This window comes from Sorangium sp. So ce836, from assembly GCF_028553905.1.
GTDB classification, from domain to species: Bacteria; Myxococcota_A; Polyangia; order Polyangiales; family Polyangiaceae; genus Sorangium; species Sorangium cellulosum_D.
In genome coordinates this window covers 5,483,429-5,714,114 of record NZ_CP102233.1, presented here as the reverse complement: position 1 = coordinate 5,714,114, position 230,686 = coordinate 5,483,429, and the positions used below count along the sequence as shown (strand labels likewise).

Annotated in this window: 114 protein-coding genes, 1 tRNA gene and 7 pseudogenes (2 of these 122 cut by a window edge); 57 read left to right on the top strand and 65 right to left on the bottom strand. The window is 71.9% G+C overall.

Going from position 1 to position 230,686, the window contains the following annotated elements:
- Positions 1-4,417, bottom strand: the 5' portion of a protein-coding gene (locus NQZ70_RS20640) for a non-ribosomal peptide synthetase (RefSeq protein WP_165374073.1). The gene continues 893 nt to the left of window position 1, outside the view; only the first 4,417 of its 5,310 coding nucleotides appear in the window; its start codon is at positions 4,415-4,417; its stop codon lies off the left edge, out of view.
- Positions 4,418-4,872: 455 nt separating this feature from the next.
- Between NQZ70_RS20640 and NQZ70_RS20635 the strand changes: the two genes are divergently transcribed.
- On the top strand, positions 4,873-7,533 hold the full coding sequence (locus NQZ70_RS20635) for a lantibiotic dehydratase (RefSeq protein ID WP_129575737.1): 2,661 nt from the start codon (positions 4,873-4,875) through the stop codon (positions 7,531-7,533).
- A 70-nt stretch (positions 7,534-7,603) separates the two neighbouring features.
- Here the strand turns inward: NQZ70_RS20635 and NQZ70_RS20630 are convergent, their stop codons facing one another.
- A complete protein-coding gene (locus tag NQZ70_RS20630; protein WP_237245465.1) occupies positions 7,604-7,966 on the bottom strand; it encodes an MbtH family protein in 363 nt (120 codons plus the stop codon).
- Positions 7,967-8,279: 313 nt separating this feature from the next.
- Between NQZ70_RS20630 and NQZ70_RS20625 the strand changes: the two genes are divergently transcribed.
- The gene (locus tag NQZ70_RS20625) at positions 8,280-9,545 is read left to right on the top strand and encodes a PAS domain S-box protein (protein ID WP_129575736.1); all 1,266 of its coding nucleotides are present in this window, start codon (positions 8,280-8,282) and stop codon (positions 9,543-9,545) included.
- 168 nt (positions 9,546-9,713) lie between these two features.
- On the opposite strand, the gene NQZ70_RS20620 is transcribed toward NQZ70_RS20625, so the two are convergent.
- Positions 9,714-10,484: an SDR family oxidoreductase gene (locus NQZ70_RS20620; protein WP_129575735.1), complete on the bottom strand. Its 771-nt coding sequence runs from the start codon at positions 10,482-10,484 to the stop codon at positions 9,714-9,716.
- Between the two features lie 139 nt (positions 10,485-10,623).
- Between NQZ70_RS20620 and NQZ70_RS20615 the strand changes: the two genes are divergently transcribed.
- From NQZ70_RS20615 to NQZ70_RS20580, 8 genes are all read left to right on the top strand, one after another.
- On the top strand, positions 10,624-11,673 hold the full coding sequence (locus NQZ70_RS20615; protein WP_165374072.1) for an AraC family transcriptional regulator: 1,050 nt from the start codon (positions 10,624-10,626) through the stop codon (positions 11,671-11,673).
- Between the two features lie 5 nt (positions 11,674-11,678).
- Positions 11,679-13,268, top strand: coding sequence for a CotH kinase family protein (locus tag NQZ70_RS20610; RefSeq protein WP_129575733.1), 1,590 nt, complete (start codon positions 11,679-11,681; stop codon positions 13,266-13,268).
- A 128-nt stretch (positions 13,269-13,396) separates the two neighbouring features.
- Positions 13,397-14,080: a TrkA family potassium uptake protein gene (locus NQZ70_RS20605; protein WP_129575732.1), complete on the top strand. Its 684-nt coding sequence runs from the start codon at positions 13,397-13,399 to the stop codon at positions 14,078-14,080.
- 170 nt (positions 14,081-14,250) lie between these two features.
- Complete coding sequence (locus NQZ70_RS20600) at positions 14,251-17,019, top strand: TonB-dependent receptor domain-containing protein (protein WP_237245464.1); 2,769 nt, start codon at positions 14,251-14,253, stop codon at positions 17,017-17,019.
- Positions 17,019-18,275 carry a hypothetical protein gene (locus tag NQZ70_RS20595; protein ID WP_129575731.1) on the top strand — a complete coding sequence of 419 codons (1,257 nt, stop codon included), beginning with the start codon at positions 17,019-17,021 and terminating at the stop codon, positions 18,273-18,275. Before NQZ70_RS20600 ends, NQZ70_RS20595 begins: the two co-directional genes overlap by 1 nt.
- A gap of 88 nt (positions 18,276-18,363) precedes the next feature.
- Positions 18,364-30,066 (top strand): non-ribosomal peptide synthetase, encoded by an 11,703-nt coding sequence (locus tag NQZ70_RS20590; protein ID WP_129575730.1) that lies wholly within the window; start codon positions 18,364-18,366, stop codon positions 30,064-30,066.
- A 2-nt stretch (positions 30,067-30,068) separates the two neighbouring features.
- Positions 30,069-34,571, top strand: a complete 4,503-nt coding sequence (locus tag NQZ70_RS20585; RefSeq protein WP_129575729.1) for a type I polyketide synthase — start codon at positions 30,069-30,071, stop codon at positions 34,569-34,571.
- Positions 34,564-39,222 carry a non-ribosomal peptide synthetase gene (locus tag NQZ70_RS20580; RefSeq protein ID WP_129575728.1) on the top strand — a complete coding sequence of 1,553 codons (4,659 nt, stop codon included), beginning with the start codon at positions 34,564-34,566 and terminating at the stop codon, positions 39,220-39,222. Before NQZ70_RS20585 ends, NQZ70_RS20580 begins: the two co-directional genes overlap by 8 nt.
- A gap of 3 nt (positions 39,223-39,225) precedes the next feature.
- On the opposite strand, the gene NQZ70_RS20575 is transcribed toward NQZ70_RS20580, so the two are convergent.
- The 3 genes from NQZ70_RS20575 to NQZ70_RS20565 form a co-directional block, all read right to left on the bottom strand.
- Entirely contained in the window at positions 39,226-40,560 is a 1,335-nt protein-coding gene (locus NQZ70_RS20575; RefSeq protein ID WP_129575727.1) for a cytochrome P450, read from the bottom strand.
- A 27-nt stretch (positions 40,561-40,587) separates the two neighbouring features.
- Entirely contained in the window at positions 40,588-42,336 is a 1,749-nt protein-coding gene (locus tag NQZ70_RS20570) for a lipoxygenase family protein (RefSeq protein ID WP_129575726.1), read from the bottom strand.
- A 715-nt stretch (positions 42,337-43,051) separates the two neighbouring features.
- Positions 43,052-49,381 (bottom strand): non-ribosomal peptide synthetase, encoded by a 6,330-nt coding sequence (locus tag NQZ70_RS20565; protein ID WP_129575725.1) that lies wholly within the window; start codon positions 49,379-49,381, stop codon positions 43,052-43,054.
- Positions 49,382-49,881: 500 nt separating this feature from the next.
- Between NQZ70_RS20565 and NQZ70_RS20560 the strand changes: the two genes are divergently transcribed.
- From NQZ70_RS20560 to NQZ70_RS20550, 3 genes are all read left to right on the top strand, one after another.
- A complete protein-coding gene (locus NQZ70_RS20560; protein ID WP_020735874.1) occupies positions 49,882-50,091 on the top strand; it encodes an MbtH family protein in 210 nt (69 codons plus the stop codon).
- A gap of 161 nt (positions 50,092-50,252) precedes the next feature.
- Entirely contained in the window at positions 50,253-51,335 is a 1,083-nt protein-coding gene (locus tag NQZ70_RS20555; RefSeq protein ID WP_129575724.1) for a hypothetical protein, read from the top strand.
- Between the two features lie 7 nt (positions 51,336-51,342).
- Positions 51,343-52,071 carry a hypothetical protein gene (locus NQZ70_RS20550; protein WP_129575723.1) on the top strand — a complete coding sequence of 243 codons (729 nt, stop codon included), beginning with the start codon at positions 51,343-51,345 and terminating at the stop codon, positions 52,069-52,071.
- 40 nt (positions 52,072-52,111) lie between these two features.
- Here NQZ70_RS20550 and NQZ70_RS20545 read toward each other — a convergent pair whose 3' ends face one another.
- Positions 52,112-52,807: a TetR/AcrR family transcriptional regulator gene (locus NQZ70_RS20545; RefSeq protein ID WP_207217903.1), complete on the bottom strand. Its 696-nt coding sequence runs from the start codon at positions 52,805-52,807 to the stop codon at positions 52,112-52,114.
- A gap of 101 nt (positions 52,808-52,908) precedes the next feature.
- On the opposite strand from NQZ70_RS20545, the gene NQZ70_RS20540 reads away from it, so the two are divergent.
- Positions 52,909-53,376: a DUF1772 domain-containing protein gene (locus tag NQZ70_RS20540; protein WP_165374070.1), complete on the top strand. Its 468-nt coding sequence runs from the start codon at positions 52,909-52,911 to the stop codon at positions 53,374-53,376.
- Between the two features lie 138 nt (positions 53,377-53,514).
- Here NQZ70_RS20540 and NQZ70_RS20535 read toward each other — a convergent pair whose 3' ends face one another.
- A complete protein-coding gene (locus tag NQZ70_RS20535; protein ID WP_129575720.1) occupies positions 53,515-53,988 on the bottom strand; it encodes a hypothetical protein in 474 nt (157 codons plus the stop codon).
- 257 nt (positions 53,989-54,245) lie between these two features.
- On the opposite strand from NQZ70_RS20535, the gene istA reads away from it, so the two are divergent.
- From istA to NQZ70_RS20515, 4 genes and pseudogenes are all read left to right on the top strand, one after another.
- On the top strand, positions 54,246-55,781 hold the full coding sequence (gene istA, locus NQZ70_RS20530; protein WP_129574330.1) for an IS21 family transposase: 1,536 nt from the start codon (positions 54,246-54,248) through the stop codon (positions 55,779-55,781).
- Positions 55,782-55,792: 11 nt separating this feature from the next.
- Positions 55,793-56,458, top strand: a complete 666-nt coding sequence (locus tag NQZ70_RS20525; RefSeq protein WP_165373915.1) for an ATP-binding protein — start codon at positions 55,793-55,795, stop codon at positions 56,456-56,458.
- Between the two features lie 213 nt (positions 56,459-56,671).
- Positions 56,672-58,789 carry a recombinase family protein gene (locus tag NQZ70_RS20520; RefSeq protein WP_129574328.1) on the top strand — a complete coding sequence of 706 codons (2,118 nt, stop codon included), beginning with the start codon at positions 56,672-56,674 and terminating at the stop codon, positions 58,787-58,789.
- Positions 58,790-58,813: 24 nt separating this feature from the next.
- A pseudogene (locus tag NQZ70_RS20515) lies at positions 58,814-58,966 on the top strand (ATP-binding protein); the annotation flags it as partial.
- Between the two features lie 655 nt (positions 58,967-59,621).
- On the opposite strand, the gene NQZ70_RS20510 reads toward NQZ70_RS20515, so the two are convergent.
- The 3 genes from NQZ70_RS20510 to NQZ70_RS20500 form a co-directional block, all read right to left on the bottom strand.
- Positions 59,622-60,650, bottom strand: a complete 1,029-nt coding sequence (locus NQZ70_RS20510) for a sialate O-acetylesterase (RefSeq protein ID WP_129575719.1) — start codon at positions 60,648-60,650, stop codon at positions 59,622-59,624.
- 496 nt (positions 60,651-61,146) lie between these two features.
- Positions 61,147-61,896, bottom strand: coding sequence for a hypothetical protein (locus NQZ70_RS20505; protein WP_237245463.1), 750 nt, complete (start codon positions 61,894-61,896; stop codon positions 61,147-61,149).
- Positions 61,897-62,075: 179 nt separating this feature from the next.
- Positions 62,076-65,975, bottom strand: a complete 3,900-nt coding sequence (locus tag NQZ70_RS20500; RefSeq protein WP_237245462.1) for a serine/threonine-protein kinase PknK — start codon at positions 65,973-65,975, stop codon at positions 62,076-62,078.
- A gap of 507 nt (positions 65,976-66,482) precedes the next feature.
- Here NQZ70_RS20500 and NQZ70_RS20495 point away from each other — a divergent pair.
- The 3 genes from NQZ70_RS20495 (at position 66,483) to NQZ70_RS20485 (ending at position 74,274) form a co-directional block, all read left to right on the top strand.
- Positions 66,483-72,443 (top strand): AAA family ATPase, encoded by a 5,961-nt coding sequence (locus NQZ70_RS20495; protein WP_165374069.1) that lies wholly within the window; start codon positions 66,483-66,485, stop codon positions 72,441-72,443.
- Between the two features lie 170 nt (positions 72,444-72,613).
- Complete coding sequence (locus tag NQZ70_RS20490) at positions 72,614-73,474, top strand: SDR family NAD(P)-dependent oxidoreductase (RefSeq protein WP_165374068.1); 861 nt, start codon at positions 72,614-72,616, stop codon at positions 73,472-73,474.
- Positions 73,475-73,845: 371 nt separating this feature from the next.
- Complete coding sequence (locus tag NQZ70_RS20485; protein WP_129575716.1) at positions 73,846-74,274, top strand: hypothetical protein; 429 nt, start codon at positions 73,846-73,848, stop codon at positions 74,272-74,274.
- A 105-nt stretch (positions 74,275-74,379) separates the two neighbouring features.
- Here NQZ70_RS20485 and NQZ70_RS20480 read toward each other — a convergent pair whose 3' ends face one another.
- Complete coding sequence (locus NQZ70_RS20480; protein ID WP_129575715.1) at positions 74,380-75,318, bottom strand: hypothetical protein; 939 nt, start codon at positions 75,316-75,318, stop codon at positions 74,380-74,382.
- Positions 75,319-75,780: 462 nt separating this feature from the next.
- Here NQZ70_RS20480 and NQZ70_RS20475 point away from each other — a divergent pair, with 462 nt between their 5' ends.
- Positions 75,781-76,647, top strand: coding sequence for a phosphotransferase family protein (locus NQZ70_RS20475; protein WP_165374067.1), 867 nt, complete (start codon positions 75,781-75,783; stop codon positions 76,645-76,647).
- Between the two features lie 256 nt (positions 76,648-76,903).
- On the opposite strand, the gene NQZ70_RS20470 is transcribed toward NQZ70_RS20475, so the two are convergent.
- Positions 76,904-79,141, bottom strand: a complete 2,238-nt coding sequence (locus NQZ70_RS20470; RefSeq protein WP_129575713.1) for a hypothetical protein — start codon at positions 79,139-79,141, stop codon at positions 76,904-76,906.
- A 189-nt stretch (positions 79,142-79,330) separates the two neighbouring features.
- Here NQZ70_RS20470 and NQZ70_RS20465 point away from each other — a divergent pair, with 189 nt between their 5' ends.
- The 6 genes and pseudogenes from NQZ70_RS20465 (at position 79,331) to hxsC (ending at position 84,024) form a co-directional block, all read left to right on the top strand.
- Entirely contained in the window at positions 79,331-79,804 is a 474-nt protein-coding gene (locus NQZ70_RS20465) for a PEGA domain-containing protein (RefSeq protein WP_129575712.1), read from the top strand.
- Positions 79,805-79,808: 4 nt separating this feature from the next.
- Positions 79,809-80,159 carry a His-Xaa-Ser system protein HxsD gene (hxsD, locus tag NQZ70_RS20460; protein WP_129575711.1) on the top strand — a complete coding sequence of 117 codons (351 nt, stop codon included), beginning with the start codon at positions 79,809-79,811 and terminating at the stop codon, positions 80,157-80,159.
- Positions 80,122-81,321: pseudogene (gene hxsB / locus NQZ70_RS20455) on the top strand (His-Xaa-Ser system radical SAM maturase HxsB); the annotation flags it as partial. The gene hxsD and the pseudogene hxsB, both read left to right, overlap by 38 nt.
- A 51-nt stretch (positions 81,322-81,372) precedes the next feature.
- Positions 81,373-82,541 (top strand): IS3 family transposase gene (locus NQZ70_RS20450; protein WP_129572590.1). Its coding sequence is split into 2 segments (ribosomal slippage): positions 81,373-81,625 and positions 81,625-82,541, totalling 1,170 coding nucleotides; the frame shifts between segments, so codons are not numbered across the junction.
- 39 nt (positions 82,542-82,580) lie between these two features.
- A complete protein-coding gene (locus NQZ70_RS20445; RefSeq protein WP_129575710.1) occupies positions 82,581-82,865 on the top strand; it encodes a hypothetical protein in 285 nt (94 codons plus the stop codon).
- Positions 82,866-82,869: 4 nt separating this feature from the next.
- Positions 82,870-84,024: a His-Xaa-Ser system radical SAM maturase HxsC gene (hxsC, locus tag NQZ70_RS20440; protein WP_129575709.1), complete on the top strand. Its 1,155-nt coding sequence runs from the start codon at positions 82,870-82,872 to the stop codon at positions 84,022-84,024.
- Positions 84,025-84,048: 24 nt separating this feature from the next.
- Here the strand turns inward: hxsC and NQZ70_RS20435 are convergent, their stop codons facing one another.
- The 3 genes from NQZ70_RS20435 to NQZ70_RS20425 form a co-directional block, all read right to left on the bottom strand.
- Positions 84,049-84,666 (bottom strand): hypothetical protein, encoded by a 618-nt coding sequence (locus NQZ70_RS20435; RefSeq protein ID WP_129575708.1) that lies wholly within the window; start codon positions 84,664-84,666, stop codon positions 84,049-84,051.
- The gene (locus NQZ70_RS20430) at positions 84,663-85,421 is read right to left on the bottom strand and encodes a hypothetical protein (RefSeq protein ID WP_129575707.1); all 759 of its coding nucleotides are present in this window, start codon (positions 85,419-85,421) and stop codon (positions 84,663-84,665) included. The genes NQZ70_RS20435 and NQZ70_RS20430 overlap by 4 nt, the downstream gene beginning before the upstream one ends.
- Positions 85,422-85,555: 134 nt before the next feature.
- Positions 85,556-86,305 (bottom strand): AAA family ATPase, encoded by a 750-nt coding sequence (locus NQZ70_RS20425; RefSeq protein WP_129575706.1) that lies wholly within the window; start codon positions 86,303-86,305, stop codon positions 85,556-85,558.
- 509 nt (positions 86,306-86,814) lie between these two features.
- Here NQZ70_RS20425 and NQZ70_RS20420 point away from each other — a divergent pair.
- Positions 86,815-87,717, top strand: coding sequence for a hypothetical protein (locus NQZ70_RS20420; RefSeq protein ID WP_129575705.1), 903 nt, complete (start codon positions 86,815-86,817; stop codon positions 87,715-87,717).
- Between the two features lie 16 nt (positions 87,718-87,733).
- Here NQZ70_RS20420 and NQZ70_RS20415 read toward each other — a convergent pair whose 3' ends face one another.
- Together NQZ70_RS20415 and NQZ70_RS20410 are read right to left on the bottom strand one after the other, a co-directional pair.
- Positions 87,734-91,087, bottom strand: coding sequence for a serine/threonine-protein kinase (locus NQZ70_RS20415; RefSeq protein ID WP_129575704.1), 3,354 nt, complete (start codon positions 91,085-91,087; stop codon positions 87,734-87,736).
- Complete coding sequence (locus NQZ70_RS20410) at positions 91,084-92,607, bottom strand: sigma 54-interacting transcriptional regulator (RefSeq protein ID WP_129575703.1); 1,524 nt, start codon at positions 92,605-92,607, stop codon at positions 91,084-91,086. The genes NQZ70_RS20415 and NQZ70_RS20410 overlap by 4 nt, the downstream gene beginning before the upstream one ends.
- Before the next feature lie 193 nt (positions 92,608-92,800).
- Between NQZ70_RS20410 and NQZ70_RS20405 the strand changes: the two genes are divergently transcribed.
- From NQZ70_RS20405 to NQZ70_RS20395, 3 genes are all read left to right on the top strand, one after another.
- Entirely contained in the window at positions 92,801-94,708 is a 1,908-nt protein-coding gene (locus NQZ70_RS20405) for a M6 family metalloprotease domain-containing protein (RefSeq protein WP_165374066.1), read from the top strand.
- A 431-nt stretch (positions 94,709-95,139) separates the two neighbouring features.
- Entirely contained in the window at positions 95,140-96,552 is a 1,413-nt protein-coding gene (locus tag NQZ70_RS20400) for an AAA family ATPase (RefSeq protein WP_129575701.1), read from the top strand.
- Positions 96,521-97,306: a hypothetical protein gene (locus NQZ70_RS20395; RefSeq protein WP_129575700.1), complete on the top strand. Its 786-nt coding sequence runs from the start codon at positions 96,521-96,523 to the stop codon at positions 97,304-97,306. The genes NQZ70_RS20400 and NQZ70_RS20395 overlap by 32 nt, the downstream gene beginning before the upstream one ends.
- A gap of 209 nt (positions 97,307-97,515) precedes the next feature.
- On the opposite strand, the gene NQZ70_RS20390 is transcribed toward NQZ70_RS20395, so the two are convergent.
- Complete coding sequence (locus tag NQZ70_RS20390; protein WP_129575699.1) at positions 97,516-97,788, bottom strand: hypothetical protein; 273 nt, start codon at positions 97,786-97,788, stop codon at positions 97,516-97,518.
- Between the two features lie 49 nt (positions 97,789-97,837).
- Here NQZ70_RS20390 and tnpA point away from each other — a divergent pair, with 49 nt between their 5' ends.
- From tnpA to tnpC, 3 genes are all read left to right on the top strand, one after another.
- Positions 97,838-98,179, top strand: a complete 342-nt coding sequence (gene tnpA, locus NQZ70_RS20385) for an IS66 family insertion sequence element accessory protein TnpA (protein ID WP_129572539.1) — start codon at positions 97,838-97,840, stop codon at positions 98,177-98,179.
- Positions 98,176-98,547, top strand: coding sequence for an IS66 family insertion sequence element accessory protein TnpB (gene tnpB, locus NQZ70_RS20380; protein ID WP_129572538.1), 372 nt, complete (start codon positions 98,176-98,178; stop codon positions 98,545-98,547). Before tnpA ends, tnpB begins: the two co-directional genes overlap by 4 nt.
- A 126-nt stretch (positions 98,548-98,673) precedes the next feature.
- Positions 98,674-100,269 (top strand): IS66 family transposase, encoded by a 1,596-nt coding sequence (tnpC, locus tag NQZ70_RS20375; RefSeq protein WP_237245644.1) that lies wholly within the window; start codon positions 98,674-98,676, stop codon positions 100,267-100,269.
- Between the two features lie 332 nt (positions 100,270-100,601).
- Here the strand turns inward: tnpC and NQZ70_RS20370 are convergent, their stop codons facing one another.
- Positions 100,602-101,108, bottom strand: a complete 507-nt coding sequence (locus NQZ70_RS20370) for a hypothetical protein (protein ID WP_129575698.1) — start codon at positions 101,106-101,108, stop codon at positions 100,602-100,604.
- 183 nt (positions 101,109-101,291) lie between these two features.
- On the opposite strand from NQZ70_RS20370, the gene NQZ70_RS20365 reads away from it, so the two are divergent.
- A complete protein-coding gene (locus NQZ70_RS20365; protein WP_129575697.1) occupies positions 101,292-101,879 on the top strand; it encodes a LysE family translocator in 588 nt (195 codons plus the stop codon).
- A 3-nt stretch (positions 101,880-101,882) separates the two neighbouring features.
- A complete protein-coding gene (locus tag NQZ70_RS20360; RefSeq protein WP_129575696.1) occupies positions 101,883-103,322 on the top strand; it encodes a PLP-dependent aminotransferase family protein in 1,440 nt (479 codons plus the stop codon).
- A gap of 59 nt (positions 103,323-103,381) precedes the next feature.
- On the opposite strand, the gene NQZ70_RS20355 is transcribed toward NQZ70_RS20360, so the two are convergent.
- Together NQZ70_RS20355 and NQZ70_RS20350 are read right to left on the bottom strand one after the other, a co-directional pair.
- Positions 103,382-104,704 (bottom strand): glycoside hydrolase family 43 protein, encoded by a 1,323-nt coding sequence (locus NQZ70_RS20355; RefSeq protein WP_129575695.1) that lies wholly within the window; start codon positions 104,702-104,704, stop codon positions 103,382-103,384.
- A gap of 400 nt (positions 104,705-105,104) precedes the next feature.
- Positions 105,105-105,494: a hypothetical protein gene (locus NQZ70_RS20350; protein ID WP_129575694.1), complete on the bottom strand. Its 390-nt coding sequence runs from the start codon at positions 105,492-105,494 to the stop codon at positions 105,105-105,107.
- Between NQZ70_RS20350 and NQZ70_RS20345 the strand changes: the two genes are divergently transcribed.
- Both NQZ70_RS20345 and NQZ70_RS20340 read left to right on the top strand, forming a co-directional pair.
- Positions 105,487-106,335, top strand: coding sequence for an endo-1,4-beta-xylanase (locus NQZ70_RS20345; RefSeq protein ID WP_237245460.1), 849 nt, complete (start codon positions 105,487-105,489; stop codon positions 106,333-106,335). The genes NQZ70_RS20350 and NQZ70_RS20345 overlap by 8 nt on opposite strands.
- A 165-nt stretch (positions 106,336-106,500) precedes the next feature.
- Entirely contained in the window at positions 106,501-107,769 is a 1,269-nt protein-coding gene (locus NQZ70_RS20340; RefSeq protein WP_129575693.1) for a kelch repeat-containing protein, read from the top strand.
- 5 nt (positions 107,770-107,774) lie between these two features.
- On the opposite strand, the gene NQZ70_RS20335 is transcribed toward NQZ70_RS20340, so the two are convergent.
- Both NQZ70_RS20335 and NQZ70_RS20330 read right to left on the bottom strand, forming a co-directional pair.
- Entirely contained in the window at positions 107,775-108,365 is a 591-nt protein-coding gene (locus NQZ70_RS20335; RefSeq protein WP_129575692.1) for a histidine phosphatase family protein, read from the bottom strand.
- Positions 108,362-109,309, bottom strand: coding sequence for a LysR family transcriptional regulator (locus NQZ70_RS20330; RefSeq protein ID WP_129575691.1), 948 nt, complete (start codon positions 109,307-109,309; stop codon positions 108,362-108,364). Before NQZ70_RS20330 ends, NQZ70_RS20335 begins: the two co-directional genes overlap by 4 nt.
- A 167-nt stretch (positions 109,310-109,476) precedes the next feature.
- Here NQZ70_RS20330 and NQZ70_RS20325 point away from each other — a divergent pair, with 167 nt between their 5' ends.
- Positions 109,477-110,337, top strand: a complete 861-nt coding sequence (locus tag NQZ70_RS20325; protein ID WP_129575690.1) for an NAD(P)H-binding protein — start codon at positions 109,477-109,479, stop codon at positions 110,335-110,337.
- 38 nt (positions 110,338-110,375) lie between these two features.
- Here the strand turns inward: NQZ70_RS20325 and NQZ70_RS20320 are convergent, their stop codons facing one another.
- Both NQZ70_RS20320 and NQZ70_RS20315 read right to left on the bottom strand, forming a co-directional pair.
- Positions 110,376-111,302 carry a hypothetical protein gene (locus NQZ70_RS20320; protein ID WP_129575689.1) on the bottom strand — a complete coding sequence of 309 codons (927 nt, stop codon included), beginning with the start codon at positions 111,300-111,302 and terminating at the stop codon, positions 110,376-110,378.
- A gap of 222 nt (positions 111,303-111,524) precedes the next feature.
- Positions 111,525-112,352 carry a LysR family transcriptional regulator gene (locus tag NQZ70_RS20315; RefSeq protein ID WP_237245459.1) on the bottom strand — a complete coding sequence of 276 codons (828 nt, stop codon included), beginning with the start codon at positions 112,350-112,352 and terminating at the stop codon, positions 111,525-111,527.
- 25 nt (positions 112,353-112,377) lie between these two features.
- Here NQZ70_RS20315 and NQZ70_RS20310 point away from each other — a divergent pair, with 25 nt between their 5' ends.
- Positions 112,378-112,959, top strand: coding sequence for an NAD(P)-dependent alcohol dehydrogenase (locus NQZ70_RS20310; protein ID WP_237245458.1), 582 nt, complete (start codon positions 112,378-112,380; stop codon positions 112,957-112,959).
- A 78-nt stretch (positions 112,960-113,037) separates the two neighbouring features.
- Here the strand turns inward: NQZ70_RS20310 and NQZ70_RS20305 are convergent, their stop codons facing one another.
- The gene (locus tag NQZ70_RS20305) at positions 113,038-113,730 is read right to left on the bottom strand and encodes an O-methyltransferase (protein WP_129575688.1); all 693 of its coding nucleotides are present in this window, start codon (positions 113,728-113,730) and stop codon (positions 113,038-113,040) included.
- Positions 113,731-113,863: 133 nt separating this feature from the next.
- Between NQZ70_RS20305 and NQZ70_RS20300 the strand changes: the two genes are divergently transcribed.
- Positions 113,864-114,775 (top strand): LysR family transcriptional regulator, encoded by a 912-nt coding sequence (locus NQZ70_RS20300; protein WP_165374065.1) that lies wholly within the window; start codon positions 113,864-113,866, stop codon positions 114,773-114,775.
- 522 nt (positions 114,776-115,297) lie between these two features.
- Here the strand turns inward: NQZ70_RS20300 and NQZ70_RS20295 are convergent.
- The 5 genes from NQZ70_RS20295 to NQZ70_RS20275 are packed head-to-tail and all read right to left on the bottom strand — an operon-like array spanning position 115,298 to position 122,495.
- Positions 115,298-116,374: a S41 family peptidase gene (locus NQZ70_RS20295; protein WP_129575687.1), complete on the bottom strand. Its 1,077-nt coding sequence runs from the start codon at positions 116,372-116,374 to the stop codon at positions 115,298-115,300.
- Between the two features lie 10 nt (positions 116,375-116,384).
- Complete coding sequence (locus tag NQZ70_RS20290; RefSeq protein WP_129575686.1) at positions 116,385-116,942, bottom strand: DUF3540 domain-containing protein; 558 nt, start codon at positions 116,940-116,942, stop codon at positions 116,385-116,387.
- Complete coding sequence (locus NQZ70_RS20285) at positions 116,939-118,591, bottom strand: pentapeptide repeat-containing protein (RefSeq protein ID WP_129575685.1); 1,653 nt, start codon at positions 118,589-118,591, stop codon at positions 116,939-116,941. Before NQZ70_RS20285 ends, NQZ70_RS20290 begins: the two co-directional genes overlap by 4 nt.
- A complete protein-coding gene (locus tag NQZ70_RS20280; protein ID WP_129575684.1) occupies positions 118,588-121,008 on the bottom strand; it encodes a DUF2169 domain-containing protein in 2,421 nt (806 codons plus the stop codon). Before NQZ70_RS20280 ends, NQZ70_RS20285 begins: the two co-directional genes overlap by 4 nt.
- A gap of 32 nt (positions 121,009-121,040) precedes the next feature.
- On the bottom strand, positions 121,041-122,495 hold the full coding sequence (locus NQZ70_RS20275; protein WP_129575683.1) for a hypothetical protein: 1,455 nt from the start codon (positions 122,493-122,495) through the stop codon (positions 121,041-121,043).
- Positions 122,496-122,602: 107 nt separating this feature from the next.
- Here NQZ70_RS20275 and NQZ70_RS20270 point away from each other — a divergent pair, with 107 nt between their 5' ends.
- Positions 122,603-124,042 (top strand): type VI secretion system Vgr family protein, encoded by a 1,440-nt coding sequence (locus NQZ70_RS20270; protein WP_129575682.1) that lies wholly within the window; start codon positions 122,603-122,605, stop codon positions 124,040-124,042.
- A 34-nt stretch (positions 124,043-124,076) separates the two neighbouring features.
- On the opposite strand, the gene NQZ70_RS20265 is transcribed toward NQZ70_RS20270, so the two are convergent.
- From NQZ70_RS20265 to NQZ70_RS20170, 21 genes and pseudogenes are all read right to left on the bottom strand, one after another.
- Positions 124,077-125,273 (bottom strand): PAS domain-containing protein, encoded by a 1,197-nt coding sequence (locus NQZ70_RS20265; protein ID WP_129581458.1) that lies wholly within the window; start codon positions 125,271-125,273, stop codon positions 124,077-124,079.
- Positions 125,274-125,357: 84 nt separating this feature from the next.
- Positions 125,358-126,518, bottom strand: coding sequence for a homogentisate 1,2-dioxygenase (locus tag NQZ70_RS20260; protein ID WP_129575681.1), 1,161 nt, complete (start codon positions 126,516-126,518; stop codon positions 125,358-125,360).
- Positions 126,518-127,672 carry a 4-hydroxyphenylpyruvate dioxygenase family protein gene (locus NQZ70_RS20255; protein WP_129575680.1) on the bottom strand — a complete coding sequence of 385 codons (1,155 nt, stop codon included), beginning with the start codon at positions 127,670-127,672 and terminating at the stop codon, positions 126,518-126,520. The genes NQZ70_RS20260 and NQZ70_RS20255 overlap by 1 nt, the downstream gene beginning before the upstream one ends.
- Positions 127,669-128,646: a fumarylacetoacetate hydrolase family protein gene (locus NQZ70_RS20250; RefSeq protein ID WP_129575679.1), complete on the bottom strand. Its 978-nt coding sequence runs from the start codon at positions 128,644-128,646 to the stop codon at positions 127,669-127,671. The genes NQZ70_RS20255 and NQZ70_RS20250 overlap by 4 nt, the downstream gene beginning before the upstream one ends.
- Before the next feature lie 99 nt (positions 128,647-128,745).
- The gene (locus NQZ70_RS20245) at positions 128,746-130,077 is read right to left on the bottom strand and encodes a hypothetical protein (RefSeq protein ID WP_129575678.1); all 1,332 of its coding nucleotides are present in this window, start codon (positions 130,075-130,077) and stop codon (positions 128,746-128,748) included.
- Positions 130,078-130,115: 38 nt separating this feature from the next.
- On the bottom strand, positions 130,116-130,565 hold the full coding sequence (locus NQZ70_RS20240) for a DUF3237 domain-containing protein (RefSeq protein ID WP_129575677.1): 450 nt from the start codon (positions 130,563-130,565) through the stop codon (positions 130,116-130,118).
- A complete protein-coding gene (locus tag NQZ70_RS20235; RefSeq protein WP_129581457.1) occupies positions 130,562-131,788 on the bottom strand; it encodes a flavin-dependent oxidoreductase in 1,227 nt (408 codons plus the stop codon). Before NQZ70_RS20235 ends, NQZ70_RS20240 begins: the two co-directional genes overlap by 4 nt.
- A 495-nt stretch (positions 131,789-132,283) precedes the next feature.
- Entirely contained in the window at positions 132,284-133,429 is a 1,146-nt protein-coding gene (locus NQZ70_RS20230) for a zinc-binding dehydrogenase (protein WP_129575676.1), read from the bottom strand.
- A 122-nt stretch (positions 133,430-133,551) separates the two neighbouring features.
- Positions 133,552-138,930, bottom strand: coding sequence for a type I polyketide synthase (locus NQZ70_RS20225; protein ID WP_129575675.1), 5,379 nt, complete (start codon positions 138,928-138,930; stop codon positions 133,552-133,554).
- Positions 138,931-138,938: 8 nt separating this feature from the next.
- On the bottom strand, positions 138,939-152,351 hold the full coding sequence (locus NQZ70_RS20220; protein WP_129575674.1) for a type I polyketide synthase: 13,413 nt from the start codon (positions 152,349-152,351) through the stop codon (positions 138,939-138,941).
- Positions 152,348-158,125 carry a type I polyketide synthase gene (locus tag NQZ70_RS20215; protein WP_129575673.1) on the bottom strand — a complete coding sequence of 1,926 codons (5,778 nt, stop codon included), beginning with the start codon at positions 158,123-158,125 and terminating at the stop codon, positions 152,348-152,350. The genes NQZ70_RS20220 and NQZ70_RS20215 overlap by 4 nt, the downstream gene beginning before the upstream one ends.
- A 55-nt stretch (positions 158,126-158,180) precedes the next feature.
- A complete protein-coding gene (locus NQZ70_RS20210) occupies positions 158,181-162,917 on the bottom strand; it encodes a type I polyketide synthase (RefSeq protein WP_129575672.1) in 4,737 nt (1,578 codons plus the stop codon).
- A complete protein-coding gene (locus NQZ70_RS20205) occupies positions 162,914-167,479 on the bottom strand; it encodes a type I polyketide synthase (RefSeq protein ID WP_129575671.1) in 4,566 nt (1,521 codons plus the stop codon). The genes NQZ70_RS20210 and NQZ70_RS20205 overlap by 4 nt, the downstream gene beginning before the upstream one ends.
- Positions 167,476-173,229 carry a type I polyketide synthase gene (locus NQZ70_RS20200; protein ID WP_129575670.1) on the bottom strand — a complete coding sequence of 1,918 codons (5,754 nt, stop codon included), beginning with the start codon at positions 173,227-173,229 and terminating at the stop codon, positions 167,476-167,478. The genes NQZ70_RS20205 and NQZ70_RS20200 overlap by 4 nt, the downstream gene beginning before the upstream one ends.
- Positions 173,226-178,799 (bottom strand): type I polyketide synthase, encoded by a 5,574-nt coding sequence (locus NQZ70_RS20195; protein WP_129575669.1) that lies wholly within the window; start codon positions 178,797-178,799, stop codon positions 173,226-173,228. The genes NQZ70_RS20200 and NQZ70_RS20195 overlap by 4 nt, the downstream gene beginning before the upstream one ends.
- The gene (locus tag NQZ70_RS20190; RefSeq protein ID WP_129575668.1) at positions 178,796-183,550 is read right to left on the bottom strand and encodes a type I polyketide synthase; all 4,755 of its coding nucleotides are present in this window, start codon (positions 183,548-183,550) and stop codon (positions 178,796-178,798) included. Before NQZ70_RS20190 ends, NQZ70_RS20195 begins: the two co-directional genes overlap by 4 nt.
- 14 nt (positions 183,551-183,564) lie before the next feature.
- The gene (locus tag NQZ70_RS20185) at positions 183,565-189,102 is read right to left on the bottom strand and encodes a type I polyketide synthase (RefSeq protein WP_129575667.1); all 5,538 of its coding nucleotides are present in this window, start codon (positions 189,100-189,102) and stop codon (positions 183,565-183,567) included.
- The gene (locus NQZ70_RS20180; protein ID WP_165374064.1) at positions 189,095-193,321 is read right to left on the bottom strand and encodes a non-ribosomal peptide synthetase; all 4,227 of its coding nucleotides are present in this window, start codon (positions 193,319-193,321) and stop codon (positions 189,095-189,097) included. The genes NQZ70_RS20185 and NQZ70_RS20180 overlap by 8 nt, the downstream gene beginning before the upstream one ends.
- Positions 193,318-202,416: a type I polyketide synthase gene (locus tag NQZ70_RS20175; protein WP_237245454.1), complete on the bottom strand. Its 9,099-nt coding sequence runs from the start codon at positions 202,414-202,416 to the stop codon at positions 193,318-193,320. Before NQZ70_RS20175 ends, NQZ70_RS20180 begins: the two co-directional genes overlap by 4 nt.
- A 63-nt stretch (positions 202,417-202,479) precedes the next feature.
- Positions 202,480-202,713, bottom strand: a pseudogene (locus NQZ70_RS53410) (acyl carrier protein); the annotation flags it as partial.
- 578 nt (positions 202,714-203,291) lie between these two features.
- A complete protein-coding gene (locus NQZ70_RS20170; protein WP_129575664.1) occupies positions 203,292-203,567 on the bottom strand; it encodes a hypothetical protein in 276 nt (91 codons plus the stop codon).
- Positions 203,568-203,569: 2 nt separating this feature from the next.
- Between NQZ70_RS20170 and NQZ70_RS20165 the strand changes: the two genes are divergently transcribed.
- Positions 203,570-203,803 (top strand): hypothetical protein, encoded by a 234-nt coding sequence (locus NQZ70_RS20165; RefSeq protein ID WP_129575663.1) that lies wholly within the window; start codon positions 203,570-203,572, stop codon positions 203,801-203,803.
- A 710-nt stretch (positions 203,804-204,513) separates the two neighbouring features.
- On the top strand, positions 204,514-205,383 hold the full coding sequence (locus NQZ70_RS20160) for a helix-turn-helix domain-containing protein (protein ID WP_207217901.1): 870 nt from the start codon (positions 204,514-204,516) through the stop codon (positions 205,381-205,383).
- Between the two features lie 177 nt (positions 205,384-205,560).
- Here the strand turns inward: NQZ70_RS20160 and NQZ70_RS20155 are convergent, their stop codons facing one another.
- The 3 genes and pseudogenes from NQZ70_RS20155 to NQZ70_RS53405 form a co-directional block, all read right to left on the bottom strand.
- Positions 205,561-206,523 carry a hypothetical protein gene (locus NQZ70_RS20155; protein ID WP_129575661.1) on the bottom strand — a complete coding sequence of 321 codons (963 nt, stop codon included), beginning with the start codon at positions 206,521-206,523 and terminating at the stop codon, positions 205,561-205,563.
- A 28-nt stretch (positions 206,524-206,551) separates the two neighbouring features.
- Complete coding sequence (locus NQZ70_RS20150; protein WP_237245737.1) at positions 206,552-207,037, bottom strand: hypothetical protein; 486 nt, start codon at positions 207,035-207,037, stop codon at positions 206,552-206,554.
- Positions 207,038-208,391: 1,354 nt separating this feature from the next.
- Positions 208,392-208,436: pseudogene (locus tag NQZ70_RS53405) on the bottom strand (SEC-C metal-binding domain-containing protein); the annotation flags it as partial.
- A 551-nt stretch (positions 208,437-208,987) separates the two neighbouring features.
- Between NQZ70_RS53405 and NQZ70_RS20140 the strand changes: the two are divergent.
- Positions 208,988-209,308 carry a hypothetical protein gene (locus NQZ70_RS20140; protein WP_165373703.1) on the top strand — a complete coding sequence of 107 codons (321 nt, stop codon included), beginning with the start codon at positions 208,988-208,990 and terminating at the stop codon, positions 209,306-209,308.
- A gap of 106 nt (positions 209,309-209,414) precedes the next feature.
- Here NQZ70_RS20140 and NQZ70_RS20135 read toward each other — a convergent pair whose 3' ends face one another.
- Together NQZ70_RS20135 and NQZ70_RS20130 are read right to left on the bottom strand one after the other, a co-directional pair.
- On the bottom strand, positions 209,415-211,001 hold the full coding sequence (locus tag NQZ70_RS20135; protein ID WP_129575659.1) for a DUF2357 domain-containing protein: 1,587 nt from the start codon (positions 210,999-211,001) through the stop codon (positions 209,415-209,417).
- Positions 210,998-213,298, bottom strand: a complete 2,301-nt coding sequence (locus tag NQZ70_RS20130; RefSeq protein WP_129575658.1) for an McrB family protein — start codon at positions 213,296-213,298, stop codon at positions 210,998-211,000. Before NQZ70_RS20130 ends, NQZ70_RS20135 begins: the two co-directional genes overlap by 4 nt.
- 230 nt (positions 213,299-213,528) lie before the next feature.
- Between NQZ70_RS20130 and NQZ70_RS20125 the strand changes: the two are divergent.
- The 3 genes and pseudogenes from NQZ70_RS20125 to NQZ70_RS20115 all read left to right on the top strand — a co-directional run.
- Positions 213,529-214,440: pseudogene (locus NQZ70_RS20125) on the top strand (AAA family ATPase); the annotation flags it as partial.
- 760 nt (positions 214,441-215,200) lie between these two features.
- Positions 215,201-216,369 (top strand): IS3 family transposase gene (locus NQZ70_RS20120; RefSeq protein WP_129572590.1). Its coding sequence is split into 2 segments (ribosomal slippage): positions 215,201-215,453 and positions 215,453-216,369, totalling 1,170 coding nucleotides; the frame shifts between segments, so codons are not numbered across the junction.
- Positions 216,370-216,510: 141 nt separating this feature from the next.
- Positions 216,511-217,947: a VWA domain-containing protein gene (locus tag NQZ70_RS20115; protein ID WP_129575656.1), complete on the top strand. Its 1,437-nt coding sequence runs from the start codon at positions 216,511-216,513 to the stop codon at positions 217,945-217,947.
- A gap of 62 nt (positions 217,948-218,009) precedes the next feature.
- On the opposite strand, the gene NQZ70_RS53400 is transcribed toward NQZ70_RS20115, so the two are convergent.
- Together NQZ70_RS53400 and ltrA are read right to left on the bottom strand one after the other, a co-directional pair.
- A complete protein-coding gene (locus NQZ70_RS53400) occupies positions 218,010-218,912 on the bottom strand; it encodes a hypothetical protein (RefSeq protein ID WP_408022420.1) in 903 nt (300 codons plus the stop codon).
- A 122-nt stretch (positions 218,913-219,034) separates the two neighbouring features.
- Positions 219,035-220,342, bottom strand: coding sequence for a group II intron reverse transcriptase/maturase (gene ltrA, locus NQZ70_RS20100; RefSeq protein ID WP_207217527.1), 1,308 nt, complete (start codon positions 220,340-220,342; stop codon positions 219,035-219,037).
- 806 nt (positions 220,343-221,148) lie between these two features.
- Between ltrA and NQZ70_RS20095 the strand changes: the two genes are divergently transcribed.
- Positions 221,149-222,249, top strand: coding sequence for a sigma-70 family RNA polymerase sigma factor (locus NQZ70_RS20095; RefSeq protein ID WP_129575654.1), 1,101 nt, complete (start codon positions 221,149-221,151; stop codon positions 222,247-222,249).
- Positions 222,250-222,339: 90 nt separating this feature from the next.
- Positions 222,340-222,825, top strand: a complete 486-nt coding sequence (locus NQZ70_RS20090) for a hypothetical protein (protein ID WP_129575653.1) — start codon at positions 222,340-222,342, stop codon at positions 222,823-222,825.
- Between the two features lie 50 nt (positions 222,826-222,875).
- Here NQZ70_RS20090 and NQZ70_RS20085 read toward each other — a convergent pair whose 3' ends face one another.
- A complete protein-coding gene (locus NQZ70_RS20085) occupies positions 222,876-224,417 on the bottom strand; it encodes a hypothetical protein (RefSeq protein WP_129575652.1) in 1,542 nt (513 codons plus the stop codon).
- A 679-nt stretch (positions 224,418-225,096) separates the two neighbouring features.
- Between NQZ70_RS20085 and NQZ70_RS20080 the strand changes: the two are divergent.
- Positions 225,097-225,978, top strand: a pseudogene (locus NQZ70_RS20080) (tyrosine-type recombinase/integrase); the annotation flags it as partial.
- Between the two features lie 5 nt (positions 225,979-225,983).
- Positions 225,984-226,154, top strand: a pseudogene (locus tag NQZ70_RS53395) (hypothetical protein); the annotation flags it as partial.
- 169 nt (positions 226,155-226,323) lie between these two features.
- Here the strand turns inward: NQZ70_RS53395 and NQZ70_RS20075 are convergent.
- A tRNA-Lys gene (locus NQZ70_RS20075) sits at positions 226,324-226,391 on the bottom strand.
- A gap of 448 nt (positions 226,392-226,839) precedes the next feature.
- On the opposite strand from NQZ70_RS20075, the gene NQZ70_RS20070 reads away from it, so the two are divergent.
- Entirely contained in the window at positions 226,840-227,709 is an 870-nt protein-coding gene (locus NQZ70_RS20070) for a restriction endonuclease (protein WP_129575650.1), read from the top strand.
- A 15-nt stretch (positions 227,710-227,724) separates the two neighbouring features.
- Here NQZ70_RS20070 and NQZ70_RS20065 read toward each other — a convergent pair whose 3' ends face one another.
- On the bottom strand, positions 227,725-228,222 hold the full coding sequence (locus NQZ70_RS20065; protein WP_165374059.1) for an RNA polymerase sigma factor: 498 nt from the start codon (positions 228,220-228,222) through the stop codon (positions 227,725-227,727).
- A 242-nt stretch (positions 228,223-228,464) separates the two neighbouring features.
- Here NQZ70_RS20065 and NQZ70_RS20060 point away from each other — a divergent pair, with 242 nt between their 5' ends.
- Positions 228,465-228,758, top strand: coding sequence for a hypothetical protein (locus NQZ70_RS20060; RefSeq protein WP_129575648.1), 294 nt, complete (start codon positions 228,465-228,467; stop codon positions 228,756-228,758).
- A gap of 36 nt (positions 228,759-228,794) precedes the next feature.
- Positions 228,795-229,292: a YfbU family protein gene (locus NQZ70_RS20055; protein ID WP_129575647.1), complete on the top strand. Its 498-nt coding sequence runs from the start codon at positions 228,795-228,797 to the stop codon at positions 229,290-229,292.
- Here the strand turns inward: NQZ70_RS20055 and NQZ70_RS20050 are convergent, their stop codons facing one another.
- The gene (locus tag NQZ70_RS20050; protein WP_129575646.1) at positions 229,293-229,481 is read right to left on the bottom strand and encodes a hypothetical protein; all 189 of its coding nucleotides are present in this window, start codon (positions 229,479-229,481) and stop codon (positions 229,293-229,295) included.
- A 160-nt stretch (positions 229,482-229,641) separates the two neighbouring features.
- Here NQZ70_RS20050 and NQZ70_RS20045 point away from each other — a divergent pair, with 160 nt between their 5' ends.
- Positions 229,642-229,896: a hypothetical protein gene (locus tag NQZ70_RS20045; RefSeq protein ID WP_129575645.1), complete on the top strand. Its 255-nt coding sequence runs from the start codon at positions 229,642-229,644 to the stop codon at positions 229,894-229,896.
- 88 nt (positions 229,897-229,984) lie between these two features.
- Here the strand turns inward: NQZ70_RS20045 and NQZ70_RS20040 are convergent, their stop codons facing one another.
- Positions 229,985-230,686, bottom strand: partial view of a VapE domain-containing protein gene (locus NQZ70_RS20040; RefSeq protein ID WP_207217898.1) — the 3' end only. Its footprint extends 1,824 nt past the window's final position; the window shows 702 of its 2,526 coding nt (coding positions 1,825-2,526); its start codon lies off the right edge, out of view; the stop codon is at positions 229,985-229,987.

The window sequence follows — 230,686 nt, the reverse complement described above, 5'->3', positions numbered from 1 at the left end:
GGCCGTACGGGACGCTGCGCCAGCGCGGATCGACGCGATCGATCGGGTGCAGGATCGACCAGATCGACGCCTCGGTGGCGCCGCCGAGGCTGACGATCCGCGCGGCCGGGGACGCGGCGCGGATCCGCTCGGGGAGCTTCAGGTCGATCCAGTCGCCGCTCAGCAGGACCAGGCGGAGCGACGCGAGATCGGGCGGCGCCGTCGCGCTGCCGCCGGCGGGGGCAGCGTCCAGCGCGAGCTGGAGCAGCGCGGGCACCGAGTTCCACACGGTCACGCCCTCGGCCCGCACGAGCGCGGCCCACGCGTCGGGCTGCGGCCCCGGGCCCGGCGGCGGCAGCACGATGGCGCCGCCCGCCGCGAGCGTGCCGAAGAGGTCGTAGACCGACAGATCGAAGCTCAGGGACGAGAGCGCGAGCACGCGGTCGTCGGGCCCGACGCCGAACCGGCGGTTCACGTCGAGGATCGTGTTCACCGCGCCGCGGTGGTCGATCATCACCCCCTTCGGCTGGCCGGTGGACCCGGAGGTGTAGATCACGTACGCGAGGTCGCCCGGCGCGGGCGCGGCGCGCTCCGGGAGGCGAAGAGCGTCGTCGAGCTCGCCCAGCTCGTCGACGAGGGCGCGCTCGACCCCGGCGGGCCAGTCGATCCGCGCGTCGACGCGCGACTGCGTGAGCGCGAGGCGCGCCTCGCCGTGCGCGAGCAGGTGGGCGAGCCGCTCGCGCGGCAGCGCGGGATCGATCGGCAGGTACGCCGCCCCGGCGTGCAGCACGCCGAGCGCCGCGGCGACCTGCTCCCAGCCCTTCTGCATCGCGATCGCCACGAGCTGGCCGCGCCCCTGCCCGGCCCTCCGGACGCGCGCCGAGACGGCGAGCGCGCGCCGGCGCAGCTCCGCATATGTCAGCCGCCGCGGGCCAGCGACGACCGCGACGGCGTCCGGCTGCTCGCTCGCCCGCGCGAAGAACGGCTCGTGCAGGCAGAGGTGGTCCTCGTACGGCTCCTCGGTCGCGTTCCACGTCACGAGCGCGCGCCGGCGCTCCTCGGGGGTGAGCAGGAGCGCCGCGACCTTCGCCTCCGGCGCGCGGACCGCGCGCTCCGCGATCCGCACGAGCGACTCGAGGAGCTCGTCGGCCGTCTGCGGGTCGAAGAGGTCGGTGTTGTACTGCAGCGAGACGACCTCCTCGCCGCCGCGCGCCTCCACGGAGAACCGCAGGTCGAAGCGCGTCGTCTCCGCGCCGAGGTCGAGGAGCTCGACCTCGAGGTCGCCGAGCGCCATCGCGGGCATCGGCGCGCTCTGGACGACGAGCATCACCTGGAAGAGCGGCGACCGGCTCATGTCGCGCCTCGGCTGGAGCGCCTCGACGACCTTCTCGAACGGCGCGTCCTGGTGCTCGAACGCCTCGAGCGCCGTCGCCCGGGCGCGCCGGAGCAGCTCGGCGAAGGTCGGGTCGCCGGCGAGGTCCACGCGCAGGACCAGCGTGTTCACGAACATGCCGACGAGCCCCTCGAGCTCGGGGCGCGGCCGGTTCGCGACCGCGGTGCCGATCGCGAGATCCTCCTGGCCGGTGGCGCGCCGGAGCGCCACGGCGAGCGCGGCGAGCCACGCCATGAACCGCGTGGCCCCGGCGCGCCGGCAGAGCGCGTCGAGATCGCCGAGCAGGCGCCGGGGGAGCGCCGCCGTCCGCTCCGCGCCGGCGAACGTCTGGACGGCGCCGCGCGGCCGATCCGTCGGCAGCTCGACCGTCGGCAGGCCGCGCAGGCGCCGCGCCCACCACGAGACGAGCCCCTCGAGGCGCGCGCCCGAGAGCGCCTGCCGCTGCCAGCGGGCGAAGTCGACGTACTGCGCCGCGAGCGGCGGGAGCGCCGGAGCGCCCCCGCGACTACAGCTTTCGTACAAGGCGCCCAGGTCCCGGAGGAGGGGCGCGAACGACCACCCGTCGATCGCGATGTGGTGCACGCCCAGCACGAGGACGTGCTCCTCCGGCCCGAGCCGCACGAGGCGGGCCCGGACGAGCGGCCCGGCGGCGAGGTCGAACGGCGTCGTGAGCTCCGCGCGGGCGGCGAGCCGCACCGCGCGCTCGCGCTCGCCCTCGGGCTGGTCGGACACGTCCACGAAGCGCACCGGGACGTCCCCGCGCTCGCCGACGCGCTGCACCGGGTCCGGCCGCGCCGCGAACGTGGTGCGGAGCGCGGCGTGGCGGCCGACCAGCGCCTCGAGCGCCCGCGAGAGGGCCTCCCGGTCGAGCGGGCCGCGGAGCCGCGCCGCCGGGGCCAGGTTGTAGGCCGTCAGGCCGGGGAGGAGCTGGTCGAGGATCCACAGGCGCTCCTGCTCGTAGGAGAGCGGGTGATCGGCCGCGTCGTGCGCGGGCACGATCGACCCCGAGCCCGCGCCGCCGTCGCCTCCGCCGAGCGCCGTCGCCGGCCGGGCGGCGGCCTTGAGCCGGCGCGACAGCGCGCGGACCGTCGGCGCCTCGAAGAGCGCGCTCAGCGCGACGCGGAGCCCGAGCCGGGCCTCCAGGCGCCCGATCACCTGCATCGCGGCGAGCGAGTCGCCGCCCAGCTCGAAGAAGCTGTCGGTCGCCCCCAGCCGCGGCGCCCCGAGCACCTCGCGAAAGATCGCGGCGACCTCCCGCTCCACGTCGGTCGACGGCGCCTCGATCGCGCGCGCCTCCGGCGCGCCGGCGCCCAGCGACCCGCGCGCGAGCTCCTCGAGGCCGCCGGCCAGGAACGCCGCGCGGCAGGCGCCGCGCTGGATCTTGCCGCTCGAGGTCTTCGGGATCGTCCCCCGCGCGATCAGCACCACCGCGTGCGCCGCCACGTCGTGCTGGAGCTGCACCTCGCGGCGCACCGCCGCGACGACCTCCGCGAGGTCGGGCGACCCGCGCGGATCGACCTCCTGGACGATGACGAGCCGCTCCTCGCCCTCGACCTCGACGCCGAAGGCGGCGCAGCAGCCCCGGCGCAGCGCCGGGTGGCTCGCCTCGGCGGTGCGCTCGAGGTCGTCGGGGTACAGGTTCCGGCCCCGGACGAGGATCAGGTCCTTGAGCCGCCCCGTCACGAAGAGCGCCCCGTCGCGCAGGTAGCCGAGGTCGCCCGTGCGCAGGTACGGCCCCGCGTCCGGCGCGCCTTCGCGCCGCGCGCCGAACGCCTCGGCGGTCGCCTCGGCGCGCCCCCAGTAGCCGCGCGAGACGCTCGGCCCGCGCACCCAGATCTCGCCGACCTCGCCGTCCTCTCGATCCCGCGTCGAGACCGGATCGACGATCCGCACCTCGCCGCCCGCGTCGACGGCGCGGCCGCACCCGACCAGCGTCTGCGCCGCGCGCCCCGGCTCCGGCGGCGCCGCGCGCCCGGCGGCGAGCGCCTCGCGATCGACCGTGGCCAGCGAGGGCCCGGCGCCGCGCTCGCCGCCCGTCACGATCAGCGTGCCCTCGGCCAGCCCGTAGCATGGGTAGAAGGCCTCGCGCCGGAACCCGCACGGGGCGAACGTCGCGGCGAAGCGCTCGAGCGTCTCGTGCCGCACGGGCTCCGCGCCCGTGAACGCCACGTCCCAGGTCGAGAGATCCAGCGCGGCCACGTCGGCCGCGGTCGCCTTGCGCGCGCACAGGTCGTACGCGAAGTTCGGCCCGCCGCTCACCGTGCCGCCGAAGCGCGCGATGGCGCGCAGCCACCGCATCGGGCGCTCCAGGAACGCGAGCGGGGACATCAGCGCGACCGGGAACGCCGCGTAGAGCGGCTCGAGCACGCCGCCGATCAGCCCCATGTCGTGGAACGGCGGCAGCCAGATCACCCCGCGCGACGCGCGGCCGGTCCGGAACCCGCGCGCGATCGCCCCGAGGTTCGCGAGCAGGTTGCCGTGCGTGAGCATCACCCCCTTGGGCGACCCGGTCGAGCCCGAGGTATATTGAAGGAGCGCGAGCGCCCCGCGCGAGATCGCGGGCGGGCGCCAGGCCTCCTCGACGCCGGGCGCGAGCGCGTCGGTGCTGACCCACCGCCCCGCGCGCAGCGCCGGCGCCCGCTCGGCCAGCGCGTCGCCCATCGCCGCGATCGCCTCGGTGGTGAGCACCACGCGGGCGCCCGCGTCGGCGGCGATCGCCTCGAGGCGGGGCAGCGTCCGGCCGAGGCGCGCCGGATCCGGCGGGTACGCCGGCACGGCCACCACGCCGGCGTAGAGACAGCCGAGGAACGCGGCGACGTAGTCGAGCCCGGGCGCGTACAGGAGCACCGCGCGGTCGCCCACGGCCGAGATCGCCTGGAGCGCGGCGCCGACGCCGCGCGCCCGTCGATCGATCTCCGCGAACGTGACATCGAGCCGCTCGCACTCGCCGTCTACAAGGAAGCTGTACGCGAGCTCGTCACCGAAGCGGGCCGCGCGGCCACGGCCCAGCTCGACGAGCGTCTCGAATGCAGCACCGGAGTCCATAGAATTGCTCATGAGCCCGTCGGATTCGTGCGGTGCCATTGCGCTGGCCGACCCGTCCGTGGAAGCCCACGACTCCGGCGCTCCGGTGCCGGCTCCCCCCACCATCTCGCGGCGCACCATAATCGCATACGGAGGACATCACCAGCGCTGATCGTCGATGCGCATGGCGGAATTGCCGAGTGCGCCGTCTCCTGGGAGAGCCCTGTTCAGCCCGACTGGAGATATCGAGTCACGCAGCGATCCCAGCGCGACGGTATCCATTCAAGCGGGCTCACGGCAGCGTTCGCTCCCCCATGGAACATCGACAGATAGCGACAGAACCCCATCATCCAACGTCGACCAGGGGCCACCGACTATCATCATCTCGTGGGCGCGTCCCGGGATCGTTACATTACTTAACAAGACATACCGACCCGAGCGTTGACACGATCACTCGCGCTGATAGCTTGCGCGGCATGCTCGGAGCGGACGCCGCGATCGAGGTGGACAAGCTGCCCCGCGAACATCGTGATTCAATGGCGGCGCCGGTCCGATCGGCGCCCTGGCGAGCCGCACTGCCGGGCAGCGAATGGGAGGTCTGGCGGACGGTCTGCCTCCGGAGCGCGGGGTTCCCGGTCGACCTCTTGCGCGCGCTCGTCGCCCCCGGCAGCGCCGCCGCCGCGGATCGCCTCGGCGAGGCCGAGCGCGCCGCGGAGCGGTCCCGGCGGGCCGCGATCGCGGCGCTGGACGCGCTCGTCCGCGTCGACCCGCGCACCGGGGTCGACGCGCTCGCCGGGGACGAGGCCGCGCGCGCGCGGCTCAAGGCGGAGCGCCGGCGGCTCGCCAAGGGCGGCGCGCCCCGGGACAAGGCCGGCTCCCCCGCGGCCGACGCCGCGCTCGACGAGCTCGCGGGCGCGCTCCGGCGGCGCGACGCCGCCGGCGCCGAGCTGCGCGAGGTGTTCGACGACGAGGCGCGGATCGTGAGCGAGCGCCTCCGCGGGATCTGCCGCGACCGTGCCTTCCGCGAGGCGCTGGTCTGGCAGAACCGGCAGGTCCTCCGCACGGCCGTGGACCCGCTGCTCGCGGCCCCGGAAGGCGCGGCCGACGCGCGGACGCGCTCCAAGGAGCGCCTCGTCGCGAGCTACCTCGAGCGGTACTGCGCCAAGAACGACTCGATCGGCTTCTTCGGCCCGTTCGGCTGGGCCAGGATCGACGGCGGGCCGGTCGCCGCGCGCGTCGCCCCGGGCCGCGGGCTGCTCGCGAGCCGCACGGTGTCCCTGGAGCACTGGGTCCTCGACGGGCTCGCCGCGGCCATCGCCGCGCGGCCCGGCGTCGCGCCGTGGCTCGCGCCGCGCTGGCTGCCGTTCTACCAGCTCGACGGCCGCGAGCTCATCCTGCCGATCGGCCACCGCGCCGAGCTCCCGCCGGCGCGCGCGCGCCTGCTCGCCGCCTGCGATGGCGTCCGGCCCGCGCGCGCCATCGCCGCGGAGCTGCTCGCCGACGCCTCGCTCGGGTTCTCGAGCGAGGCCGAGGTCTACGACCTCCTGCGCGACATGGTCGGCATGCGCGTCCTCGCGTGGGACCTCGAGCTGCCGTACGCCCTCCGCGACCCCGAGGCGCACCTGCGCGCGGCGCTCGCCCGGATCGAGCCCGAGGGCGTCCGCGCCCCCGCGCTCGCCGCCGTCGACGAGCTCTTCGCGGCGCGCGCGGCGGTGGCGGCCGCGGCGGGCGACCCCGAGGCGCTCGACCGCGCGCTCGACGCCCTGGAGCACACGGTCACCCGCCTGACGGCCGGGCCCGCGACGCGCGCGCCCGGCGCCGTCTACGCCGGCCGCACGCCCATCTACGAGGACTGCCGCCGCGACGTCGAGGTCACGTTCGGCGCGCCGTTCCTCGAGCGGTTCGGGCCGGCGCTCTCGCTCGTCCTGTCGAGCATGCGCTGGTTCATGCGCGAGACCACCGAGGCGTACATCGGCTATGTGCGCGGCGTCGTCGACGAGCTCGTCGGCGGCGCCCCCGACGCGCGGCTCGACATGACCGTCCTCCAGCGCGCGCTGCTCGATCGCATGAAGCCGGGCGTCTTCACCCCGCCGGTCCAGCGCCACGTGGACGCCGTGCGCGAGCGCTGGAGGGAGCTCGTCGGCGCTGCGCCGGACGCGCGCCGGGTGGAGCTCGACAGCGCCGCGCTGCGGGCGCGCTTCGAGGCGGCGTTCCCGAGCCACCCGGCGGATCGCACGGTCGCGCCGTTCCACGTGAGCCCCGACCTCCTGGTCGCCGCCGCGAGCCCCGAGGCGTTCGCCGCGGGGGATTTTTTGGCCGTCCTCGGCGAGGTCCACCTCGGCCCCACGCTGAACGCGTTCGCCACGCTGTCCCAGCACCCCTCGCCCGGGGACATCACCGCCGCGCTGGTCGGCGATCACCCGTGGCCCGCGCTCTACGTCACCGGCCACAAGCAGGAGCTGCTCGGCGGCCCGACCGGCCAGCGCGTCTTCGGGGCGCCCGAGGCGCGGCGGCCCATCGACTACGTGCTCGATTTCTCGACGTCCCCGCAGTCGATCGACCCGGAGCACCACCTCCGGATCGCCGACCTCGAGGTCGTGATCGAGGGCGACCGCTTCCGCGCCCAGACCCGCGACGGGCGGCTCGTCTTCCACGCGCGCCAGTTCATGTGGCTGATCATCAGCCTCGAGGCGACCCGCGGCTTCTCCCTCTTCGCGCCGGCCCGCCACGTCCCCCGCGTGACCATCGACGGCCTCGTGATCGCGCGCGAGCGCTGGATGTTCGCCCCCGCGGAGATCGACGCCGCGGAGCTCGCCACGCCGGTAGATCGCTTCGTCGGCGTGCGCCGGTGGGCCGCCGAGCACGGCCTGCCGCGCTTCGTCTTCGTGAAGTCGGCGGCGGAGTCCAAGCCGACCTTCCTCGATCTCGACAGCCCGCTCTCGGTCGAGGTCTTCGCGAACCTCGTGCGCGTCGCCCGCGAAGACGCCGCCGCGCGCGCCAATCCCGGCGGCATCGCCGTCACCGAGATGCTCCCGCGGCCCGACCAGTGCTGGCTCGTCGACGCGGACGGGCGCCGCTACACGAGCGAGCTGCGCATGGTCACGTGCTTCGGCCCGGACACCCGGGTCGGTCTCTAGCGCCGGTTCCCCTCGTCATCGCGGCCATCCTCGCCTCATGGCGGCGTCAGGATGGCCGCTCCGCCCGCGCTCACGCGACATCGACTGGGGCGCATCCCTCCGCCGGGGCGCGCAGGCGCTCCCATGCCTGATCGATATAAGCGAGGCACTCCATGACGGACCCCTGCTTGCCGGCCTCCCGCCACCCGCGCGGGATCGCGCGCTCGACAGGGCAGACGGTATACTGCTTCTCGTGATCGACGACGACTCGATAGGTCGCTACGTCCTGTCGCTCTCCCTGGCTCATCTCCACCTCCGCGGGTCGGCCCGATTGCGCTGCGGGGTCGCACGATAACCTCGGCGCTCGCGCCGTCGAGCCGGAATCTCCGAGCGCGGATCGCAGGATCAAACCGTCTTCGACCCGAGACGGCGCCATGCCGGGATCGATGCCCATGTCATGGCATCTTCGCGCCCCCGCCCGCGGGCCCGCTGCGGCGGCCGAGCCGCCTTCGGACCACGCGGATGTCAGGTCGCGACGGCGCTCGTCGCCGCTCGTCGCCGCGGACCTCTGGGCACACCGCGGCCTTGCGCGCGCCCGCAGGCCGTGGAGCGAACGCGGCCCCTTCGCGTCGCACCGCCGCATCGGCGCGGTGGCGGAGCGGTTCCGGCGCGATCCGGCCGTGAGCGCGACGATCCTGCACCTCGGCGCGGCCCGGGCCTGGGGAGCTCGCCGAGGGGGTCGACGGCCCGCGGCGGAGGTGATAGCCATGCTCTTCGTCATGCCTGAAGCGCCTCGGCTCGACGACCTCGACCGCTTCTTCGAGCTCTCTGTCGACCTGGTGGGGATCGCCGGATTCGACGGATACTTCAAGCGCATCGGCCGGGCGTGGGAGCAGACGCTCGGCTTCTCGCGCGAAGAGCTCCTGGCCAGGCCCTTCCTCGACTTCGTTCATCCCGAAGATCGCGAGCGCACCGTGACCGAGTCGGCGAAGCTGTTGTCCGGCGACGCCACCGCGACGTTCGTGAACCGATATCGATGCCGTGACGGCTCGTATCTGTGGATCGAGTGGAACTCGGCAATCTACCCGGACGCCGAGCTCGTCTATTGCGTAGCGCGCAACATCACCGATCGCCGGCGCGCCGAGGAGGCGCTGCTCGCCGCCGAGTCGCGGTACCGGGCGGCGATCGACGGCAGCCTCGACGGGTTCTGCGTGCTGCGGCGCACGGTCGGCGAGCCGGGGGAGACCGTTGATTTCGTGTTCACCGAGGCCAACCTGTTGGTGAGCCAGGTGACGTCGAGGCCGCGCGAGGAGATCATCGGCCGGCGGGTCGCCGATGTCTTTCCCGCGGTTCGCGATTTCGGGCTCCTCGAGAAATACGAGCACGTCTTTCGGACGCGCGAGCGGCTGCTCGCGGAGACGGAGAGCGCGCTGCCCGGGGGCGGGCGCCTGTGCCTGCAATACCAGATCGTCCCGCTCGACGACGGCGTCGCGGTGACGGTCAAGGACATCACGGCGTCCAAGCAGCTGGAAGCGGAGCTCCGGGAGGCGCTCCAGCGCCGGGAGAGCGACACCGAGGAGCTCCAGCGGAAGAACCGTCAGCTCGCCGAGGAGAACGCCGAGCGCGAACGCGCCGAGGCGCTGCTGCGGCAGCAGCAGGAGACGATGCTCGCGATGTCCACGCCGATCATCCAGGCGTGGGAGGGTGTGCTCGTGCTGCCGGTCATCGGCACCGTGGAGACCGCGAGGGCGGCGCAGATCATGGAGCGGCTGCTCCCCGAGATCGTCCGGACACAGGCGCGCTTCGCGATCCTCGACCTGACCGGCGTCAGCGCGGTGGACGCCGCGACCGTGTCGCACCTGCTCGCCGTGGTGCGCGCGGCGAGCCTCCTCGGTAGCCAGTGCCTCGTCTCCGGGATCTCCCCGGCGATCGCGCGGACCATGACCGAGATCGGCAGCGCGGAGGGGGCGTTTCTGACCTTCGGGCTGCTCCAGAGCGCTCTCCGTTACGCGCTCTCCCGCTGCAGCGCCTAGGCCGCGCGCGGGCCGCCCCCGCCCCGCCTCCTGTTCCAGGCGGTCCAGGTGAACGTCGACGCCGGCCGCATGCCCCCGCCGCGCGAGAGCGGCCGGCGCACCCTCGTCACGCCGCTGAACGACCTCCGCGCGGCCGACGAGGTCGGCAGCCCGATGAAGGCCTGACCGTCAGCGCGCCGTCTGTCCGCCGTCGACACGGTAGTTCACGCCGGTCAGCCACTTCCCGCGATCCGACGCGAGGAGCGCGACGACCTCCGCGACATCGTCGGTGGTGCCGACGCGTCCGAGCGGCACCTGCTGGACAAACGCATCGGCCGACAGGCCCATCTCGTCGGTGAACCTCTTCCGCAGATCTTCGGAGCTCGGTGTCGCCACCGGGCCCGGCGTCACGACGTTCACGCGGACGCCGCTCGGCGCGAGCTCCACGGCGAGCGCGCGCGAGTAGGTGTCGAGCGCCGCCTTCGCGGCGCAGTAATGCGCGAACGTGCCGACCGGCATCGTCGCTGCCGTCGACGAGATGTTCACGATCGCGGCGGCCTTCGAGGCGCGGAGCGCCGGCAGGACCGCGTTCGTGAGGCGGACCGCGGAGAGGAGGTTGAGCGCGAGGGCGTCTTGCCACTCTTCGTCGGGGATCGCCTCGGAGCCTCCCGCAGAAAACGCGCGCGACCCGCCCGCGTTGTTCACGAGGATGTCGAGGCCGCCGAGGGCCGCGAGCGCCTCTCGGGCGATCGACTTCACCCCTTCGCTCGTGCGGATGTCGCCGGAGATGAACGTCGCCGCCGCGGGTGTGACGTCGCTGCGCGAGCGCGCGGCGACCACGACCTTGGCGCCGGCGTCGAGGAGGCGCTGCGCGATCGCCGCGCCGATGCCGCGCGAGCCTCCGGTGACGATGGCGCGGCGACCGATGAACTCCTTCGAGAGATCGAGCTTGCTGGTCATGATGTTCCCTTTCGTCGATGACGACGCGTCCTTGGTAAGGCTCGCGATCCGCACGAACCATGCGAGGTCGTCCGGGAAAGTTTCGAGATCGTCCGCGCGACTTGGACACCGCGGCCCGCGCTCATTACGCTGTCGAGCGATGGATGCCCTGAGCGCGGTGCTTGCCCCGGTTCGTCTGCAGCGGACGCGCTGGGTCTCCACCGTCGGGCGCGCGCCGTGGGGCGTCGCCCTGCCGGTGGTCAAGAGCTGCATCCGGTTCCACTACGTGGTCCGCGGCAGCGCCTGGCTCAGCGTCGACAAGGTGGACGAGCCGCGCGTCGCGCTCTCCGGTGGCGACCTCGCGGTACTTCCGCTCGGCCACGCCCACGCGCTGCGCGACCATCCGCGGAGCACCTCCCGGAGGTTCGAAGAGGTCGCGCGATGCACCACCCACTCGACCCATGGCGTCATCCACATCGACCTCGGCGCGAAGGGCCCCGAGACGACCTTCATCACGGGCGCCTTCGTGCTCGACGACCCGCTCGCGACACCGATCCTCGCGGCGCTGCCACCGCTCATCCGGATGACTCCCGACGTGGAGCAGGCGGTGCCGTCGTTCCTCGAGAACATCCAGTTCATCACGCGCGAGATCCAGACGAACCGGCCCGGGTCCGAGATCGTCCTCCTCCGGATGGCGGACGTCATGTTCATCCAGATCCTCCGCGCGTACCTCGCGCGCTTCCCCGAGGGCGGCGGCGGCTTCCTCGGCGCGCTCCGCGACCCGAGCACCGCCGCGGCGCTCGGCGCGATGCACCGGCGCGCCGAGGAGCCGTGGACGGTGGCCTCGCTCGCGAAGGAAGCGGGCGTCTCGCGCTCGGTCTTCGCGGCGCGCTTCACGGAGCTCGTCGGCGAGCCGCCGCTCGCCTACCTCACGCGGCTCCGCATGCAGAAGGCTGCGGTTCTCCTCCGCGAGGGCGCGCCGCTCGCAAAGGTCTCGCGCCTCACCGGCTATTCGTCCGAGGCGTCGTTCAGTCACGCGTTCCGAAAGTGGGCCGGCATGGCCCCCGGCGCGTGGCGGCGGCACCTCACGTCGAGCGCCTCGCCCCGATCGCCGGCGACCTCTGCCGTCTCGGAGCTGCCGCGGCGGACTCGGAGGGGGGACAGCGCCGCCGCAGCGCGACCCACGCCGGCGCGCGCTCGCGTAGAATAAGCCTCATGCGAATTTTTCACCCTTTCCTGCCGCTGACCGCGGCCCTTGTCCTGGGATCGCTCTGCGCCTCCGGCTGCTCCGACGACTCGCCCGGTCCGGCGGGAGATCCGTCCGGCTCCAGCGCCGGGGGCTCCAGCGCCGAGGGCTCGCGCTGCCAGCCGTCGGGCGGCGGCCCGCACTGGCTCCTCGAGGGGGAGACCGTGACGTTCCCGGTGACGTGCGCGAGCGGCCTCGCGCTCGCCGGCGACGCGTTCGAGGTCGGCCCGCTCCCCGAGGGCGCCGCGTACGACCCGATCGCGCGCGAGGTGACGTTCTCGCCCGGGCTCGATCAGGCCGCCGTCTACGACATCGAGATCCGCGTCGCGCAGACGTCCGAGGTCGGGCGCGTCAAGGTCGGCGTCGCCGACGCCTTCGCCGATCCGTCGAACGTGCCCGTCGTCGATCCGACCCGCTACCCCGAGGAGTACGGCCTGCCGGTGCTCTTCCTCTCGCCCGTCCCCGAGGACAAGGAGTACGCCCCGGCCACGGTGATCTACCGCGGCCACACGTACGCCGCGGAGGCGGAGCTCCGCGGCGAGAGCTCGCTCTCGTACCCGAAGCGGAGCTACACCCTCAAGTTCCCCAAGGACGACAAGTTCAACGAGCCCGACGAGGCGGGCGGCTTCACCGATCGCCGCAAGGTCGTGCTCATCACGACGTTCGACGACAACTCCTATGTCCGGCAGCGCCTCGCCTACGACCTCTGGAACCGCCTCGATCCCGAGCACATCCAGATCAAGACCTACAGCGCTGTCCTGTACCTCGACGGGGAGTACGCGGGGCTCTACACCGTCTCGGATCACGTCGACGGCTACCTGATGGAGGACCACGGCTACCCGCAGGACGGCAACCTCTACAAGGCGGTCAGCCACGACGCGAACTTCGCGCTGACCGACCGGTCCGGCGACCCGAAGGAGACGCTGCACGACGGCTTCGAGAAGAAGGAAGGGACACCGGCCGAGGGCGAGCCGGAGGCGTTCTCGGATCTGGAAGATCTCGTGAGCTTCGTGGCCGAGTCCGACGACGCCACGTTCGCCGCCGAGATCGGGTCGCGGATCGATCTGCGCGACTACGAGGACTGGTGGATCTTCGTCACGTTCATCGTGGCCAACGACTCGGCCGGAAAGAACAGCTACCACTACCGCGATCCGGCCGCGGACGGCGTCTTCCGCTACGCGCCGTGGGACTTCAACGCGAGCTTCGGCCAGTCGTGGGAGACCGAGCGCGAGCCGGCCTCGGATCGCGTCGACTACCGCGACGTGAACCTCCTCTTCGAGCGCCTCCTCGAGGAGCCGTCGATCGGCGACCCGCTGCGCGCCCGGTACGATCAGGTCCTGCGCGGCGCGCTCGCCGAGGCCGAGATCCACGCGATCGTGGACGGCTACGTGGAGCGCATCGACGCGAGCGCGCGCCGGGACGAGGCGCGGTGGGGCGAGGCGTACCGGAGCTACGAGGGCTGGAGCTGGCGCGACGACTTCACGACGTACGAGGAGGAGATCGCGTACCTGAAGGCGTGGATCTCGGAGCGGTGGCAGCACCAGGACGAGCTCTACTGAGCGCCGCCCGCCGCGCGGCGCGGGCCGCGCCGTCGCGACGACGGCAGCGCCGAACCGTGGCGCTCCCGGCGCATCCGTGAGACCTTCGCGGCGCCGCGCCCCGACGGGGCGGCGCGCGACCGGAGACCATGAAATCGAAGAGCGTCCTCGTCATCGGGCTCGGGCGGTTCGGCACGTCGGTCGTCGAGACCCTCTGGAAGAACCGGGCCGAGGTGATCGCGGTCGACAACAACCCGGAGGCCGTCGACGCCGTGAAGGACAAGACCTCGGCCGCGTTCGTCGGCGACGCCACCGTCCACAAGGTGCTCGAGGGGATCGGCGCGCAGTACGTGGAGACCGCGATCGTGACCTTCGGCGAGCACTTCGAGCCGTCCGTGCTCTGCGTGGCCTCCCTCGTCCGGATGGGCGTGCGCGAGATCATCGCGCGCGCCGCCACCGATCGCCAGGCCGACATCCTGCGCGCGGTGGGCGCGACCCGCGTCATCCAGCTCGAGACCGAGATGGGCCGCCGCGTCGGCGCCGACATCACCATGCCGCTCGCGCAGGACCTCCTCGACCTCGCGAGCCACTACCGCGTGGTCCCCTGGAACGCCCACGGACCGCTGGTCGGGCAGACGCTCGCCGGCTCGAAGATCCGCCAGCGGTACCGCATCAACGTGCTCGGTGTGCGGCCGCACACGAACAAGCGGCCCGGCGACAAGCCGCGGCTCGAGGCACCCACACCGGACTACGTGATCCGCGACGGCGACACGCTGCTGCTCGTGGGCGACAGCGACGACGTGAGCCGGTTCGTGGCCGAGGTCGGCGGCTGATCGCGCCGCGCGCCGCTCGCGATCGCGCCGCCCGCGGGCGCGCGCGCCGCCTGCGCTCGCGCGGCCCGGGGGCGCGCGCGGCGCCCGTTGTGTGAAGCAATGTGAAGCACGGTCCTGGCTGCGCGATGCGTCTTTCCGCCTCGGCCTCGCCATGCGAGAGGGCGGGCCGCATGCCTTCCACAGCGTCCTCCGTGATGCGCCTCGTCGTCTCGGAAGCGCTGCTGCTCGCGGTCGCGATGACCGGCAGCGCAGCGCGCGCGCAGCCCGCAGGCGCGCCCCCGCCCGAGCCTCCTCCTGCCGCCGAGGGCGACTCGGGCGGCGCCTCGGTCCCCCGCGGCGGCGCCGGCGCGGTCGTCGTCCCTCAGCCGGGCGCGCCCCCGCCGGCGCCCGCCGCCATCAGCCCGCCGACGCTGATCAAGTACTCCCCGCCCGCGTATCCGATCGAGGCGCAGCGCGCCGGCGTCGAGGGCAGCGTCATCCTCAAGCTCGATATCGACAAGACCGGGCGCGTCACAAAGGCCGAGGTCGCGACGCCCGGCGGGCACGGCTTCGACGAGGCCGCGCTCGCGGCCGCGCCCGGCCTGGAGTTCGCGCCGGCGCGGCGCCCGGACGGCACGCCCGCGGCGGCGCGCATCCTCTACCGGTACGCGTTCACGCTCACGCCCAAGCCCCCCGATGCGGCCGCGCCGGCGCCGCCCGCCGACGTCGAGACGGTGCTCGGGACCGTCCTGTCCGCGGGCACCGGCGAGCCGCTCCCGGACATCGCGGTCACCCTCGTGCGCCCCGACGGCGGCCGCGAGGAGGCGAAGACGGACCAGGGCGGCAAGTTCCGCTTCAAGAACCTCCCCCCCGGCAAGTACCGCGTCGAGGTCGCCGCCGCGGGGTTCGAGCCGTTCGCCGCCGAGGAGGAGATCGCGGCCGGCGAGGCGATCGAGGTGCGCTACCGCATCTCGCTCGCCGCGCCGCAGGACGGCAAGGCGCCGGGCATCGAGGTGACCGTGCAGGGCGAGCGCCCGCCGCGCGAGGTGACGCGGAGGACGATCGAGCGGCGCGAGATCGACCGCATCCCCGGGACCGGCGGCGACGCGCTCCGCTCGCTGCAGAGCCTGCCGGGCGTCGCGCGCAGCGGCTTCGGGCTGCTCATCGTGCGCGGGTCCGCGCCCCAGGACACGCTGACGTTCGTCGATCGCACCCCGGTGCCGATCATCTATCACTTCGGCGGTCTCTCCTCGGTCGTGCCGACCGAGATGCTCGAAAAGATCGACTTCTATCCGGGCAACTTCAGCGCCGTGTACGGCCGCGCCATGGGCGGCATCGTCGACGTCGGGCTCCGCTCGCCGAAGCAGGACGGCAAGTACCACGGCGTGGTCCAGCTCGACCTCATCGACGGGCGCGTGCTCCTCGAGGGCCCCGTCCCGTTCCTCAAGGACTGGACGTTCATCGCGGCGGGCCGCCGCAGCTGGGTCGACGCGTGGCTCGGGCCCGTGCTCAAGGAGGCGGGCTCCAGCGTCACGCAGGCGCCCGTCTACTACGATTACCAGTTCGTCCTCGAGGGCCGCCCCTCCGCGAGCGAGCGCGTGCGCGCGAGCTTCTACGGATCGGACGACGCCTTCAAGATCACCCTGGATAAGCCGCCGGAGGACGAGCCGGCGCTGACGGGCGATTTCGGGCTGCACACCGCCTTCCAGCGCTTCCAGCTCAGCTACGAGAACCGGATCGGGAGCCGGGATCGGCTGCTGTGGTCGATGGCGCTCGGCCGGGACATCGCCGACTTCGAGATCTCTCCCCTCGCCTTCAACGTCGTCTCGACCTCGCTCGACCTGCGGCTGGAGCTCTCGCACAGGTTCGCGCGGTACCTCACGATGAACGTCGGCACCGACCTCTCGGGCGGCGTCGCCACGGTCAACATCCGCGCGCCGTCGCAGCAGCCCGCGGGCCACCCGTCGAACCAGCCGTTCTCGACGTACCCGTTCCAGGATCGGTCGTTCGACGGCGCGTACTCGCGGCCCGCGGCGTATGCCGAGCTCGAGGTCGTCCCCTCGCCGCGGGCGCGGATCGTCCCCGGGGTGCGGGTCGACTACGCGCTCGATACGCAGACGCTCGACGTGAGCCCGCGGGTCAACGCGCGCTACGACATCCGGAGCGGCTTCCCGCGGACGACGGCCAAGGGGGGCGTGGGCCTCTATTATCAGGCGCCGCAGTTCGCGGAGAGCATCGAGCCGTTCGGCAATGCGGAGCTCAAGTCGAACCGCGCCGTGCATTACGGCCTCGGCGTGGAGCAGGAGATTACCCCGCAGATCGAGGTGACGCTGGACGGGTTCTACAAGCAGCTCGATCGGCTGGTCGTCTTCTCGCCGGAGAAGGACGACTACGCCAACGACGGCACCGGATACGCGGTCGGCGGCGAGCTCTTGTTGAAGTACAAGCCGGACGAGCGCTTCTTCGGCTGGGCGGCGTACACCCTCTCGCGGTCGGTGCGCAAGGACGGCCCCGACGAGGAGGAGCACCTCACGCAGTTCGATCAGACGCACGTGCTGACGGTGCTCGGGAGCCTGCGGCTCGGCCGGGGCTGGGAGCTGGGCGCGCGTTTCCGGCTCGTGTCGGGCAACCTGCAGACGCCCTATGTCTGCGATCCGGAGGAGAAGGGGTGCAATCCGAACCGGGTGAACGCGATTTACCATGCGTCGTCTGCGAGGTATTCGCCGATCCCGCTCGGGGGTGACTACAGCGAGCGGATGCCGCTGTTCCACCAGCTCGACATCCGCGCCGACAAGATGTGGAAATTCAAGACGTGGCAGCTCGGGCTCTACCTCGATATCCAGAACGTCTACAATTACATGGCTGCGGAGGGCATCAGCTACAACTTCAACTACACGAAGCGGGAGTACGTGACGGGGCTCCCCTTCCTGCCCACGCTCGGGCTGCGAGGAGATTTCTGATGAAACAGACCGCACTGCCCGCTCGTCGCGCGCTGCTGGCCGCGCTCTCGACCCTGGCCGTGGGCATCCCCTGCTGCGCCGGGAGCGACATGGCCCCTTCGTCCGAGGTGAAGGGGCTCCGCGTCCTCGCCGTGACGGCGGACAAGCCGTACGCGGCGGCGGAAGAGCTCGTGACGTTCCGGATGACGTACGCCGACGCGAAGGGCGCGGAGGACGGCGCGCCGCGGAAGGTCGAGGTCACGTGGGTGGGCGGCTGCGTGAATCCGCCGGTCGGGGTGGACGAGCACCTCGGGTGCATCCCGCAGTGGCTGGGCACCTATGCGGCGGGAATCGTCGCGAATCCGGGAGGCGGCGGCGGCGGAAGCGGCGGCGACGGCGGCAGTGGTGGCGATGGTGGCAGCGGCGGCGACGGCGGCAGTGGTGGCGCTGGCGGCGGCGAAGGCGGCAATGGCGGCGCTGGCGCCAGCGGCGACGGCGGCGACGGCAGCGGCGGTGGCGACGGGGAGCGCACCGTCCCCTTCGCGCAGCAGGAGATCGGTCCGGAGAAGAGCGGCGAGCCCGATGCGGTCTCGTTCACGTGGAAGCTGCCCAAGGAGATCCTCAAGGACGCGAGGCCCACCGAGACGGGAACGGTGTACTCGTCGGCATACGTGCTGTTCGCCGTGTGCGCCGGCACGACACGCGTGGCTTCAGCGCCCGAAAAGGCCGGGTTTCCGCTGGAGTGCGTCGGCGACGACGGGACGGTGCTCGGTCCGGACAGCTTCGTCGTGGGCTACACGCAGGTCTATGTCTTCAAGAAGGAGCGACTGAACACGAACCCGCCCATCGACGGCTTCACGCTGAAGCTCGATGGCAATGAGGTCGCGCCGGGCGAGGACGGTTTGCCCGTCGTGAAGCGGTGCGTTCGGCCCGAGGAGCAGGCCCAGGGTTGCGGCCGGACCGAGCCGGCCGAGGACGAGTGCACGACCTACGAGATCGAGGCTGTCGTGCCCGAGAAGGCCGCCGAGGTGGACGAGGAAGCCGCCGGGCTCGGCGGTCCGCCGGCGCGCGAGGCGATCTGGGTCGACTATTACACGGACGGTGGCGAGTTCGACGGGGCGCGCCGCCTGGTGAGCGATACGACCGGCGCCTCTCGCGGGGGCAACGGGACCACGTGGACGCCGCCCTCGGAGCCAGGGCGCGTGTCGCTGTGGGCGGTGGTTCACGACACCCGCGGCGGAGCGAGCGTGACGCGACGGGAAATGCAGGTGGAGTAACGCCCAGATCCCGCCGTGCCACGCGCGTCGCGCGGCGGTTGTGTCGCAGCGGACAAGCTGCTATCTCCGCGGCGGAGGGGTCTGTTCAATGAATGATGCTTTTCTTGCATTCGAACGGAACGAACGGAACCGCCCTTCCACCGTTATCGACCTCTTGCGCCAGCGGTCCGAAGCTGAGCCCGCCCGCCCAATCTATTGCTTTCTTGAGTCCGGCGACGTCGAGGCCGGGGCGACCTGGGTGCCCCTGCGGGAAATTGACGAGCGCGCGCGAACCGTCGCGGCCCTCTTGCAGGCATCGGGCGTCGCCCCCGGGGCCCGCGCGCTGCTGCTGTATCCGCCGGGGATCGAGTACATCACCGCGTTCTTCGGGTGTCTCTACGCTGGAGTCCTGGCCGTGCCCGCCTATCCGCCGGATCTCGGCCGGCTCGAGCGGACGCTGCCGCGCGTCGCTTCCATCGTGGCTGACGCGCGCGCCGAGGCGGCGCTCACGTCATCGTCCGTCGCCGGCATCGTGGCGTCCCTTCCGGCCAGCGCCGCGGCCGCCGCGCTGCAGCGGCTCCGGTGGATCGCGACCGACGGCCCGGCGCCGGGCCCGATCGAGGGGCCGGGCGCGGCGCTCCGGCCGGAGTCGGTCGCGTTCCTTCAATACACCTCCGGCTCGACCGGCGAGCCCAAGGGGGTGATGCTCACCCACGGGAATCTGCTGCACAACTCGCGGCTCATCGCGCAGGGATTCGACCTGACGAGCCCGGATCCGGTCGGGGTGATCTGGCTGCCGCCGTATCACGACATGGGGCTCATCGGCGGGATCTTGCAGGCGCTCTACCGGCGGATCCGCGTCGCGCTCATGTCGCCGCTCTCGTTCCTGCAGAGGCCGATGCGGTGGCTCCGCGCCGTCTCGGCGCTCGGCGCCTCGGTGAGCGGCGGCCCGAACTTCGCATACGACCTGTGCGTCCGGAAGAGCTCGGAGGAGGAGCGAGCTGCGCTCGATCTGCGGTCGTGGGAGGTCGCGTTCACGGGCGCCGAGCCGGTGCGCGCCGACACGCTCGATCGCTTCGCGCGCGCCTTCGCGGTCAGCGGGTTCCGGCGAGAGGCGTTCTATCCCTGTTACGGGCTCGCCGAGGCTACGCTCATCGTGAGCGGCGGAGCGCGGGCCGAGGCGCCGGTGCTGGCGCGCCTCGCCCCCGAGGAGGTGGAGCTCGGGCGCGCCGTCGCGTCGTCGGCGGAGGGCGCGCGCACGTTCGTCGGCAGCGGTCGGGCGCTCGATCCGCGGGCGGTCGCGATCGTCGATCCCGCGGGGAACGAGCTCGGGCCGGGGGAGATCGGGGAGATCTGGGTGTCCGGGCCCAGCGTGGCCGCCGGCTACTGGGGGCGCCCGGAGGAGACGGAGGCCACGTTCGGGGCCACGCTCGCCGGCAGCGCGGCGCCGCGCTACCTGCGCACGGGAGATCTCGGCTTCCTCCGGGGAGGCGAGCTGTTCGTGGTGGGGAGGTCGAAGGACCTCATCATCCTTCGAGGCCGCAACCACTTCCCCCAGGACATCGAGAAGACCGTCGAGAGCAGCCATCGCGCCGTCCGGCCGGGCTGCAGCGCCGCGTTCTCCGTGGAGCACGAGGGCGAGGAGCGCCTCGCCGTGGTGTGCGAGGTCGACCCGCGCGTGGCCGCGGATCCGCGCGAGATCGTGGCGGCCGTGCGCGAGGCGGTGACCGCCGAGCACCAGCTCGTCGCGCACGCCGTCGCGCTGATCGCGCCGGGCGCGCTGCCCAAGACGTCGAGCGGGAAGGTCCGCCGGAGGGAGTGCCGGCGCGCCTTTCTCGAGGACGCGCTCGGCGAGCGCCACGTCGCGTTCGCGCCGGAGCTCCTCGACGACGCCTCGCCCCCGGACGACGCGCCTCCGGAGACCGAGGAGCCCTCCGGCCGGAGCCTGCTGGACGCGCTGCGGTCGACGCTCGCCCGCGCGCTTCGTCTGGACGGCGGGCAGATCGACGACGCGCTGCCGATATCGCGGTTCGGCCTCGACTCCCTCGCTGCCGTCGAGCTCCAGCACGCGTTTCAGGCGCGGACGGGGCGCGCGATCCCGCTGACATCGATCTTGCGAGGAGGCTCTCTCCGCGAGCTCACGAGAGAGATCGCCCGTCTGGACGGCCCCTCGTCGCCGCGGGTGGCGACGCCGGAGGAGCCGTTCGCGCTGACCGAGGGGCAGCGGGCGATGTGGCTGGAGTGCCAGAAGTCGGCCGACGGCGCGCTCTACAACCTGGGCAGGACGGTCCGGCTCGGCGCCGGCGTCGACGTGGCCGCGCTGCGCCGCGCGTTCGAGGGCCTCGTCGAGCGGCACGAGGCGCTCCGCACGACGTTCCTCACGCGCGACGGACATCCGCTGCAGCAGGTCCACCGCCATATCGCCCTGGCGTGGACCGAAGAGCCGGCGATGGCGCTGGATGAGCGCGAGATCGTCGCCCGCGCGGACGAGGTGCGCCGCCGCGCGTTCGACCTGGAGCGCGGGCCGCTGCTCCGGGTGCATGTCTGGCGGCGCGGAGAGGGGCAGCCGCCGCTGCTCACCGTGGTCCTGCACCACCTCGTGGCCGACCACTGGTCGTTCGCGCTGCTGGTGCGCGAGCTGGGGGAGCTGTACTCGGCCCTGCGCGCGGGCCGGCCCCCGCAGCTGCCGCCGCCGTCGAGCTTCTTCGCCGCCGGCGTGAGCTGTCCCTCGCCGCGGGAGGCGGCCGGCGGAGCAGAATACTGGCGCAAGGCGCTCGACGGCGCGACGACCGCCATCGACCTCCCCCGCGACCGGGCCCGCCACGACGCGGGCGCTCGCCGCGGTCGCGCTCACGCGATCGCGCTGCCGGCGAGCCTGAGCGGAGGGCTGGTGCGCCTCGCGCGCGAGCGCGGAACCACGCTCTTCTCGGTCCTGCTGTCGGCGCTCACCATCTTGCTCCATCGCGCCAGCGGGCAGGGCGACCTTGTCGTGGGCGTCCCTTCGGCGGGGCGGCACGACGAGGAGAGCGCCAGGGCCTTTGGCTACTTCGTCCAGATGCTCCCCGTGCGCGTGGCGCTGCGCGGGGCCGCGTCCTTCGACGCGCTCGTCGCCCGCGTGCGCGATGCGTTCCTCGACGGGCTGGCCCACGGCGACAGCGCCCTCCGGCACCTGCTCGCGCGAGCGCAGGGCGAGGCGCAGCGAGACGCGCTGTTCGACGTCGCCTTCGCCTTCCAGAGCACCCCGCCATCGCTGGATGCACGCCTGTCAGCCCTCGCGATCGGCGCGGGGGACGTGCGGATCGCGCAGGGAGAGCTCGAGTTCACGACCCTCGCCGACGATCAGGCAGCGGCCGAGTTCGATCTCGCCTTGTTCGCCGCAGAGCTCGACTCCGGCATCGCCCTGCGCTTCGAGTACGACCAGCAGCTCTTCGACCCGGCCACCATCGAGCGGATGGCGCGCCACTTCGTGCTCCTGCTCCAGAGCGCCGTCGAGCACCCCGGTCGACCGCTCTCCGAGCTCCGGATGCTCTCCGACGCCGAGCGCGCATTGCTCCTCGACGACTGGAGCGGCGCTGCCGCCGCACGACAGGCCGCCTCCGCCCCGGCGCCCGCCGGCGTCCACGCGCTGTTCGAGGCCCACGCCGCTCGACAGCCGGACGCCACCGCGCTCGAGTTCGGCCACCAGCGCTTCACCTACGCAGAGCTCAGCGCCTGGTCCACCGAGCTCGCCCTGCTGCTCCGCGCCCGCGGCGTCGGCCCCGGCAGCGTCGTCGGCGTCTGCATCGAGCGCTCGCCCCGCATGGTCGCCGCCCAGCTCGCCGTCCTCAAGGCAGGCGCCGCCTATGCCTCGCTCGACCCCGCCAATCCCCCGGCGCGCCTGGCCGAGATGCTCGCCGACTGCCGCGCCTCGCTCGTGCTCACCAGCAGCCAGGCCAGCCACAAGCTTGCCGCCGCCCCCTGCCCCGTCCACCTCGTCCAGGACTGGGCGCGTGCCCATGGCGCCCAACTTCCGCTCATCTCCAGGCCCGACGACCTGGCCTATGTCCTCTTCACCTCCGGCTCCACCGGCACGCCGAAGGGCGTCTGTGTGCGCCATGCGAGCCTTTCAAGGCTCGTTTCCTTCTTCCAGCGCCTGCTCGAGATCTCGCCGCAAGATCGATGGACTCAGCTCGCCTCCAGCGGCTTCGACGCCTCCGTCTACGAGATCTGGACGCCGCTCGCCTGCGGCGCCACGCTCCTTCTCGCCGACGACGACGCGCTCCGCTCTCCCACGGCGCTCGTCTCCTGGCTGGTCGCTCAGCGGGCCACACTCTCGTTCATGCCCACGCCCCTGGCCGAGGCGTGCTTCGAGCAAGACTGGACCGGCATCGCCCTGCGCGCGATGACCGTCGGCGGCGACAAGCTCCATCCGCTCCGGCGACCGCTCCCTTTCCGCCTCTTCAACATGTACGGCCCCACCGAGGCCACCGTCATCACCACCGTCGCCGAGGTCGCCGACCTCGGCGACGAGCCCCCGCTCGGCCGACCCATCGACAGCGCCCTCGTCTACGTCCTCGACCCGCACATGCACCCCGTGCCGCCCGGCGTCCTCGGCGAGCTGTACATCGGCGGAGAGTGCCTCGCCCAGGGCTACACACGCACGGACCTGACCGCAGAGCGCTTCCTGCCCGATCCCTTCGGCCAGCCCGGCGCACGCCTCTACCGCACCGGCGACCTGGTGCGCTGGCGCCCCGACGGACAGCTCGCCTTCGCCGGACGCCGCGACGAGCAGGTCAAGCTCCGCGGCCGCCGTGTCGAGCTCGGCGAGGTCGAATCCGCCCTGCGATGCTTGCCCGGCGTCCGCGAGGGCGTCGTCGTCCTCCACGGCCAAGGCAGCGCCGCGCGCCTGATTGCCCATGTCGTGCCAGGCGCCGACCCGCCCTCCGAGCGCGACCTGCGCGAGGGCATGGCCCGGCTGGTGCCCGACGCCTTGGTGCCCGCCCACTTCGTCCTGCTCCCCGCCTTGCCCATGTCCCTCTCGGGCAAGGTCGACAAGAGGCTCCTCCCTGCGCCCCCCGCCGCGCACGCCGACTACGAGCCCCCCTCGGGCGAGCTCGAGCTGGAGCTCGCTGCCATCTGGCAATCCGTCCTCCACCTCGACCGCGTCGGACGACACGACAGCTTCTTCGACCTCGGCGGCCACTCCCTGCTCGCCATGCAGGTCCTCGGACGCATCGAGTCCTCCCTCGGCATCCGCACCACCCTCCGCACGCTCTTCGAGCACCCAACCCTCGCGCAGCTCGCCAGTCATCTCTCCTCCGGCGCCGCCTCGACCACCGCCGCCGCAGCGACGGCCCTGGAGCGAGGGCTCACCCGTCCGGACGGCTCCTCATCGCCGCGGGTGGCGACGCCGGAAGAGCCGTTCGCGCTGACCGAGGGGCAGCGGGCGATGTGGCTGGAGTGCCAGAAGTCGGCCGACGGCGCGCTCTACAACCTGGGCAGGACGGTCCGGCTCGGCGCCGGCGTCGACGTGGCCGCGCTGCGCCGCGCGTTCGAGGGCCTCGTCGAGCGGCACGAGGCGCTCCGCACGACGTTCCTCACGCGCGACGGACATCCGCTGCAGCAGGTCCACCGCCATATCGCCCTGGAATGGGCCGAAGAGCCGGCGATCGGGCTGGACGAGCGCGAGATCGTCGCCCGCGCGGACGAGGTGCGCCGCCGCGCGTTCGACCTGGAGCGCGGGCCGCTGCTCCGGGTGCATGTCTGGCGGCGCGGAGAGGGGCAGCCGCCGCTGTTCACCGTGGTCCTGCACCACCTCGTGGTCGACTACTGGTCGTTCGCGCTGCTGGTGCGCGAGCTGGGGGAGCTGTACTCGGCGCTGCGCGCGGGCCGGCCCCCGCAGCTGCCGCCGCCGTCGAGCTTCTTCGCCGCCGGCGTGAGCTGTCCCTCGCCGCGGGAGGCGGCCGGCGGAGCAGAACACTGGCGCAAGGCGCTCGACGGCGCGACGACCGCCATCGACCTCCCCCGCGACCGGGCCCGCCACGACGCGAGCCCTCGCCGCGGTCGCGCTCACGCGATCACGCTGCCAAAGCCCCTGACCGGAGCGCTGGCGCGCCTCGCGCGTGAGCGCGGAACCACGCTCTTCTCGGTCCTGCTGTCGGCGCTCACCGTCTTGCTCCATCGCGCGAGCGGACAGAACGATCTTGTCGTGGGCGTCCCTTCGGCGGGGCGGAACGACGACGAGAGCACTCGGGCTTTCGGCTACTTCGTCCAGATGCTCCCCGTGCGCGTGGCGCTGCGCGGGGCCGCGTCCTTCGACGCGCTCGTCGCCCGCGTGCGCGACGCGTTCCTCGACGCGCTGGCCCACGGCGACAGCGCCCTCCAGCACCTGCTCGCAGAGCCCCGGGGCGCGGCCCGGCGAGGCGGCGCGCTCTTCGACGTCGCCTTCGCCTTCCAGGGCGCTCTGCCGTCGCTGGATCCCCGCCTCGCCGCGCTCACCACCGGCGCGGGGGATGTGCGGATCGCGCAGGGAGAGCTCGAGTTCACGACCCTCGCCGACGACCGGGCAGCGGCCGAGTTCGATCTCGCCTTGTTCGCCGCAGAGCTCGACTCCGGCATCGCCCTGCGCTTCGAGTACGACCAGCAGCTCTTCGACCCGGCCACCATCGAGCGGCTGGCGCGCCACTTCGTGTTCCTGCTCCAGAGCGCCGTCGAGCATCCCGGTCGGCCGCTCTCCGAGCTCCGGATGCTCTCCGACGCCGAGCGCGCATTGCTCCTCGACGACTGGAGCGGCGCTGCCGCCGCACGACAGGCCGCCTCCGCCCCGGCCCCCGCCTGCGTCCATGCGCTGTTCGAGGCCCACGCCGCTCGACAGCCGGACGCCACCGCGCTCGAGTTCGGCCACCAGCGCTTCACCTACGGTGAGCTGAGTGCCTGGTCCACCGAGCTCGCCCTGCTGCTCCGAGATCGCGGCGTCGGCCCCGGCAGCGTCGTCGGCGTCTGCATCGAGCGCTCGCCTCGCATGGTCGCCGCCCAGCTCGCCGTCCTCAAGGCAGGCGCCGCCTATGCCTCGCTCGACCCCGCCAACCCCCCGGCGCGCCTGGCCGAGATGCTCGCCGACTGCCGCGCCTCGCTCGTGCTCACCAGCAGCCAGGCCAGCCACAAGCTTGCCGCCGCCCCCTGCCCCGTCCACCTCGTCCAGGACGGGTCCCGCGCGCCCAGCGCCCACATTCCGCTCGTCTCCAGGCCCAACGACCTCGCCTATATTCTCTTTACCTCCGGCTCCACCGGCACGCCGAAGGGCGTCTGTGTGCGCCACGCGAGCCTTTCAAGGCTCGTTTCCTTCTTCCAGCACCTGCTCGAGATCTCTCTGCAAGACCGCTGGACTCAGCTGGCCTCCAGCGGCTTCGACGCCTCCGTCTACGAGGTCTGGACGCCGCTCGCCTGCGGCGCCACGCTCCTCCTCGCCGACGACGACGCCCTCCGCTCTCCCACGGCGCTCGTCTCCTGGCTGGTCGAACGGCGGGCCACACTCTCGTTCATGCCCACGCCCCTGGCCGAGGCGTGCTTCGAGCAAGACTGGACCGGCTCCGCTCTGCGCGCGATGACCGTCGGCGGCGACAAGCTCCATCCGCTCCGGCGACCGCTCCCTTTCCGCCTCTTCAACATGTACGGCCCCACCGAGGCCACCGTCATCACCACCGTCGCCGAGGTCGCCGACCTCGGCGATGAGCCCCCGCTCGGCCGCCCCGTCGACAGCGCCCTCGTCTACGTCCTCGACCCGCACATGCACCCCGTGCCGCCCGGCGTCCTCGGCGAGCTGTACATCGGCGGAGAGTGCCTCGCCCAGGGCTACACACGCACGGACCTGACCGCAGAGCGCTTCCTGCCCGATCCCTTCGGCCAGCCCGGCGCACGCCTCTACCGCACCGGCGACCTGGTGCGCTGGCGCCCCGACGGACAGCTCGCCTTCGCCGGACGCCGCGACGAGCAGGTCAAGCTCCGCGGCCGCCGTGTCGAGCTCGGCGAGGTCGAATCCGCCCTGCGACGCTTGCCCGGCGTCCGCGAGGGCGTCGTCGTCCTCCACGGCCAAGGCAACGCCGCGCGCCTGGTGGCTTATGTCGTGCCAGGCGCCGACACGCCCTCCGAGCGCGACCTGCGCGAGGGCATGGCCCGGCTGGTGCCCGACGCCTTGGTGCCCGCCCACTTCGTCCTGCTCCCCGCCTTGCCCATGTCCCTCTCGGGCAAGGTCGACAAGAGGCTCCTCCCTGCGCCCCCCGCCGCACGCGCCGACTACGAGCCCCCCTCGGGCGAGCTCGAGCTGGAGCTCGCTGCCATCTGGCAATCCGTCCTCCACCTCGACCGCGTCGGACGACACGACAGCTTCTTCGACCTCGGCGGCCACTCCCTGCTCGCCATGCAGGTCCTCGGACGCGTCGAGTCCTCCCTCGGCATCCGCACCACCCTCCGCACGCTCTTCGAGCACCCAACCCTCGCGCAGCTCGCCAGTCATCTCTCCTCCGGCGCCGCCTCGACCACCGCCGCCGCAGCAACGGTGCCCGCCAGCGAGATCGCGCCCTCGCTGGGCCGCGCGCCGGCGGACGAGCCGTATCCGCTCTCGTACGAGCAGGAGCGCCTGTGGGTCCTCGAGCAGCTGCTCCCCGGCGGGACCGCCTACAACGTGGTGCAGGCGGTCCGCCTGCGGAACCTCGTCGACGTCGACGCGCTGTCCTCCGCGCTCGCCGCGCTCGTCCGGCGGCACTGGAGCCTGCGCACGGTGTTCGTCGCGAGCCCCACGCCCGCGCAGAAGATCTGCGAGCCCGAGGCGGCCCCGCCGGAGGTGGTCGACCTCCGCGGCACGCCCGCGGACGAGGCGGAGGCCGCGGCGCGCGCCTGGGCGTCGCGCGAGCAGGCCACGGGGTTCGACCTCGCGCGCGGGCCCGTGTTCCGCGCCAGGCTGTTCCGCCTCGACCACGACGCCTGCATCCTGGTCCTGTCCACGCACCACATCGTCACGGACGCCTGGTCGTTCCAGCCCCTCGTCCGCGATCTCGCGGAGCTCTACCGGCGCGCGCGGAGCGGCGGGCCCGCGGACATGCCCGAGCTGCCGCTCCAATACGTCGATTTCGCGGTATGGCAGCGCCGCCACCTCGCGGGGAAGCGGCTCGCCGACAAGCTCGCTCACTGGACAGCGACCCTCCGCGGGCTGCCGGTCCTGGAGCTCCAGACCGATCGACCGCGGCCGCCCGTCCAGACGTTCCGCGGCGCGGAGCGGGTCCTCCCGCTCGACGCGCGCCTCGTGGCGCAGCTCGACGAGCTCGCCAGAAGCCGCGGCGCCACCCGCTTCATGGTCCTGCTCGCCGCGCTCGGCGTGCTCCTCAGGCGCAGCTCGGGCCAGGACGACATCGCCATCGGGACCGCGGTCGCCAACCGGCCTCGCCCCGAGCTCGAGCCCCTCGTCGGCTTCTTCGTGAACACGATCGTGATGCGCCTCGACCTCGGCGGCGACCCGACCTTCGAGGAGCTCCTCTCGCGGGCGCGGAAGGTCGCGCTCGAGGCGTTCGAGCACCAGGACGCCCCGTTCGAGAAGGTGGTCGAGGCGGTCAACCCCCGCCGCGACCTGAGCCGCTCGCCGCTGTTCCAGGTCATGCTCGTCGTGCAGAACGCCCCAACCGAGGCGCTCGAGCTCGGTGAGGTGCGGATCGAGCCGCTCGATCTCCCGGTCGAGGCCACGCGCTTCGACCTGCGCTTCAGCGTCGAGCCGCGCGGCGGGCGCGACGTGATCTCGCTCCAGTACAACGTCGACCTCTTCGACGCGGCGACCATCGACCGGATGCTCGCCACCATGCAGAGCGTGCTCTCGCGCGCCGCCCAGGACCCCGCGCAGCGCGTCCGCGCGCTCTCCGTCGCGCCGGAAGACCGCGAGCGCGCCCTCGTCGCGTGGAACGACACCGCGGTCGCAACCCCGGATCACCTCCGGCTGGAGGGGCCGTTCTTCGAGCGCGCCGTCGAGCAGCCCGACGCGTGCGCGGTCGTCGACGCCGACCGGCGCCTCACCTACGGGGAGCTCGCCCGGCGCGCCGAGTCGATCGCCGCGGCGGCCTCGCGCTCCGGAGCGACCGCGAACGCGCTCGTCGCCGTGGTCATGGAGAAGGGCTGGGAGCAGGTGGCCGCCGTGCTCGGCGTGCTGCGCGCCGGCGCCGCCTACCTGCCCCTGGACCCTCGCCTCCCCGAGGAGCGCCTCAGGCACCTCCTGGAGCACGCCGAGGTCCGGCTCGTCCTCACGCAGTCGGCGATCGACGGGCAGATCGCCTGGCCCGCGGGCATCGAGCGCCTCGCCGTCGACGCGGACGAGCGGTGGCGCGAGCAGCCCGTCGCGCGCCGGCCGCCCGGCGGAAACACGGACGAGCTGGCCTACGTGATCTACACGTCCGGGTCCACGGGGCTGCCCAAGGGCGTGATGATCGACCACCGCGGCGCGGTGAACACCGTCCTCGACATCAACCGCCGCTTCGACGTCGGCCCGGAGGACCGGGCGCTCGCGCTCTCGTCGCTGAGCTTCGACCTGTCGGTCTACGACGTGTTCGGGACGCTCGCCGCCGGAGGCGCCGTCGTGATCCCCGACCCCGCCCGCGCCTCGGATCCGGGGCACTGGCGCGAGCTCGTGGAGCGCGAGCGGGTGACCGTGTGGAACTCGGTCCCGGCGCTGATGGAGATGCTCATGGACGCGTCCCCCGGCGCGGGCGATCCGGCGCTGTCGTCGCTCCGCCTCGTCATGATGAGCGGCGACTGGATCCCGCTGAAGCTCCCCGATCGCATCCGCGCGGCCTGCCGCGCGCCCCGCGTCGTGAGCCTCGGCGGCGCGACCGAGGCGTCGATCTGGTCGATCGCCCACCCGATCTCGGACGTCGACCCGGCGTGGCGCAGCATCCCGTACGGCCGGCCGCTCGCGAACCAGCACACCTACGTGCTCGACGAGGGGCTGGAGCCGTGTCCGATCGGGGTCCCCGGCGAGATCTACATCGGTGGGATCGGCGTCGCGCTCGGCTACTGGCGCGACGAGGCGCGGACCCGGGAGCGGTTCCTGAAGCACCCCACGATCGGCGAGCGGCTGTACAGGACAGGCGACCTGGGCCGCTACTTCGCCGACGGGACCATCGAGCTGCTCGGGCGCACCGACCATCAGGTGAAGATCCGCGGCTTCCGCATCGAGCTCGGCGAGATCGAGGCCGCCCTCGCGCAGCACCCCTCGGTCGAGCAGGTGGTCGTGGCGGCGAAGACCGATCCGTCGGGCGAGAAGCGCCTGGTCGCGTACGTCGTCGGCGCCGAGGCCGATGGCGCGGCGCTCCGCGACTTCGTCCGGAAGAAGCTGCCGGAGTACATGATCCCCGCGGACGTCATCGTCCTCCCGGCGCTTCCGCTGAGCGCGAACGGCAAGGTGGACCGCGCCGCCCTGCCGGATCCCGCCGCGGTCGCGCCGCGCGCCGCGGCCCTCGCCCCGCGGACCGCGACCGAGCGGCTCATCGCCTCGGTGCTCGCGGAGGTCTTGCAGGTCGAGGCCGTCGGCGTGACCGACAACCTCTTCGAGCTCGGCTTCACCTCGCTGCTCCTCGTGCGCGCGCAGCGCCTGCTCGCCGAGCGCATCGCGGCGCGCGCGCCCGCGGAGGGCGCCGCGGCGCAGGCCGTGTCGCTGACCGACCTGTTCCAGTACCCGACCATCGAGCAACTGGCGCAGCGGCTCGACGCGGCGACGGTCAAGGCCGAGCCGGCCGACGTCGGGGCGCAGCGCGCCGAGGCGCGCCGCGACGCGCGACGCCGCCGGGGGCGAGGATAGCCATGTCAGAGCCGATCGAGACCGAGGACGGGGGGAGCGACATCGCGATCGTCGGCATGGCGGGCCGCTTCCCCGGCGCCCCCAGCGTCGACGCCCTCTGGGAGAACGTGCGGCGCGGCGTCGAGTCGATCGCGCGCTTCCCGGAGAGCGAGCGCGAGGAGCCGCCGGTCGGCGCGAGCGCGGCCCCCGGGGCGCCCGTCGTCTGCGCGGGCGGCCTGCTCGACGACATCGACCGCTTCGACGCGTCCTATTTCGGGTACTCGCCGCGCGAGGCGCAGCTCATGGACCCGCAGCAGCGCCTCTTCCTGGAGTGCGCGGTCGCCGCCCTGGAGGACGCCGGCTGCGATCCGGCCCGGTTCCCGGGCGCGATCGGCGTCTTCGGGGGGTGCGGCTCCAACACGTACCTCCTCCAGCTCCTCTCGCACCCGGATCTCGCGGCCACCGTCGATCCGCACGCGCTCATGCTGGCGAGCGAGAAGGATTACCTCGCGACGCGGGTCTCGTACAAACTCGACCTCCACGGGCCGAGCGTGGTCGTGCAGACCGCGTGCTCGACGTCGCTGGTGGCCATCCACATGGCGTGCGAGAGCCTCCTCGGCGGCCAGTGCGATCTCGCGCTCGCGGGCGGCGTCTCCATCGGCATCCCGCAGAAGCGCGGGTATCCGTACGTGCCCGGCAGCATCTGCTCCCCGGACGGCCGCTGCCGGCCGTTCGACGCGCGCGCCGAGGGGACCGTGGGCGGCAGCGGCGTCGGCATCGTCGCGCTGAAGCGCCTCGCGGACGCCCTCCGCGACCGGAACACCGTCCACGCGGTGATCCGGGGCTCCGCCGTCAACAACGACGGCGGGCGCAAGGTCGGCTTCATGGCGCCCAGCGTCGACGGCCAGGCCTCGGCGATCTCCGAGGCGCAGTCGGTCGCCGGCGTCGATCCCGGCTCGATCGGCTACGTCGAGGCCCACGGCACCGCGACCGCGATCGGCGATCCGATCGAGGTCGAGGCGCTCACGCAAGCCTTCCGCCGCAGGACGGCGAGGAAGACGTACTGCGCGCTCGGCTCGATCAAGGCGAACATCGGCCACCTCGACGCCGCGGCGGGCGTCGCGGGCCTCATCAAGGCGGCGCACGTCGTGCGGAGCGGCGAGATCCCGCCCTGCGTCCATTTCGAGGCGCCGAACCCCAAGCTCGACCTCGCGGCGAGCCCGTTCTTCGTCCCGCGGGAGGCGGCGCCCTGGCCCCGCGAGCTCCGCCCGCGCCGCGCGGGCGTGAGCTCGTTCGGGATCGGCGGGACGAACGCGCACGTCGTGCTCGAGGAGCCGCCCCCGCTGCCGGCCCGCGCCCCGGCCCCGGAGCGCGATCACGTGCTGACGCTCTCGGCGCGCACGCCGGAGGCGCTGTCGACGGCCTGCGCGCAGCTCGCCGCGCACCTCGAGGCGAACGACCTCCCGCTCGACGACGTCGCGTTCACCCTCCAGACCGGGCGCGCGGAGCACCCGTACCGCCGGGCGGTCGTCGCGCGGACGCGCGCCGAGGCGATCCAGGGGCTCGCCCGCGAGGGGGCGAGCGCGCTCGCCCGCCCGAGGAGCCGCGCCGTCTTCGCGTTCCCGGGCCAGGGCGCGCAGGCCGTCGGCATGGGCCGCGCGCTCTACGCGCAGGAGGCGGCGTTCCGGAGCGCCTTCGACGCGTGCGCGGCGGCGGCGCGGGCGCGCGGCCTCGATCTCGGCGAGGTCGTCTTCCGCGAGGGCGAGGGCGACGGGCGCACGCTGCTCAGCACCGCGCTGGTGCAGCCCGCGCTCTTCGCCGTCGAGCTCGCGCTCGCCAGGCTCTGGATGAGCTGGGGGATCGAGCCCGCGGCGATGATCGGCCACAGCCTCGGCGAGCTCGTGGCGGCCTGCGTCGCGGGCGTGCTCACGCTCGAGGACGCGATGTCCCTGGTCATCGATCGGGGGCGCTTCATGCAGGCGGCGCCGGCCGGGAGCATGCTGGCCGTCGGCCTGCCGGCCGCGGACGTCGAGGGCCTCCTCGAGGCCGGCCTGGAGATCGCCGCGGTCAACAGCCCGAAGCTCACGGTTGTCGCGGGCCCGGCGAGCGCGATCCGCGATCTCGCCGCGCGCCTCGAGGCGCGCGAGGTGTTCGCCCGGCCGCTGCAGACGTCCCACGCGTTCCACTGCGCGCTCATCGACGGCGCGGTGGCCCCGTTCCTCGAGAGCGCGCGGCGCGCGCGGCTCTCCCCGCCGGAGATCCCCGTGGTCTCGAACGTCACCGGCGCCCTCCTCACCGACGCCGAGGCGACCGATCCGGCCTACTGGGCGCGGCACCTCCGCCAGCCGGTCCGCTTCAGCGACGGCGTCGAGGCGCTCTTCGCGTCCGGGCACGCCCTGTTCCTCGAGGTCGGCCCCGGCCGCGGGCTGACCACGCTGGTGCGGCAGACGCTGGCCGGGCGCGGCGGCGCCGCGATCGCGAGCCTCGGGTCGGCCCACGCCGCGTCCGAGCCCGCGAGCCTGGCCGAGGCCCTCGGCCAGCTCTGGGAGGCGGGCCACGCCGTCGACTGGACGGCCGTCCGCGGGGGCGACCCCGGCGCGCTCGTCCGCTTGCCGACGTACCCGTTCGAGCGGGCGCGGCACTGGATCGCGCCGCGCCGCGGCGCCCCCGCCGCCGAGCCGGCGCCGGCCGCAGCGCCCCTCGCGCCCGCGCCGAACGCCCTCCCGACGGCGGCGGTCTCCCGCGCGCACGCCGGGGCCGCGTTCGTCGCGCCGTCGACCGAGTCCGAGCGCGCGATCGCCGCGATCTGGAGCGCCCTCCTCGGCGTCCACGAGATCGGCGTCCACGACGACTTCTTCGGCCTGCACGGCGACTCGCTCGTCGCGACCCAGGTGATGTCCCGGATCCGCGCGCAGCTCGGCGTCGAGCTCCCGCTGCGGGCTCTCTTCCAGGGGCCGACGGTCGCGGCGCTCGCGGCCCAGGTCGACGCCGCGCGCCGCGGCGAGGCGCGGCGGCGCGAGTTCCCCCCGATCGCGCGGATCCCCCGCGACGGCCCGCTCCCGCTGTCGTTCGCGCAGCACCGGCTGTGGTTCGTCGATCAGCTCGAGCCGGGCAGCCCGGCGTACAACATCCCGTTCGTGGTGCGCGCGACGGGCCGGCTCGACGTCGACGCGCTCCGCCGCAGCCTGTTCGAGATCGCGCGGCGCCACGAGGCGCTGCGGACGACGTTCAGCGCCAGGGACGGCGTGCCGTTCCCGGTCATCGCGCCCGAGGCCCGGGTGCCGTTCCGGATGTCCGACCTCGAGCACCTCGCGGGCGAGGCCCTCGACGCGGCGGTCTCGGCGCTCGTCCTCGAGGAGAGCCTCGAGCCGTTCGACCTGAGCCGCGGGCCGCTCCTCCGCGTGCGGGTCATCCGGAAGCGCCACGACGAGCACGTCATCGCGCTCGTCGTACACCACGTCGTGTTCGACGTCTGGTCGGTCGGCGTCTTCGTCGGGGAGCTCGCCGCGCTCTACGGCGGCTTCGCGCAGGGCCAGCCTTCCCGGCTGCCGGAGCTCCCGGCGCAGTACGTCGACTTCGCCGCGGCCCAGCGGGCGTGGCTGTCCGGCGAGGTCCTGGAGGGCGAGCTCCGGTACTGGACGACGAAGCTCTCCGGCGCGCTGCGCCGGGCCCGCGTGCCGGTCGACCACGAGCCGGCGGGGCGAAGGACGTGGCGCGGGGCGCGGCGGAGCCTCGACGCCGGGGCCGAGCTCACCCGCCAGATCAAGGCGTTCTGCGAGCGGGAGGCGATCTCCCCCTTCATGGCCCTGCTCGCCGCGTACAAGCTCGTCCTGCACCAGCGCACCGGGCTCGAGGACCTCGTCGTGGGCACCGACGTCGCGAACCGGAACCGCGTCGAGACCGAGCCGATGATCGGCTTCTTCGTCAACCAGCTCGTGATCCGGACCGACTGCGGGGGCGACCCGACGTTCGGCGCGCTGGTCCGCCGCGTGCGCGACGTCGCGCTCGAGGCGTTCGAGCACCAGGACCTGCCGTTCGATCGGCTCGTCGAGGCCCTGCGGCCGAAGGGGGCCGTCGGGCACGTGCCCCTCTTCGACGCGAAGTTCGTCATGCGCAACGTGCACGTCCCCCCGATGAAGCTCGAGGGGCTCGAGCTCGAGGCGCTGGAGGGCGAGGCGACCACGACGGCGTTCGACTTCGTCCTCACGGTCGCCGAGGCCGGCGGCTCGTTCCGCTTCGGCGTCGAGCACAGCAGCGAGCTGTACCGGGCGGCGACGGTCGACAATTTCCTTAATGATTACCGGCAGATCCTGGCGACTGCGACGGCGCGGCCGGACACCCCGGTCTCGGAGCTCCGGGGGGAGCTCGAGCGCGCCGCGGCGGCCCGCCGGGAGCTCGAGCGGAAGGCCGCGCGCGGCGCGGCGCTCGACAAGCTGACCTCCGCGCGCCGGCGCGCCGTGACCCTCCCGCGCCCGGGCGGGCCGGGCGAAGCGAAGACCTCACCGAAGGACGGGCAGGATGAGTGACCACGAGATGACCGGCTTCAGCCTCTCGCCGCAGCAGCGGGCGATCCGCGCGCTCGACCGGGAGGCGGGGGCGCCCGGGTGCCGGACGCTGGCCGTCGTCGCCGTGACCGGCCCGTGCGACGAGGGACGGCTCTCGGCGGCGGCGCTCGCGCTGGCCGAGCGGCACGAGATCTTGCGCACGCGCCTCGTCGAGGCGGGCGGCGAGGCCGCGCAGGTGGTCGGCGAGCCGCGCTTCGCGTGGGCGTCGCAGGACGACTGGGTCGGGTGCTCGGACGCCGAGCAGGGCGAGCGGATGTCGCGGCTCGTCGCGCGCCTCTCGGAGGGCCGCGGCGCGGACGACGGGCTGCGCGTCGGCCTGGTCCGCGTCGGCCCGGAGGAGCGCCGGCTCGTGCTCGCGGCGCCCGCGTGGTGCGTCGACGAGGAGTCGATCGCCCCGCTCGTCCGCGAGCTCTGCGCCTCGACCGCGGGCGCGGGCGCGCCGCCCGAGCAGCAGTACGCGGACGTCGCCGAGTGGCTCAACGGGATGCTCGAGGCGGAGGACGCCGTCGACGGGCGCAGGTTCTGGGCCGAGCGCCGCTCGCATTTCGGGCCCCCGCTCCACCTCGCCTTCAGCCGCGGCGGCGCCGGCGCCGGCGCCGGCGCCGGCTCGGGGCGCGCGCGGGTCGAGCTGGGGCAAGGCGGGATGGCGCAGGTCGAGCGCTGGTCGTCGTCGTGGCAGGTCCCGCAGCGGATCGTGCTCCTGGCCCTGTGGGCGTCGCTCCTGTGGCGGATGAGCGGCGGCGACGAGCCCGAGGTCACCGTGGCCGTCCGCTTCGACGGGCGGTCGCTGGACGCGCTCGCGGGCGCGGTGGGGCCGTTCGCGCGGTTCCTGCCGGTGCGGATCGAGATCTCGGCCTCGGACACGCTCGCCGACGTCGCGCGGCGGCTCGCGGTCGCCGAGGCCGAGGCGGCGGCGCACCAGGACGCCGCGCCCGGGGTGAGCCACCGGATGAGCTGGGGCTTCTCCGCCGCGGAGGCCGCGCCGGCGCTGTCGCTCGACGGCGCGCGGGCCCGCGTGGTCGACATCTGGAGCACGTCCGACCAGGTCGCCTGCCGGCTGCACTGCGCCGGCGCGGGCCCGTCGGCGTCGCTGGAGCTCCGCTACGACGCGTCGGCCGGCGCGCGCCGCGACGCCGAGCGCCTCGCCGAGCGCCTCGCGGCGCTGCTCGAGGACCTGTCGCGCCACCCCGAGCGCCCGGTCGCCCACGGCGAGTACGTCGGCCCCGGCGAGCGCGCCGAGATCGAGGCGTGGTCGCGCGGCCCCGCGATGGATCTGCCGTCGGCCTGCGCGCTGCACCGGTGGTTCGAGGAGCGCGCCGCGCAGCACCCCGACGTCGTCGCGGTGCGCAGCGAGGGCAAGTCGCTCACCTACGGCGAGCTCGAGCGGCGCGCGAACCGGCTCGCGAGCTGCCTGCGCCGCCGCGGCGTCGGGCTCGACACGATCGTGGGCGTCTGCGTGCCGCGCTCCGAGGACATGGTCGTCGCGACCCTGGCGGTGCTCAAGGCGGGCGGCGCCTACCTGCCGCTCGACCACGAGTACCCCGGCGAGCGCCTCGCCTTCATGATGCGGGACGCGCGGGCGCGCCTCCTCGTCACGCACGACGCGATCGCCGACGAGCTCCCGACCGGCGGCTGGACGACGCTGCTCCTCGACGCCGAGGCCGCCGAGATCGCCGCGTGCTCCAACGCGCGGCCGGCCGTGAGCCCGCCGCCGGACAGCGGCGCGTACGTCATCTACACGTCCGGATCGACGGGCACGCCGAAGGGGAGCCTCATCTCCCACCGCGCCATCGTCAACCAGATGCAGTGGATCCAGCGGTACTGGGCGCTCACCGCGGACGACCGGGTCCTGCTCAAGGCCGCGTTCGGCTTCGACGTCTCCGTCTGGGAGATCTTCTGGCCCCTCTCGTTCGGCGCGCGGATCGTCGTCGCCCGGGCCGGCGGGCACCGCGATCCCGAGTACCTGCGGCGCCTCGCGCGCGACGAGGGGGTGACGACCGCGTACTTCGTCTCCTCGATGCTCGCGGCGTTCCTCGGGGGGCCCGAGCAGCCGTTCCCCGCGAGCCTGCGGAAGGTCCTCGTGGGCGGCGAGGCGGTGCCGCTCGATCTCGTCCGGCGCTTCTACGCGAAGCACGACGGCGACCTCATCAACATGTACGGGCCGAGCGAGGCCGCGATCGCGGTGACCGGCTGCGTCCTGCCGAGCGACCCGCGGGTCACGTGGGTCCCCCTCGGCGCGCCGGTCGCCAACGCCGAGGTGTTCGTGCTCGACGGCGCGATGCGCCGCCCCGCCATCGGCGCGCTCGGCGATCTCTACATCGCGGGCACCCCGCTCGCGCGCGGCTACGTGGGGCAGCCCGGGCTCACCGCGGAGCGCTTCCTGCCCGACCCGTGCGCGCGCGCCGCGGGCGGGCGGATGTACCGGACCGGCGACGTCGCGCGCTTCTTGCCCGACGGGATGCTCGAGTTCCAGGGCCGCTCGGACCACCAGATCAAGCTCCGGGGGCACCGGATCGAGCTCGGCGACGTCGAGGCGCAGATCCGGCGCGTGCCTGGCGTGAGCCAGGCGGCCGTGGTCCTGCGCGAGGACGCGCCGGGCGACGCCCGGCTTGTCGCCTACGTCGTGCTCGACGGCGACGCGGCGGGCGACGCGCCGGACGTACGCGCGGCGCTGAAGGCGTCGCTGCCGGCGTACATGATCCCGTCGAGCGTGGTCCGCCTCGACGCGCTCCCGCTGTCGCCGAACGGCAAGCTGGACCGGCGCGCCTTGCCGGCGCCCGAGGCGCAGGCGGGCCCGGACGACGGCGCGGCCCCGCGGACGCCGGCGGAGCGGTTCCTGTCGTCGATCTGGGCCGAGGTGCTCGGGCTCGGCGAGGTGCGGGTCGGCGAGAACTTCTTCGACATCGGCGGCCACTCGCTCCTCGCCACGCAGGTCGTCGCCCGCGTGCAGCGCGCCCTCGGCGCGGAGGTCCCGCTGCAGCTGATGTTCGATCTGCCGTCGATCGCGGCGCAGGCCCCGCTCATGGAGCTCCTCGCGAGCGGCCGGCCGATGGAGTCGCTCCTTCCCGCCGTCCGCCGGTACCTCGCGGACCGCCGCCCCGAGCAGCTCCCCGCGCTCGCGCCGGAGGAGCGGGAGGCCGCGGCGCGCCGCCTGTCGGCCCTCGGCGCGGCGCCGCCGCAGGTCCGGCGCCGCGGGCTGACGAGGGCGCCGCTCTCGTACGGGCAGAGCCGCATCTACTTCCTCGAGCAGCTCTCGCCCGGCAAGCCGCTCTTCAACGTCCCGGGCGCGGTCCGGCTCCGGGGCCCGGTCGACGTCGCCCGCCTCTCGGCCGCGTTCGGCGAGATCGTGCGGCGCCACGACGCCCTCCGCACGTCGATCGTCAACGTCGACGGCGAGCTCCTGCAGATCGCGCAGCCGCACGCGGGCTTCACGCTCGACGTGGTGACCTCGACGCCCGAGGAGGCGGCCGCGTCCGAGCTCGACCGGCGGCTGCGCGCCGAGGCGTGGCGGCCCTTCGCGATCGGCGCGCCGCCGCTCCTGCGCGCCACGCTGTTCCGCCTCGCGGAGGACGAGCACGTGCTCCTCGTCACGATGCACCACGTGGTGTCGGACGACTGGTCGCTCGGCGTGATCCTCCGCGAGCTCCTCGCGCTGTACGCGGGCCGCTCGCTCCCGCCGCCGCGGCTCCAGGTCAGCGACTTCGCGGCGTGGCAGCGCGAGATGGTCGAGTCGGGGGCGCTCGACGGCCAGCGCGCGTACTGGCGAGAGCGCCTCCGGGGGCTGTCCCGGGCGAGCATCTCGGCCGGCGGCGGGGCGGAGGCGCCGAGCCACGACCCGTCCGGCGCCATCGAGGAGATCGCGCTCTCGCCGGACAAGGCGGCGGCGCTCGAGGCGCTCGCGCGGCGGGAGGGAGCGACCCTGTTCATGGTGCTCCTCGCGCTCCTCGACCTCGTGATCCATGCGCGGTCCGGCGCGCTGGACATCGCCGTGGGGACGCCCATCGCCAACCGGAACCGCCCGGAGCTCGAGGACGTGGTCGGCCTCTTGACGAACACGCTCGTGATCCGCGTCGATCTCGCGCGCGCCGGGGCGTTCCGCGACGTGCTCGCGCGGGCGCGCGTCCAGGCGCTCGACGCCTTCGCGAACCAGGACATCCCGTTCGATGTCGTCACCCAGGATCTGAAGCAGGAGCGCGACCACGCGCAGCACCCGCTCTTCCGGGTCTGGCTGGCGCTCCAGAACGCGCCGAAGCCCGCGCTGGAGGTCCGCGGGCTCCGGGTCGAGCCCCTGCCCCTCCGGCCCGAGCTCGTGCACTTCGAGGTCGCCCTCCTGCTCTGGCCGGCGGACGACGGATCGGTCGTCGGGCACTTCGAGTTCCGGCGCGATCGCGTCGACGAGGGCGCGCGCAAGGAGATCGCGGCCGCGTTCACGCACCTCGTCGACGCGGTGATCGCCCGGCCGGACGCGCCGGTTTCGGCGCTCGTGGAGGGCGCCCGAGCCGAGGCCGCGCGAGCGCAGGCCGCGCTCGGCGAGGCGTTCGCCAGGGCGGCGACGGCGCGCCTCGGCCAGCTGCGGCGGCGCTCGGCGGGCGACCGGACGCCCCGCGAGTAGCGGTCAGCCCTCGGCGGCGGCCAGGCGCACGCGGAACGGCGCAGGGTAGCCGTGGACGCGCGGCATGGGGTCGATCGCGCTGGGGACGCCGGCCCGCAGCAGCTGTTTGATGGCGAGCGAGATGTGCAGGATGGCCACGTACTTGCCGTGGCACGTATGGATCCCTGACTCCCAGAACAGGTAGTTTTTGCTCGGCAGGCGCCCGGGCCTGAACTGGTCCGGGGCGTCGATGTGCTCGTGGTCATGCATCGCCGAGGCGCTGCAGGCCATCACCAGCGCGCCGGCGGGGATCTTCTCCTCGTGCCGCGTGCCACGCCCGACCGTGTAGTCGCGCACGCAGAGGCTCGTGACGCCGGTCGACGGCGGACGGAAGCGCAGCGCCTCCAGCACATAGCCGGTGATGGCGGCGTCGTCCTCGACGTTCACCACGTTGAGCGCGTCGCGCAGGACGCGCGGGCGCTTCATCAGCTCGACCAGGGCGTTGACGATCGCGCCGCCGCTGAGATCCACGCAGCCCATGAGCAGCCCCAGGATCACGTCGCGGATCCCCTCGTCGCTCTCGTAGGTCTCGGGGACCGACTGCATGAGCAGGTAGCGGTCCAGCACCGAGGGTTGCTCTGGCGGGGGCGACTTGGCCAGCTGCTTCTTCCGCGCGGCGACGATCGCGTCGATCATCGGCAGCGCCTCCTGACGAGCGGCCCTCGCCGCCGCCACGGCCGTCGGGTCGTTGGTCGGGTTGAGGAAGATCTCGTTGAACAGCGCGTGGGTCCACGCCACCACCTTCTCGGTCGGGATCTCGCCGACGCCGAGGTACCGGGCCATCGCGCCGGCCGGCACCCTGAGCGCGTATTCACCGGTGAGATCGAACGGCTTGTCGACGCCGACCTTGGCGAGCAGCCGGTTCGCCTCCTCCACGACGATCTGACGGTAGCGGGGCAGATCGGCGCGCGGGAACGCGAGGCGCAAGAGCGACTTCTCGTGCTCGTACTTGGGCGAGTCGTTCATCGCCAGGATGTTCTGGCCCACGTTCTCGACCAGCTTGGGCGCGATGTTGTCGACCGAGAAGACGTCGTTGGCGTTGAGGACCTCGACGACGTCGTTGTACCGGGTCACGAGCGTGATGGCCGGGATGGAGAAGATGGGCTTCTCGCGCCGCAGCTGGCTGAGGAACGGGAGCGGCTCCTCCCTCAGCCACTTGAACACCATGCCGGCCTCGATCTGCTTCCGCTTGACCGGATCGTTCTCGTGCGCCAGCGCGCTGTGGAGGGCCTGCAGGTAGTCGAACGGCGGCGCCTTGGCAGCGTCCGCTCGTCCCTCTTCTTCGATGTGAATGCTCATGGGGCGAATTCCTTTCTCGCATGCCGATCAGATCGCGACGCTCTGGGGGACCATCGACGGGAGCAGGTACAGGTACGGCTGCTCGCGGGTGCGGTTGCGCTCGGTGATCTCCCGCTCGATATGCGCCAGGCGCTCGCGGTAGCGAGCAAACGCCTGCTTCGCCGCCGGATCTTGCAACAGGCACCTCATCGTCATGAGGCTCTCGCTGGTCAGCGGCGGGCCCATGCTGAGCGAGCGGCTGAGCACCATCTGGCGGATGCTCTGCGCGCGCCCCGGGAGGCGCTCCAGCGGCTTGAACTGCCGCCTCTCGCTTCCGTTCAGGACATCGCCGTAGGAGCGGTAGGTGGCAAACTGAGCGTTCGGGATCCAGGTGTAATAGTCCGTTTGCCCGAAGTTCACGGCGGCGTGATACGCGGTCGCCGTGAAGATGATGTTGGTGACGATCGCGATCAGGTCGTCGAGGCTCGTGAGCTTCTCGAGCTGTTTGGCTCTGTCCGGCGGGAGCAGGCTATTCATGCCGCCGAGACCGGGAGACACGAGCTCGTGGATCCACGCTTGCAGGCTGGCGTCGCTCGCCAGACACCCCGACGTCGGGTAAGCGATCTTCAGCACCTGTCCGACGTACTCCTGGATCGCGTCCCAGTGCAGCAGCGCGTCGTCGCGGTAGTGATAGCCGACCAGGGCGCGGACGTCGCGCGCCGACAGGTCGTGGGGGAGCGCGCTCTCGTAGAACCGCCACGGCTTGCCGCCGTAGCCCTTGATGCCCTTGCCGGTGTAGGCGCGCGTCAAGAGCTCGAACGAGCCCATGTTGGCCACCGAGCTCGTGATGTCGAAGAAGCGCCCTCGCCCGAGGAAGCGCCGGCGAGCCAGCTCGTTGATGGCCAGGGTGTTGAAGAAATGCGGCCTGAGCAGCTGATGGAGCGGATGCGTCGCGGGCAGGTTGCGATAGGTGCTCACCGCGAACGGCTCCACGATCAGGTGCGCGTAGAGCAGGTGGGTCACCTGGCCCTGGTAGATGGCGTCGGCGCTCGCGACGGCGATCTTCGCCGTGAGCCAGTCGTCCGACGGGCCCGAAGGGGTGAAGATCTTGTCGGGATGCGCCCCTTTCTCGGCGCGCGAGTGCACCAGCCTGATGGCCACGGGCAAGAGCTCGCCGGCCGCGGTCTGGTGCAGCATGCACGTCGGGGCCAGCGGGTACTTGCCCAGCTCTTCCTGCACGTCGGTGTCGACGATGTCCTTGAAGATGCGATAATCGATGAAGTAGAGCTGCCCGGCCTCGCGCACCGCCTCCAGCGTGCGACCGTCGGCGATCGCTACCGGCTTGGGCTCGGCGCCGCTCAGGAAGTCGGCGAGATCGGCCGGGGTCGCGCGGCGGATGTGCGCCGGGTTGATCCCCACGAGGCGCTGCCGTCCGAACTCGACGTCCTCGGCCCAGCGCGTCGCCACGAGGGGCCTGCGGATGAAGGTCCACGGCTTGAAGAACTCCTCGAACTGATCGAAGCTCTCCCAGTTGTCGATGGACTCGAAGATGGCGCCCAGCCCGAGGTCGGACGTGGCCCTGAGGACGAACTTCCCCTCGCGATAGCGCTTGTACCCGTACTCGAACAGGTGAAGCGCCTGCGCGATTTGCAGTCCGGCAGTGTCCTTCCACTTGCCGACGTTGAGCGCCAAGATCTTCTTGATCGGAAAGCCTTCCCCCGGCGGTACGGAATCGCTGCCGGCCGGCAGGTTGGACCCGAAATTGCGCCAGTTCGGTGTCGAGCTGGGCTCCCTCATGCTCGTGCTCGCTTCTCCGTCTCAGACGGACGGTGGATTGGGTGGTTCACGTCAAACATCGCTCTCGCGTCGCGGCGGTCCGAGCGCGCGCTGGAATGGTTCCGTCTCAGTCGCAACAGGACTCAATACATCCAGCGCCGCCCCCCGTCCTCGACCTGCCCCCGCAGCCGATCGCGCCGCCCTTCATCGTAGAATCGACCAGGTGCGATTCCACGAAAGGCCGTCGCGTCGAGTTGCACGCGACCGATGCTCACGCGTGCATTGTCGAGGCTGCTAGAAAACCGTGGAGCGTTCACGCATGTCAAGCCATTTTGTTCGGCGCCGCGGCGGTCGGCCGGATGCCACGCGCCCCCGCGCCGGGCGTGTTCGCTCCCGACGTACCGCTGCCTCGACGACGTATGGCTTGGATGCTGACCGCGCAAGTCGTCCAATTCATGCTCGTCATTCCGCGCCTTCCAGCAAGATTTCCCCGCTGCCGCCGGCGGCACGAAGCTGCCAGGAGGAGCAAAGGAGTGCTATTGCCCTCGATCGCCTGTCTGCTTCATCCACGAGCGACGAGGGATTGGTAGCGCCAGCGGATCGGAACAGCGGAAGCGAGCAGAAATCGGGACCGCCGAGCCACCGAGGCCCCCCAAGGGGAATTCGCATCTTCGCGCCTCGGCGGCGCATCGCTCCGCGGATCGCGTGGTCGACGCCAAAGGCGCTCTCCGACGCGTCACCCGGGAGGCAGCGGGCCAGGGAGGCCGCCCCGCATCGCGCGGGCGAGCCCCTCGACGGTCGGGTGCTCGAAGAGGGTCGCGACGGGGATCGCCCGCGCGAAGGAGCTCTCCAGCCGGAGCATCAACCGCATCGCGAGGATCGAGTGCCCGCCCAGCTCGAAGAAGTCGTCGGTGACGCCGACGGGCGCGCGGCCGAGGATCTCCTCCCACAGGCCGACGAGCCGCGCCTCCAGGGGGTCGCGCGCGGCGACGATCGGCCGCGACGGCACGGGCTCGGGGGCCGGCAGCGCCGCGAGATCGACCTTGCCGTGCGCCGTCAGCGGCATCGACGGGAGCAGCACGATGTCGCTCGGCACGAGGGGGCGCGGCAGCCGCCTGCCGAGGGCTTCCCGGAGCGACGCCGGCGTGGCGGCGCCGGCCGCGTCGGCGACCACGTACGCGACGAGCCGCGCGCCGGCCGCGCCGTCCTCGCGCAGCGCGCACACGGCCGAGCGGACGCCCGCGATCCGGCTCAGCTCGCCCTCGATCTCGCCGGGCTCGACGCGATGCCCGCGGAGGTTGATCTGCCGGTCGGCCCGGCCGACGAACTCGATCTCGCCGCCGGGGAGCACCCGCGCGAGGTCCCCCGTGCGGTACATCCGCGCCCCCGGCGCGGCGGAGAACGGATCGGGCACGAAGCGCTCGGCGGTGAGCCCGGGCCGGCCCAGGTAGCCGCGCGCGAGCGACGCCCCCCCGATGCAGAGCTCCCCGGTCGCGCCCGGCGGCACCCGCCGCAGCGCGCGATCCACGACGGCGCAGGTCGTGTTCGCGATCGGCCGGCCCAGCGGGACGACCTCGGCGCCCGGCCGGCAGGTCCAGGACATCGCGTCGATCGTCGCCTCGCTCGGGCCGTACTGGTGGATCAGGGAGGCGGCCGGGTGGAGCGCGAAGAGGCGGTCCATCGTGGCGCGCGAGAGCGCCTCCCCGCCGCAGAAGACGCGGCGGACCGCGCTCCACCCGCGGGCCGCCGGCTCGCGGAGGATCTGCTCGAGCAGCTGCGGGCTGAAGTGCACGTCGGTGATGCCCTGGGCAGCGATGGTCCGGGCGAGGTAGGCGCTGTCGCGCTGCCCGCCGGTCCGGGCGAGGACGAGCGTGGCCCCGGCGATCAGGGGGGCGAAGGTCTCCCAGATCGCGATGTCGAACCCGGGAGACGCCTTCTGGAGAAAGCGGTCGCCGGGCCCGAGCGGATAGGCCTCCTGCCGCCAGCGCAGGTGGTTGCACGCGGCGCGGTGCGAGACGACCACGCCGTTCGGGCGCCCGCTCGTCCCCGAGGTGTAGATGACGTACGCCGCGTCGTCCGGGCGCCTGCCGATCGCCCCTGGTTCGCCCGGCGGGCACTCGGAGGGCTGGATCAGCGCGACGCCCGCGGCGGCGAGCCGATCTCTCGCCCGGCCGTCCACGAGGACGGCGCCGAGCGCGGCGTCGTGGATGGTGCCGACGAGCCGCTCCGTCGGGTGCTCCGGATCGAGGGGGACGAAGGCCGCGCCCGCGCGCAGCGCGCCGAGCGCGGCCGCGACGGCGTCCGCGGCTCGGTCCATACAGAGGCCGACCAGCGATCCCCGCGGCGCGCCCGAGCGCCCGAGCGCCGCGGCCACGGCGTCCGCGCGCGCGCAGAGGGCCCGGTAGGTCGTCGCGCCGTCGCCCGCGAGCACCGCGACCGCCTCCGGCGTCCGCGCCGCCTGCTCCAGGACCAGGGCGTCCAGCCATGCCGGCCCGACCCAGGCCCGCGCCTCCCCGGCCGCGCTCGCCTCGATCCGCGCGCGCTCGTCCTCGGTGAGCAGCTCCGCGAGCTGGTGCGGCGCGTCGGGCGCCCGGGTCATCGCGCGGCACACGTCGCGCAGGCACCGGGCGATGCGGCGGAGCCGGCCGTCGTCGTAGCGCGCCGCATTGCCGTTGAGCACGACGTTGAGCTGGCCTCCGGACGCGCTGAACGTCGCGGTCAGGCTCAGGTTCGTCTCGCCGATGGCCCTGACGTCGAGGAGCTCGACCCCGGCGACCCGCGGGATCGCCTCATACGCGTGGAAGTTCGTGAAATTGAAGACGGTGTCGTAGATCGGCGACCCGCCGCAGTCCCTCTGGATCTGGGCGAACGGATATCGCCGGTGCGGGAAGATCCGGCCCTCCGTGTCGAAGACGCCGCGCACGAGATCGCGCCAGCTGCCGCCTCCGAGGCGCGCGCGGAACGGGACGGTGTTGAGGAACATCCCCACCGCGCGATCCCCGCCTTCGGTATCCGGCCGGCAGCTCATGATGACGCCGATCGTCACGTCGTCCTGGCCGGAGAGGAACGAGACCGCCCGGAGGAACGCAGCGCGGAGCACCGTCTTCAGGGGGACGCCGAGCGCCTCGGCCATCCGGACGAGCGAGGCGTGCTCCTCGTCGTCGAACCTCGCCTGGAGCGTGCACACGCGGTCCGAGAGGGCCCGCTCCGGGCTCGACGCTCCGGGCGCGCGCGTGGGCCGCAGGTCGCGCAGGAGCTCGCCGAAGAACGCCCTGGCCTCGGCCGAGGAGCGCGCCGCGCGCTCGGCCGCCACGCAGTCGGCCTGGCCGACCGCGGGCGCCGGCGCGAGGGCGGGGACGGCGGCGCCGAGCTGGCCGAGGTAGAGCTGGACCAGCTCCGAGATCATCGTGGCCGTGCTCCACCCGTCGAACACGGCGTGGTGCTGCGCCCAGGTCAGCTGGAAGGTGTCGCTCGAGCGCCGGTGCACCGAGAACCGGAGCAGCGGCGCCCGACCGACATCGAGCTGCTCCGCCCGCTCCCGCTCGAGCAGCCCTGCGAGCGCGCCCTCCTGGGCGGCAGGGTCGAGGGTCCGCCAGTCCTCGACGCGCAGCGGGATCGTGGCGTCCGCCGCGACGAGCTGGAGCGGCTCGGCGTAGCGCGTCAGGTCGAACGCCGAGCGGAGCGCCGGATGCCGGCGCGAGAGCTCGCGCACCGCGGCCTCGAGCGCCGCGCGATCGAAGGGGGCGCGGACATGCCAGCTCGAGATGTCGAGGAAGAAGGCCGATCTCGGCGCCAGCGCGCTGTGGAAGAGCATGTCCGCCTGGAGCGCCGTCAGCGGGTGGGCGTCGACAACGCCCGGCGGCAGCGCGGCGCGATCCTCCGGCGAGAGCAGCGCGAACGCCCGGCTCCCCGCCGCCTCGACCGCGGGCTGGCCCGCCGCTCGGCGCGCGTCGACCCACGCCGCGAGCCCGCGGATCGTGGGGTTGTCGAAGAACGCCTTCGGGGTGAGCTGGATCCCGTGCCGCGCGGCGCCGGCCTGGACGCGGATGCTCCGTATCGAGTCGCCCCCGAGGGCGAAGAAGTTGTCGTCGATGCCGACGGGCTCGACGCGCAGGACGTCCTGCCAGATCCGGACGAGCGCCTCCTCCGTCGCGGTCCGCGGCGCGACGTGGGCCGCCTGGTCGCCCCGCGTCGTCTCGGGGTCCGGCAGGGCGCCGCGATCGATCTTGCCGTTCACGTTCTTGGGCAGGGACCCGAGGCGCACGAACGAGGAAGGCACCATGTAGGCCGGCAGCGCGCTCGCGACGCGCTCCCGGAGCGCTTCGTCGGTCACCGACATGCCGGGCCGCGTCGCGACATACCCCACGAGGCGCGCGCCGCCGCCGTCGTCGCGGGCCGCGACCGCCACCTCGAGCACCGCGGGGTGGCCCCCGAGGACGAGCTCGATCTCCGCGGGCTCGACGCGGTAACCGCGGATCTTCAGCTGATCGTCGATGCGCCCCAGGAACTCGAGGTCGCCGCCGGCGCGGATGCGCACGCGATCGCCCGTGCGGTACAGGCGGCCGCCGGCGCGCCGGAACGGGTCCGGGAGGAAGCGCGCGGCGGTGAGCGCCGGATCGTCGGCGTACCCGCGCGCGACGCCCGAGCCGCCGACGCAGAGCTCGCCGGACAGGCCGAGCGGCGCGAGGCGGAGGGCCTCGTCGACCACGTAGAGGACGGCGTTGGTCGCGGGCCGGCCGATCGGCACGCGGAGCGCCTGCGCGTCGCCTGGCAGGCACTCGTGGGCGCAGCACCACACCGTCGCCTCGGTCGGCCCGTATTCGTTGAGGAGCCGGGCGCTCGGCAGCCGCGCGAAGTGCTTGGCGACGAGGCTCGGCGTGCACGCCTCGCCGGCGACGATCACGATGCGCTGCGAGGGGAGCGCCCCGGGGCTCACGCCGTCGAGGAGCGCGCCCCACACGTTGGGGTTGCAGTAGGTCACGTCGATGCGGTGCTCGCGGATGAGGCCCGCGATCGCGGTGGCGTCGCGCTGCGCGCCCTCCTCGGCCACGACGATCTCGCCGCCGTCGCAGAGGGTGTTGAAGAGCGGCGCGACCGAGCTGTCGAACGCGTACGAATAGAGGAGCAGGCAGCGCTCCGCGCGCGCTCCGAAGAGGTCGCGACGGGCGCGGGCCGAGCTCGCGAGGTTCCGGTGGGTGACCTCGACGCCCTTGGGCGCGCCGGTGGAGCCCGACGTGTAGATGACGTACGCGAGATCGTCCGGGGCCGGCCTCGGCCTGCGGAAGGACGCGGGCGGCTCGAGGTCGATCGCGTCCGCGACGAGGACGTCCGCGATCGGCGCCCGGGCGGCGGTCGCGCGGTGGACGACCGCGAACGGCGCGGTCGTGCGCGCGAGGACGTACCGCTTCCGCTCTTCGGGGTACGCCGGGTCGATCGGCACGTAGGCGGCGCCGGCGAAGAGGACGCCCAGGATGCCGACGACGAGGTCGACCGAGCGCTCGAAGACGAGCGGGACGCGCGCGCCGGGCCCCACGCCCCGCGCGGCGAGGGCCGCCGAGAGCCCGAGCGCCCGGCGGTGGAGCTCGCCGTACGTGAGGGTCGTGGCGCCGCAGCGCACCGCGGTGCGCTCGGGCGTCGCCGCCGCCACCGCCTCGATGACGTCGACGATCGGCGCCTCGCCGTCGCGCCACCCGCGGCCATGGGCCTCGGCCGCCGGCGGCTCCGCCTCCGCGGCGCCGACGAGCGCGGCCGCGAGGCGCGCCCGCTCCGTGGGCCCGACGTGCTCGATCCGGGACACCGCCTGGGTCGGATCCCCGGCGACGCTCTGGAGGACGGCCAGCAGCCGCTCCTGGAGCAGGTCCGCGAGCTCGACGCCATAGATGCTGCCGGAGAGCGAGAGCGTGCCGCGGAGCTCGTCTCCGGCGATCCCGCAGCGGAGGCCGATGGCGAGCGGCGGCTCGTCCCAGCGCTGCTCGATGACGCGGACCGAGACCTCGGCGCGCTGCGCGCGCTCGTCGAGCTCGTCGAACGCGAACCCGATGGGGAGCTCGGCGCCCTGCGCCCCCCTCGCCGGCTCCGCGGGGAAGCACTCCTGCCACCGCGCCGCCGTCCGCAGCTGCGCCTGGACCTCGACGGCGAGCTCCTCGAAGCGCAGGCCGGGATCGACGCGGGCGGCGAGCGGCAGGAGCTGCGCGTAGAGCCCGAGCGCGCCGGCCAGATCCTCGTACTCGCGGCCGCGCAGCTCGACGCCGAGGAGCACGTCCGGGCGCTCGATGTGGCGGGCGACGAGCACGGCCCAGGCCGACAGCGCGATCGCCTCGTCGGAGAGGCCGCGATCCCGGGCGAACGCGCGGAGAGCGCGCGTCGCCGCGACGTCCAGGCGCCACGGCCGAAGGAGGCGGCCCGCGCCCGAGGCCTCGCCGAGCCCCGGGATCGCCGAGGGCGCGCCGGCGAGGGTCCTGGCCCAGTGCTCGCGGCCCGGGGCCGCCTCGTCCGACGCGGCGATCTCGTGGGCCCATTCGGCGTAATCGCAGTACTGGATCGGCTCGGGGCCCGCGGCGTGGCCGCGCTCGAGGCGCGCGCCGGCGAGGCCGGCGAGCTCGGCGGCGAGGTGGCCAATCGACGGGCGATCGACGCAGAGGGTGGATGCCCGCATCGCGACGAGCCACCGGTCCTCCCCTGCCCCGGCGATCGCCCACGTGGTCAGCGGGGCGGAGGCGGACGGCTCCGCCGGCGCCTGCGGCTCCGCCAGCGCCTGGAGGAGGCGCGCCGAGAGCGCGCCGTCGCCCTCCGGGGCGGCGGAGATGACCCGAGGCCGAGACGCCCCGGGAGGGTCGATGACCGCGAGCGGCGCGGTCATGCCGTCGAGCAGCGTGAAGCGTGTCCGCAGGATCTCGTGGCGGGCGACGAGATCGTCGACGGCGCGGCGCACGGCGTCGTCCGACGGCGCGCCCTCGACGGCGAAGACCACCTGCGCCCAGCGCTCCTCGCCGCGCGCCGCCGTCCATCCGCGCCGCTGCTGCCCCGAGAGCCGAAATCCACGAATCGCCGCGCTATCCGGTTGCATCGAACTCCACCTCGAGACCGATCGTGCCTGCCTGGAACCTTCGGCTGGCGTTAGTTAGACTAACTAAATTCAACAACGTAGCTGATGCGACGGATACGGCTGACGCACCTGACGCACCTGACGCAACCGACGCAACCGACGCAACCGACGCAACTGACGTGACCGACGCAACTGACGTGACCGACGCAACTGACGTGACCGACGCAACTGACGTGACCGACGCAACTGACGTGACCGACGCAACTGACGTAACCGACGCGAGACACCATGGACGCACTCGACATCATCGACGTCGTCGATGCGCTCGATGCAATCCATGCACTTGACGCGTTCGGTGCGAACAGGCGACGACGTCCTCTCGTGAAACATCGAACCGAGTGCCGGTAGCGGGCGCGCCGCAGTGTATGCTAGGCTCGGCCCTCTTGTCGAGGCCGCGCGCTCGGCGGTCGAGCGTGGGCTCGGGTGCCGCGGTATCCGGCTGAACCAAGGAGGAGCGAGCCATGCAGGCAGATGACGACGCGACGATCTACAAGGTGGTGGTGAACCACGAGGAGCAATACTCCATCTGGCCGGCGGACCGAGAGAACCCGCTCGGCTGGACCGAGGCCGGCAAGACGGGCAACAAGGCGGAGTGTCTGGCGTACATCCAGGAGGTCTGGACGGACATGCGCCCGCTCAGCCTCCGGAAGAAGATGGCCGAGAGCCCCTGAATCGCGGCCCGCCCGTACGCCCGTCGCGAGCGGCCGAGCGGCGGGCTCAGCCGTGTCATTGTCGCGCTCGGCCGGCCGCGTCCCGCGGGATCGCGCGAGCCCCGGCGGGGTCGTGCGCGCCGGCGCTTGTGCCGGGGCCCCCGCTCCCGTACGCCTCCGTCATGCCGCCCCTCGATCTGCACGTCGCCTTGTTCGGCGCCTCCGGCGCCGGCAAGACGGTCCTCCTGGCAGCCTTCTACCGGGCGCAGACCCAGCCCTCGTTCCAGCAGGAGTACGCGTACAAGATCCAGGCGGTCAACAAGGCGCAGGGCAACCAGCTCCTCGGCCGGTTCTATCGCCTCGAAGAGGGCAGATTCCCGGACGGCAGCACGCGCTTCGACGAGTACGAGTTCGACTTCTTCCCGAGAGATCTGCCCGAGCCGGCGGTCCGCATCCACTGGTACGACTACCCCGGACGCTGGTGGGAGGACGAGCCGGTCGACGCGGACGAGCGGGAGGCGATGCGCCAGGGGCTCATCCGGCTCGGGATGAGCCAGGTGGGCATCCTCCTCGCGGACGGCGCGAAGTACCGGGCCGAGGGCACCGGGTACATCCGGTGGCTGTTCGAGCACTTCGCCGACGAGTGCGACCGGCTGCGCCGGGCCAGCGCCGCCACGGGCGACGAGGTGAGCTTCCCGCGGGAGTGGATCCTCGCCCTCAGCAAGGCCGATCTCTTCCCGCCGGACTACAGCGCGCGGGACTTCGAGCGCGAGGTCTGCCGGGACGCCGACGATCAGCTGGCGAAGCTCTGCTCGGTGCTCCACGCCGAGCACGCGTTCGGCCACCGCTTCATGCTGCTCTCGTCGGTCGCCGCCCCGGCCGGCGCGCAGGTCGATCCGGGGACCTCGCTCGGCGTGCGCACCCTCGCCCCCGCGATCCTGGTGAGCACGGTCGAGGGCGCGGTGCGCGAGGCGCAGGCGGCGAGAAAGGAGAAGTCGGCCGGAGAGACGTTCTTCCAGGGGCTGCGCGATCTCGTGCAGTTCGTCGACTCCCTCGACGACTTCCTGCCGAAGCGATACCAGATCGTGAGCAAGATCCTGCGGTTCATCTCGATCAAGGACTTCGCGACCACCCGGCTCGACCGGCTCAAGAAGATGCGCGAGGACGCGATCCGGAAGGGCGACACCTTCACGGCGGTCCTGACCGCGATGGTCGCGGCGCTGCGCGACGACGAGGGCGCCCGCGCCTACCACCAGAACCAGTGAGGTCGTCATGCCCGCGCCAGCGCCCCTCGTCGAGACATCGCGCCTCCTCTGGAGGACGCGCGGCGAGCACTGGGATTACGAGTTCATCTGTGTCCCCGAGATCCCGGCGCTGCCCGCCTGGCTCTCGACGCTCGAGGCGATGCTCGCCGACGCCGACGCCGGCGCCGGGGAGCTCCGCTATGGCCTGCTCGAGATCGACGAGCGCGGGCAGAGGGCGCCGCGCGCCTATCCCTACGTGGCGGTGAGATTCCTCGATCCGGCGCGGAGGGACTGGACCGGACGGCAGGTCCAGCACTTCGCGGCCTGGTTCCCGCCGATCCCGCCCGAGGCGGTCGCGGAGTTGCCCGAAGCGGTCCCCGCCGACTGGCACCTTCGCGTGCTCGACGGGCTCGCGGGGACGTACGGCTCCGGCGAGGTGTTCGGGCTCCCCGAGGCGACGATCCGCGCCTGGAAGCGGAGCCACAGCGAGAGCCGGGCCGCCCGCGCGATGGCGATCGTCAAGGCGACGCCGCCGGTGGCGCTGGGCGGCGGCGAGGCGGCGCCGTCGCGGTGGACGCGGGTGCCGACGTTAAAAAAAAAGCCGCCGGAGCCGCCGGCCGCGGCGGGCCTCCTCTCGGTGGGCGCGGTCCCTAGCGGCCAGGGCCGGCGATTCGGCTGCTTCGCGATCGGCGCCGTGATGCTCGCCGCCTTCTGTCGACTGATGCTCGTTTGCGGTGTGCGCCTCCTCGGCGCCTGACGGCTGCGCCGCGCAGGCCAATGCGCTCGCGCGGCCTGCGCTACGCCCGCGCGAGGCTGCCGCCCCCGGGCTCGTCCTCGAGCCAGAGCCCGATCGCGGCCAGGTGCATCCGCTTGAGTTGCTCGACGGCCTCGCGCGACTCCTCCGCCGGCAGGCTCAGCGACAGATCGATCACGGAGGCGGCGGTCTCGAGCAGCACCCGCGAGAGCACCGCCGCCGACGCGTCCGGCCTCGCCGCCCGCCTCGCGAGGTTGTGCGCGACCCGCCGCGCGAGGTTCGCGTTGTCCCTCTGATCGATGGCCCGCAGCTCCGGCACCGCGTGCATCACGCGCCGCACCGCCGTGCCCCCGGGCAAGGCCCGGATACCGCGGACGTAGGCGTCGATGAGGCGGCCCCAGATCGCTCGCCAGTCGGAGCGTGGGTCGGCCAGGTCGTCCACCTCGTCGAACCAGGCCCCCCACTCGGCCACCATGGCCTCGGCGAGCGCCACGATCACCGCCAGCTTGTTCGGAAAATAGCGGTAGACGCTGCGCACGCGCACCCCCGCCCGTTCGGCCAGCAGGTTCGTGTTGAAGCCCTCGACCCCGACCTCGGCCAGGAGCGCCGCCGCCGCCTCCAGCAGGCGCTGGCGCGTCTGCCGGGCCCGCTCCTGCTCGGGCTCGCGGCGCGGAGCGAGATCGATCGCGGCCTTCGCCATGGGCCCCACGGTATCGGCCGACGGCTTGACCGGCAACAAAAGGGAGCTTATGCTCCCCTTTATGATCGTCCGTCGTCGCCCGCCCTTGGGCCATCGTCGCCGGTCGGGGCCCGCCGCGCGCGCCGCGCTCGGGGGCCGCCGTGGCTAGCGCCTTGCTCCCGCTCTCCGAGGTCTTGCAGCTGCTCTCCTCGGGGCTCTTCGGCCTCTTCATCGGCGCGCTCCTGGCCGAGGGGGCGCTGCTCGTGCCCTACTGGCGCTCGCTGCCACCGGCCGAGTTCTTCGCGCTGCACGGCGCCTTCGGGCCGCGGCTCTACCGCTTCTTCGCGCCCTTGACGACGGCGGCTTCGCTGTTCGCGGTCGCCGCCGCGGCGGTCTCGCTCCTGGCGTCGAGCCCGAGCCGCTGGGCATCGCTGCTGTCGGCCGGGCTCGCGGCGTCGCTGGTGGCGGTCTACTTCCTGTACTTCCGGCGGGCCAACGCGGGCTTCGCCGCGGCGAGCCCCGGGCCTTCCGGGCTCGCGGCCGAGCTCTCGCGCTGGGCCCGCTGGCACTGGGTGCGGGTGGGCCTGGGGCTCTTCGGCTTCGCGTTCTCTCTGCTCGCGCTGCGCTGAGCGCGGGGCCTCGCGGGGAGAGACGGGCAAGGCTGGTGATATCGAGCTGCGGGAGCTGCTCGCAGACCTCGCCGACGCGCGACGGCGATCCTGCGCCGCTCGGGGCATCGATTGAGCTCTCCGAGCGGCGGTCCGTCGTCATTCGCCGCAGAGCTCCCACCGGGCGGAGCAGCTCTGGCCGGTGACCGCATAGGGGTTCGTCGGGCAGGTCCACCACTCGCCCTGGAAAGGACGCGGGTTGCAGTGCGGGAGGCACTCCACCCACCCCGACGAGCACGAGTTCCCTACCGAGACGGTCGGCTGAGCCGCGCAGAACCAGCGTTTTCCTCCGAACCAGCCGGGATTGCACACATCGGGCGCCCCGCCGACGGGCGGATACACCGTGGCGACCGCCTGGATGTCCACGGCGTCGAGGCTCTCGCTCCCGAAGCGCACGCCGTCCTGATCCGAACACCCACTCCAGTAGGTCATGATGGAGTCGTAGTCGTAGAAACCGGGGTTCACGACGATGTACCGCCGGCTCGAGGGCCACCCGCTGGCGACGTCGCTCGCGGGGAGCGGCTCTCGTTGGCTGCAGGCGCTCGGGACCAACGGGTGATGCCACTCATGCATGAAGCCGATCGTGCGGATTTCACGCCATCGTGATCACCGGGATCACCGCATCGTGATCGCTCGGATCAGCGCATCGTGATCACCCGGATCACCATCGTGATCAGCGGGATCACGGTCGTGATCGCGCGGATCGCCGCTCGTGATCGCGCTGGTGCATCCTGCGCGGCTCACGAGGCTGAGGCGTAGCGGCGCTGGACGTCGGGTCCACCCACCCGGGCCTCGGAGGAGGGTCCCAGGTGGCGACGGAGCGACTGTCCATGCACAAAACGCGAGAGATTCTTCGACAGAAGTGGCTCCTCGGCCGCACGCACCGGCAGACGGCGACGAGCAACGGCACAAGCCCCGGGGCCGTGGGCAGCGTTCTGGCGCGCGCCAAGGCCGCCGGCCTCACGATGTGGGAGCAGGTCACCCAGCTGGACGACGAGGCGCTCGAGCGGACGCTCTACGGCACAGCCGTCGTCGAGCCGGGGGTCGCGCCGGCCGAGCCTGACTGCGCCTGGATTCACCGCGAGCGGCACCGGCCGCACGTGACGCTGGAGCTGCTGCACCTGGAGTACCTGCGGCAGCATCCCAACGGTCTGCGGTACACCGCCTTCTGCAACCGGTACCGGGCGTGGCTCGCGCGGCGCGGCCTGGTGATGCGCCAGGTGCACGTCGCGGGCGAGAAGATGTTCGTGGATTACGCGGGGAAGAAGCCGACCCTCGTGGACGCTGCCACCGGCGGCGTCACCCAGGTCGAGCTGTTCGTCGCCGTGCTGGGCGCCTCCAGCTACACGTATGCCGAGGCGACGCGCAGCCAGAGAGGACCCGACTGGATCGGAAGCCACTGCCGCGCGTTCGCGTTCTTCGGCGGTGTCACGCGCGCCGTCGTGTGCGACCAGCTCAAGAGCGGCGTCACGCGCGCCTGCCGGTACGAGCCGCAGGTACAGCGGACGTACGAGGAGATGGCCGCGCACTACGGCACGACGGTGCTGCCCGCGCGACCGAAGCATCCGCGCGACAAGGCCAAGGTCGAGGTCGCCGTGCAGGTCGTCGAGCGGTGGATTCTTGCCCGTATTCGCAACGAGGTGTTTCACTCGCTCGCAGCGCTTAACGCGCGCATCACCGAGCTGCTGGTCGACATCAACAGCCGTGTGATGAAGCGCTACGGGGAGAGCCGGAGAGAGCTCTTCGAGAAGCTCGAGAGGCCAGCGCTCGCCGCCCTGCCTGCTGAGGCTTTCGAGTACGCCGAGTGGAAGAAGGCGCGTGTCAACATCGACTACCACGTGGTCTTCGATGACCACTTCTACTCGGTGCCGTATGCGCACGTGCACCAGGAGGTCTGGATCAGGGCGACGGTCGCGACGGTCGAGGTCCTGCTGCACAGCCGCCGGATCGCGTCGCACCCCCGCTCGCGAGCGCGCGGCAAGCACTCGACCCTGCGTGAGCACATGCCGAGCGCCCACCGGGCGCACGCAGAGTGGACGCCCTCGCGCCTGCTGGCGTGGGCCGAGAAGATCGGCCCGGCAACCCGGCAGCTCTGCGCGGCGATCCTGGCCGAGCGGCCCCACCCCGAACAGGGCTTCCGCTCCTGCCTGGGCCTGCTGCGCCTCGGCAAGCGCTACGGCCAGGAGCGGCTGGAGGCCGCCTGCGAGCGCGCCGGGCGCGTCCGCGCCCGATCCTACCGGCACATCGAGTCGATCCTGAAGAACGGGCTCGATCGCGTGCCGCTTGCTCATGATGACGGGGCCCCCGTCGCCCCCCAACCCATCGACCACGAGAACATCCGTGGCCGTGACTACTACCTCAACTGATGGAGAACGACGTGTTGACCGAACCCACGCTCGAGAAGCTCAAGAGCCTTCACCTCTACGTCATGGCGAACACCTGGGTGGCGCAGCGGACTGACGCTGCGATGGCCGAGCTCGACTTCGACGGCCGCTTTGCGCTGCTCGTCGACGCCGAGCACATGGCCCGTGACAACAAGCGGATCGGGCGGCTCTTGCGCGAGGCGAAGCTGCGGATCCCGAGCGCGTGCCTCGAGGACATCGACTACGCGCCGAAGCGGGAGCTCGATCGGGCACAGATCCGCCAGCTCTCGTCGGGTCGCTGGATCGTCGACCACGCCAACGTGCTCATCACCGGGATGACCGGCGTGGGCAAGAGCTACCTGGGCTGCGCGCTGGCGCATCAGGCGTGCCGCGCTGGCTTCCGCGCGCTCTACCGTCGCGTGCCGCGCCTGCTGGAGGAACTCGCCCTGGCGCACGCCGACGGGACGTACACGCGCCTGCTGGGGCGGCTGGCGAAGATCGACGTGCTCGTGCTCGACGACTGGGGGCTCGCCCCGCTCAAGGACCAGGAGCGCCGCGACTTGCTCGAGGTCTTCGAGGACCGCCACGGCCTGCGGTCGACGGTCATCACGATCAACCAAGCCCAGTACAGCGAGAGTCACAGAGGATTCGAACCCCACTCAGCCGATCGTCGCCGCTGAGGCATTGCTGGCGCTGGCACGCTGGCTGCACATGCGGTGCGACGGAGCCCCGCAAGAGCGGCGCGATCCAGGACGAACGGTGCCCCATGTCCGCGCAGAGGACCACGGCGGATCATCTGTGGACGGTACTGACGCCCGAGCGTCAGACACAACTCGTAAGCGTTCTGAGTCTGATGATAAGCCGCCACCTGGCGGCGCGCGAGGAGGCGGCCGATGAAGACGTCGGCGGCGCCGAACGTGCGAATCGAGGAGCGCCCGACGAAGATCGGAGGTCGCCACCTTGAACGCCTCGCGGTCGTGTACATCCGGCAGTCCTCACTGCATCAGGTCCAGCACCACCAGGAGTCGACCCGCCTACAATACAGCCTCGAAACCATGGCGCGCGAGCTCGGCTGGGAATCGGGGCGCATCCTGGTGCTCGACGAGGATCTCGGGACCTCTGGGGCGTCGGCGGCAGGGCGGCAGGACTTCCAGCGGCTCTTGGCCGAGGTCGCGCTCGACCACGTTGGAATCATCTTGGGTGTGGAGATGTCTCGGCTCGCGCGCTCGAACAAGGACTGGCACCAATTGCTCGAGCTGTGCGCTCGCTTCGGCACCCTGATTGCCGACCTGGACGGACTCTATGACCCGTCGCTCTACAACGATCGCCTGCTCCTGGGGCTGAAGGGGACGATGTCCGAAGCGGAGCTACACATCCTGCGGCAGCGGCTGCTCCAGGGCAAGCGGCAGAAGGCGCGCCGTGGAGAACTGAGCAAGCCGGTGCCATCGGGCTACCTCCTGCAGGCATCCGGCGAGGTCGTCCTCGATCCGGATGAGTCGGTCCAGGCGGTCGTGCGCTTCGTCTTCGAGCAATTTGACCGCCTCGGGACCGCGCACGGAGTGCTCCGTTCCCTGGTCGAGCAGGGACTTCAGATAGGCGTGCGCCGTCGCTCTGGAGGCGACCGCGGAGCTCTCGAGTGGCACCGTCCCCACCGCGGTATGGTCATCAACATGCTCCGCAATCCCATCTACGCAGGTGCGTATGTGTACGGACGGCGACAGACGGATCCACGGCGACAACAACCCGGGCGCCCGGCCACGGGGCGCACACCGCTGGTCGAGCCGGAGGACTGGCAAGCCTGCGTCCGCGATCGCTTTCCCGCCTACATCACATGGGAGCAATTTGAGCGTAACCAGGCTCGCTTGAAGGCCAACCGAAAGTCAAACAGCACGGGTGCGGTACGCAGCGGGAGTGCCTTGCTTCAAGGGCTCATCAGGTGCGGTCGCTGCAACCTGGGCATGTTCGTCCGGTACGCTAAATACAAGGGCCGAATCTATCCGCATTACGTCTGCGGTCAGGAGGCGGCCCACCATGGCAGCCGTCTCTGCATCAATATCTCGGGTAGCTGCATCGATCAGGCTGTTACGGCATTGGCGATCGCGGCGCTGGCTCCGGCCGCATTGGAGATTAGCCTTCGGGTCCGCGCCGATCTCGAGCAGCAGCGCGCCCAGCAGGAGGCTCTCTGGCAGCAGCGACTCGAACGGGCACGCTACGAGGCGGAGCGCGCCGCGCGCCAGTTCAAGAGCGTCGAGCCCGAGAATCGACTCGTCGCCCGCACTCTCGAGCGCGCCTGGGAGGACGCTCTCCGCGCGGAGCGCGACCTGCGCGAGTCGTACGAGCGGCACTCGAAGCAGATGCCGCAGGCCCTGACGCCCGACGACGTCGCTGCCATCCGCGCCTTGGCGACCGACCTGCCGGCGCTCTGGAACGCGCCCACCACGACGCCCGCGGATCGCAGGACGGTGTTGCGGCTCCTCATCGACCATGTCGATATCTCGGCCAACCGCGAGAGCTCGTGGACGGATCTCGTGGTGCATTGGGCCGGTGGCCGTCTGACGCACCAACGCCTCCGCCGCCCCGTCCACAAGCTTGTCCAGACGGGCGACAAGGACGCGCTCATGGCTACGATCCACGACTTGCGCCGCAAAGGCTTCACCGCAGGGCGCATCGCCGAGCAACTCAATGCTGACGGCTGGATCACCCCGACGCAGCACAACCACTTCAACGAGCGCCTCGTGCGGATGCTGCTGCATCGTTACGGTAACGTGCCTCGCGGCCCCAAGCCGCCCCCCAGGGACGCAGAGAACGCTTGGTGGCTTGCAGATCTGGCTCGCGAGCTGAAGATGCCCGTCGTGACGATGTACGGGTGGGTCAACCGCGGGCTGGTGCAAACGCGCTGGATCGACGGCCAGCGGGCGGTGATCGCCGATAAGGCCGAGCTGCGGCGGCTGCGCCAACTCCGCCGCAAGAACCTCATGCACCAGGCGAGGAAGCCCTCGAAGAAAACGTGACAGGAGATGCATCATGCGTGGTCGATCACCAGCCAGATCCCTGTCGGAAAGTGGCACGATCATCTCGGAGATCCGACAATCGCCGACGCCGTGCTCGACCGCATCGTCCACAACGCGCACCGCATCACGCTGAAGGGCCCCTCGCGCCGCAAGGGCAAGGAGACCACCGAGACCTGAACCCTAGACCCCGACGGACCAGCGTCGCTTCGCTCCGAGGGCGATCACGATGCGCGATCGCGGTGATCACGATGGCGTGATCTGCGTGATCACGATGGGCGGTCTCCGCACGCAGCCGCACCGGCTCGCGGCGCCTCCACCCTGCACCTACGACGAGCCTGCCGCTCGGTTTCGCGGAAAATGCCACCCCGCTGCCCAGCGGGCGAAGCGCGGACGAGGCGCTCGTCCCCACGGTAGCGCCGGTGCCGCTGCATCCACCGCGCTCCTCCATGGGTCGCAGCCCGCGGGTCGTCGAGGAGACGGACCCGGGGCGCGGATCCCTGGCTCGGCGTCGCATGGCTCGTAGGGGCGGCCTTGAGCCGGCGGTACGAGCGGCGCAGTTCAGCAGCCGACCACGTGGACGCGGCGCGCTCCGAGCTGCGCCGAGGAACCCTTCAAATATTCAGATGGAATTCACAGGGCGGCTGAGAGACGGGGAGTAAGATCTCAGAGATCTCCCTGCCTACCCGCATCCCTGTTCAATTTTCCGCCCACAACGCGAACGGATGAGGAAATATCAGCCCGCGATCCCGACGGCCGACAGCATCAAAGGCCGCTCGAATCCAGGGGATTCGAGCGGCCTCGGTCGCGCGGACCCCCGCCGCGAGCCGCTTTGTCACCACTTCAGAGCTTCGATCATCTTCTCACCATAACGCGTGCCCATGGTAACAACGGACGCATGATCGAAGTGGTACTGATCCATGACGTTGGTCCCCTGCTGGCTGACCCAGTATCCCATAGGCAGCATGTCGGCCGCTTGGTGCACGAGGTTGTTATGACCGCCGCAGCACCCGCCCGCGGGGAGCTCTCCGAGAATGAAGGGAACGTCGTAGTCGACCCCCCAGGCTGCTTTCACCTCGTTATAGAGCTGAACGACCTTGCCGGGCCATGAGCTCTGGCCGTTGTCGGACTCACCCTGGTGGAAGATGATGCCCGCGAAGCGCGCGTTCTCGGCCGTCTTCGCTTTGGCGATCTTGTTCAAGATCATCTGGTGATGCGAGCCACCAGTGATGAACGTGTTGATCGACTCGCCGCTCTCAGCGGTAGCGACCAACCCGATCGTATCCCCCTCAGGCAGCTTTCCGAGCAGGGTCTTGCCGAACCAGATGCCCGGGTCGACGGAGGTCGACAGGTTCCATCCTTTTTCACCAGGACAATCGCTGAGCGGCGGATTGGCCAAGTTCCACTGTCCGGCCGGCTGATTGCATCCACCGAGGACCTTGAGCCGCGCGTCAGAATTCTTGTCGCTGTCCTGTTTGTCTGCGACACCAGCCATATTCGACTGGCCCATGAGCATGAAGATGTGAAACGTCGGACTCGAGCTCGGTGCGCCACCGGTGCCTGCCCCGCTGCTAACCGATCCGGTCCCTCCCGTGGCGTCACCTCCAGTCCCTGCGCTCGTGCTGCCTGTCGCGTCGCCCCCGGTCCCCGCGCTCGTGCTGCCTGCCGTGGCGCCGCCGGTCCCCGCGCTCGTGCTGCCTGCCGTGGCGCCTCCGGTCCCCGAGCCGGCCCCTCCGGTGTTGTCGTTCTCACCGGTCGCGCCGGACGAATCGGACTCGCCACAACCGGACGCAGCGATGATGAAGAGGAATGGGAGGAGCAGGAACCTGGGTGTGCCTCGGATCGTGCGGTTCATCTCGGTCATGGTCGTTACCTCGTCGCGCCGGGGCGCGATCTGAAGAGAATGGCGGAAGTGGTAGGCCGGCGTCGCGATGCCGGCGCGGCGAACCTCGCCCGCAAAGAGCTCAGCGCCGGGGCCTACCTTATCGCATCTTGGGCGCTTGGCGTCCAGGATTCGGCCTCAGGACAGCACGAGGAGAAGGCTTTTGACGCTGGATTTTTTCATCGTCGGCGGCGTTCGTTCTTCGCTGCGCCTCAAGCGCCGACCGATCGTTTCGAAGCGAAGCGGTTTCACGGTCCGGGACCGCGGAAATTTGAAACGGACGCGACGCGCGGGCAACGCAGGGGACCCATCACGAGGCAACCGCGCTGCGTCGCGAAATTGGCCAGCCTCTCGGAGTCCCTAGTTCCGTGCGTCAGACGCGTCACCCACCCTGTCGAGCTCGGCGCGGCGCTCTACGTGCTTGAGCAGCCGGACGATGCGCTCTGCGCTCCGCGAGCGCACCAGGCTCCCCATGGATTCAGGGCAAGGCGGTCGTGATCACGTCCTTCGTGGTCGCCGTGCTCTGGCCGGGGCGGTCGACGCAGGACGGGTAGTACTGGCCGGCCCCGTTGAGCCTCTGGCAGACCCGGTCGCACGGCCCGGCGATGCGGATCAGCCCGCACTCCACGATCTGACCCCCGGAGGTCACGTGGCCCGCGGCGCAGTCGCGCTGGTGGGCGCGCGAGTTGTCGACCGTCGCGCTGTTGTAGCAAGCGTTGATGTAGGGCTGCGCGGCGAACAGGTTGCCCCAGAAGGCCCCCTCGACATGCGGATAATCGATGAGCTCCTGGCTGGAGGAGAGCGTCTTCAGCGGATCCCGCAGCGAGCGGGCGGAGAGGAGCACCGGTACCTGATAGTAGTTCACGCGCGCCGCCACGCAGCTGGAGACGATGCGCTGCCCGGCCTGGTCGAGCGGCCCGGTCGCCCACGCGGGGGCGGCGCCGAGCAGCCCGGGGTAGCGCTCCTCGTGCCTGGTGCCGGTGGAGTCCATCCACGAAAAATCGAAGGAGGCCTTGCTGCTCAGGGCGCAGCTCGCCGCGTAACGCAAGAAATCGCGCGCCAGCGCGCCGCTCGGCCCGGGATCCTGGATCGCGGCGAGGTTCCGCGCGCTGAGGCCGCTCAGGTTCAGGGCGTTGAGGTTCAGGGCATTGAGGTTCAAGGCGTTGAGGTTCAGGGCGTTCGTGCTGAGCGCGTTGCCGCCCAGGAGGGCCCCCTGGGATTCCCCCACAGGCTCGTCCCACGCGCCTGTGTCCCCCACCTCCGCGGCGCAGCCCGATAGCACCCCTGCCCAACCAAGCACGATGAATGTCCGCTCGAGAGACATGGATTCCCCCGTGTTCCTGGCGCATGACCCGACGGCGCCCTGCGCGCGGCGCGCGCGGGCTCCCATCGATTCGCTGGATGGGTTCAATATTCTACGTTTTCCCGCGCTGTCGCGCCGGTGAAAGTCGCTTCAGCGGCGGCGAGGTCGATGTCGGGAGCGTCCGACTCCGTCGCTCTCGTCAGCTCCGCGTGCCAGCGACGGAGTCGCTCGCCCATGACGGTCGGAATGGTGGCGGCGGCCGCGAGGGCGCGCTCGAGCTGCGCCCGGGCGTCGGCGCGCCGGCCGCGGCGCAGGGCGGCGAGCGCCCGCGCCTCGAGCACCTCGATCCGCTCCTGCCCGACCGAGCAGCGCGCGGAGCGCTCCTCCAGCGCGGCCCACGCGGCGCGGTCGTCGTCGCGGGTCGCGAGCTCGATCATCGCGCAGAGCACGTCCTCCGAGGGCTTCAGCGCCTCGCAGCCGGCGTCGTCTCGCGCCGCGCGGAGCCGCAGCGCGATCCGGCGAGCGCCCGCCTCGTCGCCCTGGTAGAGGCGCAGGCGCGCGATCAGGAGCGCCACGACGACCGGCGCGTGGCGATCGCCGCAGCGCGGCGCTATCGCCTGGACGGCGCGCGCATGGGGCCTCGCGGCCGCGAGATCGTCCATCAGGTACAGGTACTCGGCGAGGTTGTAGCGGCCGACGAGCTCGAACGCGGGCTGGCCGAGGTCGCGCCCGAGCGCGATGGTGCGCTCGAAATCGGCGATCATCCCGGCGCGGTCGCCCTGGAGCGCCCGCGCGAGCCCGCGGTTGTTGAGCGCAGCGCCGAGGTGCATGAGATCGCTGCGCTCCTCGCAGCTCAGGATCACCGCGTCGAGGTCCCGCGCCGCCTCCTCGACGCGGCCGAGGCTCGCCAGGATGAAGCCGAGCAGCAGCCGGGCGATGATGTGCGTCTCGTGGCCCTCGTCCCCGAGCCGCGCCGCCTGCGCCGCGGCGCGCGTCAGCACCGCGGCGGCCTCGTCCTCGCGGTCGGCGCGGTGGAGCGAGCGGCCCACGCCGAGGAGCAGGCGGGCGCCGAGCAGGGGCGAGGCCACCCGGCCGGCGAGGCGCTCGGCGGCCGCGACCCGCTCGCTCGCGGCCCGGTACTCGCCCGTCCAGTCGAGGATCATGGCCTCGTCGAGGAGGAGCTCGATCTCGGCCCCCGCCTCCGACGCCGCGGCCGCCGCCTCGCGCGCCGCGGCGAGGTCGGCGAGGGCCTCGGTGTGGCGCCCGAGCCGGAAGCGAGCGAGGCCCCGCGCGCGGCGCTCCTCGGGCAGCAGCGCGCCGAGCAGCGCCTCGACGCGCCCGTAGCAGCCCTCGGCGTCGAGGTAGGCCCGGCGCGCGGCCGCGAGCTCGGCGCCGCGGGCGAGGAGCGACGCCGCGCGGGCGGTCAGGCCGCCGCGCTCGCAGTGCGCCGCGAGCACCAGCGGATCGGCCTCGCCCGCGGCCTCGAGCCAGTCGGCGGCGAGGCGGTGGCCGAGCGCCCGGTCGTCCTCGGTGAGCTGCGCGTAAGCGCCCTCGCGCAGGAGCGCCTGGCGGAAGGAGTACTCCTCCTCGCCGGGGAAGCGGCCCTCGCGGTGGCGGACGCAGAGCTCCCCGGCGACGAGCGCGGAGAGGTGCTCCGCGAGCGGAGCGGCCTCGTCGCCCCCGAGCAGGTGCGCGACGGCGCCTCGCCAGAACACCTCGCCGAGCACGCTGGCGGCCCGCAGGATCCGGCGCGCGGGGGGCGCGAGCGCCTCCAGCCGGACCTGCACCATCGCCACCACCGTCTCGGGCAGCGCGTCGCCGCGGCCCTCCGCCGTCGCGCGGATCAGCTCCTCGAGGAAGAACGGCTGGCCCTCGGACTGGGTGACCAGACGATCGATGAGGGCCCCGTCGGCCGCGTCGCCCAGCGCCTCCCGCGCGAGCTGCGCGCACGCCCTCGGCGGGAGCTGCCTGAGCCAGAGCTCCTGCCGCCCGCGCTCGGCCCAGAGCTCGGGGTACGCTTGCTTGATCTCGGGGCGCGCCGTGGCGAGCACGACGAGCGGCTGGTCCGCGAGCTCGCGCAGCGCCGCGTCGATGGCCGCGACGGAGGCGCGATCGGCCCAGTGCACGTCCTCCAGCGCGAGCACCACCGGCTGGGCCGCGCACTCGGCGCGCAGGAAATCGCGGAGCGCGCGCTGCATCTGCTCGCCGAGCAGCTCGGGATCCTGCCGAGCGGCGCGGAGCGGGAGGCTGTCCGCGTCGGGGAACGGCACGCCGGCGAGCTCGCCGAGGAACTCCTCGATCCGGCGCCGATCCGCCTCGGGCACGCGGCGGGCGACGCGGGCCCGGAGGAGCGCGCGCCGCTCCTCGATGGGCTCGCCGCCCTTGATCCCCGCCGCGCCGCGGATCGCCTCCGCGAGCAGGCCGCCGACGGACCGCGCGCGGAGCGGATCCCCGAACCCCGCCCAGATCTCCGCGGGCGCGCCGGCGCGCCGGAGGGCGGCGAGGTGCTCCTGGAGGAGGCGGGACTTGCCCATGCCCGCGGCGCCGATGACGAGCACCGCCCGGGCGGCGGGCTCGCCGGCGCAGGCGGCGAAGGTCTGCTCGAGCAGGCGGAGCTCGTGATCGCGGCCGACGCAGGGCGTGGGCCTGCCGAGGAGCGGGCGCCACGGCTCGGCGGCGCTGCGCTCGCCGCGGAGCTCGAGGGCGCCGGACGCGGTGGTCGCGGCCTCGAAGCGGGCCTCGAGCAGCCCGGCGGTGGTCTTGTCGAGGAGGATCTGCGGCGCGCCCGGGCCGCCCGCGCTCCGGAGCAGCCCCGCGGCGCGCTGGATGGCGTCGCCGACGGGCAGGCCGCGCCCGAGCTCGCCCCAGCCGACGGTGATCGCGATCGGGCGATCGGGGACGCGCTCCCGCAGGGCCAGCGCGCAGCGCGCGAGCTGCGCGGCGACGTCGGTGGGCACGTGCGGCCGGCCGACGATGAGCACCGCGGTGCCGTCGGCGAGCAGCTCCAGGCGCCCCTCGAAGCGGGCGGCGACCTCCCGGAGCGCGCCGGCGTCCGCGCCCGCCTCGCAGGCCGAGAGGGTGGCGTCCAGCGCGGAGGCCTTCGCGCGGCCCACCACCGCGACGCCGTGGAAGCGGCGCTCGCTGGTGGTGAGCGCGGAGCTCGGCGGCGCCGGGAGCGACCCGCCGTGGACCTCCTCTGCCGCGAGCGCGGCGTGGGCCGCGGCCCCGTCGCGCGGCCGCCGCGCCGGGTCCTTCTCGAGCATGTGCGCGAGCAGCGCGTCGAGCCACGGGGGCGCGTCGGGGCAGCGCTCCGACAGACGCGGGGGCTCGTCGAAGATGATCCTGGCGAGGAGGGCGATCAGGTGATCTGCCTGGAACGGCGGGGCGCCGGTGAGGCACTCGAAGAGCACGCAGCCGAGCGAGAAGATGTCGGCGGGCGCGCCGATCTCATCGCCGCTGCGCGCCTGTTCCGGGGCCATGTATTCGGGCGTGCCGACCAGCACGCCGGCGCCGGTGATCGGGTCCATGCCGGGGAAGCGGGCGATCCCGAAATCGAGGAGCTTGGGCTCCTCGATCCGGCCGCCGACGAGGAAGATGTTGGCCGGCTTGAGATCGCGGTGGACGACCCCCCGCGCGTGGGCGGCGCCCAGGGCCGCGGCGACGCGCGCCCCGAGCTCCACCGTCTCGGCGACCGTGAGGCGCCGCCGCGCGAGGAGGCGGGAGAGGTCCTCTCCCTCCAGCCACTCCATGACCAGGAACGGCGTGCTCTCGCGCGCGGCGTCGTAGGCGATGAACCGGACGATCCCCGGGTGTGCGAGGCGGGCGAGGAGCTCCGCCTCCCGCGCGAAGCGCGCGACCTGATGCGGCGACGGATCGTGCAGCACCTTCGCGGCGACCCGCGCTCCGGAGGTGACGTCACAGGCGCGGTAGACCGCCCCCATGCCCCCGATCTCCGCGAGCGCCTCGACGCGGAAGCGCCCCCCCAAGAGCTCCCCCGAGCGCACCCATCGAGGATAGACGGAGAACGCGGTTCGTCCAGTGATGGTGTGAATTTTGGCCGCGGATCCTGCGCGCGCGGCGCCCGGGACGCATCGATGGTTGGGCCCGACTCCGACCCAGGTGGGAGCGATGCCGGCCGCTCCGAGCGAGCTCCCGCAGGCCGCGCCGCCCGCGCGGCATCCTTCGAGTCATGGCTAAGTTGTTGATACATATTGGTTTTTCAGGGGCGGGCCAAGATCACAGCGAAGCATGTCCGCCAGCCGGGCGGAATCCGCAGTTGAGGCTTGACGTTTCCGAGGGGTTTCGATTTTCTGTTCCTGCGGGAGGCGCCGGGGTCGGCACGTGCGTGCCAGGAGGAGAGCGGGGGCGGCGTAGGGATGCAAGGCGCGAGCGGCTCCTCGCCGGGGGGTCGCGGAGCGCTGTGCATCCCTCGCGCCTCCGGGAGGAGCGCCGCTCTCGACCCCACGACAGCGCCAGCGCCGGCCGATGAAAGCGAACGGGAACCCGATTCAATGAACCGACACAGTCGAGCGCACCTCGGTGAGGACGCTTATCAGGTCACGGAGACCGTGGCCGTGCTGCCGCGGAGCATCTGGCGGCGCGCGCGCCACGCGACCTCCGGCGCGAGCGTGCTGCTGCATTCGCTCCGACGCGCGGTCGCGCAGCCGCGCCGGGTCCTGGAGCTCGAGCTGCAGAAATGGCGTCGAATCGGCACGCTGGCGATCGACGGCGAGGTGTGCGAGGTCGACGGCGAGCTCTCGCTGATCGTGGAGGACTTCGGGGGCGCGCCGCTCGCGATCCCCGCGGGCGGTCTGGACGTCGGAACGTGCCTGGAGCTCGCGCTCGGCATGGCTCGCTCGCTGCATGGATTGCACGAGCAGGGGTTGCTTCACGAGGACGTGAGCCACGGCAGCTTCCTGGTCAATCTCGCGACCCGGCGTGTCGAGCTCGCCGATCTCCTGGCGGTCTCCGAGGGCGCGGCGGGCGGCGCCGCCCTCGAATCCGCGATCTCGCTCGCCCACGTCGCGCCAGAGCGAACGGGGCGTCTCAACCGTCGCCCCGATCACCGAGCAGACTATTATTCTCTGGGCGTCACGCTCTTCCAGATGCTGACGGGCCAGCTGCCGTTCGCGGCGAGCGACGCCATCGGCTGGGCTCACGCGCACGCGTCCAAGCGCGCGCCGCTCGTCACGGAGCTGTCGCCCCACGTGCCGCCCGTCATCGCGCAGCTCGTGGCCAAGCTGCTCGCGAAGGATCCTGACGAGCGCTACCAGAGCGACCACGGGCTGCTGAGCGACCTCACCACGCTGTGCGAGAGCTTCCGACGGACGCAGGCCCTCCCTGCCCTGGTCCTGGGGTCGAGCGACGTCTCCAGTGAATTCGTGGTCAGTCGAGACGTGCAGGGGCGCGACGCCGAGCTGTCGGAGCTGGGAGGCGCCCTCGACGGCGCGCGCTCCGGAAAGCGGCTGCTCGTGCTCATGCCAGGGGCCGCGGGGGCCGGAAAGTCCGCCGTGCTCGCGGAGCTCCTGAGGCGGCACGGCGGCGCGCCGGCGCGCCTCCTGTCGACGTCGTTCGAAGAGCGGGTCGAGGCGGTGCCGCTGTCCGGTCTGGCGCACGTGCTACGAGGCCTGGCAGGGGACCTGCTGGCGCTCTCCGAAGCCGAGCTGACCGAGCTGCGGCAGCGCGTGACCGCGGCCCTGGGGCACAACGCAGGTCTCATGACCGAGCTCGTGCCGGCGCTCTCCTGCGTCACCGGCGCCTCCACGCCCGTCGTGGCGTTGAATCCCCTCGAGGCGCAGCGCCGGCTCAAGCACGTCTTCCTCTCCTTCATCCGTATCTTCGCCACGCCGGAGCGCCCCCTCGTCTTCGTGCTCGACGACGCTCAGTGGCTCGACGGCGCCTCCGCCGAGATGCTGTCTGCCATCCTGACGAACCCCGATTCGAGCCACGTGATGGTGCTGGCCGCGTTCCGCAGCGGTGACGTCGGCGACGTACCCACGCTCCTGAGCCTGCAGAACGCGTTGCGCCGGGCGAACGAGGCCGTGCTGACGTTGCCGCTCGGGCCGCTGTCCTCCGACGCGGTGGCGGAGATCGTGGCTCGCTCGATGCGCGCGCCCGTCGCCGAGGTCCGTGGGCTCGCGGAGATCGTTAAGCGCAAGACCGACGGCAACCCGTTCTTCATCGGCCAGCTGCTCGTCTCCTTGCACCGACAGGGCGCCCTGCGCCTGGAGGTCGAGCGCGGCCGGTGGTCCGCCGACGCGCGGCGCGCGGAGGCGCACCCCGCCTGCGACAACGTCGGCGCGTTGATGGCGGAGCGCCTCGAGAACCTCGGTCCCGACGCGGCGAGGCTCTTGTCCGCCGCGGCGTGCTTCGGCATGCGCTTCGATCTGCAAACCCTGTCCGAGGCCGTGGACAGGCCGGTCGAGGCCTGCCTCGAGCTCGTTCGGGAGGCGCTGGCCCATCGCCTCGTGTCCGAGATCTCGGCCGAAGCTCGAGCGGAGCGGCCGGAGCCTGTCCGGGGTCACGAGCCCGCTTCGTACGCCTTCGAGCACTCGCGCGTGCGGCAGGCGGCGCTCTCGCGCGCCAGCGCCGCGGAGCGCGCGGCGCTCCACGCGTCCATCGGGCGGATCCTGCGCGAGCGCCTGCGGGGCGACGGCGCGCCGAGTCGAATCTTCGAGGTGCTCCGTCACTTGAACGTCGCTCGCGGCGCGATCCGTGACCGGCGAGAGCGCCTCGACCTCGTGGAGCTCAACTTGACCGCGAGCAACCAGGCGCTCCAGAGCGGCGCGTGGAGCATCGCGGGGACCCACGCCGAGATCGCCGTCGAGCTCTTGGCCAGCTGCGAGGGCGAACGTCCACCGGATCTCGCCTTCCGAGCGACCTTCGCGCGCGCCGAGACGGCCTTCGTCCTGGCGGATCCGCACGTCGACGCGCTCTGCGACGAGGCGCTCAGGCTCGCCCCCGACCGGCTGGCGCGCGGCCGTGTTCATGTCTTGAAGACCCGGATCCTCGAGCACGGCGGGCGCATGCAGGACGCCGTGGTCCAGGTGCGCGCGGCGCTGGCCGAGTTCGGCGTGCGCTTGCCGGAGGCGCCCGACGAGATCAACCAGGGCATCGGGGAGGGTATCGGCAAGCTGCAAGCGCACCTCTCGCGCGTGACGATCGAGGGCCTGCCGGCGCTCCCGAAGGCGGAGGACGCCGAGTCGCGCTTGGTCCTCGAGCTGCTGGCGCAGGTGATCCCTCCGGCGTTTCAGACGTATCCGCCGCTGTTCTTCCTGGCGGAGCTCATCATGTTCGACCTGACGCTGAGCCGCGGCGTCGATGCGGTCTCGTGCAAGAACTTCGCCGACTGCGGCATCATCCTCCTCGCGGTGCTGGGCGACTACGACGCCGCCTATCGCATGGGCCTGGCCGCCTTCGAGCTCTTGAAGCGGTTCTCGCCGACCCCGGTCGAATCGGGCGTGTGCTTCGTGTTCGCAGCCTTTCTCGCGCACTGGAAGGAGACGTACCGAGATCTGTTCGCGGTTTACGACCGAGGGGAGAAGAGCGGCCTCATGCTCGGCGACCTGCAGCACGTCGCCTACGCCAAGAACGATCGCGCCCAGCGCTCGTTCCTGGTCGGGGCGCGGCTGCGGGCCTGCCGCGAGCAGGTGGCGGAGCTGCGGCGGTATTTGACGCACATCTCGGCGGCGGGCCAGCTGGTCAATGCGCTGGTCGTCGAGCGAGCCGTCGCTCGGCTTTCGGCGCGCGAGTCGGAGAGGGAGGCCGTCGCCGCGGCCGACCGCGAGGCGACCGCCGTGATGGCCGCCGAGAAGAGCACCCAGTACTGCTACGCCTACGGGCAAGCCCAGATGATGACCAGCTTCATCCTGGGCGACTTCGCTTCGGCGCGGCAATGGATGGAATTCACCCGGGAGTTCTTGATCATCGCGGCGGGGCAGTTCTCGCTCCCCGATTACAAGCTCTTCGAAGGGCTGCTGGCGGTGCGGGCGTGCCGCGAAGGAGGCCCGGAGACGCGGGAGGCCCTGCTCGCCGTCGTCGAGGAGAACCTGAAGCAGCTCGAGGGCTGGTCCCGCCTGTGCTCGGAGAACTTCGCCCACAAATACCACTTCCTGGCCGCCGAGCACGCGCGCCTGACGGGGCAGCCGCTGCAGGTCGTGCTCGCCCGCCACCGCGACGCGATAAGGACGGCCGGAGACGGGTTCATCCACCTGCGGGCGCTGGTCCACGAGCACCAGGCCGAGATGTGGCTGTCGCTGGACGAGCCCCTCCACGCGAGGACATGCCTGGAGACGGCTTACAGGCTCTACAATGACTGGGGCGCAACGGCGAAGCTCGAATTGCTCGCGCGCGAACACCCCGCTTTGCTCGCGGATGCCGTCAGAGGAGAGATCGCGACGCCGCGCGGCGCGGCGGCGGCCGGCCTGGGGTTCGACGGCGCGTCCCTGCTCAAGGCGACGCAGAGCATCTTCGTCGAGGTCGAGCCCGAGCGGCTGTTCGCCGCGCTGATGGCCACGTTGATCGAGAACGCCGGGGCAGAGCACGGCTGCCTCGTCCTGCGAGACGACGCCGATCGCACGTACTACGTGGAGGCGCGCGCCCACGTGGAGCGCCCGATCACGAGCCTCCCGCGGCGCGTGGCGTACTCGGAGGCCGAGTTCCTGTGCCCGAGCGTCGTCAGCTACGTGCTGCACACGGGAGAGGCCGTCACGCTGGACGACGCGTCGAAGGCCGGCGCCTTCCTGGCGGACCCGCAGATCCGGAAGCGGGGGGTGCGCTCGGTGCTGTGCGCTCCCATCATGCGCAAGGGAGACGTCCTGGGCGCGCTGTACGTGGAGAACAACGTCAGCCCGTATGTCTTCACGCGCGAGCGCCTGGCTGCGTTGCAGGTGATCGCCAGCCAGGCGGCGATCTCGATCTACAACGCGCAGCTCTACGAGGAGCTGGAGCGACGCGTGGCCCAGCGCACCGAGGAGCTCGCGCTCAAGAACCGCCAGATCGCCTCGATGCTCGACAACCTGGACGACGGGGTCTTCACCATCGACCGAAGCCGGCGCGTCGAGCCGGGATACTCTCGACGATTGGCGGAGATCCTCGGCGACACCGAGCTGGTCGGTCGAGACTGCCTCGCGCTGTTGCTCGACGGGTCCAACGTGCGGCCAGACGCGCGGAGCGCGGCAGAGGCGGCGCTGTGCTGCGCCTTCGATCAAGAACAGTGGCTGGCTGCGCTGAACGCCGACCACCTGATCCGTGACGTGGAGCGCACGGGCCCCGGCGGCAAGCCCCAGTTCCTCGAGATCTCCTGGAGCTTCATCGCGTCGGAGGCAGATCACGTGGAGCGCATGCTGGTCACGGTTCGCGACGTGACGTTGCTGCGCAGCCTGAAGCAAACGGCGCGCAACAAGGAGCGCGAGGTCGACATCATCGTGCAGGCGCTCGATCGCGGGGTCGATGCCACACGAGCGTTCTGCGCCGACTGTCGCGAGCTGCTGGCCGCCAATCGCGCGGCGCTCGGGCCGGACGCCGCGCTGTCCGAGCGGCTCCGTGACGCCGCCCTTCGCGACCTCCACACGCTGAAGGGCAACGCTCGCCTGCACGGCTTCACGCACCTGGTGGACCGCCTGCACGCTGCGGAGAGCGCCTACCAGGCGCTGCGCCGAGAGCCAGGGCAGCCGATCGAGAGGCACGAGCTGCTGGAGCGCCTGGACGCCGTCGAGCGGGCGGTCGACGAATACGAGTCGGTTTGCCAGCACAAGCTGACGGCCGCGCTCAAGAGGCCGGAGGAGCGGAGCGAGGGTGTCCTTCACGACATCCGGGCCCTGGTCGCGACGGCGGATTCCACCGGCGCGGCCCAGGAGCTGGCGCGCAAGCTGCGTCAGGTCCTCGCGCGTCTCGACGCGACGTCGGTGGCGCGCGTCGTCGACGAGACGCGCGAGATGTTGCCGAGCTTGGCCGCCGAGCTCGGCAGGCCCCCGCCCGCGGTGCTGACGGAGCAAGCCGAAGCGCAGCTGGCCAGCGACTGGACGGGGCTCGTGAAGGACATCCTGGTTCAGTGCTTTCGCAACTCCCTCTATCACGGCATCGAGCTGCCCGACGCGCGAGAGCTCGCCGGCAAACCGGCGCAGGGCCGCATCCATGTTCGCGCGCGGAGCGGACCGGGCGCGCTCGAGCTGCAGATCTTCGACGATGGCCGCGGGCTCCCGCTCGAGAAGCTGCGTCGGCGCGAGGCCAGTCATCCTCTGCCGGATGAGGCCCTGGCCGACCAGATCTTCCGGTCCGGCGTCTCGACCGCAGAGACGATCGATCGAGTCGCCGGTCGAGGCGTCGGGCTCGACATCGTGCGCGAGCGCCTCCGGGCTCGCGGCGGTGACGCGCTGGTGCGCTTCACCGGGGAGGAGCGCGATGGCCATCGGCCGTTCATGCTGGTCCTCCGCCTGCCGAAGAGCGCGGTCGCCTCCCGCTCCGGCGGGTAGCGCTCACGTTGGAGCGACGGGTCGCGCCCGGGCTCGCGGCGGCGGGCCCCACCGGTGGCATCGCGGTGCCTCGGCGAGAGGTTCTGGCTCGACGCGCCGCCGCCCTTTACACTCCGCCGCGCTCGTCGCGCCGCGGCTGGCGCGACCCCAACGCCTGACGGAGATCCCCAGTGAGCAACCATCCCGCATTGACACCTGGCCGCGTGGCCGTGGTGACCGGCGCCGCCAGCGGCATTGGCCTCGCCGCCGCCGAGCGCTTCGCGCGCATGGGCCTGAAGGTCTGTCTCGCCGACCTGGACGGGCCGGCGCTGCGCGAGGCGTTTGCGCGCGTCGCCGCCGTCGCGGCCGGCGGAGCGGCCGACGTGCGAGCGGCCCCGACCGACGTCGCCAGGCTCGAGGACGTGCAGCGCCTGAAGCAGCTCGCCTACGACGCGTTCGGCGAGGTGGCGGTCCTGATGAACAACGCCGGAATCGGCAACGGCGCCAAGCCGTGGAAAGACGTCGAGCGCTGGCGCCGCCTCATCGAGGTCAACCTCTGGGGCGTCATCCACGGCGTGCACGCGTTCACCGAGGCGATGCTCGCGCAGGGCACCCCCTGCGCCATCGTCAACACGGGCTCGAAGCAGGGCATCACCACCCCGCCGGGCGACGCCGCCTACAACGTCTCCAAGGCCGGCGTGAAGGTGGTGACCGAGCAGCTCGCTCACGAGCTGCGCAACGTCGCTGGCTGCAAGATCACGGCCCACCTGCTCATCCCGGGGTACACGTTCACCGGCATGACCGCGCGCGGCCCGGAGAAGCCCGCCGAGGCGTGGACCGCCGAGCAGGTGGTGGACATGATGATCGCCAGCATGGGCCGGGGCGATTTTTACGTCCTCTGCCCGGACAACGCGGTCACGCGCGAGATGGATGAGCGCCGCATCCAGTGGGCGGCCGACGACCTCATCCGGAACCGGCCTGCGCTGTCGCGCTGGCACCCCGACTTCGCGGAAGCGTTCGCGGCCTACATGGCGGGCGCGGCGAAGCCTTGACGCGTAGGGCTCCTCCGGAGCAGGAGCCCGCGCAGGCGGACGCAGATTCAGGCTCACCCATACCCCACGACGTCGCGCTGCCCGGGCGGCGGCGCAGCGGCCCGGGGCCGTCCCCCTCTCTGTCCCACCCGATCGACCGACCCATGATCGCCTCCGATCGCGACCGCGATTGTAAAAAGAAGAGCGGACTGAATGCTCTTTTGGCGCTCATGTAAAAACGATGTTTCGTCTCCGCTGACGACCGGGGGCGGTTACAGCCTCACGGACTCGGAACGCTCGGCCTGTTGCTCCGCCGCTCGGGAGCGATGCAGAAACCTGCGATTCGCCCCTCGACGAATGGGCGCGCACGTCCCAGTCTACGCGCACCGGATATGCTCGCGCTCCCCACACAGCCACTTCAGAGCCACTGGTGCAACAAGGGCACGGTAAACATCTGGTGTCCTGCGCCGGCGCTGCTGGTCACGTGCGTCACCGGGGTGCTCGTTGAAGAGGGCGCTCAGGCCATCGAGGAGGTGATGTTGCGCCGGGTCGCCGCGGACGGCCGCATCCTGGTCTTCAACGACTGGGAGGCGATGACCGACTACGATCACGCCTCGCGCACGCGGCTGACCGAGGCGACGATGTCCGTGCTCGACGCGATCGAGGGAGGGCATTTCCTGCTCGGGTCGAAGGTCGTCGTCTTCGGGGTTCAGGTCGCGAACACGGCCATCCGGAAGCTCACGGTGCACCCGTCCCGCGCCCTGTTCGAGCGCGCGTTGCAAGACGCGATTCGGGAGCGCACGCCGGTCGGCATGATGTAGCTCCCTGTCGCCCACGGTCCGCCCTCGATGGCCCGAGGTGTGCGGAGCACCCCGGCTCGAGGAGACGCTGTTCGTCCTGGCGAGAGGTGCGTCGGCTCGGCGCCATCATCGATCATGCGATCCCCGCTCGAGCGCCGACCGAAGTTGGGCGTAGGTGGGCGCGAGCGCCCGGAGCGCGGCGGCGGCGGCCGCGTCGTCGCCCGCGGTCAACGGATGCTGCATCGAACCGATGAGCCGCGCCTGCTCTGCTGCGACCCGTGCGGCCTCGGCGTATCCGATGCGCGCCAGGCAGGTCGCGGCGTCCGTGAGGCGGCGCGCTCCGACCCGGATCGCAAAGCGGTTCAGGTGGCCGCGCAGCTCGTCGCCACAGCCAGCCTCGATGAGCGCCGCCAGCCGCTCGGCGGCCTCGCCGTTGCCGAGGCTGCCGGGCGGCATCTCGTGATCGCCGTCCATCGACAGCCACCGGATCGCTCCGGGTATCGAGGCCCTGATGACGTCCAGCTCGGGAGTTTCGGCGCGGCGGGCGAAAGCGGCGCGCATCGTATACGGATCGCCATAGTCGATCGTCTCCGCCCGCCACGCCGCCATGAAGTCGTCCAGCGGCAGCGATGCATAAGGGTACCCTTCGGGATCGTGGAGGAGCACGCGCTTGTCGTCCACCTCGAGGACGACCAGGTAGTGATCAGCGCCGAACGGCCCGGTCTTGCCCGGCTGGTATTTCAGATGCCCCATCTCGACCGGCCCGATCCAGACCGGACCGTCCATGAGGGCTGCCTTGAGATGGGCAAGGGCATCGGCAGCATCCTTGCCTTTGACGACCGTGGACGTCCAGCCCAGCGCTGCCAGCGCGCCGTCGAAGCCGGCCTCGGGGGTCCAGCCGTACGGGTCGAAGAACGGCAGCTCACCGCCGATCAGCTGCATCCCGAAGGGGCTGCACGTGGCGAGCTCTATCACGGCGGTCGAAGGCGCGCGGTCGCCCAGCATCATCGCGAAGGCGTTGGCGTAGCAATACGGGCCCGAGCCAATGTACGGAAAATGCGCCATGCGTGTCTCTCCTGACGTTGCAAGCCGAGACGCGAATAGGCGGTAATTTGCGATAATTGTCAATCTGCGCCGCTCGCGTCAGCGCCGCTGCGCAGGCGCCGTTCGCCTCGGCATGACCGTGGCCGCTCGCACGGCGGCACATCTCTTGCACGGAATTTGCTGCCGCCCGGGCAGGCTCATGGCGACCCTCTTCGCGCGCAACGAATCGTAAGTGTTCCTAATCATCAGGGATCCTAATCATCAGCGATCCTAAGTATAGTCGCGACAGCGAGAAGAGCATCAGCACGGGAGGCTTCAAGCGATCCATGCATTACGCACTGCATGCCAATTTTGGCACGACCGCGCGCGGCCGTGCGAGGGGGGCGTGAGATGGCTGCCCGCGATGCTGGGCCGGGATGGGCGCACGCGAGGCGGGCCATCGAGGTCGCCTTCTCCAGCTCCGGGAGGCCTCGGATCGGTCGCGTGTGCAAGGTGGGTCATGGCCTCTCCTGCGAGGTCTATGCGGCCCACGTCGAGCTGGTGCCGGATCCAGAGGGCCGCTCGGGGACGTATGCGGCGTTCATCCCCGCGAGGGGCAGCGCCCCGCGGACGCGCGCGAGCTGGCAACGTGAGGGCGCGCTCCTCGAACGGGTTGCCGCCCGCACGCGCGCGATCCGCGTGCCGGCCTTGACGGCGATCGTCCCGGCGGGTGGGGTCGACGTCGTCGTGCGACCCTATCTCGAGGGGATCCCCCTCGACCTGCGCGCCGGTCGCAAGGGCAGCGTGGCTCCCTGGGACGTCGTCGCGCAGGTCGCCGCGACGGTTCACGCCATCGACGCCGACGACATCCCCGGCATCGAGGGGCACGCCACGCGGCGCGCTCACGCCATGTCGGAGCTCGCTGCCCTCCACGGCGTGCCCGAGCTCCGCGAGGTGGAGCGGTGGGCTCTCGAGCATCTGCCGGAGGAGGAGCCATCGGCGCTCATCCACGGGGATCTCCTGGGGCAGAACGTCCTCCTTCACTGGGAGCAGCCGTACGGCGTCATCGACTGGGAGTACGCGACGCGCGGCGATCCCGCGTACGACCTGGCGATCGTCACGCGCGAAAGCGCGAGGCCATTCCAGATCGACCATGGCCTGAGGCGGCTCCTGGATGCGTACGCCGCGCAGGGCCGGCCGCGCATCGAGGCGGCGGCCGTGCACCTGTACGAGCTGTGCTTGGTCGGGCGCTGGTATCGGGATGCGATCGAGGGAAAGGGCGATGGCGGCGGAGAGCCGCCGGATCAGCTCTTGCGGCGCGTCGAGAACGTCCTCCGCCGGGCCCGCGCCGTGAGCGGAGGGCGTGGGTAGCTGTGATGTGAACGATGAATCGTGCTCTCCATCGGGCACTCTGATCACTCCGAGGAACGTGCCGCGAGAGACCGATGGGCCCGTTCGCTAGGCCGTCGCCCGCCTTCGGGGCTGCTGCGTGGCGCGGGGAACCTCGTCCGGACAAAAAAGCGCGTTGGTTCGACCGAACAAGGGGTCTGGCGCAGACGTTCGCCCGCGAACGCGAGGCAAATTGCTCGAGCCTCCGCGAGTTGAGCGCCCTGAAGTGTACTGTTGCTCACGGACTCGCCCTTCCGATGCGCAACTCCATCAGCCTAGTGTCGTTCCACCGCGCCATCACTGGTGTGCTGCCCTCAGCCCATGTTGAGATCGAGTGCGTCTTCGAAGACGCCGCACGCGCGCGCAACGTCGCTCCGGGTCGGCCCGTGGCCTGCGCGAGCAGCCGCCGAAGCCCCTCTTCGTTGCCGTTGAGAAACCGCAAGCCGGGCGACGCCCCGACCACGAAAAGGCCGGAGCAGACGGCCCCAACCTTCGCGACGTACACGGACACGCCCTTCAGCTCGGGCCACCCCGTGCTCGCAGAGCCCGCATCCCGCTCAAGGAGCTCGTCCACGACGGCCACCGGTGCGCCGATCAGGGTCACCTTGCCGAGCTCGGCGCGCGCCCAGACCGATGCTGCGTTGGCCTTCTCCTGGATCTCGGCGTCGCCCCCAGCGCTGCTCTCCGCCATCACAGCGAGCTTCGACAAGGATCGAAGCCAGCGAACCCGGGACAGGAGATCGCCCGCTGGGACGGCGCGTGCGTCGATCCCTTCGATCACCTTTCGCCGCGCCCTATCCACGGTGGCCTCGCGCTCGGGAGAGCTACGGGCCGCCTTGGCCGCTCTCGCAGCGCCGAACCGGCAGATGTCGTCGGAACAGGCGACCCCCTGCGACTCGAACGCGCGCGCCTCGAGCTCGCCCAGCTCCGGGGTATCGGAGAGCTTCGACGACCAGCGCTTGAGCAGGCCGACGGCATCCGCAGCGCGGTTCGCCTTCAGCGCCGCCTCGATTGCCTCGACGCGTGCCCGCTGCGCGCTCGTCTTGGCGCGGCCAGCATGGCTGCCGTTTCGCGCAGCGATCGCGTCCAGCTTCTCGAGACGCGCATCTCCGGAGAGCCGCTCGGCCTCTGCGAGATGGAGCTCGTCGATGGCACCCGCCTCCTCCTCGGAGGGCTCCGTGGCTTCCAGAGCCTCCGCGACGAGGCGCGCACGGCCAAGATCTCCCGCGGCAACGGCTTGCTGCAGCTCGTCCGTGCTCGGCCTGCCGAAGTAACCGACCACAGGGCAGAGCAGAAACGCCGCAGCGCTGATCCCCGTCGCGAGCTTCGCGAAGGTTCCAAGCGGCCAAAAGCGGAAGCTGGGGCGAAGTGCGCGAAGCAGACCTCCGACCGCTACGATCGCCGCGGCCATGCCCGTCAACGACGAAAATGCAATGACCCGGTTGGTGGCGCGAAAGTAGCTGGTCGGGCCCAACAGGGCCGACATGTACCAAGTGCCGCCGATGAGCAGCACGAACGACGCGACCCCCCAGAGCATCAGACGGCGACGAATCGGCCCTACGGCGGCCGGCGTCGACGACGCGGCGAGGCTCGCGCCGGACAGCACGACGCTCCCCTCGGCGCCACACATCTCGTAGCGCACGTCGCGCCGGAGGACGCCGAAGCGGAGGAGCTGCTGCGCTCGGATCCGCTCGATCCGAGCATCGAGCGCAGGCGTCTGCCTTCGCACCAAGGCGTCGTCCTCTGGCGAGAGTCTTCCTCCGGCGAGGCTCCCCTCGCCCTCCACGGAGGCGAGCAGCAAGAAGGCCTCGAGATCCGATGGCCCTAGAAACCGCTCCTCCAGCACCTGCGGGTGTGCGTGCACAATAGGGCTGTCAGTGGAGATCTGTACGACAACCCGCACACTCTCCTGATATGTCCACCAGACGAGCTGCTGACCGCTCCCGGAGCATCCGGCGCACGTGATCGTCCCCTTGGACAAGCATCCGCCGCAGCCGACGGCACCGCCGCCGCGGCACACCGAGCAGTTGATGTACTTGCTTGACTTCTTGTAATGCTTCAGGACCTTCCCGCTTCCGGAGCAGTTCCCGCAGCCTTGCCTGCCGCTACCTCTGCACGCTGGGCACGGGCCGATGCCGCTGCCGTTGCACGACGCGCAGCGATCGACATGTTCCGTACGCCTACGCAGATCCTCCATCGTACCGCTGAAGGGATCGAGCGATGCAGGATCCTCAGGGCTGGCGCTGCGGCCCCTGCGATCGTGGGTGGCGATGCGCTGCGGGACGAGGTCGCGGCGGATCACCGTCGTTGCGACGCGCGTGATCACCTCGTCGCGCTCGCTCACGGAGGAGATCAACTCGTCGAGCCGCCGGGGAGCACCAAACTCGGTGCGAGCCCACGCTCGTAACGCGGTCCGCACGTCGACGCTCGCGGCTGCGTTGCCCTTCTCCTCGTCCCGGTACGGCGTTGAAGCCATCCGCGGAAGCGTACCTTTATCCAGGCGATCAGTGTAGGGCCCACGAGCCGCCTGTAAAAACCGCCGCGTCGCCGGCAGCATCGGTACACACCGTGCCGCGAGCTACGTGGCCTTGACGCCGAGGCCCAGCCCCGCGGATACTACGGTGTGCCTCCGCGGTCCCCCCTCGTCGCCCTCGGAACGGCCGTCATGGCGATCATCCAGGGAGCGATTTCCTCGAACGCGCTCGTCCCGACCGCGCTCGCGCAGGCGCCTCGAAGGCCCGACGACGACGTCGACGGCGAGGACCCGCTGCTGCTGACGGCGCCCGGCATCGAGCAGCCGATGTACCTCGCCCACCGATCCCATCGCTCCCATCAGTCCCACCGGTCGCACAGCAGCCACTACTCCGGCGGCCACGGGTCGGGCTGGAGGAGCTCGTACGACGAGCCTGCGCCTGAGCCGCCGCCCCCGCCGCCGAAACCTGCCGCCGTGTCGCTCGTGGCCTACCCCGGTGGGAGGATCTTCGTGGACGGAAAGCTCGTGGGCACAGACTCCACGGCGACGCTCATCCTGACGCCGGGCACACACGAGGTCCGCGTGGAAAATCAGTTTGTTGGCGATACGAGCACCAGCATCTCCGTATCCGAGGGGCAAACCGGGATGGTCGTGATCCAGTGGTAGCCGCATGAGGACCATGGGTGCCGATGCCGGTTCTCTGTTCGTCCTCCGAGATGGACGGATCGCGGTTACCGTAGATCTCCGTGCCTACCGCCTCGCGGCGGTGCAGAAGGCCGCCTACCGCATGGCCGCGAAGTGTACCGCCGTGTTTGGCGAGATCCACGATCACTCGCTCGGCCTTACGCTGGCCTTCCCGCCTGCGACCGGCGAGCGGGCAGCGCTCGAAGCAGCGAGGCTCTTCTATCAAGAGCTGCTTGACCAGGAGCTCCGGGAGAAAGTCGGGGAAGAGACGGCGTCGCTCCGCACGCTCATCCTCGCGCATGCCTTCTCTCGCGCGCGCGTTCCTCCTCGGGAATGACATGGCGCCCCCAGTATTCCAACCGAGGAGCGCCTACGCACCACGCACAGGATACCATCTCCTGCCCCTCCGGCTCGGTCGCCTTGACGAAAGCATCTACATCGTAACGAACGACGTCGGGGAGTACGTTCGCCTTGAGCGCGACGAGCTCGTCGCGTTCGTCGAGCGGAGGCTAGCACCGGACACGAACGCCTATAAATCTTTGAAATCGCGGCACTTTCTCTACGAGGACGACGCCTCCGTTGCCTTTGATCTGCTGGCGCTGAAGTACAGGAGCCGCGCGGAACGTATCGCCGAATTTACCGGGCTCCACATCTTCGTCGTCACGCTGCGGTGCGATCACTCATGTCAGTATTGCCAGGTTTCTAGGCAGTCGGAGGACAGCGCCCAGTATGACATGACGGTGGCGCACGCTGACAAGGCGCTCGACCTCGTCTTTCGCAGTCCGAACGAGCGCATCAAGATCGAGCTCCAAGGGGGCGAGCCGCTCCTCAACTTCCCCCTCGTCCGTCGAATCGTGGAGCGCGCACAGGAGCTCAACCAGCACCATCGGCGTGATCTCCAGTTTGTCATCACCTCCAATCTATCTCGCCTGTCTGAAGACGTGTTGTTGTTCTGCAAGGAGCACGACGTGTACCTGTCGACGTCGCTGGACGGGCCGGCCGATTTGCACGATGCACAGCGTCCAACACGCGGGGGTGGCAGCCACCAGAAGACGGTCGAGGGGATTCACCGGACGCGTGAAGTTCTCGGACCGCACCGGGTTTCGGCGCTCATGACGACAACGCCGAGGAGCTTGCACCGCGTCCATGAGATCATAGATGAGTATGTGCGCCTCGGCTTCCACGGTATCTTCCTCCGGAACCTCAGCCCGTACGGATTCGCGACTCGGAGCCTGGTCAAGCGTTACGGCGTCGACGACTGGCTCGATTTCTACAAGCGCGGGCTGTCGCACATCCTGCGAATCAATGCGGGAGGGTACCTCTTACGGGAGGACTACACGACCATCCTGCTTCAGAAGATGTTCGCTCCGCTCGGCTCGCCATACGTCGACCTGCAGTCACCGGCGGGCATCGGGATCGGCGCACTCGTATACAACTACGACGGGGCGGTGTATGCCTCAGATGAGGGTCGCATGCTGGCCGAGATGGGGGATCAGACCTTGGTCCTCCCCCGCTTCCGTCGACACCCCCGACGGCACCAGGAGGCAGGGATGGGACGGAGAAAGAGGAGGGCGTTCACGCCCGAGTTCAAGGCGGAGGCGGTACGGCTGGCGAAGGCGAGCGACCGGAGCATCGGCCAGGTGGCGAAGGACCTCGACCTGACCGAGACGGCGCTGCGCGACTGGATCAAGCGCGCGGACACCGACGCGGGCCACGGCCCGCCGGGGGCGCTGACGACGCCGGAGCGTGAGGAACTGCAGCGGCTGCGCCGCGACGTGAAGCGGCTGGAGATGGAGCGCGAGATCTTAAAAAAAGCGGCGGCCTTCTTCGCGAAGGAAAACGAGTGAGGTTCGAGTTCATCGACGCGGAGAAGGCGCACTACCCGGTGCTGGTACTGTGCGCGGTGCTGCTCGTCTCGCGCAGCGGCTACTACGGGTGGGCCAAGCGCTCGGAGTCCGCGCGGGCCAAGTCCGACGCTCAACTGAGCGCACAGATCAGGGCCGTGCACCACAAGAGCCGTGGCCGCTACGGCAGTCCGCGCATCCACGCGGAACTTCGTGCTCGCGGCATGCGTGTCGGCAAGAAACGGGTCGAGCGGCTGATGCGAGCTCAACGACTCGCGGCTCGGAGGAAGCGGCGCTTCCGCCGCACCACCAACTCGCGGCACAACGGCCCGATCGCCCCGAATGTGATCGAGCGGCAATTCGATGCTCGAGCGCCCAACCAGGTCTGGGTGACGGACGTGACGTACATTCCCACCGGCGAGGGCTGGCTGTACTTGGCCGTGATCCTGGACCTGTTCTCGCGCCGCGTGGTCGGCTGGGCCGCGAGCGCGTTCAACGATCGCGCCCTGGCGCTCACCGCGCTCGCGTTCGCCTTGGGAACGCGGCGGCCGGCGCCTGGGCTGGTGCACCACTCGGATCGTGGCAGCCCCTACGCCAGCGACGACTACCGGCTCGTGCTCGGGACCCACGGGCTCATCCCGAGCATGAGCCGCGCCGGCGACTGCTGGGACAACGCCGTGGCCGAGAGCTTCTTCGCGACGCTGAAGGCGGAGCTGGTCGAGCACGAGCGCTACCCGACGCGAGCGGCCGCCATCGCATCGATCGGAGACTACATCGAGAACTTCTACAACCTGAAACGACGGCACTCACGGCTCGCCTACATGAGCCCGATCGAGTTCGAATTGAAGACCTACGTGACCGCGCGCGCGGCATAGTGAGACTGTCCGCGGAACCGGGGGAGGACCACCTTCCGCTTGGGTCACCTCGATCAGGACAGCTATGAGGCCCTTATCACGTCCGACTCGCTTCTGTCGCCGCTGAGCGAGACCATGCTCGAGGGCATTCCCATGTGTGCCGACTGTCCTTTCCTGCCCTACTGCGGCGCGGACCCCGTGTTCCATCGGGCAACGCAGGGCGACACCGTCGGCCACAAGGCATTCAGCGCATTCTGTGCGAAGCAGATGGGCGTACTGACGCACCTCATCGGGCTCCTCGAGACCGACGCCGATGCGCGAGACATCCTTCTGCGATGGGTATGAGCTCATGCTCGTGAAACTATCGGCGAGAGGTCTGCGGGCGTTGTCGGCGACGTCGCCCAGGCCGTTCGTCGCGCGGATCTGGGAGGATCCTACGCTTCCCGAGTCGGAGCGAGCAAGCAACTTGCTTCTGCTCCCCGGGGAAGCAGCCGCGCTACCGCAGGGGTTTCGAGGATACCTTCTGCGCCGGGCGATGCAGGTTTCGGATCGCGAGAACGTCTATCTCCTCGGCTCGGAGCACCATTATCTGCGGACCGGGGATGTCGTGCGGATTGACCCGGCGCGGGGCTCGGTCTCGGCGCTTTACAGGGCGGCCTCCCGCTCGAACACGTTCCTCGTCACCGAGCGATGCGATAACTTTTGCGTGATGTGCTCTCAGCCGCCGAAATGCCACGACGACAGCTGGCTTGTGAACGATCTCGAGCAGGCGATCCCGCTGATCTCCTCGGAGGCAGCTGAAATCGGGATCACGGGAGGCGAACCTGCGCTTCTCGGCGAGCGCCTTGTCCAGCTTCTCGTGCTCCTCCGCCGGTGCTTGCCCCGCACGAGCGTGCATGTGCTCTCGAACGGTCGGAGGTTCGCCGACAGCAGCTTTGCACGACGCATAGGTGACGTAAAGCATCCGGACCTGATGTTCGGCATCCCGCTCTACTCGGATCTGCCCGAGGAGCACGATTACGTCGTCCAGGCGAGTGGAGCTTTCGACGAGACGGTGCGAGGGATCTTGAACCTGAAGCGGCGGCGTGTCCGCGTGGAGCTACGGTTCGTGATCCATCGCGAGACCGTAACGCGGATGCCGGAGTTCGCACGGTTCGTTGCCAGGAACCTGACGTTCGTGGATCACGTCGCGCTCATGGGCCTCGAGCCCGTGGGGTTCGCGAAGGCCAACATCGAGGCGTTGTGGATTGATCCGGTCGACTACAACGGCGCCCTCGGCGAGGCAGTCATGACGCTGGAACGCGCGGGGATGGCGACATCGATCTATAACCATCAGCTATGCACGCTGGATCCGAGACTGCACCGATTCGCACGAAAGAGCATCTCAGACTGGAAAAACATCTATATCGAGGCGTGCGAAGGCTGCCGTCGGAAGGAGGATTGTGGGGGGTTCTTTGCGTCTGCAACGCTGCGGCGCAGCAGGGGGATCGTTGCGTACACATGACCGTCGGGCTTACGCGGCAGCGCCTTATCCGTCACCTCTCCGCCAGTTGTCGAGCGGGAGGAGCAGCCTATCGTTGATGGCCCCCTCGTCCCCGAGCTCCGCGAGGTTCAGGTTGAAGTAACGGTACGTGTAGTCGTCCTCGCCGACCTTCACCTGATGATGGGTCCCATCCCTCAGGTTCGTGATGGGTGACAGCAGCTTCCATGCCCCGCTCCAATCGGGTTTTCTCGCTCGCGTGCGATGCAGCCCGACCCGGAGCTCGGAGGCCGTCTCCTCGGCGGCCCTGAAGCGGGTCGGATCCGGCTCGCGGTCGCCGGAGTCAACGTATCCGGTATCCGCGATGGCATGGATGTAAACCTTGCAGTGGATGCCCTCGCGCGACCCGTGCCAGCTGCACTCGACCTGGTAGGCCGGAGTCAGATCCCAGGCCCAATATTCAGGTCTGAAGAACGGCTTCGCCGACCGGGGGAGCCTCGCGACGTTCACGGGCTCCCAACGCTCGAACTCAAAACCCCGCTCTGCCAGAAATTGGTCTGTCACCTGCAGCAGATCGCACAGCCGCCGATGGTAGGCGTGCAGGAGCCTGTACGCGCGACGCACCTCAGCGAGCGCTCCAGCCAGATTGAGATTCACCTCGTTCATCCGACCCTCCCGGCACGAAGCACGGCCATCGCCTCTTCGGCCCGGAGCCGCCCTGCCACCGCCGGCAATGACGAGAACCGGACCTTCCTTCGGTACCCCCAGGCCTCGAGCGCGGCAGCCATGTCCCGCAGGACCACCGAGGGCGTCACGGCCTCGACCGCATAGAGCGCCTCACGCAGGTCTTCCCAGCGAATCGTGAGCAGCCCGCAACGGTCGCCCGCGAGCTCGCGGCGGACGTGAGCGAGGCAGCCATCGCCCTCCTGCGTCACGATCCCTCCCACCGCGATGAGCCACAGCTGCTTCGCTGCATGCGCGGGCGCCGCGCGCGCCGCGCGAATCTGCTCCACCCACTGCGACGGGTCCTGGAGACCCCGATGCTTGGCCTCGATCACGAGCAGCGTGTCGCCCCATGAGACGAGCACATCCGGCTCGACCCGCAGCTTGTTCCTCCCGCCGTCGCCGGGCCGAAGCGCAGGCCAGAAAGACCACGAGGGCACCCCTCCGGGAACGGCCGCAGGCATCGTCGCGCCGTCGCCCAGCGGCCTGCTCGCGCCGCGCAGGAGGTTCCACGCGAGCTCGGCTGGCAGGTACTCGAACCGCTCGAAGACCGCCGACGTGAGGGGGTCCTCGAGCTCCGTGAGCCCATCCGACGCGACCCCCTGCGCATCGCCGTCCTCTTGCGCGTCTTCGCCGGCTTCGTCGTCCACGCGGACCGCCACGCGGACGAGCTTCCCATGCAGGAGCGCCTTCAACATGCACGAGCAAGGCTACCGGACTCGTGACCCGGCTGTCATCCAGGGAAGCGCGCTAGCGGCGAAGCCGCCGCTGGAACGAGGCCGGAGGGGCACGCCCGCCATCTCGGCGACGCCCCGCTCGCCGTGCTCACACCCTAGTCATCACCGCCCCTGAAGAGCTCCCGGAAGAACCTCTCCCGGTGCAGCAGGAAATCGCGCGTCAGCGCGAAGTGCTCCGTCTCCTCGTACGCGACCTCCGCGATGCCGTCCTCGGACAGCCGGTAGATCGTCGCCCCGGGATAGGCGAGCACGATCGGCGAGTGCGTGGCGATGATGAACTGACATCGCCCCCGCTCGACGAGCTCGTGCATGTGCGCCAGCAGCGTCAGCTGCCTGGCCGGCGACAGCGCCGCCTCCGGCTCGTCCAGGAGAAAGAGGCTCTCGGGCTTGAACCGGTGCTTCACGAGGGCCAGGAACGACTCGCCGTGCGACTGCTCGTGCAGCGACGTGCCGCCGTAGAACTCGGTCGCACCCAGCTCGTCCACCTGCGTGGCGACGTTGAAGAAGCTCTCGGCGCGCAGGAAGAAGCCGTTCCTCTCCCGCCGCGCCCCGCGGACGAGCCGCATCGCGGCGTGGAGCTCGGACTCGGAGCGCCGGGTCGCGAAGTTGAAGCCCTTCGAGCCGCCCTCGGCGTTGAAACCGGCCAGCAACGCGAGCGCCTCGATGAGGGTCGACTTGCCGGAGCCGTTCTCGCCGACGAGGAAGGTCACCTTGGGGTCGAGCGCGAGCTCGTCGAGGGCGCGCACGGCCGGGATGCTGAACGGATACCTCGAGGAGTCCTCGACCCGCTCGCGCAGGAGCTTGACGGAGCGGATGAAGCCGCCCGGGAGTTGGGCGCGCTTCATGACGGCGCCGAGACCGCGCCGCCCGCCCGCCCGCGCGCCCGCCGGGCCGCCGCGACGCCCGGCGCTGCGCCCGCCTCCTCCCCGGACGAGCGGCCGAGGGCGGCGCGCGAGGACGAGCAGGCGACGAGCCGGCCGCATGCAGAGGGGTACGTGCGCATGCGCCGAGCATAGCCGACGGCGCGGCCAGGTGAATCCCACCCCTCCCGGCCCGGCGGCGCGCCCTTTGCCGGTCGCTCGCTCCCCTGCCCCGCCGCTCGCGCCCGCAGCGCCGATGGCCCCATGTCACCGCCGCGTGACAGCGGCTGTCCGCGCGGCGGTCACCTGTCACGCCGCCGTACCACCTCCACGCGACGAGCGCCGAGGAGCCGCGGATCGTGCGCCGCTGGCAGGCGTGGCATGACGCGTGCTGCTTGTCTCCGGCGCGCAGCGCGGCGAGCATGGACCCTTGCACCCTTGACGGCCAGCTCGCCGGAACGAAGGCTCGAAACTCTTTGGACGAGGAGATCGCGATGATGCGCTCTGGTGGTGCGCTCGGGATGGTGATGGGCGTCGGGCTCTTCACGGCGGCTTGCGGGCAGGCGCCGCAGCTCGAGGGCGAGATCGCGGGGCCGGGGCTCGAGGCGACGTGGGACAAGCCCGGAACGCAGGACCCCAACGGCACCCCCAAGAGCGCCTGGCACGCGTGGAAGGGGCCACTCGTGGAGGCGCTCCTGCGCCCGCTGTTCCCGGGGTACGACCCGCTGGACCCCGAGAGCCAACCGGAGCTCAATCCGGAGATCCTCGCCATGGGGTTCCTCGACGACCCGGGGGGCCAGGAGGTCTTCGATCACGCCTTCCGCTGCGCCGTCGAGGAAGGCTTCTCCAGCACCCACGGCGGCCACGAGTACAAAGGGCGAGGGGTGGTGGCCGGCGCGTCGAGCTGGGCGCACGGCGGGCTCCCCATGAACGTGATCACCAACGTGCTCGAGTGCGTGATCGCGTTCGTCAACGACAAGACCGATGGGGTCAGCGTCCTGCTCACCGGCCCCGAGGTGAACGACGACCCGGAGGAACACCACGGCTTCATCTACGGCGAGGCGGTCTGGTGCGCGAACGTCGTCCCGGTCACGAGCTCCTCCACGGGCGCCGTCACGGTCACCTACGACGTGGGCGTGGACGTCTACGTCACGGAGGCCTTCGCGAGGGGGTGCGGGCTCGACCCCGCGGCGGCGCTGGCGCAGCGGTACTGCTACGAGCAGGGCTCCTGCGGCCTCGACTACAAGGGATTCCTCAAGGACTACCCCACCGAATGCGTGGTCGACGGCGACCCGAAGTACGGCCGCTACACCTGCAACGGGAAGCCGTGCACGATGACGTGGCTGACGGACCCCAAGCCGCCCTGGTGCGAGCGGCCGCGTCGACTGACCCCCTGAGCGCCGGGGGCGCCGCTCAGGGCGCGCCGGGGCCAGGCGTCTCGCCCGCGAGCCGCCGCGCCTCGGCGAGGCGCGCGCCCTCGGTCCGGACGCGCAGCGGGTTCGCCTGGATCGCCGCCTCCAGGGCCTCGGCCTCGCGCAGCGCGGCCTCCCGCCGGGCGGCCGCGTCGGGCGCCGCCGCGGCGCGCAGGCGAAAGAGCCCGCCCTGGGCCGCGAGCGCGCGATCGGACCGCGGGTTCAGCCGGAGCGCCGCGCCCGCGTGCCGGAGCCCCTCGTCGATCTCGGCCGCGGCGTCCTGCCCGCGCCCCGCCCGGAGGGCGGCGCGGGCCTCGTGAAGCTCGGCCAGCAACGCGTACGGCCGCGGATCGGCGGACGGCTCCCCGAGCAGCACCGGGCGGAGCGGGACGAGCGCCGCGTCGAGCCGCGCCGCGTCCGGAACGCCCCGCCGCGCGCTCCACCGGAACGCGACGAGCTCCGCCTCGGCGCGCTGCACCCGGTCCGACACGTCCCAGGGCGCCTCGGCGATCCGGCGATCGAGCGCCTCGCGCGCGATCCGGAGCGCGTCCCCCGGGTCCTCACCCCGCGCGAGCCGGACGCGCGCCTCCAGCATCCCCAGCATCGCCCGCAGCGACTCCGGATACGCGGCCACGCCCGGCGCCACCGCCCGCGCGCTCGCCTGGACCCGCTCGAGCGCCGGGCCGGAATCGATCCCGGCCTCCAGCGCATGCAGCGCCAGCGCGTGCTCCAGCCAGAGCCGCCAGTAAGGAGCCCCGGTCCAGGATGGATCGTTTTGACGCATCGCGTCAATTGTCCCGGACATCCGCTGGACCGCCTCCTCGGGGGAGCGTCCGGTGCGGACCAGGTGCTCGACCTCGTAGAAGCCGGTGGTCAGCCGGGAGGTGCGCGCGCTGCCGAAGCCGGGGTCGATCGAAAGGACCTGGTCGCAGCGGGCCTGGGCGCGCTCGAACGAGGTTTTCGGGTCGAGGCCGCGCAGGGACTCGTAGCGGCCGCGCTCGGCGAGGACGACGCAGAGCTCGTTGAGGGCCCAGACGAACGCCGGATCGCGCTGGAGCGCGGCCTCGTAGCCCTGGACGGCGCGCTGGAGCGCCTCGCCCTGGTCGCGGCCGAGGTGGTCCGCGTGGTAGGCCCGCGCCCGGAAGACCAGGGCGGCCACGTACCGCGCCATGGCGTCGTCCGGGCTCCTGGCGAGCGCCTCCTCGGCGCGCGCGGTGGCCTCGCCGAGGGCCGCGTCCGCGTCCTCGCCGGGCTGCATCCCGCTCGCGACCCACCAGGCGAAGCAGCCGTGGACCCAGGCCAGCTTCACGTACGCCTCGGGGCTCCGCGGGCTCGCCGCGATCGCCCGCCCGCAGGCCTCCCGCGCCCGCTCGAAGCTCGGGCGCATCGAGGCGCCGTGCCTGCCGGCGGCGTTCATGGTCTGGGTCCAGAGCTCGCACGCGCCGGCGTGGACCGAGGGGTCGGATCGCCCGTGCTCGGCGGCGATCCCGTACGCCTCGGCGGCGCGATCGAAGGGGCCCTTCATCTTCTCGAAGTCGAAGGCGGCGTCGTGGCGGTAGCGGCTCCCCATCGCGAAGAGCACGTCGCCCTCCAGCTTCTTCGCCTCGTAGAGCCACGGCGCCCCCGCGAACGCGCCCCGGGCCTTCTCCAGCGCCTCCTCGTGCCGGCCCTCGGCGAGCGCGAGCAGCCCCTCGGCGTACGCGGGCGCCTCGACGGCCTCGACGGCGCCGCCGAGCGCCGCGCGGAGGTGCGCGGCCGCCGGCGCCTTGAGCTCGGCCTCGAGCGCCGCGATCCGCGCCTCGCGCTGCGCCGGGTCGCGGATGCGGCGGGTCTCCTCCAGGCCGCGGCGGTAGAGCTCGGAGAGCGCCGCCCCGGCGGCGTAGTCGAGCCCCGGCGACCGGTACCCGGCCCGCTCGGCCGCGCGGAGGTGCTCGAGGGCGGCGGCCGGCTCCTGGAGCGCCAGCAGGCCGCGGCCGAGCGCGTACTCGCCGGGGCCGCGGCCGGCCTCGCCCGCCTGCGCCATGCGGGCCTCCACGGCCCGGAGCCGGGCGCGGACCACGTCGCGCTCGCGCTCGACGTCGTGGAGCGGCATCCCGTGCGCGCCGCGGAGGAAGAGCTCCATCTCCTTCACGGTCTCGCCGAGCTCGCGCGCGAGCGTGGCCTGCTCCGCGGCGGCGCGCCGGCCCCGGACAAAGACGCCCGCGACGACCAGCGCCGCGACCACCAGCGCGGCCGCGCCCGCGACCGCCGCGCGGTGCCGCCGCGCCTGCCGGGCGAGGCGGCGGCCGAGGGAGGCGCGGCGCGCGAGCACGGGATCGCCGTCCAGGAAGCGCTGCAGGTCCTCCCCGAGCGCCCGCGCCGACTCGTAGCGGGCGCCGGGCTCCTTCTCGAGGCAGCGCATCACCACCGCCTCGAGATCCCGAGGGATGTCCCGGTCCAGGGTCCGGAGCGGCGGCGCGTCGTCCTCCAGCACCTGGCGGAGCACGTCCATCACCGCGCCCCCCACGAACGGCGGCCGGCCGGCGAGCAGCGCGTAGAGGGTCGCGCCCAGGCCGTAGACGTCGGTCCGCCGGTCGAGGGCGCGCACCCTCCCCGCCGCCTGCTCGGGCGCCATGTAAGCCGGCGTTCCGAGGAGGGCGCCGGTGAGCGTGGGCCCGCTCTCTCCGGCCTCGCGCGCGATGCCGAAGTCCATGAGGTACGGGCGGTAGGCCCCGTCCTCGCCGCGCTCGAGCATGACGTTGCTCGGCTTCACGTCGCGGTGCACGAGGCCGAGCCGGTGCGCCTCGTGGAGCGCCGCGGCGACCGCCCGGACGGCGCGCACCTTCTCCTCGAGGGTCAGGCCGCCGCGCGCCTCCTGGAGGGACGGGCCGTCGATGTAGCGCATCACGAGGAACGGCACGTGATCGGCGACGCCGGCCTCGTGGACCTCGCAGACGTTCTCGTGGCGGAGCCGCGCCTGGGAGCGGGCCTCGCGCAGGAAGCTCCCGTCGACCTGCGCGCCCGCGGCGAGGAGCTTGATGGCCGCGCGCCGGCCGAGCCGGAGATCCCGGGCCCGGTAGACGACGCCCATGCCGCCCCGGCCGAGGAGGTGGAAGTCCTCGAAGCGGGCGTGGAGCGAGGGCGGGATCGGCGAGGGCGCCTCCGCGGCGCTCGGGCGGCGGCTCTCCTCGCCGAGGCCGAGGTCGGGGGTGGCCTCGGGCGCCGCGGGCGCGGCCTGCGGTGCGCCCGCCGCGTCGGGTAGGACGCCCGGCGCGGCGGGCGGGGCCGGGCCGGTGACGGTCGCGTCGTCGCGCCCGCGCCGTGGCCACGGCGGGGCCGCGATGCGGGGATCGTCGGCGTCCGTGGGCCGGATCATCGGGCGCGGAGGCCGTGGCGCTGGATCAGCCGGTGGACGAGCTGGCGGGAGACGCCCATCGCGTCGGCCGCGTGCGAGATGTTGCCCCCGTGCTGGCGGAGCTTCTCGGTGACGTACGCGCGCTCCAGCTCCTCCAGCACGACCTCCCGCGCCTCGGGCAGCGGCAGCTCGAGGAGCCTGCGGAGGCGGGCGTCCCCGGGCCCCGGAGGCGCCTCGCCGGCGGGCGCCCCGCCGGGAGGATCGGGCCGCGCGGGCTCCGGGCTCGCGGCCCCCCGCGGCGCCGGCGGCCCGGCGCCGACGATCTCGTGGAGCAGCTCGGGGAAGAGGACGAGCCGCGCCACGGTGTTCCGGAGCTCGCGCACGTTCCCCGGCCAGTCGTAGGCTTCGAGCAGCGCGAGCGCGCCCGGCGGCAGGTCCGCGAGCGCGCGCGGCGGGTCCCGCGCGACGAGGAAGCGCTCGACGAGGAGCGGGATGTCGTCCTTGCGCTCCCGGAGCGCGGGGACGTGGACCTCCACCACCGAGAGCCGGAAGTAGAGATCGGCCCGGAACGAGCCGTCCTGGGCCCTGGCGCGCAGGTTCCGGTGGGTGGCCGCCACGATCCGCGCGTCGAACGGGACCCACTCGTTCGACCCGAGGCGCCGGATCTGCCGCCCCTCGATGGCGCGGAGGAGCTTCGGCTGGAGGTCGAGCGGGAGCTCGCCGATCTCGTCGATGAAGAGCGTGCCCCCGCTCGCCTGCTCGAGCAGGCCCGGCCGCGCCGCCGCGGCGCCCGTGAACGCGCCCCGGGCGTGGCCGAAGAGCTCGCTCTCCACCAGGTTCGGGGCGATGGCGCCGCAGTCCACGACCACGAAGGGGCCGTCCTTGCGGCGGCTCCGCGCGTGGATCGCCCGCGCCAGCACCTCCTTGCCGGTGCCCGACTCGCCGAGCAGGAGCAGGGTCTCGTCGGTCGGGGCCGCGCGCTCCAGCCGGGCGAACAGGGCGCGCATTGGGAGGCTCCGCCCCGCGGCCTCGCCGAACGCGTCCGCGGCCGAGAGCGGCAGGACCGCCGCGGGGCCCGCGGGGCCGACGACGATCTCGGAGCCGCCGACCGTGGCGGGGACGCCGGGCGGGAGGAACGCCTCGCGGACGCGGACGTCGCGGACCAGCGTGCCGTTCTTGCTGCCCAGATCGCGCAGGAGCACGCCCTGCTCGGTCAACCGGATCTCGCAGTGCCTGCGCGAGGCGCGGGGGTCGGAGAGCACCAGATCGCAGTCGGCACCCGCCCCCACCACGAGGGGGCGCAGATCGAGCGGCGCGGTGAGCGTGCGCCGGTCCGGGAGGGCGACCGTCACGGAGAGCGCCGGGAGCCGGAGGGAGCGCCCCTGATCGAAGCTCGTGAGCGTGCAGGTCGCCCCGGGATCGTCGCCCATGATCGCCATGGTGCCCTCGATGGAAGCCGCGTCAACCGGGAACCAGCGCGCCCGCGGGGCCGCGCCGGCGCCTGCGGGGCCACGCCGCCGCGCCTCCAGGACCGCTGTCATGCCGCCGCGACAGCCGCCGTCGCGCGCGCGTGACAGCTGTCCCGCCGGCGTTCCAGCGCGGGCCGCGGCGCTCGCCGGAGGTGCGCGAATCCGCCTGAAAACGCGGCGATCCGCGCCGCCCGTCGGCGCGGCACATCGGTTGCGATGCGCCCTCTTCGAACGCGGCGAAACGCGGATTGAGGAGGATGCGGACATGACGTCTCGGTACAGCGGCGCGGGCAAGGTGGAGCACCAGAGGATCTTCGGCGCGCGGGGCGGGGCGAGGCTCGGGCTCGTCGGGCTCGCGGTGCTGGCGAGCGCGGTCTCGATGAGCCGCCCTGCGGCCGCGGTGAGCGCCGAGCCCGGGCTGCGCGAGATCCCGCTCGACGCGACCGGCGCGACCTTCCGCGCCGAGGTGATCGGCGACGAGCACTTCGACTACCTGCGGATGGCGGACGGCACCGTCGTCGTGCGCAACGACCTCTCGGGCGACTACGAGGTCGCCGAGCTCGGATCGACGAGGAGCGGCGCCGTCGCGCTCGTCCCCTCCGGGGTGCTGGTCCGCGATCTCCGCGCGCTGGGCGGCCCCGTGGATCCGGCGTTGCTCCCGCGCATCGACGACGAGGCGCTCGACGCCCTCTGGGAGGCGGCGATCCCGCGCGCCGCGGGCGCGCTCCCGCGCGCGGCGGGTCTGGCCGCGAGCGCCGCGGTCCGGCGCCCGCTGCTCACCATCCAGCTGGAGTTCACCCAGGGGGGCGGCATCGCCCTGCCGGGCGCGTTCACCGGCAACTTCGAGACCGACATCGCCTATTGGAAGCAGACCCTGTACGGCAGCCTCCCGGGCTCGGTGAACCACTATTACGCCGACATGTCGCGCGGGAAGTTCTCGTTCACCCGCGCGCGGGAGACGCAGGGCACGGCGAACGACGGCATCGTCCGGATCAAGCTGCCGTTCGCGCACCCGAACAGCAAGAAGGACTTCGCGCTCCTCGAGCCTTACCTGAAGGAGGCGCTGGTGATGGCGAACCCGTTCGTCGACTTCGCCTCGTACGACGTCAACGCCGACGGCAAGGTCCGCGGCGACGAGCTCAACGTGCTCTTCGTCGTGGCCGGCTACGAGACCTCGAACGGCAGCAAGACACCGTCCGTGTGGGCTCACGCGAAGCCCTTTGAGCAGCCGATCACGCTCGACGGGAAGGTCCTCCCCGGCTACGCCGCGATCGGCGAGCGGCAGGTCCACAAGATCCGCGGCGTGCCCACCACCATGCCGGCCACCGTGGGCGTCATCGTCCACGAGCTCGGGCACGCGGCGATCGGCCTGCCGGATCTCTACAAGGGCCCGACCCCGCTCGGGGCGTGGTGCGTGATGGCGAGCGGGAGCTGGGGGAGCACGGACGGGGCGCCCGCCGGCTCGGTGCCCGTGGCGATGGGCGCGTGGAGCCGGCTCAAGGCTGGGTTCCTCGCGCCGACCGTGATCGAGCCCGGGGCCCCGGCGCACGACATTCCCATCGTCCAGTCGGCCGGCGCGGAGCTCTTCGGGCAGAGCGTCGCTCCGACGATTTACAAGATCGAGACCTCGGATCCGGAGCAGTACTTCCTGGTCGAGAACCGCCAGAACGAGGGCTACGACCGCGGCCTGCAGCGCTGGTTCGACTTCGAGGACGTCTCCGGCGGCGTGGGCATCTACCGCATCGACGAGGCCAGGAAGGCGGACGCCGGGAAGGTCGCCTTCATGGCGAGCACCCCGAGCTCGCCGAGCTCCCTCGCCAACCTCTACAACGCGGAGGGCGGCCGGACGTTCACGCCGCTCACCGATCCGAGCAGCGACGACGCGGACGGGCGGTTCACCGGCCTCTCGATCACGGGCTTCAACGCCGCAGGGCCGATCATGCTCGCGCGCGTGAGCTATGTGCCCTTCGCCTGCAACGAGATCACCGCCTCGGTGGCGGAGCACGAGATCCACGGCCGGGCGCAGAAGCAGATCCTGGACGTCGGGGAGGAGCAGATCTTCCTCGGATACCGCACCACGGGCGCGCACGAGGCGCTCGGGTTCGACAAGGGCGAGGTCGTCACGCTCCACGTGGAGGCGCCGGGCATGTGGAGCGTCGGGGGCTGCGACTGAGCGGAGCGACGACGTCCTTGTGCTGCCCGACGGTTTGTTAGCCGTACAAAGTGCCGCCTGCAGGTGCTGAAACACCCCTGACGGCCTGGCCGAACCCGCTCGAATGAGGTCCGACATGCTGACCGTAAGCCGCCCGCCGTCCTCGGCCAAGAAAGCAGTGCGCCCGCGCGCCGTAGTCTCTAGAGTGTGATGTGGTGCTCGTCCGGCGGCGCTCGCCTGGGCAGGCCGGCGCCATCGGCATCGATCTCGTTCCGGCGGGTCCGGACGCACATCCTCATGCGTCCGCTGGAGCGATCACCCCTACCGAAGGAGCAGCACACGATCCCGCCGCCCGGGTAGCGAACCGGGCTGCACACTCCATCCCCTTCAAGCGCTGAGGTTGCCTGCCCGCGACCGTTCGGCGTATACTGCAGCATCATGCGGAGGTCACCGTGTACCTGAGGTCGTTCACGGCTCGAAGCATCAAGTGCTTCGCGGACGTGAGATTCGATTTTCCGGCCAGCAGCGAAGAGAGCTACGCGGGCTGGAACGTGATTTTGGGTGCCAATGCAACTGGAAAAACGACGCTGCTCCAGGCAATAGCCGTTGCGCTCGTGGGCCCGTCGCCGGCCATGCGCCTCGTATCACCGACGGCCTGGGTTCGACGGGACGAGCCCTACGGAGCACTCGAGGCGAGCTTTCTCCGCGGTGAGAACGATGTGGCCGACGGCGCTCCGCGCAAGGATCCTTATCGCGCGTCGTTCGCAGTAGTCGGCGATCAGCCTACGACGCTCGATGGGCTCGAGTTCGCCGCGCCGCAGATCGTGCTCCGGGGGAATCCTAAGGACAAGGAACACCGCGGCCTCCTCAGGGGTCCTTATGCGGCGAACAAGGCTGGATGGCTGGTTTGCGCCTATGGCGCATTTCGCCGCTTCACCGGCGGCGCAGAGGACGATCTAACCTACGAACCTGGGCGCGCCGGGCGCGTTGCATCGCTGTTCCGCGAGTCGGTAGCGCTGAAGCGCGACCTTGACTGGCTGCCCAGGCTTTATGCGAGATCACTCGATACACATGCCCCGGACGCGCCGCGTGCGCAACAAGAGTATCAGATCGTGCGCAAGCTGCTCGATCAGCTCCTTCCGTCGCCCGTTCAAATCTCGGACGTAGACACCCAGAAGGTGTACTTCTCTGCCCCTGGCGCCACGCGCGTGGATCTCTTGGAACTCTCCGACGGCTATCGAAGCTTCCTCGCGCTCGTGATGGACCTGCTGCGCCAGATGACCGACGTCTTCGAGGGGGTGGCCGGCCTCGTCGAGCAGGGGGAGGGCGGCGCGCTCTCTGTACGCGCAGACGGTGTGGTGCTTGTCGACGAGGTGGATCTACACCTGCACCCAACCTGGCAGCGCGAGATTGGTCCACGGTTACAACAGGTGTTTCCGCGCCTTCAGTTCATTGTGTCCAGTCACAGCCCGTTCATCGCCCAGGCAGCCACGCGGGACGGGTTATTCGTGCTCCACGCCGGCTCCACGAACGCGCCAGTTCATGTAATCCGGCCGGCTCCTGCAGTTTCCGGGTGGACAGCGGATCAGATCCTACTAAGCCCCCTCTTTGGTCTTACCGACACGCGTGACCCAGCAACCGAAGTCCTATTAAAAGAGCACGCGGTACTGCGCGGGAAAGCCAAGTTTGAGAAGCTTGATGCTGCAGATCATAAGCGGCTGATTGAAATCGAGCAAGCGCTTGCGGAGCGGCTGACCGCACCCGGTGAACTGCGGAAAGAGGACGTGGACGCGGCGGTCAAACTCGCGGCCGACAAAGTGCGGAGAATGCTGGATGCTAAAGCTGGTCCGACGTCCAGTCGCTGAATTTCTTGACACCGAACACCAGCAGTCGCTCAAAAATCGTGTCGAATCGGCACAGAAGCTCGCCGCAGACGTCACGCTAACGAGCGCGCAGAAGAGCAGTCGTATCGGCAGCCAATGGGACAACTTTCGCGCGGGGAGAACCAGCAAAGGCACATTTGCAGAGCTGTGGCGTGAGCTCCGCAACATGAGCTTCGAGAAGTGCACATTCTGCGAGACACCGTCACCAGGCACGGCAGAGCATCTTGAAGAGAAATCCAAGGCGCCCGGTAGAGCATTCGACTGGAACAATCTTCTCGCAGCGTGTGACACTTGCAATCGTATCCGCGAAAACAGCGGCATCTCAACGGCACCCATCGATCCTAGCGAGGTCGATCCGCTGGACTACTTCGGGTGGGACGAATACGGGGATCTCGCGCCAGCGCCCGCGCACACAAAAATGGTCGAGGATCTCCGAACCATGTACGGTCTTCACCGTTTCGGCAATGAGAGACGTGATCGAATCTTGGTGCTTCGCACAATCCTGAGTGCCATCGTGGACGACGATGCGAAGAATGCCGAGACCGTGAACACGCTCCGCGTGCTCCTGAACGGATCCCGCGCATGGCTTGGGCCCGTTCGAGAGTACTTACTGAAGCCGCCAACGGATGAAGATGCGTTGCTCGTGCGCGGCGTGCTGGAACTCCTGCCGGAAATTCGGAAGCTAGTTGAACCATGGCTGCGTCCACCTCCGTGGGCTCCTTCGTGGTGGCGCTGATAACGTCGTGCGCGCGTCACTGCCGATGCGCCGTAATCTCACCACGCTAGCACGTCCATTGTGCTCGCGGTCCCACCGAGCAGCAAAGGGTCAACGCCGGCACGCTGTACTCCTGGAGCCGACTGGGCATGAAGTTCTGTGGCGCACCGTCGACGACGGTTACGGAGGACGTCGGACAAGGCTATACGAAAGAAACCGTCGGCCCGCACTCATCGCTTCTGCCCTTCCTCCCGGGCCTTGCGCCTCGCCTGCTCCTCCTCCGAGGTCCACTCGCTCTCCAGGACGAGCTTCATGCCATCGCGCCGGAACGTCAGGATCGCGGCGATCGGCGCCTCCGCCTCGTCGCCTCCGGCAGCGCCGCCGGGCGCCGACCGGTAGCAGACGATCGTCCCGTCGGCGTCGACCGTCGGCGGCCGCCGGTCGGCGTCGATCATCACGGGCGCCTCGATCTCGGGCCACCGTACGCGTTCTGCGGACCCCATCCTGTCTTCGAGCCTCTGCGCCGCTTAGAAACCGGCGCTGGAGGTGTCGATGGACGAGAGCACACGCACCTGGCGCGACCGCGTGGCGCGCTGGCACAAGAGCGGGCACTCCGCCCGCGTGTTCGCGGAGCAGGAGGGGGTCAACGCCGGCACGCTGTACTCCTGGAGCCGCCGGCTGGGCATGAAGCGGAGCGAGTACCGGCAGCGCTCGGAGAAGGCGGCGCTGCCCGCGCTGCTGCCCGTGGTCGTCGCCCCGGCAGGAGCCAGGACGCCCTCGTCGAGCGCGGCGCTGGAGATCGTCTTTCCGGATGGTGCGGTCATCCGAGTCCCGCCGTCGTTTGACGAGGACACGCTGGCACGCGTTGTTCGTGCGCTCGGGGGGGCACGATGATCCCGGGCCGCGTCGCAATCTACGTGGCCACCGAGCCGCTCGACTTGCGCCGGTCCTTCGATGGTCTTGCTGCCGTCGTGCGCGAGGTGCTGCGGCAGGACCCGCTCTCCGGAGCGTTGTTCCTCTTTTTCAACCGGGCAGCCGACCGTGTGAAGGCCCTGTGGTGGGACCGCAGCGGATACTGCCTTCTCTACAAAAGGCTGGAGCGCGGGACGTTTCGCGCTCCGCGTGCGGTCACGCCGGGAGCCACGAGCGTCGTCATCGACGCGGCGGAGCTGGCGAAGATCCTCGAAGGCATCGCCCTTCCACCTTCGAAGCTGCGGCGAGAGGTTCGCCTCGCCGCGGCTTCATCGCCTCCGGCCCCCTGATCGGACACGACAGCCTCGCGCTCTCACGCGCAGCGCCCATCGCCGCATTCCCGCCAGAGCCCATCATTTTCCTGCAACAACCCCTTCAAAAAGCGGCGATCCACAAGGTATCACCGCGTCGTGAGCATGTCGGTCGAAGAGCAGATCCACGAGCTGAAGGACAAGCTCGCGCGCGCCGCCCACGAGCGGGACGAGTACCGTAAGCTCTACGAGCTCGCCAGTATCGAGCTGGAGCGGCTTCGCCGACACATCTTCGGCCAGAAGGCCGAGCACGTCGACCCCGGGCAGATGCAGCTCGCCTTCGACGCGATCCTACAGATGCTCGCGGGCGCAGGTGCGCCGCCCGACGCGGGCCCAGCCAGCTCGCCGCAGGGCGGTGGCGCAGCACCAAGCGGCTCATCCGGAGGCGGCGACAAGGGGCGCATCGTCCGCCCGCACGGACGGCAAAAGCTGCCCGAGCATCTGCCGGTCGAGCGCATCGAGCTGTTGCCGCCGGAGGTGCAGGATGAGCGCGCAACCGCACTTGTCCGCATCGGCGAGGAGGTGTCGGAGACGCTGGAGTGGCGGCCCGCGAGCTTCGTACGGCTGCAGATCGTCAGGCCGAAGTTCGCGGTCAAGGGCGAGCCCGAGCAAGGCATCACCATCGCAGACGTTCCCGACAGCCCTATCCCACGCTGTCTCGCCGGCCCGGGCTTGCTCGCCCACGTGCTCGTGAGCAAGTACGCCGACCACCTGCCGCTTCACCGGCTGGAGAAGATGTTCGAGCGGTGGGGCCTTCACCTCTCGCGCTCGACGCTGTGCGGCTGGGTCGCCTCGTGCGCCGACAAGCTCAAGCTCATCGTCGCGGCCATGGCCGACGACGCCCTGAGCGCGCATTGCATCGCCATCGATGCCACGGGCGTGCTCGTTCAGGCGAAGGACAAGTGCCGGCGGGGCCACTTCTGGGTCCTGGTGGCGGACCGAGATCACGTCCTGTTCCGCTTCACGCCGCACCACAATCAGGGTGGTCCCAAAGCGTTCCTGCGCGGCTACAAGGGCTATGTCCAGGCGGACGCATCGAATGTGTACGATTTGCTCTTCCGCACCGAGCAGGTGACCGAGGTCGGTTGCTGGGCTCATTGCCGCAGGCACTTCTTCGAGGCGATGAGCTCCGACCGGGAGCGGGCGACGACGGCCATCGGCTTCATTCACCAGCTCTACACCATCGACAAGGCGACCAAGGAACAGCCTCCGAGCCGTCGAACGGAGCAGCGTCGGAAGGCCGCCGAGCCCGTGCTCGATGCGTTCCGCGGGTGGCTGCAGGCGCAGGACCTGCTCGTGCTGCCGAAGAGCCCCATCGCCATCGCCGTCGGCTACGCGCTCAACCAGTGGGCCGCGCTCACCCGCTTCCTCGACGATGGTCGGCTCCGTCTGGACAACAACCGGAGCGAGCTCGAGCTTCGCAGAGAGGCCGTCGGCAGAAAGAACTGGATTTTCGTCGGCAGCAACGACGGCGCCGAGTGGAACGCCACCATCGTCTCGCTCATCGCCTCCTGTGCGCTGCACGGCATCGAGCCCTGGGCTTACTTGCGCGACGTGCTCATCCTGCTGCCCACTTGGCCGCCCGAGCGTTTCATTGAGCTCGCTCCCAAGTCCTGGAAGCAGACCCTCGAGCACGCCGATGCTCGGCAGCGGCTCGCGGCCAGTCCGTGGCCCCGCGCGCCGGCTGCGACGCCCAGCTGATCGCGGCTCCCCCTCGTCGGCCACCGCCGCCTCCTTGCCGGCCGCCGGGCGTGCTGCTCGCCGGCCTGGGCGTGCTGGCGCGACCTCGTCGACGACGCTCGCCCTGTCGGCGCGTGGCGTCCGGCACCTTCTCGGCAACGCCGGCTCCGGAGCAGCATCGGCCGCTCTCGGCTTCGTCGTGCGCCGGCGGACGACCACGCTGGCCGCGGCGCCGGGGGCCATCGGGCCTTCCGCTCGCTGCCGGTCACCGCCACGCTTTTCCGTAGGCCGCTCTCGCTCTCGCATCGCACCGCGAATCTACGGCGCCTGCCCGCACCCCGCGAGAATGGGGTCTACAGCACGGATACGGGCCACCCGGACATCGGGTCCGCGAAGTCGAAGAAGCGCAGCTCGTACGGGCACGCCCAGATGCACCCCTCGACGACGAGCATCGCGGCCGACGACTCGAAGCGCATGTCCACCCAGCAGAAGCCGACCCCTTCCCTCGCCTCGTCCGGCAGGTGGTCGCGGCGCTCTCCGGTGTCGAGCTCCACCACGGTCTGGCCCTGGTAGTCCTCGCCGCACACCAGGTAGTCGTGGCCGTTCGGATGCGCCTCGACGAAGAGGAACGGGAACGAACCGAAGTTCCGCTGCACGACGGCGATGGGGTCGGCAGCGCCGGTCCTGTAGACCTCGCCCTGGGTGTAGTCCCAGGTGCCGTGCCCGGTCGAGTAGCTCGAGACCACGAGCCTGTACTTCCCCGTGGGGCTCGAGCTCTCGCAGCGCGCGCCCTCTTCCTCGTTCTCCGGTCGGAAGAACGCCGCCTTTTCCACCCCGCGCGCGGCTGCGTCGTCCGTCATGTCGCCTCCGCGCCACAGCCTCGTCCGGCGGCGCTGCTCCGAGGGTAGCAGGAGCGCGCCGGGCTCGGCGCTGTACCTGTCGCGCGGCTGACACAGTGCTTTCGCGCGGCGCGCCCCCTGTGCCTTCACCGGCGGACGCCGCCTTCTTACGCTCTGGCCCATCTCTGACCGGAGCGACCCGCGATGACCGAGCTCGTGCCCCTGGCGACCTATTGCTTCGTGATGTCCAGCACCCCGGGACCGAACAACATGATGCTCACCGCCTCGGGCGCCAACTTCGGCTACCGCCGAACGCTGCCGCATGTGCTGGGCATCGGCGTGGGCGGCGCGGTCCAGACCTTTGTCACGTGCCTCGGCCTGGGCGCGCTGTTCACCGCGTACCCGGCGCTCCACGGCGTGCTGCGCGTGACCGGCGCGCTGTACCTGCTCGTGCTGGCCTGGAAGCTGACCGGCGGCGCCGCGCTCAAGGGCGCCGAGGTGCCGCGGCCGCTGTCGTTCGCGCAGGGGGCGCTGTTCCAGGCCGTCAACCCGAAGAGCTGGGTCAAGGCGATCACGCTGGCCTCGGTGTTCATGCCGGCGGGCATGGGCGCGGCGAGCGGCGCGCTGCTCGTGTCCGCCGTCGGCCTCGTCGTCATCTTCCCGTGCATCTCGGCGTGGGCGCTGTTCGGCGTGGCGCTCCGACGATTCCTGACCGATCCGCGACGGCAGCGGGTGTTCAATGGCATCATGGCCGGCGCGCTGGCGGTGCTGGCGCTCCTGTTCCTGCGCTGACCCATGTTCTCGCTCGACCGCGACTCCGCCGTTCCCCTGGCCGACCAGATCGAGGCGCGGCTGCGCGCGCTCATCGAGGGCGCGCGGCTGCCGCCCGGCGCGCGGCTGACGTCGATCCGCCAGCTGTCGGGTCAGCTGGGCGTGAGCCCCAACACCGTGGTGGCGGCCTACGACCGGCTGGCGGCGGCCGGGCTCGTCGCATCGCGCGGGAAGTTCGGCTACTTCGTGTGCGAGGCGGCGTCGCCCATGCCGAGCGAGGCGTGGCTCGAGGCCGGCGAGGAGCAGGAGCCGGTGTGGCTGGCGCAGCAGTCGAACGACCAGCGCGCCGGCGTGCTGCTGGCGAGCAGCGGCGCCCTCCCGGCGAGCTGGCTGAGCGACGCCATCCCCGCGACGGTGCTCCAGCGCGCGCTCGCCCGGAGCGACGCCGGCATGGCGGCGCGCTGCCCGCCGCAGGGGCTGCCCGAGCTGCGCGAGCGGATCGCGACGCTGCTGCGCGCGCAGGGCATCCCGGCCGACGCGGGCCGCGTGCTCACCACCTGGGGCGGCACGCACGCCATCGACCTGATCTGCCGGAGCACCCTCCAGCCGGGCGACGCGGTGCTCGTGGAAAACCCCGGTTATTTCCTGATGTTCGGCCGCCTGCGGCAGGCGGGCTACCGCATCGTGCCGGTGGCGCGGCGGCCCGACGGCGTGGATCTGGGGGCGCTGGAGGCCGCGTGCCGCGAGCACCGGCCCAAGCTGCTGTTCCTCCAGAGCGTGCTGCACAACCCGACCGGCTGGGGGTCGAGCGCCGCCAACCTGCACCGCGCGCTGCTGATCGCGCACCAGCACGGCGTGCTCATCGCCGAGGACGACGTGCACGGTCACTTCCACCCCGGGCACCCGACGCGGCTGGCGCAGCTCTCGGGGCTGGACGGGGTCGTCTATTACTCGAGCTTCTGCAAGGCGCTGAGCCCGGCGCTGCGCCTGGGCTACATCGCGGCCGAGCCGGGGCGGCTGAAGCCGCTCCTGCGCGAGAAGATCTACTCGGTGCTGACGACCGGCGCGCTGAACGAGCTCGTGCTGCTGGAGGTGCTGTCGGCCGGCAGGTGGCGCAAGCACATCGACCGCCTGCAGCAGAAGCTCGGCGCGGCGCGGAACGCGGCGGCGCGCCGGCTGCGCGACGCCGGCGTGCTGCTCGACCATCCGGGCGAAGGCGGGCTGTTCCTCTGGGGCGCGGTGCCGCGCGGCGTGGACATCGACGAGCTGGTGAAGGACGCGTACCTCAACAAGATCCTGCTGGCGCGCGGGGCGACGTTCATGGCGGACGGGGCGGACGATCCGCACCTCCGGTTCAACGCGGTGTTCAGCCAGCACGCGCGGGTGGCGGAGTACCTCGGGCAGCGGTTCGCGGCGGTGGCGAGCGCGCGGGGGGCGATGGAGCGGGCGGGCGTGGTGGCGTGACGGGTCGGGCGGCGCCGCGGTCGGCGTCACGCGTGAGGGGTGTCACGGCGCGCAACGGCTCACTTGTGCGTCGGAACGATCTTCTTGATGGTCCCGTCGTCGTTGAAGTAGGCGCGATCCACGCATGTCGATCGCCGGTAGCTACCGCCGGTCGGCAGCCCGGCGTTGTGGTATGTGAGATAGCTGGCGCCCTTGAAGTCGAAGAGCGACTGGTGAATTGTGTCGCTGTTCGGCACGCGGTCCAGGATGACGCCCCGATGTTGCCACGGCCCTCCCGGCGATGTGCTGGTGGCGTAGGAGATGGTCTCCGGGAACCCCGAAGCGTACGTCAAGTAATAGAGGCTGCCGTGCTTGGAGAGGAACGGCGCCTCGGTGTAGCTGGGGATGTCCTTGAGCACATGGATCTGGGCGCTGCCGAGGCCGCGGTTCTGCATCTTCCCGCCGCCGTCGGTGGTGTAGGTCTCCCCCTTCAGGTGGATCATATCCTGTTCGAGCTCGACCCAGTACAGGACTCCATTTCCCCAGTACATGTAGACCCGGCCGTCGTCGTCGACGAGGACCGTCGGGTCGAGGTTGCGCCACGAATGCTCTGCCGTGCCCTGGGTGTCGGCCAGGAAGATGAGCGGGATTCCGCGTGCGTCCTTGAACGGTCCTTCCGGCTTGTCCGCGACCGCGACGCCGATCGAGATCCCGTAGCCGGACTGGCCGCCCTCCACCGGCGCGTAGAAGTAGAACTTCGGGTTGCCGTCCTTGTCGTCGCGATGGACCACCTGCCCCGCATTGGCGTTGCCCGTCGACTCGCCGCCGCGAGCCCAGGAGAACACATCGTAGCGCATCACCGCGCCCTTGTTCTCCCAGCGGACCATGTCGGACGAGGCCCAGAGCCGGTAGTCGAACATGCGATAACCGCTCGCCCCCTCGGCCTGCTCGTCATGGCCAGTATACAGGTAGACCTTGTTGTTCCAGACCATGGCGGCGCCATCCGCGGTAAAAATGGGGTCTCCGGGACCGCTCGTCGGATCCGGCGCGTCGTACTTGATGATGGGATTGTCGAACTCCGTCGGGGGTGGCGCGTCGTCCTCGCTGCCACCCCCGCCACCGGTCCCGCCGCCGCCGGTCCCGCCGCCGCCCTCCCCGGGATCGATCGTCCCGCCGCCGGTCCCGCCGGTCGTGGCGGAGCTGCCGGTCGTGGCGACGCTGCTGGTGCTGCCGGTCGTGGCGGTGCCAGCTTCAGCCTGTCCACCGGCGCCCTCGGCCTGTCCACCGGCGCCGCCGGTGCCGCTTGACGCTTGGCCCGACGAGTCGCAAGCCGTGAGCCAGAGCCCAGCGATGACGAGCGCCAGAGACTGCGCTCCTAAGAAAGAGAGTTCTCGCCTCTTCATGTTGGACCTAGCCGGTCGGGGATCTGCGAGAGTTTCGCCGCCCGAAGCGGGATCACGCACCTGATTGAGCAGGATCCGAGCCGGAGCCCATATTGTTAACGTTAACATATCCAATGTCAAAACAAATGGATCCGCGCGGGGCTCTCGACCGCGACGGGTGCGCAGCGGCGGCCGGCCACGGCGCGCGCGTGAGCTGTCCCACGAGCGCTCGTCAGGAGAGCCCGCGCTGACGCCCGCGCTGACCAGGGCTCGGCGCCTGCATCTCCTGACGCGACGCTCCGGAGGAGCCCCGCCGGCCCTGTCCTCCCTCCCCTGGACTCGAGGGGACCCGCGGGCCGGTCGTTTAGAATTGACACGCGAAATGTTAGCGCTAACATATCGCACGAAGAATATCTTCGGGTCATTCCACCTCCTGCGCGTCAGGTGGCTGAAGACCGTTGTCTTTCTTTACGCTCCAAAGAGGAGGCCACATGGCTTTACCGAGCTTGCGAGGCGTCTCGCTCACGATCGGAATGGCTGCGTTCGTTGGCTCTGCGATGATCGGCATCGGCGTCACGGGAGGCTGCAGCGACGACGCGAGCTCCTCCGAGAGCACGGAAGCGAGCGCCTCCGGCACGGGAGGCTCCGGGGCAGCCGGCTCCGGCTCGGCTTCCTCCGGGTCGGGCGACGGGGGCGCAGGCGGCGCGAGCTCGTCGTCGAGCAACGCCAGCAGCTCCAGCAGCGCCAGCAGCTCCAGCAGCGCCAGCTCGGGCGGCGGCGGGGATCCAGAGCCGGTCAGGTTCGTGGGCAACATCACGACATCAGGCCAGATCGAGGGGAACTTCCTCAAGTACTGGAATCAGATCACGCCCGAGAACGAGAGCAAATGGGACGCGGTCGAGCCCCAGCGCGACAGGATGAACTGGTCGAAGACGGACGCCATCTACAAGTTCGCCAAGGACAACAAGATCCCGTTCAAGTGGCACACCTTCGTGTGGGGGGGCCAGCAGCCGCGCTGGATCGAAGGCTTGCCGCGGAATGAGCAGGCGGAAGAGGTCGAGGAGCTGATCCGGGAGGTCTGCACCCGCTACCCCGACATGGAGATGATCGACGTGGTGAACGAGCCTCCGCCCCACACGAGGCCTGCGACGATGGACGCGCTCGGCGGCGCGGGCGCGAGCGGGTACGACTGGATCGTCAAGGCGTTCCAGCTGGCGCGCCAGTACTGCCCGAAGTCGATCCTCATCCTGAACGACTACAACACCATCGAATTCGGCAACGACAACAACAACATCATCAACATCGCGAGGAAGGTCAAGGAAGCGGGCGCTCCCATCGACGCCATCGGATGCCAGGCTCATGGCACGGGGAACATGCCAGTCGCCACCATCAAGGGCTTCCTCGACAAGATCACCTCCGAGACCGGGCTCCCCATCTACATCACCGAGTACGACCTCAACATCGCGGACGACCAGAGGCAAAAGCAGGTGATGGAGGAGCAGTTCACGATGTTCTGGAACCACGAGAACATCAAGGGCATCACGCTCTGGGGCTACGTTTACGGCACGACCTGGGTGAAGGACTCGGGCCTCATCAAGAATGGCCAGCCGCGCCCCGCCATGCAGTGGTTGATGGATTTCCTCGGCAAGTAGTCGATCGAGTCGTTCGCCGGCGCGTGGGTTCGTCTGTTCCGATGGTGTTCTGGAGGATAGGCGCTCCCCCCGCGCGGCCGTCTGGTAGGATCGTCGGTTGCGCTCGAGGCGTGTCCCCCGCAGAGGACGGCTTCACCCTCCCCCAACTCCTGACGAGGTCCTACCATGTCTACCACCGGTCGACATCATCGTGGTCTGGTCGCCTGCCTTTCCCTCGCTGTGCTCGTGGCCGCCGGGTGCGATCCTGGGTCGGAGCCCGCGGCCCTCGCGGACGCTGCGTTCGAGGAGGCTGCGCTGGAGGCGAATGCGGCGCCGACGGCCGGCCACCACGCGAAGCACGCGACGAAGAAGAAGTGCCGCCGCCACGTCGGCGTCCACGCGGAGTGGTCGTCTGTGGCGCCGCTGCTCCAGGCGCGAGAGCGGCACGTCGCCCTGCTCATGCCCGACGGCCAGGTGATGGTCGCCGGTGGCAGCGGCGACTACCCCTACCCCACGACGGTCGATTTCTACAACCCCGCCACGGACACGTGGACGACCGGTGACGCGCTGCCCTATCCGATGTTCCCCGTGGGCGCGGCGCTCCTGCAGGACGGCAGGGTGCTCTTCAGCCCGGGCGGGCTCGTCTACGATCCGAGCACGGGCGCGACGACGAGCGTCCCCTTCACCCCCGCAGAGGCGGCCCGCGGCTGGGAGTTCGCCCAGACGGCGCTGACCCCGCTACCGAGCGGATTGGTGCTGCGCACGGGCGGCAGCGACGACGACCGCGTGCTCAAGGAGGCCGTGCTCTACGATCCTGCCGCGAACACCTGGTCCAGCGCAGGGTCGATGTCGGTCACGCGCCACCTGCATACGGCGACGCTGCTCCAGGACGGGCGCGTGCTCGTCGTCGGCGGCTACACGTTGAACGGCAACGAGATGCCGGCAGGTCGCACCAGCGTGGAGATCTACGATCCGGCCACGGGCGCGTGGACGGCGGCGGCGCCGACGAACCTGCCTCGCATGCAGCACACGGCCACGCTGCTGCCGAGCGGGCGCGTGCTGGTGATCGGCGGCGGCGGCAGGATCTACGGCGGAACCGAGGAGGAGATCGTGGTCCTCGTCGATGCCGGCGAGACCGCCGAGATCTACGACCCCGCGAGCGACACGTGGACGTCGACCCCGCCGCCGAATTTCCGCCACACCTGGGCGTCCGCCGTGGCGCCCATGGATCACGGCCGCGTGATGGCGATCGGCAGCGAGGGCGCCGAGATCTACAAGGAGGCCAACGACACCTGGACGGTGATCGACGAGCCGATCCAGAGAGGCTTCCACACGGCGACGACGCTGCAGGACGGCTCGGTGCTCATCACAGGCGGGTATGACGCGACGTACTTCGTCAATCCGCCGACGCTCGCGAGCGTGGAGCGCTACGGGGGCTGCAAGCAGAGGCATTGACGCGCTCACGCCTTTGCGCCGGCGCTACGCCCATCGGTCAGCGTCCACGCGCTCCAGTGGGCGTAGCGCCCCGACATGTGCTCGCGCCGCCACCGGCGCTCGGCCAGCGCCTGCGCCAGCAGCCCGCGCAGCCAGCCGTGGGTGACCGCGAGCACGCTGCCGCGCTGGGCCGCGAGCCCGATCAACCACTCGGCCGCCTCGGCGGCCTGGCGCCGCTGCGCCGCGGGCGGCGGCTCGGCGCGGAGCGCCCCGTAGGCCTTCCGGAGGCCGATCGCGAGCGCCCAGACCGCGAGGGGCGCCCGCGCGCCGCCCAGCGGCGGCGCCGGCTGCTCCAGCTCGCGCAGCAGCGCCGACGTGGCGATCTCGCCGCCGGGAAGGAGCAGCTCGGCCGAGGCGCGGGCGCGCGGCAGATCGCTCGCCACCACCGCGCCCGCCTGCATCGCCAGGGCCCGGAGCGCCGGCGGCGGGCTTTCCCCGGGCGAAAGGCCCGCGGCGTCGTAGGCGTCGCGCCAGCGCTGGAACCCGGCGGCGTCGATCCAGCCGGTGTGGACGTGCGCCGAGCGGCCGTGCCGAACCAGGATGATGCGCGCGCTCAACGTCGGTCCTCGCGGCGGCCGCGGCCTCCGCGCGCCGGATCGGTCGCCGGCAGCGCCCCGAGGAGGTGGTCGACGCAGGTCCGGACGGCGGCCGTCAGGGCTCGATGCGCGCGGTAGAGGAGGCTGACGCCTCCGGCCTCGGCCTCGTAGCCGTCGAGGACGCGGACCAGGCGCTTCGCGGCCACGTCCTCGGCGCAGAACACCTCCGGAAGCATCGCGATGCCGACGCCCGCGAGCGTCGCGCGGTAAGCCGCGGACGACTCGCTCACGTAGAAGCGCGGCTCGAAGGCGATGCGCCGCCTCCGGCGCCCTTGCCCGAGCGTCCACGTGGCCATTCCCTCGGTCGCGTGCATCGCGATGCAATCGTGGCGCGCGAGGTCCTCGACCTTCTGGGGAACGCCCCGCGCCTCGAGGTAGCGCGGGCTCGCGTACAGCAGCTTCCGCGTCGCGCGCCAGAGCTCGCGCGCCACGAAGTCGGTGGTGTCGTCCACCTTGCCCGGGACGATCGCGATGTCGAAGCTCCCGGCGAGGAGGTCGACCCTCCGCGAATCGATCTCGAGGTCGACCGACACGCGGGGGTGCTTCGCGAGATAGGCGCAGACGGCGCTCGCCACCGCGGCGCCGAGGGAGACCGGCGCCACGATCCGCACGCGTCCGCGCGGCTCGCTCTGGAGCTCGCGGACGTGATGCGTGCCTTGCGTCAGGTCGTCGATCGCCCGCTCGGCGTGGCCGAAGTACGCGCGCCCGGCGTCGGTGAGCTGCAGCCGCCGCGTCGTTCGCTCGAGGAGCCGGACGCCGAGCGCGGACTCGAGCCGCGCGATGCGCCGGCTCACCGTGGAGACCGGCACCCCGCGCTCGCGGGCGGCGGCCGAGAAGCTGCGCGTCCGGACGACCCGCACGAGGAGCGCGGCGTCGTTGAGGTCCAGATCGATCTGTGCGTCCACGGCAACAGTTCCTTCCCGCCGAGCACACTAATGCGCTCCGGCGGCCGGCGCTAGGTTCGACCCCGTGAAGAACGCCGTCGTCACCGGGCCGCGCGGAGCACGGGGAGCCGCGTGGTCCTCGGGATGATCGCGCGCGATCGCCGCGCCCAGCGCGGCAGGAGGTTGTCATGATCATCGTCACTGGAGCCAACGGTCAGCTCGGCCGAGCCATCACGGAGCGCCTCCTTCAGCGCGTGCCCGCCGCTCGGCTCGGCGTCAGCGTGCGCAACCCGGAGCAGGCCAGCGCGCTCGCCGAGCGCGGCGTCCGCGTGCGTCGGGGGGCCTTCGACGACCCCGCGAGCCTGCGCCACGCGTTCGAGGGCGCCTCGCACGTCCTGATCGTCTCCATCGACAGCGCGGGCGAGGCCGCGGTGCGCCAGCACGAAGCCGCGCTCGAGGCGGCTCGCGCGGCGGGCGCCCGCCGCGTCCTCTACACGAGCCACATGGGCTCGAACCCGGCGTCCCGCTTCGCGCCCATGCGCGACCACGCGGCCACCGAGGCGTCGCTGCAAAGGTCGGGCGTCGCTTTCACCTCGCTTCGCAACGGGTTCTATGCCGCGTCCGGGCTCATGCTCCTCGAGCGGGCGCTCGAGACCGGCAAGCTCATCGCGCCAGAGGACGGCCCGATCTCGTGGACCGAGCACGGCGACCTGGCCGAAGCGGCGGTGATCGCGCTGACGGACGAGGCGCGCCTCGAGGGGTCGACCCCGCCGCTCACCGCCTCCGCGGCGCTCGACCTCGCGGAGATCGCCGCGATCGCCTCGGAGCTCCTCGGGCGCTCGATCGCGCGGGTGACCGTCAGCGATCGAGCGTTCCGAGCGGACATGGTGTCTCACGGCGTGCCCGAAGAACGGGCGGACTTGCTCCTGGGCCTGTTCGCGGCGAGCCGGGAGCGCGAGTTCGCCGCCGTGGATCCGACGCTGGAGCGCCTGCTCGGCCGAGCGCCGATGTCCATGCGTCGCTACCTGGCGGCGCGCCTGTCACGCTGAGGCACGGGGCGCTGCTCGCTTGTCAGCCCCGGGCTCATTCATCGCCTCTGCTTCATGAGGGCGAGCACGTCCACCGCATTGACGAGCAGGTACTCGAACTTCCCCAGCGCATGGAGCTTCCCGATGTCCTCGCCACGTGCGGTCTGACAGCCGATCGAGCTGAATCCGAGGCCCGGATGAAAGAGGACCCCATCCATCCACGCCCCGATCCCCTCCGACACCTGCCCTCCGGAAGTGGCCGTCTCGGACGCGCGCATCTCGGCCTCGTCGAAGAGGCCGTCGTGGTTCGTGTCACGGTACGCGGGGAGCCGACCGCGGTTCGCCCCCGCGGGGCGGAGGACCATGAGCGCCGGGTGACCCTTGTAGGGGTCGGACCGCGCCTCGACATGATAGTACCCCGGCCTCAGCATCCCGACGTCGGGACGGCGATCACCGTCGAAGTCCGGAGAGGCCATCGAGCTCGTCTGGTACGGGTGCGTCGCGCCGCGGAACTCGTACACCTTCTCGTCGCCCTGGAAGCTCAGCAGCACGAACGTGTCGTCGTACTCGCTCCGGCTCCTCACCGTATGGGTGCGCAGGCCGAAGAGCCGGACGCCGCGCAGGCCGAGCAAGATCGTCCTCGATCCCGTGGGGTCGTGCCCCACCAGCTTGCACAGCATCGTGTAGTGCGCGAGCCGGGCCTCCGGCGGCGCGTCCTCGGCTGGCCAGAGCGGGCCGGCGTCGGCGGCGCCCATCTGTTCGAGGATGAGCGGGTGCGTCGTCGGTCCTATTTTGCCGTCGACGGAGACGTCGAGGCGCCGCTGGAACCACGCGATGCGCTGCACGAGCGCCTCGGTGTAGCTGCGCGAGCTCGCCTGCTGGTCGACGCCGAAGAAGCTCCGCAGCATGACCAGCAGGTCGAGCGCGCGGGCGTCATTGTATCTTGCTGCCTCGATCGCCTGGGCCGTCGTCAATAACTCGCCCATCGTACAACCTCCCCGCTGCCTCGCCTGACGGACGCGGATGGCGCCCCGGGGTGAACACGGACGCGGATGGCGCCCCCCAGGGAGAACGTACCGCGATCTCGACACGGAGGTCCATGGCGTGGTCCCCGGGCTCTCCATCGACGCGAGCACTTGGGCGGACCAACCGGTCGGCACAGCGTATCTCATCTGTCCCTGTGGTCGTGCGAGCCCTCCACGCGCGCCTCACCCACGCGGTGCGCCGCGCCGGCGCTCTCCCCCGCGCCGCGCCCCTGACGGCGCGAAGATCTCCGCAAGAAAATCGACGAACACCCGCACCTTCGGCAGCAAATGCCGATTCTTCGGGTAGAGCGCGTGAATCGGCCAGCTCATCGTCCGCGCTCCCTCCAGCACGGTCACGAGCGTCCCCTCGGCCAGCGCGTCCTTCACGAGGAAATCGAACATCGCCACAATCCCGCTCCCCGCGATCGCGAGGCGCTTCAGGACATCCGCGTCGTTCGCGTGGAACGGCCCGGAGATGGGCACATCGAGCACGGCGTCCCCGTCCCCCGTCAGGAAGCGAAACGGATCCGGCCGCCCATCGCGCAGGTACCCGACGCAGTCATGGTGCGCGAGATCGGCCGGCGCCTTCGGCGCGCCGCGCCGCGCCAGGTACGACGGCGCCGCGCAGTGGACGATGCGGCTCGCGCCGAGCCGGCGCGCCACCAGGCTCGAGTCGCCGAGCTGGCCGATGCGCACGAGCAGGTCGAGCCCTTCGGCCACGGGGTCGACGTGCTGATCGCGCAGCGTCAGGTGGACACGGACGTCGGGATAGCGCGCCGAGAAGCGCGGCAGGCCCGGCGCGATCACCTCCCGCCCGAGCGTCACCGGCGCGTCGACGCGCAGGAGCCCCACCGGCTTCGTACTGGCGCGCGCGATCGCCTCGGTCGCCTCCCCGAGCTCCTCGACGATGCGCACGCAGCGCGCGTAGAAGGCCTGCCCGTCGTCGGTCAGGCGGAGCGACCGCGTGGTGCGCGAAAGGAGCGCCACGCCGAGCTCTCGCTCGAGGCGCATCACGCGCCGGCTCACCGCCGAAGGCGTGACCGCGTGGTCCGCGCTCTTCGAGTCGTGGCCGCGCCCCGCGCCCGGCGCCACCGTCCTCGTCCAGGGGACCGGCGGCGTGTCGATCTTCGCCGCGCAGCTCGCGCGCGCCGCGGGGCTGCGCGTCATCGCCACGTCGTCCAGCGCGGCGAAGATCGAGCGCCTGCGCGCGCTCGGCGTGACCGACACGATCGACTACCGGCAGCAGCCGGAGTGGCACGAGGAGGTGCTGCGCCTGACGGGCGGCGAGGGGGTGGACCGGGTGATCGAGGTCGGCGGCGCCGGCACGCTCCCGCGCTCGCTCCAGGCGGTGAAGCCCGGCGGCGTCGTGAGCCTCATCGGGCTGCTCACCGGGGTCGGCAGCCAGATCGATCCGATGCCGATCCTGTTCCGCGCGATCCGCCTCGAGGGCGTCATCGTCGGCTCGCGCCAGTCGTTCGTCGATCTCACGGCGACGCTCGAGGCGCACGCGATCCGCCCCGTGATCGACGAGGTCTTCCCGCTCGAGCGGGCGAGCGACGCGCTGGCCAAGCTCGCCGCGGGCAAGCACTTCGGCAAGGTCGTCATCCGGCTCGACTGAAGCGCGGCGGACACGAGCGCCTGGGGCGCCGGATCACGCCGGTCGCCCTCGCGCGAGGAGCAGCGCGACCGCTCGCGCTCACGCCTCGCTCTCGCCGCCGTCGCGGCCGTGCCAGCAGGAGACCTCCAGCCTGTCCCCCAGCGGGATCTCCACCGATCCGTATCCGCTGCCCGTGCGGCGCACGTACTCGAGATAGGGCCGCAGGTCGTCGGGCGCGATGTCGAGATCGTCGGCGACGATGAGCGCGCCCCGCCGCAGCCTGGGCTCGAGCATCCGGAGCACCGGCAGATAAAGGTTCTTCCAGCCGTCCAGCAGGACGAGATCGATCGGCCCCTCCACGTCCCGGAGCGTCGCCAGCGCGTCCCCCTCGCGGATCTCGACGAGATCGCCGAGCCCGCTCTCGTCGAGGTTGTTCCGCGCCCGCCGCACCTTCTCCGGGTGCATCTCGCTGCCGATCACCCGCCCGCCGCCCCCATCGCGGACGGCCGCGGCCAGGAACAGCGTCGAGATCCCGAACGACGTGCCGAACTCCACCACCGTGCGCGCCCTCGCCGCGAAGGCGAGGAGGTGCAGCAGCCGCCCGACCTCGCGGGAGACCGGCAGATACGCGTCGGCGAGCATGTGGGCGAGCCGCTCGGGGTCCGGCTCCGGCCCGCGGAGCTCCCAGTCGCCGCGGACGCGGGCGATGATGCGCGGATCGCCGCTGTCGGCGTCCTGGAAGAGGCGGTCGAGGATGCTTTGGACGCGCGGCGAATCGAGCGTGGTGCTCATGATGGCGACTCTCCTCCGGGCAGGCTCACGGCGACGGCGCTGCTGCCCTCGCTGGCTGCCCTGTTCGACACGGAAGGTGCGCCCGGAGAGACATGGCTTCCAGTGCATGGTCGGTAAGGTATCGTTGCGTCCCATGCACTCCATGGATCTGAACCTGCTCGTCGCGCTCGACGTGCTCCTCGAGGAGGAGAGCGTCCTCCTCGCCGCGCGGCGGATGCACCTCAGCCCCTCGGCCATGAGCCGCACGCTCGCGCGCGTCCGCGAGGCCGTGGGCGACCCGATCCTCGTGCGTGCCGGCCGGCGGCTCGTGCCCACGCCGCGCGCCGCGGAGCTGCGCCCGCGCGTGCGCGCGGTGGTCGCCTCGGCGAGCGCGGTCCTCCGCGAGCGGGGCGCGCTCGACGTCGCCGCGCTCACCCGCAGCTTCGCCGTCCGGACCAGCGACGGCATGCTCGGGCTCCTGGGCGCCCCGCTCCTCGACGCCCTTCGGGCCGAGGCGCCGGGCGTCACGGTCCGCTTCCTCCCCGAGGGCGACGAGGACGTGGCCGCGCTCCGGGAGGGCCGGATCGATCTCGACGTCGGCATCATCGACGACATGGGCCCGGAGATCCGCGTGCAGGCGCTCGCCCGGGACCGCTTCGTGGGCGTGGTGCGCCGCCGCAACCCGCTCGCGTCCGGCAAGGTGACGCTGGAGCGGTTCGTCGAGCACGCCCACCTCGGCGTGTCGAGGCAGGGGAAGGTCTGGGGCCCCATCGACGACGCCCTCAAGAAGAAGGGGCTCGCCCGGACCACCGCGGCCGTGGCGTCGGGCCATTATGCGGCGCTGTGCCTCCTCGCCAGCTCCGACCTCGTCGGCGCGTTCCCGTCGAAATGGCTCGCGCACGCCGCCCCGCGCTTCGATCTCGTCACCTTCCCGCTGCCCGTGACCACGCCGGGCATCACCATCGCGCAGGCGTGGCACCCCCGCTTCGACGCCGACCCCGCGCATCGGTGGCTGCGCGACCGGCTCCGCCGCGCCTGCCGGTCGATCGCGGAGCTCGGGGCGTAGCCGCGCCATCCGTGAGGGCGCGCGGGGCGGCGCAGGGTCACGCTCAGCGAATACCGGAGGTGATTCCACGCTGTGTCAATTTCAGCGGCGCACCGCCTGGAGTGCGCCAGATCGGCCCGACCCTGTGCCAAGCGAGGGGGGTCCGGCACCGGCACAACCACAATGCATTGCGACACACCGGGGTCCGGACCCCTCCGAAACGCTCTGGGGACCGTCCTCCGGGGCAAATCTGTGCCAAATCACGCTCGAAATTGAGCGATTCTGCGCCATTTTCCCCTCGGAGACACCCGATCTTGTGCCAGAAGGGGGGTCCGGACCCCTCCTCGACGCAATCCACTGCGCTCGCGCGGCCTCCGGACCCCGCCGACGCGCGATCCACCGCGCTCGCGCGGCCTCCGGACCCCCGCTGCACCGCAACGCGCTGCGCGCCACCCGGTCGCGCCAGGCGCGCCTGCTCCCGTCACGTCCCCACCTCCGGCGACGGTCTCTACGCTGCGCAGAGGCTCCAAGGCGGCACGCGGATCACCGAACGCGCACGCGATCTCGCGAATCGGTGCCCCTCCGCGCGGCCTCCCAGGCCGCGCGCAGCGCCGCGTCGACCTCCGGATCGCCCTCGCCCTCCGCCGCGACGTCCGGCGTGAGCCCGCGGCCCTCGAGCTCGACCCCGCCGGGCAGCAGCCAGCGCCCCACCGTCGCGTAGCAGAGCCCCTCCGGCGTCTGCACCACGCTCTGCACGCTGCCCTTCCCGTGCGTCCGCGCCCCGACCAGCAGCGCGCGCCCGCGCGCCTGCAGCGATCCGGCGAGCACCTCGGCAGCCGACGCCGTACCCCCGTCGACCAGCGCCACCACGGGGAGCTCGAACGCCGGATCGCGGCGCGACCGGCGCACCACCGCGTCGCCGTCGGCGTCGATCATCGCGCCGAGCTCCGCGCCGCGCGGCAGGAAATCCTCCGCGAGCCGCAGCGCCGCGTCGAGCTCCCCGCCGGGGCAGCCGCGCAGATCCAGGATCAGCGCGCGCAGGCCCCCCTCCGCCTCCTCGATCCGGCGGATCCCCGCGAACACCCGCGCCGGCGCGTCGGGGGCCATCACCGCCACGCGCACGAGCCCCACCCCGCCCGGCAGCAGCGTCGCGGCCGGCGGCGGCGCGTCGACGAGCGCCTCGGCGACCTCGCGCATCGCCTCCCCCGCGGCCCGGCCGGCCCCCGGCGCTGCGCTCGCGAGGTTGTAGAACACGCTCACCGCGTTGGGGATGAGGTGCTCTCCCTTCGGCGCGTTCATCGCGTTCCCCGTCACGGGCGCGGTCAGGTTGATGGCGGGCAGCCCGTCCACCATGACCGTCGGGGAGCCGGCCACGAAGGTGCCCTGGCCCTTGATGGTCGGGTGCAGCGCGCCCGCCTCGTCGCCGGTGGTGATCGGGATCTTCGCGCTCAGGTTCAGCGCCGGCAGGCCGGCGACCATCACCGTGGGCGAGAAGGGCGCCGCCATCGCGTGCATCCCGAGGTTCGTGTACGGCACGGGCACGCCGGGCGCGGGCGGCGTGAGGCACACGTCGGGGAAGGACACGTTCTGGCCGGCGCCGCGGTGGGCTGCGGGGAGCATCGCCGTCCTCCTAGCCCAGGTGGATCGCCTTGCCGTTGAGCGTCATCTTCTCCTCCGTGAGGATCGCGGCGCTCTTCGCCTGCGTGTGCGCGGCGCCGTCCACCACCGTATGGCTCTGCCCCGCGTGCACGTGCAGCAGCTCGCTCACCCGCTGCCGCAGCGAGGCGAAGCGCTGCACCACCGCCCCGGCGAGCACGCGCAGGCTGCGCGCCTCGATCCCGACGTCGGGCGCGGCGATCTCCACGCCCTTGTCGCCGGCGAGCCGCAGCACCCCGCCCACGGCGCGCACCTCCACGTCGCCCGGCAGCTCCAGCGACGCGCGGCCCCGGCCCTGCAGCACGCCGATCACGTAGTGACCCTGCGCCTCGTCGCCGATCACCAGCACCACGTCGTCCTCCGCCGGCTCGTAGGTGAACGCGAGCGCCAGCCGCGCCCGCGCCGGCGCGCCGCTCCGCAGGCGCACCTCGACGTCGGCCGGGCCGACGCGGATCACGGTGGCGGGGCCGAGGAGCGGCCGCGGCGCGGGCTCCGGGCTGGGTTCACGCAGGGGGACCACCACGTTGCTCATCGGCGCTCTCCTCGGGCTGTCGGCTGGGGTCGTTCGGGGGGCCGCCACGCCTCGGCCTCGAGGCGGTCGGGATCGGTGCGGCGCGCGCCGCGGAGGTCCGCCGCCGACCAGGCGACGCCCTGATCGCGGGCGGCGTGCAGGTTGGCGCCCGACAGATCGGCCAGCGAGACCTCCGCGCCGCGCAGATCGGCGCGCGAGAGGTCCGCGTACCCGAGCCGCGCGCGCGTGAAGAGCGCCCCCGCCGCGGCCGCCTCGACGAGCACCGCCTCGCGCAGATCGGCGCCCGTCAGGTCCGCGTGCTGGAGCCGCGCCTGCGCCAGCGTCGCGAAGCGCAGCGTCGCCCCGCCGAGCTTCGCGCCCTCCAGCGAGGCCTCGCCGAAGAACGCGCCCTTCGCCATCACCTCGCGCAGATCCGCCACGTCGAGGCGGGCCCGCGTCGCCGTCGCGTACCGCAGCGTCGCGCCCCGGAGCACCGCGCGGCGCGCGTCGGCGTCGGTGAGATCGCAGCCGCTCAGATCGCAGCCCTCGAGATCCATCCCCTCCAGGATCGCGCCCCGGAACGACGACCCCGCGAGCGTCAGCCCGCGGAGGCGCAGCCGCCGCAGATCCATCCCCTCGAAGTCCACCCCGCGGAACACCGCACCGTCGATCAGCGCCTCCTCCAGCGACGCCCCGCGCACCCGCGCGCCCCAGAGGTGCGCGCGCTCGAGCTTCGTCCCCGCGAGCGCCGCGTCCTCCAGCGAGGTCATGCTCAGGCTCGCCCCCCCGAGATCCGCCCCCGCGAGGTTCGCCTCCCGCAGCGACGTCAGCCGCAGATCCTGCCCCCGCAGATCCACCCCCTCGAGCCGGGCCCGATCGAGCAGCGCGCCCCGCAGATCCGCGCCCGTCAGATCGGCGCCCCGCAGATCGCACTCCATCAGGTTGGCCGCGCCGAGCCGCGCGCCCCTTAGCCGCGCGCCCCGCAGATCCGCGCCGCCGAGCGAGGCCCCGCGCAGATCGGCGCCCTCCAGGTCGACCGTGGCCCCCTCGTCCGCGAGCCGGCACCGATCCAGGAACACGTGCCGCAGCTCCCGCGGCAGCCGCGCGCCCCTCAGATCCACCTCGGAGAGCACCACCCCCTCCCACGCCGAGCCGAGGAGGTCGGCCCCCCGCAGATCGACCGCGGTCAGCGCCGCCTGCTCGACCCGCGCCCCGTCGAGCGCCGCGCCCGAGAGATCGGCGCGGCGGAGCACCGCGCGCGCCACGGTCGCCCCGCGCAGATCCGCGCCCGCCAGGATCACCTCGTCCAGCGCCGCGCCGCCCAGCTCCGCGCCGCCCAGCGCGGCCCCGCGCAGATCCACGCGCAAGAGCCGCGCCCCCCCGAGCCGCGCCCCCCCGAGCCGCGCGCCGGCGGCGGAGGCGCGCACGATCAGCGCGCCGCTCAGGTCCGCGCCCTCGAGACCCGCGCCCTCGAGATCCACCCGCGCGATCTGCGCGCCCGCGAGGTCGGCCCCCTCCAGCCGGGCCCCCGCCATCCGCAGCGCGAGCAGGCGCGCCCCGCCGAGCCGCGCGCCGCGCAGATCGAGCCCGGCGAGATCCAGCTCGGCGATCGTCGCCCCCGCGAGCGATCGGCCGGCGCGCACCGCCGAGAGGAGCTCCTCGACCCTCATGCCTCCGCCCGCGTCGACCGCTTCAGGTTCGCCCCCGTGAAGTCCGCGCCCGCGCCGTCCGCCCCGAGCAGCGCCGCCCCGTACAGGCTGGCGCCCGCGAAGCGCGCCCCGCCGATCCGCGCCTTGCCGAGGTCCGCCTCGAAGAGGTTCGCCCGCGTGAGGTCCGCCCGCTCGAGGTTCGCGCGGTCGAGCCGCGCGTGCCGCAGATCGGCGCCGAACAGGCGCGCCCCCGCGAGGGACGCGCGCGTGAGCAGCGCCCCGCGCAGCGTCGCGAACCCGAGATCGGCGCCGTCGAGCGTCGCCCCGGTCCAGTTCGACCTGTCGGCGCGGGCGTCCTCGAGCCGCGCGCCCGCGAGCGCCGCCCCCGCCAGGTTGGCCCCGCCTAGATCGGCGCCGACGAGGTTCACCTGCGCCCCGCTGCAGCCCTCGAGCGACGTCCGCGCGAGCGTCGCGCCCGCGAGGTCCGCCCGATCGAGCGTGCTCTCCGAGAGGTCCGCGCGCGCGAGCGCCGCGCCCCCGAGCGCCGCGTCGCTCAGATCGGCCCGGCGGAGCGCCGCGTACTCCCCCCGCGCCCGGAGCAGCGTGGCCCCCCGGAGCTTCCCGCCCTCGAGGAAGATCTGATCGAGGATCGCCTCCTCGAAGCGCGCCCCCTCCGCGCGCGCCTCGGCCGCGTTGGCGCGGGTGAGATCCGCGCCCGAGAGATCGGCGCCCGAGAGATCCGCCTGGAAGAGGATCGCCGCGCGCAGCTTCGCCCCCCGGAGGTCCGCGCCGCGCAGATCGGCGCGCGTGAGGATCGCCTCCCGCAGATCCGCGCCGCGCAGATCGGCGCCCCGCAGATCCCGCCCGGTGAGATCGCGCTCCCGCAGATCGCTGCCCGGCCCGGGCTCGCCCGTGGAGAGGGGCTCGACCGGCGGCGTGTAGTCGGGATCGAGCTCCCGCCACCGCGGATCGTGCGGCATCTGCTCCATCGCCGCGAGCCGCTCCCGCTGCTCCGCCGCGAGCTCCCGCCCCGCCAGCGAGCGCCGCGCCTCCGCGGCCTGCGCCAGGACCTGCCGCATCACGCGCCGCAGCCCCACCGCGGGCGCGGCGCCCGGCTTGAGGTTCACCGGCGCGGGCGGCGCGGGGGCGGACGCCGCGGCCACGGCGGCCTCCAGCTCGGCCTGCTTGCGCGCGCCGCCGAGCGCCTGCTGAATCGCCTCGCGGATCTTCTGCTGCTCTCCCGCCGCCACCCCGCCGAGGCGCTCCTGGATCACCCGCGAGATCGGATCGAGCCCCTCGCTCCCCGGCATCGGCGGCACCTCCTCCCCCGCGTCGCGCCGCCGCTGCCGCTCCGCCGCCTCCAGGAACCCGGGCGGCGCAGCCGCGCGGATGCCCGCCGGATCCTCCAGGAACGCGTCCAGCCTCGCGCGGTAGCCCGCCTCCGCCCCGCGCTCTCCCCCGAGCGCCTCGGCGACGACGAGCACCCCCGCCACGTCCGACAGATCGTCCTCGCGCACCGGCGACAGCCCGCGCCACGTCAGCGCCACCCGCCCCACGTCGAGATCCGCATAGAGCGTGTCGAGCGCCATCGGCGCCTCGCGGAGCTCGCCCTCCCGGCCGCGCACGAACGCGCGCACCGCGAGCCCCGGCAGCCGCGCCTTCAGCGTCGCGTGCTCCGGGTGCAGGTTCTGGAAGGTCAGCTCCTCGTCGCCGCGCAGATACCCGCGGAGCTGCTGATCCTCGGGCGCCGCGTGGAAGTAGCCCACGTCGAAATCGTCGGCGTACCAGGGCGCGCGCTCGGTCAGGTAGCGCCTGCCGTACGCCTTCCCGACCTTGCCGACCCGCTGCGGCCAGCCCGGGTTGATCGGCCCGAAGCCCGCGGGCGCGGGCGTGTCCGCGCGCGACCGGATCGGCTGCCCCGGCAGCTCGACGGTGGGCAGCTCCGGCGTCCGGTATCCCTTCCCCACCGGGTTCATCGGGTACTCCGGCCCGCCGAACGCGTTGGCCCAGGTGATCGGCATGCTCACGAACGGCGCCGGCTCCGAGATCGCCGGGCCCAGCATCCGCTCGGTCCAGACGCGGCGCCCGATCACCCGGAGCGCCTTCGACCACGCCCCGACCCCGAAGAGCACCGTGCACTCCTCCACCGCCCTCTTGCCCGGCGCGTGGCAGCTCGCCTTGAGCAGCACCTCCGCATTGCGCTTGAAGTCGGCGAAGTCCCCGCCGTACAGGCACTCCCCGCGCCGCTCCTCGTCGTCCTCGTGAAAGACCTCCGCCGTGAGCGACGCTTGCTCGGCCGGGTCCTCGAGCGGCGCGAGCGCCTCGCCCGGCCGGAGGACGAAGCTCCCCCGCACCACGATGGTCATCTCCGGCCGCGGCGGGCTCCGGAACACCCGCTTGATGCCGCACAGGAACGGCGTGAGGTTCTGGACCAGCATGTCTGCCTCGCCCGCCCGCTACGCGCCCGCCGTCACCGGAACACCCACTCGGCCATCGCTTCCCCGCCGATGCCGAGGCGGATGAGCGGCGAGGTGACCGCATATTTTGCGGCGAAGCGCGCCATATCGAGCCCGGTCGCGACGTCCCGCATCGTGAACTTCCCGTCCTCCGGCCCCATGCGGTAGCCCTTGGGCCAGGCGATCTCGACCCGCTGCCCGAGCACCACGCTCAGCTTGAGCAGCATCAGCTCCAGGTCGATGTGCGTCGCGCCCACGAAGACGTCCGTCTTGTTCGCGGCCACCGTGAGATCCGCCAGCGCGCCGGCCAGCGTCAGCCCGCCCTTGGCGCCCACCAGCGTCATCTCGGCGACCGCCCCCGCCATGGTCGTCTCCGTGATCGACCCCGCCGTGGTCTCCGACGTGATCGCCCCGCTCACCCGCGTCGTCTCGCTCGTGCTCGCCGCGTCCGTCAGCGACGAGATGCGGTCCGCCCAGGTCTCCTCCTCGATCGATGGGATCCGGTACGCCGAGGAGCCGGTGTACGACTCGATCCGCTTCGCCCAGGTCTTCTCGATGATGTGCGGGTTGCCCCGCGGCCGCCCGTTCTCGTCCTTCTCGACCGGGCTCTCCTGCCCGACGGTGCTGTGGTGGTGCTCCCCCCACTTGTGCTCGTAGACATCGCCGCCGAAGTTCTCGGTCACCACCGCGCCGTCGGTGGAGCTCTGCTGGTGCCAGACCCCGCTGTACGGGTCCTGCGCCCACTCCACCCGGTGGAACGCGGCCCAGGTATAGGCGTAGTCCTGGATGTGCTGCCCCGAGACGTCGAGCCCCGCGGCCTTGCTCGGGTCGTCCTGCCGCCCCATCACCATCAGCTTGTAGTTGCCCCGGATCACCTCCACCTTGTCCCCGTAGGTGGTGGTGATCCGGTTCCCGTCCGAGTGATCGCGCCATCCCCCGCGGCTGTGCAGGTACGAGCTCTCGTTGATGCGCGCGTCCTCGGAGAGCTGGTGCGGTGACGGGCACCCCTCCCGCAGCCGCTGGTCGTCCACGAACGTCGGCCGCATCTGCCGCCCGCTCACCAGCTCCCGGTGCTGCTGCTCCTGCAGCGCGAGCACGTCGGCGCCGCCGCCCGCGCCCCCGCTCCCCGCAGCGCCCGAGGCGTCCGACGACCACGCGCCGATGCTGACCTGCCTCGGATGGGCCGTGGTGTAGTTGCTGGTCGAGCCGTCGCTCGCGTCATAGTTGTCGAGCAGCGGGCTGCCCGGCGGCGCCCCGCGGCCGCCCGCGGGCCCGGCCAGGTTCACCACGGCCGCGAGGCTGCCCCCCGGATCGTTCCACCAGGTCGTGCTGGCCGCGCCGATCCTCAGGTAGGACGTCATCATGCGCCCGGGGTTGATCGGGTCCTCGGCGAAGTCGGGGACCGAGATCAGCAGGTATTTCCCCCTGGAGGTGACGTCGTCCTCGCCGCCCGCCTTGCTGTTGCCCATGCGCCCTCCTGTGCGCCGCGCAGCGTAAGCCGGCGCTGCGCCGAGCGTCCAGCGGAGAGAGCGCCTCCCTTGACGCCGTGGCGGCGCTCCGCTGTCGTCGATACACCATGACCACCGAGCGGTATCGCCACGTCGACGCGCGGATCGAGTCCCCGAGGTTCGACTGCGAGGGGATCCAGGTGTACTCCCTGCGCGGCCGGGAGGTCATCTCCCGGCCGTTCTCCTTCGACCTCCGCGTGGCCTGCCTCGACCCGGAGGGCCTCGACGCCGACCAGGTGGTGGGCGCGCCGGTCTCGATCGTCTTCGAGCGCGACGGCGCGGAGATCCGCCGCGTGCACGGGCTCGTCTGGGAGATGGACGAGTGCCTCGACGCCTCGCACGAGGCCCCCTTGTACGACCTCAAGGTGGTGCCCCGCCTCGAGTGGCTCTCGCTGGTGGAGACCCAGGAGGTCTTCCTGGAGATGAGCGTGCCCGAGATCATCGAGCAGAAGCTCCGCCTGGTGGGCCTCTCCGACCACGACTTCGACCTGCGCCTCGCCGAGCGCTACGCCGCGCGGGAGCTGGTCGCTCAGTACCGCGAGAGCGATCTCGCCTTCATCTCCCGCCTGGCCGAGCACCTCGGCGTGAGCTTCTTCTTCGAGCACGACAGCGGCGTCGATCGCATCGTCTTCAGCGATCACCAGCAGGCGTTCCCCGCCCTCGAGCCCGCGCTGCTCCGCCCCCGGGGCGAGCACGCCGACGTCTACCGCCTCGACCTGAAGACCCGGACCATCCCCTCCCTCTACGTCGTGCAGGACTACAACTACCGCACCCCCAACGTGGACCTCCGGTCGCTCCACGAGCTGCCCCGGGGCGCGGCCGGCGGGGTGGTCGAGTACGGCGGCCATTTCAAGACACCCGAGGAGGGCGCGCTGCTCGCCCGGATCCGCGCCGAGGAGCGCCAAGTGGAGCGCAAGGTCTACACCGGCGTGAGCGATCTCCCCGGGTTCACCGCGGGCCGCCGGGTGCCTCTCGAGGGCCCGCGCCCGATGGATCTCCTGCTCGTCGAGGTGGAGCACGAGGGTAAGTGGTCGGTGCTCACCCACGGCGGCAGCACCGGCGAGCACTATTACCGGAACACCTTCCGCGCCATCCCGGCCGAGCACACCTACCGCCCCCCGCGCCTGACCCCCCGCCCCCGCATCCACGGCCTGCTCAACGCCGTCGTGGAGCACGGCATCGAGCACGGCGTGCAGCGCACCTCCCAGCTCGACGAATGGGGCCGCTACACCGTGCGCTTCCTCTTCGACACCGCCGATCACGCCCAGAAGCAATCGCGCTGGGTCCGGATGCTGCAACCCCACGCGGGCACGAGCTACGGGATGCGCTTCCCGCTCAAGCCCGGGACCGAGGTCCTCGTGGGCTTCGTGGACGGCGATCCCGACCGCCCCGTCATCGTCGGCGCCGCCTACCGCCCCGACACCCCCTCGCCGGTGACCTCGGCGAACGCGATGATCAACAAGCTGAAGTCCGAGTCCGGCATCCTCATCGAGCTGCGCGACGCCTGACCGCGCGCCGCGCCCGCCCCGCCCTCGAGCGACATCACCGCCGCTGCGGCGCGCTCGCTGCGTGCTCTTTGCTCATCTGCCGGATGCAGTGCTGGAGCGCCGCCCGCAGGTTTCCCAAGGTGGTAGTTCCGGTCAGATCGAGCCCGAGCGCCACGACGGTCTGCGCGACGTTCGACCGGATGCCCGTGATGATGCCCTCCGCGCCCAGGAGCCGGATGGCGCCGACGAGCTGGATCAGGTAGCTCGCGGTCTTCGTGTCCACCATCTCGACGCCGGTGAGGTCGAGGATCGCGTAACGCGCGCCGGTGCGCGTGATCGCCTCGAGCAGGGAGTCCATCACGTCTGCGGTCCTCGCGCTGTCCAGAATGCCAATCATGGGCAAGGTCAGCACGCCGTCCCAGACCTGGATGATGGGCGTCGACAGCTCGCGGATGACCTGCTGCTGGCGCTCGATGAGCTCCAGCCTGCTCCGGAGCTCCTGCTCCGTGTTCTTCGCGTCGGTGACGTCGAGCGTCACGCCGAGGACCCCGTGGATCTCGCCGCGCTCATCGCGGACCGGGATCTGCCAGTTCTCCCACGACACCCCGTACGTCGAGAGCGTCGAATGGCCGGCCTCGCCCGCGAGCGCCCGCCGCAGCATGGCATTCTGTGGATGATCCTGAAAGAGCTCGAACACGCTCTTGCCGACGAACTGCCCCTGATCCAGCCCCGCGGACGTGGCCGCCTTGCCCTCGTGGAACGTGAACACCCCGTCGCGATCGACGGCCCAGACGACGATCGGCAGGGTCTGCGTGACCGTGTGCAGGATCTGCTCCTTCGCCTTGAGAGCGCGGAGCTCCTCGGCCCGCTCCGTCACGCATTGCCCGAAGATCCCAACGCCGCTCACCTCCCCCCGCTCGTCGAGGAGGCGCTCGTGGCTCCACTCGAAGATCGCCGTGTCCCCGCCCTTTCGGGCGTGGGTCCACACCCGGGGCGCGGCGTCGTCCTCTCCGAGGAGCCGCCGCCAGGCGCTGGGGTCGCCGCGCACGGGCAGCAGCTCATCCACACGCCGGCCGAGCGCCTCCTCCCGCGTGTAGCCGAGCAATCGCTCAGCCGCCTGATTCCAGTCCTCGATCGTGAGATCGCGGCCGTACTCGGCGATAGCAAGCGGCGCCCGCTCGAGAAGTCGCGCGCGCTTGCTCGCGAGCTTCACGACCTCGACTTCTTCCTGCGATCCGACAGAGGCCTGCATACATGGAATTTTAACTCGAACGTTCATCACCCGTCGAGAGGGTTCGTCCACGCGCCGAACCGATGCGCCGAGCGCCCTACGCCATCACGGGCCCGCGACGAAGCTGTCCTGGTAGCCCGGGTCCTCCACGTCGAGCGCGGCCGGGGTGGCCGCGAGCGGGCGGGCCGTGTCGAGCATGACCGCGAGCTCGTTCGTCTCGCGGCTCCCGAGGCTCGCCTCGTACGCGCCCGGGTGCGGCCCGTGCGGGACGCCGGCCGGGTGGTGCGAGATGCTGCCCGGGCCGACGCCGCGGCGCGAGGTGAAGTCGCCGCGGCAGTAGAACAGGATCTCGTCGCAGTCGACGGACGCGTGGGGATAGGGGCAAGGGATCGCCTCCGGGTGGAAGTCGAGGGGGCGCGGCACGAAGCTGCAGATCAGGGCGCCCCGGGCCGCGAACGTCCCGTGCCAGTCCGGCGGCAGGTGCACGAGCCCGACGCGCGCCTGGAAGCTCCGGATCGGGAACGCGAACGGGTACACCGCCCCGTCCCAGCCGACGACGTCGAGCGGCGTGCGCTCGCAGGCGAAGCCGTGGAACGCGCCGCCGCGCTTCACGACCAGGGACCGGATGCCCTCGTCGAGGGGGCCGACGAACGTGGGCCGCCGGAAGTCGCGGTGGGAGTAGGGCGCGTCCATCCGCAGCTGGCCGACCTCGTTGCGCCACCTGCGCGGGAGGTGGATATCCGCGGCCTCGATCGCGAGCCACCACTGGGGCGCGGCGTCGGGGAGGAAGCGGTAGAAGAGCCCTTTCGGGATGACGACGTAGTCGTCCTGCTCGAAGCGGAGATCGCCGAGCATCGTGCGCAGGAGCCCGCTCCCGCGGAGGATGAAGAACAGCTCGTCGGCGTCCGCGTTCGCGAAGTACACCGGATCGTCGGCGTCCGGCTGGGCGAGCCCGATCACCACGTCGTCGTTGAAGAGCAGCGGCACGCGGCAGTCGATCGCGGGCCCGCCCCGCCGCGGCAGCTCTCGCGTCCTGTAATGCCGCTTCGCGAGCGGGCGCGCCGGCGCGGCGACCGGCGGCGCGAAGCCGTGCTCGGCGCGCGCGAGCCGGTGCTCGTGCGGCCGGCGCTCGTGGTAGGCGATCGTGTAGGGGCCGTCGAAGCCCGCCCGCGTCAGGCACTCCTCGTAGCGGAGCTCCCCCGCCTCGCTCCGGAGGGCGATGTGGTGCTTGCGGGGGACCGTCCCGGCGGCGATGCGGTCGAGCATCAGCCGCTCCCCTGCGTTTTCTGTTGCCGCTCGATGCTCTCGAACAGCGCCCGGAAGTTGCCGGCGCCGAAGCCGCGGTCCCCCTTGCGCTGGATGAGCTCGAAGAAGAACGGCCCCGCGTCGGGGTCGCGGTGCGTGCCCGACGACTCCTTGAGGAAGATCTGGAGGAGATAGGATCTCGCGCCGTCGCCGTCGACGAGCACCTCGAGCTCCCGCAGCGCCGCCACGTCCTCGTCGATCTGCCCGACACCGAGCCGCTGCAGGCGCTCGGGCATGAGGTCGTAGTAGGCGGCCGGGGTCGGCATGAACTCCACCCCTCGGGCGCGCATCCCGCGCACGGCCGTGAGGAGGTCGTCCACGTCGAGCGCCGCGTGCTGCACCCCGTCGCCGCGGTGCTCCTCGTTGAAGACGTTGATCTGCGAGCTCTTGAAGTAGGGCCGGTAAGGCTCGTTGTTCGCGAACTTCACGCCCGAGCCCGGGTCCCACATCACGGCGGAGCGCAGGCCCGAGCCGTGGCCCGCGTCCTTCCCGACGTCGTTCGTGTGAAACTCGATCTTCCAGAACGGCTCGAGCCCGAGCACGTGCTCCATCCAGAGCAGGGCGGGCGCCATCGTCTGGAAGTTCGACGTGATGTGATCGAACCTGGTGATCCCGAAGCGGTTCTCGCCGCCGCGCGGCGCCTCGTAGGCCACGCAGCCGGGGAACAGCGCCCGGTAGCCGCGCCGTTCCACGAAGCGGAAGGTGGTGTCGCCGAACGGGGTCGTGATCGAGAACGACGCGAACACGCCGCCCTCGCCCGTCGCCCGGTGGATCTCGTCGATCGGCGTGCCCCCGCGGCGGTCGAGCAGCCGGAAGGCGCGGTCGATATCCTCCACCTCGAAGATGATCGTGCCCACCCCGTCGGGGTGCTTGCGCAGGTAGCGCCACGCCCGCCCGCCCTCGCCGATCGGCTGCGAGCAGACGATGACGCACGCGCCGGCCTGGAAGACGACCGACTGCTGCGCCGTCGCGGCGGTCAGCTCCGGCGAGCTCGCGGCGATCTCCTGGAAGTCGAGCTTCTCCGTGTAGAACCTGCGGCTCCGCTCCAGGTCGCGCACGTAGTAGTGCAGGGCCTCCACCCGCTTGATGCCGATCGACTCCACCTTGGCGCTCATCCGGCCACCACCCGCTGCGCGATGCGCCCGAACAGGCTCTCTCCCGAGCGATTCAGCATCTCGATCATGATCGTGTCTCCTGGCTTCATGAAAGGCGTCCTCGCCGCCCCGTGCGCGAGGACCTCGAGCATGCGCTTCTCGGCCAGGCACGAGACGCCGCGCGCCGGGTCCCGGTTCGAGACGGTGCCGCTGCCGAGGAGGGTCCCGGCCGTGAAGCTGCGGGTCCTGGCGATGTGCTCGATGAGGTCGAAGAACGAGAAGTGCATCTCCGGGCCGGCCTCGGGGTCGCCGACGAGCGCGCCGTTGTACGTGGAGCGGAGCCGCAGGTGGACGCGCCCGTCGCGGAGCGCGTCGCCGAGCTCGTCCGGCGTGATCGCGAACGGCGAGAACGCCGTCGCCGGCTTGGAGCAGAAGAACCCGAAGCCCTTGGCGAGCTCGGCGGGCACGAGGTTGCGCAGCGTCACGTCGTTGGCCAGGAGGAACAGGCGGATGTGCCGGTGGGCCTCGTCGCGGCGCGCGCCCTGCGGGGTGTCGCCGAGGACGGCGCAGACCTCGGCCTCGAAATCGAGGCCCCAGGCCTGGTCGCGCAGGACGATATCGTCGGTCGGCCCGAGCAGCACGCCGGAGCCGCCCTGGTACACGAGCGGATCGGTCGTGAGCGTCTCGGGGGGCTCGGCGCCGCGCGCCCTGCGCACGAGCTCGATGTGGTGGATGTACGCCGACCCGTCGATCCACTCGTACGCGCGGGGCAGCGGCGCGGCGAGCTCTTCCACGGCGAGCGGGGCCACGGCCGCGCCGCCGCGCTCGATGTCGTCGGCGATGCGGCGCAGCGCCGGCTCGGCGCGCTCCCAGTCGTCGAGCGCGGCCTGGAGCGTGGGAAAGGCGGCGCCGGCCGGCGCGTAGGCGAGGCCGTCGCGGCGGACGACGATGAGCGTGCCGTCGCGGCCGGGGCCGCGGAGAGAGGCGAGCTTCATGCGCGTGCGAGCTCCTCGGAGGTGACTGCGATGACTTCGTATCCGATCCTGCCGGCTCGCGGCATAGGCAACCTCGCCTATGCCCGCCGCGCTCGCGCATCACTTCTGCAGCTGGACGCCGAGGAACAGGGCATTCCCCTTCACCCCGGACAGATCGCTCCTTTGGTAGCCGAGCGCCACGCGGGCAGCGTGCCCTTCGATGATGTAGCCCATCTGGGCATCGATGAGCAGGTAGGGGTCGGCGTTCTTCGGCTTCGCTTGTTGCAATCGGACCAGCGGCTGCAGCTTCCCGACGCCGACGTCGCTCGGCGTGAGGTAGCTCGCGAGCCCGAAATAGGAATAGTCGAACCTCTCGAAGTCGCCAAAGTACTTGTAGAACGCGCCCTCGAGCGTGATCGTGCCCGCCCCAGTGAGGTTCTTTTCGAACAGGAGGTCGGCGTTGATCTCGGCATAGGTGTCCGTGCGCGGGGTGCCTGGGGGCGCGCCCGCCGCGGGGGGCGGCAGCGCTTCGACGGAGCCTTCCCGCTGCACCTCGCCCGCCACGCCGAGCGCGAGGATGCTCTTCTCTCCGAGGTACGTAGCCTTCTGGTAATAGGCTGGCTCCGGGTCGAGCAAGCTCAGGTTGAGCCTCGCCGTGTAGAGCGGGCTCACCGAGGAGTCGTGCAGGTTGAAGGCACCCACGTAATACTTGAAGAGGCCGCCCGCGATCTTGCCCCAGGCGGTGACCCCATCGTTGCGTCCGAAAGGCCCCTGCCTCGGCCCGATCGGCGGCGCATAGGGCTCGAAGAATCCGGGATAGTTCCACGGCCCCATCGACCACGGCCCGGAGAAGGCGGAGCGGTCCGAAGGCACGATCATCCGGCCGATCCAGACGTTCAGCAGATCGTGAAACGTGAACTTGGCGATGGCGTCACGGATGGTCGCGCTGCCCGCGATGTTGCCCCCGTTCGGGGTCGGCCCGAACTGGGCGACGAGCGCGCCCTGCAGCCCGATGAACCGGTTGATCTCCCCCGAGACCATCAGATCCAGCTCTCCGTCCCCGAGCAGCCGGTCCATCTTCTCGCGCGCGCCGGGGTTCTGTAAGCGGCCTCCGACGCGGGCCCAGGCCGCGACGCTGATCGGCTTCTTCCAGGGCTCCTCCGCCGGCGGCGCCGGCGCGGCCGGGCCGGGCCCGGCGGCGCCCTGCGGCGCCGGCGCGCCGGCGTGGGCTTCGGCGGACGGCGCTCGCGCCGCGCTCGCGTCTGCAGGAGGGCTCGCGGGCTCGGCCGCAGGGGCCGCGATCGGCGGGTCTTCGCCCGTGGGCGCCGGCGGCGCTCCGGGCTCGGGCTGTGCCCCTGCCGAGCGATGGAAGGAAGTGATGCCGAGGATGACGGCCAAGGTGCCTGCGCCGACATTGCCCCGGCGTCTCGACGATCTCGTCTGTGTGCTCATGCGTTCTCCGTGGTGTGGTCTCGGCCGCGATCGCGCCCCTAGCCGATCTCGTGAACCGTGAGCCGCACCCGGTCGGCCAGCCGCTCGCCCACGGCCAGGGCCAGCACGGCGTTCAGCCGCAGGAGCCCCGGCGCCGAGGTGCGCATGCGGATGGAGGTGCGGAAATAGGTGAGCCCGGGGTCCACGGCCTCGCCGCGCCCGAGCGCCGCCAGCACTTCCGGGGGCCTGGCGCGGACGCCTTCGGAGAGGATCTCCACCGTTCCGTGGCCGGCGATGTCGAGGATGTAGTGGGCGGAGATGTCCGTACGCCCGTCATCCCAGACCGTCTGCCAGTCGCCGCCGCCCGGCAGCACCCGCCCTTCGAGGCCGCCGGCCACCGTACCGCCGACGATGGGAATGAAGCGCCGGCCGGGCGGGCCCGGATCGACGGTGACCGGCGCGTCCACCGCGACCTCGAGCGTCATCAGGGGAACGAGGGGCGGGCTCACGCGCGGGGCTCCGAGGCGCGCTTCAGGCCGGTCAGCACCTTGTAGCGGGCGGCGATCGCCTCCAGCTCGCCGGGGGCGAAGACGTCCTCGATGCGGTCGAACCCGTCGGGCGCGCGGTCCTGGGCGATCTGCATGCACTGCTCCGGACCGTTGCCGCGGTTGGCCGCGACGATGGCGGCGGTGGCCGGCAGGCGCTCGGCCTCGTAGGCGGCCAGCGCCTCCACCGGATCGGCGTGGGCGGCGAGCGCGCGGACCAGGGCGCGGGCGTCCAGGATGGCCTGGCTCGCCCCGTTGGAGCCGATCGGATACATGGGATGGGCCGCGTCGCCCAGCAGCGTCATGCGCCCATGGCTCCAGCGCGGCAGCGGGTCGCGGTCGACCAGCGGGAACTCGTAGATCGCCTCGGCGCCCCGGATCAGGCCGGGCACATCCAGCCAGTCGAAGCGCCAGGCCTCGAACCTGGGCAGGAAGTCGGCGGGATCGCCCCGCCGGTTCCAGTCCTCCCGCCGCAGGCTCTCGGCGACGGCGAGCTCGGCGATCCAGTTGATCCGCTGGCGGCCGTCCGGCCCCGGCGGAGAGATGGGATAGGCGACGAACTTCTGGTCCTGATGCCCGGCCATGATCATGCTGGCGCCGGTGAGGAACGGCGCCGCCAGCGTGGTCGCCCGCCACAGGATGCGGCCGCCGTAGACCGGCGGCCCCTCGTCCGGATAGAGGCGGGCGCGCGCCGCCGAATGGATGCCGTCGGCGCAGATCAGGAGATCGCCGGCAACCTCCCAGGCCGCGCCCTCGCGGTCGACGAAGCGCGCCACGATGCGGCCTGCGGCCTCTTCGTGGTCCACGAGGCGCCGGTCGCAGATCACCCGGCCCGGGCCGAGCCGCTCGACGGCGGCGTCGAACAGCACGCCCTGCAGCGCGCCGCGGTGCAGGGAGATCTGCGGCGCGGCGTGGCCGGCGAAGCGGCCGCGCGGCTCGCCCCAGATGCGCTGGCCGAAGCGGTTGAAATAGACAAGCTCGCGGGTCGCCACCCCCTGGGCCAAGAGGGGCTCGACCAGGCCCAGCTCGTTCAGCACCTCGCCGGCGTGGGGCAGGAGGTTGATGCCGACCCCGAGCGGCAGGAGGGTGGGCGCGGCCTCGAACACCGTCACCTCATGGCCCGAGGCGTGGAGCGAAAGAGCCGCGGCCAGGCCGCCGATCCCGGCGCCCACGACGATCACCTGCATGAAATCCTCCGCAGACATGCGGCGTGACGCCGCCTCTTGTTATAGACCATAACAATCGATCCGACCCGAGCAGCCCGGCGCGCGGGCGCGGATCGCCGTCGCCATTTCCTCAATCAACGGCAGCTGGACGCCGCCGGCCGCCGCTGCGCGGCTGTCGGGCATCACAGGGATGGTCGAAGGTGGACGCAGCCTAAGAGGTGCGGTTATTGAAGGGAACTGTCATGCTGGAGTCCTTGCGGACCTGCTGTTCTCCCTACGCTCGTGGAGAGGCAGGCGACTGCAACGAGCGTACCCGAGCCCGCTGGACCGAGGCATAGGCATACTCGCCTATGCCTCGACGCGGGACGAATGGCTGGACCGCTGGGGGCGCGTCGGCGGGCTCCGCGGCACCTCGAGACGTCCTGACCGACCACGCACGCACGCGACGCTCGGACAGGTCGGACTCGCCGAGTGAGCGGCCCAGGGAGACGAACCGCCGAGGTACGGCGGCGCCGTTCAACGCGCGTTGATGGAAAATACCGGGAAGAAGCCGACGTCGCCCTCGGAGAACCGCCGGGCGAGCTCGGGGATCTCGTCGAAGCCATAGATTCGCTCGTCGACCTCGGGCATCCAGCCCTCGGCCTCGGCGTACGCGACCGCGTCCACGCCCTGAGGGTAACGCGCGTAGTGCGTGTTGACGTGCTGGTGCCGCGCGATGCACTCCGACGCGCGAAGCATGGAGAGGACCATCCCCTCCTTCCAGCCAGCGCTGGTGATCACCCCCTGGCGCCCGAGCGCCTTCAGCGTCGCACGGAAGACCGGCGTGCCGATGTAGTCGACGAAGATCTGCACCTTCATCCCGGCCGTGCGCCGCTCCACCTCCTCCAGGAACCTGCCCTCGGCCTCGAGGTACGACCGGCGGTAGCCCGCGTCGATCACGAAGCGGCGCTCATCGTAGCCGAGCTCCCCAAACTGCCGGCGATCGAGGGCTGTCACGCCCGTCTTCCGGATGAGCTCGAGGCGCCTGTCGTTGCCGGAGAGCATCACGGTGGTGCACCCGTGCCGCCGCGCGAGATCCAGCTCCGCGAGCGTCGTGCCCCCGCCCCACCCCCAGACATGCGGCGACGGGAGCTCTTCGCGCGGGACCTGGAGACGGAACGAGCCGTGGGCCTGCAGCCAGTTCGACCACGCCGTCACGTAGCGCCCCGAGAACGCCGCCCACTGAGGCAGCGAATGACGGGTGTCGTCCGGGATGCGGATGATCTCGTGCGGCCGCAGGATCATCTTCGTCGCGAGGCAGCCCATGGTGCCCGGCGCGTCGTACGCCATCGCCTTCTCGGGGTAGCCCCACGCGTCGACCACCGAGGCGCAGAAAATGATGCCGACATCACCAGGCTTGAGCCCCTCGACGCCCGAGCCGACCTCGAGGACGCGGACCACGCCGGTGTTTCCGATGATCACCCGGGGCTCGCCGCGCTGCTTGCAGATGTCGACCGGCTTGCGAGAGAGCGCGTGGTTCATGTTGCCCTCCCAGCACCCGAACAGCGGCTCTGCCAGGACCTCGGCGCTGGAGATGTCGCGGAGCTCGAAATCCTCCTGGACCAGCTCCGCGAGCTCTCCGATGTCTGTCCCCGTACCCGGATAAAGGAACCAAGCTTTCACGCTGTGCGGCAAAGAAACCTCCGTCGGACCTCCTTCGAACTCCGTCGAAAAGAGGGGCCGCGCTCTGAATGGACACGAACTGCCAATACCTCTCCTGCGCGATGCGCCCCAGCCCGCGCCCGCTACGGCAGGACGCCGAGCTCACGCTCGAGATAACGGGCCATCGCGGCGACGGTCGGGTGATCCATCGCCATCGTCACCGGCAGCGTCATGCCGAACGCCTGGCTGATCCCCTGCACCACCTCGATCGCGAGCATCGAGTCCATCCCGAGCTCATCCAGGCGCTGATTGGGGTTCAGGGACAAGCGTTGATCGAGCCCCATGATGCCCTGCACGACGGCGGTGACCTCGCGAATCAACACGCCCAGGCGCTCGTCCGGAGAGCTCCGGAGGATACGCCGCGCGAGGTCGTCCTGGCCGCGCGGGCCCTCGTCCTCCGACAGCTCCGCAGGGGCGGCGATGCCGGCGAAGAGGACGGGCAGGGCCGCTCCGGCGGCGCGCTTCGAGAGCCGCACGGGATCCAGGTCCATCGCGACGATGTGGGCGCGATTCCATCGCAGCATGTGCTCGAAGAGGGTGAGGGCCTCGTCGGGCGCGAGGCCCGAGAGACCCCAGCGCCTGCCGAGCGCGTCGAGGACGTCGTGCGCCATGCCGGCTCCCGCGAACGGCCCCCAGGCGATGCTGAGCGCCGGGGCGCCCTGCGCGCGAAGGTGAGCCGCAAACGCGTCCTGAAAGGCATTCGCGGCGGCATAGGCGGCCTGCCCGGGGTTGCCGAGCAAGGCCGACACCGACGAGAAGAAGACGAAGAAGTCGAGATCGCGGCCGCGCGCCTCCGCCCAGAGGTTCTCGCTGCCCCGCACCTTGGGCGCGAGGACGCGGTCGAACGACGCCGCGTCGGTGGTGGTCAGGGCGGCGTCCTCGATCACGCCGGCCGCGTGGACGATGCCGGCGAGCGGCGGCATCGCATCGATGCGCCGGAACAGGGCGGCCACGTCGTCCGGCTGCGCGACGTCCGCCTGCACCACGTGGACGCGCGCGCCTTTTGCGCGCAGCCCCGCGAGCGCAGCCTGCGCCTCGGGGCCCGGCGAACGCCGGCCCACGAGAACGACGTGGCGGGCGCCCCGGCGCACCATCCACTCCGCCCAGACGAGCCCGAGCGCGCCCAGGCCGCCGGTGATCAGGTAGGTCGCTCCGGTGCGCAGCGCGATGGGCTCGCCCGCGCCAGCGAGGCCCGGGCAACGGGCCACGCGCGGCAGGTAGCGGGCCCCGCCGCGGAAGGCGATCTCCGGCTCGACGTCTGCCCCGAGCAGGTGCTCGGCGAGCATGGATTCCTCCGCAGGCGGCCTCGCCGGATCGAGGTCGATGAGCCCACCCGAGAGGTCCGGGTGCTCGGCGGCGAGCACACGACCGAGCCCCCAGAGCGGGGCCCCTGCGAAGCCGCGCGCGTCTTCCACATCGGTCGGGGATCGGCCTTCGCCGTCCCCTTCCACCTGGGTCGGGGATCGGCCTTCGCCGTCCCCTTCCACATCGGTCGGGGATCGGCCTTCGCCGTCCCCTTCCACATCGGTCGGGGATCGGCCTTCGCCGTCCCCTTCATGCACCCGCACCGCCTGCGCGCCCCGGGTCGCGAGCCACAACCGCGGCGGCGCGCCCGTCCCGGCGCGGCCCTTTCGGTCTGCGAGAGCGCGCGCGAGCCGCAGCACGCTGTCGCAAAGGCGCAGATCGGCGTGGTCACCGGACGCGCGCTGCCCGCCCCGGGGCGCCTCGTCCGCCGCTCGAAGATCGACGATGCCGGCGACCGGCACGCCAGAAGGCCCACCATCCGCTTCGAGCAGGCGAAGAGCCTCGGCGAGAGGCGCGTCGCGATCACCGCCGGCCTCGGCTCGCACGAGGATCGGCGCTCCGCCCTGCTGCTCGAGACGCGCCGCGAGGCCCTGCCCGAGCTCGGAGCCGCCCGCGAGGAGGATCCAGCGAGCAGGAGCCCGCTCGGATCGGTCCGGCGCCTGCGGCTTCGGGCGCCACGAGAGCTCGTACAGGAGCTCGGCGTGGCGCGCCGTGAGCTTCCCCAGGAGGTCCGATCGCGAGCGCCAGCCGATCGCGAGCCCCACCGCATCGGCGACGGCTCGGCCACCGCTGTCGCGCAGCGTCCATGCGACGGTGACCGGATCACCCGGGGCGCCCGGGACCGCACGCGCAGCGCAGGTCCATGGGCCCTCCCCTCGGCGCGCTCCCGCGTAACGAAGCCGGGAGAGCGAAAGAGGCACGGGCAGCGCGCCCTCGGGGGCCGGATGCGCCAGCGCCGCCGCGAGGGCGACCTCCAGGGCGGCGTGCAGGAGAGCGACGGAGAGCGGGACGGCCACGCCATCCTTGCCGTCAGGGATCGCGATCTCCGCGCTCACGCCGTCAGGTCCCAGGGCGGCGCGCTCCACCCAGCGGGCTGCCCCGAGGGGTCGATGGCCGCTCGCTTCAAGGCGGGCATAGAAGCCATCTCGGTCCACGACCGCTGCGGCGCCCCCGCCGATCGCCTCGGGCCTCACGGCCGCCGGAGCCGATCCCGCCTCGACGTCGCGGAGCCTCCCCGTCGCGTGCGTCGTCCAGCGGGCGCAGTCGGGCGGGCTGTCGGCCGGGATGCTGGCGATCGACACGGAGAAGAGCGCCCCGGTCGGCTCCGGTACGAGGGTGAGATGGCTGATGCGCTCATCGTCACGCCGGCGCAGGAGCATCGGCTCCGGGAACGCGAGGTCCTCGAGCAGGGCCTCCTCGCTCCCGAGCGCCTGCGTCGACGCAGCCAGGAGCCGCCCGACGTGGATCGCCGCGGGGACGAGCATGGGCTCCTCGGGCAGCGGATGCATCGACCTGGGGCGGGACTCCGCGGCTTCCTTCGACCCGGGGCGCGACTCCATCCTCAGCAAGGGCGTCGAGGAAGCAGCCACGCGGGCCTCGAACTGGAGCGCGGACATCGGCGAGGCGACGCGCTCGCCGAGGAGCGGATCCCCCGCTTCCGCGGCCGCTCGCGGCAGGAGCCGCCGCGCATCTCCCCCGGAGGGCCGGCGCACCGGCAGCCACAAGGACTCGCGCTGGAACGGGTACGTGGGCAGGCTGATGCGCCGGCCAGGGCGGCGCTCGTGGAGCTTCGCCCAGTCCACCTGGACGCCCCGCACGCTGAGCGCCGCGAGACCGTGGAGCAACGGCACCACCTCGTCCCCAGGGGCCGCAATCGAGGGGATCCAGACCGCGGGGGCGGCCGGAGGCAGGCCGCTGGCCGGACCGAGCGCCACGAAGATCCCGCAGCCCTCGGCGCGAAGCGCCTGCACGCCGACCTCGAGGTCCGCGAGGCCGCGCTGGGTGCGAGCCCAGGTGGCGCGATCCGACACCTCGTCGGGCCTCATCAGCCGGCCGATCGAGCATGACACGATCCCGATGCGCGCCGGCGGGCGCGCGTCGATCGGCGGCTCGCGGCCAGCCGCGAGCGCGGCGGCCTGTTCGAGCGACAGCGCTCCGGCCACGACCGCCGCCGTGAGCTCGCCGACGCCGCACCCCATCACGAGGTCCGGCTCGACGCCAAAGGCGCGCCACAGCGCGCAGAGGGCCACTTCGAGCGCGAACACCGCAGGGCGCTCGTACCTCCCCGCCGGGAACGCCGACGGGGCGCCCGCAGGAGGGAGCAAGGCGCGGAGCACCGAGCCGTCGAGCAACGGCCGGAAGAGCTTGTCGCAGCGGTCGAGCGCCTCGCGGAAGGCCGGCTCCGTCTCGTAGAGGTGCCGACCGAAGCCGGCCCGGTCACCGGCGCGGCCGGAGAGCACGAACGCCACCTTGGGGCGCGCGGTCGCCTCGCCAGAGAGGACGCCCGCGGGCCGATCCCCCCGGGAGAGAGCCGCCAGGAGCGGCGCGGCCTCCGCCGTCGAGCCGGCGACGATCGCGGCGCGGAACGCGTGCCGCGCCCGGCCGAGGTTCGCCGTGAAGGCGACGTCCGAGAGCGCGATCGAGGCGTCGGCCGAGAGCGCCGCCGCGTAGCGGGCCGCGAGCTCCCCGAGCGCGGCCTTCGTCTTCGCCGACAGCGTGATGACGTGGTGGCCACGGCGCTGGCCCTCGGGCCTCCGCTCGGGCTCGGGCGCCTCGGCCAGGACGACATGCGCGTTCGTGCCGCTGATGCCGAACGAGCTGACCCCCGCGACGCGCTCCGCGCCGCCGCGCGGCCAGGACCGCGCCTCGACCGGGATGACGAGCGGCGTGCCCTCCAGCGAGATGCGCGGGTTGAGCTGCGTCCAGTGCAGGTGGGCGGGGATGACGCCGTGCCGGAGCGCGAGGACCGCCTTGATGACGCCCGCGACGCCCGCGGCGGCCTCGATGTGGCCGATGTTCGTCTTGACGGAGCCGACCGCGCAGACCGATCCGTCCGGGCGCGGGTCTCCGAAGATGTCCTTGAGCACCTCCATCTCGATCGGATCGCCGAGCGGGGTGCCCGTGCCGTGCGCCTCGATGTACCCGACCTCGGAGGGCGAGACGCCGGCGGCCTCGAGCGCCGCGCGGATCACGCCGCGCTGGGCGAGGCTGCTCGGCGCGCTCAGACCCGCGCTGCGGCCGTCGTGGTTGACCGCCGAGCCGCGGATGACGGCCCAGACGCGATCTCCCGCGCGCTGCGCGTCGGACAGGCGTTTGAGGACGAGCACCCCGACCCCCTCGCCGCGCGCGAACCCGCTCGCGCGGACGTCGAAGGTGCGGCAGCGGCCGTCGGGCGAGAGCGCCCGCATCTTCGAGAGCTTCACGAAGCCGTCGGGCGCAAGGATGAGGCTCGCGCCGCCCGCGAGCGCGAGGTCGCACCTGTCGCCCCGCAGGCTCTCGCACGCGAGGTGGATCGCGACGAGCGAGGAGGAGCATGCCGTGTCCACCATCATGCTGGGGCCCTCGAGCCCGAGCGTGTAGGAGACGCGGCCCGCGAGCACGCTCGCGAGATCGCCCGTCAGCGTGTGGGGGTCGACCTGGGCGAGGCTCCCGCCCCGCGTGTGCAAGAGCTCGTAGTCGCGCCAGCTGCCGCCGACGAAGACGCCCGTCCGGCTCCTGCGCAGCCCGTCCGGAGGCTGCCCCGCGTCCTCCAGCGCCTCCCACACGACCTCGAGCAAGAGCCGCTGCTGCGGGTCCATGCGCGCGGCCTCGCGCGGCGAGATCTCGAAGAAGTGGGGGTCGAACCCGTCGACGCGGTCGAGGAACGCGCCGTAGCGCGTGTACATCTTGCCGGGAGCGTCCGGGTCGGGATCGTAGAAGGCATCGACGTCCCAGCGATCGGCCGGGATCTCGCGGACCGCATCGCCCCGCTCCGCGAGGAGGCGCCAGAAGGACGCCGGGTCGCCCGCGCCCCCGGGGAGGCGGCACCCGATGCCCACGATGGCGATCGGCTCCGGCCGAGGTGCGAGCAGCGACGAGAGCACCGCGCGCTCGTCGGGCGAGAGCTCCGCGACGAGCTCGGAGACCGCCTGCATGGCTTCGGTCAATTCTTCTTTCATGCGGCTACCTACCGGTCCGTTTCGCCCTCTTCCGGAGGGCCTCGGCGGCTCGCCGAGAGCTTCTTGAGCGCGCGCAGCACCTTCGCGATCTTCTGCGCGCCGTCGTCGGTCAACGCGGCCGCCGCCGGGGGCGCCTCGGGGGCGGGCGGGAGCGCGGGCTCGGCGGCGGCGCCGAGCGGGATGTCCATCGCGGAGGCGAGGTATTCCGCGAGGTCGGCCACGGTCGGGTGCCGCCAGATCAGCGTGGCGGTCAGCGAGACGCCGAGGCTCGCTTCGAGCCGGTTTCTGAGCTCCATCGCCGTGAGCGAGTCGAGCCCGGCCTGCTGGAGCGGGGTGCCCGCGCCCACGCGTGACGGCTCGCAGCGCAGCACCCGAGCGATCTGATCCCTGAGGTGCGCCTCCAGCGCGGCCCGGCGCTCTCCCGGAGGCGCGGAGGCGATCTGCGATCGGATCGATCCCGCGGCGCCCCGCGGGTCCGCCTGACCGGCCAGGTCGTCCGCGAGCTCCGCGAGGAAGGGCGAGCGCGCCGCGGCGAGGTGGAACTCCTGCCAGCGGCGCGGGTGAAAGCGCATGGCCGCGCGCTGGGTGGCGCCCTGCGAGAGGAGCCGCGCGAAGGTCTCGACGCCCTCGTCGGGCGCGAGCCCCTCGAGGCCGCGCGAGGCGAGCCGCTCGCCCCGGTTCTCCTGGGCCGCGGCGAGGCCGACCTCCCTCCAGGTGCCCCAGTCGATCGCCGTCGCCGGCAGCCCGAGCGCGCGCCGGTGGTGCGCGAGCGCGTCGAGGAACGCGTTGGCCGCGGTGTAGCTCGCCTGCCCCGGCGAGCCGAGCAGCGCGGTGGCCGAAGAGCAGAGCACGAAGAGATCCAGCGGCCGGGCCCGCGTGAGCTCGTGCAGGTTCCACGCGCCGAGGACCTTCGGCGCCATCACGCGCTCCGCGCGCTCGTAGCGGAGCCGAGCGATCGCGCCGTCGTCGAGGAGCCCCGCGGCGTGGATGACGCCCCGGAGCTCTGGCATCGAGCGATCGACGTCGTCGAGCACCGCGTCGAGCTCGGCCCGGACGGCGACGTCGGCGCGGGCGACGCGCACGTCGGCCCCCGCCGCGCGGAGCGGGGCGATCGCCCCCTCGACCCGCTCCGAGGCAGAGCTCCGGCCGAGGAGGACGAGGTGGCGAGCCCCCCTCGCCACGAGCCACGCCGCGAGGCGCAGGCCGATGCCTCCGAGGCCGCCCGTGATGAGGTACGTGGCGTCGCCCGCGATGCGCGGCTCCTCGCCGCGGGCAGGCGCGATCGGCGCGTCGTTCGCGCCGTCGAGCGAGAGGACGACCTTGCCCATGTGCTCGCCGCGCGCCATCAGCGCGAAGGCCTGGCTCGCGTCCGCGATCGGCAGGACGCGGCGCGGGAGCGGCTTGAGCTCGCCGGCCTCGAAGAGCGCCACGACCTCCTCGAAGAGCGCGCGCACGTCGTCGGGCCGCTCGGCGATTATCCCGCGGAGATCGACGAGCGCGAAGGTCAGCTTGCGCAGGAAGGGCCGGAGCCCGATCCGCCGATCGGCCTCGTAGTCGCGCATGCCGATCTCGATGAAGCGCCCGTAGTCCCGGAGGAGCTCGAGGCTGCTCGGGATGAAGTCGCCGGCCAGCGAGTTCAGGACGACGTCCACGCCCTGCCCCCCGGTGCGCTCCTTGATCTCGTCGGCGAAGGCGAGATCGCGGGAGCTCATGACATGCTGGACGCCCATCGCGGCGAGGGCGCTCCGCTTCTCCTCCGAGCCGGCCGTGGCGAAGATCTCCGCCCCGGCGCGCGCCGCGATCTGCACGGCCGCCATCCCCACGCCGCCCGCCGCGGCGTGGATGAGCACGCGCTCGCCCCGCCGCAGCCGCGCGACGTGGTGCAGGGCGTGAAAGGCGGTCAGGAACGCGAGGGGGATGGAGGCGGCGTCCTCGGCGCTCATCGAGGGAGGCCTGGGGAGCACGAGCCGGCGCGGGGCGACGGCGTGCGTGCCGAAGCAGCGGGACGCGAGCGCGATCACCTCGTCCCCTGCGCGCAGGCCCTGGACCCCGGCGCCGACCGCGACGACGCGGCCGGCGCACTCCCGGCCGAGCGGCGGCCCCGAGGCGTCCGTGCCCGGGTCGGGGAGCGCCCCCAGCGCGAGCAGGACATCGCGGAAGTTGAGGCCCGCCGCTGCGACCTCGATCTCGACCTCGTCCGCGCTCGGCGCGCGGCGCGGGCGCGCCCGCAGCACGAGCCCGTCGAGCACGCCCGGCCGATCGGTCTCCAGGCGGAACGCGCGGTCGCCAGCCCGCGCGCGCGGCGGCGCCTCCGCGGGTCGATCCGCGCGCACGAGCCGCGCGACATGGCGACTCCCGCTGCGGAAGGCTACCTGGTCGTCCGCGCCGTCGGCCCTGAGCTCGCGCGCGAGCGCGTCGAGGTCGCCGCCCTCCGCGAGCGGATCGAGATCGACGAGCGAGCAGCGCAGCTCGGGGTGCTCGTGCATGAGCGTCCGCCCGAAGCCCCAGAGCGGCGCCTGCGCCACCGCGCACGCCGCCCCCTCCCCTTCCACGGGCTGCGCGCCGCGCGTGACCAGCCAGAGGCGGGGGGCGTCGCGGTAGCCGGCTTGCGCGATCGCCTGCGCGAGCCCGAGAGCGCTGCCGCACGTGAGCGCGCACGCGGCGCTCAGCGCGTCGGCCGTGGCGGCCTCGGCCGGGACCGCGTCGAGCGAGACGAGGTGGACGATGGCGTCCGGCGCAGGCCGCCCCAGCTCGGCCGCGGCCTCCCGGAGCATCGTCGCGATCCCGTCTGCGTCCTCCAGCCCGACCTCGAGCTCGCGGGCCGCGATCCTGCGGTAGCGCGGCCCCCGCCGGACCAGCACGCAGGCGGCGCCGGCGTCCGTGAGGCGCTCGAGGAGCGCCTCGCCGACGCCCGCCCGATCCGCGAGGACGAGGACGGCGAAGGGCCGCGCGGCGGGCGCTCGCTCCGCGGCGTCCGCATGCGCGAGCCTCCACGCGACCTCGTAGTACCAGGCGCTCGTGGGCTCGGTCTGCCCGACCTCCACGCGCTGGAACGACAGGCCGAGCACCTCGGCGACCTCGCGGCCGCCGGCGTCGATGAGCCGGAGGTCTGCCGTCGCGCGGTCCGCCGCCGCGCCGGGGTCACCATCGCGCAGGACGATGTGGCATGCGAGGTCGGTCTCGATCCGCTCGCCCACGCGGAGCCGCTCCACGCCGACGGGCAGCATGCAGGCGGAGCCGCCCAGGCCAGAGGTCGCGACGGAGAGCGCGGCCTGGAAGCATGCGTCGAGGAGGGCCGGATGAACCACGTGTCCGGCCGTCGCGAGCCGATCGGGCAGGCGCACCCGGGCCAGGCCCTCGCGGAGGCCGCAGCGGACCTCGACGACGCCCTGGAAGCGGGGGCCGTAGCCCAGGCTCATCGCCGCCATATGGGCGTAGTGCTGCTCCCGCGAGAGGACGCGGGTGCACCGCGCCTCGATGGCGTCCCGGTCGATCGGCGGCCGCTCCCCCGCGCCGGCGGCCGCGCGCACGGCGCCTCGAGCGTGCCGCGTCCAGGGCGACCCGGCGTCGCGCGGACCCGCGCCGGCGGCAGCCCCGGGCCTGCTGAAGATCTCGAAGGTCGCCCGGTCGGCGCGGTCGACGCGCAGCACCGTCTGCACGATCTGCCCGAGCCGCTCCCCCGTGTCTGGCAGCGCCAGCGCGCGCTCCAAGAGCATCGCCTCCACGGCGTGCGGACCGGGGCCGAGGACCGCGCGCGCAGCGGCGAGCGCCATCTCCGCATAGGCGGTGGCCGGCAGGACGACCGTCGAGGCGACGCGGTGATCGGCGAGGTACGGCGCGTGCGCGACCGAGAGCTCGACCTCCCAGGTGTGCACCGCCGGATCCGCGGAGAGATCGCGGCGCTCACCGAGCAGCGCGGCGCCGCGGGCGCGCGATCGCGAGGGCCCGCCGGGCGGCGCGTCGAGCCAGAAGCGCTCGCGCTGCCACGGGTACGAAGGCAGCGCGACCGGCGGGTGATCCCCAGGGTAGAGCTGCTTCCACGCGACCGCCGCGCCGAGCGCATAGAGCGCGGCGAGCGAGGTCCGGAGGACGCGCTGCTCGTCCTCGTCGCGCCTCGACGAGGGCAGGCAAGCGCCCCGGCGCGACCACGCCGAGAGCCCGTCCTCGATCGACGGCAGCAGCACGGGGTGCGGGCTCGCCTCGACGAACGCCGCGGGCCCCTCCGCGCTCAGCGCCTCCACGCCCGCGGCGAACCGCACTGGCTCGCGCAGGTTTCGCGCCCAGTAACGCGCGTCGAGCTCCGGTCCCTCGACATACCGCCCCGTCACGGTCGAGAGCATCGGCACGCGCGCTCGCTGCGGCCGGATCCCCGCGAGCTCCGCCACGAGCTCGTCGAGCAACCCCTCCACCTCCGGGCTGTGCGACGCGACGTCGACCTTGATGCGCCGGCAGAAGACCCCGCGCCCCTCGAGCCGCGCGAGCACCTCGTCGAGCGCCTGCGCGTCGCCCGACAGCACCGTCGACCGGGGACCGTTGCTCGCCGCGATCGAGAGCCGCTGCTCGTGCCCGACGAGCGAGCGCTCAGCCTCGGCCATCGGGAGCTCGACCAGCGCCATGGCGCCGCGCCCGCTCACGCGGCGCATGAGGCGGCTGCGCCGGCAGATGATCCTGGCCGCGTCCTCGAGGCTCAGGATGCCGGCGACGTGCGCCGCGGCGGCCTCGCCCATGCTGTGCCCGAGCACCGCGTCGGGCTCGAGGCCCCAGGACCGCCACAGCGCCGCGAGGGCCACCTCGACGGCCCAGAGCACAGGCTGCACGACGTCGATCTCGCCGAGCCGCGAAGACGCCTCGTCCGCGCCGATCTGAGCCGTCAGCGACCAGTCGACGTGCGGGCGCATCGCCTGCTCGCAGGCCTCGATCGCCGCGCGGAACACGGGCTCGGCCTGGAGCAGCGCGCGCCCCATGCCCACCCACTGCGAGCCCTGCCCCGGAAAGACGAGCACGAGCCGGGGCGGCCTCTCCTCGACGACGCCCGACGCAACGCCGGGGCGCTCGGCCAGGAAGGCGTCGAGCTGCTCGACGAGCTCCGCGCGCGTGGCGAAGACCGCCGCGAGCCGGTGCGGCTCGTGGCTGCGGCGGACGCTCGCCGTCCTGCACACGGCGGCCAGGGGCGGCGCGTCTCCGGAGGACAGCAGGTCCTTGTAGGCACGGGCGAGCGCCGCGAGCGCATCGGCGCTGCGGGCCGAGAGGGGGAGCACGAGCGGCCCCGAGGCCGCTGCCTCCGGAGGCGGCTCCGCCTCCGCTGCCTCCGCGAGCACGATGTGCGCGTTGGTGCCGCTGATGCCGAACGAGCTGACCCCGGCGACGCGCCGCCGGGCGCCGCGCCGCCACGGGAGCGGCCGCCGCGGGATCACGAGCGGCGTGCCGTCGAGCGACAACCGCGAGCTCGGCTGCTCGAAGTGAGCCTGCCCGGGCACCGTCTCGTGCCGCATCGAGAGCACGATCTTGATGAGCCCCGCGACGCCCGCGGCCGACTCGAGGTGCCCGATGTTCGCCTTGACCGAGCCGAGGACGCACGGCGACCCGTCCGGCCGCGGCGCGCCGAAGATCTCCTTGATCGCCTCCACCTCGATGGGGTCGCCGAGCGACGTGCCCGTCCCGTGCGCCTCGATGTAGTCGACTTGCTCCGCCCGGATGCCCGCGCTCGCGAGCGCCTTGCGCAGCATGCCTCGCTGCGCGAGCCCGTTCGGCGCGGTGAGCCCGTTGCTCCGGCCGTCCTGGTTGACCGCCGAGCCCAGGATGAGCGCCCAGATCTCGTCGCCGTCTCGACGGGCGTCCGCGAGCCGCTTCAGCACCAGCACGCCGCAGCCCTCGCCGCGGCCGTAGCCGTCCGCGCGCGCGTCGAACGTCTTGCAGCGGCCGTCCGGCGACAGAGCGCGCATCTGCGAGAGCTCGATGTGCCCCTCGGGCGAGAGGATGAGGTTGACCCCGGCGGCCAGCGCCATCTCGCTCTCCCCCGAGCGCAGGCTCTGGCAGGCGAGGTGCACCGCCACGAGCGACGACGAGCAGGCGGTGTCCACCGCCATGCTCGGCCCCTGCAGCCCGAGCGCGTACGCGACGCGCCCGGGCCCCACGCTCAGCAGATCCCCCGTCCCGCTGTAGGTCGTGATGCCGTCCGTTCCCAGCCGGGCCTGCCTCACCCAGCCGTAGTCGTGGCGGTACACGCCGACGAACACGCCGACCGACCGACCTTGCAGCTGGTCGTGAGGCTGCCCTGCCCGCTCGAGCGCCTCCCAGCACACTTCCAGGAGCACGCGCTGCTGTGGGTCCATCTCCTCGGCCTCGCGCGGTGAGATCCCGAAGAAGCCGGCGTCGAACCGATCGACGTCGCGCAGGAACGCGCCGCTCCGCGTGTACATCCTGCCGGGGACGTCCGGGTCCGGGTCGTAGAAGGCTTCGACGTCCCAGCGGCCCGCGGGGATCTCGGTCACCGCGTCCCGCCCCTCGAGGAGGAGCTCCCAGAACGTCCCCGGATCGTCCGCTCCGCCAGGGAACCGGCACGCGAGCCCGACGATGGCGATCGGCTCCTCGGCATGTCCGAGCGGCGCGGCCGCGCTCGAGGGCTGCGAGAGCGGCGCGGGGCTCGAGGCCACGGCGTCGTCGCGCCGATCGAGGTCCTCCTGGAGCGCCGCGTCGAGGTAGCCAGCGAGCGCCTGGATCGACGGATAGCTGAAGAGCAGCGTGTCCGAGCTCGTGAGGCCCGATCGCTGGTCGAGCAGGCCGCGCAGCTCCACCGCGCCGAGCGAGTCGAGCCCGAGATCGTGCAGCGGCCTCGTGGGATCCAGCGCGCCCTGCGCCGGGACCAGGCGCGCGACGCACGCGGCGACCTCGTCGAGCAGCGCGCGGCGCCGCTCGATCGCCGCCGTCCCGCGCAGCAGCGCTCGAAGCGCGGGCTCGCGCGTCGCGCCCCCGGTCAGCTCCGGGCCTCGATCGGCGAGGGCCCCGTCCGTCGCGCCGCGCTGGATGGCGATGACCGGGTACCGCTTCCCCACGAGCGCCTGCGGCGCGCCGCTCTCTGCCGACCCGACGGCGAGCGGCGCGCCCGCCGTCGAGACGGCCGCGCGCGCCGGGGGAGGCCCCTCCTCGACGACGACGTGCACGTTGGTCCCGCTCATCCCGAAGGCGCTCACGCCCGCGATGCGCCGCTGCCCGCCGCGTGGCCACGGCCGCCGCGACGTCGGCACGTCGATCCTCCCGCCGTCCAGCGAGAGGCTCGGATTGAGCTGCCTGAGGTGCAGATGCGGGGGGATCTCCTCGTGGGCGAGCGAGAGCACGACCTTGATCAGGCCCGCCATCCCGGCCGCGGCCTCGAGGTGCCCGAGGTTTGTCTTCACCGATCCGACCGCGCACCGGACGCCCGGCCGATCGCCCAGCGCGCGCCCGAGCGCCCGCGCCTCGGCGCGATCGCCCGCCCTCGTGCCCGTCCCGTGCGCCTCGATGTAGCCGATCTGCTCCGGGGTCACGCCCGCGCGCGCCCACGCCGCCCGCAGCATCGCCACCTGCGCCTCGGGGCTCGGCGCGAGCAGCCCCTCCGTTCGGCCGTCGTGGGCCGAAGCCCCGCCCCGGAGCAGCGCCCAGATGCGGTCCCCGTCGCGCTGCGCGTCCGACAGCCGCTTGAGCACGAGCGCGCCGCCGCCCTCGCCCCGCACGAACCCGTTCGCCTCGACGTCGAACGTGCGGCAGCGCGCGTCGGGCGAGAGCACCCCCATCTTCCAGAGCTTCACGCTCCCGAGCGGGCTCAAGATCCAGTGCGCCCCGCACGCGAGCGCCACGTCGCACTCGCGCCTCCGCAGGCTCTCGCTCGCGAGGTGCACGGCCATGAGCGACGACGAGAACGCCGTGTCCACGACCAGGCTCGGCCCGCGCCACCCGAGCACGTGCGAGACGCGGCCGGCGAGCAGGCTCGCGCTCTCGCCCGTCAGCCGGAAGGCGTCGATCGCCGCGGCGTGCTGCGCCTTCAGCTGCGCGTACTCCCCGCCGCACGCCCCGACGAACACGCCGCCCGCGCGCCCGGACGACTCGAGCGGCGCCTGCCCGGCGTGCGCCAGCGCCTCCCAGCAGAGGTCCAGCACGAGCCGCTGCAGCGGGTCCATCTGCTCCGCCTCGGCGTCGGAGATGCCGAACCGCTGCGCGTCGAACTGCTCGATCCCGTCCACGAATCCGCCGCGACGAACCGCCGCTTCCCAGGCCTCTCCGGAGCTGAGGCCCGCGAAGGCCCAGGGCCCCCAGCGCCCCTCCGGCACCTCGCGGATCGCGTCCACCCCGTCCCGCAAGAGCCGCCAGTAGGCCTCGGGGTCGCCCGCGCCCCCGGGGAACCGGCACGAGAGCCCGACGATGGCGATCGGTTCGTCGACCGTCGCGGCTTGCGGCGCGCTCGGCGGGAGCGCTGCGCTCGGCGGGAGCGCTGCGCTCGGTAGGAGCGCTGCGCTCGGTGCTCCGGACAGCGACCGCGCGATCGCTCGGAGCAGCCGCGTCGCGCCGGTCTGGAAGAAGAGGTGGGGCCCGGGCAGCACCTGGAGCTCGAAGGCGCCGCCGGTGTGGCGTGCCCAGCCGAGGAGATCGTCGCGCGGGATGTCGACGTCCTCGCTCCCGCCGAACACCGAAATAGGGATCGCCAGCGGCGGCTCCTCCCGGTGCTCGTAGCCATGGATCACCTCGGCGTCGGCGCGCAGCGCCGGCAACGCGAGCCGGAGCACGTCGGGATCGAGCAGCGCCTCGGGCACGAGCCCGAAGCGGCGCAGCGCGTCGATCGCCGAGGGGTCCTCGGCCCGCAGCGAGGCGACCATGTCCGCCCTCGCGCGGAGCGGGTTCGGCAGGTGGGGCGCCGGGTATGCCGCGACGAGCAGGTGCTCCGGCGCGGGGGCGCCGCGGCGGCGCAGCTCGCGCGCGAGCTCGAAGGCGACGAGCGCCCCCTTGCTCGCGCCGAAGAGGGCGTAGGGGCCGTCCAGGTGCGGCTCGATCGCCGTGGCCACCGCCTCGACGAGCGGCGAGATGTCCGTGATGGGCGGCTCCGCGAGCCGCTCCTGGCGCCCGGGCAGCTGGACGGCGCACACCTCGATGTCCGGCGGAAGGCCCCGCGGCCAGGCGCTGTAGGCCGACGCGCCGCCGCCGCCGTGCGGGAAGCAGAAGAGGCGAAGCCGCGGCTTTCCGGCGGCGCCGGTCGCAAAGCGGCGGATCCAGCGATCGCCGCGATCGGGCGCCGGCGCGCGATGCATGGCGGCGGGAGCGGGCGGAGGCGCTGCCGCCGAGATCCCAGGGGGGGACGTCCCAGGGAAGGACGACGACGCGCCCTCGGGCCCCGCGGACGGCGCCGGCTCGCCGGGCGAGGGCGGGCGCTCGGCGCCGAGCTCCTTCACGAGCCGCGCGGTGAGCTGCGAGAGGGTCGCCCCCTGCGAGAGGTCGGCGAGCGGCAGCGCCACCCCGAGATCGGCCTGCACGCCGTTCCGGAGCTCGACGGCCATCAGCGAGTCCAGCCCGAGATCGCGCGGCGAGTCGAGCGAGGAGACGGCGGACACCGGGACGGAGAGGACGTCGGCCACTTGCCCGCGCAGGTAGTCGTCCAGCCGACGATGCACCTCGCCAGGGCTCTGGGCGCGGAGCTCGTCCAGCGACACCGCGCCTCGCCGAGCGCGGCGGGCGCTGCGCTCGATCGCCTGCTTGAGCTGCGTACGCCCGATTCGACGGAGGTGCATGCCCTCGACCCTGGCCAGGACCTCGCCGCCCTCGTCGAGGAGGTACACGTCCCCGCAGAGATCCTCGCCTTCGGACGGGCGCAGGACGGCGTGGGCATAGACGGCGTCCTGCGAGCCGGAAGCGTGGTCCTGGCAGCGATCCACGCGCTGCCCGATGAACGTCTGCCCGGACTCGCGCACGAGCTCCTCGTAGCCGGGGACCGCGGCCATCAGCACCTGGCCGTAGACTTCGTCCATGCACATGCGCATCACGGCGTCGCGATCGATCTCGACGCCGCGCGGGCGCACGACGTCCTCCGAAGGGAGCGCGAGCCGCGCGACGGCCTCGCCGTCCCTGCGCCAGATCCGCTCGATGACCTGGAAGCTTTCGCCGACGTAGTGCTCGTCCCGGCGCCACAAGCGCGCGTAATAATCGTCGCCGTCCCGCTCCTCGCTGCAGCGCGCCTTGAGCGCCTCGATCGAGCGAGCCTCCGGGCGGGGCGGAGCCGTGCCCGAGACGCGCACGCAGCCGGTGGTGTGGAGCGTCCAGCGGTCCGCGCCGGAGGCCTCCGGCGCGAGGCTGACGAGCTGGAAGGACGCGACGCCGGGCTCGCCGGGCGTGAGGATCGTCTGGACCGTACGGGCGCCGGACTCGGGCAGGATGAGCGGCTGCGAGAACGAAACATCCTCGTACTCGATGCCGACCGTGGGGCCGAACGCAGCGACGGCAGCAGCAGCGACCAGCGAGAGATGGATGACGCCCGACACCACCACGCGGCCGTAGATGCGGTGATCGCGCAGCACCGGGAGCATCTCGGAGGCGAGCTGCGATTCGAAGATCACGTCCCGGATCGCAGGCGACACGAGGCGCTGCCCGAGCAGCGTCGCAGGCGCCCCCACGCGCGACGGGCCGACCGCCGTCTCCTCTCCCTGTCCCTGCGTCGGCCCGGCCTCTACCCAGTGCCGCTCGCGCTGGAAGGGGTAGGTCGGGAGCACGAGCTTCCGGCCCGCTCGGTCGCGGTCGAAGCCCGCGAAGTCCACCTTCGCGCCTCGCACGTACAGCGCTCCCAGGCTCTCGAGCATCTGCGCGCAATCCGAGCGCTTCGGCCGCAACGACGGCAGCCACACCCCCGCCCCCTCCGGCACGCACCGCCGCCCCATCGCCGAGAGCACAGGGCTCGGCCCCACCTCCACGAACGCCTCCGCCCCCGCCTCGTGCAGCGCCCGTATCCCCTCCAGGAACCGCACCGGCGCGCGCACATGGCTCGCCCAGTACGACGCCTGCGTCACCTCCTCCCGCGCCGCCCTCCCCGTCACGTTCGCGATGAGCCTGCGCTGCGGCAATCCGAGCTTCACCTGCGACGCCGCACGCTCGAACGCCTCCACCATCGGCCCCATCAGCGGCGAGTGGAACGCGTGCGATACGTTCAGCCACCGGCTCTTGACACCGCGCGCACCCAGCGCCTCCACCACCGCCGTCACCGCACCGCGCGCACCGGACACCACCGTCTCCGACGGCCCGTTCACCGCAGCGATCGACGCCTCCGCCGCGTACGGCCTCACCGCCTCCGCCACCGTCGCCTCGTCCGCGAACAGCGCCGCCATCGCCCCCTGCTTCGGCAGCGCCTGCATCAGACGCCCTCGCGTCGCGATGAGCCCGAGCCCCTCGGGCAGCCCGAACACCCCCGCCACGCACGCCGCCACGTACTCGCCCACGCTGTGCCCCAGCACCGCGAACGGCTCGATCCCCCACGCCTTCCACTGCGCGGCCAGCGCATAGCCCACCGCGAACAGCGCGGGCTGCGTGTACTCCGTCTCGTCCAGCGGGCTCGCCTGCCCCTCCGCCGGGTACAGCACCTCGATCAGCGGCCTCTCCAGCTGCCCACGCAACAGCGCGTCGCACTCCTCGATCGCCCGCCGGAACACGGGCTCGGTCGCGAACAGCTCCCGTCCCATCCCCACGTATTGCGACCCCTGTCCCGTGAACAGGAACGCCACCTGCGGCGTCTCTTTTCGCTCCACGCGGCCCTGCTGCGTCTGCTCCGCTCGCTCGCCCCGCGCGAACGCGCCGAGCCGCGCGGAGAGCTGCTCGCGCGACGACGCGACGACCGCGAGCCGATGCGCGAAGCGCGCTCGCCCCGCGCGCGCCGTGAAGCACACGTCCCCGAGCCGCTCCTCCGGGTGGGATCCGAGGTGACGCTCGTAACGGTCGGCGAGCACGCGCAGCGCCTCTTCGCTCCGCGCCGAGACGCAGAGGATCTCGACGGGTCGCTCGGGCGCCGAGGCGGCAGCCGCCTGCGCCGAGGGCGCACCGCCGAGGACGACGTGGGCGTTCGTGCCGCTCGCCCCGAACGAGCTCACCCCCGCGATGCGACGGCCGTCGACCGACGGCCACGGGATCCTCGTCGCCGCCACGCGCACCGGCAGCCGGTCCCACTCGATGTACGGGTTCGGCGTCTTGAAATGCAGGTGCGGCGGGATTTCCCCGTGATGAAGCGAGAGCGCCACCTTGATGAGCCCCGCGATCCCCGCGCCTGCCTCGAGGTGGCCGATGTTGGTCTTCACCGAGCCGAGGAGGATCGGGCGCTCGGGCTCACGCCCGGCCCCGAGGGCGGCCGCGAGCGCGCGCACCTCGATCGGGTCGCCGAGGGGCGTCCCCGTGCCGTGCGCCTCGACGTAGTCGACGTGGTGCGGCTCCACGCCGGCGTTCGCGAGCGCTTCGCGCACGAGCACCTGCTGCGCCGACCCGTTCGGGACCGTGAGGCCGCTGCTCGGGCCGTCCTGGTTCACCGCCGAGCCGCGGATGACGGCGAGGACGCGATCGCCCGCCGCGACCGCGTCGGACAGGCGGCGGAGCACGACGACGCCGCAGCCCTCGCCCCGCGCGTAGCCGTCTGCCGAGGCGTCGAAGGTCTTGCAGCGGCCCTCGGGGGAGAGCACCCGCGTCTTGCACAGCACGATGTGCGCGGCAGGCGTCAGGATGAGGCTCACGCCGGCCGCGAGCGCGAGGTCGGTCTCCCGGCTGCGCAGGCTCTGGCAGGCCAGGTGGACAGCGACCAGCGAGGAGGAGCACGCGGTGTCGACGGCGACGCTGGGCCCCTGGAGCCCGAGGAGATAGGAGAGCCTGCCCGGCGCAAAGTTGAGCGCCGTGCCGGGGCCGAAGTAGGCGTCGAGACCGGAGAGCGACGCGCTCGCCCCGACGACGTGGGCGTAGTCGCTCGAGGAGATCCCGACGAAGACGCCGGTGCGGCTGTGCGCGAGGCGATCGGGCGCGATGGCGGCGTCCTCGAGCGCCTCCCAGCTCACCTCGAGGAGCAGGCGGTGCTGCGGATCGAGGCTCTGCGCCTCGCGCGGCGATACGCCGAAGAAGCGCGCATCGAAGCCGTCGACCTGCTCGAGGAAGCCGCCGCGGACCGTGTACATCTTGCCCGGCGCGTCGGGGTCCGGGTCGTAGAACGCGGCCGCGTCCCATCGGCCCTCGGGCACCTCCCGGGTCGCGTCCACGCCGTCGCGGACGAGCTGCCAGAGGGCCTCCTTCGTGTCGGCGCCGCCGGGGAACCGGCAGCCGATGCCGACGATGGCGATCGGCTCGCTGCGGGCCGACTCCGCGGCAGAGAGCCGCGCGCGCAGATCGCGCAGCTCCAGCAGGGCCCGCTTGAGGACGGGCGAACGGTCAGCGTCGGCGCTCACGGTGCGGCGTCCTGCGGCGCGCCGCCGAGCTCCGCGGCGAGCAGCGCCTCCAGCTCGTCCTCGGAGAGCCGATCGAGCGACGCGTCCTCGGCGCGCGCCCGCGCCCCGGGAGGCGACGGAGCGTGCGCGAGCGGCTCGGGCTGCGCGGCGATGGCGAGGACCTCGCGCGCGAGGAAGCCGGTCATGGCGTCCACCGTCGGGTGCTCGAACGCAAGCGTGGGCGGCAGCGAGCTGCCGAGACTTACCTCCAGCCGGTTGCGCAATCGAACGCTCATCATCGAATCCATGCCCATCTGAAAGAATCCTTGGTCCGTATCGAGCGCGAGCGGGTCTTCCATCCCGAGGATCGACGCCACCGTTTCGCGGACGTGCGCCGTGAGGAGCTTCCGTCGATCCGCTGGCTCGGCCTCGTCGAGGCGCCTGCGGAGCGCGCCCTTCGCCTCGCCGCTCCCCGCGCCCGGCTCCGCCGGGATCTCGATCCGATCGAGCAGCGTCCGGCGCCGCCGGGCCTCGAAGATCGCCTTGAAGGTGCGCCAGTCGACCGGCGCGACCACGCGCTGCGCCGGCCCCCCCTGGATCACCGCGTCGAGCGCCTCGAGCGCGTGCGCCGGCGGCATGACGCCGAAGCCCATCTGCGCCGCGAAGCGCCGCACGTCGGCGGTGATCATGCCGCCGCCGCCGAAGCCGCCCCAGTTGACGCTTTGCCCCGGTAGACCGAGCGCGCTGCGGTAGTGCGCGAAGATGTCCATGAAGTGGTTGGCCGCGGCGTACGCGCCGAGCCTCGCCGCGCCCCAGACCGCGGCCGGCGATGAGAAGCAGACGAAGAAATCGAGCGGCAGATCGCGCGTCAGCTCGTGCAGGATCCACGTGCCAGCGACCTTGGCGTGGAGCACGGACCGGAGGATCTCGACGTCCGTCTCCAGGAGCGACGTGTTCGATGTCACCCCCGCGGCATGGAGGACGCCGCGCAGCGGCAGGCCGGCGGCGCGCACCGAGAGGAGCGCCTCGGCCATGGCGGCTGGATCGCCCGCGTCCGCGGACAAGGCGCGCACGGTCGCGCCTCGCGCCTCGAGCGATCGCACGAGCTCCACCTTCTGCCGCGCGTCGCTGCCGGGCGCGAGCGTGTCCCAGAGCTCGCGCGGCGGGAGCCCCCGCCGGCCCAGGACGACGAGGTGGCGGGCGCCCCGATCCACGAGCCATCGGGCCACCTGGAGGCCTGCCCCGCCGAGCCCCCCGGTGACGAGATACGCGGCGTCGGCCCGGAGCGCGAGCGGCTGCGCGGGCATCGTCGGCCCATCGCTCCGGACCAGGCGGGCCACGTAGCGCTCGCCGCCGCGGAGGGCCACGAAGTCCTCGTCGTCGCGGGCGTCGATCGCGCCGAGCAGGGCCCGTGCCTCATCGCTGCTCGCCCTGGGGTCGAGATCGATCGCGCGGCCCCACAGCTCGGGGTGCTCGAGGGCGATCACCTTCCCGAGCCCCCACAGCGGCGCCTGGGCGATGGCGAGATCCGCGGAGCCGCGCGGCGCCGGCTGAGCGTTGCGCGTCACGAGCCACAGGGGCGACGCCTGGCTCGAGCGCGCGAGGGCCTGCACGAGGTGGAGCACCGCCGTGGTACCCTTCGCTTCGTCCGCCGCGAGGGACGCGACGCTCGTCTGCGCAGGCGGCGTCGCGTCGAGGCTCCACAGGTGGACGATGCCGCGCAGAGGGCCTGAAGCGCGCGCCTCCGCGAGCAGGCGATCGAACGCCTCCGGCTCCTCGGGCGGGACGGCCCATGGGCCCTCCGGCGGCGCCGCGAAGCGCGGAGCCGGGCGCACCAGGAGGGCGCCTTCGCCGCGCCGCGCGAGCAGGCGCGCCAGATCCTCGCCGAGCCCGCTCGCGTCCGTGAGGATCAGCCAGCGGCCAGCTGGAGCGGGCGCAGGAGCCGCCGTCGCCGTCGGCGGGGCCGCCTCCCATGCGAGCTCATGGAGCCACCGGTCGAGGCGCGCCCCGACGATGCGCCGCGCCGCCTGCCGATCGGGGACATCCAGGCGGAGGCCTCGGACCTCGGCCAGGAGCCTGCCCTCGGCGTCGAGCAGGCGGAGATCGCCGGAGAAGCCCGCGTCCGAAGGCGGCGGGTGGACCGTGGCGTGGCACCACGAGGCCGCGCCGGACGACGGCCCGGCCGCAGGGATGACGAGCCGATCGAGCGCCGTCGGGAGGAGCGCCTCGCCCTCGATCGGCGGCGTCTCCGGATCGTGCGCGAGGGACGCGAGCAGCTCGAACGCCGCGTCCAGCAGCGCTGGGTGCAGCCCGTAGGGTCCCGGAGCCGCGGTCGCCGCGTCCGGGAGGCGGAGCCGGCCGAGCGCCTCGCCCTCCCCGCGCCACACGTGCTCGATGGCCCGCATCGCCGGACCGACCTCGAGCCCCCGCCCCTGGATCTGGGCGTAGCACGCCGCGCCGTCGCAGGTCGTCCCGGCGCTCGCCCTCAAGGCGTCGAGCGCCGGCCCTCCGCCCGTGGGGGACTCCGCGGCCCGAACGCGACCCGACGCCCTGAGGATCCCGCCGCTCGGCTCGCTCCCGGGCCGCGAGGCGCGGCTCCAGATCTCGAACGATGCCGCGCCCGCGGGCCCGGGCGTCAGGATCAGCTGCAACGTCACGTCTGCGTCACCCTCCAGAAGGAGCGCGTCGCGGAGGACGAGATCCTCGATCACCCTCCCGCCGGGAGGCAGGAGCGCCGCCGCGGCGCCGAGCACCATCTCCACGAAGATCGCGGCCGGCGCGAGCGCGATCCCCTGAAGGCGGATCGCGCACAGGGACGCGCGCCGCTCCCGATCGAGATCGAGCTCCCAGTACTGCTCGCCGGAGAGGCGGGCCGAAACGACGCGCCGATCGAGCAGCGGATGCGACGCGCCGGACCGTGAGGGCGCCGGGACCCCGGGGGCCGCCGGGACCCCGGGCGGCTGCGCGGGCGCGGGCGCCGGGGGCGACGCCCAGTACCGCTGCCGTTTCCAGGGGTAGGTGGGCAGCGGAACGAACCGGCCGGAAGGCGCATCGAGGCGCGACCAGTCCAGCGGAGCGCCCGCGGCGTAGAGCCGGCCCAGCGAAGCCCGCAGGGTCATCCGCTCCGGCTCGTCGGACCTGGTGGACGGCACGAGCGTGCTCTCGCCGCCCTGCGGCCGGAGCACCTGCTCGATCGCGCTGAGCAGCAGCGGATGCGGGCTGATCTCGATGAAGGCGTCGAATCCATCGATCCCCATCCGCTCGATCGCCTGCGCGAACAGCACCGGCTCCCGGAGGTTCCGCGCCCAGTACTCGGGGCCGAGCGCCGCGGGCTCGTGCGGCGCGGCGGTCACGGTCGAATAGAACGGCACGGCCGCCGCGCGCGGCGCGAGGCCGGCGAGCGCGCGCACGAGCTCCGGCAGCAGCGGGTCCATCTGCGGGCTGTGGCCGGCCGCGGTCGCGCCCTTGACCTTGCGCGCGAAGACGTTGCGGCGCACGAGCTTCGGAAGGAGCTCTTCCAGCGCCGCCGGATCGCCGGACAGCACGGTGGACGCGCGGCCGTTGCAGACGCCCACGGCGACCCGGTCCTCGAAGCCGGCGAGCGCCGCGCGAGCCTGCTCCGCCGAGAGCGCGACGACCACCATCGCCCCCTTGCCCTGCACCCGCCCGATGATCTCGCCGCGGCGGCAGACCAGGCGCGCAGCGTCGTCGAGGCTCAGCGCGCCCGCGACGTGCGCCGCGGCGATCTCCCCCATGCTGTGGCCGACGACGGCCTGCGGCTCGACGCCCCACGACCGCCACAGCGCGGCGAGCGCCACCTGCATCGCGAACACGACGGGCTGGACGATCTCGAGCCGCTCCCACGCTGTCTCGGCGTCCGCGGAGGCGAGCTGCTCGACGACCGACCCCGCCCTATACGGCGCGAGGGCGCGGTCGCACGCGAGCAGCGCCTCCCGGAATACCGGCTCGCGCTCGAGGAGCCCGCGGCCCATGCCGACCCAGTGGCCGCTGTGCCCGGAGAAGACGAACGCGATCCGGGGCGAGCGGCCGAGCTGCACGTTGCCGGTGAAGAAGCGCGGATGGACCTCCTTCTGCAGGAAGGCCGAGAGCGCCTCCGCGAGCTCCTCGCGGGATCCGCCCACCACCGCGAGCCGCCGCTCCAGGTGCGCGCGCCGGAGGGACGCGGAGTGGCAGACATCCGCGAGCCGCAGGTCGGCCCCGTCCGCGAGCAGCAGGTGGTAGGCCCGCGCCAGGTCGTTCAAGGCGTCCGCGCTCCTCGCCGAGATGGGGAGGAGCCACGCATCGCCGGGGACGGGCTTCGCAGCGGCAGGCGAACCGGCGATCGCGGGGGAGGCTCCCTGACCGGGAGCGTCCCCGAGGGGTGCGGTGGCCGAGCGGGGCGGCGCCTCGAGGATCACGTGCGCGTTGGTGCCGCTCACGCCGAAGGCGCTGACGCCCGCGATGCGCGCCGCGTCGCCTTCGGGCCACGGGGCCGCGTTCGTCGGAATGACGAGCGGGAAGAGGCCCTCCGTGATCTCGGGGTTCAAGCGCTGGAAGTGGATCTGCGGCGGGATCTCCCCGTGGCGCAGGGCGAGCACGACCTTGATGAGCCCTGCCAGGCCGGCGCACGCCTCCAGGTGCCCGATGTTGGCCTTCGCGGAGCCGAGCAAGAGCGGCGCGTCCTCGGCGCGCCCCGCGCCCATCTCCGCGACGAGCGCGTTCACCTCGATGGGATCGCCGAGCGGCGTGCCGGTGCCGTGCGTCTCGATGTAGCGGACCTCGGCCGGAGCGACGTCGGCGCTGGCGAGCGCGGCGCGCAGCACCGCTCGCTGCGCGGCTCCGTTCGGGACCGTGAGCCCGCTCGAGCGACCGTCGTGGTTGACCGCCGAGCCGCGGATCACCGCGAGGACGCGATCGCCGTGCCGCTGCGCGTCGCGGAGGCGCTTGAGCACCACGACCGCGCCCCCCTCGCCGCGCACCATGCCGTCCGCGGACGCATCGAAGGCCTTGCACCGCCCGTCGGGCGCGAGCGCGCGCATCCGCGAATAGAGCACGTTCACCGACGGGGTGAGGATCAGGTTCACCGCGCCGACGAGCGCCATGTCCGACTCGCCCGCGCGCAAGCTCTGGCAAGCGAGGTGCGCGGCGACGAGCGATGACGAGCACGCGGTGTCGAGCGCCACGGCCGGTCCGTGCAGCCCGAGGACGAACGACAGCCTCCCCGCCGTCGTGTTGAGCGAGTTCCCGGTGCCGATATACGGGTCCAGGGCGGCGAGCCCGCCCTGCCCGGCGATCTGCGCGTAGTCGGCGGTCGCGACGCCGACGAACACGCCGGTGCGGCTGCCGGCGAGCCGATCGGGGGCCTGTCCCGCGTCCTCGAGAGCCTCCCAGGAGAGCTCGAGCAGCAGACGCTGCTGAGGGTCCATCATGGCGGCTTCGAGCGGCGAGATCCCGAAGAACGGGGCGTCGAACCGGTCGACGTCGTGCCCCTTCAGGAACCCTGATCGGCGCGTGTACATCTTGCCGGGCGCGTCGGGATCCGGGTCGAAGAACGCGTCGCCGTCCCAGCGATCGCGCGGGACATCCGAGGTCGCGTCGACGCCATCCTTCAGGATGCGCCAGTACGACTCGGGGCTGTTGGCCCCGCCGGGGAAGCGGCACGCGAGCCCGACGATGGCGATCGGCTCCTTCTGCGCGTGCAGGACCGCGTCGAGCCGGGCGCGCATCTCCTTGAGGGCGAGGGTCGCCCGCTGCAGGGGGCTCAGCTGATCGAGGCGGTCGCGGACATCCTTCATGGTCGGCTCCTCGACGCGGTGTCGTCCTGGGTTCGGCGGATCACGCACCCACTCCTCATGCGGAAAGCAGGCTCGACAGCTCGCGATCGATGAGCGCCGTCATCTCGTGGTCCGAGAGCTGCTCCACCTCGTCGATCATCTCCGCTCGCGCGGGCGCCCCGGCGTGCGCCAGCGGGGGCGCGGGGGCGCTGTCGCCGAGCAGCGAGGACGCGAGGTGCTCGGTCAGCGCCTCGATGGTCGGGTGGTTGAACAGGACCATCGAGGAGAGCGGGCGCCCCACGCTGCGCTGGAGCCGGTTCTTCAGCTCGACCGCCATGAGCGAGTCCATGCCCATGTCGAAGAAACCCCGCTGCGGGGGCGCCTTCTGCGAAGGATCCATGCCCAGCACGCGATCGACCTCGCCCTGCACGAGCTCCGCGACCATCGCCCGTCGGGCCCCCGGCGCGACCTGCGCGAGGCGCGCGCGCAGATCCGGCCGAGCCTCCGCCTCGGGTGCGCGCGCCTCCCGCGAGAGCTCGGCGAACAGCGCAGGCACGGCGCCGTGGTCCGCGGGCTCCGCGCGGCGGGACGCGTCGATCGGCAGCACGGCGGCCTGGATCGCGCCCGAGGCGACGAGCCGCTCGAGCCAGCGCAGCCCTTCGGCGGGCGCGATCACGCCCGCGCCCCGCGCTCCGTGCCAGCGCAGCGCCTGCCTCTCGAGCGCCTCGGCGAGCGCCGTCCCCGCCCACGCGCCCCAGTTGACGCTGAGCGCGGGCAGCCCCGCGGCGCGGCGGTGGTGCGCGAGGGCGTCCAGAAAGGCGTTCGCCGCGGCGTAGTTGCCCTGCGCCTCCACGCCCAGGAGGGACGCGCCCGACGAGAACAGGACGAAGAAGTCGAGGTCGAGCGAGCGGGTGCAGAGGTGCAGGTTCCACGCCCCCTCCGCCTTGGGCCGCAGGACGCGCGCGAAGCGGTCGGCGCTCTGCTGGAGCAGCACCCCATCCTCGAGCGCCTCGGCGGCGTGCACCACGCCGCGCAGCGGGCAGCCGCCGGCCGTGAGCGCGGCGAGCGCCTCCCCGAGCGCCGCGGCGTCGGCGACGTCGGCCCGGATCGCCGCGACGCGCGCTCCCTTCGCTTCGAGCGCGCGCAGCGCAGCCTGGGCGCCCTCGTCCGGCTCGTCCGCCCCGAGGATGCAGAGCTGCCGCGCGCCGCGGTCGACCATCCACCGCGCCACGTCGAGCGTCGGCGCGCGGAGCTCGCCCGTGACGAGGTACGCCGCGCCGGGATCGAGCGCCACCTCGCGCGCACCTTCGCCGAGGGCGCCGCGCGCGAGGCGCGCCGCGTAGCGCTGGACGCCTCGCAGGGCGATCTGATCTTCACCGTCGGACGCGAGCAGGTGGGCCGCCAGCGCGGCCGCTTCGCCGTCCTCGGCCGAAGGCGCCAGATCGACGAGCCCTCCCCAGACCTCCGGGTGCTCGAGCGAGAGCACCCGACCGAGGCCCCAGAGCGGCGCCTGCCACGGCGCCGGCACGGCGTCGCCCGGAGCCGCCGCGACGGCCCCGCGGCTCACGAGCCAGAGCTTCGGCGGCGGGCTGAGCTCGCTCCTGGCCACCACCTGCACCCAGGCCAGCGCGCGGGTCACGCTCCGCCGGATCGCCGCCGCAAGGCCGTCGCCTCCCTCCGGCACAGCATCGAGGCCAGCGAGGTACACCACCCCGCGGACCGGTCCGCGCGCAGCGAGCAGGTCCGCCCACCACGCGCCGAGCTCCGCCGCGGAGGCCGGATCCGGGGGCGCCCCGCCCTGACCCTGCAGATCCGATGCGGTCCCCGGGCGAAGCCGCGAGCAGGTCGCCCCCTCGGCTTCGAGCGCGTCGGCCAGCCGGTCTCCTATCGTCCCCTCGTCCGCGACGACGACCCAGTGCGCCGGCGCCGGAGGCCGCGACGGCGAGAGCGGCGCCGAGCGCCATCGGGCCTCGTAGAGCCAGTCCGCGGGCGCGGAGCCGAACGAGCCCTCCGTCGCCTCCGGCCGCGGCGTCTCCTGGCCGCGCGGCGTCGCGCCGGGCGTCTCGAGCCAGTACCGCTGCCGCTGCCAGGGGTACGTCGGCAGCGCCACGGTGCGGCCTCCCCGCGAGAAGAGCGCTGGCCACGCGACCGTCTGGCCGTGGGCGTACAGCTCGCCCATCGCGCGCAGCAGGCTCTCCCGCTCGTCGTGCCCGCGACGCAGCGTGGTCACGCTCCGGCCGTCGCCGCGCTCCTCGCCGAGGCACTGCCTCAGGTTGAGGGCGAGCACCGGGTGCGGGCCGACCTCCACGAAGAGCCGATGGCCGTCCGAAGCCGCGGCCTCCACCGCCTGCGCGAACAGCACCGGCGCCCGGATGCCCCGAGCAAAGTACCCGGAATCGAGCGACTCGCCCTCGATCGGCGCGCCCGTCACCGAGCTGTACATCGCGATCGCCGCCCGGCGCGGCGCGAGCCGCCCCAGCACGCGCGCGAGCTCGCCTTCCAGCGGCGCCATCTGCGGGCTGTGGAACGCGTAGTTCACGCGCAGCATCCGGCAGAGCACGCCCTGCCCCCGGAGCCGCCCGAGGAGCTCCTCGAGCGGCGCGGCCTCTCCGGAGAGCACCACCGAGCCGGGATCGTTGATCGCCGCGATCGAAAGCCGGTCCTCGTAGCCCCGGAGGGCGCGCGCCACGTCCTCGGCGCCCAGCGCGACCGAGGCCATCTTCCCGAGCCCCGTCGCCTTCTGCATCACGCGTCCGCGCAGGCAGACGAGGCGCACCGCCGTCTCGAGGCTCAGCGCTCCGGCCACGTAGGCCGCCGCAGCCTCGCCGACGCTGTGGCCCACCACCGCGTCCGGGGTGACGCCCCACGACCTCAGCAGATCCGACAGCGCGACCTGGATCGCGAACAAGGCCGGCTGCGCGACCTCGGTCTCGTTCAGGCGCGAGCTCGCCTCCGGCGCGGCGAGCGCCTCGAGCAACGAGAAGCCCGCGTGCCGCTGAACGAGCGCGTCGCAGGCCTCGATCGCGGCGCGGAACACGGGCTCATCGCCGAGGAGCGAGCGCCCCATGCCGACCCACTGGGAGCCCTGCCCCGAGAAGACGAAGGCGACGCGCCCCTGCCCCCCCGGAGGCACCTTGCCGCTGGCCACGCCCGCCGGCGGCTCACCCTGCTCGAACGCGGAGAGCGCCGCGGCCATCTCCGCTCGGCCGCGCCCTACCACGGCCAGCCGGTGCTCGTGGTGACTGCGCCGCGCGCTCGCCGTGTACGCGATGTCGTGCAGGCGCGCCCCGCCCTCGCGGGACGCCTCGGCGACCAGCGCGTCGCGGTACAGCCTCGCGAGGGCCGAGAGCGCCTCCGGGCCCTTCGCCGACAGCGGCAGGAGGTAGCTCGACGCCTCTCGCGCGTCCGCCGCAGGCTCCAGCCTGGGCGCTTCTTCCACGATGACGTGCGCGTTCGTCCCGCTCAGCCCGAACGAGCTCACGCCCGCGAGCCGTGGCTTCTCTCCGCGCTTCCAGGGGACGGGCGCCGTGGGAATGGTGAAGGGCGTCCCTTCCAGCGCGATCCGGGGGTTCAGCGCCCGGAAGTGCAGGTTCCGCGGGACGACCTCGCGCTCCAGGCAGACCACCGCCTTGATCAACCCTGCCACGCCGGCCGCCGCCTCGAGGTGTCCGATGTTGGTCTTCACCGCGCCGAGGACGCACGCCGAGCCGTCCGCGCGCGGCCCTCCGAGCACGGCCTTGAGCGCCTCGAGCTCGATCGGATCGCCGAGCGACGTCCCCGTCCCGTGCGTCTCGACGTACCCGATCGACGAGGCCGCCGTCCGCGCGTTCTCGAGGGCCTTTTGCAGCAGCGCCTTCTGCGACAGCACGTTGGGCGCCGTCAGCCCGGTGGACCGGCCGTCCTGGTTCACCGCCGATCCGCGGATCAGGGCGAGGATCGGGTCGCCGTCGCGCTGCGCGTCCGACAGGCGCTTCAGCACGATCATCCCGCACCCCTCGCCGCGCACGAAGCCGTTCGCCGCGGCGTCGAACACCTTGCAGCGGCCGTCCGGCGAGAGCACCTGGCTCCTCGCCAGGAGCCGCATCGGCGTGGCCGAGAGGATCAGGTTCACGCCGCCGGCCAGGGCCAGCGCGCTGTCGCCGCTCCGCAGGCTCTGGCAGGCGAGGTGAACCGCCACCAGCGAGGACGAGCAGGCCGTGTCGACGATCATGCTCGGCCCCTGGAACCCGAACGCATAGGACAACCTGCCCGCCGCGAAGCAGTGTCCCGTCCCGGTGACCGTATAGACGTCACCCGACTCGGCGACGCTGGCGCCGAGGAGCTCGGCGTAATCGGTCATCGACGTGCCGACGAAGACGCCGACCCGACCGCCGAACAGCTCCTCCGGGACCTGTCCGGCGCGCTCCAGCGCCTCCCACGCGACCTCGAGCAGGAGCCGCTGCTGCGGGTCCATCGCCCGCGCCTCCCGGGGAGCGATGCCGAAGAAGGCCGCGTCGAAGAGGCCGACGTCCTCCTTCAAGAACGCGCCCCAGCGCGCCGCCCTCGCCCCCGGATCGGCGGGATCGGCCGCGGCGGAGCCCAGGCGAAAGCGCTCGCTGGGCACCTCGGCGACCGCGTCCGCGCCGCCCTCCAGCAGCCGGAAGAACGCCTCTGGGCTGGTCGCCCCCCCCGGGAAGCGGCACCCCATGCCGATGATCGCGATCGGCTCGGCCGCCGCCCGCCGCGTCGCCTCGAGCTCGGCCTCGAGCTCCCCGAGCTTGACCATCGCCTTGCGCAGGCGCGCCCGGTACTCCTCCAGCAGGGCCGTGCTCATTCTTTGCGTCCCCTCTCGATCCTGCTCATCGATGCGTCGAAGGCAGCGAGCAGATCGTCGTCCGAGGCGTGCGCCTCGAGGGCCACGTCGGCCTTCGGAGAGCCGTCGACAGGCCCGGCCTTCGCGTCCGGGCTCGGTGAGTCGACGGGCTCGAGCTCGACGGCGAGCTGCTCCGAGAGCGCGGCGACCGTCGGATAGGTCCAGATCAGCGCCGCCGAGAGCGTGAGGCCGAGCCCGGACTCGAGGCCGTTGCGCAGCTCGAGGCCCATGATCGAATCGAACCCGAGCGTCCTGAAGGGCGCCCGCGCGTCGATGCGGGCGCCGTCGATCCGCAGCACCGCGGCCACCTGCTCGCGCACGAGCTTCTCGACCCTCCGCCGGCGCTCGTCCGGCGCCGCTTCGCGGAGCGCGCGCACGAGCGCGGCGACCCGCGGCGCCGCGGCGCGCCGGGCGGCGCGGGCCTCCTCCACGATCGAGGACAGGCGCTCCGAGGAGGCCACCAGAGGGTGGAGATCGACCCAGTGCCGCGCGTCGAAGTGCACGACGCCCATCTGCGCGCGGTCCACGGAGAGCAGGCGGTGGAAGAGCGCCTCGCCCTCTTGGGGCGTGATGCTGCGCCACCCGCGCTGCGTCATGCGCCCCTCGCGCTCGGCCGTGATCCCCATGCCGACGCCGGCGAAGAGCCCCCAGTTGATGCTCAACGCAGGCAGCCCGTGGCGGCGGCGATGGTGGGCCAGCGCGTCCAGAAAGACGTTCGCGGCTACGTAGTTCCCGATGCCAGGCGGGCCGAAGAGCGACGCCGACGACGAGTAGAGGACGAAGAAATCGAGCGGCGCGTCCTGCGTCGCCGCATGAAGGTTCCACGCGCCGAGCACCTTCGGCGCGAACACCTTGCGGAAGCGCTCCATGTCCTGGTTGATGAGGAGCCCGTCATCCAGCACGCCGGCGGCGTGGAGCACGCCGCGGAGCTCTGGCATGCGCGCCCTCACGTCGCGCACGAGCGCGGCGAGCTCCGCCGGATCGGCGACGTCGGCCTTCGCCACCGTCACCTCGACGCCGGCCGATTGCAAGGCGGCGATCGCCGCGGCCTGCGCCTCCGTGGTCACCCCCTGCCGCCCCACGAGCACGAGGTGCTTCGCTCCCGCGTCGGCGAGCCACGTCGCGGCGAGCAGGCCGAGGCCGCCCACGCCGCCGGTGATCAGGTACGTGGCATCGGCGCGAACGGCAGGCCGCGCGCTGTCCCGCTCCGCCCCGCGCACCTCCTCGTCGGACACCCGCGACAGCGCGCCGACGTAGCGGCGCTCGGCCCGCAGCGCGACCTCCTCTTCCCATCGCTCCGAGAGGATCTCTCGAACCAGCGCCTCGGCCTCGCCCGCGGAGCCTGCGGGATCCAGGTCGATGCGCGTGCACCGGAGCTCGGGGTGCTCGAGGGCGATGGTGCGCCCGAGACCCCAGAGCGGCGCGTGCGCGACCGCGACGTCGCGGGGCTCGCCGTCGATCGCCTGCGTCCCCCGCGCGACGAGGAAGAGGCGCGGCATCTCGCGAAAGCCTGCGCGGGCGAGCGCCTGCACGATGTGCAACGCGCAGCCAGCGCCGCGCGTCTGCGCAGCGTCGAGGGAAGCCGCGTCGATCGACCCCGGCGCGGGGCCGTCGAGGCTCCCCAGATGGATCACGCCGCGGCGGGGAGCACCGCCCGGGAAGGCGTCGCGCAGCAGGGAATCGAAGCTGGCCGGCGACGCTGGATCCAGCGTGTAGCCGCTGTCGTCGCCCTGCTCCGGGCCCCGCAGGCCGGCGCGCACCACCGTCTCCCCGCGCGCCTCGAGGAGCGACTGCACCTCTGTCGCCAGCCCCGCTCCGTCCGAGAGGAGCAGCCAGGATCCCTTCGGCGCCGGCACCTCCGGCGCGGCCTGCGGCTCCGCGCGCCGCCACATCTGCAGGAGGAACGGCGAGCGTTCCCCGGCGCTCTGCGACCCCGCAGGGCCCCCGGACGAGCGCTCGACATCGACCCAGTAGCGCGCCCGCAGCCACGGATAGGTCGGCAGCACGACGACGCGGCCCTCGGGATGGAGCTGCTGGAAGGCCACGACGCCCCCGTGGGCGTAGAGCGCGCCGAGCGCCTGGAGCAAGCTCCGCCGCTCCTCGGCGTGCCGCCGCAGCGAGGCGATCACCGCCCCTCTCCGCTTCTTTTCGCGCAGGATCTCGTCGATGGCCGGCGCGAGGATGGGATGAGGGCTCACCTCGAGGAACACGGCGTTGCCGCCTTCGATCAAGGCGTGCGTCGCGCGCGCGAGCAGCGGGGGGCCAGAGAGGCTCCTCGCCCAGTACTCCGCGCCGAGCTCCTCGCCGTGCGCGACCTCTCCCGTCACCGTCGATCGCATCGACAGGCTCGCCCTCTTCGGAGCGATCCCGCGCAGCGCGGCGGAGAGCTCCGCGCCCAGCGGCCCTCTCGTCTCCATCGGGAGCTCGGGCAGGATCGCGGCGTCCTTCCCGCTCACCTTGCGGAGCAAACGGCTCCACCGGCAGACGATCCGCGCGGCGTCCTCCAGCGTGAGCGCTCCGGCGACATGCGCCGCGGCCACTTCGCCCACGCCGTGCCCCAGGATCGCCCAGGGCTCGACGCCCCACGATCGCCACAGCGCCGCGAGCGCCACCTGGAGGGCGAACAGCGCAGGCTGGCCGACGTCGATCGGATCGAGCCGCGCGCTCCGCTCATCGGCGCAGATCTCGGCCACGACCGAGAAGCCGGCCTCGCGCTGGATCACGGCGTCGCACCCCTCGAGCGCGCTGCGGAAGGCGGGCTCCTCGTCGAGGAGCGCTCGTCCCATCCCCGCCCATTGAGAGCCGTGACCCGAGAAGAGGAACACGACCCGGGCAGGCCCGTCGATCGGCGCCTCGCCCCGCGCCGCGCCGGCGCCGAGCGCCCCCCGGGCGAAAGCATCGAGCGCCTCGCGCATCTCCTGGCGCGTGTCCGCGACGATCGCGAGCCGCTGCGCGAAGTGGGCGCGGCCGACGCCCGCGGTATAGCAGACGTCGGAGAGCCGCTCCTCGGGGTGCTCGTCCAGGTGCGCGGCGTAGCGCAAGGCCAGGGCCTCGAGCGCCTCCGGCTGCTTGGCCGACAGGCACAGGAGGTGCGGCGGGCGCTCCACCGGGAGCGCCTCCTCCGCCGGCGCCGGCGCCTCTTCCAGCACGGCATGAGCGTTGGTCCCGCCGAAGCCGAACGAGCTGACGCCGGCGATGCGCCGCCCGACAGAGGGCTCCCAGGGGGTCCGCTGCGTCGGGACAGACGCCGGGATGTCGTCGAGCGTGATGTGAGGGCTGAGCTGCTTGAGGTGCAGGTGGGGCGGGATCTCGCGGTGCTGGAAGGCGAGCGCCACCTTCATCAGGCCGGCGATGCCCGCCGCCGACTCGAGGTGTCCCAGGTTTGTCTTGACCGATCCGAGCCAGAGCGGCTGCTCCGGTGAGCGCCCGTGGCGCAGCGCCCCCCGGAGCGCGCCCACCTCGACCGGATCGCCGAGCGACGTGCCGGTCCCGTGCACCTCGACGTAGCTCACCTCCGCGGGCGAAACGCCGCCGCTGGCGAGCGCGCGGCGGATGACCGCCTCCTGGGCCGGGCCGTTCGGAGCGGTGAGCCCGCCGCTGCGCCCATCGTGGTTGACCGCCGAGCCCCGAACGACGGCGAGGATGGGGCTCCTGTTGGCGAGCGCGTCGGAGAGGCGCTCGAGCACGAGGACGCCGCACCCCTCGCCGCGCACGTAGCCGTCGGCCGCGGCGTCGAACGTCTTGCAGCGGCCGTCCGGGGCCATCATGCGCAGCTGCGAGACAGCGATGGTGGAGAGCGGCGAGGTGATGAGGTTCACCCCTCCGGCGAGGGCCACGCGGCACTCACCGCTGCGCAGGCTCTGGCAGGCCAGGTGGATCGCGACGAGCGACGACGAGCAGGCGGTGTCGACCGCGATGCAGGGTCCGTGCAGGCCGAGCACGTAGGACAGACGACCCGCGGCGACGCTGAACATGGTGCCGGTCGGCAGGTACGCATCGATGCGGGTCGGATCTCCCCCGCCGATGCAGAGCTGCGCGTAGTCGGTGTTGCTGATCCCGACGAACACGCCGGTCTCGGTGCCCGCGAGCTGGTCCGGCGCGCGGCCGGCGCGCTCCAGCGCCTCCCAGGCGACCTCCAGGAGGAGGCGCTGCTGCGGATCGAGGCTCGCGGCCTCGCGCGGCGCGATCTCGAAGAACTCCGCGTCGAAGCGATCGATGCCGTCGAGGAAGCCGCCCTGGCGGGTGTACATCTTCCCCGGCGTCCCGGGGTCGGGGTCGTAGTAGGCGTCGACGTCCCAGCGCTCGGGCGGGACCTCGCGGATCGCGTCCGTGCCGTCGCGGAGCAGCCGCCAGAAGGCCTCGGGATCGTCGGCGCCCGGGAAGCGGCAGGCCATGCCGACGATGGCGATGGGCTCGGTGCGGGCGCGCTGCAGGGCCTCGTAGCGGGCGCGCATCTCACGGAGCTCGACGGTCGCCTCCTTGAGGAGCCCGCGGTAATCGATGCGATCGACCGGGTTGCTCATGTGCTCAGCCTGAGGGTCCGCATCGCGGCGAGCTCCTGCGCGAGCGCGGCGGCCATCTGCTCTTCCGAGAGATCGTCGAGATCGGCCGCGGCCTCCGGCGGAGGCGGCTCGGCTCCCGGCGGCTTCGCGTCGAGCCCGTCCGACCCGACCTCGGGCCCGAGCAGATCCTCGGCGACCCTGCGCGAGAGCGCCTCGAGCGTCGGATAGTCGATGAGGAGCGTCGCGGAGAAGCGACGGCCGGTGGAGCGCTCGACGAGGTTCCGGAGCTCGACCGCCATCAACGAGTCGAGGCCGAGCTCGCGGAGCGGGCGGCGCGGATCGATGGGGTCCGAGGGATCGAGCTGCAGGATCTTCACCACCAGCGCGCGGACGTGCTCGGCCACCATCGCGGAGCGCGCCCGCGGGGGCGCCTCGGAGAGCTGGCGCCGCAGGCCATCGTCGTCGCCGGCCGCCGGCCCGCGGGGCGCGCCTTCGAGCTCGAAGCGCTCGAACAGCGGCCGCCGCCGCATCGCCTCCTGGAGCGGCTTGAAGACGCGAAGGTCGACCCGGGCCACCACCGCCTGCGCGACGTCGGCTCCGGCGAGGCGCTCCAGCATCGCGAGGCCTTCTGCGGGCGAGAGGGCGGAGATCCCGATCCGCTCGAGCTCCGCCAGGAGCTCGGGCGAGGCCATGCCGCCGCCCGCCCAGGGCCCCCAGTTCACGCTGACGTAGGGCCGGCCCTCGCGCCGGCGCGCGTGCGCGAGGGCGTCCAGGAAGGCGTTGGCCGCGGCGTAGTGCGCCATCCCCGCCGAGCCCCAGACGGACGCGATCGACGAGAACGAGACGAAGAAGTCGAGGGGCGCGCCGCGCGCGAGCCGATCGAGGAGCCATGCGCCCCGCACCTTGGCGCGGAGCACCGCCTCGACGGCGCCCTCGTCGAGCGCCCGGATCGGCCGCGTGTCCGCGAAGCCCGCGGCGTGCACGACGCCGCGCAGCGGGAGCTCCTCTGCGCGCAGCGACGCGAAGAGCTCGGTCATCCGCGCTTCGTCCCCCACGTCGGCGGCGAACACCCGCACGCTCGCCCCCTCCGCCTCGAGGGCGCAGACGGCGGAGATCGCCGGCTGGAGCGGGTGATCCGGCGGCAGATCGGCCCACGTGTCGCGCGGCGGCAGCCCGCGGCGTCCGACCAGCGCGAGGTGCCTCGCGCCGCGCGCGAAGAGCCACCGCGCCACCGCGAGCCCGAGCGCGCCGAGCCCGCCCGTGATCAGGTAGATCGCGCCGGCGCTCACCTCGACCCGCGGCGCCGCCTGGACGGCTTGCCGCGCGAGCCGGGCGACGTGACGCTGGCCGCCCCGGAAGGCGATCTGATCCTCGCCTTCGGGGCGCTCGATCGCGTCGAGCAGCAGCGCCGCGTCGGCGTCGGACGCCTCGGGCGCCAGGTCCAGGAGCCCGCCCCACTGCTCGGGGACCTCGAGCGCCGCCACCCGCCCGAGCCCCCATACCGGCGCCGCCGCGATCGCCGGACCTGCGCCGGAGACCGGCTGCGCGCCGCGCGTGACGGCCCAGAGCCGGGCGGAGCGAGCCTCCGGCACGTCCGCGAGCGCCTGGATCGACGCGAGCAGGCTCACGCAGCCCATGGCCTGCGCCGCGTCGAGCGCCTCGGTCGAGGCTGGCTCCGCCGTCCCCGCGTCGAGGCTCCCGAGGTGCAGCAGCCCGCGGAGAGGGCGACCGTCCCTTTGCGCCGCGTCCCGGAGGATCTCCGCGAGCCGCTCGCGGCGCGCGGCGTCGCTCGGGCGGACGAGATCGCAGCGCTCGCCCTTCGCCTCCAGCAAGCTCGCGAGGCGAGCGCCCACCCCCCCGCGATCGGCGACGACGAGCCACGAGCCCGGGCTCTCCGACGCGGGCCGCGACGACGCCGCGCGGCGCTCCAGCGGCGACCACTCGACCGCGTACACCCCGGCGTCGAGCGAGGCTTCGGCCCGCGCGCCGGCGGAGAGCGGAGAGGGCGCGCCGTCCTCGAGCGCGGCGGCGGGCATCTCCTCGCCCCAGGCCGCGGCGGCATACGGGAGCGGCGCGCTCATCCGGGCTCGGGCGGCGCGAGAGACGTGCTCTGCGCGCGCGTAGCCGTCCTTGCGCAGGACCAGGAGGACGTAGCTCACGAGCTTCTTCTCGAGCATCCTGCCGAGGTTCGCGTACGACCGGAAGCTCTGGAGGACGAGCGGATCGAGCCCCGGACCGACCTCGGCGAAGCGCTCTTCCAGGCGCTCGTCGTGGAAGAAGTTCCCGACCTCGCGGCTGACGTCCACGCACTCGGCCACGCTGAGCCGGTAGCGCGCGAAGAGGTCGCACCACTCGTCCCGAGTCACGAGGTACGACGATGTCTCCTCGTGCACGATGGAGGACGCGCCATTGGCGACGAAGTCCGCCATCACGACGAAGCCGCCCTGCTGGAGGTGCCGGCTGATGTTCGCGAAGAGCGCGTCTTTGTCCGCGATGTGCGCGGCCACCTCGAACCCGATCATCACGTCGTACTGCGACGGGAAGTCGTGCCGCGTGCTGTCGCAGTTGAAGATCTTCACGCGATCTTCGAGCCTGTGGGCGCGGAGCTTTCGATGGCCGAGCCGGGCCTGCTCCGGGGAGATCGTGTAGCCGTGGAGCTCGAGGTGCGGGTGCTGCTCCGCGAGCGCGATGAGATCCGCGGCGTGGCCGCACCCGAAATCGAGCACCTTGGAGCAGGACAGGAAATCGACGTGCCGGAACGCGACCTGCCGCATTTCGCGCTGGGCGGCGCCGACGCGCGCGAAATCCGCGGCGTGCTTTCGCGGGCGAGCCATGGTCCGGAGCCAGGAGAACTCCGGAACGGCTTCCCGGAACGGCGGGAAGGTGAGATAGGCCTGCTCGAGCGAATCCCTGTCGGGCGAGTCGCCCGCGTCCACCGTGGAGAGCGCATCGTAGTAGCGGGCGACCGACGTATCGGCGCTGGCCGGCGCGGCCGCGCCGTTCTTTGTGACGGGAGGCGCGTCGATCCAGCATCGACGGCGCTGGAAGGGGTAAGTGGGCAGCACGAGCTTGCGCCGGGCCCGGTCGCGGTCGAGCCCCGCGAAGTCCACCTTCGCGCCTCGCACGTACAGCGCCCCCAGGCTCTCCAGCATCTGCGCGCAATCCGAGCGCTTTGGCCGCAACGACGGCAGCCACACCCCCGCTCCCTCCGGCACGCATCTCCGGCCCATCGCCGAGAGCACAGGGGCCGGCCCCACCTCCACGAACGCTTCCGCCCCCGCCTCGTGCAGCGCCCGTATCCCCTCCAGGAACCGCACCGGCGCGCGCACATGGCTCGCCCAGTACGACGCGCGCGTCACCTCCTCCCGCGCCGCCCTTCCCGTCACGTTCGCGATGAGCCTGCGCTGCGGCAATCCGAGCTTCACCTGCGACGCCGCACGCTCGAACGCCTCCACCATCGGCCCCATCAGCGGCGAGTGGAACGCGTGCGATACGTTCAGCCACCGGCTCTTGACCCCGCGCGCACCCAGCGCCTCCACCACCGCCGTCACCGCACCGCGCGCACCGGACACCACCGTCTCCGACGGCCCGTTCACCGCAGCGATCGACGCCTCCGCCGCGTACGGCCTCACCGCCTCCGCCACCGTCGCCTCGTCCGCGAACAGCGCCGCCATCGCCCCCTGCTTCGACAGCGCCTGCATCAGACGCCCTCGCGTCGCGATGAGCCCGAGCCCCTCGGGCAGCCCGAACACCCCTGCCACGCACGCCGCCACGTACTCGCCCACGCTGTGCCCCAGCACCGCAAACGGCTCGATCCCCCACGCCTTCCACTGCGCGGCCAGCGCATAGCCCACCGCGAACAGCGCGGGCTGCGTGTACTCCGTCTCGTCCAGCGGGCTCGCCTGCCCCTCCGCCGGGTACAGCACCTCGATCAGCGATCTCTCCAGCTGCCCACGCAACAGCGCGTCGCACTCCTCGATCGCCCGCCGGAACACGGGCTCGGTCGCGAACAGCTCCTGTCCCATCCCCACGTATTGCGAGCCCTGTCCCGTGAACAGGAACGCCACGCGAGGCCCCTCTGCCCGCTCCACCCGTCCCTGCTCCGTCTGCTCCCCTCGCTCGCCTCGCGCAAACGCAGACAGCCGCTCCTGCATCTGCGCCCGGGACGACGCCACCACCGACAGCCGGTGCGCGAAGTGCGCCCTCCCCGTGTGCGCCGTGAAGCCCACGTCCCCGAGCCTCTCCTCCGGGTGCGACTCGAGGTGCGCCGCGTACCGCCCCGCCAGCTCACGCAACGCACCCTCCCGCTTCGCCGAGATGCACAACAGCTGCGCCGGACGCTCCGCACCGCCCTCCTTCTCCGGCACCTCCGGCGCCGCCGGCGCCTCTTCCAGCACCACGTGCGCGTTGATCCCGCTCAGTCCGAACGAGCTCACCCCGGCAACGCGCCGCTCCCCTTCCGCCGACGGCCACCGCGTCCGCTCCATCGGCACCCGCACCGGAAGCTCCGCCCACGCCACGTGCGGGCTCGGCTGCCGCAGGTGCGGCTGCTCCGGCAGCTCTCCGTGCTGCATCGCGAGCGCCACCTTCAGCACCCCCGCAACCCCCGCCGCCGCCTCCAGGTGCCCGATGTTCGCCTTGACCGCTCCCACCCACAGCGGCCGCTCCGCCGACCGGCCCGCACCGAACACCTCACCCAGCGCGTTCAGCTCGATCGGGTCCCCGAGCGACGTGCCCGTCCCGTGCGCCTCCACGTAGCTCACCTGCGACGCTTCCACCCCCGACGCCTCCAGCGCACGCCGGATCAGCGCTCGCTGCGCCACACCGTTCGGCACCGTCAGCCCCCCGCTCGGACCGTCGTGGTTGACCGCAGAGCCTCGGATCAGCGCCACGATCGGATCGCCGTCCCTCAGCGCGTCCGACAGCCGCTTGAGCACCAGCACACCGCACCCCTCGCCTCGCCCGTAGCCGTCCGCCGACGCGTCGAACGCCTTGCTACGCCCGTCCGGCGCCAGCGCCCGGAGCCGCGAGAGCGCGGCCCAGGGATCGGGCGACAGCATCAAGCTCACGCCGCCCGCGAGGGCCACGCGGCACTCGCCGTTTCGCAGGCTCTGGCAGGCCAGATGGATCGCGACAAGCGACGACGAGCACGCGGTGGTCACCACCATCGAAGGGCCCTGCAGGCCGAGCACGTACGAGAGGCGGCCCGCGGCGAAGCTGAGCTCGTTCCCGCTCGCGGCGTACCCGTCGCTCCCGCCGCGCGCCTGCGCCGCGGTGATCAGGTGGGCGTAGTCGTTGCTCATCATCCCGACGAACACGCCGGTCGAGCTCCCGAACAGCGCGTCCGGGGATTGCCCTGCCCGCTCGAGCGCCTCCCAGCTCACCTCGAGCAGCAGGCGCTGCTGGGGATCGAGGCTCTGCGCCTCGCGCGGCGAGATCCCGAAGAAGGACGGATCGAACTGATCGACGGAGCGCAGGAAGCTGCCCCGGCGGACGTAGCTCTTGCCCGGCTGCTGCGGGTCTGGATCGAAGAAAGCGTCGACGTCCCACCGGTCGGAGGGGATGTCGCTCGTGGCGTCCACGCCCTCGCGGAGCAGCTCCCAGAAGGCCTCCGGGCTGTCGGCGCCGAGAGGCATGCGGCAGCTCGTCCCGATCACGGCGACGGGCTCGGTCCGCGTGCGTTCGAAGGACGCGAGCCGCGCCTCCAGCTCCTCGATGACGACGAGCGCGCGGAGCAGCGCCGTGCTTTGGTCCTGCTTGCTCTGGCTCACTTCAACCTCTTCTTGATCGCATCGAGCTTCTCCAGCAGGAGCTCCGAGAGCTCGCCCTCGGACATCTCCTTCAGCCTCTCGAGCCGCGCTCCCCGCTCGTCGGTCGCGGGGGCAGGCACGACCGCCGAAGGCGCCGGGGCGGCCGGGATCGCGAGCACCTCGTCGGCCAGGTAGCCGGTCAGCGCCTCGACCGTCGAGTAGTCGAACAGCAGCGTCGAGGGGAGCGCGCGGCCCACGTGGCGCTGGAGGCGGCCTCGGAGCTCGACGGCCATCAGCGAGTCGAGCCCCAGATCGAAGAGCCGCTGCCGGACCTCGAGCGTGTGCGTGGGCCCGAGCCCGAGGATCGCGGCGACCTGCTCCCTCACGAAGGCGTCGATCAACCCGCGGCGCGCGGGCGCCGGAGCCTCCGCGAGCCTTCGGCGGAGATCTTCGCGATCCGCGTCGGCCGCGCCGTCGCGGCGATCCTCGCGAACGAGCTCGGCCAGCGCGGGCGGCGCTCCGGCGGGGTGCTGCTCGGGATCCAGCGACCACCGGGTGACAGGCAGCACCGCGGCCTGGGCCGCGCCCTCGGCCAGGAGCCGCTCGAGCCACCTGAGCCCCTCCGCCGGCGGGATCGCTCCCACGCCGCGGGTGGCCTGACGTCGCTGCGCGGACGCCTTCACCCCGCCCGCCATCCCGGCGCCGGCCCAGGCGCCCCAGTTGATGCTGAGCCCCGCGAGCCCGAGGGCCCGCCGGTGGTGCGAGAGGGCGTCGAGGAAGGCGTTCGCCGCCGCGTAGTTGCCTTGCCCGGCCGCCCCCAGCAGCGACGCGCCCGACGAGAAGAGCACGAATAGATCGAGATCGAGCGCCCGCGTGCGGCGGTGCAGGTTCCACGCGCCCGCGATCTTCGGCGCCATCACCCGCGCGAGGCGCTCCGCGCTCTGCTGCTCCAGCACGCCGTCGTCGAGCACGCCGGCGGCGTGCACCACGCCGCGCAGCGGACGACCGCTGGCGGAGATCGCGTCCAGCACCCGGCCGAGCGCCGCATCGTCGGCCACATCGGCCTGCATCGGTACGACCTCTGCTCCCGCCTCGGCGAGCTCGCGCAGCGCGGCCTGCGCCGGCTCCAGAGCGTCGCGCCGCCCGACGAGGTAAAGCCGCCGCGCGCCGCGCTCGACCATCCACCGCGCCACGTGCAGGCCGAGCGCGCCGAGGCCGCCGGTGATCAGGTAGGCCGCGCCGCCGTCGAGCGCTTTCCCCGCCGTATCCTCACCGGCCGCGCCGCGCGCGAGGCGCGCCACGAACCGCTCCTTGCCCCGCAGCGCGATCTGATCTTCGCCGTCGGGCTCCTCGATCTGCTCGCAGAGCAGCGCGGCCTCCTGCTCGGGCGCGATCTCCGGCCCCAGGTCGACGAGGCCGCCCCAGCGCTCCGGGTGCTCGAGAGCGATGACCCGGCCGAGCCCCCAGAGCGGCGCGACGCCGAGCGACGCCTCGTCCGGCGCGCAGGCTACGGGCTGGCAGCGCCGGGTCACCACCCACAGGCGCCCCATGTCCCCACGACGGACCAGCGCCTGCGTGAGGTGGAGCAGGCCCGCGGAGGTAGCGCCGGCCGCCTCCGGCGCCGCGCCGTCGAGGCCCGAGAGGTGCACCACGCCGCGCCACGCCCGACCGGGCGAGGAGGCCAGATCCGCCAGCCAGGACTGCGCGCCGGTCGCGTCCGAGAGGGCTTGGCGAGCGTCTGCCGGCGCCACGACCGCATCGCCGCCGCGTTCCTTCAAGCGCCGCGCGAGGGCGGCGCCCACGCCCTGGCCGTCGCCGAAGATCAGCCAGCGGCCCGGCCCCGCGCCAGCGCGTCCCGGCGCCGGGCGCCCGCGCGCCTTCGACCGCCACGCGAGATCGTACCGCCACTCGCGGGCGCGCTCCGATTCTCCTCCGGTGCGGAGCAGCGTGTCGCGCGTCGCCGGCCGGCCGCGGAAGCCGATCATCTCCGCGACGACCCGCCCCGCGTCGTCGACGATGCAGACGTCGCCGCTCACGACCTCGGCCTGGGCGTCATCGGAGCCGCGCAGCGTGACGTGGCTCCACAGGCGATCGCGCGGCGGGCCATGGAAGATGAAGCGCTCGATCCCGAGGGGGACGCCCACTTTGACGCGGGAGACCGCGGCCATCGCGAGCTGAAAGCAGGCGTCGAGCAGCCCGGGGTGGAAACCATAGGCGTCCACGCCGTCGCCTTCCTCCGGGAGCCGCATCCGGCACAGCGCCTCTCCGTCACGCCGCCAGATCTCCTCGATCCAACGGAAGGAGGGCCCGAACTCGAAGCCGAAGCGCCCGATCAGATCACCGTAGAACGCCTCTCCGGACATCGACTCTCGGCAGCGCCCCCGCACGTCGTCCCGCGACGGGGGCGCGACGGCGGTCGCGTCGGCCGCCGCGCGGAGCTTGCCGGTCACGTGCAGGGTCCACGCCGGCTCGTCCTCGCCCGCCTCGTGGCTGAAGATCCGGAAAGCGCGCTCTCCGGATTCGTCCGCGGAGAGGACGACCTGAACGTTGCGCGGGCGCTCCGGGGCCAGGACGATCGGTTGAGCAAAGAAGACGTCCTCCAGCGCGTAGGGCCCGGGGCCGAGGCTCCGGATCGCGGCGTCCAGCACCGTCGCGACCTCCGTGGTGCCCGAGACGATCGCCATGCCCTGCACCCAGTGATCGTTCAGCAGCGAATTCGACCGGGGATCGTATTGGGCCTCGAAGACGATCTCCCGCAGCGCCGGCGAATGGATCCGCCGCCCGAGGAGCGGGTGCCCACCCCCCGGACCTTCGCTCTTCGCGGGCTGCGACCGCGGCGGCGGCTCGATCCAGCAGCGCTCGCGCTGGAAGGGATAGGTCGGGAGCACGAGCTTGCGCCGGGCCCGGTCGCGGTCGAGCCCCGCGAAGTCCACCTTCGCGCCTCGCACGTACAGCGCCCCCAGGCTCTCCAGCATCTGCGCGCAATCCGAGCGCTTTGGCCGCAACGACGGCAGCCACACCCCCGCTCCCTCCGGCACGCATCTCCGCCCCATCGCCGAGAGCACAGGGGCCGGCCCCACCTCCACGAACGCTTCCGCCCCCGCCTCGTGCAGCGCCCGTATCCCCTCCAGGAACCGCACCGGCGCGCGCACATGGCTCGCCCAGTACGACGCGCGCGTCACCTCCTCCCGCGCCGCCCTCCCCGTCACGTTCGCGATGAGCCTGCGCTGCGGCAATCCGAGCTTCACCTGCGACGCCGCACGCTCGAACGCCTCCACCATCGGCCCCATCAGCGGCGAGTGGAACGCGTGCGATACGTTCAGCCACCGGCTCTTGACCCCGCGCGCACCCAGCGCCTCCACCACCGCCGTCACCGCGCCGCGCGCACCGGACACCACCGTCTCCGACGGCCCGTTCACCGCCGCGATCGACACCTCCGCCGCGTACGGCTCCACCGCCTCCGCCACCGTCGCCTCGTCCGCGAACAGCGCCGCCATCGCCCCCTGCTTCGGCAGCGCCTGCATCAGACGCCCTCGCGTCGCCACCAGCTCAAGCCCCTCGGGCAGCCCGAACACCCCTGCCACGCACGCCGCCACGTACTCGCCCACGCTGTGCCCCAGCACCGCAAACGGCTCGATCCCCCACGCCTTCCACTGCGCGGCCAGCGCATAGCCCACCGCGAACAGCGCTGGCTGCGTGTACTCCGTCTCGTCCAGCGGGCTCGCCTGCCCCTCCGCCGGATACAGCACCTCGATCAGCGGCCTCTCCAGCTGCCCACGCAACAGCGCGTCGCACTCCTCGATCGCCCGCCGGAATACAGGCTCGGTCGCGAACAGCTCCTGTCCCATCCCCACGTATTGCGAACCCTGTCCCGTGAACAGGAACGCCACGCGAGGACCCTCCGCCGGCTCCACCCGCCCATGCTCCGTCTGCTCCCCTCGCTCGCCTCGCGCGAATGCAGACAGCCGCTCTTGCATCTGCGCCCGGGACGACGCCACCACCGACAACCGGTGCGCGAAGTGCGCTCTGCCCGTGTGCGCCGTGAAGCCCACGTCCCCGAGCCTCTCCTCCGGGTGCGACTCGAGGTGCGCCGCGTACCGCCCCGCCAGCTCGCGCAACGCACCCTCCCGCTTCGCCGAGATGCACAACAGCTGCGCCGGCCTCTCCGCACCGCCCTCCTTCTCCTCCGGACGCTCCGGCGCCTCTTCCAGCACCACGTGCGCGTTCGTGCCGACGAAGCCGAACGAGCTCACGCCCGCCACGCGCCGCCCTTCGACCGGCACCCAGGGAGCGCCCGTCGACGGCACCGAGATGCGCGCCTTGCTCCAGTCGATGTAGGGGTTCGGCGCGGTGAAGTGCAGGTGCGGCGGGAGCTCCCGGTGCAAGAGCGAGAGCACGACCTTCAGCACGCCCGCCACCCCCGCCGCCGGCTCGAGGTGGCCGATGTTGGTCTTCACCGAGCCGATCGACAGCGGCCGATCCGGAGGCCTGCCTGCGCCCAGCACCGCGCCCAGCGCCTCCACCTCGATGGGATCGCCGAGCGAAGTGCCGGTCCCGTGCGCCTCCACGTAGCTGACCACCGACGGCTCGACGCCGGCGCGCTCGAGGGCTGCCCGGACGACGGCCTCCTGCGCAGGTCCGCTCGGCACCGTCAGCCCGCTGCTCGCGCCGTCCTGGTTCACCGCCGAGCCGCGGATGATCGCAAGCACGTCGTCGCCGTCGCGGCGCGCGTCGGAGAGCCGCTTCAGCACGAGGACCCCGCAGCCCTCGCTGCGCACGTAACCGTCGGCAGAGGCAGCGAAGGTCTTGCACCGTCCGTCGGGCGCGAGCATCCGCGCGCGGGAGAAGGCGATGTTGGCGTCCGGCTCGAGGATCAGGTTGACCCCCCCGGCGAGCGCCAGCGTGCAATCGCCTGCACGCAGGCTCTGGCATGCGAGGTGAATGGCCACCAGCGACGACGAGCACGCGGTGTCGATGGACATGCTCGGCCCCTGCAGGCCGAGAACATAGGAGAGGCGCCCCGACGCCGCGCTCAGGGCGTTGCCGGTGCCCAGGTAGGCGTCGATGCTCGCGGGCGTCGGCAGGAGCCGCTGCGCGCGGCGCAGGTAGTCGTTGGTGCCGATGCCGATGAACACCCCGGTCCGGCTGCCGAGGAGCCCGTCCGCCGAGATATTGGCCCGCTCGAGCGCCTCCCAGGCGACCTCCAGCACGAGGCGCTGCTGCGGGTCCATCCCTGCGGCCTCCCGCGGCGAGATGCCGAAGAAGCTGGCATCGAAGCGATCGACATCGTTCAGGAAGCCTCCCCAGCGGGTCGACATCTTCCCCGGGGCGTCGGGATCCGGGTCGTAGTACGCGTCGATGTCCCAGCGGTCGCGGGGGATCTCGGCGATGGCGTCGACGCCGTCCCGGAGCAGCCTCCAGAACGCCTCGGGGCTGTCGGCCCCACCGGGCACCCGGCAGCCCATTCCGACGATCGCGATGGGCTCGCGCTCGGCGCGCGCGAGGCGCTCGACGCGCGCGTTGAGCTCGTAGGCGTACAGCACGAGCCGCCGGGGATCGAGGCGGCTGATGCGGTCCAGAAAGCTGCTCACGAGGGCCCTCCGGACGCGATCCGGGCCAGCATCCGCTCGACGTCGTCCTTCGAGAGTCGCTCCACCCGATCCAGGAGCCCACCGAGCGCCTCGAGCTCGGTGAGCCCGCCGAGCGACTCGAACCCGGTGAGCCCCCCGAGCGCCTCGAGCTCGGCCGCCCGCCCCGGCGCGAGCACCTCTGCTTCGAGATAGCTCGTGAGCGCTTCGATCGAGGGGTGATTCAGCGCCAGGGTCGCCGGCAGCGCGCGCTCCACGCTGCGCTGGAGACGGTTCTTCAGATCGACGGCCATGAGCGAGTCCATCCCCAGGTCTGCAAACCGGCCCCTGGCGTCGAGCGCGCGATCGTCGCCGAAGCCGAGCACGCGAGCGACCTCCTGGCGCACGTGGGCGAGCAGGATCCCCCGCCGATCTGCCGGTTCGGCCGCGGCGATCCGCCGCATCAGGTCGGGCGGCGGCTCGGCCGGCGGCCCTTCGTCCGGCCTCTCCACGAGATCGGACAGCAGCCGGAGCGACGCGCCACCGCGGGCGCTCCGCACGAAGCGCCCCCAGTCGGCGTTCACGGCCACCACGTGCGACCTGCCGTCCGCCAGGAGACGATCGAGGAGCGCGAGCCCGTCCGCGCCAGGGATCAGGTCGATGCCCCACTCGTGCCAGCGCTCGCGCTCCCGCTCGCCGGTCGTCCCCGCCATCCCGGCGCCCTCCCACGGCCCCCACGCGATGCTCAGCGCCGCGAGCCCCAGGGCACGCCGGTGAACCGCGAGCGCATCCAGAAACGCGTTGGCCGCGGCGTAGCTCCCCTGTCCGAGCGACCCCAGCACCCCGGCGGTCGACGAGAAGAGGACGAAGAAGTCGAGGGCGTGATCCCGGGTCGCCACGTGGAGGTTCCACGCACCGGCGACCTTCGGGGCGAGCACGCGGCGAAACCGCTCTCCATCGAGCTGCTGGAGCACCCCGTCGTCGAGGACGCCGGCGGCGTGCACGACGCCCCCGAGCGGCGGCATCCCGGCGGCCATCTCGGAGAGGACCCGCGCCACATCCTCTGGGCGCCCGACGTCGGCCTGCGCAACGAGCACCCTCGCGCCCTTTGCCTCGAGCTCCTGAAGCGCCCTCCGGGCTCCGTCCGGCGGAGAGCGCCGCCCGACCAGAACGAGATTCCGCGCGCCGCGCTCGGTCATCCAGCGCGCGACTTGCAGCCCGAGCCCCCCGAGCCCGCCGGTGATCAGGTACGAAGCATCTCGCCGCAGCGCTGCCGGGCCGGGCGGCATCGCAGGTGCGCGGAGCCGCGAGAGGCGGGCGACGAGCCGCGCGCCCTCGCGCCACGCGATCTGATCTTCCCCGTCGGGTTCGAGGAGCGCCTCGCCCAGCCGCTCGGCCTGCACCTCGGCCGGCGCGGCGTCGAGGTCGATCAGCCCGCCCCACAGCTCGGGGTGCTCGAGGGCGATCACGCGACCGAGACCCCACGAGAGGGCTCCTGGCCCGGCGCGGCCCGCGGCGGGCCGGCCGTCACGGGTGACCACCCACAACCGACCTCCCCCCGTGGAGCCAGCGAGGGCCTGGATCGCGCCCAGCACGCTGCCGGCGCCGAGCGAGAGGTCCGCGTCGTCCGAGAGCGAGGCGCCCTCCGCCGCGACCGCGTCGAGGCTCCACAGGTGCACGACGCCCTGCCACGCAGAGGTGCTCTCGGGGAGAGCCTCCACGAGCAGGCGCTTCAGGTCCTCCGGCCTCGCGGGATCGACGCGAAAGACACCAGGAGCGTCGAGCTCCAGGCGCTCACCGGCAAAGGCGAGCACGCAGCGATGCCCGCGCTCGACGAGCTTCCGGGCCAGCGCCTCACCCACGCCGCTCCGATCGGCGAGCAGCAGAAAGCTCCCCGCCGACACCGGAGCTCCCGGTGTGTGGGGTCGAGGCTGCCAGTCGACTTCGTAGCAACTTGCGCCGTCCTGCCGGGAAGCGTCGTTCACCGACGCGCGGGCGGTGCGGTGCCTCTCGATCTCGAACCAGTAGCGCTCGCGCTGGAAAGGGTAGGTGGGCAGCACGAGCTTGCGCCGGGCCCGGTCGCGGTCGAGCCCCGCGAAGTCCACCTTCGCGCCTCGCACGTACAGCGCCCCCAGGCTCTCCTGCATCTGCGCGCAATCCGAGCGCTTCGGCCGCAACGACGGCAGCCACACCCCCGCTCCCTCCGGCACGCACCGCCGCCCCATCGCCGAGAGCACAGGGCTCGGCCCCACCTCCACGAACGCCTCCGCCCCCGCCTCGTGCAGCGCCCGTATCCCCTCCAGGAACCGCACCGGCGCGCGCACATGGCTCGCCCAGTACGACGCCTGCGTCACCTCCTCCCGCGCCACCCTCCCCGTCACGTTCGCGATGAGCCTGCGCTGCGGCAATCCGAGCTTCACCTGCGACGCCGCACGCTCGAACGCCTCCACCATCGGCCCCATCAGCGGCGAGTGGAACGCGTGCGATACGTTCAGCCACCGGCTCTTGACCCCGCGCGCACCCAGCGCCTCCACCACCGCCGTCACCGCGCCGCGCGCACCGGACACCACCGTCTCCGACGGCCCGTTCACCGCAGCGATCGACGCCTCCGCCGCGTACGGCCTCACCGCCTCCGCCACCGTCGCCTCGTCCGCGAACAGCGCCGCCATCGCCCCCTGCTTCGGCAGCGCCTGCATCAGACGCCCTCGCGTCGCGATGAGCCCGAGCCCCTCGGGCAGCCCGAGCACCCCCGCCACGCACGCCGCCACGTACTCGCCCACGCTGTGCCCCAGCACCGCAAACGGCTCGATCCCCCACGCCTTCCACTGCGCGGCCAGCGCATAGCCCACCGCGAACAGCGCTGGCTGCGTGTACTCCGTCTCGTCCAGCGGGCTCGCCTGCCCCTCCGCCGGGTACAGCACCTCGATCAGCGGCCTCTCCAGCTGCCCACGCAACAGCGCGTCGCACTCCTCGATCGCCCCCCGGAACACGGGCTCGGTCGCGAACAGCTCCTGTCCCATCCCCACGTATTGCGAGCCCTGTCCCGTGAACAGGAACGCCACGCGAGGCCCCTCCGCCCGCTCCACCCGCCCATGCTCCGTCTGCTCCCCTCGCTCGCCTCGCGCAAACGCAGACAGCCGCTCCTGCATCTGCGCCCGGGACGACGCCACCACCGACAGCCGGTGCGCGAAGTGCGCCCTCCCCGTGTGCGCCGTGAAGCCCACGTCCCCGAGCCTCTCCTCCGGGTGCGACCCGAGGTGCGCCGCGTACCGCCCCGCCAGCTCACGCAACGCACCCTCCCGCTTCGCCGAGAGACACAACAGCTGCGCCGGACGCTCCGCACCCCCCTCCTTCTCCTCCGCCACCTCCGGCCGCTCAGGCGCCTCTTCCAGCACCACGTGCGCGTTGATCCCGCTCATTCCGAACGAGCTCACCCCGGCGACGCGCCGCTCCCCTTCCGCCGATGGCCACCGCGTCCGCTCCATCGGCACCCGCACCGGAAGCTCCGCCCACGCCACGTGCGGGCTCGGCTGCCGCAGGTGCGGCTGCTCCGGCAGCTCTCCGTGCTGCATCGCGAGCGCCACCTTCAGCACCCCCGCAACCCCCGCCGCCGCCTCCAGGTGCCCGATGTTCGCCTTGACCGCTCCCACCCACAGCGGCCGCTCCGCCGACCGGCCCGCACCGAACACCTCACCCAGCGCGTTCAGCTCGATCGGGTCCCCGAGCGACGTGCCCGTCCCGTGCGCCTCCACGTAGCTCACCTGCGACGCTTCCACCCCCGACGCCTCCAGCGCACGCCGGATCAGCGCTCGCTGCGCCACACCGTTCGGCACCGTCAGCCCCCCGCTCGGACCGTCGTGGTTGACCGCAGAGCCTCGGATCAGCGCCACGATCGGATCGCCGTCCCTCAGCGCGTCCGACAGCCGCTTGAGCACCAGCACACCGCACCCCTCGCCTCGCCCGTAGCCGTCCGCCGACGCGTCGAACGCCTTGCTACGCCCGTCCGGCGCCAGCGCCCGCAGGTGGGAGAGCACGATGTTGGGGCGCGGCGACAGGATCAGGTTCACGCCGCCGGCGAGGGCCACGCGACATTCGCCGTTTCGCAGGCTCTGGCAGGCCAGATGGATCGCGACAAGCGACGACGAGCATGCCGTGTCGAGCGCCATGCAGGGGCCGTGCACGCCCAGCGCATAGGATATCCGGCCCGCCTGGAAGCTGAAGCCGTTGCCCGTGCCCACGTAGCCATCGAGGCGCTCGTCGCTGACGTGGTCGGCGACGAGCAGCCCGTAGTCCCCGTTCATGATCCCGACGAACACGCCGGTCGCCGTGCCCGCCAGATCGGGGGCGGCGATCGCGGCCCGCTCGAGCGCCTCCCAGCTCACCTCGAGCAGCAGGCGCTGCTGCGGATCGAGGCCTTCGGCCTCGCGCGGCGAGATGCCGAAGAAGCCCGCGTCGAACCGATCCACCTCGTCGAGGAAGGCGCCGCGGCGCGCGTACATCTTCCCCGGCGCGCCAGGCGTCGGATCGTAGTACGCGTCGATGTCCCATCGGTCCTTCGGCACGTCCCGGACCGCATCGTGCCCCTCGCGAAGGACGCTCCAGAAAGACTCCGGATCGGACGCGCCGGGGAAGCGGCACGCCGCCCCGACGACGGCGATCGGCTCGCGGCGCGCCCGCTCGATCGCATCGAGGCGAGCGCGCATCTTCTTGAGCGCGAACAGCGCGCTCTGGAGCGGCGACAGCTCGTCGGACCCGGCGTCGGAGGTGCTGCTCATCCCAGGAAATTCCCCTATTCGAACGAGGTCAGCTCCGCGAGCTGCGCTTCCAGGTCGGACTGCGAGAGCCGCTTTATCTCGGCCAAGAGCTTCTCGTCCTCCGACACGACGGGCGCGGCGGACGGCACAGGCTCACCGCGCTCGAGGCCGAGGACGTCATCGCATACGAACCGCGAGAGCGCGGTCACGCTGGGGTAGTCGAGGGTCACCGTCGACGGGAGCGGCCGTCCGAGACCGGTCTGCAGCTGGTTCTTCAGGAGGATCGACGAGAGCGAGTCCATCCCCATCTCGAAGAAGCCCTGGCGCGGATCCACGAGCCCCACGGCGCGAACCCCGAGGACCCGCGCCACCAGCTCGTGGACATGGCGGAACACGAGGTCGCGCCGCTCGCTCGGTGGCGCCCGCTCGATCTGCGCTTGCAGCGTGAGCGACGCGCCGGCCGACGCCTCCTCCCGGGCCGCGCGCCTCGCGCGGGCGACCTGCGGAAGCGACGAGAAGATCGGGACAGGGCGCCCCGCCGCGAGGCCATGGATGTAGCTGGCCAGATCGCCCGAGACGACGCTCGTCTGGACGCCGCCCCGCTCGATGAGCTGGTCGAGGATCCTGACGCCGAGATCGGGAGGGATGCGGACGAGGTCCGCGTCGGACAAGACATTCGCTCCGCGCGTCGCCAGCATGCCGACCTCGGAGAAGGGGCCCCAGTCGACGCTGATGGCGGGCAGCCCGAGCGCGCGACGATGGTGCGCGAGCGCATCCAGGAAGGCATTGGCGGCCGCATAGCTGCTCTGGCTGGGCGCGCCGGCGATCGCCGCCAGGGACGAGAAATAGACGCAGAAGTCCAGGGGCAGGTCGCGCGTCAGGACATGGAGGTTCCACGAGCCCTGCACCTTCGCCGCGAGGACCGCCGCGAACTGCTCCCAGGTGTGGCGGAGGAGCACCGAATCGCCGGGGAGCCCCGCCGCGTGGACGACGCCTGCGAGCGGCGGCATCTCGCGCGCGATCGCGCCCAGCACGCGAGCCGCGTCCTCCTCGATGGAGACATCGGCGACGAAGATCGCGATCTCGGCGCCGCTCGCCCGGAGTCGGCGCAGCTCTTCCGCCGCCTCGGCCGTGGGCTCGCGCCTCCCCATGAGCGCGAGGTGCCGCGCCCCACGCTCGACCAGGCGACGCGCCACGCGCCGTCCGAGGCCGCCCATCCCGCCCGTGACGAGGTAGGTGCGATCCGGGCGGAGGGGCGCGACCTGCGCCGAGAGATCCAGCGCGCCGTCGGCCACGACGCGCTGCACGTACCGCTGCCCATCGCGGAGCGCGACGTGATCTTCCCCGTCCGGCCGATCCATCTCGCCGAGCAGCAGCGCCGCCGCGCGCTCCGCGTCGTGCGCGGGATCGAGATCGATCATCCCGCCCCACACCTCGGGGTGCTCGAGCGCGATCGTGCGGCCGAGGCCCCAGCTCGGCGCGGCGGCGAGATCGATCTGCGCGCCGGGCTCGACCGGCTGCGCCCCCCGTGTGACGAGCCAGAGGCGCGTGGACAGGTTCGCGCGTCCAAGCGTCTGCACCACGCGAAGGACGCTGCCGCAGCACCGCTCCTCGGCGGCGGCGAGCGACGTGGCGGTGAGCTCGCCCGCGGAGGGCGTGTCGACGCCCCAGAGGTGGACCACGCCGCGGAGCGGACGGTCGGTCGTATCCTGCTCCAGCACGCGGACCACGTCCTCGAACCGCGCGACCTCACCGGCGCGCGGCGGCTCCGTCGGGCTCGGGACGACCAGGCATCGCTCTCCGCGGCGCTGGAGCGCCTCCGCGAGCGCGGCGCCGACGCCACGTCGATCCGCGAAGATCCACCACCGCCCGCCGGCTGCGGCGTCCGGCGCCCGCTCCGAGACGGCGCGGCGGCGCGGCTGCCACTCGACTCGGTAGAGCCAGCCCTCGAGCCGCGTCCCCGTCGCGGTTCGCAGCGCCTCCGGCGAGGCTTTGCGCAGCGATAGCCCTTCGGCCTCGAGCAGGAGCCCCCCCTCCGCGGTGAGCACGCGCATCTCGCCATGGAGCGCCGCGCCGTGCCCCCCGGCGCTCGGCCTCACGGTCACCTGGCTCCACAGCCGGTCGCCGGGCCGGCCGTGGAGCCGGACGCGGTCGAAGGCGACCGGCAGGTAGGGCTCGCTCGTCCTCATCGACCCATCGGCGCCGAGCAGCGCGCCGCCCACGATGTGCAGGCAGGCGTCGAGGAGCGCCGGGTGGAAGCAGTAGCGGCCCGCGTCCTCGGCGAGCGCGGCCGGAGCGCAGATCTCCGCCACGACCTCTCCGTCCCGCCGCCACAACGCGGAGAGCCCGCGGAAGGCGTCGCCGTAGTGGACGCCGATGGCGCTCGTCTGCCGGTAGTAGCTCTCTCCCGACATCTCGCCTGCGTGGCGCGCGCGAATCTCATCGAGAGACGACGCCGCGCGGACGTCGCGCGGACCTTCGCTCCGGATCGCGCCCGACGCGTGGAGCCGCCAGTCGGCCTCGCCGCCGAGCGGCTCGGCGCGCGCGCTGAAGATCTCGAACGACGCCTCGCCGGCGCCGCCGAGCACGAGGACGATCTGCAGAACCCGCTCCTCGCCGGCAGGGAGCGGCAACGCTTCGTGAATGACGACCTGCTCGAGGACCCGCGCCGTAGGTCCGAGCACGACGGCGCCTGCGGCGAAGGCCAGCTCGAGGTAGGCGGTCGCCGGGAAGATGACGACGTCGAAGACCTGATGATCGTTCAGGAACGGCAGCGCTCGGGAGCTCAGCCGGGTCTCGAAGACGACGCCGCGGATCGCCGGAGACCGGAGCCGCTGCCCGAGGAGCGGGTGTCCACCCGCCGGACCTTCGCCCTGCGCGGGCCGCGCAAGCTGCGATCGCGGAGGTGGATCGATCCAGTAGCGCTCGCGCTGGAAGGGGTAGGTCGGCAGCACGAGCTTGCGCCGGGCCCGGTCGCGGTCGAAGCCCGCGAAGTCCACCTTCGCGCCGCGCACGTACAGCCCTCCCAGGCTCTCCAGCATCTGCGCGCAATCCGAGCGCTTCGGCCGCAACGACGGCAGCCACACCCCCGCCCCCTCCGGCACGCACCGCCGCCCCATCGCCGAGAGCACGGGGCTCGGCCCCACCTCCACGAACGCTTCCGCCCCCGCCTCGTGCAGCGCCCGTATCCCCTCCAGGAACCGCACCGGCGCGCGCACATGGCTCGCCCAGTACGACGCCCGCGTCACCTCCTCCCGCGCCGCCCTCCCCGTCACGTTCGCGATGAGCCTGCGCTGCGGCAATCCGAGCTTCACCTGCGACGCCGCACGCTCGAACGCCTCCACCATCGGCCCCATCAGCGGCGAGTGGAACGCGTGCGATACGTTCAGCCACCGGCTCTTGACCCCGCGCGCACCCAGCGCCTCCACCACCGCCGTCACCGCGCCGCGCGCACCGGACACCACCGCCTCCGACGGCCCGTTCACCGCAGCGATCGACACCTCCGCCGCGTACGGCTCCACCGCCTCCGCCACCGTCGCCTCGTCCGCGAACAGCGCCGCCATCGCCCCTTGCTTCGGCAGCGCCTGCATCAGACGCCCTCGCGTCGCGATGAGCCCGAGCCCCTCGGGCAGCCCGAACACCCCCGCCACGCACGCCGCCACGTACTCGCCCACGCTGTGCCCCAGCACCGCAAACGGCTCTATTCCCCACGCCTTCCACTGCGCGGCCAGCGCATAGCCCACCGCGAACAGCGCGGGCTGCGTGTACTCCGTCTCGTCCAGCGGGCTCGCCTGCCCCTCCGCCGGGTACAGCACCTCGATCAGCGGTCTCTCCAGGTGCCGCCGCAACAGCGCGTCGCATTCCTCGATCGCCCGCCGGAACACGGGCTCGGTCGCGAACAGCTCCCGTCCCATCCCCACGTATTGCGACCCCTGTCCCGTGAACAGGAACGCTACCCGCGGGCCGTCAGGACGCTCTACCCGCCCCTGCTCCGTCTGCTCCGCTGGCTCGCCACGCGCATACGTAGAAAGCCGCTCCTGCATCTCTTCGCGCGACGCCCCGACCACCGAGAGCCGGTGCGCGAAGTGCGCCCGCCCCGCGCGCGCCGTGAAGCACACGTCCCCGAGCCTCTCCTCCGGGTGCGACCCGAGGTGCTCCGCGTACTTCCCCGCCAGCGCGCGCAGCGCCTCCTCCCGCTTCGCCGAGATGCACAAGAGCTGCGCCGGCCGCTCCGCCGCAGCCTTCGACTCCGGCTGCGCAGGCGCTTCCTCCAGCACCACGTGCGCGTTCGTGCCGCCCATACCAAACGAGCTCACGCCCGCGCGGCGTGGCGTCCGCGTCCGCTTCCACTCCGTGAGCTGCGTGTTGACGTGGAACGGCCCCTTCGAGAGCTCGCAGCGCGGGTTCGGCTCGACGAAGTGGAGGCTGGGCGGCAAGGCGCGATGCTCGAGCGCGAGAACGGTCTTGATCAGGCCGGCCACCCCCGCGGCCACCTCGAGGTGGCCGAAATTCCCCTTCACCGAGCCGATCAGGCACCCTCGCGTCGCGCCGCGGGCTTCGCCGAACACCTTTGCGAGAGCGGCTATCTCGATGGGATCGCCGAGCGGCGTACCCGTACCGTGGGCCTCGATGTAATCGATCGTCTCCGGCGCGACGCCGGCGATCGCCTGCGCCTCCGCGATCACCTGCATCTGCCCCTCGACGCTCGGCGCGGTGAACCCGACCTTCACCGAGCCGTCGTTGTTGATGGCCGAGCCCCGGATCACCGCGCGGATGCGGTCGCCGTCGGCCAGCGCATCCGAGAGCCGCTTGAGCGCCACCACGCCCACGCCGCTCCCGAAGACCGTGCCGCGCGCCGACGCGTCGAAGGGCCGGCAGCGACCGTCGCTCGACCCGATCCCGTCCGGTTCGTGGACGTAACCCGCGAGGTGCGGGACGCGGACGGTCACGCCGCCGGCGAGCGCGACGTCGCACTCCCGGTTCAAGAGGCTCTGACAGGCGAGGTGCACGGCGACGAGCGAGGTGGAGCAGGCGGTCTGCACGCCGACGCTCGGCCCCCTCAAGTTCAGCTTGTAAGAGACGTGCGTCGACAGGTAGTCCTTGTCGTTGGCGACGAGCGCCTGCGTCCACTGCAGCAGGCGCATGTAGCTCAGGTCGGGCTGAATGTTCGACGCCAGGTAGCTGCTGAAGCTCGAGCCCGCGAACACCCCGATCGACCCCTCGTAGCTATCGGGGACGCAGCACGCGCTCTCCAGCGCCTCCCACGCGCATTCGAGGAACAGGCGGTGCTGGGGATCGGTGAGCTCCGCCTCGCGCCGCGTGAAGCCGAAGAACGACGCGTCGAACTGCTCGATCCGGTCGAGCACGCCCGCGGCCGGCACGTAGCTCGGATCCCGCGCCGCGGCGGGGTGGACGCCCGACGACGTGAGCTCCGCCTCCGAGAAGAACGAGATGGACTCGACTCCATCGCGCAGGTTGCGCCAGTACTCCTCCGGACCCCGTGCCCCCGGGAAGCGGCACCCGATGCCGATGATCGCGATCTCGCTCCCCTCCTCGGACTCCAGATCACTCATCGCCGCCCCTGCCTCCGCGCCCAGCGCGGGCCGCGCGCCGCGCCGCTGCCCTGTCACGGCCCCGCTTGAGGGAGGCGCCCTCGTTCCCCTCCCCGGCGAGGCGCGCCGCGAGCGCGCGGACGGTCGGGAACTGGAACAGCTCGATCGTGGAGAGCTCACCGCCCAGCGCCTCTCTCAGCCGGGCGCCGATGCGGACCACGTGAATCGAATTGGCTCCGAGCTCGAAGAAGCTCTTCTCGACGCTCACGTGATCGAGCCCAAGGATCTCCCCTATCACCGAGGCGATCGCCCGCTCCGTCTCGTCGCGCGGCGGCACCACAGCGGCGCTCCGCTCCGGCTCATCGGCCCGGAGCTCGGAGAGCGCCTTGCGATCGATCTTGCCGTTCGCCGTGAGCGGCATCTCGTCGAGCACAACGATCGAGGCAGGGACCATGTGCGCCGGGAGCTTGGCCTTGAGGAGCTCGCGCAGCGCGTCCTCCGGCGAGCGCGGAGCGGCCTGCATGTCGTCCGACCAGCCGCTCACGAGGCTGTCGACCGCGCCGCCGCCGAGCAGCGCGTGCGCGTACACGTGGCCCTCGTCGAGGAGGAAGAGATCCCGGACCGCCGCGAAGTCCAGCTTGCCCACGGGCATCAAGCCAATCCCCAGGCCGGGCGCGGCCGTCATCAGGAGCTGGCCCATGTAGCCTGCCTCGATCTCGCAGAAGTCGTGCGATGCGTCGCCGTAAAGGGGCAGGATGGCGTTCCTCTGCGCGACGAGGAACAGCGAGAACGCCGCCTCTTCGAACGGCGCCTGGTTGTGCGCGTAGTGAATCCGCCGATCGATGACGGCGCCCTCCGTGAGGCTCACCAGGCTCTGCTCGCGCGGGTGATAATAATAGGTCCCCCCGGCCACCCCTTCGACGCGGCCCGGCTTCACGTAGACGTAGGTCTGGACGGGGTAGAGGCTCCCCGCGGACGGGTAGCGGTACTTGGGATGCCCATCGACGTCGATCTGACGGAGGCAGGAGAGGAGCGCCGAGAACCGGTCCATCGGGAGCGGCTCGCGGGAGAACTGGCGGTGGGTCCGGCGCTCCAGGAAGAGCGCCCGCGTCGCCTCGTCGACCGGCGGCGCAGGCAGCGAGATCCGGCGCCGCTCCGGGCCGTCCGCGCGCAGTCCGTGCTGCTTGAGCTTGAACTCGAGGCGGGCCAGCGGATCGTCAATCCCGCCCTCCGGCTTCGCGGGCCCCTCCGCCGGTGCGCCCGGAGGCGCGTCCAGCACCACGTAGGCGACGAGGCGCTTCTTGTTGCGCTCCTCCCCCACGGCCATCGCCACGGCCGAGCGCACCGCCGGGTGCTGCTTCAGGGCCGCCTCGATCTCGCCGAGCTCGATGCGCTGCCCCTGGATCTTCACCTGGAAGTCCGCGCGGCCGAGGATCTCGATGAGGCCGCCGGGGAGGCGTCGCCCGAGATCGCCGCTGCGATAGAGGCGCTCGCCGGTCTCCGGGTGCCGGACGAAGCTGGCGGCGGTCCGCTCTTCGTCGCGGAAGTAGCCTCGAGCGAGGCCCGCTCCGGCGATATAGAGGTGTCCCGGCACCCATTCGGGGCACAGCGCGAACGTGTCGTCGAGCACGTAATACCGGGCGTTCGTCATCGGCCGGCCGTAGGGGATGCTCTTCCACGACGGATCGACCGACGCGATCGGGTAGCAGATGTCCCAGACCGTGGTCTCGGTCGGCCCGCCGGCGCCGAGGATCTGGACGCCCGGCGAGAGCGCCCGCAGGCGGTCCGGCAGCGTGACGGGGATCCAGTCGCCGGACAGGACCACCTGCCGGAGCGCGCCGGGCAGCCTCGCCGCGTCGCGCGGCGTGTGCTCGAGGTGCTCGATCAGCATCTCCAGGAACGCGGGCACCGAGTTCCAGAACGTGATGCGCTCGCTCACCAGGAGCTCGGCCCAGTGCGCCGGATCCCGGAGCTTCGCGGCGTCGGGCAGCACCAGGGTCGCGCCCGCGAGCAGGCCGCCGAACACGTCGTAGACCGAGAGATCGTGGTGCAGCGCGGTCAGGCCGATGATGCGATCACCGGGGCCGACCTCGAGGAGCCGATTCACGTCGAGCGCGCGGTTCAGCACGCTCCGGTGCTCGATCATCGCGCCCTTCGGCACGCCCGTGGATCCCGACGTGTAGAGCACGTAGGCGAGGTCCTCCGGGCGGTTGACCGGCGCGAGCGGCGAGGCGTCGAGGTCGGGCGGGAGCTGGTCGACGGCGAGCTTGCGGACGCGCTCGGGCCACTCGAGCGACCCGTCCAGCCACGACTGGGTGAGGACCAGCTCCACCTGGCCGTGCTCCAGGAGGAAGTCACGGCGCTCCCGCGGCAGGCTCGGGTCGACGGGCAGATAGGCCGCCCCTGCCGCGTGGACGCCCAGCACGGCCGCGACCTGCTCCCACCCCTTCTCCATCACCACGGCCACGAGCGCGTCGGGGCGCGCGCCGCGCTCGCGCAGCCAGCGGCCGATCTGGTTGGCCAGCCGCGACAGCTCCGCGTACGTCAGGCTGCGGCGCGACGACACCACGGCCACGCCCTCCGGCGTCCGCGCGGCCTGGGCCGCGAAGCGCTCCGGCAGGGTGCCCGCGGGGATGGGCGCGTCCGTGGCGTTGAGCTCCGCCCATCGCTCGAGCTGCTCCTCCGGCAGCTCGATCAGGCGGCGAGCGTCCTTCTTCCACGTCGCCGGATCGTCGGCGAGCCCCCGGACCAGCCGGCAGAAGGCGTTGAACATGTCGTCCACCATCCCGGGCGGGAACAGCGCGGCGACCGCGTCCCAGTGGGCGATGAAGCCGCCGCGCTCCTCCGCGACCTGGAGGTCGAGCCACACCTGCGGGGTCTGAACGCTGCTGAAGACGACCTCGCCGAGCTCGTGGAAGAGGGAGAGCGAGAGCGGGAAACCCTCCGACGCGAGGCCGAGGATGCCCGTGAAGATGATCGGCATCATGCCGCCCGAGAGCCGCCGCCGGACCTGGGCCAGCTCGCGCAGGACCTCGATCCCGCTCGACCTGTGCTGGAGATCGTTCCAGAGCTGCTCCTGGACCCGCCTCGCCCGCTCCTCGAACGTGTCCGCGGCGGTGTTGCTCGTGCCGAGCAGCACCAGCGAGGTGAAGTCGCCGAGGAGATCGTTCACCTGCGGGTGCAGCGGCAGGCGGTTGAACATCGTGACGTTGATCGTGAAATCCGGGTGCTCGCTCCACGCGGCGAGGACCGTCGTGTAGGCGGTCATCATCACGGCCGACAGCGTGAGCCCGTGCTTCAGCGCCTGCATCTTCAGCCGCGCCCACGCCTCTGGATCGAGCCTGCCGATCCGGCGCGTGAAGCGCGTCTGGGACAGGGCGGCCGGGTTCATCGCGAGCGGGAGCTCCGGCGGCGGGGGCAGCACCGCGACCCGCTCGCGCCAGTACTCCATGGCCTTCTGGTGCTGCGGCGAGCCCTTGAGCTCCATCTCGGCGAGCACGTAATCGCGGAACGAGAGCTCGAGCGGCGGCAGGAAGGCGCCCGGATCCCGGTACAGCATCGCCCACTCGTGGCCGAGCTTGAGCAGGCTCCCGCCGTCGATGTGGAGCAGATCCAGGCTGATGTGGACGCGGGTGCGATCCCCGTCGAGCAGCGACGCGCGGATCTCGAACGTGGGCCACGCGTCGGCCGGGAGCAGCTGGTGCGCGAGGCGCTCGCGCGTCGCGGCGAGCTCCGCCTCCGCCGCTTCCGGCGCGAGCCCGCGAAGATCGTGCGCCTCGATCGAATACGCGGGCACGTGCTCCAGGATCTGCTGCCGTCCGTCGGGGAGCACGATGGCCCGGAGCATCTCGTGCCGCTCCACGAGCCGCTGAAAGGCGCGCGAGAGCCGCCCGAGATCCATCCCCGTCGCCTCGATCTCCGAGTAGGCGTGGATCGAGACGTCGCCGAGGTCGAACGCGGCGCTCCGCCCGATCCAGTACGCCTGCTGGATGTCCGTCAGCGGGAAGGGCTCGTAGCGATCCTGCGGGGCCGGCGTGATCCGCGCGACGGGCTTGCCGCCCGCGCCGCTCCTCTCGCGGAGGAGCGCGATGAGCTCGGATTTGCGCCGCCCGATGAGCGCTCGCATCTCCGGCGTCACCACGCCCTTCGGCGCCCCGATCGCGAGCTGGTCGCCCTCGACCGACAGCTTGATCCCCTGCTGGGCGAGCGCTCCCAAAAGCTCCGTGACGCCCTCGTTCATATGAGCGTGGTCTCCCATTCCTCCTGGCCTGCATCGGGCGCCGGGACGCGCTGGTGCACGGCGTCGAGGAGCGCGCGTGACTTGATTTGCGAGAGCAGATCGGCGGCGAGCTGCGACGCGCTCGACCCCATCAGGATCTGCACGATCGACAGCGTCGCGCCGAGATCGGCGTCGACGCGGTTGCGCAGCTGCATCGCCATGAGCGAGTCGATGCCCAGCTCCCTGAGCGGCCGATCGGCCGCGATCTCGGCCGCCGAGAGCCGCGTGGTCCGCGCGATCAGATCGCGCAGGTAACGCTCCAGCAGCGCGCGCTGCTCGTCGGGGGCCGCGGCGAGCAGCGCCGAGGCGTCGAGCGCCGCCGGCGCGTCGCCCTGCGCCGCGACGGGCTCTCCAGCGGCCGCGCCGTCGATCCAGAATCGCCGCCGCTGCCAGGGGTAGGACGGCAGCGGGACGCTGCGGCCCGTCGGGACGAGCCGGCGGAAGTCCACCGCGTGCCCGCGGACGTAGAGCGCGCCGAGCGACTCCAGCAGGACGTCGAGCTCGCCTGTCTCACGGCGGAGCGACGGGAGCAGCGCCACGGCGCCCGCGCGGGCGTCGAGCAGGCCGGACTCGATCGCGGGGAGCAGGACCGGGTGGGGGCTCAGCTCCGCGAAGACGTCGAAGCCCTCCGCGAGCAGCCGCTGGATGACCCCGGAGAAGAGCACCGGCGCCCGCAGGTTCCGCACCCAGTAGGCGGCGTCGAGATCGCTGCCGTCGGTCGGCTGTCCGGTCACGGTCGAGACCATCGGGATCGAGCCGCGCTGGGGCGCGATCCCCGACAGCGCTGCGGCCAGCTCGCCGAGCAGCGGATCCATCTGCGGGCTGTGCGAGGCGACGTCGATCTTGACCCGGCGGCAGAAGATCCCGCGGCCCTTGACCTCCTCGAGCACCTCGTCCAGCGCCGCCGGATCGCCCGCGAGGACGGTCCCGCGGGGGCTCATGAGGACCGCGACCGACAGCCGGTCGCGGTGGCCGGCGATGGCGGCCTCGGCCTCGGCCTCGGAGAGCTCCACGAGCGCCATCGCGCCGGTCCCGCTCACGCGCCGGAGCAGGCGGCTGCGCTGGCAGATGATCCGCGCCGCGTCCTCGAGCCGCAGCGCGCCTGCCACGCAGGCGGCCGCGACCTCGCCCATGCTATGCCCCACCACGACGTCGGGCAGGACGCCGTACGAGCGAAAGACCGCCGCCAGCGAGACCTGGATGGCGAACAGAGCCGGCTGGATGAAGTCGATCTCCTCGAAGCGGGCGCGCTCGCCTTCGGCCGTGAGCGACGTGATCAGGGACCACGCGACATGCTCCCGCAGGGCGCGCTCGCACCGCTCCATCGTCGCGCGAAAGACGCCGTCACGCGCGAGCAGCTCGCGCCCCATCCCGAGCCACTGCGAGCCCTGCCCCGAGAAGAGGAACGCGAGGCGGCGCGACCTCTCCGGCGCCTTTCGGCCGCTCACGAGGCCGGGGTGCGGTCTGTCGTCGAGGTACGCCGAGAGGCCCGCGAGCGCGTCCTCGCGGCCGCGGACGACCAGCGACAGGCGGTGCCTGAGGTGGCTCCGGCGGATCGCGGCCGTGTAGCAGAGGTCCCGCAGCGCGGGGGCGTCCTCGGGGCGACCGAGCAGGCTCCGCACCGCCTCGGCGCGGGCCCGCAGCGCGTCCGGGCTCGCCGCCGAGAGCGGCAAGAGGAGCGGGCGCCCGTCGTCCACCGGCGCGCGGGCGGCGGCGCCGCGCGGCGCCTCCTCGAGGATCAGGTGGCCGTTGGTGCCAGACCAGCCGAACGCGCTGACGCCGGCGCGCCGCGCGCCCCCCCGGGCGGGCCAGGGTGAAAGCTCGGTCGGGATCGCGAACCGGGTGCCGTCGATCGTGATGTGCGGGTTCAGGGTCTCGAAGTGGACGTGAGGAGGCACGGCCTCATGCTCGAAGCAGAGCACCGTCTTGATGACGCCAGCCACGCCGGCCGCCGCCTCGGAGTGGCCGATGTTCGTCTTCACCGAGCCGAGCAAGCAGCGATCGGCGCCGGCCCTCCCGTAGACCTCTGCGAGCGCGTCCACCTCGATCGGATCGCCCAGCGTCGTGCCCGTGCCGTGCGCTTCGATGTACGTCACCCCGGACGGGTCGACGCCCGCGTTGCGGAGGGCCTGCCGGAGGACGGCCACCTGCGACGCTCCGTTGGGCGCCGTGATGCCGTTGGACAGCCCGTCCTGGTTCAGCGCCGTGCCCTGGATCACCGCCCAGACGCGATCGCCGTCGCGGAGCGCGTCGGAGAGGCGTTTGAGCACGAGGATGCCGCACCCTTCCGCGCGCACGAAGCCGTTCGCGCGTGCGTCGAACGTCCTGCACCTCCCGTCCGGCGAGAGGAACTCGACCTTCGACGCCGCGATGGTGAACTCGGGCGTCAGCATGAGGTTCACCCCGCCGGCGAGCGCGAGATCGCTCTCGCCGACGCGCAGGCTCTGACACGCGAGGTGGATCGCCGTGATCGCCGAAGAGCACCCGGTGTCGAGCGCGACGTTCGGGCCGCGCAGATCGAAGATGTACGACAGGCGCCCGGAGAGGATGCTGTGGGACGTGCCGGTGCCGCTGTAGGCGTCGATCTTGGCCGTATCGGCGAGCTGGAGCCGCGCGTAGTCGTTGCTGTGGCTCTGCACGCCGAGGAAGACGCCGGTCGCGCTGCCGGCCAGCCGCTCGATGGTCTGCCCGCCGTCCTCCAGCGCCTCGTAGGCGACCTCGAGCGCGATGCGCTGCTGCGGGTCCATGGCGACGGCCTCGCGCGCCGAGATCCCGAAGAAGTCGGCGTCGAAGTCGCCGATGCCCGACAGGAAGCCGCCCCAGCGGGTGTTCATCCTCCCCGGCGCGGCGGGGTCGGCATCATAGAGATCCTGAGCGTTCCAGCGCTCCAGGGGGACCTCGGTGACCGCGTCGACGCCGTCGCGCAGGAGCGCCCAGAACGACGCCGGATCGACGACCCCTCCGGGGAAGCGGCAGCCGATCCCGATGATGGCGATCGGCGGGGCGATCGGCGGGCCCGGCGCGGCGGAGGCGCCGTTCGTCGGCGCCTGGCCGCTCGTCGGCGCGTGGCCGTTCACCGGCTCCCTCGCCGCGCCGTTCTGCGCGCGGGCGGAGCCGTCTCCGTCGACCAGGACGTGGCCGTCGCGCTCCGTCGCCTCCCCGTGGGGGCCGGCTGCCGCGTCGGGCTCGAGCGAGACCCCCAGCCGATCCGCGAGGAAGCGCGCGACCGCGGAGATCGTCGGGTGGTTCCACACGAACGTCGCCGGCAGCGTCAGCCCGACGCTCGCGCCGAGGCGGTTGCGGAGCTCGACGGCGGTGAGCGAGTCGAGCCCCAATTTGCGGACCGGGGTGTCCGGATCGATCGGCGACGAAGGCGGGAGGCCGAGGACGGCGGCGAGGTATCGCGAGACGTGGGCCTCGAGCAGGAGGCGGCGCGCTCGCCCCGGCGGCGCGCTCGCGAGCGCCTCGCGGAGCCGGTGCTCGGGCGCGGCGAGCGCCGCGGGCGCGGCGGGCGCGGTCGGCCGAGCCTCGCGCAGGCGCGCGAAGAACGGCGACGCGGCGGCGGACGCGTGGGTCTCGCACCATCGCTCCACGTCGAGCGCGACGACGCCGATCTGGGCGGCGTCCGCCCGCAGCAGGCGCGCCAGCGCATGGATCCCGTCGCTGGGCGAGAGGCTCGCGACCCCGCGCGCGGCGAGGAAGGCCGAGCGATCCGCGCGCGTCGCCAGGCCCACCTCGGACCACGGCCCCCAGTTGATGCTGAGGCCCGGCAGGCCGCGCGCGCGCCGGTGGTGCGCGAGCGCATCGAGAAAGGCGTTCGCCGCCGCGTAGTTCGCCTGGCCGGCGGTGCCGAGCATCGAGGCCACGGACGAGAACAGGACGAAGAAATCGAGCGGCGTCTCGAGCGTCAGGCTGTGCAGGTTGAAGGCGCCGGCGACCTTGGATGACATCACCGCCGCGAGCCGCTCGCGCGTGAGATCCACGACCGGGGCGTCGTCGACGCTGCCCGCGGCGTGCACGACGCCGCGGAGGGGCGGGATACGCAGCGCGACGCGCGCGAGGGCCGTCGCGAGCTCGGTCGCGTTCGCCACGTCGGCCCGAGCGATCTCGACGCGGGCGCCGGCTCGCTCCAGCGCCCCCACGGCCTCCTGCGCCGCAGGCGAGCCGCCGCTCCGACCCACGAGCACGAGGTGCTTCGCCCCGCGCTCGACCATCCACCGCGCGACCTCGAGGCCCAGAGCGCCGAGGCCGCCCGTGATCAGGTACGCGCCGTCCGGGCGCAACCGGATCTCGTCCGCCGCCGTGGCGTCGGCCGACCTGGCGCCGGGATCGGCGAGCGCCGCCATCGGGCGCCGGGCGAGACGCGCCACGTAGCGCGCATCGCCGCGCAGCGCCCACTGCGGCTCGTCCGTCGCGGAGAGGAGCAGCTCGGCGAGCGACGACGCCTCGTCCGCGCCGCCGCGCGGCGCGAGATCGACGAGGGTCGCGCGGAGCTCCGGGTGCTCCTGGGCGATCACCCGCCCGAGGCCCCACAGCGGCGCCTGGGCCGGCGACACGGCGAGGACCTCCTCGCCTGCCGCTTGCGCGCCGCGCGTCAGGACCCAGAGGCGCGGCGATCGGCCGGCCGCGGTCAGCGCCTGGACGAGATGCAGCGCGCCCGCGCAACCCAGCGCCTCCGCCGCGGCGAGGCTCGCGGCCGAGGTCTCCTCGGGCGCCGCGGCGTCGAGGCCGAAGAGGTCCACGATCCCCGCGCACGCCGGCTGATCCGGCCCGAGGGCCTCGACGACGAGGCGTACGAGATCCTCGGGGCGCGCTGGATCGACGAGATAGCGGTCCGGAGCCGGGCGCCCGAACGCCGCCCCCGCGTCGACGCGCACGCAGCGGCTGCCCAGCGCCTCGAGCCGCTCGATGAGCCGATCGCCCAGGCCCCCGCGATCGGCGAGGACGATCCAGCGCTCGCTGGGCGCCGGTCGCGACGAGGGCTCGCGGGCGTCGAGGACGGCGCTTCGCTCCCACCGGATCTCGTAGGCCCCGATGCCCGCGCCCTGCGCCGCCGCCGCCGGCGACGCCGGGGCATCGTGTTCCTCCGCGACGCGCGTGGCCTCCAGCCAGAAGCGCTGCCGTTGCCACGGGTACGAAGGCAGCGGCGCGAGCCGCCCCTCGTGCGGGTAGAGCCCCCGCCAATGGACAGGGTGCCCCAGCGCATGGAGGGCCCCGAGCGACTCGAGCATCACGGCGCGCTCGCCCCGCTCGCTCCGCAGCGTGGCGAGGAGCGTCCCGCTGCGCCCGGAGCGCTCCAGGCATTCGGCCATCGGCCGCGCGAGCGCAGGGTGCGGGCCGATCTCGACGAAGATCTCGTACCCTTGCCCGATCGCCTCGACCACCGCTGCCTCGAACCGGACCGGCTCGCGCATGTTGCGCGCCCAGTAGGCGCCCGTGAGCTCGCTCCCCAGGACCGGCTGCCCCACGGTGGTCGAGAGCATCGGCAGCGCCGCCTTCCGCGGGGCGAGCCGTTCCAGCGCGGCTTCGAGCTCGTCGGCGAGCGGCGCCATCTGGCCGCTGTGAGAGGCGAAATCCACGTCGAGCAAGCGGCAGCTCTTGCCCTGGGACTCGAGGCGCCCGATCACCGCCGCGAGGGCGTCCGGCTCGCCCGAGAGCACCGTCGAGGAAGGGCTGTTCATCGCGGCCACCCAGAGCCGCCCTGGAAACTCTGCGACGAGCCGCTCGGCCTCCTCGCAGGACGCCGCGGTGACGGCCATCCGCCCCTGTCCGGCGGCCCGGTGCGCGAGCCGCCCGCGGTGGCTCACGATGCGCGCCGCGTCCTCGAGCTCCAGCGCGCCGGCGACGTGGGCGGCGGCGATCTCGCCGACGCTGTGGCCGATGACCGCATCGGGCACGACCCCCCACGCGCGCCACTGGGCCGCGAGCGCGACCTGGAGGGCAAAGAACATGGGCTGCGCCACGTCCGACCGCGCCAGGCGCGAGCGCGAGGGGTCGACCTGCAGCTCTTCCAGCACCGACCAGCCGAGGTGCGGGCGGAGTGCGGCGTCGCAGCGCTCGATCGCCTCGCGGAACACCGGCTCGCTCGCGAGGAGCTCGCGCCCCGTCCCGGCCCACGACACCCCCTGCCCTGCGAACACGAACACGATCTTGCGACGTGACCCCGGAGGGCAGCGTCCGACGGTGAGCCCGGGGCGCACCTCACCCGCGACAAAGGCGTCGAGCTCGTCGACGAGCCCCGAGACGGAGTCGGCGAGCACCGAGAGCCGGTGGTCGTGGTGCCCCCTCCGCGCCGCGGCCGTGTAGCAGAGATCGTGGAGCGCGAGCGGAGGGCGGTCCCGGAGCTGGGACGACACCGCTCGGGCGAGGGCCCGCAGCGCCTCCGGCGTGTGCGCCGAGAGGGGCAAGAGCGATACCTCCGCCCGGGCGTCCGCGGCGGGCGCGACGTCCGCGGCGAGCGCGACGTCCGCGAGCGCGACGGGGCGGGCGTCGGCCGGGAACAGGCGGGACCAGCGGATCGACGCGCCGCGCACGTAGATCTCGCCGAGCGCTTCGCGCAGCGTCGCCGCCTCGTCTTCGCCGCGGCGCATGCACGCGAGCACCGCCGCGCGCCGGCCGCCGCGCTGCACGGTCTGCTCGATGTTGTGGAGCAGGACCGGGTGCGGCCCGATCTCCAGAAAGGTGTCGTGCCCCTCGCTCAACAACCGCTCGAGCGCCGCCGCGAACCGCACCGGCTCCCGGAGGTTTCGGGCCCAGTACGCCGCCGTGCACTCGGATCCATCGAGCGCGGCGGCGGTCACCGTCGACACGATGGGCACCGACGCGCGCCGGGGCCTCAGGTCTCCCAGCGCGGAGAGCAGCTCGGGGACGAGCGGATCCATCGCCGGGCTGTGGGCCGCGAAGTCGACCCTGATCCGGTGGCCCGCGCGACCTTCGCGCTGGAGCGCGGCGAGCGCGTCGACGACCGCGGCCTCCTCGCCCGAGATCACGGTCGAGATCGGGCTGTTGTAGCCGGCGACATGGAGGCGCCCCGGGTGCGCGGCGCAGAGGCGCTCGGCCTCCTCGGCGCGCAGCTCCACGAGGGCCATCGCGCCACGGCCGTTCATTCGCTGCTGGAGCCTGCTCCTGTGGTGGGCGATGCGCAGCGCGTCCTCGAGATCGAGGGCGCCTGCCACGTGCGCCGCGGCGATCTCTCCGCCGCTATGGCCGATCACCGCCGCGGGCTCGACGCCCCATGACCGCCACAGCGCGCCGAGCGCCGCCTGGACGGCGAAGAGCGACAGCTGCTGCACGTTCACCTCGTGCAGCCGCGTGCGCGACGCGTCGGCGAGGAGCTCGTCGAGGAGCGAGAAGCCGGCGAGCGGGCGCAGCGCTCGATCGCAGCGCTCGATCACCGCGCGGAAGACCGGCTCCTTGAGCAGCAGCGTGCGCCCCATGCCCGGCCATTGCGAGCCGCTGCCGGCGAAGACGAACACCACCCGCCCGTGGAGCCCCGCCGCGTCGCCCGCTGAGAGCCCCTTCTGCGGAAGCGCGGCGAGGTAGCCATCGAGCAGCGCCGCCGCCTCCGAGAGCGAGCTGGCGGTGACGGCCATCCGGTGCCGGCCCCGGCTCCGCATGGCCGTCGCCGCGGCCGTCGCGCACAGATCGGAGAGCGCCGGCTCTGGACCGGGCGCGCCCGCGAGCGCGCGGAGCTCTCGCGCCAGCGCGGCGAGGGCTTCCGGCGCGTCGGCCGCGAGCGGGAGGATCTGCGCCGGGCTCGGGCGAAGCTCCTCGATCACCACGTGGCAGTTCGTCCCTCCGAAGCCGAAGGAGCTCACGCCCGCGAGCGCGGCCTCGTCGTCATGGGGCCAGTCGAGGAGCTTTCGCGGCACCGCGAGGCGCAGCTCTGCGAAGGGGATATAGGGGTTCGGCTGCTCGAAGTGCAGATTGGGGGGGATTTTCCGGCGCTGGATCGAGAGCACGGTCTTGATCAGCCCTGCGATCCCCGCGGCCGCCTCGAGGTGTCCGATGTTGGTCTTGACCGAGCCGATGAGCAGCGGTCGACGGTCGTCCCGCGCGCGCCCCAGCACGGCCCCGATGGCATTGGCCTCGATCGGGTCGCCGAGCATCGTACCGGTCCCGTGCGCCTCGACGTAGTGCACCCGCTCCGGCGCGACGCCGGCGGCGCGGTAGGCGTCGCGCAGCACGGCCTCTTGCGCCTGCGGGTTCGGCGCGGTGAGGCCGTTCGAAAAGCCGTCGTTGTTCACGGCGCTGCCGCGGATCAGACAACGAATGGGATCCCCGTCCGCGAGGGCGCGGCGGAGCGGCTTCAGAACGACGACCCCGGCTCCCTCCCCTCGGACGTAGCCGTTCGCGCGCGCGTCGAACGCCTTCGAGCGCCCGTCGGGCGCCATGGCGCCGAACTTGGTCATCGCGACGGTGCTCTCGGGATCGATGAGGAGGTTGACGCCGCCCGCGATCGCCATCGTCGATTCGCCCGCCCGAAGGCTCTGACAAGCGAGGTGGATCGCGACGAGCGACGACGAGCAGGCGGTGTTCACCGTGAGGCTCGGGCCCTCCAGGCCGAGCCAGTAGGAGACCCGTGCGGAGATGATGCTGATGTCCTGCCCGGTCGCCGTGTGCTGCGTGATGTGCGAGGCCCGCCCGGCGGCGCACCGGGCGTAATCGCTCCACATCGCCCCCATGTAGACGCCGGTCTTGCTGCCGCGGAGCGCCTCCGCGGGCACGCCCGCGTCCGCGAGCGCCTCCCACGCGAGCTCGAGGACCAGGCGCTGCTGCGGATCCATCTGGACGGCTTCGCGCGGCGAGATGCCGAAAAATTGCGCATCGAACCGATCCATCTGATCGAGGAACCCGCCCCATCGGGTGCTCGTGCGCCCGGGCGCCGACGGATCGGGATCGTAGAAGGCCTCGGTATCCCAACGATCCTGCGGGACCTCGGAGATCGCGTCAACGCCGTCGCGCAGCAGCGCCCAGAAAGCCTCGAGATCGTTCGCGGACGGGAAGCGGCAGGAGAGTCCAATGATGGCGATGAGATCGTCACCGTCGATGGACACCGGCACGTCAATCGATTGTGACGGACGCAAAACAGGCGCGACACCCGCGAGAAACAGAGAGAGCTCGGCAATGGTCGGGCGGTCCCACACGAGCGTCGGCGAGAGCGGACGTCCCATCGCGGCGCCGAGATCGCTGAGGAGGCGCGTCGCGCGACGTGAATCGAGGCCCAGACGACTGAATCGCTCCCCGGTCGAGATCGTGCTCGGGTCGATCCCGAGGACCGAAGCGAGATGCTCAATCAGCCAGGCCTGGATGGCCTCTGCCGTCCAGGATCCGCCTGGAAACTCCTGGCTCATCGGACAGATCGGCCGCCGACGGCGTTTGCGCGCTCCATTAAAATCCATGTACCACAATTTATGCCCCAGACAATAGCGCGGCGGATCGAAGCGGCATCCTCCGGCTCGCTCCTTCAAACAGGGGGCCGAGTCCGGAGTCCGGATCGCGGAAATGAAATTTACACTGGCGCGTCGGCGCGGTAGTGGACGGGCGATCAGGCGTTTCGCGGCGCGCTGCACCGTAACTGCACAAGAAACGTGGGTTTCCGCGTCATCATCGCGGCGCGGATGCGCACCTTCCCCCTTTTCCACAAGGCAATCGCCATGCTGGACCGCCGATCAGTCGAGCCGGCATGCGAGCCACGACAGCTCCGGGACGCGGAGCGTTTCACGCCCTTGCATCTTGCCGTCCCCGAACGACGGCCCTATCGACCATGATCCGCCTCCGCGATGGTGCGCTGCGGAGGGCCGGCCCAGAAGCGCCCTGCCACGAAGGGCGCGCCGGCATCACCCGGCGACGCCCTCCTCCGCCTGACCTCCCGTCGCTTCGATGGGCCTCGCGCCGGCTTCGGCGCCGTCCACCGGTTCTCCACAGGCATTCACAACTTGCCAGTCTCCCCCCTCGCGCAACCTGCACCGGGGTGGGCTGCTGCTGGCGGCTGAGCCGTCGCTGCGACGGCGATTGTTTCGACCCGGAGAAGGAAGAGGCGGAGCATGAAAGCGCCGCCATGGATCCGCCCGTTACCGCGCTTGTTGCACAGACGCAGCAGCGCGTAGACCAGCCGCATGCGCGTCCAGGGCAATGGTACGGCAAGCAGTCGCTCGTCAGCATGGAAGCTCAGCAGGCGGCAAAAATCATCCAGACGCTCGATCATAGGTGTCCGGCAGCACACTCGGGGATCCGAACAGCCCCGAGATCGGCCGATCGATGGGCATCGCCGACAAGCACAAGAAGGACAACCCGGGCCACGAGATCGCGGTGGTCTTCTTCTCGAGCGTCTACATCCCCTGCCTCCACATGAAGCGGACGACGGAGGACGAGTCGCTGGGGCGGAGGACGAGTCGCTGGGGCGACAGCACGACCTATGGGTCCGAACTCGCCATGTACTGAGGAATCAGTGGTTCACTGGAAGACAAGGGCGCATCACACAGCAGGAGCTCGCGCATCTGTGACAGCGTGCTCGCCACCTACGCCGTGTCGTCCATGCCTCGTGGTCGTCGCCGAGCACGCGCTCCTCCGGCGTGCCTGCGGACCTCGGCTTCGACGAGGCGGCGACGCTCCGCCGCGTGCCGCCGTCGCCGAGGTCTCCCGATGGGAGCGTAGCCGGCGGCGCGAAGTGAAGTTTCTTACATTTCAGCACCCAGCCTGGCGGGACGCCCAGGGGATCGCTCGGCCGGAGGGTGGCCTCTCCATCGCGGAGATGGGTGCCCCCCATCTTTTCTTGGAGCCACGTCCACCGGGAGACGGGTGCCACCCATCTTTTCTTGGAGCCACGTCCATCGCGGAGACGGGTGCCACCCATCTTTTGCTGGAGGCACGTCCACCAGGAGACGGGTGCCACCCATCTCCCGCGTGGACGAGGCAGCTCACCGGGACGGGTTCACGGCGTGCTGCCCGCCCCGAACGGGGGGCCGCAACACAATCCGCTGCGCTCGCGCGGAGCCCCACCTCGCACGGAGCATCCTTCTCCCCCCGGCCAGGCAGCTCGGCTCGACTCCCCCCGACCACGGCCACGCCCGGGGCGAAGCCACGCTCGCCCTGAACGATGCGGCCCGGCGATCGGCCGTGAGGCCGCAGCATGGCCATGTGCTGCGATATCGATGAACACGTCATCGAGAGACGAGGCGATCTCCCCCGTAGCCGCCCAGCACACCATCCACGCCCGCGCGACCGCGCCCGTCCCCGCGCGGGCGCTGGGCGCGCGTGCCAGGATCGCCTTCGGGAGCCCGATCCTCGGATACGTAGTCGGCGCCACCGGCGACCCACACCCGCCAGCTTGCTCGCAGGTTCTCGACGGTCGAAGCGCGCGTGCTACTACGGCGCCCGCCATGAACGCATCGAAGGCGATCGAGGAGCGGGTGGACAGTTTTGTGCAGGAGATCCTGCGCCTGGTCCGACGGGTCCAGGAAGAGCACCGCGCCGCGGCGCGCCGGACCGTCAAGGCGATGCTGACCGATCCGGGACGGCCAGCGGCGAACGCCTCCTCGGAGCGCCGTCCGAAGCGCCGGAAGGCGCCCGCGCAACGCCAAAAGAGCGTGGCTGGGCCCGCAAGGAGCAGGAAGCACGGCACGCGCTCGGCGGCGCCGAGCGCCTCGGCGACGGCGGCACCGGCCACGAAGAGCATCGTGGCACCGGCAGCCGGCGCGGACCGTACCACGGCTGGCGTGATGGCCGCGACCGGAGCCTCCACGAGCGAACGGGAGGCCGTGGTGCTCGAAACCGTTCGGTCCCTCGTGCGCGGGACGGCAACGGAGATCGCCACACGCAGCGGGCTGCCGAACGGGAGCGTCTACGTCGCGCTTCGCGCGCTCATGGCTCGCGGCCGCGTGGCGAGAGCCGAGACAGCGAGGGGCTTCGAGTACAGCCTCGTTTCGCCAGGCGAGATCCGTCCCTTCAAGCGCGTGAGGGCTGCGAGGCCCGCAAGCCCCGCCGAGATGGAACCGACCGCCGACGCCGCGCTCGCGGACTAGAAGATCCCGCCGCGGAGAGGGCGGGCGCAGGGTGCCCCTCGAGGGCCGTCACGCCCGTCTTCCGGAGGAGCCCGAGACGCGTGTGCGTGCTTCACCAGCGCACGTAGAGCGTCGCGCTCTCCGCGCAGGTTCCGCGCCCCGACCGGGACAAGACCCTGAAAAAGCCGGGGTCCCATCCTATCCCCAGGGGGCCAGCACCGCCTTGCGGAGCATGAGCGCACGGGCGAGCTGGCCATCGAGGCGCTCTCGCCGCAGCTCCGCGACGATCCCGGAGAGCGCGCGGATGGCGAGGTCCGCGTGCTCCTCCTGGAGCGCCCCCAGAAAGTCGACGACGCCGCGAAGCAGCCCGTAATCCTCCCACACGGCAAGCTCGAGGAGGTCGCGCAGGATCCCGTCAAGCCCGGCACGGTCGCGGGCGAGCGCGAGGTACGCGCGCTCGCTCGCCGCGAACACCTCGCTCATGTCGGCGAGGGAGTCGTCGACCCGGTCCATCGTCTCGATGATCACGGTCATCGCTGCCCGATGCAGCGCCATGCGCTCCAAATCGGAGGCTGCCGTCGCTCCGAGGAGGTCGATTTGGCGCTCGAGGAGGCGCGCGACCAGGTCCGTGGCGCGGTAGTCGTAGTACGCATGGTCACCGACGACGCGGCGGAGCTCGGGCTCGAAGCGCGCAGGCGACACCGGGAAGCGCGGCCAGTTCCCCCGGAGCGCATGCGCCAAGAACCGCAGGCGAGGCGTGTTGCGCATCGCGTCCGTGCGGCGGTTCGGCCCCGCATGCCATACCCGCTTCCAGGCCTTCTTCAGCAGCCACTCGCTCGCTCGCTCTTCCGCGTCGAGGACCTCTTCCGGCGTGCGCGCGAGGCGCGCGAGCCGCGCACGAAGGTCGACCACCTGCGCGAGCATCGCCTCGGCGGCCTCGCCGCTGACGCGCCGGCTCGCCGCGCGCGCACGGAGCTCGCGCGCGATCGCGTCGAGGCCGCTCGGCTCCGCCAGCGCCAGCCGCAGGAGCCACCGGTCCCAGTGGCAGAAGGCGACGCCGTCGATCTCGCGCCAGGCCTCCGGGCCGTAGCGCACGCCGTCGTCGAGCGGGCGCTCCGCTGGCCGCGGCAGGCGCCTGGCTCGGGCTTCGTCTCGTTTCACCATCGCCTCGGCGCGCTCTCCCGCTGGTTCACGCGTCCGCGTCCCGCGCGGATATCAGCCGGTACTCCCGCTCGACGATCGCGGCCGCGCTCGGTCCGCGCCAGTACGGCTCGATCCACCGCGGCCTCGCGTCCGTCCAGCTCCGCCCCGCGCGGCGCCAGTGGCCGCGGACCATGCAGCGCCGGATGGCCTGCACGTCGGAGGAGCCGCGACGCACGCGCTTGAGCTGCCTCAACGAGGTGACGTCGATCTTGCCGGGTAGGCGGAAGACCCCGTCCGTGGGCGGCGCCGCGCCGTTGCGACGGCGGCGCGGCGGCGGCGCGTCGTCGCCGCGCGGATCGCCGGGCACCGCGTCCGCGTCGGCGCTCGTGGCGTAGAGGATCGCGTTGATGACGAGGGCGAACAGGCCGCGGAGCGGCGGCGAGGCGACGAGGGTCGCGAGCTCGTCGCCGTGCTGGTCGCCGGGCGACACGACCCCCAGGAGCTCGGCGATCCGGGCGTCCCCTGGCACCACGAGGTCGCGCTCGACGAGCTCGGGCCACCCGCCGTCCCGCGCGTCCGCCGCGAACGCGAGCCGCAGGTCGGTGCGCGAGCTCCTCGATCTGCAGCGCCTCCCACATCCACGTGGGATCGAACGCGGCCGACCCCTCGGCGAGGGCGCGCTCGTACAGGCGCTCGAGCCCCTCGATGAGCTCGGCGACCCGCGGCCGCAGCGCGTCCACCGCTGCGGCGGCGCGCGGCGTGGCCCCGTCGAGCGCCGGCACCGGCTCGTCGAGCCACGCCTCGTAGTGCTGCTGGAGCAGCTGCACGGCGGCCTGGCGCAGCTCGTCCGGCGGCACCGCCGCGATCTCGCCGCCTCCGTCGCGCGTCTGCGCGAGCATGGCCTGCTCCAGGTCCTGCCGCTCGGTGACGCGGTACTTCACCGACGCCCCTGCGAGCCGCTCGACGAGCGCCTTCGCGGCCTCGCCGCGCTCGCGGGAGTTGGTCTGCACCTCCAGGCGCCCTCGCTCGATGCGCAGGAAGGCGCGGGAGACCGTCTCCCTGCGCTGCGCGCCGCTGCCCACCCAGGACCAGACCAGCTCCTCGCCGCCGCGCGTGACGCTGCGTGCGCGGTCGAGCGCCACCACGAGCTTGCCCTCGTCGAGGACGTCGAAGTGAACCTGCGTCGAGATCAGCGGGTCGCCGTCGTAGTTCACGAGCGCCGGGAGGCCGGGGCCGATCCAGGCGTCGACGAAGACGGGGACGAGCGCCTCGCGGAGCTCGGCGCTCAGCCGCGCGAGGTGCTTCACCAGCGGATCGCGCAGGCGGGGCTGGATCGGGAAGATGCCTCCGTCGATCTCGGGCTCGCCGGAGGCGCCCTTCTGCACCACGCGCGCGGCGACGAGATCCCAGGTGTGGACGCACCGCGACCCGGCCCGCTCGCGGACGCGCACCTCGCCGCCCTGGAGCAGGTCGCGCAGGGTGATGCTCGCACCCGGCGCGACGCCGATCACCTCGTAGAGGCGCATGGAGCTCCTGCGAGCCATCTCGAGATATCGCCGCTCGCCATCGCGCAGGGCCGGGAGATTGGGGAAATCGAAGGGGTCGCGATCCCCCTCGAGGACGTCCTCGGCGAGCGTCAGGCCTGCGCTCCGCTCGTCGAAGAGGAGCCAGAACTGGAACGCAACCTCGACCATCTCCAGGAGCGCGGCGTCGGTCCACCGGGCGCGGAGCGGGAAGTGCTTGCCCCAGAACATTTCCCTGGCGCCGTCGAGGTCGTCGGGGTGAATCGAGTGAAGGAGCTTCTGAAGCGCGGCATGACGATCCGCCGCCGTGTACGGCGCGCCGCTGCCGCTGCCGCGCGTGAGACAACACTTCTTGTACTTGCGCCCGCTGCCGCAAGGGCAGGGCTCGTTGCGTCCGACCTTGGCCATCGCGGCGCAGGATAGGCGTTCGACGCGGCGGGACGGCGGCGATGTTCATCGAACATCAAAGGTTTGGAGGTCGAGACAGCTTCACCGTGCATTCCGACGAGCTCGTCTATTTTTCCTCGGCGGAGTCGCCACGTCACAGCGGGCGCGCGCCCGGCCAGCGTGCTCGTCAGTGCCGCACAGCGCGGATCGCCCCAGGCGCGCAGGTCGAGCGCCCATCGCACGAGCTCCGGCGGCGGGTCGACCGCCCCCCGCAGGACAGCCGTCGAGAGACGCTCGGCGAGTTCTGGCGCGCGCCTGCCGGACGCTCCCCTCGGGCAACGCCGTGGCCGCCCCGCGAAGGTCACGCTCAAGGTCACGAGCGCGGGAGTCTGCGCCGCTGAATCCTGAGCAATTTCGCGATGATGGATCGACAGGGACTCGAAGCCTGGACCTGCGGATTAAAAGGGCCTGGGGGTGCTGAGGGAATTCAAGGAGTTAAGTGGCAAAGTGGGCAGGAAGGTGGGCAGGCCGGTGGCGGGGGTGGAGACGGAGGCCAGGCGCGGGAGTTGGCGGTGGCGGCGCTGAAGGCGGTGGCGGAGGGGGAGGCCGTCGGGGTGGACATGCTGGTGCGGCTGGCGGAGCAGGTGGCGGCGGGGAGTGGCGCGGCGCAGGCGGGAGCGGCGCCCTCCCCTGCCCTGTCGCCGCGGGCGGTGCTGGTCGCGCAGCTCGGGGAGGGGCTGGGTGCCGCGGCGGCGGCGGGGGACGTCGAAGCCGTGCGCGTTGCGCACGAGGCGATCGGACGGCTCCTTGGACTGCCTTCCCCGAGCGCGGCCCCCGGCACACAAGCGCCCGTGCTCGACTTGGCAACCAGGCGAGAGAAGCTCGCGAGGTAGGCTGACGTGCCAACGGCGCGATCTCGTCCGGCCATGATCAGGCTCCAGAAAGGCTGTAGTCGTGCGGCGGTGACGGTTTGCGAGGGTACATCACCGCCGCCGGCGCCTACGCTCGGGTGGGTCCACCTCCCATGGCGAGAATAAGCTTCGCCAGCTCGAGGTCCGGCGGCTCCCCCGGCGTCAGCCGCCAGACCCCGATCCCGAACCGCTCGCGGAACTCGCCTGCGAACCACGGCTGACATGCCGGCTCGACCGCCGGAACCAGGAGCAGCCCGCCGCGGCATGGGCCGCCGAACGTCTCCCACTGGAGCGCATCACGGTAGATGTGGAGCGAGGTGAAGGAATCCGCGAGCGCTTCCCGCCGTACCCGGTACTTGGCGTCCAGACAAATCCACGAACGCGACCCATCGGGTGCCTCGAACGAGATCACGAGGTCCGGTCGACGCTCACCGGAGATGCTGTATCGGTCCGAGGTCCCCCGGGCGAGGTATCCGGGGAACGTCATGTTGTACCGGAGTTCGAGCCGCGCTCCGTCCTCCGGATGCCTCGCGGTGAACGCCGCCCCCGCCCCGAAGCCGGTGAGCAGCTCGTTCCCAGGCCCCTGCTGCCAGGTCCACGTCCACCCATCCAGGATTCCGGCGAGCGCCCGCTGCACGGCGAGCAGCGTCCACAGCTCGTAAAGCTCGAAGCTCGGGCGCACCGGGGCCTCACCGCCGTCCAGCGACTCGCGCAGACGAAACCGCGGCGATAGAAAGGGCCGAGCCAGCGCGTGGGCGCGGGCGTAGACGGGATCGTCCTGCACCGCAAGGAGCGCGGCCTCGGTCGCGGGCATGGGCGTCAGCGACCCGAGAAACGTGCGGCGCAGCGTGGCCGACAGCTCGTCCGCCGCGCCTGCGGCCGCGCGAGCTCGTGCACGGCACCATTGCGCGGTGTCGGCCTGCAGGCGTTGTTTCACGGCGGCGTCGCCAAGCACGACGCTCAGCTCATTGAGCACGCGAGCGACCCGCCCGACGATCCAGGCAATGTAGCGGTTCACCGGGTGATCGACGGTCTCGTGCGTCGTGTCCTGCGGCACGTACGGGTCCTGCTGGCCGTCGCGAGCAGCCAACCAGGGATCCACCGCGCGTGCGGCCGCCGGGTGCCTCGCCAGCCAGTGGAGCGTCTCCCGATCGGCGCGACGCACGGCTCGCAGCGGGACGTCCTCGCGCGTGGGCGTCGCGAGTTCCCGCGGCGCGACGGCGATGGCGTGAACGGCGCGGACGAGCGCCGGCACCAGCGGCAGCAGCGCTGTGGCCAGGACCGTCGCCGTGGTGCCGTCCGACTGGACGGCGCCGACGCCGCCCCCTTCGAGGCCGATGGCCAGGCCTGGCGACCACGCCTCCAGATCCGCGAGGAGCGCGAGCCATGCCTCGTCGGAGAGCTTCTCGTTGCGCGGAGCCACCTGGACGGCGACCGCCGTCTCGTGAGCGCCGTGCGCCACCTTCAGCTCCGCCGAGCCGACCCAGTGACCCACTTCGAGCGTGAATGCTCCGCGCTCCTGGCTCCAGGGCAACTCCAGCAACCCGAGCCACGCCCGCGGCGCGCCGGCACCAGGAGGCGCATCGACGTGGTAGATCCGCGCCTCTTCGAGGTGCAGGACGCCGTCGACGATGTGCTGGTCCAGGCCGGCCGCGTCGCGAACTTGAAGGCTCATGCCCAAAACCGGGTCACGCCCGTGCGCTTCAGCAGCTCCATCATGCTCCCGAGCTTGGCCTCGGACATGGTGAGGCCGCGGCCCTTGCAGATCTTCAGAAGGGTCTCCATCGCGCCCTTGAACGCCGGCGTGTCCTCGCCGCGCAGCCGCGGCAGCACCTTCGAGAACACGGCCTGGTCGAGGAACGTCGGCTGCGCCGCGTCGCCCAGCTCCGAGACGGCGTGCATGAACGCGAGCACCTCGCCGGCCGTGCGGTAACCGAAGTGACGACGGACCGCGCGCATGGCATCGTGCAGCTCGAGCAGCGTCGCCTCCACGTCCGGGAGCCGCTTGCCCGGGTGCCTGGCCGCGGCGCGCTCGAAGAAGCGCTTGAGATCCACGTCCCAGAACTCGAGCGTGAAGGCCCGGTCCAGCACCTTGTCGCTGAACGGATGGGTCGTCTCGTCCATGTTGACGGTGCCCGCGATGTGGAGGTTCGCCGGCCAGGGAACGCGCGGGGGAACGTCGTTGACCTCGGCCCCGTTGGCGTGAAGCACGAGATCCTTGCCCGTCTCCATGGCCGAGAGGAACGGTGCGAAATAGCGCTCGACACGGGCGAGGTTCATTTCGTCGAGGATGAGGAAATAGGGGCGCCCCGGGTCGACGGCGGCGCGCAGAACGAGGCGGAGCGCAGGCTCGGCCTGGAAGGTGGGGTCGGCGTGCAGGGCGTTGAAGTACCCGAGCAGCCCCGAGGGATCCCGCCAGTCGGGCGAGACGGGCACGACCTCCCGGTGCTCGGACTCAGAGAGCCCCATCAGCTCGCAGACCGCGCGCGAGTAGCAGAGCGTGACAGCCGTCTTACCGGTGCCCGAGAGCCCGGAGAGGAGCACGAAGCGCTTGCGTGGATTGCTGCGCCAGGCGGCGTGGAGGGTGGCGAGCTGGCGGTCGTCGAAGACGAAGTCGGCGATCGCCGGATCGGCCTTGAAGCGCGCGAGGATGGCATCGAAGGGGGGATACGGGATCGCCGGCGGTGCGACGGTGTTCCTGCCCTCGATCGGGTTGATATCGAAGATCTCCTCGGCCGGAGCCTTCGGAAGCTCCTTCGGGAGCCGGGCGGCCCAGGCGGCGCCATACTCCGTCAGGAGGAGGCCGCCGTTCTCGTCGCGCTTGAGCAAGCCGAGATAGAGGCTCCAGTTCCGGAGATCGCTGGGAACACCCGCGGTGGTCCAGTTGGGATAGATCTTCTGGAGAGCGTCGACCACGGCATCGTCGGTCGCCCCGCGATGCTCGTCGACGAACCGGAGGAGCTGGGCGAAGCCGAAGACGCGCTGGAGGAGACGCTCGATGAGGAGATCCGGCAGCCCGCTGCCCAGCAGCTCGTCGCCCTCCTTCGTGGGGTAGAGCAGACCGTCTCGCTGCTCGATGAACCCGAGCCCTTTGGCGCGGATGATGAGCTGGCGCAGCGTCGTCGTCGGGACATTGTCGAAGCTCCCGCTCGCCTGAAGCACGCCCACGAGGTCGTCTTGCGAGAGGCCCGGGAGCGCCGCTTGCACCACGGCGCGGTAGGCGCCTGCGAAGTTGCGCACCGCGAGATAGCCCACGTACTGCTTGGCGAAGGGCCAGACCACGAGCGTAGGCAGCTTGTCGTCGGACGGGGGCATCGCTCCGGCGTCGGCAGGCCCGTCGCTTTTCCAGGGCGGCGTCTGCCCAGCCGAAAGCCGCTCGTAGTTCTCGTGGAGCCACCAGCAGAAGGTCGAGCGCTGCACGTGCTCTGTCAGGGTCTTCTCCTCCCCGAGCACGGCCCGGAGCCGCGCGCGCATCTTCACCTGGGCCACGATCGGGGGATCGCTCGTGTCCTCAAGGAGGAGCTTCGCGATGTGCCGGACGGCATCGTAGCTGAGCACGCAGCTCAGCTCGGCTGGCACGAGCGCACCGACCAGCCGCTGGAGCTTGGCGTGCGGCCTGGGCTTGACCTCGCGCGCCACGGCCATGCCGAGGATGCGCTCGTACTCGCCCTGGATCTCGGCGGCCCGGACGGCGACATCGGACGAAAAGGCGCGCCCACGGAGGCCGACGATGGCGTCCACGAACTCGGGGTCGGCGAGGAGCGCATCGATGTTGATGGCGTCGCCATAGCCGGCGGGGGTGATCGCGCGGGCGTTCCAGAGCTTCTTCTGCGCTGCCTCGGTGCGCAGCTCGGACTCGGGGGCGTTGCGCACCCAGGAGAGGAAGTCGAGGTAGTCCTTTTGCCATTTCGCCCACCCGGCAGGTGGGGTGAAGCCCTTCCAGACGGTGGTGAGCTGTTCGTCGGTCAGCATGGCGATGCGCTGCGACGGTAGCGGACCGTGGAAAGGTCACGCAAGATCCCGGACCTTTCCGGAACGCTGGGCGCTTGCTGTCGCGCATCCTCGCACATGGGCTCCGTGGGAGGCGCTGGCTGCAGCCGTCACGGCAGGTCGGAGGACCCACGACGCCGCGGAGCGACGACCGAGACGCCCCCGAGGGACCTCTTCGCCCTCGACACGCCACGGCCTGGTCCCGTTATGCTGTGCCGGTGAAATCCGGTTCTCATGACGTGGCGGCTCCGGTGACCGCCGCAGACCCAGAGCTCGCATTCATTCAGGGGAAGATCAACCGGCTCTTGCAGGCGCTCGATCGAAGCTTCGTCGAGCGCGCGACCCACGTCCGCGTGGCATTGCTCGCGATCCTGTCGGGGCACCACGTGTTGCTGCTCGGGCCGCCGGGGACGGCGAAGAGCCTGCTGGCCAGGGCGCTCTGCGCGAGCCTGCACGATGCGACGCTCTTCGAGTACCTCCTCTCGAAATTCACCCACCCCGACGAGCTCTTCGGGCCGGTCAGCATCCCCGGGCTCAAAGAAGAAGATTACCGCCGACTCACCGAGGGGTACCTGCCGCGCGCGCACATCGCCTTCCTCGACGAGGTCTTCAAGGCAAACAGCGCGATCCTGAACAGCTTGCTCACCCTCATCAACGAGCGGGTGTTTCATCACGGCAAGCACCGCGACGAGGCGCCGCTGATCAGCATCATCGGCGCCAGCAACGAGCCCCCGGACCCGGAAGGAGGGCTTGGAGCTCTCTATGACCGGTTCCTCGCCCGCATGAGCATCCCGCCCATCGCCGATTCGGAGAAGTTCCTCCAGGTCTGCCTCGGCGAGGCGCCGGCATATAAGCCAGTCGCCACCGACAAGCTCACACGCGAAGAGATCGAGTGGCTGCGAGAGCGGGCAAAGAAGATCGGCGCCGATGACGGCGCGCGCAAGGCGCTGCTCCGGGTGCGCGAGAGGTTCTCCGAGGAGGACGTCGATGCGAGCGACCGTCGCTGGCGCTGGGCGCTGGAGCTGCTCAAGATGTCCGCGCTCACCTCCGGGCGCGTCAGGATCTCGCCCCTGGACGTGGTGCTCCTCGAGCATTGCTTCGGGGATCCAGGAGGCGACCAGGCGACCGTCCGCATGTGCGTGCGCGAGTCGCTCGTGGTTCTGGATGAGCATGACGAGTACCTGACGCCCCTGCGGCAGCTGTGGGCCGAGATCGAGGCGGACGCAGCTTCCCCGGATCTGTCGACATGGCGCCTCGGTGCCGTCCGCCGGCTGGACCGGTTCGACGACGCATGCCGCAGGGCCCGGGAGCTGCTCGATAAGCACCTCGAGCACCTGCAGCAGGAGCTCGCACGCACGCCCTGGTGCACGGAGCTGCCTCCCGAGCTCGTCGCAGGGCTCGTGGCTGTGCGAACCAGGCTCCAGGCCTTCGAGCGCACGAGCGCGCAGCATCGCGCCGCGGTCGCCGCCTATGGTCCCGCGAGCCTCTTGATATCGCGCATGCGCCAGGCGTCGCAGGATCGCGGATATTACGGCAGCGACGTGAAGCTGTGGGTATGCGCGCCTACCGATGCCGAGGACGATGCGATCGGCCTGGATACGGATGGGGCGCCAACCCGGCGCAGCTCGTACCACCACGAGCGGGCTGCACCGGTCGTGGTCGATGACACGAATGCGCACCGCCTCCTTGTCGGGAAAGACACGGGCGCCACGCTCGCGTCGTTGGTTGCTCAGATGGTTGCTCAGATGCGCACCCGAACGAGCTCGCGGGCTAGCGGCCCAGCCGAGCGAAACGAGACCTCGCAGGCGCACCTGAAGCAGGTGTTCGAGCGCTGTGGTCCTCCCCCGCTTCCGTCGACACCCCCGACGGCACCAGGAGGCAGGGATGGGACGGAGAAAGAGGAGGGCGTTCACGCCCGAGTTCAAGGCGGAGGCGGTACGGCTGGCGAAGGCGAGCGACCGGAGCATCGGCCAGGTGGCGAAGGACCTCGACCTGACCGAGACGGCGCTGCGCGACTGGATCAAGCGCGCGGACACCGACGCGGGCCACGGCCCGCCGGGGGCGCTGACGACGCCGGAGCGTGAGGAACTGCAGCGGCTGCGCCGCGACGTGAAGCGGCTGGAGATGGAGCGCGAGATCTTAAAAAAAGCGGCGGCCTTCTTCGCGAAGGAAAACGAGTGAGGTTCGAGTTCATCGACGCGGAGAAGGCGCACTACCCGGTGCTGGTACTGTGCGCGGTGCTGCTCGTCTCGCGCAGCGGCTACTACGGGTGGGCCAAGCGCTCGGAGTCCGCGCGGGCCAAGTCCGACGCTCAACTGAGCGCACAGATCAGGGCCGTGCACCACAAGAGCCGTGGCCGCTACGGCAGTCCGCGCATCCACGCGGAACTTCGTGCTCGCGGCATGCGTGTCGGCAAGAAACGGGTCGAGCGGCTGATGCGAGCTCAACGACTCGCGGCTCGGAGGAAGCGGCGCTTCCGCCGCACCACCAACTCGCGGCACAACGGCCCGATCGCCCCGAATGTGATCGAGCGGCAATTCGATGCTCGAGCGCCCAACCAGGTCTGGGTGACGGACGTGACGTACATTCCCACCGGCGAGGGCTGGCTGTACTTGGCCGTGATCCTGGACCTGTTCTCGCGCCGCGTGGTCGGCTGGGCCGCGAGCGCGTTCAACGATCGCGCCCTGGCGCTCACCGCGCTCGCGTTCGCCTTGGGAACGCGGCGGCCGGCGCCTGGGCTGGTGCACCACTCGGATCGTGGCAGCCCCTACGCCAGCGACGACTACCGGCTCGTGCTCGGGACCCACGGGCTCATCCCGAGCATGAGCCGCGCCGGCGACTGCTGGGACAACGCCGTGGCCGAGAGCTTCTTCGCGACGCTGAAGGCGGAGCTGGTCGAGCACGAGCGCTACCCGACGCGAGCGGCCGCCATCGCATCGATCGGAGACTACATCGAGAACTTCTACAACCTGAAACGACGGCACTCACGGCTCGCCTACATGAGCCCGATCGAGTTCGAATTGAAGACCTACGTGACCGCGCGCGCGGCATAGTGAGACTGTCCGCGGAACCGGGGGAGGACCACTGGACCACCTGGATCCAGAAGAACGTCTCGCCACACCTTCCCAAGGCCCCTTCCCTCCCCGCCTCCGGATCGCCGGCGGCCAATGCGTGAGGCTCGGACGAGCTCACCCGTGGAAAGTGATCCGCTGGCGCCGCTCGCGGACGCGACGCCGGAGCTCCGCGCGCTGGCTGCGTCCGTCGGCCTGGAACCGTGGATCGGCGCGGCGACGCTCGCGGTCGCCAGGCGTCTCTGCGGCGCGCCCGTGGGCGATCCGGGCCCGCTAGGTGCGCTGTGGTTCGCCGTGGCCGGCGGCGAGCTGCGCCTGCTGGAGATCGCATGCCAGGGAGAGCCGTTGCGAGCGGCGGCCTGCGCGGTCGCGTGGAGCGCGCACGTCCTCCGCCACCACGGCGCGCGCGCCCCGAAGACGATCGGCTCCCACCGAGACGCCATGGGGAAGGCGGGGGGTGCCGGTGATGAGGAGAGCGAGGCACAGGCGCTGCGCAAGCAGCTTGCGGTGCTCATGGGGCGGCGCCTGCCCGACGGCTTCCCGCTGCCGGTATCAGGCTCCCTCCCCCGCGAACGCAGCGCGCTGAGCCTGGGCGCCCGGGTCCGGGAGCAGCTCGGCGCCGACGACGCGACCGCGGCGGCCGCGGCCGCCGCGCGCGCGTGCGACGAAGCGGTGCTCGCCCTCGGCGCACTCGTCCCCGGGGTCGGCTGGGATTTCGCGACGGGCCAGCTACACCGGACGTTGCTCGCGCGCATCGAGCGCCTGTCAGCGCTGCTCGGACGGTTGCCGGTGCTTCGCCGGGTCGTGGAGGAGCTCGGGCGGCTCGACGCGCTGCAACGTCAGGCACGCCGGGCAGAGCGCGGTGGCCGCGAGGCGGTCGCGGGCGTGCGCGTCGGCGGAGAGCTCTCGGACGCGCTCGGCTGTGAGCTCGCCTTGCTCGGGGCTCCCGAGACCGAGGATCTCTTCTTCCAGCGCCTCGTCGAGCATCGGCTCGTCTGCCTGGAGCTGCTGGGGACCACAACGGAGACCACGCCCGCGGACGAGCGGCGTGGTCCTGCCATCGCGTGCGTGGACACGAGCGGATCCATGCAAGGTGCGCCCGAGGCGGTCGCGAAGGCGCTGATCCTGGCCGTGGTGCGGCAGCTCGTTCCCAAGGGCCGTGCCGTCCAGCTCCTCCTGTTCGGCGGGCCCGGGGAGGCGGAGCCGCTGGAGATCCGGCGCGGTCGGCAGGGCCTCGCGCGCCTGCTCGACTTCCTGAGCATGGGGTTTCATGCCGGCACCGATTACGACACCCCCCTGCTCCGCGCGCTCGAGCTTCTGAAAACGGACGCTTACGCCAAGGCGGATGTCCTGGTGGTGACCGACGGCCTGTGCCGCGCCAGCGCACGCGTCGCACAGCAAGTGGCTCGGGTGAAGCAAGACGCGGGGGCCCGCGTCCTCTCCGTCGTGGTGGGCGGCGATCCCGCGGGAGTCGAGGGCTTCAGCGATCAGGTGTGGCTCGTCGACCCGAGCACGCCGATCGCGGGAGGCCTCGACGTGCGGCATTGGCGTGGCCCCTGATGTCGCGACGGTCGAATTCTTCTTCGGTCGCGCCGCAATGCAGCCAGGAGCTCGGAGTGGCGCTATTGGACTGCGGATCCGGCAGACTCCGCGCGCGCCAGCCATCGCGCCGTCCCCGCCACGTCGAGCAGAAAGTTCTCGATGACCTCCAAGGCGAACTTCTCGGGGAGGCAGTCCTGGAACTTCGATAGCCGGTAGCCCGGCAGCCTCGCGAGCACGGCCTGACGCAACGCGGTTGCGCCCCAGAAGGCCGACGATGACATCCTCGCGATCGTTCCCCGAACGCTCTCGTGGCCGATGCCGTCCCCCTCGATGCGAAGCTGGAAGTTGTCGGCGACGACCTTCCAGCCTTCCGCGACCTCGAACCCGTACTTGAGCGTGTGGTTCACTCGCCCGCCCGCGAAGGTCCACCAGCGGGCGACGCTGCCGTCGACCCGCTCGGGCCCGCACCAGGTGTTGGCCAGGTTCCAAGAACAGCTTGTAAGTCCGCGCCGTCCGGCCAATGGAGCCGCCATCGACGAACACCTCGGCATCCGGCGGATCCACCGCGAGGAGGAGCGTCGCGACATGCGCCGCTGCTTTGCGCAGCCCTTCGCCGAATCTCCTTGCTGCGCCAGAGCAGGCCCTTCGCGCTGCTCGAGGCTCCAGGCCAGATGTTCGGCCGCATCCCGGTACTGGCGCAGTGCGAGCTCACAGAGCCCGAGCTCTCCGGCGATCTCTGCCCGCGCTCGCTCCTTGCCAGACGCTGCGCCTATTGCCTCGAAGGCCGCCTTGTAGGCGACGTGTGCCTCGGTCCACCGCCCCGCGTCGCGTGCCCTGCGGGCACGGCGAACATGGTCCTTCACCGTTGAATCGTCGCTCGATCCTGGCTTCGGGTAGAACTCCTCAGCGCTGGCCGAACCTGTGAAGCTGGCTTCGACACCAAGCGCAAGAAGAATCGAGAACGCATGCGCAGCGCAACGCATTGGTAGATCCTACTTTCTCCTGCCCGGCCGTGAAACTGGGCGATGAAGGGCAAGACCCCCTTTCAAACCGTGCGTGCGGATTCCCCGCACACGGCTTACCGGTGGCCTCTCGGGTCGCTGCATTATGCAGCCTCCGGGTACTGAACGGTCCCGCGCAGGCGGTGGAGCCCGTGACCTTCGACGAAGAAGTCGCATGTCCAACCCTCGACCTCACCCGCGCGCAGGTTGCGCCCCTTGCGCTTCCTGAGGAAGTCGCGGAGCCGCCGCCACACGTAGCGGTCGATCTGGTTGAACTTGCTCTTCGCGTTCCCGGTGCGGAAGTAGTTGCCCCAGCCGCGCAGCACCGGGTTCAGAGCGCGGATCAGCACCCGCACGTCCTTCACCCCGTTCCTGGCTCGACCGGTCAGCTCCTTCACGCGCTGCCGCACCCGCTTCATGCTGCGCTGAGAGGGCCAGCGCTGGAGGAAGTACACGCGCCGGCGTGACTGCTCCCAGATCGGCCCGCTCATGCGCTTGCGCAGGTGGCAGCCGAGGAAGTCGAAGCCCTCCTTGCCCAAGGAGAGATCCACCCGCCTCGTCTTATCCGGGTGTAGCTCCAGCCCGAGCCGCGCGAGCACCTCGCGTACGCGCCTCTCGGCCTGCTCGCACGCCGACCTCGTGGTGCACATGACCACGAAGTCGTCCGCGTAGCGCACCATCGTGCCCAGATGGGCACCATGGCGCTCCCACGCCACATCGAGCACGTGCAGGAAGATGTTCGAGAGCAGTGGAGAGATCACGCCGCCCTGCGGTGTCCCCGAGAGCGTCGCTATCTCCCGCCCTTCTTCCATCACCCCGCACCGGAGCCACTGCCGCAGCAGCTTGAGCACCCGCCGATCCGAGACGCGTCGCTCGACCAGCTTCATCAGCTTGTCGTGGTCGATGCTCCCGAAGTAGTCGCGGATGTCCGCGTCCAGGACGTGGTTACCTCTGCGAGCTCCCAGCTTGCGGAGGGTCTCCAGCGCCTGCGTCGCGCTGCGGCGAGGCCGGAAGCCGTACGAGCTCGGGCGGAAGTCCGCCTCGAAGATCGGCTCCAGCACCAGCTTCGCCGCCATCTGCACCACCCGGTCCCGGATCGTCGGAATGCCTAGCGGCCGCCTCTTCCCATCGGCCTTCGGGATGTACCGGCGCAACACCGCTGTCGGCCGGTACGTACCTGCTCGCAGCGTGACGCCGAGCTCTTCGAGGAAGCGCTCCACGCCGTGCTGCTCGATATCAGCGAGCGTCTGAGCATCGACACCCGCCGCACCTCGGTTCCGCTTCACCCGCTTCCACGCTTCCGCGAGGACGTCACCCCTCGCGATGCGGTCGTACAACGCGTGGAACCGGCGCCCCGGATGCCGCTTGGCCGCGACCCACAGCCGGCGTTGGAGTTGTCGCACTTTGTCCATGGGCTCGCGCCCACGGGGGTGGTTGGAGCCGGTCCTGCCGGCCATGCCCTCGCGCTTACCTCCTCGACCGACGCGACCACCGCAGGGGCCTCTCCCTCCGACCGCGTTGTTCGTCGCGGCCATCAACGGTACTACGGCCCCCTCGGACTCCCGCTGCGCAGCGCTCGATTTCACCTTCGGCTTATACGAGCCACCTTGCCGTGACGACAGCAACGCAGACGGGTCTCCCGTGTTCCGCACCTCTCCTTGAACGCGTGCTGCGCCCTCTACCCCGGAGGGACCCGACGCGCGTTCTGCTCCGGACTGCGGCGCGACGGATGTGGCCTTCGCCGTTGCATGCGCGGCTCGGCTCCCTCGTTGTTTGTCTGTCGAGGCGGCAGGCTTCACTTGATGTTGCGGCCCGCGTTCTTGCTCCCTCCGTAAAGGCATTCGACGCCCCGCTCGGGCCGCGGGGTCTCCCCCGCAAACCTGGGGCCTGCTACCGGGCGCTCCGGCGCTTACCCGGACGGGACTCGCACCCGCTAGAGATGTGCAGCTTGAGATCGCTCTCTCGCCCCGCGGACGGGGATAAAGATTGATCTCGTCACGACGCACCATGCATGAACCGTACTTACGCCAGCCTCACGGCGTCAATCCCTCGAAAATCGGCGTTGAAGGACCTTTGGAACGAGAAAAGACAGCCCGGGGATGGAAAGCGTTCGTCCGTCCCCCGCACAGAGCACGGTGCAACCCAACATCTGCCCCACATTATCCCACCAAAGTCGTCACGCCGTGCATTTTCCTGAACCCTCCCGGGCGGCTCAGGTGTGCTACCTCCCGTGGGAAAGCCAGCGACCATCTCCACGGGGTTCGCTCTCTTCCGGCGCCTCGCCATGCGCCAGGGCGTCCCGGCGCGAAACGCGGAGGACATTGCGCAGGAGGCGCTACTGCGGGGGTTGGAAGCGGACCAGCGGATTGAGGCGGGTCAGGACCCGGGGCCGTACCGCGTGACGATCGCCCTGAACCAGGCGCGCAACCATGTCCGGGCCGAGGGCCGCCTGGGCGAGATCCTGACGTCGTTCGACGAGCGCGAGCTCCCGGGAGAGAGCTCCACGCCCGAGGAACTGCTCCGCTTGCACGAGCGGGCAGCGCTCACGCGGCACCTGATCGCCCAGGTCGACCCCAAGTACCGGGACATCTTGATCAGGCACGAGCTCGAGGAGACGCCGCTCGTCGAGATCGCGGCTGAGCTCGGCCTCAACGTGCAGACGGTGAAGACCCGATACCGGCGGGCGCGCGAGGAGCTGGAGGCGCACAAGCGACGGTGGCAGGCGCAGCAGCGTTCACGCGGGTGGGACGAGGACGCGTGTGTGCCGCTCGCCTTCGGGCTCCGCCGTGACGACTCCTGGCCGGCTTGGCTAAGACATCTGGGCGTGAAGGTCCTCGTGCAGGGTGCGCTCGTCGTGCTGACCGGCGCGCTCGTCTCCGCGGTGCCGCCCTTGCCCGGCCTGGACCCGTGGCTGCAGCCGGCGGCGATCCGTGCGACTGCGACCGCGCCCGAAGCGCAGGACGCCATGGCGCCTCCGGCGCAAGACGGCGCGCACAGCGCCGCGGCGTCTGGCCCGGCGGCGGCGGAGCCGACCTCGACGCCGAGGGCACAAGGAAGCGCGCGCGCCGATGCCGTGGTGAGCCGCACGCCCGTCCCTCCGGTGGCCACGGCTGCTCGCGTCGCGCCGCCGCGGAGCGCCGATCGGCCGGCCGTCAACGAGCGCGAGCGGGGCCTGGTCAACCAGGCCTGGAGGGCGATCGAGGCGCACACCGCCTTCGCCGCCGTCGAGGCGCGCCGTCTGCTCGAGGCCCATGCGCGGGAGTTCCCGCAAGGGCAGCTCGCCGCGGAGCGCGAAGCGCTGCTCAGGCAGATTCGCTGAGCCATCGGTTGCTCATCAAGAGCGAGGCGTCGATGCGGCCGTTGCTGTCTTCGTACAGCATGCACTTGGTTCGGCCGCGCAGCATGACACATGGGATCCGAGGACAACAGAGCGAGACTCAAGCAGCTGGTCGAGCGAATGGAATGGCGCATTGTTCCGTTGAGCAAGGACCATGTTCAGGCAGTCATCGAGGAGAGCTTCAACGCGTACTACAGCGCTCCAGCGGGCAAGGTGGCAACAGCGCAACTGACGTTGGCTCGACTGGTCTTGGACGAGGCGACTCCTGGGCACCAGAACGTTCCTGAATCCAACGAAGCCCGTGCGCCGATCTGTCGCATCTCACCGCTCGAGGAAGCGCTGAACCGCTGGGCTGAGGTCGACGAAGAGGGGCAAAAGCGAGTGGTTACAATCCTGGATGCGATGGGCGCCAAGGACCCCGCCGCCCGTGCTGCGCACGCGGCCCTGGTCTGGGCCGCGCAGGTGTACAAACTCGCGACGAGAGCAGGTGTAAACGGTCAACGGCGCCAGCGCTTCAGAGTCACCGCGCTCAGCGCGCGACGACCTCAGGAAAGCTGAGGTCGACGACGTGGACACGGCGCGCTAGCAGACCGCTGGGACACGAGGGATTACCATCGCTCTTGGATCACACTCCAGCGAGCCCGACCTTGCCTCCCGTGCCAGCCCCACTGCTCGGTCTCCTCTGGCGCCAGGCGAATCGCCTGGATCTCATCCCGTAGGATCGGGAGGGCGAGGCCGGCCTCGTCCCTCGTCAAGACGACCTCCCGGAAGCTGATGTCAACGACGCGGACGCGCTGCGCTCTCCACCACGGATCGGCCCACCCCGGAGCTGCTCCGACCACCAGGTCGACGGTCTCGTCCTTCTCGCGAGCGCGCTTCAGCTGCTGGTGGAGGCTCGCGTCGCCGGGCAGGGCCCAGTCGGTCGCCAGGGCGTCGTCGACGAAGCCCCAGCGAAGCCGAACGGCGCCATGGAGGACGCCGTACTGGTAGAAGGCGTGGAGCGCCTTGACGTCGCTCTCGAGCCGGCGCGCAAGCCTCTGGTGGTCCCCTTCGGACAGGTAGCGCGCCACCTTCTCGGGATCGCCGAAAGGCCGGCGGATGCGGGTGGTCCCCGCGATGAGGAGCTCCGACGTGATCTGCAGCGTGCGGCCCGCGCGGTTCAGGCGTCTGGATTTCTGTGGCGGCTTGAGATCCACAACCCGGCAGCGGCCCGCATCGAACCCCAGCGCGCGTAGCGTGTCGCGGATGTCGAGCCCCGCGATCACATCGAATCGCTCCAGCAGGCCGGCGAGCTCGGCGACGTCGCGACCGATGAAGGCCCTGATCGATCGCTGGCCCACGTCGAGCAACGCCACGGCCTGCGGATCTTCCGCGGAAGGTACCGCGCTAAGGACGGCGCGGCGGGACGACCGCGCGATCTCGGCGTTGCGTTGCGCCTCCGGGTCGAACTCCACGCGGCGGATCGCGCTGCCCTGCTCCCGTGCCGTGCGCTGCGCCGGCTGCACGAGCACCGGCTGCGGCAGCCCGCGGATCGCCCGCCGTGTCGCGATGAGGCCCGGCGCGAGAGGGTTGAGCGTGAGCCGCCCGTCGTTCCCCGTGACGAACAGATCGCTCCTCCCTGGCCCGTTGCGCGGGCCGAGCTTCTCTCGATGGCTCGTGAACCCGGCGAGCAGTCTCTCGATCTCCTCTGCTGTCATCGGCATCTGCCAAGCATCCAGCACGGCCGCGGCCTGTCGGATCCATGGCAAGCTCGTCACGGAGCGGCCGCGAAAGGCCGCCGCCACCTCCTCGATCGAGAGCGGGATCTCATCACCGGGTACAGGTAACGTGGGCGTCGGGGGCTGCGGCTCCACGCGCTCGTCGGTGGGGTCGGCCGCCCGCAGCAAGGCGCGCATCAGACCGAGGTCGACGACCTTGCGGCGTATCACGTCTCCCAGGATACCGCGCGTGTTCCGGGCGACGGGACGGAGCTGAGGATCTTTCGAGACTCGGGGATTCGGCTTTGCCATGCCTGCACACCCTACCGCAAGGTCCGTCTCGAGACTCGCGTGATCGGATGGAGGCGGCCAGTTGCTGGTGCGCAAGCCGGGTGAGAAAAAGGCGAGTCCAACCGGAAGGGGTTGAGGTCTATAGGTAGCCCCGTGGCGCACCGGGACCACCAGCGGTGGTCCGGGCCGCGTCGGCCGCAACCTCCGGGAGGTGGATGCCGCAGCCCAGAACCACCGCACCCATCCAGTGAACCAGCACACAAGCAACTGCACTCTGCCAGCCCGTCTCCTCGGGCGCTCCGAGATACAAAATCGAACTCTCCAAATCGGCCTCCCGGCGGGCGTCCTGCTCACGCGCAACGGCGCGTTCCGGTTCGGTTTTTCGCGGCCGTGGAGGAAGGCATCCCCCGTCGATGGACGTCGCCGCCAGAGATACCTTTTTGTGCATCTCCGCGGGATGCGCGTCAGGCTCGCCTTGAACCGATATCCCGGCGGGTCACGCCCTCACCCCGCGCACGAGCTGCCGGTGGCGCAAGGGACGGAGCCGCTCACGCTCTGCTGGTCACGCATGCACGAGGAAAAGGAACGACGATGAAAGGCGATGCAGCAAGAAAGGATCTGGTCGGGCATGAGGATCGGGCCCTCACGCCCCGCGAGCTCGCGCGTCTCCTCCGCGCCTTCGCGCACATGATCGAGGCCGCTGCAAACGATCCCGGACCAGAGCTCCCTCGCCCGGTCCGGCGGCACTCGCGCGCCGCGGCTCTGCCCGCAGCGTCTCCGCTCACGCAGGCCCGGGCCACGGCCGCGCTGAAGAAGCTCGGCGTGCTACCCTGAGGGCCGCATGGGCGAGCAACGCAAAGGCCGGCATCTGGTCCGCATCACCATCAACGGCGAGCGCCGCCGGATAGGCTCCTGCGCCACCGGGGAGGAGGCCGAGGAGCTGCGCGCCGCCGTCTATTCGCGCGCCAGCGACGTCACCGGCATCACCCTCCGAGCCTGGGGCGAGCAATGGCTCGACCGCCGAGAGCGCCTCGACGGCCTGCGCAGCATCTCGACCGACCGTGGCCGGAGGCGGACGCATATCGGGAACTCCCCACTCGCCAGCATGGCACTTGTCATGATCACGGCGAAAGACGTCGACGCCTGGATATGCGCCCTCCAGAAGAAGCTGACCGCGACACCCTATCGCGCGCCAAAGCCTCTCTCCCTCGCAACGGTCAAGCAGGTTATCGGGCTGCTCCGGCAAATGCTCGACGACGCGATGCCCCAGCACATCACCACGAATCCCGTGGCCGCCCTCAAGAAGCGCGTCCCAAAGGCCACCAAACGCCGCGCCCGCGACGCCACCGTCGAGCCCTGGACCTACCTGGAGCCGGAAGAGCAGCACCGCCTCCGCACCAGCGACGCCATCCCCGAGGCCGACCGCCTGATCATCCTCTTCGCCCTCCTCACCGGCCTCCGCCAGGGCGAGCAGTTCAACCTGGAGCTCGCCGATCTCCGCCTCGACGCCGATGCCCCGCATGTCGTGGTCCGTTTCGGCTCGAAGAACCAGCCCCCCAAGAACGGCAAGATCCGCCGCGTCTACCTCTCCGCCGACGCCGTCGACATCTGCCGCCGCTGGCTCGCGCTCCTCCCGAGCTACGCCCCTCACAACCCCGAGGCCCTCGTGTTCCCCGGCGCCCGGGGCGGCCGCGTCTCCGAGGGCAAGACCCGCTCATCCGCAGCGAGATGGTCACGCTCCCGACCGGCCGACGGAAGCAGAAGAAGGTCGACCTCTTCGACCGCCACCTCGACGCCGCGGGCATCACCCGCCCGGTCCGCTGGCACGACCCCCGCCACAGCTGCGCCAGCTCGCTCGTCGCCGGATGGTGGGGCCGTCGCTGGACGCTCGAGGAGGTCCGCGAGCACCTCGGCCACACGTCGATCGCCTCGACGCACCGCTACGCGCACCTGAGCGAGACGGCCATCAAGGGCGCCGTCCGCCAGACCCCTGGGTGGGCAGCGCCGCTGCCCACCTCCGCCTCGATTCCTCCTGAGGTTTCGCGTCTAACCCCTTGGAATCATTCAGTGGGTCGACAGGGACTCGAACCCTGGACCTACGGATTAAAAGTCCGCTCTCGCTGGAACGCGCTCCCCTCCCCTAACCTATTGGAATTACTCAACTAAGTAGGCCATCCAGGCCGCTTTCGCGATGCTGGGGAGGGGATCGCGATCAGGCCGAAATAGGCCGGAACGCGACAGGGCGCCCCGTTCGTCACGGTAACAGCACGGTAACAGGATTCGGTAATCTGGGCCACATCTATCCCGAGCGGGCCCTCTCGGCCTGGACGAGCTCGTGGAGCTTCTCGCAGCAGAAGGTCATCGTCCCCTCGCTGGCGGTCCGCATCGTTAGTTTCGGTGAGGACCCATGCTCGGGGCACCGGATGTGCGCGTAGCGCTTCTCCACGAGCTCCGCCTGGCCCTGCGGAGTAGCCATGTGCTTCAGCTTACGTTGTAGATCCTTCAAATTCATAAGAAAAGTCTAGCTGAACAAGTACGCAGCGTCCAGACCGCCCGGCCGTGATCGTGGTACACTTGCCCCAGGATGTCCGAGCCCCGTCCCAAGCAAGAATCGAAGGGGAAAGCCTTCGAGCGGCTCGTCGCCGCCGTCCAGCAAGCGATCGGTCCTGACGCGCAGGTCGAATGGGACCGGAAACTTATGTCGGATTGCGGGGTTCGTCGCCAAATCGACGTGATCGTACGCGTCGGGAACGCATCGAAGGCCGCCCTCATTGCTGTAGAGGCCAAGCACTGGCAGAAGAGCATCGACATCGATACTGTCGGCGCCTTTTATGTGACGGCCGCTACCGTCGGCGCGCAGAAGGGAATCGTCGTATCCAGCCATGGGTTCCAGCGTGGTGCCCTCAAGCTGGCCAAGCGACTCGGGATCGATACATACGTTCTGAGAGAAGCCATCGACAAGGACTGGGACGGGCACGTACGAGGGTTACACGTCGCAGTTCATAACACCACCATCCTGTGCGAGGATGCTGAGATCAGGCTTGCGAACGGCGAAAGGCATAAGCTCCTTTCCGCGGCCAGCGTGAAGCTTCTCACGCAAGACGGACGAGGGTTCTTCTTTGATCGTATTGTTAAGAAGTGGCTAGCCGATAATCCGCAGCATGAGGATCGACTGGTGGAGCTAACACCCGACTCTCCACTTTTCTACAACCATGGAACCGAACTAAAGCCAGTCGCAACCATGTATTGCAGGGCGACGCGTGTTACTGGGATGGTATCCGAGGGGATACTCGACCGTCCTGAGGACTGGGTATTTTTCAAGTGCCTTCCCGATCAAACGATCGAGGAAAAGCTCTTCTTCGAATTTAGGGACCTGCAACAGGGCGCCGATGGCTTCAAACGGCCCCCGAAAAAGTCACGCATCTCCACGAGAAAGCGGAAAGCTACTCCTTGAGCCTCAAGACGGTCATCACCGCTTCCCCCCGGTCAGACTCTCCGCCAGGAGCTGCCGCCCCCGCCGAAGCCGGGATGCTGCGGTCCCGATCGGCACGCCGACGATGCCGGCGATCTCCGTCGGCCCGTGGCCGATGCTCGCCAGAAGGAGCACCTCCTTCTGGCGGTGCGGCAGCCTGAAGACGCTGAGGATGCCCTCCAGGGCATCGAGCCGGTCCACGGGGTCGCGATCGACAACCGGCTCGGGCACGGCTAAGTACCACGGATCCAGCCCGACCGGGAGCTCACGCCGACGGTGGGCCCGCCCATGATAGTGGCTGGCCTTACGCCAGGCGATGCCCATCAGCCAGGCCCGCAGGGCGTACGAAGCATCCCGCGCAGGGTCGGGCATGTACCTGCACGCCTCGATCGCGCGCCAGGCGGCGAACAGGACCTCCTGGGCCAGGTCCTCGCGGTCCTGAGGGTGAACGCCGAGGGACCGGAGCATCGCCCGGATCCGGCCCTGCTCGGCCATGAGGGAACTGAAGACACACGAATCCCGATCCCGCGCGCTGGGCGCAGGGTGTACATGGGACATGTCGGACCTCGCTGAACGGGGAACGGCCACGCCCCCGGTCGGTGCCAGCCGATGCGGGGGCACCTCTCGATCTGCGCCAAAAATCGAGACCAGGGAAGCTGGGTACCGATCGTCCATGGGTACCGATCGTCCATGGGTACCCATTGCCCACCCCCCACGGCGCGAGTAACCTCGCGCTCATGGCGAAGATGATGCTCTGGCTGGCCCCTACAGAGACTGAGGCTCCGTTCCAGACCGAGGAGGAGATGCTCACCCTCTCGCGAGTCCCGTGCGTAGGAGAATTAATTGACCTAGAAGTGGACAACAAAGGTACGGAAGCGACTTATCGCGTTGTGTTGGTCAAGCACAAATACAGGGATCCCCGCGCGGAGAACATCGACGCCGAGGTCTACGCAACACGAGTAAACTTACATCACCTCGTCCATGAGGTCGCAGCAAAAGAGGGGTGGCAGGACCCGCTCGACGACGAGTAAACCGAAGCGCGTTCTAACAACCCAACCTGGAGACCTATGAAACTCACGAAGCTCGAACGGCTTATCCTGTCGAACCAGTACCGCATTCTCGAAGCTCTCTACCCGAAGCAGGGTTACGATAGGTCACGCGAAATCGTCGAAAACGGATACGAACAAGACTACGAAAGGCTCGCAGAACACATCGATGACGACGTTGTTACCACCGAAGAATCCAAGGAGGTCCGCGATATCCTGCACTTCCATCGCATCCTGAAGCAGTCGTACGACAAGCTAGACGACAAGTCCGGCATCGAGCCGGAGAGCATCGAGTTCGCCGGATTTGATGGCAACGACGACCAAGAGTCCAAACTGTTGGGCTACGTCCGATACTACTGTGCGCCCGGAGAGCGCAAGTACACCGAGCTTAACAAAGGGGACGATTACAACAGCCACACGCCCATGCTGAGCACCTACCGGACCATGCTGAAGCGCTGGCATGAGATGGGCAAGCCGGTGCCCCTCACGACGGAACAGATCCAGAAGGTCATCGCCTAGTCAGGCAAGGACCCTCTCGAACCGGCTCCGCACCTCGATTCGAAGCCCGCTCTCCAACCGCGCCCGCTGCTCCTCGCGGGTCTCACCCCTGCGGGATCGACGCAGATCAAACACATCGCCGTCCTCGTCCATCTCAGCGGCAGAGGATCTGGCTGACAAAAAAAGCTGAAGCAGATCGATCGCGGTCATTTAAGTCACCTCCCACGGCCGAGAACGGCCTCCACTTGTGCTACCGAGAGTCCTGTCCGCGCTGCGATCTGGCGCGGGGAAAGCCCCGCCTTGTCGAGGGCGCGGACCTCCATGCGGTTCAGCCGTCGGCGGACATCCACCGCCGACTGTGCCGCCGGGGATGCCCGAAGGGCATCCAGGAACAGGGCCCACCGATCGGGAATCATCGGCCCACCAGTCCGGCAAAACGGCGCTCGGCATCATCGAGGCGGGCCATGGCCAGCGCGAGCTGTCCCAAGATCCACTGGTCGACGGAGGCCCTGACCGCGGCGATGCTGCTGCATGGGCCGATCCTCGGGTGGTCGTCAGTGGCCGGGACAACGTACGCACCATCGACCAACTGAACGCGAAATCCCAGGTAAACGTCAACGGGTGATGTCATACCAGGACACGGATACAAATAGATTATTATGACCACCCTATGGGTTATGCTGCCGCGGTGGAAGACAACGCCAGGCCAGCGATCAGACCATGGCGACGAGGGCGCTGACGTCCGTGCCGTCGTCGGTCGGCTCCGCTTCGCGCCAGACGCGGATGATGCGACCGTTCGGGAGACGCTCCAGGGTCATCCGGCCGGAGATGGCGGCCATCATGGTCTGAAGGGCCGCCTCTTGCGCAGGTGTCAACGGGTGGGAGGGCCTGAGCTCTCCGTCGACGACTTTAGCGTCCCGGCGAACGTAGACTCGCCTGGTGATGCCGTTGATCTTGCGCGGCTTGTCTTGCTGCCAACCGAGGGCCGTCAGCGCATTGACCACGCGGATCCGATCACCGTGGCTAGCATCCTTGTTTTTAATCTCAAGGATCTCCGTCAGAATGTCCTCAACCGTCACCTCGGTCAGACCGCGGCTGATGATGCCCTCCTCGATCTGAGACTCCCAGGTATCTGCTCGGCGCCGGCTATCCTGCTCCGGCCTGATGATGGCCTTCTCCTCCTCCGTGGGCCAAAACTGCTCGCCCGCCACGAACCGGGCGTACGCCTCTGCCCAGAGCTGGTCACGGTCACGTCTGAGCGCCTCGATGTCGATCTCGCCGCACGCGATCGGCCAGTAGCGACGGTTCCCCGTTGGATCGGTGAGGTACTGCTGATCGTTGGTCGTCAGGGCGAACACGCACTGCCGTTTGAGCAAGATCTTCCGGTTGGAGTATTTCGGGATGATTTGATCCTC

Excerpts from the sequence above, each read along its gene's own strand:
- NQZ70_RS20340 (WP_129575693.1), top strand. The coding sequence starts at position 106,501 with ATGTCTACCACCGGTCGACATCATCGTGGTCTGGTCGCCTGCCTTTCC.
- tnpA (WP_129572539.1), top strand. The coding sequence starts at position 97,838 with ATGGACGAGAGCACACGCACCTGGCGCGACCGCGTGGCGCGCTGGCAC.
- NQZ70_RS20065 (WP_165374059.1), bottom strand. The coding sequence starts at position 228,222 with ATGGCCGAGCAGGGCCGGATCCGGGCGATGCTCCGGTCCCTCGGCGTT.
- tnpC (WP_237245644.1), top strand. The coding sequence starts at position 98,674 with ATGTCGGTCGAAGAGCAGATCCACGAGCTGAAGGACAAGCTCGCGCGC.
- NQZ70_RS20425 (WP_129575706.1), bottom strand. The coding sequence starts at position 86,305 with ATGAAGCGCGCCCAACTCCCGGGCGGCTTCATCCGCTCCGTCAAGCTC.
- NQZ70_RS20060 (WP_129575648.1), top strand. The coding sequence starts at position 228,465 with ATGGCGAAGATGATGCTCTGGCTGGCCCCTACAGAGACTGAGGCTCCG.
- NQZ70_RS20365 (WP_129575697.1), top strand. The coding sequence starts at position 101,292 with ATGACCGAGCTCGTGCCCCTGGCGACCTATTGCTTCGTGATGTCCAGC.
- NQZ70_RS20590 (WP_129575730.1), top strand. The coding sequence starts at position 18,364 with ATGAATGATGCTTTTCTTGCATTCGAACGGAACGAACGGAACCGCCCT.
- NQZ70_RS20405 (WP_165374066.1), top strand. The coding sequence starts at position 92,801 with ATGACGTCTCGGTACAGCGGCGCGGGCAAGGTGGAGCACCAGAGGATC.
- NQZ70_RS20070 (WP_129575650.1), top strand. The coding sequence starts at position 226,840 with ATGTCCGAGCCCCGTCCCAAGCAAGAATCGAAGGGGAAAGCCTTCGAG.
- hxsD (WP_129575711.1), top strand. The coding sequence starts at position 79,809 with ATGAGGACCATGGGTGCCGATGCCGGTTCTCTGTTCGTCCTCCGAGAT.
- NQZ70_RS20520 (WP_129574328.1), top strand. The coding sequence starts at position 56,672 with ATGAAGACGTCGGCGGCGCCGAACGTGCGAATCGAGGAGCGCCCGACG.
- NQZ70_RS20090 (WP_129575653.1), top strand. The coding sequence starts at position 222,340 with ATGGGATCCGAGGACAACAGAGCGAGACTCAAGCAGCTGGTCGAGCGA.
- NQZ70_RS20225 (WP_129575675.1), bottom strand. The coding sequence starts at position 138,930 with ATGAAAGAAGAATTGACCGAAGCCATGCAGGCGGTCTCCGAGCTCGTC.
- NQZ70_RS20320 (WP_129575689.1), bottom strand. The coding sequence starts at position 111,302 with ATGGGCGAGTTATTGACGACGGCCCAGGCGATCGAGGCAGCAAGATAC.
- NQZ70_RS20250 (WP_129575679.1), bottom strand. The coding sequence starts at position 128,646 with ATGAAGCTCGCCTCTCTCCGCGGCCCCGGCCGCGACGGCACGCTCATC.
- NQZ70_RS20495 (WP_165374069.1), top strand. The coding sequence starts at position 66,483 with ATGAACCGACACAGTCGAGCGCACCTCGGTGAGGACGCTTATCAGGTC.
- NQZ70_RS20555 (WP_129575724.1), top strand. The coding sequence starts at position 50,253 with ATGCCGCCCCTCGATCTGCACGTCGCCTTGTTCGGCGCCTCCGGCGCC.
- NQZ70_RS20630 (WP_237245465.1), bottom strand. The coding sequence starts at position 7,966 with ATGGGCATCGATCCCGGCATGGCGCCGTCTCGGGTCGAAGACGGTTTG.
- NQZ70_RS20245 (WP_129575678.1), bottom strand. The coding sequence starts at position 130,077 with ATGAGCACACAGACGAGATCGTCGAGACGCCGGGGCAATGTCGGCGCA.
- NQZ70_RS20360 (WP_129575696.1), top strand. The coding sequence starts at position 101,883 with ATGTTCTCGCTCGACCGCGACTCCGCCGTTCCCCTGGCCGACCAGATC.
- NQZ70_RS20570 (WP_129575726.1), bottom strand. The coding sequence starts at position 42,336 with ATGAGGGAGCCCAGCTCGACACCGAACTGGCGCAATTTCGGGTCCAAC.
- NQZ70_RS20635 (WP_129575737.1), top strand. The coding sequence starts at position 4,873 with ATGCTCGGAGCGGACGCCGCGATCGAGGTGGACAAGCTGCCCCGCGAA.
- NQZ70_RS20625 (WP_129575736.1), top strand. The coding sequence starts at position 8,280 with ATGCTCTTCGTCATGCCTGAAGCGCCTCGGCTCGACGACCTCGACCGC.
- NQZ70_RS20580 (WP_129575728.1), top strand. The coding sequence starts at position 34,564 with ATGAGTGACCACGAGATGACCGGCTTCAGCCTCTCGCCGCAGCAGCGG.
- NQZ70_RS20565 (WP_129575725.1), bottom strand. The coding sequence starts at position 49,381 with ATGCAACCGGATAGCGCGGCGATTCGTGGATTTCGGCTCTCGGGGCAG.
- NQZ70_RS20205 (WP_129575671.1), bottom strand. The coding sequence starts at position 167,479 with ATGAGCAACCCGGTCGATCGCATCGATTACCGCGGGCTCCTCAAGGAG.
- NQZ70_RS20430 (WP_129575707.1), bottom strand. The coding sequence starts at position 85,421 with ATGTTGAAGGCGCTCCTGCATGGGAAGCTCGTCCGCGTGGCGGTCCGC.
- hxsC (WP_129575709.1), top strand. The coding sequence starts at position 82,870 with ATGCTCGTGAAACTATCGGCGAGAGGTCTGCGGGCGTTGTCGGCGACG.
- NQZ70_RS20160 (WP_207217901.1), top strand. The coding sequence starts at position 204,514 with ATGAACACGTCATCGAGAGACGAGGCGATCTCCCCCGTAGCCGCCCAG.
- NQZ70_RS20575 (WP_129575727.1), bottom strand. The coding sequence starts at position 40,560 with ATGAGCATTCACATCGAAGAAGAGGGACGAGCGGACGCTGCCAAGGCG.
- NQZ70_RS20410 (WP_129575703.1), bottom strand. The coding sequence starts at position 92,607 with ATGACAGCGGTCCTGGAGGCGCGGCGGCGTGGCCCCGCAGGCGCCGGC.
- NQZ70_RS20585 (WP_129575729.1), top strand. The coding sequence starts at position 30,069 with ATGTCAGAGCCGATCGAGACCGAGGACGGGGGGAGCGACATCGCGATC.
- NQZ70_RS20615 (WP_165374072.1), top strand. The coding sequence starts at position 10,624 with ATGGATGCCCTGAGCGCGGTGCTTGCCCCGGTTCGTCTGCAGCGGACG.
- NQZ70_RS20305 (WP_129575688.1), bottom strand. The coding sequence starts at position 113,730 with ATGAGCACCACGCTCGATTCGCCGCGCGTCCAAAGCATCCTCGACCGC.
- NQZ70_RS20370 (WP_129575698.1), bottom strand. The coding sequence starts at position 101,108 with ATGACGGACGACGCAGCCGCGCGCGGGGTGGAAAAGGCGGCGTTCTTC.
- NQZ70_RS20325 (WP_129575690.1), top strand. The coding sequence starts at position 109,477 with ATGATCATCGTCACTGGAGCCAACGGTCAGCTCGGCCGAGCCATCACG.
- NQZ70_RS20605 (WP_129575732.1), top strand. The coding sequence starts at position 13,397 with ATGAAATCGAAGAGCGTCCTCGTCATCGGGCTCGGGCGGTTCGGCACG.
- NQZ70_RS20470 (WP_129575713.1), bottom strand. The coding sequence starts at position 79,141 with ATGGCTTCAACGCCGTACCGGGACGAGGAGAAGGGCAACGCAGCCGCG.
- NQZ70_RS53400 (WP_408022420.1), bottom strand. The coding sequence starts at position 218,912 with ATGCGTTGCGCTGCGCATGCGTTCTCGATTCTTCTTGCGCTTGGTGTC.
- NQZ70_RS20290 (WP_129575686.1), bottom strand. The coding sequence starts at position 116,942 with ATGAGCAACGTGGTGGTCCCCCTGCGTGAACCCAGCCCGGAGCCCGCG.
- istA (WP_129574330.1), top strand. The coding sequence starts at position 54,246 with ATGCACAAAACGCGAGAGATTCTTCGACAGAAGTGGCTCCTCGGCCGC.
- NQZ70_RS20235 (WP_129581457.1), bottom strand. The coding sequence starts at position 131,788 with ATGCAGGTGATCGTCGTGGGCGCCGGGATCGGCGGCCTGGCCGCGGCT.
- NQZ70_RS20215 (WP_129575673.1), bottom strand. The coding sequence starts at position 158,125 with ATGAAGGATGTCCGCGACCGCCTCGATCAGCTGAGCCCCCTGCAGCGG.
- NQZ70_RS20560 (WP_020735874.1), top strand. The coding sequence starts at position 49,882 with ATGCAGGCAGATGACGACGCGACGATCTACAAGGTGGTGGTGAACCAC.
- NQZ70_RS20180 (WP_165374064.1), bottom strand. The coding sequence starts at position 193,321 with ATGAACGAGGGCGTCACGGAGCTTTTGGGAGCGCTCGCCCAGCAGGGG.
- NQZ70_RS20280 (WP_129575684.1), bottom strand. The coding sequence starts at position 121,008 with ATGCTGGTCCAGAACCTCACGCCGTTCCTGTGCGGCATCAAGCGGGTG.
- NQZ70_RS20190 (WP_129575668.1), bottom strand. The coding sequence starts at position 183,550 with ATGAGCAGCACCTCCGACGCCGGGTCCGACGAGCTGTCGCCGCTCCAG.
- NQZ70_RS20610 (WP_129575733.1), top strand. The coding sequence starts at position 11,679 with ATGCGAATTTTTCACCCTTTCCTGCCGCTGACCGCGGCCCTTGTCCTG.
- NQZ70_RS20135 (WP_129575659.1), bottom strand. The coding sequence starts at position 211,001 with ATGAGCCTTCAAGTTCGCGACGCGGCCGGCCTGGACCAGCACATCGTC.
- NQZ70_RS20275 (WP_129575683.1), bottom strand. The coding sequence starts at position 122,495 with ATGGGCAACAGCAAGGCGGGCGGCGAGGACGACGTCACCTCCAGGGGG.
- NQZ70_RS20535 (WP_129575720.1), bottom strand. The coding sequence starts at position 53,988 with ATGCATGAGTGGCATCACCCGTTGGTCCCGAGCGCCTGCAGCCAACGA.
- NQZ70_RS20285 (WP_129575685.1), bottom strand. The coding sequence starts at position 118,591 with ATGAGGGTCGAGGAGCTCCTCTCGGCGGTGCGCGCCGGCCGATCGCTC.
- NQZ70_RS20465 (WP_129575712.1), top strand. The coding sequence starts at position 79,331 with ATGGCGATCATCCAGGGAGCGATTTCCTCGAACGCGCTCGTCCCGACC.
- NQZ70_RS20270 (WP_129575682.1), top strand. The coding sequence starts at position 122,603 with ATGACCACCGAGCGGTATCGCCACGTCGACGCGCGGATCGAGTCCCCG.
- NQZ70_RS20265 (WP_129581458.1), bottom strand. The coding sequence starts at position 125,273 with ATGCAGGCCTCTGTCGGATCGCAGGAAGAAGTCGAGGTCGTGAAGCTC.
- NQZ70_RS20255 (WP_129575680.1), bottom strand. The coding sequence starts at position 127,672 with ATGAGCGCCAAGGTGGAGTCGATCGGCATCAAGCGGGTGGAGGCCCTG.
- NQZ70_RS20595 (WP_129575731.1), top strand. The coding sequence starts at position 17,019 with ATGAAACAGACCGCACTGCCCGCTCGTCGCGCGCTGCTGGCCGCGCTC.
- NQZ70_RS20260 (WP_129575681.1), bottom strand. The coding sequence starts at position 126,518 with ATGCTCGACCGCATCGCCGCCGGGACGGTCCCCCGCAAGCACCACATC.
- NQZ70_RS20055 (WP_129575647.1), top strand. The coding sequence starts at position 228,795 with ATGAAACTCACGAAGCTCGAACGGCTTATCCTGTCGAACCAGTACCGC.
- NQZ70_RS20045 (WP_129575645.1), top strand. The coding sequence starts at position 229,642 with ATGCCCGAAGGGCATCCAGGAACAGGGCCCACCGATCGGGAATCATCG.
- NQZ70_RS20390 (WP_129575699.1), bottom strand. The coding sequence starts at position 97,788 with ATGGGGTCCGCAGAACGCGTACGGTGGCCCGAGATCGAGGCGCCCGTG.
- NQZ70_RS20435 (WP_129575708.1), bottom strand. The coding sequence starts at position 84,666 with ATGAACGAGGTGAATCTCAATCTGGCTGGAGCGCTCGCTGAGGTGCGT.
- NQZ70_RS20480 (WP_129575715.1), bottom strand. The coding sequence starts at position 75,318 with ATGGCGCATTTTCCGTACATTGGCTCGGGCCCGTATTGCTACGCCAAC.
- NQZ70_RS20130 (WP_129575658.1), bottom strand. The coding sequence starts at position 213,298 with ATGCTGACCGACGAACAGCTCACCACCGTCTGGAAGGGCTTCACCCCA.
- NQZ70_RS20510 (WP_129575719.1), bottom strand. The coding sequence starts at position 60,650 with ATGACCGAGATGAACCGCACGATCCGAGGCACACCCAGGTTCCTGCTC.
- NQZ70_RS20300 (WP_165374065.1), top strand. The coding sequence starts at position 113,864 with ATGCACTCCATGGATCTGAACCTGCTCGTCGCGCTCGACGTGCTCCTC.
- ltrA (WP_207217527.1), bottom strand. The coding sequence starts at position 220,342 with ATGGACAAAGTGCGACAACTCCAACGCCGGCTGTGGGTCGCGGCCAAG.
- NQZ70_RS20485 (WP_129575716.1), top strand. The coding sequence starts at position 73,846 with ATGCTCGCGCTCCCCACACAGCCACTTCAGAGCCACTGGTGCAACAAG.
- NQZ70_RS20420 (WP_129575705.1), top strand. The coding sequence starts at position 86,815 with ATGATGCGCTCTGGTGGTGCGCTCGGGATGGTGATGGGCGTCGGGCTC.
- NQZ70_RS20185 (WP_129575667.1), bottom strand. The coding sequence starts at position 189,102 with ATGAGTGATCTGGAGTCCGAGGAGGGGAGCGAGATCGCGATCATCGGC.
- NQZ70_RS20550 (WP_129575723.1), top strand. The coding sequence starts at position 51,343 with ATGCCCGCGCCAGCGCCCCTCGTCGAGACATCGCGCCTCCTCTGGAGG.
- NQZ70_RS20600 (WP_237245464.1), top strand. The coding sequence starts at position 14,251 with ATGCCTTCCACAGCGTCCTCCGTGATGCGCCTCGTCGTCTCGGAAGCG.
- NQZ70_RS20355 (WP_129575695.1), bottom strand. The coding sequence starts at position 104,704 with ATGAAGAGGCGAGAACTCTCTTTCTTAGGAGCGCAGTCTCTGGCGCTC.
- NQZ70_RS20415 (WP_129575704.1), bottom strand. The coding sequence starts at position 91,087 with ATGATCCGGCCCACGGACGCCGACGATCCCCGCATCGCGGCCCCGCCG.
- NQZ70_RS20050 (WP_129575646.1), bottom strand. The coding sequence starts at position 229,481 with ATGACCGCGATCGATCTGCTTCAGCTTTTTTTGTCAGCCAGATCCTCT.
- NQZ70_RS20210 (WP_129575672.1), bottom strand. The coding sequence starts at position 162,917 with ATGAGCACGGCCCTGCTGGAGGAGTACCGGGCGCGCCTGCGCAAGGCG.
- NQZ70_RS20395 (WP_129575700.1), top strand. The coding sequence starts at position 96,521 with ATGCTAAAGCTGGTCCGACGTCCAGTCGCTGAATTTCTTGACACCGAA.
- tnpB (WP_129572538.1), top strand. The coding sequence starts at position 98,176 with ATGATCCCGGGCCGCGTCGCAATCTACGTGGCCACCGAGCCGCTCGAC.
- NQZ70_RS20170 (WP_129575664.1), bottom strand. The coding sequence starts at position 203,567 with ATGATCGAGCGTCTGGATGATTTTTGCCGCCTGCTGAGCTTCCATGCT.
- NQZ70_RS20315 (WP_237245459.1), bottom strand. The coding sequence starts at position 112,352 with ATGCGCCTCGAGCGAGAGCTCGGCGTGGCGCTCCTTTCGCGCACCACG.
- NQZ70_RS20295 (WP_129575687.1), bottom strand. The coding sequence starts at position 116,374 with ATGCTCCCCGCAGCCCACCGCGGCGCCGGCCAGAACGTGTCCTTCCCC.
- NQZ70_RS20620 (WP_129575735.1), bottom strand. The coding sequence starts at position 10,484 with ATGACCAGCAAGCTCGATCTCTCGAAGGAGTTCATCGGTCGCCGCGCC.